Consider the following 230,686-nt stretch of genomic DNA (forward strand, 5'->3'; position numbering starts at 1 on the left):
CAATTCCGCAGCTGCCGTCATGTAGAAGTTCAGGTTGTTTTCGCTGATCGCCGTGCGCAGACGGTCAACCGTCACCTGCTGCTGACCTTCTAATGCTTCGTCAAGCGTCGGCTCTTTCATGCGGTCCATTTTGCGTTTTGTCGTTTGTTCAATTGCGCGAAGCATGCTTTTCTCACGCGGTGTGATAAACGTCATCGCCATACCCGTTTTTCCTGCACGGCCCGTTCTTCCGATACGGTGAACGTAGCTTTCAGGATCTTGAGGCACGTCAAAGTTGTACACGTGTGTTACGCCTGAGATATCAAGTCCGCGGGCTGCAACGTCAGTCGCTACAAGCACTTCGATTGCACCTTCTTTAAATTTACGAAGCGCAACCATACGTTTCGCCTGCGTTAAGTCGCCGTGAATTCCTTCAGCTGCATATCCGCGCAGGTTCAGGGCTTCAGCCAGCTCATCGACACGGCGTTTTGTACGTCCGAATACGATCGCAAGTTCCGGAGACTGAATGTCAAGAAGACGAGTCAGCGTGTCGAACTTTTTACGCTCTTGCACTTCCAAGTAGAACTGCTGAATGTTGGAAACAGTCATTTCTTTCGCTTTTACTTTTACATGCTCCGGCTCAGTCATGAAACGCTCTGCGATCCGTTTGATCGGCGCAGGCATTGTTGCTGAGAATAGAAGCGTTTGGTGCTCGCTCGGCACGTTTGAGAGAATTGATTCGATATCATCAATGAATCCCATGTTCAGCATTTCGTCGGCCTCATCCATGACAACCGTATTCACGTTGTTAAGACGGATCGTGCGGCGGTTGATATGGTCAAGAAGACGTCCCGGCGTACCTACGATGATATGCGGGTTTTTCTTCAATGCGCGGATTTGACGCCCGATATCCTGGCCGCCGTAAATAGGCAGCACTTTCGCACGCTTATCTTGTCCGATTTTATATAACTCTTCAGATACTTGAATGGCTAATTCACGGGTTGGCGCGATTACGATTGCTTGAATATTAGGAGACTCGGGGTTCATTTTTTCAACAAGGGGTATACCGAACGCAGCTGTTTTACCTGTACCTGTTTGCGCTTGTCCGATGACATCTTTATTTAAAAGTCCGAGCGGAATCGTTTGTGCCTGAATTGGTGTTGCTTCTTCAAATCCCATACGATTGATTGACTTCATGAGATCAGAACTTAATTGGAAATCTTGAAACGTTATAGTCAAATTATTCAAACTCCTTCTGATTGCTGTTTCAGTAATGTCGTGATTTACCACTAAAAACTGCCCTCTCATACAAAGGACAGGATCATACGTATACAAAGCCCGAATTACTTTACGTTTAATCTTACCATTACACTATGTGTTTTTCAATAAGGCGAGATGGTCAAGCTGCCGGAAGCGGCCTGACCGGATTCTTCCCGCAAATGACGCCGGCCCCCGCGCCGGGCGGGATTTTCCAGCCGGCGGTATTTCTTTTTCATACGGACAGAATTATTTCACCCGGATTTAGTTTCTTCATTTTTATAAATTTTTATGACGCTGATCAGTATTTCTTCAGTTCTTCTCTAATAAATCTTTAACGATTTCTTCAAGCTTCATACCTCTTGATGCTTTAAACAGAAGGAGATCGCCGGAAGCGGCCTTTTCCTGTATGGCGTGAAGCAGTTCTTTTTTGTCGAAATAATGGCTGACGCGGCCTTCTTCAAAATGCCGGCGTGCCCCGTCAGCGATGAACGCGCCAAGAGTGCCGTAAGTAAATACATGGTCGATCTCCTCCGGATTAATCGCGGCTCCGCATTCTTCGTGGAATGCTTTTTCATGATCACCGAGTTCAAGCATATCACCGAGCACGAGCATTTTCTTCCGGTAGCCTTTCATCGTTTCGATTAATTCGACCGCCGCTTTCATTGACGTCGGACTCGCATTATACGCGTCGTTAACGATTGAAATGCCGTTTTCCGTTTTGACCAATTCCAATCTCATTCCCGTCACTTTCAGGCGGCTCAGTCCAAGAGCGGCATTTTCCGGCGTAATGCCGAAATAGATGCCCGCGGCGTATGCGGCCATGGCATTCATGACATTATGTCTGCCGAGAACGGGAACAAAGAAAGAACGATCAATACCGTCGATACTGAAATAAGTGCCTTCTTCCGCCTGTTTCATTTCTTTCAGGCGGAAATCATTGTCCGCGCCTGCGCCGTATGTCGTTGTCCGGCAAGTGTACGCCCTTTCGCGAAGCAGCGGCTCATCCCCGAAATAAAACAGAACGCCGTCTTCCCGAAGTCCGTTTATAATTTCTAGTTTCGCCTCCGCAATTCCTTCTCTTGAGCCTAAATCCTGCATATGGGATTCGCCGATATTGGTAATGACGGCAGCTTCCGGTTCGGCGAGACGGCTCAGAAAATCAATTTCGCCTCTCGCGCTCATCCCCATTTCTAAAACGGCGATTTCTGTATCTTCAGGCATGGCAAGCACGGTCAGCGGCAGGCCAATATGGTTGTTGAAATTGCCTGCGGTTTTGTGAACGCGGTATTGAGTGCCGAGGACGGCGTGAAGCATATCTTTTGTTGTCGTTTTTCCGTTGCTTCCGGTCACCCCGATGACCCGTGTGCCGAGCTCTTTTAAGTAAGCTTTTGCCAATATTTGCAGCGCCTCCAGCGTGTCATCGACAAGGATCACGGCACGCTCTTCGGGCGGATTCGGCTCAGAGCGGTCCCACAATACCGCGGAGACGCCTTTTTCGAATGCTTGCGGCACAAAGGTATGTCCGTTAAAATGCTCTCCTTTTAAAGGAATGAACAGCTGATTTTTTTCCAAAGTCCGCGTATCGGTTGCGGCGCCCTCAATCATCGTTTGTTCAAATACAGGATTTGTCAGTGTGCCTTTGACCATGTCGGCGATTCGTTTTACAGTTCGCTTTATCAAAGGTGGCACCTCGCTTTCTGAAAATGTTGTCTGTTACGGGAAAAGACACTGCCCCCTTCAGGCAGTGTCCGTCTTCATTAAAATGTATGTTTAATCAGCTGTTTTTCGGCATGGCGTTCTTTTGCCAGCTCAACCAGCTGCTCGATCAGATCGCTGTAATCTACACCGGCTTCTTTCCACAGCAGCGGGAACATGCTGAATGGCGTAAAGCCCGGCATTGTGTTCACTTCGTTAATGAGTACTTGACCGTCATTGGTCAGGAAGAAATCGGCGCGGACAAGGCCTGAGCCGTCAATCGCCTTGAAGGCTTTAATCGCCATCTCGCTGATTTCCGCGTACTGTTCATCCGTCACTTGCGCGGGAATCATTAAATCCGTATCGCCATCTTCGTATTTCGCTTTATAGTCGTAAAAGTCGGTTTTCGGAGCGATTTCACCGACGGCGGAACATTTCGGTTCGTCATTTCCGAGCACGCCGATTTCGATTTCTCTGCCGGCGATTCCTTCTTCCACAACAATTTTCCGGTCATACTCAAAAGCCAGTTCGAAAGCTTTTTCAAGCTCTTCACGGTTTCGGCATTTACTGATTCCGACACTTGATCCGAGGTTCGCCGGTTTGACAAAGCACGGATACCCCAGCTCCTCTTCAACTTGCTGTAAGCAGCTGTCCGGCGTCTGTTTCCAATCCTTTTTTAAGAAAGCCGCATACTTCGCCTGCGGAAGCCCTGCTTGAGCAAACAAATGCTTCATGATGACTTTATCCATGCCGGCTGATGATGCAAGCACTCCGTTGCCGACATAAGGAACATTCAACAGCTCCAGCAGCCCTTGAATCGTGCCGTCTTCACCGTTCGGTCCGTGGAGAAGCGGAAATACGACGTCAATCGGCGCCTTCTCGTCAGCCGACGCTTCAGGAAACATTTCCCGGTTCAATGCTGAAAGAGCAAAACTTTCACCGTTTTGTTCCAGCTGAAGCATTTTCACGTTGGAAACCGGTTCAGTCAGAAGCGGGCCTCTTTGCCACTCTCCTTTTTCAGTGATGTAAATCGGATGTATATCAAACTTATCAGTATTAAGCGCTTTTGTTACAGCCAGTGCTGTCTGCAGCGATACATTGTGTTCGGCTGACTTTCCGCCGTACACCAATCCTAGACTTGTTTTCAATGGATATTCCCCCCACAGCAATTCATCTTTACTATCTTATCATTTTCATCAGAAAATGATCTAATTATTTTTGGGCATTCTGAATATGAAAGCATTTGTATGTAATTCCTTTTTATTTTATATTAAAATGGCATGGAAAAGGAGATGTGTCATATGAAAAAAATCAGTACAACAGAACAATTTAATGAACTTATTCAATCCGACAAGGAAATCATCGTGAAATTTTTCGCTGACTGGTGCCCTGACTGCACGCGCATGAATATGTTCATCGGCGATATTTTGGAAGAATATAATCAAAATGATTGGTATGAGCTGAACAGAGACGAACTCCCTGAGCTTGCCGACAAATATCAGGTGATGGGCATCCCGAGCCTTCTGGTCTTTAAAGACGGTGAAAAGAAAGCGCATCTGCACAGCGCAAACGCGAAAACTCCGGAAGAAGTCACAGAGTTTTTATCACAGCATATTTAATTCGTTTCGTGATCTTTGTTTATGACTTCTGGCTCTACATGAACATGGACATGAGTCACATCATGTTCATGTTTTATTGCATATTCGACTTCATCGGCTACTTCATGGCCTTCCTTCACAGACAGTCCCGGATCTACCGTAATGACCATTTCCACATGAACCGTGCTTCCCAAGTACCTTGCCTTCACATCCTTCAGCCTGCTGACTTCTTTTACTTCTTTCACCGTATGTTTGTACGGTTCCAAATCTTTCAAGTCAAATCCGTCCGTCAATGAGTGGGAAGCATCTTTGAAGATGTCCCATGCCGTCTTACAGATGATGATCCCGATCAGAAAAGCAATGACCGGATCAAACCATGGCAGATGAAAGCGGGCAGTTATGACACCTATAAACGCCCCAATACTGACATATGCGTCAGATCGGCTGTCTTTCGCCGCCGCATGAAGCGCCGAACTTTTGATCCGATTTGCAAGACGGCTGTTATATACATACATGCCGTACATCACGATCGCGCTTCCGAGCGCCGTCCATGCCGCAATGTAGCTCGGCTCGGCCTCCGTTCCGCTGACAACCGCCTTCGCTCCCCCGATCAGCACTTCAATCCCGACCGCCATCATAATAAAAGACGCAATTAGTGAAGAAATTGTTTCAGCCCGATAATGTCCGTAGGCATGATCGCTGTCCGCGGGGCGCTGGGAAATCCGGAGCCCGATCAGCACAGCAAGAGATGCGACAATATCCGTGGCATTATTTAACCCGTCCGCTCTGAGCGCTTCGGAATGATAAATAAGACCGATCGCCAATTTGACTGCGGCAAGGATGAGGTACGCGGCGATATTAAGAATCGCGCCTTTTTCGCCCCGTTTTAAGTTTGCCGTTTGATCATTCATGTAAGGACTCCTCCATTCTCATTCATAGTATGGATGGAAAAGCAGAAAAATAGCAGTTTTGAATGGCGGAAATGCAATCAATTCGACAGCATTATTCCCCGGGAAACTTTTTGTCGAAAAATTGGCGGTATTTTCTCTTTACATATGAATAGGCTCATTGTATACTTTCATTAACTGATAATGATTCTCAATATCATTTGATTAGGAGGGTAATCATGAGATCTTCTCCTCAACTCAGATCATCAGTCGAAGGACGTAAAAAACATCTGATCCATTTGCTGATCAGTAACGGAATATACAAAAAGTCGGAACGGCACTTATATGAATTATCGCTTGGAGAGTTAGAAAGCGAATATCAAATATGTAAGGAAGGTGCGGGCTCATGGCGAAACGGAAAATAAAAACATACGAACAGCTGATAAAAGAAAACAAGGCGGCCATTATGAATAATCAAAAGCTGATGAATGTAATTTATGACAGAATCGACCGCAAGCATCAAAAATTGCTCCGGCACAACAGCCATACATAAAAAGAGCCTATTTCAGGCTCTTTTTTTTATTACTCAAAGGCTTCCGCCGCTAATTTGCTGATAACCGCATCGTCCATCGGCGGGTTGTGAAGGCCGGCGCGGGCGTCCCGGTAATACCGCTGAAGCGGGTTGTTTCGCTCCAGGCTTTTCGCGCCGGTGATTCTCATGGCTTTATCAACAACGGAAAGGACGGCATTTGTCACAATATGTTTTGCCGCGCCAAGCTCGCTTTTGATGAAAGGGCGGCGTTTCGGGTCATCATACATTTGCGCCGCCGTGAAAAGAAACTGTCTCGCTTTTAACAATTCAAGCTCCATTTCTCCGACCCGCTGCAAAACGGCCGGCACGTCTTTAATCGGTCCGTTCAGGCTGTTCGGTGAATATTCGGATGCAAACCGGACGGCATAGTCCCTTGCCGCTTGAGCGATGCCCAGATAAGCAGCGGGAATGTGAAGCAGCCAGCCATTCACTTTCGCCGCTCTCGGTCCGCTGATAAGCTCCACAAGCCGCTCGTCACTGACCGTGACATGATCTAAAAGGAGATCATGGCTTCCGGTCGCCTTCATGGCAATCATATCCCATGTTTCTTCGACTGAAACGCCCTCCTGGTCTTTATGAATGAGAAAAACACCGGTCGTTTGTTTTTCTTCAATCCATGCCGTCACAAGCATATAATCCAAAGTCAGCGAAAGGGTTGTAAAAGTTTTTCGGCCGCTCAGCACCCATTGTCCGTTCTTTTTGACAGCAGAGGTGCCGGGTCTTCCCCCTCTCGTCGGACTGCCGGTCTGCCGTTCAGTCGCTGCCCTGTTCAGGACGGCTCCCTTTTTCACCTCTTCAGTGATAAATGAAAAGACATCTTCATTCCAGCTGTTTTCTTCTCCGAGCTCTCCCATGACAGATAAATGCCAGCCGATTCCGAGAGCAACGGCCGCGTCTCCCCGCGCCAGCCGTTCCTGAAACAGCACCATATCATAAACAGAAATGCCTGCACCGCCGAAGGCCTCAGGTACCGTTAGCGCTGTATATCCCGCATCCCGCAGTCTTTCAATTTTCTCCGCGGGAAAACGGCCCTCTTCGTCATCGAGCGCGGCTGTTTTTTGAAATTCGTCTGCAAGCAGGCCGATTTTTTCCATCCATTCTCTCTGCCGTTCGTTCTGTATCCATAAAGACACTGGAATCCCCCCATTATAATTCCGATAAAGTTAATATTATAGAGATTCAAGTCCCGTTTCGCAACTGTAAGGCTGTACGAAAAAACACGCTATTCCATAGAATAGCGTGCTCAGACTGCTTCCGGGCCGCGGTCCTGCTTGAGCCCGAGATAAATCAGCATATATGTGAGGTAACCCATCGTCATCACAAGTCCGCCAAAGAAAAAGCTTGAGAAAATCGGCTCTTCAAACGCGGTAACCGTCGCAAGCACGATCCAGCTTGCATACAGGTAGATGATGAAATAACGGAATCCCGTCTTCATTTTATATAAGAGAAACAGACCCACTGTAGAAAACAATCCCAGCGCAAGCCTGAAATAAACAAGATGTTCGAATTGGAACATGAATGACACAAAGGAAAAACCAAGCAATAACACAATCGGTAATGCGGTAATAAAATTTCTCAAGTGAGCACCTCCGTCATTACCTTTATTATAAATCAAAATAGCATAAATTATTGATTTATCGTGATCTTTTTCACAAAAATGTCATTCCTTTACTTTATACCCGAACATCGCGTTTGCAAAAGCTCCACCAAGCGACGGCTAAGAAGAAGACGATATGGATAATGATAATGCCTGTCGAAAATAACGGCGTCATTCCCGCAAACAGCGGTTTCGCCCCGCTCATGTATTGCGTCAGGTCCGTATTCGCGAACAGCAGGAAGCTTCCCCATTTGTTTTGAAAGAGCGACATAATCGTCACGAGTGATTTTGCGCCGTACAGGACGATAAATGACAGAATGACGGCCGTGGCGCTGTTACGGAATAAGGAAGAACACAGCAATCCGAAGCATGCCATCGCGAATGCCTCGACCCAGTTCGTGCCGATTACTTTCAGTGTGTTCACAAGAAGCGTCCCTGATTCAGATGTCACCGACACTCCGAAGAAAGCCATGCCAAACAGCAGAGACAGAATATAGTACGCCGCATACAGGTACAAGCTGACCAAAAATACGGTAATGAGTTTAGATATAAAAATCCGCTCCCGCTTTACCGGACGGATTAACAAAAATTTAATCGTTTTCTTATCAAATTCAGCTGAAATGATCGTCGCCGCAATGACGATCGTTAATGCTTCAAGCAGAATATTGAGCCCGGGTGCGTACGCCATATAGCCGATGAAGTTCTCGTCCGTTCCGGAGCTGATGACAAGCCGTTTAATGACGAGCGCCATCATAAACTGAAGAACGGCCATTAAAATCAGCGCCACTAATGAGACTTTACGATTAAAAAGTTTCATATGCTCATTCGCTGTCAATTTAAACATTCGTCTCCCCCTCCTCTTGAAGCGCCGCCGTCACTTTCATGAATTCATCCTCAAGCGATTCCGCATACGGCATGATGGAATACACGAGAAAGTCTTGTCCGACGAGCGCCCGGTTTAATGCCGGGATGTCCTTCTTCGCTACGGTGACGGTAATGTCCCCGCCTTTTTTCTCCGGAGCAAACTGCTGTTGGGACAGCCATTCGAATGCTTCGTCAGCAGGCTGTATGTCGAGGACGGCTTTTTCTTCTTTTTCCGCAGCGCCTCGCAGAACGACCTCTGTTTTAATTTCACCTTTTTGAATGATGATGACACGGTCGCAAAGGTCCTCTACTTCACGCAATAAATGCGTCGCAAAAAGGATGCTCGTCCCTTCAAGCTCCGCGAGCTCTTTTAAGTGATCGCGAAAATCTTTCATTCCGCCGGGATCAAGCCCGTTTGTCGGTTCATCTAAAATGAGCAGATTCGGACGGTGAAGAATGGCCTGTGCAATCCCGAGACGCTGACGCATGCCGAGGGAATACGTTTTAACTTTGTCGTGAACGGCATTTGCGAGCCCGACCCGCTCGATGACTTCCTGAAGCCTGTCCTCTTTGATGTTTTTGTGCATGTTGGCAAAGTGCTTCAGGTTTTCCCATCCCGTCAGATACGGATAAAATTCAGGGTTTTCCACGATCGCGCCGACGGATTCCAACGCTTTTTCGAACTCAGTATCGTGCTGAAAGCCGTTAATTGTAATCGTGCCGCTGTTTTCCTTTAAAAGACCGACGATGATTCGGATCAGTGTGGTTTTTCCCGACCCGTTCGGACCGAGCAAACCGATGATCTCGCCCTGCCTGACATCCATGCTGATGTTTTTCAAAATGTGCTTTTTGCCTATTGTTTTGTCAAGGCCTTCAATATGTAAAATCGGCTCAGTCATACAGCCTTCCTCCTTTTTCAAAAAAAATAAACAGTGCCCGTACATAAGGCACTGTCTGCATTATAACATTTGTCATTTATTCGTGAAGCGCCGGGGCTGTTACGTCTTTTCCGGCCCCGGTCCGGATTTTTCTTTCTCTTCATTATTGACGACATCCAGAATATCCAGCAGGAACACAAAAATCGGAATCCCGATAATCAGGCCCCAAATGCCGAAGAAATGTTCCGAGAAAATCAAAACCGTAAAGGTAAAAAAGATCGGAAGTTCCGTTTTCGCTGACATCAGTTTCGGATTGAGGAAGTACGTCTCAATCGCATGAATGACGAAAATGACCAATACGATGTAGATGACGTACGCAGCGCCGCCTGTCGTATACGCGATGATACTGAGCGGGATGAGCGAAATCACCACACCCGCCACGGGAATGAGCCCGAGGAAAAAGACCATGATGGACAGGCCGAACAGCTGCGGAAAATGCAGAATGGCCAATGCGATGAAGGTGAGAATACAGTTCACCAGCGCGATAATAAATTGTGCTTCAATCACTTTGCCGAATGTTCTCGCAAACTTGCTGCCGAAAAAAGCAAGTTCATAGTAAAAGACAGACAGCTTGCTGTGCTGAAATTTTTTCATGAATTCCGTGAGCCGCTTTTTCTCGAACAGGAAAAACATGCTGAGAATCAGTGACATCACGACCTGCAAACCGAAAGTGCTGATATCGGCCAAGTATGTATACAGTACATTAAATCCTTCTTTTACATAAGAACCGATATTAATGTCACCGAACACGCTCGATATTTCATCATAAAACGGGATGACATCGGGATGATACGCGATATGCTTGATCTGCTTAATCAGCTGTTCAATCTGCTTGGCAACAATCGGGTAAAAGACAAAGCCCCCCACAGTCGCTCCGACAGCCAGCGCAATATATAAAATGGTGATGACCACCCTCTGACTGATACGGAAAAAATGGTTCAACACGTGCCGGATGACAGTCTCCAGCCGATCCATCAGAAAAGTAAAAATAAACGTAAGCAAAATCAAATTAATCATACTTCGGAATACAACTAACACCCCAGTCAAAACAAGAAAAACGGAAAAACGTCTGACACCCGGATGCTGAAAAAATTTAAAAATAGCCGCCATTTATACACTCCTGCTAGGACAAAAAGCCCTTAGATTTCATCTTTCACTCTCTAATTGTAAATTATATAACAAAATGACGCTAAGGTCTTTGTCCACCTCCTAATAAAATTAAACAAATTTATCTTTTTTACTCATAGCAGACGAAAAAAAAGAACGGCATGCCGGATGCATGCCGTTCTCCCATTTTATACCGCCGTTTTCATTTCTTTTACGGCCTGTGTGCTTTTTGCTTCGTCAAACTCATTTTCGCTCTTGGCTACGATGATCGTGGCGATTCCGTTTCCGATCAGATTGACGATCGCCCTTCCTTCACTCATAAAGCGGTCAACACCGAGGAGCAGCGCAAGCCCCTCCAGCGGGATCACCTGGAGCGCCGACAAAGTGGAGGCGAGCACGATAAATCCGCTTCCGGTTACGCCCGCCGCGCCTTTTGATGTCAGCATTAACACGAGAATGATCGTAACCTGCTGACCGATGGTAAGGTCAACGCCGAACACCTGCGCCAGAAAAACCGTCGCCATGGAAAGATAAATCGAGGTGCCGTCCAGATTAAAGGAATATCCCGTCGGAATGACAAGACCGACAACCGATTTGGAGCAGCCGTAGCGCTCCATTTTATCCATCATCCGCGGCAGGACGGACTCAGAAGAGCTTGTGCCGAGAACGATGAGCAGTTCATCTTTAATAAACCGGAGATAGTTCCACAAACTGAAACCGAAAAGCTTGCAAATGATATTCAAAGCGACAAATACAAACAGGAACATTGTAACGTATACAGACAGCATCAGACTCGCCAGCGGCTTGATGGAATCAAGTCCGAAGTGCCCGATCGTATAGGCCATGGCCCCAAATGCGCCGATCGGCGCCGCACGCATGATGTAGCCGATGATCTTGAAAAAGACGTGCGACAGTTTATCGAAGAAATCAATAATGCTTTTGCCTCTTTCACCGAGCGCTGCCAAGCCGACTCCGAATAAAACAGAAAAGAATAAGACCTGAAGAATGTCACCTTTCGCAAAAGCGTCAACCATGTTTGACGGAACGATGTGAGTGATAAATTCAATCCAATCAATTCCCTGTCCCCCGTTTTGCGTGTACTGAGAGACATCTCCTTTTTCAAGCTTGCTGTAATCAAGCCCCTCACCGGGTTTCATGATATTGACGACCAGAAGTCCGATAATAAGGGCGATGGTGGTCACGACTTCAAAATAAATAAATGCTTTTCCCCCGACTTTGCCGACTTTTTTCATATCTCCCATCTTGGCGATGCCAAGCACGATCGTCAGGAATATGATCGGTGCGATTATCATTTTTACCGCATTGATAAATGTATCGCCGAGTGGTTTCATCTGTTTCCCGGCCTCAGGCCATACAAGTCCGACGATGACGCCGATGATGACCGCTGTGATGACTTGCACCGTGAGATTTTTGAATATTTTCATCCCTGCTCCCCCCTTGCCTCTTGCTGTGTCTATGCTGAAATGATAGCGTTTTCAAACAAAGAGGGGAAGCTTATGATCATAACGGACATTTTGGTCTTTTTGGTCTCGGCTAACGGACGAATTTATAGCGGTTAACCGGCCGGCCCACTCCCCCGTACTGAATGTCGAGCTTAATCTGACCGTCTTTCTCAAGAAAATCAAGATAGCGCCGTGCCGTCACTCTGGCGATTCCGAGCGCTTTGGCGGCTTCTTCAGCTGAAAGCGGCTCCGTCTGCCGTTTCATATAGGTTATAATTTCATTCATCGTAAAATGATTTAACCCCTTCGGCAGATCCCGGGACGGATTTTGCGGAATTTTAAGCAGCGCGTCAAGCTGGTCTTGCGACATGGTGTCATGCTGTTCCATTTTCCGTTTATATTGTTTAAAGTTTTCGAGCGCCTGTCTCATCCGCTCCAGCTTAAACGGCTTCAAAATATAGTCGGCCGCGCCGTTTTGCAGCATAAGCTGGATCGTTTCTTTGTCTTTTGCAGCCGAGACGATGATGACGTCCACTTCGAGCTTTTGTTTTCTGATTTCCTGAAGCGTTTTAATTCCGTCTTTTTTCGGCATGTACACGTCTAATACCACGAGTTCGGGCCGAAGATCTTTTATAAGCCTGATTCCCTCGTCTCCGTCAGCAGCCGTGGCGATGACGCTGAAACCTGAAACGCCGGTGATAAATTCTTTATTCACCTCCTGCACCATCGGATCATCTTCAATAAGCAGCACCTTGATGTCCATCTATCGATTCCTCCCCCTTCATTGGAAATAAAATAGAAAATGCCGTTCCCTGTCCCTGCCGTGTGTCGACTTCTATGATGCCCATCCCTTTGTCGACGATCTGTTTGACGAGGTACAAGCCGTATCCCGTGCCGCCCGTTTTATTGACGGTAAACCCTTTTTCATAAATGTGGGGGATATGCTGATCGGAAATCCCGCTTCCATTGTCTTCTATTAATATCGCAAGCACCTCTTCATTTTGCTCGATACTGATGTCAATGTGTTTGTCCTCCTTGTCGGCTGTTTCGAATGCGCCGAACGCGTTTTCGATTAAATTGCCGAGCAGGACGACGATGTCATGCTGGTCCACATGCACCGGAAATTGTGAAAAGCTGCTGTTTTCATCAATTTTCACAGAAATGCCGAGCTCTTTGCCTCTTTTGATTTTGCTTAACAGAAGCCCCGCCGCGGCGTCATTCTGAATAGCCTGATGAAGGAATTCCGTGACGCTTTCTTGTTCTGATGATGCCTTGAAAGCAAGCTGGAGCGCTTTTTCTGATTTTCCGAGCTGAATCAGTCCCGCGATGGTGTGAAGCTTGTTCATGTGTTCATGGTTTTGGACTCTGAGCGCATCGACAAAATTTTTCACGCCTGTCAGTTCTTCAGCCATTTTCGCCGCTTCTGTCCTGTCCTGGAATATGGCGACGGCGCCGATGACCTTCTTTTTCATGACGATCGGAATTCTGCTGCTCATGATCACCTTTCCGCTGACTTGAATTTCTTCGTTATATACAGCCCGGTTCCGCTCGACGATTTCCGGGAGCCGCGAATCTTTTAACACGTCCCAGATCAGCCTGCCATCTGTCTCTTGTCTGACATTGAATATCTGCTTCGCTTTTTCATTAAAAATGGTGATGTGATGCTGGTTATCAATGGCGATGACACCTTCATTCATTGAGTGAAACGTAGCGGTCCGTTCTTCATACATTCTTACGATCTCATGAGGCTCCAGCCAAAACATCTGTTTTTTGATGTGGCGTGCCAGCAAAAAAGAACCGGCCAGTCCGAAACCGAGCGCCAGCAGAACGATAAAGAGAATGTCATGTTTCAGCTGAAGAAGGATTTCACCAAAACCGGGCAGCGTTTGACCGGCAAGGACGACACCGATCTGATTCAGATCCCGGTCTTTTATCGGATAAAAAGCGCGGACGGCAGTGCCGATTTCTCCCTTTGCTTCGGAAAAATAAATGTGCTCGGCAAACGCCGCGGCTTCGTCTTCACCCCTTGAACGCTTTCCGATCATCGTGCTGACGGGATGTGAATAACGGATATGGTCCATATCCATGACGACGATGTAGTCCGCTTCATTGATGATCCTTATTTCTTCGACCGCATGGCGCACGTCTTCCCTCTGCTTTTTCTGCTCCAGGGCGCGTTTGACATCGGTCATCTCAGATACCGTACGCGCCGTATTCATCAGCCGTTTTTTCAGCTCGCGCTCCTCTGTATGCTGAATATTTCCGATCAGCACGATGCCGACGATCAAAAAGGTAAAAAGCACGACGATATAAGAAAGTATGGTGATTTTCCAGCGGATGGTGAGCTTTTTTTTCGTCATTGGCCTCTTCCTTTCCGTCTCTTTACGAAAACGGCCCGCCCGATTATGCTTGTTATAGAAAATGGCGGAGGGGGTTTTCGATGAAAAGCTTGCTGACGTGTCTCAGCCTGATGGTACTCGGTATCGGAACCGCTTTATTCATCGGCTTTCATGATCGTTTCCCAACGGATGAACCGTATTATGATGACGAACAGGAAGGCCTGAAAGATCAAATGGTGTTCAAATTCAGCCATGTCGTTGCTGAAAACACGCCTAAAGGGCGGGCGGCGAATAAATTCGCCGATCTGGTCTATCAAAAGTCAGGCGGGACCATTAAAGTAGAGGTGTTTCCAAACGGAAGCCTCTATTCAGATAATGAAGAAATAAACGCCCTCCAAAACGGGGACGTGCAATTCATCGCTCCCTCCACCTCAAAGCTCGGATCACTGTCGCCCGAATGGGGTGTTTTGGATCTGCCGTACGCGTTTTCAAACTATAAAGCCGTACAGGAAGGCCTAAACGGCAAAATCGGGACTCGCCTGTTCGCTTCTTTAGAAAAGCATCATTTGAAAGGCCTGGCGTACTGGACGAACGGATTTAAGCAGCTCACGTCAAATAAAGGGCCGATCTTCACTCCGGATGACTTGAAAGGACAGGCGCTCAGGATCATGCCGAGCAGCGTGATTGAAGACCAATTCCGCCTGCTCGGCGCGCACCCGCGCCAGGATTCCTTTAATTCCACGTTTCAGCTCTTGGAAAGCCATCTCGTAGACGGAGAGGAAAATACGATTTCAAATATCTATTCTAAAAAATTTTATAATGTTCAAGATTATTTGACAATCAGCAATCACGGATACCTCGGTTATGCCGTGATGACCGACGAACATTTCTGGAATTCACAGACGGAAAAAACGCGCACCATCTTAACGGAGGCGATGAAAGAAACAACGGAATGGAACGAAGCCTCCGCTGAGAAAATGAATAAAGACCAGCTTGAAGAAATCAAGAAGAATTCATCCATCAATATTCACGTGCTGACGAAAGCGGAAAAGAAAAAATGGATGAAGCGCCTCGATCCGGTTTACGGACAATATGAGCAGGTGATCGGCCGCGGGCTTGTGCAAGATTTGTTATCTTTGCGGCGCGATCCTTAGCAGGACCAATACGCCCATCTCCGTTTCATCCCTTTTCCTGATGGGGAAGTAAATAGGGACAAATAAAAAAGGAGATGGAGACATGTTTACACATACGAAAAAACTGCAGCATCCGGCTAAACCGGATCGTCCTGACCCGCTGTTCGCAAAAAAGATGCAGGAAATCTTGGGCGGACAATACGGGGAAATATCCGTCGCCATGCAGTATTTGTTCCAAGGCTGGAATACACGGGGCAATGAAAAATATAAGGATCTCCTGATGGATACCGCGACGGAAGAAATCGGCCATGTCGAAATGATCGCGACAATGATTGCGAGACTGTTAGAAGATGCCCCGCTGGCGGAGCAGGAAAAAGCGGCCGATGATCCGGTCATCGGGTCCATTTTAGGCGGCATGAATCCGCATCATGCGATCGTCTCAGGACTGGGCGCCATGCCGGAGAGCAGCACGGGCGTTCCGTGGAGCGCAGGCTATATCGTCGCAAGCGGAAACCTGCTGGCAGACTTCCGCGCCAATTTGAACGCCGAATCACAAGGAAGGCTTCAAGTCGCACGCCTGTATGAAATGACCGATGATAAAGGCGTGAAAGATATGCTCAGCTTTTTATTGGCCCGCGACACCATGCATCAAAACCAATGGCTTGCGGCAATTAAAGAATTAGAAGCACAGGAAGGCCCGATCGTTCCTTCCACTTTCCCGAAGGCGCTGGAAAAGCAGTCATTCTCGCATAAACTTATCCATTTCTCAGATGGAGCAGAAAGCGCTGAACAAAATTGGCTGAAAGACAAAGCGCCGGACGGCGAACCTTTTGAATACGAAAAGGAACCGAAAGCGCACGGCGAAATAGCGAAGCTGGATCCCGTCCCGCCTTATGTCCACAACACGCTTCCCGGACGAAAATAAAAAAGCCCTCTAAAGGGGCTTTCTAAAGGGGCTTTTTTATGTGCGCACAACTATCCAATCCGGTTCGTATCGGATGTCCGGGTGATGTAACAGCTCGTGAATGAAAGGTTCATCCTCTTCGTACAGCATCACTTCTATTGATAGAATCGCAGCCTTCTGCTCGTTTTCTTCGTATATGCGGTCATGTTCGTTCTCCATAAAATGATCATAGGCCTGTCTGTTCTCCCAAACGCTGATGATCTCTGCGATGAACAGGCCGTCTGCGTTTTTCCGCCAGCCGCCGGCCTGTTTGACGAAGCCATTTACACGTGATAATGCTCCCCACCGTGACTGTGCTTGCGAAAATGCTTCAGCGTTTGCAGCGTCTGTTTCACATACAATCTTTTTGATCAGCACGGCAGTTCCTCTGTGATGACTGTTTTCGCATGCGTATGCTCGACACAAAGATTCACGGTTCTGACGTATGAGCGTGTACGGTGAATCGTGCCTTTCGGGATGAGCAGGCTGTCATTTGCTTTGAGCACTGCAGTTTCTTTGTCCTTAAAATCGATCAGCAGCTCACCTTCAAGAACAATGAACCATTCATCTGAGTCAGGGTGATGGTGCCAGTCGTATTCTCCCGTAAACACTGCGAGGCGCACACAGCGGTCATTGATCTCCGCGATTGAAAAATTGTCGTGTTTTTCTTTGACTTTATTGGCGATGGAGAGTAAATGTTGCATTTCAGACACGAGTGAAAACTCCTTTTTTCATTTATTGTACCGCAACGCCGGCCCAGATCAAGATTTTCCCAAAACAAAAAGCGATCCAGCTGATGCGCCGGATCGCTTTGATCTGCAGGTTGTCTGCCTTTTATGCTTTTATTAACTGCTTCGTCTGTTTCCGCCTTTTTGGCCGATTTCTTTATAAAACTCTTTGTCGTGATTTTTGCTTGTGGCTTCTCCGCCTTTTTGACCAATTTCCTGATAGAATTCTTTGTCATGGTTATTGCTTGTAGCTTCTCCGCCTTTTTTACCTGCTTCTTCTCTGCTCATTTTGTTATTATCTTGTGCCATTTTTGAATTCCTCCTTTAATTGGTGTTGGTTGTTGGTTTCCCGATTTCAGAACTGCTAAACAAAGAGAACACATTGAATGTGTTTTCGGGTGGTTTTATCATTCTGCATCCTTCAGCCGGCTTAGAATCCGGCGCTTTTTATAAAGCATGATGCCTGTTTCCGCGATGCTTTCTAAAGCTGAACGGTTGGCGGATGCGCCGAAGATGATGCCTGCGGCCGGAACCATTTGCAGCAGTTTTTTCGCGGCGAACGTATCGCGATAGCTGTAAACGACTTCCCGCCAGCCCTGAATCTGCGAAGCAACGCGCTGATAGGTGCGGTCGTTTTGATCATATTGCCGTAAATCCTGCAGGATCGCTTTTTTTCCGATGACGTCACTCGATACCAGCTGAAGCAATTTGACGATAAACACGCGTTCTTTTTTGTCTTTCGGGTCAAAGCCGTAAGCAATCGCGATATCCTGCAGTGTCTTTAAAGACAGACCGAGCATCGCCGGGATGTCTGCCGCAAGCGTAAACACGCCGCCGACTCCCGTTGCGGCTCCCTGTACCGTCGCGGCCTTTACACTTGTGCGCGCCATGGCTTCTGCGATTTCGTCCATGACGGCAAGCGGCGCATTGCGGATGTCGTGAAGCGTTTGACATGTACCGTGCGGCAGCCGTGTCTGAAACTTTTTCATGATGCGCTTTTCTGATGTGAGATACTGTCCGCCTGACTGAATAAACGTTCCCGTTTCATCGAGTATGCGTCCGATTTTCCGCTGAATAAATTGCGGTGTCAGCTTGTCCAAAAGCTGAAACGGCAGTCGTGTGAATGTTTGCCAGAACATCACCTTCTGCTGCGCCTTTTCCCATTTTTGAATGTCTCTCAATTGTCTTTCCAGGTCTGTCCGCTCTTCTGTCACCCGTCCTGCACGTCCTTTCTGAATTCTTTCTTCATAGTATACCTTTATGGTGTTTTCTTACCCGACCGGGTTTTTTATCCGGAAAACATTCCGTTGTTTAATTTTCTTTAAATTCTATATATTGTACAATTTTGAATAATACGAATGAAGGAGAATGTTGAATGCATTGGATTTATTTGAGTTTAGCGATCATTTTTGAAGTATTGGGCACGGTCAGCATGAAATGATCAAATGGTTTTACAAAACTTGTCCCCAGTATTTTATTATTATTGTTTTATATCGGCAGCCTATGTTTTCTTACTTTGACTTTGAAATATATAAGTGTCTCCATCGCGTATGCGGTCTGGTCGGGAATGGGGATCGTACTGATTTCCTTGATCGGAATTTTTTGCTTCCATGAAAAAGCTGTCTCTGTTCTTCTGATCATCATCGGTGTCGTTTCCTTAAACTTTATTTCTGAAAGTGAAACGTCTTCAAACGGCATCAGCGTTCATACGGATAGAAACAGATGATGAAAGGCTTAAAGGTTCTCTTCCTCATAACAGATATTGGATTTATCATTTATTGGATTGTTACTTTTTTTGAGTGGATTCCAAAAAACATGGTGTTTAAAGATTATGATAACGCCATGATCATGGCTTGGAACTGGTCATTCTTTCCCTTAGATATTTTCATTTCGATAACCGGGCTGTACAGCTTGTTTCTTTATAGACGGAAACATGCGTTATGGCGCCCTTTCGCATTAATATCACTTGTGCTGACCTTTTGTTCAGGCCTGCAGGCGATTGCCTTTTGGGTATTTATCGGTGATTTTGATCTTATGTGGTTGGCATTCAATCTATACTTGCTTCTTTATCCTTTATATTTTATTCGGAAATTGCTGTTCTCTCGTAAAAAGGGCTTTCATTCTTTTTGATGAGGCGGTTTTCTTTTTCTTCAGGCGGGAAACACTTTTTATAAAGGAGTGATAGACATGCCTTGGTCAATGAAGGATTATCCGCAATCATTGAAGAATCTCGAGGAACCCGTGAAGAAAAAAGCGATCGAAATCGCGAATGCGATGGTGGATGAGGGTTATGAAGAAGGACGGGCCATTCCCATTGCGACAAGTCAGGCGAAAGAGTGGAAAAAAAACGCTTCTAAAGAAGAAATCGATCAGCTGTTGAAACACGACGATGAAACGAAGCGAGGAAATTGATCCGGAATATATGGAAAAACCCCGCTCGAAAAAGAACGGGGTTTTTCTGATTATAAACCGTAATAATAAGAAAGAGTGGTGACTGACACGTAGCCTGTCGCTCCTGCATACGTGACTTTCAGCCATTTATTTGAGTTGGTGTAGTGGCCCTGAACATATTCTCCAGTCACCCAAGTACCTGTAATTTTTTTACCGCTTGAGAATGTTGTAATTGTTGAACAGCTGACCTTAGAGCATGAGCGCATATTAGCACCGTAAATACGACTGTTCCCCCGCTGGCTAAAATGGAAACGTCCGGTTCAGCTTTAGGTGTAAAAGTTGCAGCTGATGCAGAGCCGCCAAAAGCGAATAAAGAAACAGCAAACATCATGGCTAAAGAAAAGACCGACAAACGACGCACCAAGAAAATTCCCCCTCTTTTATCATATGTCTGGAAAGCTTTCCTGAGGTTATTATACGTTTTCGCCCGGAAGACTGAAATAAGTCTAATGCTCCAACTTCTTTTCTGCCTGAATGATAAAGCGCTTTCTTTGTTTTCGATAAATAACAGCGGTTTATTGGACTGGAATCACTGATATATCGTTGATTCAAACATTTATTCAGAGCGTCCGGGGTTTTTCCGGAGGTCATTTGAATGGTACAGGAAGGTTTTATCTCCAATGGAAAGAAACATTATTATTCTATTTACCCGGCAAAATGGAGGAAATGTGCCGTCTTTTTTTCAAATCTGTGCTGGCGGACGGAAAGTTCTGACGATTTATGGGACAGTGTACTCTTTCCCCTTTTTAAAATGGAGAACCCGTGCGGAAACATCGTTGAGAACGGCATCGTTTCTTTCCGAATACGATGTCTTTTTCATTTTCGGACCTTTCTCAGGCGGGATACATATCATAGATAAAACAGGGCATAAATGTACTGGTTTATTGAACATAAAGAGCTTGACATCTCATAATAGCGGATTTATGATGTAGATAAAATAATTTGCATCTAGGAAACTTTTTTGTTATTTAGCTAAAAATCTATCGGAATTTAGGTGAGACATAATGAGCAAAGACATCTCAGCACAATCATTGCAAGCAAAAGCCATTCAGGATGCACTTGACGGCAAAAGCAAGGGATTCAAGCGGCTTCTGCCTTTTTTAGGTCCCGCATTTATCGCGGCGATTGCCTACATTGATCCGGGAAACTTCGCTACGAATATCTCAGCTGGTTCGAAATTCGGGTATATGCTGTTGTGGGTCATCCTCTTTTCAAACTTGATGGCTTTTTTAATTCAAGTCCTTTCCGCGAAGCTCGGCATCGCCACGGGTAAAAACCTGCCGGAAATCGCCAGAGACCGGTATCCGAAATGGGTATCCGCCGGGTTGTGGATACAGGGTGAATTGGTGATTATGGCGACTGATCTGGCTGAGTTTATCGGAGCGGCCCTCGGGCTCAATCTGCTGTTCGGCATACCGATGATGGAAGCGGCCATTATCGCGGCGATCGGCTCATTCGCGATTTTAGAGCTGCAGCGCCGCGGTTACCGGGCGCTGGAAGCGGGCATTGCCGGACTTCTGTTTGTGGTGGTAATTGCCTTCGCCCTGCAAACCTTCTTCGCCAAGCCTGACGCCGCTTCCGTTCTCGAAGGGCTGTTTATCCCGAAAATTGACGGAATGGACAGTGTGCTTCTTGCAACCGGGATACTCGGCGCAACCGTGATGCCGCACGCCATTTACTTACATTCCGCACTGACACAGCGCCGTGTCGTCGGAAAAACGGATAACGAGCGGAAAAAGATTTTTAAATTCGAGACGATTGACATTCTCATCGCGATGGTGATCGCAGGGGCGATTAACGCAAGCATGCTGATTGTAGCGGCTGCGCTTTTCTTCAAGAACGGGCTGTATGTAGAAGATTTAGACGTGGCTTATCAGCAATTCGGCCACTATATCGGGCCGGCATCAGCCGCTCTCTTCGGAATCGGGCTGCTGGCCGCGGGGCTTTCGAGCTCTTCTGTCGGCACATTGTCAGGCGACATTATCATGCAGGGCTTCATCCGTTACCGTATCCCGCTTTATTTGCGGCGTTTCATTACCATTATTCCGCCGATGGTCATCATTATCTCAGGGGTCAACGCCACAGAAGCGCTTGTATGGAGCCAGGTCGTTCTTTCATTCGGCATCTCCTTTGCGCTCGTGCCGCTGATTATGTTTACGAGCAACAGACGCCTGATGGGCGCCCTGACGAACCGTAAATGGGTGACGGCTCTCGCCTGGCTGATTGCGGTTTTAGTGATCGCGCTTAATCTGTTTGTGATTTACGATTCTTTCCGTTAGAAAAACCGGCCGCTATGGGCCGGTGTTTTTCTTTTGGCCCGGGCTCTCGTTCGTATCTTTTTCCGGGGGTTTTTGGTATGATAGAAGAAAAAATCGGAGTTTTGCTTATGTCAGTATTTATCCTTTTTTATCTGTGGATCGTGCCGATTGTCATCGGCATCTTCTGTTCTCTTATTGCTTATCGGACAACGGGCAAGAAACGCCTGATTCCCGGCTTTGTGATGGTCGCATTGAGTATCGTTTCCTTAATCACGGGGCTTTGGATCGGCGGAGTGAACTATCATGTGTTCATCGGGGGCATGTTTTTATTCGGTACGTTATTGGCCGGTTCCGCCTTCCCGTTTTTCTTCGCTCTTTCACGCAAAAAAAAATAACCAGGCATGCTGCCTGTTTATTTTTTTAAATTAACCCTAAATGATAAAACCGCTCCGATCATGTCGTTCCGCATCAATCAGCCTGTACATGTGTTATATAGGCTCCAGCCCATGTTCTATTTCACGAAACTGCAGCTAAAATGAATTCTGCTAAAGAAGATTTTGGATGATGAGAAAAATACTGTATAAAAATCCTATTTACCCAAAAAATACCTATTGATAGAATGGTATCTGAGAGGGAAAAATGTTCAAAGCGGATCATATAGGTCCCGCCTAAATACATAGTCTTTCATTTCTCTCTACACTACATTTCTAAAGGAGGATTTCCCATTAAACACACAGCTAAAGGCATTCTGTTTGCCGCATCTTTAGCCCTTGTAACTACTTCTTTTGTCCCCGCATCCTTAGCTAAAGAAAATCATAATAATACTGCCAATGCCACTGGAACGACCAAATCATTTTTTTATCAGACTGATACGCAATTTTCCTACGGACTAAAAGCACAAAGCGATGCATCTGTGTCAAAACCAGTTAAAGATGCAATCAGAGAGGTGCTGAAAAATAAAACAAAATTATTTAATCTTGTTGAAAAATTAGCAGGAAAGAAAATAAGAAATGAACTTGAATCTGTTTTCAATGAACACATAGAACCGGTTTTAAAGAAAATGCTGAACGAGTATGTCGCCTTAAGCTGGACTGACGTGGAAAAGAATCTTTATCTTTCACTTAAAAAGTCCGGACTTTCTGACAGCCAGGCTAAAAACCTCGCTCATTTGACAACTTTAGCAATGAAAACATTTTAAACTGATTCATAAATGATCATGCAAAGTGCTGTTAGATTCACTCTAATAGCACTTTTTCATTGGAGATTTCACATGACTGTCTTTTTTACTGTTTTGCTCACTCTCTTATGCTGCCTTGTTATTTCATCTCTTGTTTTTATGATTCTATTAAAAAAGGAGATTGTGGATACACCACCCAATCACTTAGCGCATGCAGCATTCATAGGGCTTGTTGGATTCTCCCTGTGCTTCGCTGTAACTGTTCCCAGCCTAGTTATTTATTTTGCAGCTATAACTGTAAATCATTTTTCCGGAGAATATATCCTATATGGTTCACTTTCAGACTTATACATATTTTCTGTCGTCGTCAGTATTTTAGCTTTCATTTATATGCTAATCCTAATGGTAATTGTAAAAGGAATGACTCATGTTTTTAAACTACCTGCTTGGTTAGCCTATATCCTTGAATTCATTTTTGCATGGGCAGCTGTTTACTTCTCAATTAAATACATTTCCAATCATATCATTGAGAACATAGCTATATTTCAAGGTGGAGAAATTCTTCTTTCATTGTTCATAACTTTCTTATTTTCGGGCTTGGATATCCTTTTTACTCATTTGGATAAGATCGCAAAAGAGAAATTAGGCTAATAAAGGGGGAAATGGGTATGAAGAGCATTAAATATATATCTTATTTTTCTATTTCTTTCGTTTTGCAGGTGGTATGGCTGCTGCTAATAAAAGAAACCTCTAATATATCTCTAATAGATATGATGACAATGTCCTTTTTATTCACTCTCTTTATGTTCATCTTGGATCACATTTTTAAAGAAAAGCGGGCAAAATAGGGACTGTTTTTTTATTTTAACATTCCTTCAAGCTTCGCTTTCATTTTCGGTCTGTAAATTCCGCCAGCAGCCAGACCATACATTGACTTAAAAAACAAAAAACCCTCTTCGTCATGAAAAGAGCAACATTCATCATACGGCCGATACTTTTATCGAATGTAAATGCAAATCCGCCGCATTTACGGAGGGACAAAACATTAATTATCTTTTGTAACAAACACTTGGCTTAATATGCTGTCGTGGCTAAACTAACAACTCCACCTCTAACTGCATTTTTCCCGACGATTTTTAAGATTGGAATAGCTGCTTCTTTCCACATTTTTTTCAAGTAATTTTTGCAGACCTCCGGAAATAAAGTCAATAATTTTTTGTTTTAAGCAACCCATATAAGATGCTGTTGAGAAGCCACCGTCAGTGTTCGGAACTCAGGAATGAATTTCCCAGAGACTAATTGCTTATTCATGATGTACTTCCTATCTTTAAGAAGGGATGCTTCATCAAAATGAACTGAAGCAGGGGGGGCAGGGATTTTTTGTTAAAAACTTTTGAACATGAAATTCAAAAAAATAAACAGCACGATTATCGTCACAACAATAAAGGCCTCTCTTGTGAAGTTTTTATCATCTTCTTTTTGCTGTTTCTTTCTCTTAATCTCTTCTCTGTATTTTCTTTGAACTTCTTTCTTTTTTTCATCCATTATCTAAACTCCTCTGAGTCCTTTTTCTCTTTATCACTTGCACCCCTCCTTTCAGTTATTGCAATTTTATCGTGCGACAAATAAGTACACCAGTGAAAAAAGCCTTGACTATAAAGCCTTCTCGCACAGCTGAGACTCTAAAAGTTGAATTTAATTTAACGGATTAAAAAACAGCCCGATACTTCTGGATTGAATGACAATTGTTTGACTGCTTGCATTCTGTTCCCTCCTTAAAGTAATAGAGCGGGCATCAAATACATAGCCTCATGCTGAATGCCGGAAGCGGCGGCTCGTCGCCGATAGACGGCCGGCTCATTTGAGTTAAGCGCTTCATGAGAATGATTCCGCCTTTTTGATTTTTCTTAAAAAACAAACCGGCTCAAAACCAATTTAAAACATTGCATTATTTGGAATATTTGTGTAAGTTTTGTATAACAAAAATTAAAAAAGAGTGAGGGGGGGGGAAACATATGATCATCAGGAGCGCGGAACCTTATGATGTAAACCAATTGACCAGCTTAATGTACCTGTATATCGTGGATTTTTATCAAAGGCCTAAACCACCCATTGAAGATATACATCGTTTGATTGAAATGCTATTTGAAAAGGGCAGAGGTATTCAATTCGTCGCTGAACAAGATGGGGAACTTATTGGCTTTGCAACATTATATTTTAGTTTTAGTACGACGAAAGCAGATAAAATAACAATAATGAATGATTTATTCGTGGCAGAAAAAGCAAGAGGCACAGGAGCAGCCCAAGAACTGTTTAAAAGTTGTGAGGCATTTACAAAAGAAAACGGGTATGCGCATATGTCATGGATAACAGCAACTGATAATTACCGTGCACAAAAGTTCTATGACAAGATGGGCGGCTCCCTTGGAAATTGGCTGACCTATTCCATTTAACCCGGGATAATCTTTTTGAAGAAAAATGATCATACGGCTCATCTGAATAAATAGGAGAGCCTATATGCAAACAAGCTGCACGGCAAATAAAAATAAACAGGCATGCTGCCTGTTTATCAGCTTGTAGAGAAAACGATGTTTTTTCTACAAGCTTTTTTGTTTTATACAGTTTCTTTAGATATTCATCAGGTTTCAGATGCAGAAAAAGAGCTCCCACATGCCTAGCCTTGTTTGGCTAGGTATGTGGCAATCTTCTTCATATTCTGGCATGCGGCTGTGAGGAGGACTTGCTCGCTCACATTCCGCTTTCCCCTCAACCTGCAATAGCGAAGCCCATGCAGCTGTTTTGAATCTGCAAAGCTTCGCTCTATTTTTTCTTTTCTTTTTTTGTAGAGGTTTTTTCCTGAAACAGACAAGCGATTTTGTCTGACCCTTTCTTTATGGTCCTCCCATACATGCCGGGTGATGACCTTTTGGCGGTTCTTTGATTTTGTGCATTGTGCAAGCAATGGGCATGCGGAACAGATTTCAGGATTTGATTTATATGACCGGTAGCCTTTTCGGTCAGTTGTTGAGTATGTAAGTGTTTGGTGATTTGGACAAATGTATCTATCTTGTTCACTGTCATAATGAAATTTCCATTTTGGAAACAAGCCTCTGGCAGGGTGATATCGTCTATAGGCAATAACGCCAAAAATATGGCGGTCAGCTAATCCTTTACAGATCGGGGTCGTTAAATAACCAGAATCAAGAGCGACGGCTTCTACATCAAAATCAAATCGTGCGATTTGGTGATCCAATCGGTCAAGATAAGGTACAGAATCATGGACATTTCCGGGCGTGACATAGGCGTCGGTGATAATGTTATGTTTCATATCCGTTGTTCGGTGATCTAAATAAAAGAAACCCTCCGGTTTATTTTCACGATACATATATCCACTTTCCGGATCAGTTGTACTGTGGCGGATCTCTTTTTCAGCTTTCACCTCCTCTTTGACTTTTAACGGCTTTTTTCCGTGTTCCTCCCGATCCTCTTGTATGGCTTCATTTAAATCCTTGATATAGTTTTGGGTATCCTGCGCAATTGTTTTTCTTGTGTATTTATGCTTGTTGGCATTGGCTTTCAGATGAGTTGAATCAGTGAATAGGACACGTCCGCCCACCATGTCATGATTGATGGCCTGAAGAACGATCTCATCAAAGATGTCTTGGAAGATGGTTGTATCTTTAAAGCGTGTGCGTCTGTTCCAGCTGATGGTGGAGTGATGCGGAACTGGATCATTTATGTTCAATCCGAGAAACCATCTGTATGCCATATTGTAGTAAATTTCTTTTTCGAGCTGTCTTTCTGAACGGATACCGTAGAGGTAGCCGATAAACATCATTTTGAATAAAATCAGCGGATCGAGTGAAGGGCGGCCTTTGTTTTCGCTGTAGTAAGGCTTAACCTTTTCAATGATAAAAGAGAAGTCTATGTGTTTATCAATTTTTCGAAGCAGATGATCTTCTTCGACGAGTTGGTCAAGCAAAACAAATTCGGCTGTGTTTTGAGAAGAGTTTCTTGTGTGGAACATGAGAAAGACACCGTCCTTTTTAGTCTTTCTTTTATTTTAATACAGGAGAATGGATATTTTAAGGAAAAATAAAGGCTGTCGAGATTTTCTCGACAGCCTGATAAACAGGCATGCTGCCTGTTTATTTTTTTATAAGCGCCGCTTTTTAAAACAGCCGTTTCAAGCTTTTCTTGAGCGACGGCATTTCGATTTTTTGGTTTTCAAAGAAGTTTTTCAGCATGTATTTGCTGAAGCCTTTCGCTTGGCCGTAAGTGATTTTTCCCGGAAGCGGCGGCTCGTCGCCGATGACGGCGTCAATGACGACCGGTTCATTTGAGTTGAGCGCTTCATGAAAAGCGGGAGCCAATTCTTCGTGTTTCGTCACTTTGATCCCTTTTGCCCCGCAGCTTTTTGCAAAAGCGGCATAATCCACATTTTGCAGCTGGGTGACGTAGTCAATGTTGCCTTTGACTCGCTGTTCATATTCAATCATGCCTAAATTTTCGTTGTTTAAAATGACAACTGTAATCGGCAGTTTATATTTAACAGCCGTCGGCAGATCCTGCATGACCATTGAAAATCCGCCGTCTCCGCAAATGGCGATGGACTGCCGCTCAGGTTCGGCAAGGCTCGCGGCAATCGCTCCCGGAAGCCCGCATCCCATCGTGGCGAGCCAGCTTGAGACGATAAAGTCCTGCTTTTTCATTTTAAAATGGCGGGCCATCCATACCGTAACCGTTCCGACATCCACTGACAGGACGGCATCCTCTGCGGCCGCATCCTGGAGCCGGGCGATGACCTGCTGGGGCTTGAGCGGATGAGTCGCTTCGGTTTCATCTTTTTCGATTTCCTTCCACCAATGCTTCATGTGCTCGGTGCAGGCGTCTAAAAATCTTCTGTCTTCTTTATATTCAATGTAATCCGTCAGCTCTTTCAGTCCCAGAGCCGCATCACTGACGATTCCCGCATTGACGGGATAGCGCTTGCCGATTTTGGCCGGATCCGAATCAAGCTGGATGGCAGGCGTATCCTCCGGGAGATAATCCCTGTATGGGAACGATGTGCCGAGCATGATCAGCAGATCGCATTCCTCCATCGCTTCGTAGGCGGGCTTTGTGCCGATTTGCCCGAGATTTCCGAGAAAATAGGGATGGCTGTCAGGTATGACGCCTTTTGCCGGCAGAGTAATGACAATCGGAGCGGCCGCTTTATCGGCGAATGCGAGCAGTTCCTCTTTTGCTGACTTTAACCCTTGGCCGGCGAGAATGACCGGTTTTTTTGCGTTGTTAATATATTGCGCGCATGTCACGAGATGTTCTTTTTTCGGCTCGATATCGGCTTTTAAATATATCGGCGACGTGTAGACCGGCTCCCGTTTGATTTTTTGCGCGAATAAATCATCAGATACGGTTAAGACGGCAACGCCTTTTTTGCTGTAAGCCGTACGGATCGCCTGGTTCAGAAGATCGGGCAGCGCTTCTGCTGTATGTACCTGCTGGTTGAATACCGCCACGTCCTCAAACATTTGCTCTAATTTGATTTCCTGAAAGCTGTCACGGCCGATTTCATCTGAGGCAACCTGTCCCGCAATCGCCAAAACCGGAACACCGTCCGCTTTGGCGTCGTACAAACCGTTCAGCAGATGAACGGCTCCCGGCCCTGCGATTGAAAGGCAGACACCGATCTGCCCGGTCAGTTTTGCCTCAGCCGCGGCGGCCAGGGCTGCGACTTCCTCGTGCCTGGTTTGGATGAATGTCAGGTTGTTTCGTTCATGTCTCAGTTCTTCGATAAATTCATTAATGCTGTCTCCGGGAATGCCGTATATATGTCCGACTCCCCATTGTTCAAGCAGCTCTGTCATTACGTGTCCTGCTGTTTTACTTGGCATACTGCATCCTCCTTTTACCTGTATTCATCCCCTTTTTAAAACGGGTTGAAACACGGGGCTATCTGCCTGACTTTTTTCTCAGCAGATCAAGGATGGATAACAGATGCCGGTCTTTCAGCGTTACCTTCATATTTGCCGCACCATTGATTCCGTCTTTCACTTGGCGTTTCCTGTTCGGCACCATGAACAGCGGCAGCCGGTTTGGGGAAAACCAGCGTAATGCGGCGGTTTCCGGCCCGTTCATCAGCGGGGTTCCACCAGTAACGGCTCCGATGAACACGTGCTGTGTATCTTCAAATGCAGGTCTTTCATATTCACCGGATTTTTGCAGGATGGTCACGTTATAACCGGTTTCTTCGAAGGCCTCTCTGATGGCTGCGGCTTCAGGTGTTTCACCTTCTGCGATCCCGCCGCCGGGCAAATCCCATAAGGGAACGTCTTTTCGTTTTACGAGCAATATGTCCCGCCCGTCATTTTGAATGATGACAAAAGCGCCTTGAGCCATGTCGTCCTCCTTTACAAAAAAGACCGCGGCACTATGGCCTGCGGTCTTTACCGTTACTTTTTAAAATGATACGGCAGTGTGGCGACGATTATGTCCTTCTTCCAAAACAGCCGGACGCGGAGCAAGAAGGCTGATTGGTTGTGAAGGATGGTCTGCCAGCGTTTTTTTGTGATGAATTGCGGAAACAGCACCATCACGGAGAACTGTTCTTTTTTCGCTTTTTGTTCGACCGTTTCTAAAAACTTATCAAACGGGTGAACCAGACTGCGGTATGAGGAATGCAGGGTGACGAGGCGGACGCCGTTATGAAGCTCTTCCCAGCACTTTTCCACCTTCTTTTCGTTTTCCCTGTCAAAGGAAACATGAACCGCAATGACCTGATCCGATAATGATTTCGCATACTGAATCGATTTTTGGACGACCGTAGTGACACCTGCGACAGGCACGATGACGACGGTTCCCTTGATTTCCTCAGGCTGCTGATCAACGACCCGCAGCTGTTCGCCGACCGCGGTGTAGTGATTTTTAATAACGAAAAACAAAAAGACGACAGCCGGCATGAATAACAGCACGGGCCAGACAAGGTTGAATTTTGTCGCGAATAAAATGCACAGCACCATAAATGAAATGGCGGCGCCGCATGAGTTGATCAGCATTTTTACAGCCCAGCCCTTCGGCTTCTGCCTGATCCACTTGATGCACATTCCCGTCTGGGACAGCGTAAATGGAATGAACACGCCGACGGCATAAAGCGGAATGAGATGTTCCGTGCGGCCGCCGAATAAAAGAATAAGCATGATGGACGCGATACCGAGAAAAATAATTCCGTTTGAAAAACCTAATCGGTCGCCGCGAACCGTAAACATTCTCGGCATATACTGATCGCGCGCTAAATTGAACGCCAGCTGCGGAAATGCGGAAAAGCCCGTATTCGCCGCAAGCACGAGAATCAGTGATGTAACGCCTTGAATGAAATAATACACCGTATGGCGTCCGAAGGTTTCCGCGGCGATTTGCGAAATAACGGTCTCGTTAGGCTTCGGACCCGTGCCGTAGCCGTACGCCAGCACCGTAATCCCCGTAAATAAGATCGCCAGCAGAATCCCCATCATGGCCAGAGTGCGGGCCGCATTTTTCGCCGGAGGATTTTTAAAGGCCGGGATCGCGTTTGAAATGGCTTCAACACCGGTCAGCGCCGAACACCCTGAAGAAAAGGCCTTCAGCAGCAAAAACAGCGTGATGCCCGCTACGGGCGTGCCGATCGGTGTATGCTCGGCCGGATGAACCTGGCCCGTCATGAGCTTAAACAGCCCGACGACGATCAAAAGGACAAGCGCCGCCACAAACAGATAGACGGGATACGCCAAAATGGACGCCGACTCTGACAGCCCTCTCAAATTTAAAATCATAATCAGAATCACAAGCAAAACAGCAATGAGCAAATGATGCGGGTGCAAAGCCGGAAATGCCGATGTAATGGCGTCAGTTCCGGCAGAAATGCTTACCGCCACCGTCAGAATATAATCAACAAGCAATGAGCCGCCCGCAATCAGTCCGGGCTTCTCACCAAGATTTTCTTTAGAAACCATATAAGCGCCTCCGCCTTGCGGATAAGCGTAAATAATCTGTCTGTAGGACAGAATCAAAGCTAGCAGCAAAATAAGAACGCCAGCTGCGATCGGAATGGAATACCAAAACGCGGCCGCGCTTACCGCAGCCAAAATGATCAGAATCTGTTCCGTTCCGTAAGCAACTGATGAAAGCGCGTCTGAAGAAAGCATGGCAAGCGCCTTGAGTTTCGTCAGTTTCTGCTCTCCGGCAGCCTGTGATTTCAGCGGTTTCCCAATCAAAAATCTTTTGATTGAATGATACATTTGTTGTCTTCCCCTTTTTTTCATTTTCCGTTTGATTTACAAGCCCTTACTGCTATGATGTCTCCGAATGCTGATTGCATGCCTTATTTCAGGACAGCAAAAAGACACAGAGGCAAACGGATGCCCCTGCGCCATAATCGTGCACAGGTTTCATTCATCTCCTCTCATGAACGCTTACGAGGTTAGCTGTCGGATTCGGGCTTATGAGAGTTGGCCCTACCTGAAAAAGGATTCACCCCAAGCGGCATGACGCGCCGCAAATTGGTTCCCCCGCTCTGGATACAGATTAAGCGATATAGATTATAAAAGAGATCATACTCCCGTCCCGTCCGGTTGTAAAGGGGCTTTTATGCTGTTTCAAAAATAAAAAAATCACCGCCAAAAATGGAAATAAAAATACAAAAAAAGAGGCCGTTAACGGCCTCTTTTTCTTTCATTACTCTTCACTTTTTTCATTATCCGCTTTTCTTTTTTTCCTTCTTGCCGTCAGCCAGATCAGGCCGGCCGCAATGATCATAAGCGCTGCGAAAACAGCGATATACGTAACGTTCAGTGCTGCGGAACGGCTTTTCGGATCAGCCGATGGACTGCTGTCGTCGGATTTGATTTGCTGATGGTTTGAAAACAGCTGCCGGCCGGCTGTTTCGTTGACGACGGTTGCGGCATCGCTTGTGCTGTCTAAAAAGCTGATCAGCTCTTTTGTGACGGCCGCGCCGCTTCCTGATAACGGAGCAAAAACAGCAATACTGCTGTCTGAGTCCCAAGGTGATTTCTGTGTAAACGCGACTTGTTTCGTTGTCTCATTCAGCATCTGAAACGACGAAACATCGTAAGCGCCGCTGCGGTCTGACGGCACGAGAAGCTTAGATGCGTTTGACTTTAAAAGCGGAATTTGCGGCAGACTTCCGATAAACACAACATTCCGGCCTTTGGCGTCCGCTTCCTCCATGTCTGATGCCGTCTTCACGGTAAATGACTGCCGGGCGCCGTTTCCGAATGAATCGGCCACTAAAGAAAGCTCTTTAAGTGTCTGCATGGTCACGTCATCCGGGATGACGATCACAGTTTTCTTATTCACGCTCCCCGCAAACGGAAGCGGCCATTGCCCGAAATCCGCTTTTTGCGCCGCAACGCTTACCGGATACGTCAGCGTGCTGCTTTTATCAATATAGACCCATTTGTTTTCGTCACGGTCGATACACGGATTGTTATGTTTCAAGCCTGAGGTGACAAATTGCAGATCAATGTATCTGCTGCTGCGCAAAAGCTTCGGATCGATCGGGATGGAGACGTGGTAAAAGCCGTCTTTATCCTTATTGCCGAGATCATCAAGACGCACCGCATTCGGCTGTCCGTTGACCATGACGTTCAGTTCCGCTCTCTCGGCGTCATCACCAGAATCCGCCTTCGTCCGGACCGATTCCGACGTCTTTAATGTAAGCGAAAACTTGACCTTCCCGTCTTTATCAACAGCGGCCGCCGCAGGGTAAAAGAAGTGCTCTGACGCCGTTTTGTTTGATCCGACCGTTACATTTCCCGCGCCGAAATCGTCTAAAGTCAGTTTATTGCCTGTCTTTTCAGCAGCGGGCTGAAGACGGCCGATCATCAGTGAGTCGCCGCTCAGCTGGCCTGAATAAGCGCTGTCTGTCATGACGCAGATTTTTTCTGCCAGTGTTTTGTCTGATTGTGCCGTGACAAACAGGACGGGCTGCCGTTTATCTCCGGCGGTCAGCACCCGTTCAGCGAGAAGGAGTTTGTTGTGTTCTGCTTTGATATTCCCGCGATCGAAAAGCTCTTTTATTTTGCCGTTCCAATGCTGCCCGGCGCCGATGACAATTGACGGATTGCTGATTTTGCCGGCGGCGGATTCTTTTACGTACGACACTTTCAGCCTGCTGTCAGCCGTTTTCAGAAATCCTTCTGTTTTGACTGCGGCTTCAGCTTCCGCAGAGGTCGGTTTGTCAGGAAGGATAATATCGGTTTCTTCACCCGTATTGCCTGATTGGGCAAACGGATACGGGAAATGGCTCAGATCCGCTCCCTTTGACTTGCTTGCTTCTGAAAGCACAAGGCGGCTGTCGGGATAAATCTTTATCCAGTTCCCTGACGTATCCTGCCTGACGCAGACGCCCTCTTTTAATACGCCGTAAAATTGCAATGATACGTTGTGATAGCCTTGGGCGGCTTGGCTTTTGCTGAGATTGAGCTTTACTGTTCTCCGCTTGGAGCTGCCGTCAAGCTTTATGGATTTGACGGGTTCATTATCAATGACAATCGTTAAAGAAGACGGAGCTATTAATAAGTTTGACGCCTCGTAATCAATCAGAAGCGACTGATTGGCATTCGAAGCTCCCGCAGGAATCTGATAAGTCAATTCCGAGCTGTCTTTCGCCCCGTAAAGAGTAATCAGATCGCCCGTCAGCGCCTGCTGCTCTTTTGCGTCGGCGCTTGTTCTGAGGGCGGAACCGTCCGTTTTCAGTTCCTGGGCCGCGGCCGTCTGCCCGTTATATATCAGCAGCAATAGGCCGGTTATCAATATGATCGCTTTTTTCAAAAAGGTCACCCGCTTTTATTTTGATTGTATCGCTCCGTTTTGTACCACTTGACTTCCTGCTTGAACAAGCGGTGCTTGATCTCTGTGAATAATGACCAGATGACGAGCACGATCCAAGCCTGGGAGTATGTGAAGTACATGAGAAATACGATAAAGAAGTTTTGTTTGTTCATTTCTGTTTTTTCAATGCTTAAGGTAATCATGACCTCGGTCATAAACAGGAAAAAGGCCAGTATCCATAAAATCATCGCCAAAAATCCGACTGCCAGATGCAGGTCGTAAAAAAGATTGATAATAAAAATCGTGTTTGACATGATCACACCGAAGAAAAACAAAAAATACGTAAAAAAGAAATAAAACAGATCGAAGATGATCCGCTTGCGTTTCAGCTTAAAAAATTGGGATAAAAACTTGAGAACGACGTATTGATTGCCGCGCGCCCATCTTGTCCGCTGGCGCCACCAGACCTTCCAAGTCTCAGGCTCCTGCTCCCATGTCACAGCCGCCGGGAAAAAGCGGATATGGTACCCGAGATTATAGACGCGGATCGTCAGCTCTGTATCCTCCGCCAGCGCCTTATCATCCCAGCCGCCGAGCCGTTCGATAATGCTCCGCCTGATGGCGAAATTCGTTCCCGGGATGGTGGCGATTTTGAACCATTTCCATCTGCCGCCTTGCGCCATCCATTGAAAGCAGATGGTTTCTATATTAATAAACTTCGTCAGGAGCGTTTTGGCCGCGTTGATGACACGGAATTTCCCGACAACAGCTCCTGCTTTCTCATCATTCATCAGACCGAGAACCAGGTAGTACACCGCCATTTTTTCCGGCGTATTGTCCGCATCATATACGCAGATCACGTCTCCGTTCGATTCGGCAAACCCTGAGTTCAGCGCTGAGGATTTTCCTTTTCCGGCGTTCGGGGGCTTTGTGACAACCATTTTAATGAAATCATACTGACGGGAAAATTCATTGACGATGTCCCCCGTCCGATCGGAGGAATTATCGTTAACGACGATGATCTCAAGCCTGTCTTTCGGATAATACAGATTCACCATCGCCTTCAGCGTCTGTCTGATGACGACTTCCTCATTATGCGCGGGAATCAGGACGCTGACCTTCGGGAGCTCCCCCGCCTTTGCGCGCCATTTCGGAATGTTTTGTTCGAAGGTCATATAATGCCTGAATCCGCCCTGCATCAGAAACATGTGATAGAGAAGCATCACCCATATTAAACTTAATGAGATAAAAAACAGAATGTTACTCAAGGGTTCTTCTCTCCTTAAAGATTCGTTTTTTTAATGTGGCGCGCAAATAAAGGACGTAGCATGCGAACATGATGATAAACAATAACACCACGCCGGAGAGAATCCAAAGCGCTTTTTCCAGAGGCGTCTGTTGGTGGTGATTGAAAAAGGATGTTATCGGATGAATCTTGTTTTCCACATGAATGGTTCCGTCTCCGTCCGTTTTGATTCTGACGCTGTCCGACGTTACCGTCTGCTTCGTTTTCTTCAGATCGAGCCACTCTCCGCCGGGGATTCTTTCCATCTGATTGACGAGCTCGGGGAGGTATTTCATGCCGAGATACGGATGGTAGAAACCTCCCGCCACTCCGCCGCCGAAGTCAATCATCTGCGAGATATGATCCTCCATATCCCCGAGCGGATTTTCTTTTGAGTTATCGGCATAACCGATGGTTTCAGGGTACAGCGTCATCCCGTCCAGCATAGCCGGCTTTGAGACGAACGGAGGGGCGCCTGAGGTTTTCCACGTCGTGCCGCTGAGCTGCACTTGCCCGAAAATGCTGGAGAAATAAGAAGATGCGATTTTGTACCCTTCTTCAGACATCGTATAGTGCGGCGCTTCGAATGACAGCGGATAAAGGCCGAGCTCTGTCAGGTCATCAATCGCCTGCTCCAGCTTCGTTCTCGTGTAGATTTTTTCTTTTTCACGGAAAGGCTTCACATACGCCCGGTACGCTTTTTCATTCGGAAAATCCTGTTCCTTTTCAAGTTTGACCGGAGCATCGTCCGCATTTTCTGACGTAATCGGCTGATCCGTTTTGGCATCCCAAAATTCAAAGCCTTCTCCCGTTTCGCTGTACCGGTATGCGTGCGTATAGCCGTGGATAATGATGCTGCCGCCCATTTGCTGAAGTTTTTTCAGGACGCTGACCATTTTCGGCTTGTCCGCCAGATATACTTTTTCTCCGTTTTCCGGATTGAGATAGACGGGAATGACCGCCAGAATAAACGGTATGTGTCGTTTATGCAGGTAAGCGCCCGCTTCGTAAAGCAATGTTTCATCGGACATCGGGCTGATGTCTTCAAGCCGCAAATAAAGGAGGGTGCCGCCCTCTGATTCTCCAAACGCCTTGCGCAGTTCTTTCGCCGTCAGAAACGAATCATTTAACAGACTGGTCACACCGAAATAATAGTCAGAGCGCGCCGTTTTCCACATAAAAGGGCGGGTGCTGCCGTCACCGGACCGGTATGTATAAAGGGGCTCCCCTTTTACTCCCGCTGCACCGAGCACGGACATTCCTTTTTCAAGCGGCATGTCTGTTTTTTCTTTCTTACTGTAAATGCGGTATACCGTTTCTTTTTCTGTGAGGGACAACCCCGCAAATCGGTTGAACTGGCCGGCGTTATAGCCGATGCTGATAAGCTGCTGCGGCATGCTGCCGATCAGCGACACAAATGGTTTGCTGAGCTTTTTCTTCGTGACGCCGTAATAGATGACGCGCCGATTCTTTTTGAGGTCGGCGGCTGTGATATCTCCGTCGCTTTTCACGGTCACGGCGGATGAGAAATGGCCCGCGATCAAATCAAGCATTTTGACTTCAGCGGTTTCTTCGCCGTCCGCGCTTGTATAAATAATGAGAATGCCGTCCTTTTTGTCTATTGCTCCCGCCGTACAGGGAATATAGACCGCCGAAATCATGAAGAGCGCCGAGAGTAAGAGACGTATCCATTTAGAGTTCATTCATCATCATCTCGTTTTCCAGTTCATTTAAAAATTGCTCGGCCGTCTGTAAATCCTTTCGGTACGCCAAGTAACATACACGGAAGGTGATGGAGACGTATTTACCGTTTTGCAGCCGGTATGTATTCAATTCCTTTTTCAGCTTCGCCAGAACGGCCGGCATGTTTTCTTCAGGCGTATGGGTCAGCACGATGCCGAACCGTTCGGCGGACGGCCTGAATTTTTTATCTGTTTCCCGCACGCTTGACCGGATTTGACGGCTGATAAATGCCAGCAGGCGGTCGGTCTCTTTTTCTCCGTAGAGGGATTTGAACTCCTTGAAATAATGCATGTGCAGCAGCAAAAAAACAAAGGAATTGCCGTAGCGTTCCGCCCGCTTGATTTCCTCAGACAGTTCCAGCTTCATCCGGAGATGGTTGTCAAAGCCCGTCACCCTGTCGACGGCGACAAAGCTCGTGATCTCTTCCCGCAGCTGCTTCACTGAGCGCTCAAGCTCCTTGGCCAAATCGTGTATTCTTCCTGATATGTAGGAAAAAACGAGCAGCGCAATCCCCCAAACGGCCAGCATCTGCAGACCTTCGGCACCGGCAGACGCCATAAAGCTCCCGGTCTGAAACCACAGGAGCAGGCTGCCGAGAACAAATAAGACGAGTAAGGTGATGACGAGCGCGTAGATCGCCCCGAACCATAAGCCGGCTCCCGCGACAAGCAATGTGATGCAGGTTATCAGAAGCCCTGCGGATTGCTGTGACACATAGTAAATAAAAAAAGACAGCAGCGCTAACATAACTGCTGTGTAGCTGCACAGTTTTTGTGATTCATTGAATGATATGTTCATTAAACAATTTCCTTTCAGCCAAAAGCGGCAGCAGGTTATCGAAAGAATGTGTATCGCTCCCGCTCATATAGCCGCCGTAATCAGGGTTCAGTGTGTCCAGTGTTTCAAATGAAGTCATTCTTTCATAAAGCGGCTTGATGACAGCCGGATCAGCTTTTTGTTCTGCTAAAAAAAGAACGGCCAGGGCGTAAACGGACGGTGATTCGTATTGAACCGCCGGCTCCTTCGTGTCTGCGCTGTATCGTCCGTACAGCTGTCCGCGCGACTTCCATTCTTCTATGATCCACTTTGACAGCGCGGCTTTGTCATCGCCCCGCTTCAGATTCACGGCGGCATACAGCTGATCGATGACATTGACCTCGCTGTCATATTTGTATTCCTTAGTTTCGGTATTGAACGATTTCGGCAGAAAACCATTTTTCAGGGGCGCAAGATTAAGAACATCAAGGTTCCGTTTTTCCGTTTTCTCATCGATAATCCCCTGTTCTCTGAGCATCTGTAAGGCGCCGGGGCTGACATAGGACAACGTCACGGTCTTTGATGCGGCATTTGAAGCGGCATCGTAATAATCCGTAAAATACCCTTCATTCATATTGTATTTTTCCAGCGCCTTCCCGATCTGCACCGCTGTTTTCCCGTATTCACTGTTTCCCCACAGGGTTCCGGCCTCATTCAGACAGTTCATGATTCTGAAATCGTCAATCAAGGCATTGGTGCCGCTCGCTTTATTCCCGGCAATTTTCCACGACACGAGCCCGTTGTCCGTCAAAAATGAATCGGTAAGAAGCTGATATTGGGCTTGAAATTGCCGTTCATCTTTCCTGCCGAGCAAAAATTCCATCCATAGTCCGAGAGACTCAGATAAATATTCCGGCTCACCGGATATGTTCGTCCGGATCATCCCCCGCCCGTTCATCAATTTATGATAAATAAAATGCTCTGCGGGCTGAAGCGGTCCGGACGGTTCAGCAGCCGTCTGTTTTTCGGTGCCGGCCTCCGCGCATCCCGCCGTCAGCACGATTGAAATCAAAAGGATCATCAGACTAAAACCGAATCGCTTCACATACCATCCTCCTATTTTGTAATTCCTTTTTTATACCTATATCTTATTTTTCACAAAGCAATTTTTACTATATAAGAAACGATAAAAGAATACTAGCATATTTTCACATTGGGAAATTTTAAAATAGGGGTGCCGCCGATTCACCTTTTCCCTCTTTGTTTGGATTTCATTCCCAATACAGTGAAAACACGACAAAAGGCAGCATTTCTTTACAAATGCTGCCTTTCTCTGATTTATTTATCCAGGCCGAGTTTTTTCAGCTGTTCTGCCAGCGCGTTGTTCATCGGCTCCTCTTTATTTTGGGTTTTCATATAAGAGTTGATGTCCCGCTTGGATGCGCGTCCGGATTTATCTTTCGCCTTGCGCTTTTCAAAGACGGACAGTTTCTCCCGGTGGCCGCATACACATGCGAAGGTTTGGCCTTCACCCTGGCCGCGAAGCTCCATTTTCTTATGGCAGTTCGGACAGCGGGCGTTGGTTTTTCTCGCCACCGTTTTTCGGCTGCCGCATTCCCGATCCTGACACACGAGCATCGTGCCGCGTTTGCCGTTGACTTTAAGCATCATCTTGCCGCAATCAGGGCAGGCGGTGCCTGAAATGTTGTCATGTCTGAAGGTTTGGCTGCTGTTTTTGATTTCCTTCACCGTTTTGTCCGCATATGTTTTCATGTCTTTAATAAACACGGCGGATTTCAGTTTGCCCGCTGCGATAGCGGAGAGCTTTTGCTCCCACTCGGCGGTTAACGCCGGCGATTTTAAATCTTCCGGGACGAGCTGTAAGAGCTGCTTCCCTTTTGACGTGATGAAAATATCTTTTTCTTTTTTCTCGATTAAGAAACTGTTGAACAGTTTTTCAATAATATCAGCGCGGGTGGCGACTGTTCCGAGTCCTCCGGTTTCACCCAATGTTTTCACAAGGTTCTTCTCTTCTCCCTGCATAAAGGCGCTTGGGTTCTCCATCGCGGACAACAGCGTGCCTTCATTAAAACGCGCAGGCGGTTTCGTCTGTCCGCTCGTTTCTTTCAGCGACGAGACGGACAGGCGCTGACCTTGCTGAAGGGCCGGGAGCGTCTGATCTTTGTCTTCCTCATGATCGTCGTCATCCTCGTACATATCGTACACGGCTTTCCAGCCCGGCGATTGAACGGTTTTCCCTTTTGCGGTAAATGTTTCGCCGCCGATATCGGCTGTGACCTTTGTTTCTTCGTATTCGAACGCCGGCATTAACACAGCGAGAAAACGTTTGGCGATCAGATCGTAAAGCTTGCGTTCTTTGTCGCTGAGGCTTGAAAGGATCAGCGGCTCCTCTGTCGGAATGATGGCATGGTGATCCGATACTTTCGCATCATTGACGAATCCTTTATGCGCTTTGACGCCGCGCTTCAGTATTTGATTGACGTATTGTGCGTACGGCTTGACTTCCATGCCGTTTAAACGGTCTTTTAAAGTCGGCACGATGTCGGCGGAAAGGAATCTGGAATCCGTCCGCGGGTACGTGACAAGCTTGTGCTGTTCATACAGTTTTTGAAGCACGGACAGCGTCTCTTTTGCGGAAAAACCGAAGCGCTTATGAGCATCCCGCTGCAATTCCGTCAAGTCGTAAAGACCGGGAGCGAAGCTTTTCTTCGCCGTTTTTTTCAATTCTGAAATGACTGCCGGCTTTCCTTGGAGATCTTTTGCCAAACGGCCGATCACCGTCTGGTCGAACGTTCTTGTCTGCTTTGTTTTTTTATCCTGCCATGTCAGCGTCAACTGATCAGCAGCCGCGCGGAGACCATAATATGGGACGGGTGTGAACGCCTGAATGTCCGCTTCACGCTTGGCGATCATCGCCAGTGTCGGAGTCTGGACGCGTCCGCATGACAGCTGCGCGTTAAATTTTGTCGTCAGGGCGCGGGTCGCGTTGATGCCGACGATCCAATCCGCTTCCGCTCTGGCGACGGCGGAATGATACAGATTTTCGTACTCTTTGCCGCTGCGAAGCTTTTGGAATCCTTCTTTAATCGCCTTGTCTGTTACAGAGGAAATCCACAGCCGCTGAATCGGTTTGCGGACGTTTGCCTTTTCGATAATCCAGCGGGCCACAAGCTCCCCTTCCCGCCCTGCGTCTGTTGCGATTACGATCTGGCTGACGTCTTTCCGGACAAGCTGGGCTTTGACCGCATTGAACTGCTTTCCTGTTTTTTTGATGACGACGAGCTTCAAAGGCTCCGGAATAATCGGCAGATCCTCAAGCCGCCATGATTGATATTCTTTGCCGTACCCTTCAGGATCAGCGAGCGTTACCAAATGCCCGAGCGCCCATGTGACGATGTAGCGGTCGCCTTCAAGATATCCGTTTCCTTTTTTATGACACTTCAGAACGCGGGCCAAGTCCCGGCCGACTGAAGGTTTTTCAGCTAATACAACTGTTTTTGACATACTTTTTCACTTCTCTTTCTTTCACACTCATCCTGTTATTATAACAGACTTCCTCACGCTCTCTCTAATCGAGGACGTTTTTTGTGTCAATTTCTGAGAAAATGACGTGGGTCACGGTTTGGGCATACGGAGAGGTGCGGTCGATGAAGTGTTCGATCGTTTCCAGGCTGTCCGCGTTCATCTTCAGCATATAACACGCCGCGCCGGCAATCCGAAAACAAAATTCAATGTTGGGAATGGATTGAATGTAGGTTTTAAATTGATCGTATTTTCCATTTTTCACTGTCGCCTCGACAATGCAGGAAACGGGAAGCCCGATCTTTTTTTGATCAATGTCCAACGTATAGCCCTTAATGACGCCGAAGGATTCAAGCTGCCTGACACGCTCTGTGACCGACGGGGCTGACAATTTGATTTTTCTGCCCAGCTCCCGCATGGACAGGCGGCTGTCCCGCTGCAGCTCTTTTATGATGCTCAGATCAACATTATCTAGTTTCATGACTGTAGTCCTTCCTTACCTTTTTGGCTATATTATCAAGAGAAATCCGAAAAATGACAAGAACAACAATCTGAAATGAGGAAGGTTTTTTCAGGAACAGACGCGAAATGGTCATATTAGGACTGCCCATTGCTCATAGTATAGAGGAAAAAAGATGTCTGACAGGAGGGAATTGTATGTTACACACGCCGATCGGCAGGCTTCGCACGATGGGTTTTATTGAAGGCATGTCGCTTTTGGTGCTGCTGTTTATCGCGATGCCGCTGAAGTATTGGGCTCATCATCCGCTCGCCGTCACCATTGCCGGCTCCATTCACGGCGGTTTGTTTATCATTTATTTGGCAGTGCTGGCGTATGCGGCGTTTACCGTCAAATGGCACGTGAAATGGTCAGCCGCCGGTTTTATCGCGGCCTTTATCCCATTCGGCAATTTTATTTATGATCGCGGCCTGAGAAATTATAAATGAAAAGCTCCTCTTTTTTGCAGAGGAGCTTTTTTTATGTGTTACATCCATTTCGTCACCCAGGCGATATAATAAGCGCCGGGGAGGAATACGAGCTGGGCGAGAAGCGTGCCCGCGACCCTTGAGGTCACCATCGTCAATGATGTCCATTTTAAGGAGACATAGCTGCGCTTGCCCTTCGCCACATCGTCTGCCAGTACGGATACTTTCGGATCAACAAATACGGCCAACAGCATGGTCGCAACCCCGTTGATTAAACCTGATGCCATCACCGCCGTCGTGCTGTGCTCAGGCGCCAGAAGGCCGGCGTACAGTGCGGACAGGACGCCGATCGTGTAAATCGACGTGATGACCATATTAATGACAAACAAGCGTTTCGGGATCATTCGGAATTGAAGCCCTTTTAAATAGGAGACGGACGGCAGTCTGATATAAGAACGCGCATGCTTCAGACCGTTCAGTGAAAATCCTTTTTTAAACACCTGCATGACGGAGCCTCCTCCGTCCGCCAAGTGTATAATCGCCCTGGTGAATAACGCGACGAATGTCGGCAAAAGACAGATGCCGAGTATCGTTCCGACCGTGGAGCCGAATATTAAAAACCGAAACTGAGCGCCCACAACAGATAGGGCGTTTGATCCGGCGGCATCAATCAGATGTCCGGTAAACGGCTGCTGGACCATGTTTGACATGCGCGACACGATGACCATGACATTAAATAATGACAGCGCGGACGCGATAAATCCGACTCTCGCGCCGGAAAGCCGTGTTGCATAAGCAAGCGTTTCAACCGAATGTATCAGCAGCAGAAAACAGAAGATAAACAGTACTTGTGAAGTAATAACGTGCAATGTATGATTCCCCCAAATCTTTTCATACTGATTAGACTCTGCAGAAAGCGGCGAAGTTTCGGCCGATCAAATAAAAAAACCGCCCGGATGTCCGGTGCGGTTTTGTCTTATTCTTTTCTTACGCAAATAAATAATATATGGTTTCCCGCCTTAGCCCGCGGGTGATTCGTAAATTACAGTTCCGACAGAATCATTCTTCGAAAGTAAACACCATGGAAGTTCTTGAACACAAGACAACGAAAGCCCTACCTCTCAATCGTCACTGCGGCTCCGAAGCCGCGCCGGTGTGAATTGTAAAACAAAAAGTCTTTTTTCCATCTCTTCGTTAGGGGCGAATATCAGAAGGAAAAGAATAAGCTCAGCTTTTTTTCAAGCTGTCTGTTGAAGCCTGAAGCTTCTATATCAAAACAGAAAAAAGAAGTTTACTTTCTTTTTTATTTGCATGTTGTCACTTAGCAGTTAATTATAACAGATTGCCCCCGAATGATCAAATGATTTATTAAAGTTCCAGCTCGGCCGGCGTTTTTTCACCCGCGTTCATGAGCTTGATCTGCTTCGGTTCAATTTCAAGAATCACTAGGTTCGGATCGTCTTTTCCGTCGAACCAGCGTTCCAGTTTCGAATCCCACAGCTTTTCTTTTAAATCTGCTGAGTTGTTCAATTTGGCGGTTCCGGCCACTTCCACATAAGCGTCACCGAATCCGTCACCGTCATACCCTAACAAGATATGAACATTCGGATTGTTTTCAACTTCTTCCGCTTTATGAGTGTCTTTGCTCGTCGGCGTGTAAATTGTTAAGCCGTCATGGAAAAATGTCATGTAGCGTGAATGCGGCTTGCCTTGCTCTACCGTCGCAAGCGAACCGACTTTATGATGATCCAGTACTTCAAGCACTTTTTCTTTGATTTCATTTTGATTCATGCAGAATCACTCCTTTTTAACGTCTCCGCTGTTACTTTTCCACATTGGGGAGACATTTAAACCAAGAAATGTGCTCTTCTGCCGTTCTTCGCTCCATTCCCGCTTCAGCATGCTGTATTTCACCGCGTCATGATAGGCGCCCTGCACGAAAATGCCTTCTCTCGTCAGTCCTTCTTTCTGAAATCCGAGCCGTTCCGCCACCGCCCTGCTTTTCGTGTTTTTTTCAGCGGCGCTGATCATGATACGGTTCAGCCCGAGGTCCTGAAATGCATGTGTGATAACCGCCCGGCAGCTTGCGGTGATGATGCCGAATCCTTCATGCTCTTGATCCAGCCAGTAGCCGATTTCCGCTTGATGATTGACTGTGTCAAAATTATGGATGCTGATCATGCCGCAAAACCGGCCCTTTACAAAAATTCCGGCGTCGAAACCATTCTCTTCCGCATATTTATAGCGCCATTCCGGAATGATCACATCGCGGTACGTATCGATATCAGCCAGTTCTTCCGCCCAGCTGAGCCATTCGCTGAGATGGTTTTGATTTCGCTTCATAACAGAATACAATTCGTCCGTATCTTCTTTGGCAAGCAATCTGATCGTCAGATGTTCCCGGATTTGACAGGAAAACACGATCACACCTTCTTTCCTTTATTAGCCATTATACAGGTAAATTCATTTTTTTCCATACAAAAAAAGATGAGGCGTGCAGCCTCATCTTTAAATACGCGGGTCGGTAAAAACGTCGTGATCATCCGTGCTTGGCGATGACATTTCCGTAACGACCGCCCCTTCTTCTCCCGCTTGGAACCAATGTTTCGTATCCGGCGGAATGGTGTATTGTTCGCCCGGTTCCAGCACAATTTCATTCCAGACAGTGTAGTATTCCTTATCTTCTTCCGGCGGGAGGACGCTTGGGTTCTCTGCCTTTTCGCCTTCTACGTAGAGATACACCTTCCCCCAGCGGCAGCGGAATGTCTCTTGTTTTCCCTTTTCGCCGCCGACCGGCGGATGACGGTGTTCCGGACACGTCTGGCGCGGGAAGAGCACCAATTCTTTTGAACAGTAGCGGTCGGTATTCACGTAAATAAACAGCTGAAGCCCGGTTTCCTCAAGCTTGCCTAAGCCGTAATCCATGATTTGAATATCTTCGACTTCATCATCTGTCAGAACGATTCCCGCTTTTTGATAGTATGCATTTACGTCTTGCTTCGATATCGTCATGCTTCAGCCTCCTTATGTGGTCACAAATCTGCCGCCGTTGACATGCAGCGTCTGTCCGGTCATATAAGATGATTCATCTGAGGCCAATAGCACATAGCAGCCGACATGCTCAACAGGCTGGCCTGCCCGGCCCATCGGCGTATCCTGACCGAAGGAAGCAACGGTTTCTTCCGAGAAGGTCGCCGGAATAAGCGGTGTCCAGATCGGTCCCGGCGCCACGGCGTTGACACGGATACCGTCGTTGACGAGCGCTTGCGCCATGGATCTCGTAAAACCGTTAATCGCGCCTTTCGTAGCCGTGTAGTCGATCAGCTGCGGATTGCCTGTGTAAGGATTAATGGATGTCGTATTGATGATCGCGCTGCCCGGCTTCATGTAATCAATTGCTTTTTTAGTCAAATAAAATTGTGAGTAAAAGTTTGTCTTAAAGGTTCTGTGAAGCTGCTCGCTTGTAATGTCCTTAATGCTTTCTTTCGGATGCTGTTCCCCGGCATTATTCACGAGAATATCAAGACGTCCGAATTCTTCAACCGTTTTTTCAACGGCTTCATTGCAAAAGTCTTCCTCACCGACATCGCCGGAGATTAACAGACATTTTACGCCTTCTTCTTCCACTCGTTTTTTTGTATCCTCCGCATCTCCGCTTTCATCAAAATAGACGATCGCGACATTTGCGCCTTCTTTTGCGTAAGCGACTGCTACGGCGCGTCCGATACCGCTGTCGCCCCCTGTGATAAGTGCGGTTTTCCCTTTTAGTTTGTCAGCGCCTTTATATTCTTTGTATTCGTAAACAGGCGCCGGATTCATTTCGTTCTCAATGCCCGGCTGGCGGTTTTGAGATTTTGCAGGGAATTCCTTCGGATAGTTTTCCATGTCAAGTTCCTCCTTATTGTTCGTTGTCATACTTCTTGTCTACCTCTGCTGTCTTTTGGATAAACATGAATGAGACAGTTCAAAACGTTTTCGGAGAAAAATGTTTCACATGAAACGCAAGAAAAAAACCCGGCTGGCAGCCGGGTTTTTGATTTCAATTATGAACGTACCGCTTGTTTGCGGAGAACGTCTTTTCTCACTTTTCCAAGGTTGTTTTTCGGAAGTTCGCTGACGAACTCAATTTCCGGAATTTTAAAGGCAGCAAGACGTTCTTGAAGGAATCGGGTCACTTCATCTTCTGTCAGGTCTTCTCTGCCGTTTGTCACGATGAACGCTTTCGGTTTTTCACCATAAAGCGGATCAGGGATACCGACAACCGCCGTTTCGAGAATTCCCGGCACTTGCTGAATGACCTCTTCAATCTGGTCAGGATAAATATTGTCGCCTCCGTAGATGATGACATCTTTATAACGTCCGGTGATAAAGATAAATCCGTCTTCATCCACATATCCGGAATCGCCCGTATGGAACCAGCCGTCTTTCAGCACTTTTCGTGTCGCTTCTTCGTTACCTTCGTACCCTTTGAATAAAAACGGATTTGTCACAACGACTTCTCCGATTGAGCCTTGCGGAAGGACTTCGCCTGTTTCCGGATCTACAATGCGGACGTCCACTTCTTCCATCGGTTTACCCGCAGAAGCAGCTTTATCCATTCCCATTTGCGGATTCCAAGAGCTGATGCCCCACGCTTCAGTGCTTCCGTATCCGTGCATGAGCGGAATGCCGATGTCGCGATACTGCTGGATCAGGCTGCTTGGCACCTTTGTTCCTCCAGTCATCAAATAAACGATAGAAGACATGTCAGTCTGGTGCGTTTCCCATGCTTTCAGCAGATATGTGAAATAGACTGGCAGCGCCATGATGGTTTGAATTTTCTCTTTTTCGATGAGCTTCAAGTTTTCTACAGGGTCCTGATTGTCTGTCATAATGAATGTCGTTCCGCTCATCGTGCCGACCATCTGGCAGATAATCGCGCTCGTATGGTAATTCGGATGGCATGCTAAGAAGCGGACATTCTGCATTCTCCCCGTGTATGCCAATGTCGCTTTTACGTAGTTGTATATGCCGCCGTGAGTGATCATGCAGCGTTTCGGATTGCCTGTAGTACCCGAGGTAAACATCAGCAATGCCGTATCGTTTTCGGACACTGTTTCGACGTCCGGTGTATCGCCGGAGCCTGTCAATAAAGCGTCAAACTCAGGCGTTGTCTCCGCAGCTGTTCCGGTCACGACCTTCAGTTTAAGGGAAGATGCAAGCGCAGGAAGCACTTCTTCCATAATCTCTTTAAATTCAGTGCCGTAAAAAACAGCTTTCGGTTCACAGGCAGCTAAAATGCCTGTCATTTCATAAGGTGTTAATTGCCAGCTGACCGGCACAACCACCGCTCCGATTTCAAGTGCCGCAAACATGACGATAGATGACGCGTGGCCGTTTTTACAAAGCATCGCCACTCTGTCGTCTTTTTTTATTCCTTTATCAAGAAGCGATTGCGCAAGCTGGTTGATTCGTTTTCGATATTCCGCGTAAGTCAGGGTATGCGCACCGCTTTTTACAGCTTCGATCTCTTCGCTATTTGAAATGTCGTGCAGAATCAGATGCTGTAATGTCTCCATATTTTCATCTCCCATAATCATAAATCACAAAAAACTCTGTCAGATTTTCTTCCTCACGCAACCCATTTTAAACCAAAAAATATAACTTGTAAAACAATTTTGTTTTAGAACTATTCCATTCGTGAATGATACAATAGTCCCTTGTTTTAGTTTCTTCCCTTCCCATTACCCTCATACATGCAGAAAAAAACACACCCCATATGAGGGGTGCACCATCTGTTCAGCGCTGTCCTTTTTCCTGAATGAAATGATAAAACAGCCTGTTTAAACGTTTGTATAAATCGGCCTGATCCTCAGTCTGGAAGGCTTTTATACTGGCTTCGGATTCAATGATGGCCGAGCTGACCGCACTTAATATTTCCGATCCTTCAGCGGGCATATCAGCCGGCGCCATCATCACTAAAGCGCGGCCGACGGTCAGGGAATTTCCGTCCATGCCTTTGACACTGCATGGAACTGTCAAATCATAAATTTTGAAAAAAGGCGTGACAATTTCTTCATTTTTGAGATGGTACAACGCCATTGCCGTTCCCGGAATGCCGAGCCCGCCCTGTTCTTCACGCTCTGCAAGGCGCTGTGCGGTTTTTTGGGCATTATGAACCAATCCTTCTTCCTCCAGCATGGCAAACATACGGTTCAAAAACAGCTCATACGCCGTGTTTGAATCAATGGATTTGATCGAAAAGTTCCCCAGCACGCTTTGGATAACCGCCGCATAATGCGCCAGACGCCCGGCCGCTTCCAGCATATCAGGCGTCTCCGGCTGGTTCTCCTCTCTTCTGCCGTTTCTTTTCTTGTCAAGAATCAGCGGAATCTTTCTTTTGATGTACTGCTTGACCTGATCGGCGTCTTCTTCATTTAAAAGCGGACTGACCATGACATAATCAATGTTTTCATACGGGATCGGCACGGTGGATACGATCATGTCGTACGCGGCGGTATCACGGTCCTTCAGTTCAATAAGGGAAGACATATCAAAGGAACGGATTTCCGGGAGCTCTTTTTTCAGTCTGGATGCGAGCATTTTGGACGACCCAATGCCGCTTGAACAGACGATCAGCGCCTTGATTTTCGCTTCTTCCCGTTTGATTTCCAGGGCGGAGCCGAAGTGCAGAACGATGAAAGCGATCTCATCATCAGGAAAATGAAGCCCCGGAAAGAATTTTTCCATTCCTTCTTCTACGGCCATATACAGCAGGAAGTAGTCGCGTTTAATTTGCTGAGTCATCGGGTTGTACATGTCGATACTCTCTTTTACCCGGTTGATCGCAGGTTCGAGATGGGCGATTAAACCGTCGTATAAAGAGCCGTTTTCCGTCAGATCCATTTTAATTTTTTCTGAAATGAAGCCGATCAGCTGCTTTGTTTGCAAAGCCGTTTCAACTTCAATGTTCTCGGGCTTGAATTCGGTTTTGTATTGGCGGTTGGCGCTCCGTAAATGGATGGTGATGTAGCCGATCTCAGCCTCCGGTATCGAAACGCCGAAGGCTTTTTCAAGCTCTTTTGCCATTTCGAGCGCGGAGCCGTATTCCTTCGTCTGCTGCAGCGCTTTTCGTTCAGAAGCCTCCATCGTGATGGTTTCTCCGAGTCTGATCCGCTCCATCGCAAAGGTTAAATGAACCGCCAGCGCCATATAGGAGCTGTCAGATAAGGCGATCGAAATTTTTTCCTTGAGCTGGATCAAGAGCCGGTCCATTTTCAAAAGTTCCGCTTTATTTACGACGCCGAACATTTTATCATCAGCGTCGGGTTTTCCTTTAATATTCAATTCAACCGCTTCCAAAAAGCTTTGAATATCAAGGCGGTTGACCATGAGGTTGCCGACGATTTTCCGTTTCGCATTTTCCGGTCCCGTCAGCTGAATGCCGAAGCCTCTTTTTCGGATCAGCGTCAAGCCGAAGGGCGCAATCCAAGTCTCCAGTTCATCAAGATCATAACTGATCGTCGCGTTTGTCACTTGGAGTTCGTTCGCCAGACTGTAGAGCTTGATCGGATCTTGAGACTCTAATAGTGAACATAGGATTAAAAGTTTCCGCTCCTCAGCGCTGTACTCATGCTGTTCAAAGGACAGGTCTGACAGGAGCTTCTGTTTATCCTCCGGGTTTCCCACCGCTTTCAGTCCTTTGCCGGGCTGTTTATCAAGTGCCAGACCGAATGATTCCATCAGCGGTTTGATTGTTTTTAACTCGCGGTGAACGGTTCTCGTGCTGACTTGTAAAGCTTCCGCCAGTTCATGCACTGTTTCGTACCGGTTCTGCAGTAAAAGATGTTTCATTAATTTTTGTTCTCTCGCTGTCATATACATGAAACGCGCCTCCAGATTTTCTAGTTGTGAGGGATGCGGCACATGGGGGGTGCTTCCGGGGAAAGTGTTGTAACTAAAAATATAAAACGCTTTCAATGATTATTCAACCATTTTCTAATGGCAATTTGGCACTGGTCCGTGTGACAGTATTGAATAAGAAAAATGTGTCAGATAATATGCCATGATGCTTGGTTCCTTTCATCTGAACGGCTATACTTCAAAGTGACCTTACTTGTTTTTAGACATTGCACACCACATAAACAAATGCCCGGGAAGATACCTTCCCGGGCGTTTGTTTTGTTTATGGAATATCATAACCTTGGACACTTGTATAAACCCGAAACCATTGATCATGGCTGAGTGTGTAAGCTGATGCACGCACCGCGGCGGAAATGCGGCTCTGTTTTCCGCTGCCGACAATCGGCATGATGTCGGCCGGATGGGTGAACAGCCATGCGTACATGACTTCGCCCATGGACGCGGCGCCGATTTCTTCCTGTACGGAACGAAGCGCGGCGCGGATCCGGACGTCCTTATCTGATTGGCCTGTAAAAACGCTTCCGCCCGCAAGCGGTGACCACGCCATCGGCGGGATGCGTTTTTCCTGACAGAAATCCAGCGTGCTGTCGTGAATATTTTCCAGCTCGTAAGCAGAAATTTCAATTTGGTTCGTGATGAGCGGATCATCCAAATAGGATTCGAGCATTCTGTACTGGTGCGCTTTAAAGTTTGACACTCCAAAATATCTGACCTTGCCCGAGCTTTTCAGCGCATGAAACGCTTCAGCCACAGCTTCCGGGTCCATAAGCGGGTCCGGTCTGTGAATGAGCAGCACATCGAGATAATCCGTATTCAGATTCAAGAGCGACTGCTCAGCCGACGCTAAGATGTGAGATTTCGACGTATTATAATGGTGCATCTTGTTGCCGGGCCGTTCCGGTGACTCAATGACGATCCCGCATTTTGTGACGATTTCGATTTGCTCCCTTATTGAAGGTGAAAGGGACAAAGCACCGCCGAACAGCTTTTCACATGTATAACTGCCGTATATATCGGCATGGTCGAAGGTGGTAATGCCTTGGCTGATACACCATTCAATCAGATCCAGCAGCTCTGTGTCCGAATAATTCCATTCGTTCAGACGCCAAAGCCCGTGTATCACTCTTGAAAATTCCAGGTCTTCAGCCAATTGAATACGCTGCATGTGAAATCCCCCTTTTTCTTAGTGAGCCCTTGTATCGCTGTTTTCAGGAATTGCCCATGCTGTTTCATTCTGCTTCGGCGGCTGATTTTCCTTTCAGCCCGCAAAAATCGTCATTTAATGATTCTGAAACTGCTTTTTCGCTTTTTCAACGACGTAATGGCTTCCGCCGCGTTTTTTGACGTCTTGAATCATCATCGCGATCAAGAGGTCTTTCTTTTTATAATCGTAGCCGACAAACCAGCCGTTTTCTTTGCCGTCTTTATCTTCTTTTGACGTTTTCAGCTCGGCTGTGCCGGTTTTTCCGGCTACGGTAATGCCGCTTACGGCCGGCTGATATGCAGAGCCGCGCGGATCTTCCACGACGCCTCTCAGCCCTTTTGTGATTTCTTCGGCATTGGCTTTGGACACTACTTGCTTATGCCAGATTTGCGGTGTTTTTTCTCCGTCTTTGATTAATGTCGGTTTGACGAGATTTCCGTCTGTTACAAATGCGGTATAATCAGCCGCTAAGTGCAGCGGAGACATCAGCATCTGTCCTTGGCCGTAGCCCGTATCTCCGAGAAGAATCTCGGAATCAAGCTTGCCATTTGCGATTGACGACTTTTCAATCGGGAATTGGTACGGAATGTCTTCGTCAAAGCCAAATGTTTTTAATCCTTTTGTAAACGCGTCCGCTCCGGCGTCTATGGCATTTTGCGCAAAGTAGATGTTGTCCGATGTAATCAGCGCGTTTTCGAGATCCACTTCATTCAGGCGCTCTGATACGCGTGTGACATGGTAACCGCCCCAGCTTGAATCTTTCTGCCACTCTTTTCCGGTGATTTTTTTCTTTTCTGACGCTTTCAATGTGCCGTTTGTCAGGCCGACTGCCGCGGCAATCGGTTTAATCGTTGATCCCGGTGCATACAGCTTGTTGAATTTCGCTGAAAACGGATTGTCTTTATTTTCATTCAGCTTTTTCCATTCTTTGCCGCTCCAGCCGAAAATAAAGCCGTTCGGATCATAAGACGGTGCGCTGACAAGCGCGAGGGTCTCTCCCGTTTGCGGTTCAAGAGCGACTGCCGCTCCGCTGTCATCTTTCATGGAATCATACAGCTTCGTCTGCGTTTTCATATCAATCGTTACATGAATATCCTGCCCGTTTTCGGCTTTCTTTTCAGCAATGACCTCTCCCGTTTGCGGGACGTAAATTTTCCAGCCGGTCGTGCCGCGAAGCTTGTCTTCGTATACATTTTCAAGGCCGGCGGTTCCGATTTTGGAGGTGTCGCTGTATTGGCCTTCTTTCGCTTTTTTCAGCTGCTCCGCAGTGATTGTTTTAATATATCCGGTCAGATGGGCCGCTTTTTCCCCGTACGGATAGTAGCGGGAGCTGACTTTCGTTTTCGTCACGCCGTCTAATGCGAGCAGGCTTTTGACCTTGCTTTCATCATCCGGTCTGATTTTTTGAATCGGAACATAGGAGTCGTCTTTTACCCAGCCCTGATTCAGTTTGCTTTTGATATCGTCTTCAGAAAGGTCCAGTTTTTCAGACAGTTTTTTGATCACGCTGTCTTTATCCTTGCCGAGTTTTCCAGGGATAATGCCGATTTCCGGCACCTCCGTATTCACGGCGAGGCCTTTGCCGTCTTTGTCGTAGATTTGCCCGCGCTTCGGTTCTTCATTTGCGATCTGCACGGTTTTGTCATCGGAAAGCTGTTTGAAAATAAAAGAAGGATTCCAGTCGATGTTCCATGATTCTCCATCGTCTGTTTTTTCTTTTTTCAGGACGGCCGTGTTGTCAAAGGCGACCTTTCCTGCTTTTGTATCCATGCTGACTTTATAATCGATGTGCTGAAGGTCATCTTTTTTCTTATCGTCTTCGTCCTGTTTTTCGGCAGTGACTTTCAGATTTTTGACCCCTGCTTGTTCATAAATGGTTTCATATCGTTTTACAAAATCCTTTTTGGATAGTTTTTTCTTTTCATCCTGGGTGAGGCTTTGGTACATTTTATCGTAATGACCGCCATTCCAGTCTTTTACGAAATCTTTCATTCTGTCTTCAGCTGACTCCGATTTCGAGCAGCCGATTAAACCTATGATTCCTGCGAGTAAAAGTAATAGGTATAATCCTTTTTTCACTGTCTATTCCCCTGCCTTCCAATTGTTATTTTCTCCTAAACCAAATGAGGCTTGCAAGGATTTTTTACTTATAGTGTTTTAAATTTTTATGTTTTTCAGCTATTTTTGTCCATATTTTTATACAATGTATCTATTAATAAAAGGGGGAGTTCCGAATGATCAGAGAAGCAGCCATGCTGCATGTAAAAGAAGGTCTTGAAGGAGAATTCGAAGCGGCATTTCGCCGGGCGGAGCCGATTATAGCGGGTATGAAAGGTTATCTGTCCCATTCCTTGTCCAAATGTATGGAGGAAACGCATAAATATTTGCTGCTGGTGGAATGGGAAACATTAGAGGATCATACAATAGGCTTTCGCGGATCGCCGAAATATCAGGAATGGAAAGCCTTACTGCACCGTTTTTATTCACCTTTTCCCGTTGTGGAGCATTTTCAGGATCTATCAAACTCAGATTACGTGAAGCGTAAAACCGATTAAAGAGATCGACCATACAAAAACGGCGGTATATATATTGAATTTCCCGGAGCCGTCGTTTTCTTTCCGTTTTTCTTCCAGCCCCTGAATGAACATGACCGCACCGAGAAACACGAGCATAATCGGCTGTATGACAGATGTATGTTCTGCATACGTAAATGCGGCAGCAGCAAGTATAATAATCAGCATCGCGAGTGACAGTTTTAAAACGCGCAGCAAAAAAATCCATCCTTTCTGTTATCATTTTTTGAACACAATTCTATTTCTGTCTTTATCCCCCATTATTCTAGCGTACTTTTTGCGCGGATAGAACGAAAGTCGGACAATTTTAAGTTTGTTTTAAGGAGAACGAAAAGCGCGCTCCCGATGAAAAGGAGCGCGCGGTTTATGAGCGGGCGAGGCTTCCGTATCCGAGCCCCCTGAGAACGCATGCCATGACTTCATATCCTCTGCCGTTGGGGTGTACGCGGTCATGAGAGAGATATTCGTTCAGCTTTCCTTTGAAAGCGCTGTGGACATCGGCAATTTTGACGTGCGGCGCCGATGCGAGTGTGCTGAGGTGCGCATTATAAGAAGATATCCATTTCTCTGCAATGGAAATACCCGGGAAAGGGTTGTATAAATTGAAGACGCGGATCTCATAAGGAGACGGGTGCAGCCCTTTTAAGGCTGTGATCTTGGCTATCATCTTTTCAAAGTTCTCGTGACAGTGACTGGACACACTGGTGAACACCGAAGCGTCAGATGTTTGCTGATATTCCCGAACCGAATCGATCAAATCGTTGCCGCAGCCTGTAATGGTAATCATATCAGCAGCCTGAATCCGCCTCTGAATGTACGGCCAGGACATAAGCCCGAGAATTTCTCCCGTCTCAAGGCCTGATTTGGCAAAGATGGATACGTCGGTTCTTGTCTGTAAATCTTCTGCCATCATACGTCCGAACCGCTGAACAAAACCGGCGGAAAACGGGCCGGATCCCCTTCCCGTCGTCAAAGAATCCCCAAGCGCCGTATAAACAAGTCCCATTTTCTTTCCTCCACTCGTTACTATCGATATTGTAATGTACGCGAGTGAAGAAAAATTGGCTCGGTCAATAACCCAATTTCTCAGAAATATGCTGAGCGGCGTTTTTGACTTTTTCGGTTAAGTACGGCAGTCTGTCCTCTGAAAACCTGGCTTCAAAGCCGGCGATGCTGATTCCCGCAGCCACCTTACCTTCGTGATTGAAAATCGGCGCCCCGATCGCCGCCGTGTAATCCTCTAATTCCGAATAGCTGATCGTATATCCTGATTGTAATGACGTTTCAATGGATTGAAGCAGTTCAGCCGGATTCGTCATCGTGCCTGAAGCGATTGCGGCAAGCTTTGTTTTCTGAATGTATGTGTCAATCTCCTCTCGCGGCAGAAACGATAAAATGCTTCTGGCGCACGCTCCCGCATACAGCGGCGACCGGCGGCCGATTGCAGTATACAGCCGTACGGTTTGCGTTCCCTCAATTTTTTCGACGTAAATGGCTTCATCGCCGTCCCTCATAATCAGCTGAACGGCCTCATCCACTTCACCGCACAGCTTTTCCATCACCGGCTTGGCTATTTTCCTGATGTCCAGACGGTCAGAGACGAGCTGGCCGAATTGTAAAAAGATCAGACCAAGCTGATAACGGCCGTCCGCTGTCCGGGTGAGAAATCCCATTTCCTCCAGTGAACTTGCCATCCGGTGAACTGAGGTCTTCGGCATTTCCGATAGAGAAACCAGCTCATTTAAGCTCAGGCTCGGTTCGGTCAGGAATAAATGAAGCAGCTCCATTGATTTGATGACGGTTTTGTTTTTGTTTTCCATGACCTTTCATCCCCTTTGTCAGATCAGCCATTCCATTTTGAGTCTTGCTTTCAGCTCCTTCAGCTGCTGTTCCTTCTCCAACAGCAGCATTTCCGCCTCCTCCAGCGAAACAGCAGCGAACGTGATATGTTCCCCCGGCATCGTTTGGGCGGCAAGAGGAAGATCGGCGGATATGATATGCGCCATTCGCGGGTAGCCCCCCGTCGTCTGTCTGTCAGCCAGCAGTATAATCGGATTGCCGTCCGGCGGCACCTGCACCGTCCCAAATGTCACAGCCTCAGATACCATTTCAAGCGGCTCCCGCAATTCAAGCGGGGCGCCCTTCAGGCGGTAGCCCATTCGGTCGGATTGCGGCGTAACCGTATACGATTCTTGGTAAAAACGCCATTTTGCTTCTTCTGTAAACGCATGAAATTGAGCGCCTTCAAGCACGCGAATGACCGGATTTCTTTTCAGCGGCAAAAATCCTCTGCTGCTGACTGACCAATCCGGCGCTGAGAAACCATGCTGCCCGGGCGATTCGCTCAGACGGGCGGCGATCAGTTCCGAGCACTGCGTCATACCGCCGAGCGGCAGTTCATCATCTTTTTGCAGCGCTCTTCCGCAAAAGCCGCCGATCCCCGCTCTGACATACGTGCTTTTGCTTTCCATGACGGCGGGCACGTCAAATCCCCCCGCGACGGCGAGATAAGCGCGGCTCCCCATTTTGCACGGCCCAAATGAGACGACGCTTGTTTCCTTTATCAAAATCGGTTTCCACAGAGGAGCCGGCTCTCCATTAATATGAAAGGCGAAATCGGCCCCCGTGACGGCAATGACCGCCGGTTCTGAAAACTCAAAGGAAGGCCCGGGCCCCATGAGCGTAATTTCCAGACCCGCCTCTGTTTCTTTATTTCCGGCAAGAAGATTGGCGATGCGCAGAGAAATTGTATCCATTGCGCCGCTGCCCAGTACGCCGTATTTCTGATACCCTGTTCGGCCCGTATCCTGAATCGTCGTCAGAAGACCGGGCTTCACCACTTTCATGCTCATTCGGCTCCCTCCTTGATGCGGCTGTATTCTTCCGCTGAGATCCGGACGAATTTCACAGTATCGCCCGCTCTCAACAGGCTTGGCGGTTGTTCTTCAGGCCTGAAAAGCCGAAGCGGAGTGCTGCCGATCAGCTGCCAGCCGCCGGGGGTGGATATCGGATACACACCGGTCTGCATCCCTGCGATTCCTACTGAACCAGCCGGGATCGACGGCCTTGGCGACGCCTTTCTCGGCGCTCTGATCCGCTCAGACATTCCTCCTAAAAACGGAAATCCCGGCGCAAACCCGAGCATATAAACGAGATACTCGCCTTCGGTATGAATGCGGATGACGTCTTCCGGCGTCAGATCGTTCATCTCAGCAACGTCTTCTAAATCAGGACCGAAATCACCGCCGTAGCAAACGGGGATTTCCATCACCCGGCGCTCTTCCTGCCGGGCGGCCTTTATATGGCTGAGGCGTTCTGTCACTTCTTTCTTGACCAAAGCAAAAGGAGAGACGCCTTTTTTTATTTGTGAGACGGCATACACATCATAAAAGATCGTCAAGCTTGTGAATGCCGGAATACATTCAACGAAGCCCGGAAACGGCCGTTCTTCAATACAGGCGGCCGCCGCATGCACCCGGCTGTTGACTTCTTCGCTGATGTGCCCGCCAAAGCGGATGATAACGGCGGAATCACCGTGCGGCTGTATATCAAGCGCTGTATTGCCGCTATACTGCTTCATTGTCATCACCTCGTTGTTTTCTTTCTCACTTACAGAACAGCAAGCGATTCGTTCCGTATATCAGTGATCAGCATGTGCCCCGGTGAATGGGTTATCACGATATCGGGCTTTGTTTCCATGATCACCGCCTGCGGTGTAACGCCGCACGCCCAGAATACGGGAACTTCGCCTTCTTGCACCGTTACGGCATCTCCGAAGTCCGGCTGATTCAGATCGCTGATGCCGATGCTTTTCGGATTCCCGATGCGGACGGGGGCGCCGTGCACAGCAGGAAAACGCGACGTGACTTGTGCCGCGCGGACTGCCAGTCTTTCCGGAATCGGCCTCATGCTGACGACCATCTTTCCTGAAAACGGGCCCGCCGGAACACAGTCAATATTTGTTTTATACATGGGAACGTTCACGCCTTCATCAATATGCCTGATTGGAATGTGCTGATTGATAAGGGCTTGCTCGAATGAAAAACTGCAGCCTATCAAAAAGCCGACAAAATCATCCTTCCAATATGGCGTGAGATCCGTTACCTCTTCAGTAAGCACGCCATGCCGATAGATTCTGTATTTCGGAAAGTCCGTCCGGATATCAGCTCCCGGCGCAGCTATTGCCGGAACGGGTGAACCCGCATCCGTCACGTCAAGCACCGGACAAGGCTTTTGATTGCGCTGGCAGAATAAGAGAAAATCAAAGGCAAGATCCTTTTGCAAAACGACGAGATTGGCTTGTGCGTAAGAAGCGGCCAACCCCGCCGTCGGTCCGGTCATCCGCCCTTTTCTGATAAGCTGCCTGACTTCTTCGGGGCTCATGTCACTCATATGTTTTTTCATGCCATCAGCCCCATAGCTGCGGCATTTGCGAAAATAATGTATAGATGCCCATAACCGCCATGACAACGACTACGATTGCCCCCGCGATCGTCAGCCAGATCGGATGCTTGTAGTCGCCGACGACTTTTTTCTTATAAGCACCCAACAAAATCATCGCTAATGCAAGCGGCAGAATTAAGCCGTTAAGCGAACCGACCGCGACCAGAATTTTGGCAGGCTGGCCGATCGTGACAAAAATGAGAGTGGATACGATGATAAAAGCGATAATGACGCCGTTCGAATGCTTTTCGATTTTTGCCGAGAACGATTTGAAGAAAGACACTGACGTATATGCGGCGCCGATGACAGACGTAATAGCCGCAGACCACATGATGACACCGAAAATTTTATAGCCGACATTTCCCGCCGCAAGCTTGAACACAGAAGCCGCGGGATTATCAGGATCAATGCGCAGGCCCTTTGAGACGACGCCGAGCACGGCGAGAAAGAGGGCAATCCGCATAACAGATGTAATCAATACGCCTGTGACGGAGCTTTTCGTGACCTGAGGAATGACTTCCTTCCCTTGAATGCCTGAATCAAGCAAACGGTGGCCGCCGGCAAATGTAATGTATCCGCCGACCGTGCCGCCGACAAGCGTCACGATCGCCAGCACACTGATATGATCAGGCATAAAAGTTTTCACAACGGCGTGTCCGACCGGCGGAGCCGTCGTTACGGCAACATACACCGTCAATACGATCATGACAATTCCGGCGATCTGCATAAAACGGTCCATGACTTTTCCGGCTTCCTTTATGACGAAAATCAGAACCGCAATTGCAGCGCTGATTAAAGCGCCGATCTCCGGTTTGATTCCGAATAATACTTGAAGGCCGAGACCCGCGCCGCCGATGTTTCCGATATTAAATGCAAGTCCGCCGAGCACCACCAGAAAAGCAATGGCATAACCGGCGCCCGGAAGCACCATATTTGCAATCTCTTGGCCGCGCTTTCCGGAAACTGCGATAATCCGCCATACATTGGTTTGCGCGAAAATGTCCAAAATAATAGAGATTAAAATGATAAAGCCGAAGCTTGCGGCCAATGTATTGGTAAACGTGGCCGTTTGCGTCAGAAAGCCGGGCCCGATTGATGATGTCGCCATCAGAAATGTCGCGCCTAAAAGCAGCGACCATTTGCCGGAAGCCTTTCCGGCTGTTTTTTTCTTTTGCTCCATGCTGTCTTCCTCCCTCTGCTGCTCAGTCTTTTGAAAGCGCACTGATTTGAATGTCAGCCGCTTTTAATTCGTTTTTGATTGTTTTGGCGAATGTCAGCGCGTGGGCGCCGTCTCCGTGAATGCAGACGGTGTCCGCTTTCAGGCTTACAGCTTGTCCCTTACGTGATGTCACCGTGTTGTCTTTCACCATTTGAATCACTTGCCCGACCGCTTTTTTGTCATCCTGAATCAGCGCATCCGGCTGTGAACGCGGCGTCAGCGTGCCGTCTTCCTGATAAGTGCGGTCTGCAAACACTTCGCTTGCCGTCTGCAGTCCGATTCGATCTCCCGCTTTAATCAGCTCGCTTCCGGATAGCCCGAAAAGAATGAGTCCGGGATCAAAATGAAAGACCGCCTGAGCGATGGCCTCTGACAGGCCGCGGTTGACGGCGGCCATATTATATAAAGCGCCATGCGGCTTTACATGCTGCATCGCGACACCTTCTGCTTTTAAAAAACCTGACAGTGCGCCGATTTGGTACAGTGTCAGATCATAGGCTTCCGCGGGCGTAATCGCGATCTGCCGCCGCCCGAATCCCTGAAGATCGAACAGCCCGGGATGAGCGCCGATTTTCACGCCCTTTTCCGCCGCAAGCGCAACCGTTTTGCGCATCACGCTGGGATCACCCGCATGAAAGCCGCAGGCGATGTTTGCAGATGTCACATAATCCAAAATCTCTTCATCCATCCCGATCTTATATGCACCGAAGCTTTCTCCTAAATCACAATTGATGTCAATCTGAAACATAAGCTCCCTCCTGTATTGTAAACGTTTTATTTTAATATCATTCCGCTATTCGGAATGACTATTCCGAATTGTTGGATTTCACTCAATTATATCAATTCTGACACGTTTGAACATCCCTTTGTCAGAAAACCTACCATGGACCTAGTCACAAATGTGACAAACAAAAAAGAGAGCCTCATCCAGAGACTCTCTTTTTTCTATTATAATGCCCAGTGGCGGATCGCTTTGGCGACTCCGTTTTCTGTGTTGACATCAGTCACCCAGTCAGCGGTTTCTTTTACGATATCCTGCGCATTTCCCATGGCGACGCCGACACCCGCTTTTTCAATCATCGCAATGTCATTCAGACTGTCACCCATAGCCATCACATTTTCCATCGTAAAGCCGAGTTTTTCCGATACCTTCGCCAGCGCCGCTGCTTTATTGATGCCGAGGGCATTGACTTCGATATTGATCGGGCTTGAGTTTGTGACTTCGAGCTCCTTGTTTTCTTTCAGCTCTTTCAGCACCTCATTCCGCACATCGTCATCCTCGATTTCAAATCCGAACTTGAGCCACTGATGATCCGTAATGGTTTCCGGGAATTCCCCTCTCCACACTTTATCGACGGTAGAGGCCCAGAAATTCGTATTGTGCTTATTTCTCAGATCCCATAATTTTTGAATATGATCGGTATGAAGAAGCTTGCGCTCAACCAGCTCAAAGTTGGAATCCCAGATTTCGCTGCCGTTTGCCGTAATTAAAAAGGATGACAGCTCGAGAGACTCAGCCAGTTCGCGGCATGTCATCAGCGTGCGTCCGGTGCTGATGACGACGTGAATTCCTTTCGCCTCCGCTTCCTTGATCGCCCGCCGGTTTTCCTCCGGGATGAGCTGCTCGTCATTGAGCAGGGTTCCGTCCATATCAATCGCGATCAGTTTAATATCTGCGTCTTCTCTTTGTATCGGCATATATGTACCTCACTTTTTATATTGTAGTCGTCTCTATTTTAATACATATGACCCACAGGAACAAAAAACCGCTCCTGACGTTTCGCGGGGAGCACGTTGAGGAAAAGAAATATTGAGGTGATGGAGGATGAAAGAAAGAAAACAGAAAAACAAACCGAATGAAAATCCTGAACATCATGATTTAACCGATCCGATTCCGCTGGAAGAGCTGAAGGAAAACGCCAATGATGAAAAACACAAACACGACCAAAGAGACAATTCACAGAGTGAAAGAGATTATGATACAAAATAACAGGCTTGTCCGAAAGCCGCCGCTGGAGGCGGCTTTTTTTACGATGGTGCGATAAATATGCTGATCTCAGCTTCCGCTACCGGATTCCCGGCAACGGACGCTTTCGCTCGGCCGAACACAAACCCGCGCCTCGTTCGCGTGACTTCAAACAGCAGATCCAGACGGTCTCCCGGCAAAGCGGCACCTAATCTTTCCGCTTTCTTCACCGCGGATAAAAGACCGAGGCTGTCACCGCCGGTAATTCCCGCACAAGCCGCTGTTTGGGCCATCGCTTCAATGACGAGTGAAAACGGCATCTCTCTTTGTGATTCGGTTATAAACCAGTCATTTTCACTGATGTTTTTGTAAGCAGCCGCCCATTTTCCGGCTTCGCTGTTTGTCGTGCCGTCAATCAAAAGAAACGGAAAACGGTGGGGTAAGAGCTTTTGAGTCATCATACAGCCTCCCTTCCCCCACATTATAACAGAAGAAAAAAAAGCCGCGTCCTCCGACGCGGATCCATTCTTATTGATTGAGTTTTTTGAGCACGATGCCGTGCAGCGGCTCATGCGGCTGAATACCGCAAATGTCTTGCAGAACACCGCTCGTTCCTTTTTCCGCGATAAGCTTCTGCAGCTCAACCGCTTCCGGATCATCCTGATAGTCAAAGCGCAGGGCGGCGGCGATGCCTTCCGCCAGCGCGTTCGGTTCTTTTATTTTTTTGGCCGGTCCTACTAATCTATCATTCGCTCCGAGTTTTCTGAGCGGTGATCTGGCGACTCTTGTCACATCATCCGTGATGTATTCATTTTCAAAACGGCCGATGATTTTCTTCATGTACTGCTCGTGTTCAGCTTGCTTAAAGCCGTACGCTTTCACCAAGTACTCGCCCGTTTCTGAAAGTGCATCGTACACGACACGCCGGATTTCAGGATGGCCGATGGCCTCTTTGACGGTTTTTAATCCGCGCTGATAGCCGACGTACGCCGTCACGGCATGCCCGGTATTGACGGTAAACAGCTTTCTCTCGATGAAAGGCGTAAGATCATCCGTAAATATCGCACCTTTAAGTGCCGGCTGACCGCCGGCAAAGCCGGTTCTGTCTATGACCCATTCAAAAAACGGCTCTACGGATACTTTCAGCGGGTCTTCATGGTGCTGAATCGGCACGATCCGGTCCACCGCAGAATCAGGGAAGCCGACCGTCCGGTTCACGAGTTCCCGCTCCGCTTCCGTCAAATGTCCGAAAACTTCTTTTTTCAGAAAACGGCTGCCGCCGATCATATTTTCACAGGCAATGATATTGAGAGGCTCAGAGGACGTTCTGCGCTTCAGCCCTTCCGCGATCGACGGGGCGATGAGCCTGAGAACGTTCGGGCCCACCGCCGTCGTAATGATCGCCGCGTCATTGATCAGCCTGTACAGCTCTTGTTCTTGCGCCGCGCTGTTGATGGCTGAAACGGGGCCGATGATTTCTGTCTGCCGGCCGCCGTCGGCAAGCTCCACGGTATATTCCTTCTTATCATTGAGAAGGCCGACCATCGTTTCATTCACGTCTGCAAAAACAACCTCATAGCCGGAATGATGGAGCAAAGCGCCGATAAAGCCCCGCCCGATGTTTCCCGCTCCGAAATGAAGGGCAATCATGTCAGTTCACCTCGCTGAAAATCGCTGCCAGTTCTTCTTCCGTCTTTGCACTGATCAGCCGCTCGATGTTTTCTTCCTCTGAGCAGATGATGGCGATGTTTGACAGAATGTCTAAGTGTTCATTGTTTTTTCCGGCGATACCGAAAACGACCTTTGCCGTATTGCCTTCACCGTATTCCACCCCGTCCGGAATCTGGATGACGGAAATGCCTGAATGAAGCACCTCATCCTTCGCATCTTCCGTGCCGTGCGGGATCGCGATGAAATTCCCCATGAAAGTCGATGATGTTTCTTCACGTTCGAACATTTTTTCCACGTAGCCGTTCTTCACGTAGCCGTTATCAATCAATGTCTGTCCCGCGAGGCGGATGGCATCCTCTTTTGAGTTCACCGTCTGGTTCAGTTTGATGTTCGCTTTAGCCAATACTTCCATGATGAAGATCCCTCTTTCTGTTTGATTAGTTTTTAAGCTTTTCAATCAGTTCATCGTATTTCGGGCTGTTCAAGAAATTATCAACCGAAATGTGCACCGCCTGCGGCAGCTTCGTTTTCGCGCGGTCAGTCAGGTCCTTATGCGTAATGACGATATCCGCGTCATTCGGAAGATTATTGATCGACGTATTTGTCACATCAATATCCAGGTCTGCTTTTTTCACTTTGTTTCTTAAAATGGAGGCGCCCATTGCGCTCGATCCCATACCTGCATCACACGCGAAGATAATGCGGCTGACTTGGTCAGCGGAAATATCGGCGGCGCTGTTTTCCGGCTCTTCCTCTTTGTCCGCCAATGCGGCCGCCGCTTCGCTTTTCCTGCCTTTCATTTCCTGCATTTTTTCCGCAGCGGCTGTCAGATCTTCTTCGCCCGCTTTAGACGATTTCAGAATAAGCGCCGAGACGATAAACGATACGGCTGCGGCAACGATGACGCCCGCCAGCACGCCGAGATAGCTTCCCTTCGGTGTCAGTGCCAAAATGGCGATGATGCTGCCCGGAGATGATGCCGCGACAAGACCCGCGTTAAAAATTGAGAATGTAAGCAGCCCGCTCGCTCCCCCGGCGATCGCCGCGAGGATCAGCATCGGTTTCATTAAAATGTAAGGGAAATAGATTTCATGAATCCCCCCGAAGAAATGAATGATCGCCGCTCCCGGAGCCGTCGATCTTGAAGAACCTTTCCCAAAGAACATGTATGCGAGTAAAATACCGAGTCCAGGCCCGGGGTTCGCTTCCACTAAGAACAGAATGGATTTGCCCGCTTTGGCGGCCTGCTCGATTCCGATCGGACTTAAAATGCCGTGGTTGATCGCGTTATTCAGGAACAGGACTTTCGCCGGTTCCACGAAAACGCTTGCAATCGGCAGCAAATTCGCGTGGACAATGACTTCCACACCCTCCGCCAGCAATTTGTTAAGAGACAGGACGACCGGGCCGATCGCATAAAACGCGATAATCGTCAGCACCGCGCCGATAATTCCCGCCGTGAAGTTGTTGATCAGCATTTCAAAACCCTGTCTGACTTTATCTTTAAATACACGGTCTAATTGTTTAATGAGATAACCGCCCAAAGGGCCCATAATCATTGCCCCTAAGAACATCGGAATGTCCGCTCCGACAATGACTCCGATGGCGGCGGTCGCTCCGACGACTCCCCCGCGGTGATCGTAAATCATTTTTCCGCCCGTATATGCGATTAAAAGCGGCAGAAGATACGTAATCATCGGGCTTACCAATGTATTCAGCTGCGGATTCGGAAACCATCCCGCAGGAATAAACAGCGCGGTGATAATTCCCCATGCGATAAATGCACCGATATTCGGCATGATCATACCGCTTAAATAACTGCCGAACCGCTGTATCTTTACTTTCATGCCAGCTTGCTGTTCTTGCTGCATATCATTTCCCTCCCTGTTTGCCTGCCTTAAGATGAAAATAAATAAGACACGGGGTTTTCTTTCGCCCCTGTGCCTTCATCATAAAACGCTTACAATCCTCATTCAATGAAAAGTAAAGAGGAGTTTGGCACAGAGACTGTGACAAATCCTTAACTAAAAAAAGACACCTCATCAAAGGTGTCTTACCGCTTCCTGTATATAATGTGTCCTTTTGTAACGACGAGTTTGGCAATGATCCGCTCACTGACAATAAACACCGGATACGCACATACGAGCGCAAAAATGGCGGCCGGCACATACCGCGCGGCCGGAAACATCGGCATGACGGCGGTTCTGGCCATCTGCACAAGATAAATCAAAAGCACGGTTATCGCAATGGCGACAGCCATAATCGGAGCTGATACTTTATATTCACGCAATTTCACATGGCAATGTCCGCACTGAAACTGGCACGGGATCATGGATGATCTGACCATGTCGCCTGTAACCGGCTTGCCGCAGTTCGGGCAGGTCGTTTCTTTCATGTTTATTCCTCCATTCAACTCTTCTATTATAACAGAGTCTGTCTCCGCGTTTTACATTTGTGATTGTTCAACATATTTTCACACATTTTATCATCAGGCTCTTGTGCATATTTGTGAAAACATCTACTCTTAAAGGGAGGTTCATCACTCATTCGCATAAAAAGGAGGATGCAGAATTGCTTCCGATTAACAGACAGCAAACCTTGCTTGAATGGCTGAAAGAGGAGGGCGCGCTGAAAATCTCTGACATAAGCGAGAGATTCGGCGTCTCCGAGATGACCGTGTACAGAGACGTCAATCAGCTGGCGGATGCAAACCGGATTATCCGGACACCCGGCGGCATTACGCTCCCGCCCGCTTCAGAAAAAAGCGCCAATCAATGCGGCTATTGCCTGCGGCCGATTCAGCATTCATATTCTGTCCAGCTCATTACTGTTTCACAAGCCGTTGAGCAGATGTGCTGCATTCATTGCGCGATTTTGCGGTATGAGGATAAAAAGGAAGAAGTGTCTCATGTCATTTGTAAGGATTTTCTTCTCCAGACAACGCTGACGGCCGCTTCTGCTTACTTTTTAGTCCATGCCGATATTGACCTTCACTGCTGCCGGCCTCAGGCGATTCCCTTCTCAACGCGTGATTACGCAGAACGGTTTCAAAAAGGATTCGGCGGGGTCATTTGCACCTTTGACGAGGCGGCGGACATCATCTTACACGACAGGCAGAAGGGATGCACCTGCAGCAAGACATAACAACAACCAACCGGAAGGCGGTGTCACAAGCCATGAGACAGAACAAACGCTGGCTCATCTTTTTGCTGTTCCTTGTTTTGATTCCGAAAACAAGTTTCGCCCACGCCTACATCACAAACTCAAACCCGGGTGAGAACAGCGAATTAAAACAAGCGCCGAAGCAGATTGAAATTGAGTTTAATGAACAGATTGAAGAAGGCTTCCACTCCATTAAGGTCTATAATTCATCCGGCGAACGGGTCGATGCCGGCAAAACGGTGATTCAAAAAAGTGATGCCCGCATCATGACCGCGGCATTGAAAAAAAATCTGCCGCATGATATTTACAGAGCGGAATGGAACGCGGTGTCGGCCGACGGTCACCCGGTATCCGGCGTCATCCCTTTCAGTATCGGGAAAGCCGGCGGTGAACTTCAGGAGCAAACATCATCGCAAGCGGCGCTTCATCCCGAAGCGGCCATCGACCGCGGTATTTTGTATACCGCTCTCTCCCTGTTTATCGGCACGGCGTTTTTTCATCTGTTTTGGTACAGAAAAAATGATTCATCAAAAGCAAAACGAACTGTAAAGCTGCTCGTGATTTCCTTATGTTTAACGGGGCTTGCGCTTGTCTGCCAGCTCCCGATCCAGACGAAAGAAAACGCGGGCGGCGCTTGGAGCGCCGCGTTTCAGCCGGACTATGTAAAAGAAACGCTTCTGAAAACGGCAGGCGGGTGCGTCTGGATGATCCAGATCAGCTTATTTATCCTGCTTGCCCTGTCCATGATCCCGCTGCTGAAGAAGAAAGCTTTCCGGTCATTTGCGTACTGGACGGCGCCGCTGCTGTTCTTTTTCGCTTCGCTTTTGGCAAAAGCATTCGCCGGACATGCGGCGGTTATTGACGAAAAAGCGGTCGGCATCGCGATGGATTTTCTCCATTTATCAGCCGCGTCTGTATGGACCGGCGGTATAGCCGTGCTTGTGCTCCTTCTTTCATCAGAGTGGAGAAACACAGATAAAACCGCCGCCTGGGAAACGGTCAGACGCTTTTCTCCTTGGGCGTTCGCCTCTGTCGGCGTGCTTTTATTTTCAGGTGTGCTGAACGGATTTTTCATTATCCGTTCGTTTGATTCACTCTTTCACACCGCTTACGGCAAGACGCTCCTTTTGAAAATCGGGCTGTTTGTCATCATGCTTGCGCTCGGCGCCATTCACGTATGGATGACGAAGTTCCGCAGAAAAAGGAGCATCAGCGCAACGATAAAGGCCGAATGGGCAATCGGCATTGCGGTGTTATTTACAACCGCTGTCTTCACAAGCCTGCCCAGCCCGCCGCCGCCCGCGCCATTGCCTTTTAACGGCTCAGAAATGATCGGAAACGGGGAAACCCTGTCCTTGCATATTACGCCGAACCAGCCGGGTAAAAATGAATTTCAAGTCATTGTCACTGATCATAACGGCGGCTTGGTGAAAGACATTCAGCAATTTACGGTGACTGTTTATCAGACGGGCTTCAGCGGCAAACAGCATGAAAGCACCTTTGATTTGAAAAAGACGAAGGAAGGCACATTCGAAGCCGCCAACCTGTCCATCACCGAAAAGGGAAACTGGAAGATCAAAGTCCACGGACTGACAAGCGATTTCAATGAAATCAACCAAGTATTCTCAACGACAAACTAAGGAGTGTATCTCATGTTGAAAAAAAAGGCTTTCGTATTCATATTTGCCGTGACCCTGTCACTCACCGGTTTTACGGCTGCAGCAAGCGCCCACGTCTCCGTCAAACCCGCGGAATCCGCGGCGGGTTCTTGGGAAACGTACACAATGAAAGTGCCTGTGGAAAAAAATGAGCCGACAACGAAAGTCGTGCTGAAAATGCCCGCGGGCGTTGAATTCCAGCAGTATCAGCCGATTCCGGGCTGGAAAACGTCCGTAGCAAAGCATGATGACAAGGCGGTCTCCGTCACTTGGGAAGCAAAGGACGGCGGCATTCAGCCCGGCCAATTCCAGCAGTTCACATTCGTTGCGAAAAACCCTGAAAAGACCGCGGATGCCGCTTGGGACGCCTACCAATATTACAAAGACGGCAGCATTGTAGAATGGACGGGTGATGAGAACGCCGACACGCCTCACTCGATTACGAAAATCACAAAAGCGGCGAACGTGACGGATGCTCACGGAGCTGAACAGTCAAATGAAGAAAGCAAATCCGGCGTATCTGCGCTTGATATTGCGGCCATCGTCCTGTCAGCTGCGGCGATTATCCTTTCGATCGCGGCGCTTGTAAAGAAAAAACGCGCGTAAGCAAAAAGCGATCCGGCTCTAAAGAGCCTGAGATCGCTTTTTTTCTTATCCGCGGCCTGCCTGGAATGACGGATATTTGGTCATTCCGCCGTCAGCAAACAGTGTAATGCCGGTCACGTAGCTTGATTCCTTTGAAGCGAGCCAGACGGCGACGGCCGCGATTTCTTCCGGCTCACCGATATATCCCATCGGAATCATGCTTTCGACATCTTTTTTCTGGACGGGATCCGCGAATTTTTCCGCATTGATCGGCGTATTGATCGCGCCCGGTCCGATATTGTTAACACGGATGCGCTTCGGCGCGTACTCAAGCGCCAGCGTTTCCGTCATCAATTTAATGCCGCCTTTACTTGCCGCGTAGTGGACAAACAGCGGCCACGGAATCATTTCGTGTACGCTCGACATGTTAATGACGTTTCCTTGAATATCATTTTCCACGTAATATTTAATGGCTTCGCGGCTCCCCAGAAAAGCGCCGGTCAGATTGGTATTGATGACTTTGTTCCAGTCTTTTAACGGCATTTCATGCGACTGAACCGGATTTTCCATGCCGGCGTTATTGATCATGATATCCAATGTGCCGAATTCTTTCACCGCGGTCTGGACGATGTTTTTCACATCTTCTTCTTTTGTGACGTCACCTTGAATGATGACTGCTTCACCGCCCGCTTTTTGAACCCCTTCTTTTACGGTTTGGGCCTCTTTTTCATTACTGTAGTAGTTTATGACGACTTTCGCCTGCTCCTGTCCGAAGCGGAGCGCCATCGCTTTTCCTAATCCTGATGATGCTCCCGTAATGGCTACGACTTTTCCTTTTAAATCCGTGTACATGTTCAAACCTCCTGCATGTTGTTATGAATTTGATTTTGCAATGCCTAAGAATATTGCGGCTACGATGATCAGGATAATCCCGATGGCAATGGCGACCAGCTGGCGCTTCGTTTTGCTCTCACGAAGGATGAAGATTCCGCCGAGCGTGCTGATGACGATCCCCATTTGAGACAGGGAAAAACTTGTCGCAACACCAACGCGCGGCTGTGAGATGAACAGAAACATATTCCCGAGCGCCCAGATGATTCCCGGCAGAATGTTCTTGAGGGCGTACTTATTAAACGGTTTATGCTTGTACGTCAGGAGCAGCCCGCCGATAACCATCCCGATCGCCTGCGGCAGAAGCGCTGACCAGCCGGATACGCCGAACAGCCGGGCCACGACGACATAGACCAAATAACCGAGCGTAGAGATCAGCAGGATGACAATGCCTTTTTTTAAATTTCCCGGTTCTCCGTCCGCCCGCCCTTTTTTATCTTCTAAAGATGTGAGCACTATACCGACGATGATTAAAATAAGGGCGAGAATACCCAGCGTAATCGCGATGGGGGTTGACCATTCTTTGAATACGATCACCCCGAACAAAGAAGTCGAGACGAGCTGCATTCCCGTTGATATCGGCATCGTTTTTGAAACGCCCATCAGCTGGATGCTTTTTAGCTGATTGCTTTGGCCGAGCGACCAAAACAGCCCCGATATGATGCCGACAATAAAAATGCGCCCTGACAGCACCGGATGGACAAACAGATACAGCACAAACGAAACGATGAGCGCCCCGATTGTGGTACCCAGCGTCTGGCTGTAAGGCCCGCCGCCTAATTTGACGTTAAATAACACGATGCTCCCCCAAAACAAAGCCGGGAGAAGAGCCAGTAATATATCCATGATGGCGACCTTCTTTCAATCGTATTTGCTGTTATTTTGTCTGGAATTGAACCGATTATTCTCAAATCACAACAAAAAAGCCTGCCGGCGATTTTACCGGCAGGCTGCCCATTAAAAAAAGCCCCGCTCAGAAGCAGGGGCTCTTTTTTTGGCTATTAAAGTCCGATTGACATGTATTTGGTTTCCAGATACGGCTCAATGCCTTCCGTACCGCCTTCACGGCCGATGCCGCTTTCTTTCATTCCGCCGAACGGCGCTTGAACCGCGGACGGACCGCCGTCATTCCAGCCGATGATGCCGTATTCAAGCTGTTCTGAAATATAGATGCCGCGGCGGTAGTTTTCTGTAAAGAAATAAGCCGCAAGCCCGAACGGCGTATCGTTCGCAAGCTTGATCGCTTCATCGATATCTGAGAACGTAATGATCGGCGCAACCGGGCCGAATGTTTCTTCATGCATGATGTTCATGGATGTATCTACGTTTGACAGCACGGTCGGCGTCACGAAATAGCATCCTTTTTCATCGTTTTGGTCATATGTTCCGCCTGTCAGCACTTCTGCGCCTTTTTCCACGGCGTCATTAATTTGAGCGACGATTTTATCGAACCCTTTTTTGTTGATGACAGGACCGACGTTTACGCCTTTTTCAAGACCGTTTCCGACTTTGAGTTTCGCAGCTTCTTCACTCAGCTTTTTCGCAAACTCGTCTTTCACGGATTCGTGTACGATCAGCCGGTTCGCACAGACGCAGGTTTGGCCGGCATTTCTGAATTTAGAGGCCATTGTTTGGGCTACCGCCAGATCAAGATCAGCGTCTTCATCTACGATCAGCGGCGCATGTCCGCCAAGCTCCATTGACATATGTTTTACGGTGTCGGCGCTGTTTTTCATCAGGATTTTGCCGACAGGCGTTGAGCCGGTAAAGGTAATTTTGCGGATTTTCGGGCTGCTGGTAAAAACGTTTCCGATTTCGGCTCCGTCACCGATCACCACTTGCAGCACGTCCTTCGGAATTCCCGCTTTATACGCGAGACGCGCAAGGGCGTAAGCGGAAAGCGGCGTATCCTCCGCGGGTTTGATGATGAACGTACAGCCTGCGGCCAAAGCGGGCGCGGCTTTTCTTGTAATCATCGCATTCGGGAAATTCCACGGCGTGATCGCGGCTACCGGGCCGACCGCCTGGCGGGTGACGACGATCCGTTTGCCCGTTGTCGGCGCAGGGACGGTTCTGCCGTAAATCCGTTTTGCTTCCTCGGCAAACCATTCAATATAGCCGGCGCCGTATAAAACTTCTCCGACCGCTTCTTCGTACGGTTTACCATTTTCCTTCGTAATTAATTCCGCAAGTTCTTCTTTATTTTCAACAATCAGCTCATACCATTTTCTCAAAAGTGAGGCACGTTCTCCCGCTGATGTTTTGGACCATGATTGAAACGCTTGATGTGAACGTTCAATCGCTTTTTCAACTTCTTCGGCCGTCTGCTGGGCGATGCTTTCGATCGCCTCTCCCGTTGCCGGGTTGTACACTGTTAATTGTTCTGGCATATTGAACATTCCTTTCTCTCCTATAGTAAAGCCATTGAATGCTTGTTGATATATCTCACACTTTCATGATAGCAGACCCATCCGCCGGCATACCAATAATTGAACTCACAGAGCTGCTTCGATAATGGAAAGGCCTTTTTTGAGCTGTTCATCCGTCACGACAAGCGGCGTCAGAAATCGGATAATGTTGCCGTTAATCCCCGCCGTCAGCAGCAGCAGTCCGTTCTCATTCGCCGTTTTAGCGATCGCCGCGGCTTTTGCTTTGTCCGGTTCCCGCGTGTCCGGATCTTTGACAATTTCGATGGCCGCCATCGCGCCGAGTCTGCGCACTTCTCCGATACACGCATGCTCTTTTTTCCATTCAAGCGCTTGATGCTCAATGATGCGGCCGATCTCTTCAGAACGCTGATTAAGTCCTTCTTCTTCAATAATATCCAGGACGGCAAGCGCAGCCGCACAGCCGAGAGGGCTTCCCGCATATGTGCCTCCAAGTTCCCCCGGCGCAGCGGCATCAAGCATTTCCGCCCGGCCGATGACGCCGCTCAGCGGCAATCCGGCCGCAAGTGATTTGGACACGGTGATCAAATCAGGGACGGCCCCGAAATGCTCGATTGCAAAATACGTTCCCGTTCTCGCAAATCCGGTCTGAATCTCATCTGCCACGAAAACGATGCCGTGCTTTTTACAAAAAGCGGCGACATGCTGCACGAAACGTTTTGAAGGAATGATGAAACCGCCTTCTCCCTGAACCGGTTCCATAACGACACAAGCGACCGTTTCCGGCGCAACTGCAGCGATAAAGAAATCATCAAAAGCACTGATGATAAAGTCGTCATACTGCTCGTCAGTCATGCCGGCCGGCTTTTGATAATAGTAAGGAAACGGCGCCTGATACACTTCCGGGGCAAACGGGCCGAATCCGTATTTATAAGGTTTCACCTTGCTCGTCATGCTCATCGTCATGTTCGTGCGGCCGTGGAACCCTCTTGTAAATGACACGACAGCCTGGCGGTTCGTATATTTTCTGGCGATTTTCACGGCGTTTTCCACCGCTTCCGCTCCGGAGTTGAGAAGAATCGCTTTTTTCGCATGATCTCCCGGCGCAAGGGCGCAAAGTTTTTCGGCAAGTTCAATATAAGACGGATACATCATGACGTTAAATCCCGGGTGAATCAGATCCTCCGCCTGTTTCTTCACCGCCTCCACCACTTTCGGATGGGAATGGCCGACATTCAGCGTTCCGATCGCTCCGGCAAAATCAATGAATCGTCTGCCGTCCAAATCGTATAAAAGCGCCCCTTCCCCTTTTACCGCCATGCCGCGGTTTCCGTTGCCGACCCCTTTGGAAACGAATTGATCCCGTTTTTGCTGCCACTGGGCAGTTGTCACTTCCGTTGATGCTGTTTGACTCATAGATTTCATCCCCTTGCGTTATTTTTCTTATCATTCTGACTTCTTTTTGGTATGATGAAAAGTACCAAAATCAATTTATCTATGGTACCAGAAAGGGGGTCATGGTCTTTATGCTGACAATTTCCATTGATCATTCGGAAACGGCGGATTATATATACCAGCAGATCTATCAGCACATAAAAGCGGCCGTTTTGAAGCGAAGCCTGATGCCTCACACAAAGGTGCCGTCTAAACGGGAGCTTGCCGAGACGCTGAAGGTCAGCGTGAATTCAGTGAATTCGGCTTATCAGCAGCTGCTTTCGGAAGGTTATTTATATGCAGTCGAAAGAAAAGGTTTTTTCGTTGAGGAAATTGATACGGTTTATCATGAAAAAACGCCTTCGCTCTTATTGCCTGAAGATTTAAAAAAGCGGGAGACGGATAAAAGCGGCTGGATTTCATTTTCGCATATGAGCGTGGATACGGCGCATTTCCCCCTGAAAAGCTGGTTCCGCTGTGAGCATAAAGCAGCCGCCCGTTCGTTTCATACACTCGGAGAACTCGTCCATCCGCAAGGCTTATACGAAGTCCGTGAAACAATTTCGAGGCTTATTTCCCTGACAAGGGGCGTTACATGCCGACCGGAACAAATCGTGCTCGGGGCGGGCACGCAAATGCTGATGCAGCTGCTGACGGAACTGCTGCCAAAAGACGCGCTGTACGCGATGGAGAACCCGGGATATATGAGGATGTACCGGCTGCTGCAAAACCTCGGGAAAAAGACGGCCACGATCAGCCTCGATGAAAAAGGCATGTCCATAGCCGAAATCGAAAAGCGCCGGCCCAGTGTATTGATCACCACGCCGTCCCATCAATTTCCCTCAGGGGTAATCATGCCGGCTTCCCGGCGGATTCAGCTTTTAAACTGGGCCGCCGAACAGAGCGGCCGCTTCATCATTGAAGATGATTATGACAGTGAATTTAAATATGACGCCGATACGATCCCTGCGCTTCAAAGCCTTGACCGGTTTCAAAATGTCATCTACATGGGGACCTTTTCAAAATCCCTTTTCCCCGGCCTGCGCATCAGCTACATGGTTCTGCCGCCCGGGCTTTTGCGGACGTTTAAAGAGAGAACGTATGACCTTAATACGTGCAGCACGCTTGCCCAGCTGGCGCTTAAAGAATTTATCGATTCAGGTGAATATCAGAAACATATAAAAAAGATGAAGCAGCATTATAAGAACATGCGGGAACGCCTTATTTCGGCTTTGGACGAAACCTTCGGGGAAAGAATCCATGTAAAGGGCGCCAATGCCGGGCTTCATTTTGTCACGGAGTTTGACTGCGCCCGTTCAGAAAAAGAAATGTTGGCGCGGGCGGATGCAGAACAGCTCGATCTGTTTGCGATGAGCCGGTTCCGTCTGAAAATGGGAGGCGATTCATATAAGCCGCAGCTCATTCTCGGCTTCGCCCGCCTGAAGGAGAGCGATATTCAGGAAGGCGTCACAAGGCTTTACCGGACGGTTTTCGGCGCATAAAAAAACCCCGGAATTCGGGGACTATTTACCAGCGGTCCGGCTCTGTCTGCAAAATCGCCTCCAGCAGGCCGGGAAACGCCGCTTGTAAATCATCTTTGCGCAGGGAATAATAACGGTGCTTCCCGTCTATGCGCACTTGGGCGATCCCCGCTTCCCGGAGCACTTTAAAGTGATGGGACAGCGTTGATTTGGCGACCCGGACATCCGCACATGTGCCGCACGTTTTTTCAGTTGTTTCCGCCAATTGTTTGACCAGCTCTAAGCGGAGCGGATCACTCAGAGCATGAAGAACCTTTGTCAGCTGTAAGCGGTCGGTTTCAGGATGATTTGGAATGTTCATGAGTCAAATGTAACACATAAAAGCGGCGGGTGACAATTTAGGCGGTGTGGGTTTTTTCTTTACCATTCACTGCGAAACATGTTACAGTTAGTTCGATAATATTCGAACTATAACAAATAAACCCAATCAGGAGGAATAACAATGATCGTCTTACAGGCTTACATGAAAGTAAAAGCGGATAAACGCGAGGAATTTTTAGGAGAAGCGCAATCACTTGTTCAGCATTCACGTGCGGAAGAAGGAAATGTGCAATACGATCTTTTCGAAAAAATCGGTGAAGAAAATACGTTCGTCATGCTTGAACAATGGAAAGATGAAGAAGCGATGAAATTCCACAACGCCACTGACCATTTCCAAGGATTCGTGGCAAAAGCAAAAGAAGTGCTGAGTGCGCCGCTTGACGTCGTCCGCACAGAGCTGTCAGAGTAACGAAAGGATGAATAACATGAACGAAGTCCTTCAATCATTAACAGACCACCGTTCTATCCGCAGCTACACAGATGAGCCCGTATCAGATGAACAGCTGGACCTTATCATTCAAGCCGCTCAGGCAGCGCCGACTTCCATTAACGGCCAGCAATTTACCGTTATTGCGGTGAAAGATAAGGAACGGAAGAAAAAAATATCCGAATTGGCGGGCGGCCAGCCGTGGATTGACCAAGCGCCGGTTTTCCTTTTATTCTGCGCTGATTTTAACCGCGCCAAAATTGCGCTTGAAGAATACAATGATACGCCGCTTGAGATCACGAACGGTTTAGAGTCCGTTCTTGTCGGCGCCGTAGACGTCGGGATTGCGCTCGGTACGGCAACAGCCGCGGCTGAATCAATGGGACTCGGCACTGTGCCGATCGGAGCCGTGCGCGGCAAGCCGGATGAGCTCATTGAAATGCTGAAACTCCCGAAATACGTTTTCCCGGTTTCCGGTCTCGTCATCGGCCATCCGGCAGACCGCTCCGCGAAAAAACCGCGTCTGCCGCAAGCAGCCGTTCTGCATCATGAAACGTATCAAGAGGAAGATTTAAGAACACATATCGAAGCCTATGACAAGCAGATGTCCGAATACATGAAAAACCGCACAGGCGGACAGGAAACAAGAAACTGGTCACAAGGCATCACCTCCTACTATAAGCAGCTTTATTATCCGCACATTCGTGAAATGCTTGAAAAACAAGGGTTTAAAACGGATAAATAAGCGCATCAGCCTGCCGGAAACGCTCCGGCAGGTTTTTTCTTTTTCTCAAACAAAAGCGTTGACACTGCGCAAAAATTTTTGTTAATATTTTCATCATATACTCATTGGTTTTCTGTGAACCAATGGGTTTTCTATTGTGACGAAAGAAGGAATCTGGGCTTATGAATGATAAGAAAACGGATATTCTGCTGGCGGCAAGAAAGCTTTTTTCGGGGAGAAGCTTTTCGTCGGTATCGATGCAGGCGATTGCTGAGGAGTGCAAAGTCTCCAAAGCATCTTTATATAAGCTGTTTGAATCGAAGGAAGACCTGCTTCTGGAGCTGCTCGATTTTAACCAGAAACAGATGGTAGCGGCCGCTACACTATTGAATGAAGAAACAAGCCTGTCTCCTGAGGAACGGTTTGCCAAAAAACTGATGGCTGAGCTTGAAGGCTTCAGGCGCAATCAGCAGTTTTTTAATATGCTGATGTACGGAAGCCCTTCCTCTATTAATGACCGGGTAAAGCGGCATATTCACAGGGCCCGTTCCACTTTTATCTGCTGGCATCGCGATTCACTGATTCAGACGTACGGCGAAGACATCATTCCTTATGTATGGGAGCTGGTGATTGTCCTGCAGGGGCTCCTGAGAGAATGCATCACGCTGATTAAGCTGGAAAAAGAACCGCTCGACCTGGAGCCTCTTACGGAGTTTATCATCCGCCATCTCAATCTCATCGTCGAAAACAGGAAAACCGAAACCGCTTTGCCGCAGGAGATGATTGACCTTTATATCGCCTCCGCTTCCTCATTTGAGCCGAAAGATAAAACCGTATTGCTGGCTGAAAGCCTGAAGGAGCTGAAAGAAGCCGTCTCAGCCCTTCCTGAGGAGAAATATGATGCTGCGGGTCTCACTTCCGCGGCGGCCATGCTGGAGAAAGAATCAGCGGACAAACAGCCGCGGGATTTTCTCATAAAAGCGCTCATCGGTTATTTGGAACAGGCCGGACCGCTGCACCAGCCGCTTGCAGCCGTTAAAACATTGCTCAAACTATAAAGAAAGAAGGAATCAGCTTGAATAAGAGTATTGAAACTGCACCATACAACCGCTCTGTCATTGTCGGGATTCTTTTGGCGGGAGCGTTCGTCGCCATTTTGAACCAGACGCTGCTTATTACGGCGCTGCCGCACATTATGAATGACTTCAATATAGACGCCAACAAAGCGCAATGGCTGACAACATCGTTTATGCTGACGAACGGGATTTTAATCCCGATTACCGCGTTTTTAATAGAGAAATTTACGAGCCGCACCCTCTTGATTTCCGCCATGAGTATTTTCACGGCCGGAACCATTGTCGGTGCATTCGCTCCGAACTTTCCGGTATTGTTAACGGCCCGGATTATCCAAGCGGCCGGCGCCGGAATTATGCTGCCGCTCATGCAGACGGTATTTCTCACGATTTTCCCGATTGAAAAGCGCGGCCGCGCAATGGGTATGGTCGGCTTGGTGATCTCGTTCGCGCCGGCAATCGGCCCGACGCTTTCCGGATGGGCGGTCGAAGCATTCTCTTGGCGCTCTTTGTTTTATATTATCTTCCCGATCGCAGTCATCGATTTGCTTTTAGCGATTATTCTGATGAAAAACGTCACGACATTACGAGAAACACAGATTGATATTTTATCCGTGATCTTATCGACCCTCGGATTCGGCGGTCTGCTTTACGGCTTCTCAAGCGCCGGTTCATCAGGGTGGACCAGTACTGAAGTGCTGACCTCGCTGCTTGTCGGAGCGGTCGCGCTGATTTTCTTTATCGCAAGACAGATGAAGCTCAAAAAACCGATGCTGGAATTCCGCGTGTTTTCCTTCGGGATCTTCAGCCTGACCACCCTGCTCGGCACACTTGTTTTCGCGCTGCTGATCGGAACGGAAACCATTCTCCCGCTCTACACGCAGAAGGTCCGGGGCGTATCCGCGTTTGATACCGGATTAATGCTTTTGCCGGGCGCGGTTGTGATGGGGATGATGTCTCCGTTTATCGGCCGGATTTTTGACAAAATCGGCGGAAAGGGCCTTGCGATGACCGGATTCTTTATCATCCTGCTCACGTCCCTGCCGTTTATGAATCTGACGGACTCGACTTCTCTCATTTGGATTGTCGTCGTTTATACCGCGCGGCTTTTGGGAACAGCCATGATTATGATGCCGGTGACGACAGCGGGAATCAACGCCCTGCCGCGCCACTTAATTCCGCACGGCACAGCCATGAACAATACCGTCCGCCAAATCGGCGGTTCTATCGGTACGGCGCTGCTAGTTTCCGTGATGAGCAGCCAGGCGGCGCACGCAAATGCGACAACTCCGGCAAACGCCGCCCTGCACGGCATGAATGCGGCATTTGTCGTGGCCGCCTGCATCGCGCTGGCCGGCTTCCTGCTATCTTTCACTTTGAAGAAAAAACCGCGTCAGCCTGAGCAGCAGCAGGCCGTCACGCGTTAAACCAAAAAGAACCCGATCACGTATGTGACCGGGTTCTTTTTTTACTTCTCGATTCCGTCTTTTACTTCTTTCACCATTTGCGCCATGGATTCCAGGCCGCCTCCTGATAAATACCATGTAGCTGAGTCAAGGTAGACAACATGGTTGTTTTTCACGGCTTTCACCGATTTCACATAATCATTTTCAACCACTTGTTTTGTTGAAGATTTTGTGCCGATCGCTGTTCCGCGGTCAACGACAAACATGTAATCAGGGTTTGTTTTGGCGATATATTCATAGGAAATGCTTTGTCCGTGCAATGAGGCTTCGATGTTTTTGTCAGCCGGTTTAACGCCGAACACATCATGAATGAAGCCGTATCTTGATTTAGAGCCGAACGCGCTGATTTTGCCGTCGTTCGCCATCACCACTAAACCGTTTTTATCCGTGCTGCTTGTCTTTTTCTTCAGATCGGCAATGGACTTGTCAATTTTCGCAAGCTTATCTTTCACTTCATTTTCTTTGTTAAAGATTTTGCCGATCACTTCGGTGTTGTGTTTGAATCTGTCAACGTAGTTTGTATAGTCATCATCAAGATAAATCGTCGGCGCGATTTTTGAGAACTCTTTATAAGAATCAGATTGTCTGTGGGCGATAATGATTAAATCCGGATCAATATCCGCGACTTTTTCAAAATCCGGTTCTTTTAAACCGCCTGTGTTGGCGTATTTATCACTATTATATGAAGATAAGTATTTTGGAAGGTTTTGTTTCGGAACTCCCGCCACATGGTCCTGTAAACCGAGTTCATCCATCGTGTCCAGCATTCCGAAGTTGAATACGACGACTTTTTTCGGGTTCTTCGGCACTTTGACTCCTTCTTTGTTCATGTCGTCCTTAATCGTGATCATTTCTTTTGATTTGCCGGATGTTTTGTCCCCGTTTCCGCATGCAGAAACAACAAAAATCGTAACTAGCGCAATGAATAGCAATGCGAATTTTTTCATGACTCTCACCTCATCTGGTTTTTAAGAAAAATACACACCGATCCGCTGACTGTCAATCTCTTGAATCGGAATGGTCATATCATAAATGTCTTCAAGCACGGAAGTGTCAATAATCTCCTCCGCCGGCCCTTCTTTGACAATCCGGCCGTTTTTCAGAGCAACGATATGGTCTGAGTAGACGGAAGCGAAGTTGATATCGTGAATCACTACGACGACCGTTTTTCCGAAGTCTTCCACAAGCCGCTTCAACAGCTTCATCATTTCAACGGAATGCTTCATATCTAAATTGTTCAGCGGCTCATCGAGAAAAATATAATCCGTATCCTGAGCGATAATCATCGCGATAAATGCCCTCTGGCACTGTCCTCCGCTGAGCTGATCGAGATATTTATCCTTTAAGTCGTCAAGCTTCATATAATTGAGGGCCTGGTTGATGTGCACCCAATCCTCATCCGTCAGCTTCCCCTGGGAATACGGAAATCGGCCGAAGCTGACCAGGTCTTTAATCGTCAGCCTGATATTGATTTGGTTATTCTGCTTCAGGATGCTGATTTTTTTCGCCAGATCATTGCTTTTGCAGGAACCGATCTCTTGCCCGTCAACCGTGATTTCTCCGGAATCCGTCTTAATCAGCCGGCTCATGATAGACAGCAGCGTGCTTTTTCCCGCGCCGTTCGGACCGATAAACGAGGTAAGCCTGCCCTTTTGAATGGAAAGAGACGTTTTCTCAAGGACAACTTTCCCGCCGTATTGTTTGCTTACATTTTTGACCTCTACCATGATTTATTCTCCTTTAACAGCAGATAGATAAAATAAATCCCGCCGGCAAAATTAATGATGACGCTCAGCGTCGTGGAAAACGTAAACACTTTTTCCACGACGAACTGGCCTCCGACAAGCGCGATGATGCTGATCAGAACAGACCCCGCGATTAAATACGTGTGCCTGAAGGTTTTTAAAAACTCTCTCGCCAGATTGACGACAAGCAGTCCTAAAAACATAATCGGCCCGACAAGAGCCGTAGAGACAGACACAAGAACAGCGACGACAATGAGCATCTGTTTCACAAGCTTATCGTAATCAATCCCAAGGTTGACGGCGTGTTCCCTGCCGAGCGACAGCACGTCAAAAAACCGCGTGAACCGCCAGACATAAATGCCTGTCAGAAGAAAGACGGCACCGGCAAATCCTAAAAGATCGGTGTTAATATTGTTAAAGCTGGCAAACATTTTGTCCTGAACAACCTGAAACTCATTCGGATCAATCAGCATCTGCATAAAGGATGACAGACTGTTGAACAGCGTACCGAACACGACGCCGACAAGCAGAAGGAAAAACACGTTCCGCCCCTCGCCTTTAAACATGAGCTGATACAAAACGAGTGACAAAAGCACCATCAGCCCGACGGAGATGACGAAATTAAGGTTTTTGTTCATCATGACGATATTCATTGAACCGAACAGAAATACGATGACGGTCTGAATGAGCATATACAGGGAATCGAGGCCTAGAATGCCCGGTGTCAGTATGCGGTTATTTGTAATCGTCTGGAAGATGATCGTTGAAAATGCGATCGCTCCCCCGGTGAGCATCATGGCAAGCACTTTGAAGCACCGTCTCGGCAGGGAGTATTCCCAGTTGCCCAGTCCGTAGAACAAAAAGAATCCGATACATATCATGGCGAGCGCCGCCAGCAGCGTAATTTTTTTATTATGACTCATATGCTTTTCTCCTTAACAGCATATACAGGAAGATGCCGCTGCCGATCACACCGACCATCAGGCCGATGGAAATTTCGTAAGGGAAGATGATCACCCTTCCCAAAATGTCGCAAAACAGCACAAAAACAGCGCCCAAGAGAGCTGTGTGGGGCAGACTGCTCCTCAGGTTGTCCCCTTTGTAGATCGACACGATATTGGGAATGATCAAACCGAGAAACGGCAGCATCCCGACGGTCAGAATCACAAGTGAAGCGATAAGCGACACGATAATCAGACCGATATTGACGACGCGTTTGTATTTCAGGCCGAGATTGACGGAAAAGCTCTCTCCCATTCCCGCCACCGTAAATTTATCCGCATAGACATAAGCGATGATCAAAAGCGGGATACTCAGATATAAAAGCTCGTACCGGCCTTTGACGACCAATGAGAAATCCCCCTGCAGCCAGGACGACAGATTTTGGATCAGATCGTATTTATACGCGATAAACGTGGCGACTGAACTGACGATATTCCCAAGCATTAAACCGACGAGAGGAATAAAAATCGCATCATTAAACTTGATTCTCTCGAGGATTTTCATGAACAGGAAATTTCCCGCCAACGCGAAAATAAAAGCGATAGACATTTTTACAAGCGGACTCGCTGACGTAAAAAGCATTAATGAAATCAAAATCCCGAGCCTTGCCCAGTCCATCGTTCCCGCAGTCGTCGGCGATACAAATTTATTCCGGCTGATCTGCTGCATGATTAATCCGCAGATGCTCAGGCTCATGCCGGCAATAATAATGCTCACCAAACGCGGCAGCCGGCTGTCAAATAATGTACTTGCCTGTTCTTTATTTAAATGAAAAATATCCAGCGGCGACAAGTCTTCTACACCGATAAAAATAGAAGTACACGCCAATACCGCCAGTAGCAAAAGTAAGTAACGTAGCTTCATGCTGCCTCCCCGCACCCATCACAAACGGTATGACTCATTGCCAAACAACTCCCATATATCCCCACTCGTAATGATTATCATTATCAACGACAATTATAATCTTATCATCTTTCCAAGCGCAGTCAATACGGTTTTGCTTTTTAAAAGCGGTCATCCGCGGGCCGTACACTAAATTCTTTTACAATCAGTCTATCAAGAATTTGCAGGATTTACTATAACCTTCATTTGGCTGCTTATCATTTTTTGCACAGGATGACACACTTTAAGGAAGCAAATCTGACAAACAGCGATGAAATTCCTCTCTGTGAATACAAATGTGCTTTCCACGTAGAAAAAACCCTTGATTTACCTCTTTGAAAGAGAGATAATAAAAATTAAATTTGTGAGAAAATTTAAATATTAGGGGATGTAAATCATGAAAGTTGTAAAATTCGGAGGCAGCTCCCTTGCGTCAGGAGCCCAGCTTGAGAAAGTGTTTCAAATCGTGACGGCCGATCCCGCGCGGAAAGCCGTCGTCGTATCGGCGCCGGGAAAACGCTTCTCGGACGATACAAAGGTGACGGATCTGTTAATCCGGTGTGCGGAGCATTATTTGCAAAAAGGAGCGGCTCCCGAGCTTGCCGAAGCGGTCATTGAGCGGTACGCCGCCATCGCACGCGAGCTGGATCTCGATCCCTCTATTATAGAAAGAATCCGCCGTGACTTATTCGCTCTCTTAAACAGCAGCAAAGCCAATCCCGATCAGTATATGGATGCGGTGAAAGCGAGCGGCGAAGACAATAACGCGAAGCTGATCGCGGCCTACTTCCGCAGGCAGGGCGTGAAAGCCGAATACGTAAGCCCGAAAGAAGCGGGGCTGTTTGTAACGAATGAACCCGGCAGCGCGCAGGTGCTCCCTGAGTCTTATGATCATTTGTACCGTCTGAGAAACCGTGAAGGCTTGATCATTTTTCCTGGTTTTTTCGGCTATACGAAGGAGCATGAGGTTGTGACGTTTTCCCGAAGCGGTTCAGATATTACCGGCTCCATTCTCGCCAACGGCTTAAAGGCCGATCTGTACGAAAACTTTACCGATGTGGACGCCGTCTATTCCGTCAACCCGTCGATCGTGCAGCACCCGAAAGAAATTAACGAACTGACGTATCGGGAAATGCGTGAGCTCTCCTATGCCGGGTTTTCCGTTTTTCATGATGAAGCGCTGATTCCCGCTTTTCGGGCCGGCATCCCCGTTCAGATTAAAAACACGAATAACCCTGATGCGAAAGGAACGCGCGTCGTCAGCAGCCGTGACAATACGAACGGGCCTGTCATCGGCATCGCAAGCGACACGGGCTTTTGCAGCATCTACATAAGCAAATATTTAATGAACCGGGAAATCGGCTTCGGCCGCAAAGCCCTTCACATTTTGGAGGAAGAAGGATTGACGTATGAGCACGTTCCATCTGGGATTGACGATATCACAATCATCCTTCGGCACAATCAGATGGACTTAGAGCTGGAAGAGAAGCTCGTCACCCGTCTGAAGCAGGAACTTCAAGCAGATGAAGTCACCGTCAGGCACAATCTGGCGCTGATTATGGTAGTGGGCGAAGCGATGCGCCATAATGTCGGCACAACCGCCAGGGCATCCAAAGCGCTGTCGGGAGCCGGCGTCAACATCGAGATGATCAATCAGGGATCATCGGAAGTCAGCATGATGTTCGGGGTGAAAGAAGAACAGGAAAAACACGCGGTGCGGGCGCTGTATGACGAATTTTTCGCCGGGGTCCTACTCTCATAGGGCACAGCCTCTTTTTTCTCTTGTCCACTACTATCCCTTACAAAACAGCTTCTGAAACATATTGTATGGTATAGACAATATGGAGGTGAAGCATAATGGGATACTCTGGAGAAGGAATTAGCTCTTTCGCTTTGATCGTTGTTTTATTTATCCTGTTAGTCATTGTAGGTACTGCCTTTGTTGGCGGTTTCTAAGCATCACTCCGTCTATATGAGGACGCTGCGGGTTTTGACCTGCGGCGTTTTCTTTTTTTCTTTGAGCCGCTTCCATGCACGCAAAAAAAACTGCCGAGAACATTCTCAGGCAGTCTTTTCCTTTGTTCAGGTTATTTTCTTCTCACGTCATTCCTCTTTCAGTTACATGGAAGTCAGCCTGATCTGTCTGGCCTGCACCTGCAACTGTAAAAATCGCGGCGGCTGCTAAACAAATAACAAACCATTTAGATTTCAATTTCATACAAACCCTCACTCCTTTGTATTTGTTTTCTTGCCTCTTCGACTTTCAGAAAATAGTCAGAAGAAATTTTAAAGCAATTTTGTTCATAGTAATATTTAGCTGCTTCTAGTGCTAAATCCTCTATATCGGCGTACAAATTTTTATTCTCCAGGTAACGGAAACATGCGCTGATTTTTTCCTCATCCGGTTTCGCCTGATACAGAGCCTGCAGCCATTCGAATTTTACCGTGTAAACGGGATCGTCTGTTTCTTTAGCATATTCATATCCCCGCCTGTGATATTCCGACGCTTTATCTTTTTTTCCGAGTTTAAAGTAAATGAGTGTGATTAGAAAATATGCTTGAGGAAGAGAATTGACGATTCTTTGTGATTCAAATGTATCAACCGCCCGTTCAAAGTAAGGAATCGCTTCGTCGGTGCGGTCCTGATTGTAGTAGCACAGTCCGAGGTTATACAGCGCCCTCCCGACAAGCTGCGCTTTTTGTTCTTTTTCAGCCATTTGCAGAGCGTGCTGAAAATGTTTGGCCGCCTGTTCAAAACGTCTTTCATCCATTAAATTGACGCCGAACACAAAATGGCATTGAATGATCCGGACGTTGTATGTGTCCTGCTCTACGTAAATTTCATAAGCATTCTTTATATGTATCAAAGAAAAATACGTTTGTTTCATATGATAATAAGCTTCGGCCACCTTAAAATAAAACTCTGCCCGCTCCACGTGGTCCGATACGAAGGCCAATTTTTTCTCAGCCTGTTTATAATACGTAATCGCTGATATAAATTCTCTTTTATCAAATTCAAACATGCCTTTGAAAAAGTTGACGTAATAATCGAGAAGCCCTTTGAGCCCGGCCTGGCTGTTATCAATGTTATCAAGAATTTCCGACAGGGTCGGCTGGTCTTCTATCTTCAGTTTTTCCAGCGGCTCCAAGTAGTCCAGCATCAGCTGATGGCGAAATTCCATGAGGGAATAATAAAGCACCAAGTTCGAATCAGGCTCCATATGGTCAAGCTCTTGTTTGATCTCGGCCTTCAAGATCTCCGCATCCGGCACGCTGAATGTTCTTATGTATCGATACCACTCGTTAATCTTCTGCCCGACTGCTGAAGAAGGAATTAACCCGCTCTTCATTCCTTCACCCTCCCCATCCAAGACCTGTTTACCAGTTATTTTATCACGTTTCCGTGTCTTTCCATCCCGAAAAACACGCAAACTTTGTTTCGGCAGAGCGCAATTTTTCGCAGTGAAGATGAAACAGCCGGCAGCCGAACAGGACTGCCGGTTTTAAAATGATTCATGTTTCGTATTCAGCGGAAGGCGGATTGTAAAGGTTGTGCCTTTTCCCTTTTCGCTGTCAATGTCTATCGTGCCTTTGTGCATTTCGACGAGCTGCCTGACGATGGACAGGCCGAGTCCGTATTCGCCGTATGCCGTATTCGTTCGGGACACATCTGCCTTATAAAAACGCTCCCATATGTGCTCGATTTCTTCTTTAGAAATACCGATTCCGGTGTCTTCGATTTCAATAACCGTTTCCTTATAGCCTTCATACCCGCGCAGCGTAATGTCTCCGTTTTGCGTAAATTGAATGCTGTTTTTCGTAATGTTGACGAGAATCTGGATCAGCCTGTCATAATCGGCGAACACTTTGACGCCGTCCTCCGCTTCAATCCGGAGCCGATTTTGTTTTTCCTCGGCCTGCTGATTGAGATGCTCTTTAATAATTTCAAACACCTCGATGAGCGGCAGGCTCAGCTTGTCCAGCTTGATTTGCTGGGATCTGATTTTTTCATAATCCAGGTTTTCTTTCACGAGCCTGAGCATCCGCTTCGTTTCTTCACTGATCAGCGAGAAGCATTTCTCTTTATCTTTTTCCGGGATGGTGTTGCTGTTAAGGCCCTCCACCAGCCCGTTAATGGTCGTCAAAGGCGTTCTCAGCTCATGGGAAACATCGGCGATAAATTGGCGCCTCCGCTTTTCAAGGCGGTCAATCTGCTCTCTCGATTGCTTCAGATTTTTAGCCATCGTATTGAAATCGGACGCCAGCATGCCGATTTCATCGCCGCCGCTGTTCTTGAGCGAAATATCGTAATCACCGCAAGCCACTTTTCCCGTCGCATCCCGCAATGTCTGAATCCGCTTGACGTGAAACTTAGATAAAAGCCAGCTTAACAGAATCGTGATGATAAGGGTGCTGATAATCGCGTAAATCATATAGCGGTTGACCTGGCTGATCATCTGCTCGACCCCTCTGACAGGAGACACGAGCAGCACCGCGCCTTTAAATTGATTGTTGATAAAAAGCGGTTTTGCGACGAGCGATACTTCTAAGCCTTCCGTATTAAAACGATTCATCTCCGCTCTGATCTGAACGGTTTTCCCTTGCTTCAGCATGCGCCACTCTTTACTTTTCAGCTTCTCGCGCGGCGGCATATCATCAGGAAAAAAGTAAGGCCGCTGATGTTCATCAAAAATAATAAACCTTGTCTCGCGCGTTTTTAACATGTCCTGATACGGATACAAGCGGCGCAGATCAAGTTCGCGCCCGTTCAGCTCACTTGTGATCTGTTGGGCATAGGATGACAGCTCATCCACTTTGTTTTGATACGCAAAATCTTTCACAAAATGTGAAAACAGGGAAATGATGATGAAAAAGGCCAAAATCAAAATGCTGACATGGCTCAGCAGCAGCTGATATAAGTATTTAATCCTCATCAAATTTGTACCCTACCCCCCACACCGTGTATAAAAACGTTTTTTCGTCACTGGACAGTTTTTTGCGCAGCCGTTTAATATGAACATCAACCGTACGTTCATCGCCGTAAAATTGATAGCCCCACACCTGCTCAAGCAGCTGCTCTCTTGAAAAAACCTGACGCGGGTTCTGTGCGAGATAAAAGAGCAGATCAAATTCCTTCGGTGTCAGATTCTCGACAGCCTTTCCGTGCAGAAACACTTCCCGCGTCTTCTTATTGATTGAGAAACACGCCGTTTCGATCAAGTCATCGCTTTTTACGGCCTGCCCCGTCGCCCGGTATCTTCTGATCACCGCTTTAATCCGCGCTACAAGCGTCAGCGGGCTGAACGGCTTGGTGACATAGTCGTCGGCCCCCATTTCAAACCCGATCACCTGATCAGACTCCGTGTCCTTTGCGGTCAGCATAATAATCGGCACACTGCTCGTCTCTCTTATTTTCCGGCAGATCGTCACTCCATCCATGGACGGAAGCATAATGTCCAGAATGACCAAATCCCACTCCTCTTCTGTGAACCGCTGATAGCCTTCCACTCCGTCATGGACAAATTCGGCTTCAAATCCTTCTTTAAAAAAGAACATTTCCGTCATGGTGCATACGCTTATATTGTCTTCTATCATTAATATCTTCATTGGTTCCTCCGCTTATCTTAACGCTTTTACTTATAATAGCACCATTTTACCCGGATATTTTCGCGTTTCACAATTGTTAGTTTTTATTTCATCACCCGGAAATAGTTTGTTCATATTTTTTTCATACATTTCTCCTACTATATACATATCGGATGACCGGTGCTAAAGAAGTCCGTTTTTACAAGATCTGACACCCACACGGAGGAACCGACATGAACTTTATAAAAAGAGCCTTTTGGAGCATGAAGGCAAAAAAGGGAAAAACATTTTTGCAGCTGGTTGTGTTTTCAGTGATTTGCATTTTTGTCCTGTCCGGTCTTACGATCCAAACTGCGGCAAAGAAATCAAGCGAACTGGCAAGGCAGCAGCTCGGCGGAAGCGTCACACTCCAGGCTGACCGCCAAAAGCAAATGGCGCAGCAGCAAAAAGACGGTGAAAAGAGGTCGTTTGAGTCAACGCCTATTTCCGTCTCGGATGCCAAGAAGCTTACATCCTTACAGCACGTTAAAAATTACAACTTTCTCACGACAGCGTCAGCAAATGCAGAAAGCTTTGAGGCGATTGAAAGCTCAGACGAGTCAGCCAATAATAATTCCGGCGGCAGCCGTTTTCAAGGCGGCGGCGGAAGACAGATGATTTCAGCGGACATTTCGATCGAGGGCGTGCTCTCTGCGGCATTGCTTGACGACTTCACGAGCGGTGGCTCAAAAATCACTGACGGACGCAATATCACAAAAACAGATGCGGACGCAAAAGTCGCCGTGATCAATGAAACGCTGGCAGATCAAAACAAGCTGAAGGTCGGCGGCTCCATCACGGTTTCTTCAGCGACAGATGATTCGGTGAAAACGAAGCTTAAAATTGTGGGAATCTATAAAACAACATCATCAGGAGACGATCAGGCACAGCATTTTTCGTTCTTAAATCCTGACAATAAAATCTATACACCTTACACCGCCGCGGCGGCGTTAAAAGGATCTGATAACCAAAACAACATCAGTTCAGCCGTTTATTACATGGATGATGCCAAATATATTGACTCATTCGTTACGGCTGCGAAAAAAACATCCATAGATTATAACACCTACACGCTGACGGCGAACGATCAGGTGTATCAGCAAATGGTCGGCCCGATTGAAAATGTCGCATCGTTTTCTAAAAGCGTGGTGTATCTGGTATCCATCGCGGGCGCGGTCATTCTCGGATTAATCGTGATGATGTCGATCAGGGAACGCAAATATGAAATGGGTGTCTTAATGGCGATCGGTGAAAAGCGCTGGAAGCTCATCGGACAATTTTTAACGGAAATTCTGGCTGTCGCTGTCATTGCCATCGGCATCGCATCCGCAGCAGGCAGCCTTGTGGCGAATCAGCTCGGAAACCAGCTTCTTTCCCAGCAGATCAGCTCAGCCGATGATTCACAGCAGCAATCAGCAGGCGGCTGGGGCGGCGGAGAAATGTCGCACAGAGGCGGCATGTTCGGCCAGCATTCATCCAGCGCGGACGTCATCAGTACGATGCAGGTAAACGTCTCGCTGAATGATCTTCTGATTCTTGGCGGAATCGGCATCGCGATTGCCGTCATCGCCACACTACTGCCGTCTGTATCAGTCATGCGGCTTCATCCTAAAACCATTCTGACCAAGCAGGAATAAGAGGAGGCAGCATAATGAGCCTATTAACCTTTCAGCAGGCCGGCTATTGGTACAAAGACAAAACACAGCCGCTGTTTCAGAATATAACGATCAGCTTTGAAAAAGAGAAGTTTTATACAATTGCCGGCGCCTCCGGAACGGGAAAAACCACGTTTCTGTCTCTGGCGGGCGGCCTTGATACACCTAAAGAGGGAAGCATCCTTTATAACGGAGAAGACATCTCCAAAATCGGATTAACCAAATTCAGAAATCAATATGTTTCTATCGTCTTTCAATCTTATAATCTGATCCCGTATATGACGGCGCTCCAGAACGTCACAACGGCGATGGAGATTACCGGTTCTAAGGAGAAAAACAAAGATGCGTTCGCGCTCAGCATGCTGGAAAGGGTCGGCATCACGGAACAGCAGGCCCGACAGCGGGTGCTGACATTAAGCGGAGGGCAGCAGCAGCGGGTTTCGATTGCGCGGGCTTTCTGCTGTGACACGGATTTGATTTGCGCGGACGAGCCGACGGGAAATCTCGACGAGGATACGTCAAAGGAAATCGTCCGGCTCTTTCAGGACCTGGCGCATAAAGGCGGCAAATGCGTCATCATGGTCACGCACGACGAACAAATCGCCAAAGTTTCGGATATCAACATCCGCTTATCAAGAGGATGTTTTACGGTAAAAGCAAATGGCACGGCCGTTTCCTGATACCGCGCCCCTGCCAGCGCAGACAGGGGCGCACCCTATATCCCCCTATTCAATAGAAGTGAACGTAAAAAAAGCGAGGGCTGCATCCCCTCGCTTTTTTTATTTATATCAGCTGTAAATAGCGTTCAATATTTGATTGACCGGCTGCTTTAATCAATTCTTCCGCCTTTTCCTCTTCCCCCGGCAAAGCGAGCCGGAGTTTGTCTTCAATGTCTTTTTCAGAAAGACCGTTTCCCGGCGCTCCCTTCGGACAGTCGATACGTGTTTCATAGACATGATTGCCGGAAGCCGTGACCCGTACAATTGTAAAACGGCCCTTCGGAACGGCGTTGTCAGCCGGCTGAATTTGATCATCATAGCTTCGGTGAATCCTCGCAAACCCCTTTTGAAGGGATTCCGGAATCGGCTCGGAGGTAAAGTGTTTTGCTGAAAAATCTTTACCGTGCAGAGCCAGGGCAATCACATATTCCACACTGAAGCGGCCCGCTTCGCCTGTTTTCGGACGCCGTTCTGTCAATGCGGCATCCCCGCCCGGCGGATAAATAACGTCGGTCCGTTCCATTTGGCCGAAAGTGAGACCGTGCTCAGCCTTCAGCTTGAGAATGGCGTCCGCCGCGTGATGGGCTGCCGAACAAAACGGATAAACCTTAAACCAAAGCCCCGGGCTCACAATCCGCCAAGGTTTTCCCCACCCGTTTAAAAGCAGGGTTTCTGCCCGTTCAAGATCGCCGTACAGTCCGAAGAAGCCTTTCTCCCCGTCAAGCGCATGATCCGACCCGCCAAAACCGGCCTTCGCAAGCTTTACGGCGAACAACCCGGCTTGAGCGGCCAGTCCGGCATGAAGCGGCTTCATTTCTGTCCCGAACTGCACCCGCATGCCTCCGGAACGGGCGGCCGCAAAGCCGATCGCTTTTTGCAATTCGTTTTGATTGAGGTTCTCCGCGAAACCGACGGCGCAGGCCGCCGCAATCGCGCCTAACGTTCCCGTATTGTGCCAGCCTTTCTCGTAATGGTGTCTTCCCGCTGACTCACCGAGCCGCGCCATCACTTCGATGCCTGTCACGTAAGCACCGAGAAAACGACTTTCGTCTATATGGCCGGATGATGCCGCTGCGATCAGAGCCGGAAGGATGACCGCGCTCGGATGTCCTCTTACATCAGAATGAACATCGTCAAAATCAAGCGCATGGGCAATGAATCCGTTAATCAGCGCGGATTGGGACGGCGTTGTTTTTTGATTTCTGCCGATAAGCGGAGCTGTCGGCGCCCCGCCTTCTTCTTCGGCCAGTTTAATCAGCTTCTCAATGCCTTTATCCCGCCTCCCCGCAAAGGCTGCCGCTGTAAAATCAAGCAGGCCTTTGCGCGCTTCTTTCATCGCTTCGGCGGATGTTTCCGGTACAGACGACATGACGGCCTGAGCAAGCCCGGCCGTCAGATGTTCCGTATTCATTCCGTCTGCTCCAATACATTGACGGCCAACCGGGCGAAAAACTCAGCCGCTTTCGGGAGCGCTTTTTCGTCGAGTGTGAAGGCGGGATGGTGCCATTCTTCCGTTCCGTTTGTTCCCATCCAGACGAAGAAGCCAGGGATTTTTTCTTGATATAACGCGAAGTCTTCCCCGCCGGGAGACTGTTCTGCCCGAACCGTTTGAAGCCCGAGATCTTCAGCCGTCTGTTCCGCCGCATGGATGAAACGGGCGTCGTTCATCACTGACGGAAGGTAAGGATACCAGCGGAATTCGGCTTCTGCCCCGAATCCGGCCGCGATTCCTTCGGCAACCCGCTTCATATGTTTCGGAACAGCGTCACGCGCTTCTTTTTGAAACGTCCGGACGGTGCCTTCCATTTCAACATGGTCCGGGATGACATTCCAAGAGCTGCCGCCTTGAACTCTTGTGATGCTGACGACGGCATTGTGAAGCGAGCTGATATTTCTGCTGACAACTGATTGCAGGCCGCCGATGATCTGCCCTGCCGCCTGAATCGGATCAATGCTGTTATCAGGGATTCCGGCGTGGCCGCCTTTTCCTTTAACAGTGATTTCAAAGCGGTCCACACTCGCCATCAGCGGGCCTTCTTTCAGGCCGACCGTGCCGACGGGGAGGTCGGGTTTGTTATGCATGCCGAATATTGCCGATACACCGTCAAGCGCGCCGGCTTCAATGACCTGTCTCGCTCCGGCGGCGATTTCTTCCGCGGGCTGAAAAATAAACCGCACCGTTCCTTTCAGCTCGTGCTTTCTCTCATTTAATAAGAAAGCCGTGCCGAGAATAGATGCCGTATGGAAGTCGTGGCCGCAGGCATGCATGACGCCGCTGTTTCGCGAAGCAAACGGAAGGTTTGTTTTCTCTTCGATCGGCAATGCGTCAATGTCCGCTCTGACGGCGATGACCGGGCCGCTTTTGTCTCCTTTGATTTCGGCGATCACTCCGGTTTGAAGTTTCGGAACATCAAGAACCGTGATCCCCTCTTCCTCCAGCCAGCGGCGGATTTTATTCGTCGTTTCGTATTCCTCGCCTGACAGCTCAGGGTGTTCATGAAGGTCGCGGCGGATATTGATTAAACGTTTGTTTAATGATTCATACGTTTCTCTTGCCATTTCTTCTTCGTCCCTTCCTATACAAGCTCAGCAGGCTCTCCCACTTGCTTTATAAATTTTTTCGTCCGTTCGTTCTGCGGATTGTCAAACAGCTCTTCCGGTGTTCCCTGCTCGATGATGCGTCCGTCCGCCATAAAAATGACCTGGTCGGCCACTTCACGCGCAAAAGCCATCTCATGCGTGACGATGACCATGGTTGTCTGTTTTTCGGCAATTGATTTGATGACTTGAAGCACCCCGGTTACAAGCTCAGGGTCAAGGGCCGAAGTCGGTTCATCCAGTAAAATCGCGTGAGGGTCAACGGCCAAAGCACGCGCAATGCCGATCCGCTGCTGCTGCCCGCCTGACATCGTAATCGGGTAGCTGTCCGCTTTTTGCTCTAAACCGACTTGCCGCAGCAGATCCATCCCGATCTGTTCCGCTTCTTTTTTCGGTTTCTTTTGCGCGGTGATCAGCGCTTCTGTCACGTTTTGCAGTGCGGTTTTGTTTTTGAAAAGATTGTAATTCTGAAACACCATCGCCGTCTGCTGGCGAAGCTTGTGTACGTCTTTGCGCGAATAGGACACTGCATTCAGCTTGGCATCACCGATTTCAATGATGCCGTCATCCGGGCGCTCCAGCAGATTCAGGCAGCGGAGGAGCGTTGATTTTCCCGAGCCGGACGGACCGATGATGGCCGTGACTTCGCCGCTTTTGATCTCAAGATCGATCCCGTCAAGTACGGTAAGGTCTTTAAATGCTTTTCGAATATGTCTGACTTGTATCATCCTGAGCCTCCTCCTATGTGCGATAAGGCTTGCTGATCGCCCGTTCGAGCAGATCCTGCAGCACGCTGTAAATAATCGTAAGAATCCAGTACATGATCGCAACGGCTAAATACGTCTCAAAATATTTGAGGTTGCCTGATGCGTACATTTTTCCTTGGGCGAACATTTCCATCACTCCTAATGTAAAGGCGAGCGATGTTTCTTTTAACAGGCCGATAAACGTATTTCCCGTTGCGGGAAGCGCGTTTCTGACTGCCTGCGGGAAAATGATCCGTCTGTACGCCTGTGATTTTGTCATTCCGACGGACAGGCAGGCTTCAAGCTGCCCTTCATCGACTGAGTTGAGCGCGGCGCGGAAAATTTCAGCCAAGTAGGCGGCATTCTTCAGGCTTAACCCGATAATCGCCGCCGTTAACGCCGTCATCTTGCTCATTCCGGGGAAAAGCTGAGGCAGGCCGTAATAAATTAAGAAAAGCTGGACGAGCGTCGGCACGCCCCGGAAAAATGAAATATACACCTTTGACAGCTGGTGAAGCACAGGAACACGATTTTTTGTGATAAGCGCTAATATAAGGCCGCCGATCACGGCAAATACCATGGCCGCGACGGCCATTAGTAATGTGATCGGCAGGGCTTCGATTAACGCGGGAAAAGCTGAAAACATAAATCCCCAATCAATGCTGTTCATTCTCGATTTTCACCGCCGTTTCTTAATGCTTTGCTTCCGTTGTGATATCTTCTTTAAAGTACTTTTCAGACAGCTTTTTCAGCGTGCCGTCTTTCCGCAGTTCTTCAATGGCTTTGTCTACTTTTTTGCGGATTTTATCGTGAGCCGCATCCTTCGCAAACGGGAAGGCGACTTTTTCATAGACAATCGGATCTCCTGCTAATTTCAGAGGCAGGCCGGTCTTTTTGATTTGGGCGATCAGGACGCTGCGGCTGTTTACGTAAGCGTCAACGCGCCCGTAAGCCACGTCTTTCAGCGTGCCTTCTTGTGTTTCATACGTTTTAATGTTGATTTTTTTATCCGGGTCCTTGCTCTCAAGGTTTTTCGCGTGGTTTGAGCCAAGAACGGCCGCCACTGTTTTTCCTTTTAGATCATTGACTGATTTGATGTCTTTGTTATCGTCTTTGACGACGATTTGAGTGCCCGCATACGAATACGGTTCTGTGAAGTTATACGTTTTCTTGCGTTCGTCCGTGACAGCGACCTGGTTTGAGATGGTGTCGAGTTTGCCGGTCTGGAGCTCTCCCATCAGGCCGCTGAATTCAAGCAGCTTCCAGTCCAGTTTCATGTTGATTTTTTTCGCAACGGCTTCCATGACATCCACGTCAAAGCCGGTCAGCTTGCCGTTTTCTTTATATGCGAACGGATAGCTTTGCCCCGTGGCGCCGACATGCAGCACGTTAGCGCCGCCTTCGCTTTCTTTACCGTTTCCGCATGCTGATAAGACCGCCAGAAGAGCGGCAGAGAGCAGCAAAGCCCATGTTTTCTTCTTCATTGAAATCCCGCCTTTTCCTATTCATATGTTAATCGTGCAATTGTTTTTTTAAATAGATGGTGATGTGCCCTTTTCCTAAATCCTTTTCGCCTGCGCGGACGTAGCCTTTCCGCTCGTACATGCCGATCAGCCACGGATGCTTGTCCGCTGTGCCCAATGATACGAAGGGCGCTTTTAGTGTATCGCGGAGCACTGTATTCTCCAGCCACTCCAGCATGTCTGAGCCAGTCCCTTTTTTTCCGGTTTCAGGGTCGACGGCGAACCACCAAATATGAGGGACACCGTACGGACCGGGATTCGGCCCCCACGGCATCCGCAGAGAAATCGTCGCCACTATGCGTCCGTCTTCCTCCAAAACGTAACAGGCGTTTTTTTGTATATTATTCAAAACGAGCTCTTTGTCCGCCGTTGCCGCGGCAAAGTTGATGCCGAGCTTACGGATCGGTTCATATGCCCTCAGTGTCAGTGAAAGCAGTTCATCAGCGTCCGCTTCCGTTGCGAGCCGGTATCGTTTTGACATGATGAGCCCTCCTTTAATCGGCATATCGGTTTGCCGGTTTTTCCAGTCCGAAATGTTCTCTCAGCGTCGTTCCTTCATACTCTTTTCTGAACACGCCCCGCTCTTGTAAAATCGGAATCACTTTGTCTACAAAAAGAGTGAGACCTTCAGGCAAAAGCGGAGGCATGATGTTGAAGCCGTCACAAGCTTGGTTTTCAACCCATTCCTCCATCTTATCGGCAAGCTGTTCAGGCGTTCCGACAAAGATATGATGGCCTCTTGAACCCGCCACATATTTGTACAATTCGCGGATGGTCATGTTATCGCGTTTGGCCATCTCCTGAACGAGCTTGAACCGGCTTTTAACGGCATTTGACGCTTCCGCATCCAATTCAGGCAGCGGGCCGTCAAGCGGGTAAGCGGAAAGATCGACGCCGCCCAGATAGTTTTGCAGAATGTTCAGGCCGACAGACGGGATGATGAGGTCTTGAAGCTCTTCATATTTGGCCCGCGCTTCTTCTTCGGTATCGGCGATAACGGGAAAAATCCCCGGCATGATCGCGATTTTTTCAGGATCACGGCCGTAAGAAGCCGCTTGTTCTTTAATAGATTGATAGAATTCCTGCGCGGATTCCAGATGATTTTGCGCGGTAAAAATGACCTCTGCCGTTTTGGCTGCCAGCGCCTTTCCGTCTCCTGATGAGCCAGCCTGAATAATGACCGGGCGGCCTTGCGGTGTGCGGGCGACATTCAACGGCCCTCTCACGGAAAAATAGGTTCCTTTATGATTCAATTCATGCATTTTGTCTTTTTCGAAAAATGCCCCTGACTCTTTGTCGCGGATAAAGGCGTCTTCCTCCCACGAATCCCATAATCCTTTGACGACTTCCACGAATTCTTCCGCGCGCTGATATCTGAGATGGTGCTCAAGATGCGTTTCACCGCTGAAATTAAGCGCGGTCGATTCAATTGATGATGTGACGACATTCCAGCCCGCGCGGCCGTTGGAAAGATGATCCAGCGATGCAAATTGTCTCGCGATATGGAACGGTTCGCTGTATGTGGTAGACGCGGTCGCCGTCAGACCGATGCGGGATGTGACCTGAGCGAGCGCCGACAGCAGGGTAAACGGCTCAAAGCGCGTCAGCACATTCGGATGCGATTTGCTGTCTATTGATAAACTGTCCGCCAAAAACAGCATGTCTAATTTCCCCCGCTCTGCTGTTTTCGCCAGTTCTTTGAAATAATCCAAATTCATGCTCGCGTCCGCCGGCGCCTCAGGATGTCTCCAAGAGGCGACATGATGGCCGGTGCCTGCGAGAAACACACCGAGTTTGATTTCTTTTTTCTTTGTCATGACGGATCTCCTTCTATAATGAAATACGGTGCGGAATATATTAACACCATTAAACCTATATTTCCTATTAAATTTATAAGAATAAATCAAAATGTACAATTGTCGGGCAAGTTTGTCAATGCATTAAGAAAAAAATCATGATTTTAAAAATAACCCGGCGCACCGGCCGGGTTATTTCTTCGAAACTGAATAGACGCTCCCTTTGACTTTTTTCTTGATGTTGGCAATGATAAGCAGCAAGACGGGGAACAGCACTTGAAACGGAAGATGAATATAGATCGGGACAATGTTTAAGCCTTCATTCATATGTTCCGAAAAATTGCTTGCGATGCTGATGGAGAGAATCAGCACCCCCAATCCGACCGGGAAGGCCAGCTGGGACGGATTTTTTTCTTTAAACAGCGTGGACACGCCCACGACAACCGCATATGTAAAAAGGCTGACTTTGAAAAAACCGCCGATGACGAGCACGAGCATGAAAAAGACATCCAGCCGGTCTAAAAACTCTTCCACTTTAATCGTCTGTATGGTGCTCAGCAGCGGGAATTGAGAGCGGAGCATTAAGTTGACATCAAGCACACAAATATTAATTGCCACTGACATCGCCAAAAACAGACCGCTGATGATAATCGCCAGAAATCCTGTTTTCTTCACCTTTTTCCGATCTTTTAAGCAGGGGAATATCATGACAAACACGATTAATTCACCGAACGGGATGAACATGGTCTGTTTAAATACGGAATAAATGACCGGCCCCATCCCGTCCGCTAAAACAGGCTGGAGAAATCTCAGGTTTATCGTGCCGGAGCTGATAATGAGGATCAGCCCGATGGCCGTCAGGAAATACATAATGCTAAACAGCAGCTCGCCGGCTCTCGCTATGACTTCAATTCCCTTTCTGACCGCAAATATCGCGGCAAGCATCAGCATGCCATTCACAATTAGAAGGGGCGTGTCCTGATATGCGAAGGTGACAAGCATTTCGCCAAAATCCCTCAATATGCGGGCGGCGATATAAGCAAAATAGAGAATATAAAGAAGAGAGACCGCCCAGCTCAGATGCCTGCCGATCAGTTCGGTCATGTAATCTCTCGGAGAGGACTCAGGAAAATATTGATACAGCGCCTGATATACGTAGAAAAGTCCGAGACCGGTAACGCACCCGAGAAGCACGGACAGCCATGCATCCCGCCCGGCCATCGTGCCCGGCGGGATCAATAACGAACTGCCCAATTCAAACAAAATGATCATAACAAACAGCTGGCGTGTGCCGATTTTCGCATTTTCCATACGCTTCGCTCCTTTCTCCTCAAATCAATCGTGCTCAAGCTTGTCTGAGAGAGGGTTATTCCGCAAGCCCGTTCTTCTGATAATGACTTCCGTTTTTACGTCCACGGGGATGTTGGGGAAAATTTCTTCATCCCACTTCCCTTCGAGCTTTTTCCATTTGTCCGGATGTTTTCGATAGATCAGGTCTCCGAACCCGACGAAATCATTCTTATGGGCTTTAATACCTTCAATTGATTTGGTGATATCTCTATCAAGCTGCGTGCTGAGCGCCTTTTGCATGACCATGATCACTTTCGGATCAGACAGATGGAAAGGGTATCTGACAGCGTCCACAAGCCCTTCGACCTCAGCATGAACGTGAATATGCGGTTTTCCGTTCGGAAAAGTGGCCGTCACCTTTGTATTCTGGCGGGTGACCTGCAGACTGATGGCATGCTTCACGTTCTTCCAATCCGCATTGATAAACGTATGCTTGATTTTGTTCAGCAGCCATACAGCGCCGACACTGTCATCATCCTCGATCCAGTAGTCCAGTCTCCCGTCCTTTTTGAACACCGCCAGTCCGTCCGCTGACAGCACCGCTTTCGGTTCAGTCGTCTGCGTATTTTCCATCGTAGGGCCGGCTTTATCGTCTCCGTGCATTTCATAACCCGGAATAAACGGCGACCCGGTCGGAGAAGCGAGATCAATCAGAACGTCCTGAAGGCTTGTTTTCACGACTCTGCCGTATTGTTCCTGTGTGAAGCTGAGCGTCTTGTTCACTTTATTGGAAGGGATTTTATCAATCGGCGTCAGCACTTTAATAATGTCTTCAGCCTTGCAATTATGCGCAATAACCGCGGTTGCGGTCGTCCTGAATTCGGTATCACGGTCAAGGTTGTCCAGAATAAAATTGAGTCCTTCCTGTTTCGCGAGCCTTTCACTGAACACCACAAGATTCGTATGCGCAAAATAGAGCCTTCTGGACACCTTCATCGAGGCTTTTCTCAAAGCTTCCGTCATATTGTCTCCGGACACGGAATAGACGGAAACCGGCGGCCGGTCTCCCGCTCCGCCGCCCTGCAGGCCGCCGGCTACGTTTCCCGGGTTGATAATCTGAAAGTGAAGGACGTATTTTCCCGATTCGGTACGGTCAATACCGATGGCGGAGATTACGGCCAAATCGGTCAGCTCCCTTTTATCCCAGCATCCTGATACAAACATAAGAGAAACCATCGTACAAAGGAGGAGTATCCATTTACGTCTTTTCATTGCCGCCGCCCTCTTCTACATCTTTATTAACCATTCCTCTGGATGTCTCCGGTTTCGGTCTTTGATGTTCTCCTTGGCGCCTGTTGTTTTTCTGCACGAGCAGCCCCGGCCTTTTTTCATCCGCCCATAACGGAGCGCGGAAAATGGAATCCTTCAGCCCGCCCGGGGTCAAAGGTGCGAGCGGGGCCATATACGGAAAACCGAACGAACGCAGTCCGCACAGATGGACAAACATCATGATAATGCCCAGAATCAGCCCGTAAAATCCCATGACGGCCGCGGTCAGAATAAAGACAAACCGGATCAGGCGCGCAGATATCGCCATGTCAAAAGCCGGAGTCGCAAAACTGGCAATCGCCGTCAGCGCGACGACGATCACCATGGCCGGGGAGACGATGCCGGCCTGTACGGCGGCCTGGCCGATGACAAGCGCTCCGACTATGGAAACGGCGGAGCCGACCACTCTCGGAAGACGGACACCCGCTTCCCTGAGAATCTCGAAGGCCACTTCCATCGTCAGCGCTTCAATTACGGCCGGAAACGGCACGGTCTCCCGCTGGGCCGCGATGACGATCAGCAGCTGCGTCGGAATCATTTCTTGATGAAAGGTCGTCGCCGCCACGTAAATCCCCGGCGCCACCAGCGAAATGAAGAAAATCAAAACCCGAAGCAGCCGGATGCTCGTAGCGATATCAAATCGGGAATAATAATCCTCAACCGATTGAAAAAATTGAATGAATAAGGCCGGCGCGATAAGAACAAACGGCGTTCCGTCCACAATAATTGCAAATCTTCCCTCCAGCAGATTGCCCGCCACAACGTCCGGCCGTTCCGTATGATACACAGTGGGAAATACGGAAAACGGCGCGTCTTCAATAAGCTGTTCAATGTAGCCGGATTCCAGAATGCTGTCGATATCAATGTGCTTGAGCCGTCTGCGGACTTCCTTAATCAGCTTTTTTTCGCAGATTCCGTTAATATACATCAGCGCGACATCCGTATTCGTTTCGTGCCCGATCTCCATTTTTTCCACCCATACATCAGGATTTTTTACATACCTGCGGATCATGGAAATATTGGTTTGCAGAGATTCAGTGAATCCCTGCCGCGGTCCGCGGAAGGACACCTGAGTGCTCGGTTCTTCAATGGACCGCTGCTCTCCCCCTTCCGTGCTGGCGATCAGCGCCTTGTCAGCTCCGTCGACAAAAATGAGCGTGCTGCCCGCCACCAGCCCGGCATAAAGGCTTTTCCATTTCTCTTCCTCTTTTACTCCGCCGATCGCAAGCGTTTTTTCATATATCAGGCAGACCGCCTGTTCCGGCTGAACGGACGGGATATCAATTAAATCCTCCAGCAGGGATTGGCTGACAAGCTGCTCGTCTACCAAACCGGCGATATACACGATCGCAGCCGGAAGCTCTTCTTTTCCGATTTTCAACCGGCGGATGACGACATCGGCACTGTTGCCGAATCTCTCAGACAGCTTCTTCATATTATCCTTTAAGCTTGCGGAGATCGGCTCTTCCCGCTCTTTGTCTGATTTGGTTTCCGCTTCTTTTCTATCTTCATTGTCACCGTTCTTTTGATCGTCTTTTTTTCGTTTCTTCTGCTTAAAAAATGGCGGCATATCGCAAAAAACCTTTCCTTGTTTTTTTCATATTCTTCCTGTACAGCAAAAGATTATGCACGGCGGATAGTCTGTATAAGTTTTGCGTAATCGAAAAGGATAAAAAGGGAGAGTGATGCGCATGAAAATATTGGGGGTTTCAATTTTTTTGCTGGCTGCCTGTCTGATGATTTCGATAGGAACGGATATGCTGCAAGGTTTCAGTCTGTATGGAGCGGTTCGAAACAACCTGTCCGCTTTTAAATTGATGACCTTCTCGGAATGGCTGATGCTGTTTTTCTTCGCCCTCTTTTTAATGAAAGAAATGCTGGCTTTATATAAATCAGGTAAAAAAGATGCCTGACAGACGGCTGTATGGTATCAAAAAAGAACACATCCCTCCCTTTGTCGGAGTTCATGTGTTCTTTTTTATTTTTCCGGCGGGGATTGTTTTCAGATGACGATATTTCCGATTTCCGTATCTGTCGTGTGTTTCACAATGACGCCCTTGATAATGCGATTGCCGATGATTTTGGTGCTTGCCGAGGAACTGGTTTGGATGGCGGATGCAGAAGCGGCGGAAAGGTTGTTGATGGTATTGCCCGAAATGAGGGAATTGGAGGCACCGTTCAAATAGATGCCGATCGGGCTGCCCGCCGTTCGGTTGATCGTGATCGTATTGTCTATGACTTCATGCGTGCCTGAGTTCAGATACACGGTAACGATAAGCGGTGATGATTCAAAGCGGTTGCCGATGACAGAGGTCCCTGAGGATGTTGAACTGAAAATGGGGTAGTTTTTGTAGCTTTTGAAGAGATTTCCCTTAATGACAGCCCTGGCGTCATTTGTAACAGATACGGCATAGGACTCCGCGGCGCCCTGAAACGCATTCGGGATGAGCGTATTTCCTTCAATGACGGCATTTCCGCCTGTGACCCATATGCCCCGGCTGAATGATGTCAGCACATTCTGTTTTATAGTGATATTGCCGGCTGACATGCTGATTCCGTCTGTTACCTGATTCAGAGTGTTATTCATAAAGACGGCGTTGTCCGAGAGCGTCGCCCGCATCCCCGTGCTTCGTCTCGTTTCGGAACGTCCGTTTTCAATGACATTGCCGTCAACGGTCACATCTTCCGCCTGATAGACGGAAATACCCGCATTTTCAAACTGATTGATTTTGTTGTGAGTGACGAGGACGCTTTTTCCTCTTACATCTATTCCCGTGGAAAAACCGGTAATCAGATTGTTGGAAATGACGGCATTGCTGATGTCCTGCCCTTGGGATACACCTTGTCCGGTGATTCCGGTCCTTGAGCCGCCGTTTGACCAAAAGAGAACATTCCCGGAAATGACGGTATGTGCGCCGTATCCGTAGCTGATTGTGTTGTCGGAATGATTTCCTTCAATTAACACATGATATCCGTTAAAGTTGGTGACTGAGCTTGCGGCATTACCGGAAAAGAAGTTGTTGCGGATCGTAATATGAAGAGCCTCTTCATAATCAACATCGCCTTCTCCGTACGATTCAATGTCGATTCCGAATTTCGGAGCTGTTCCGTTCCCTTGCCCGGCGTCTTCGATCACGCATTCCTCCACCGTAATGGTATTGCAGCCGGTGATTGAAATGTTGTTCCGTCTTGACTCCCTGATCTCACAGCGGCGGATGGTCACATGTTCTGATGTTTCGTAATCACTGTTTGTTTTTAAACCGAGCGGGCTGACAATAATGCCGTCTCCCGTAAAATCCGATATTTTCACATTTTCGATCAGCACATTGCTGCTGCCTTCAATACAGATGCCAAACCCCCATTCATGAGTCGACCGCAAAGGAACATTGGTATACGTGTGTTCATCCCGTTCCCCGATGATGCGGCCGCCGGTGATGGTGACATTTTCCCGCCTGCCTATATAGAAAGCCGAATAACCCCAGGAGCTGTTCGGCGCCACTTTAATCGTGCATTCCGGATCCATGATGATGGAGAGATGGCTCGGCACATTAATTCCCGCGTTCCTAAACGGCTGGCTTTTGTCACCGCCGAGCGTGCCGTTGATTTTATATGTTCCGGGCGGAAAAAACACCGTATGACTGCCCTCGCTGACAGCCTTGGCCAAGCATTGATTGATGGCGGCCGTCACATCGGCAGTCCCGTCTGCTGCCACACCGCAATCCGTTATATCTAAAATACGATTCGGCAAGTCATAATCTCCTCCTTCCTCTCTTATTTCATCTTATTCCGTCATAATCCGCTCCGCCTGTACATACTTTAAATTTTATTAAAAAAGTTTATGTAGATAGTTTAGTCAGATTATATGACAAAATAAGCCATTGGAATTAGGAAAATCCATCTATATTCAACGTTTTAATATCTTTTCATTCTGGAATTTTTTGAATTCAGTATAAATTATATTGACACAAGTATTATATAAGAATATGATTTTTGTAATACACTTTTTTAAGAAAGGGTTGGCTCAGGTGGCATCTATTGAAAAGGAATCTATAACAGAAACTGTGCCGCAACGAGGCTTTTTCGGTCATCCCCGCGGCCTGTTCACACTGTTTTTTACTGAATTTTGGGAGCGTTTCTCCTACTATGGTATGAGAGCTATACTGCTTTACTATTTATACACGGAAGTCGCTCATGGCGGTCTCGGATTTGATAAAACCACCGCAGTTGCCATCATGTCCATATACGGGTCTCTCGTATACATGTCGAGCGTCATCGGCGGGTGGCTGGCCGACCGGGTATTCGGCACGGCAAACACCGTTTTTTACGGCGGAATTTTAATTATGTTCGGGCATATCGCTCTTGCCTTCCCTGGCAGCACGGCGGCGTTTTTTACCAGCATGACTCTGATCATTATCGGAACCGGCCTGCTTAAACCAAACGTATCCAGCGTTGTCGGAGCTTTATATACGAAGGAAGACGAGCGCCGCGACTCAGGTTTCAGTATCTTTTACATGGGGATCAACCTCGGCGGATTGCTTGCGCCGCTAATTGTCGGAACACTCGGACAGAAGTACAACTACCACTTAGGCTTCGGATGCGCCGCGGCCGGTATGTTCCTCGGACTGATTGTTTTCGCTCTTACGAGAAAGAAATACCTCGGCAAAGCAGGCTCCAATGTACCGAATCCGATTTCTAAATCATCAGTGATCGGAACGGGAATCGGAATAATCATCGCAGCAGCCGTTATCATTGTTCTGGTTCAAACCGGCTGGCTGACGATCCAGCGTGTGATTGACATCGTCAGTATCCTCGGCATTGCCATTCCGATTATTTACTTTATTGTGATGTTCATGAGCAAAAAAGCGACAAAAACGGAAAAATCACGGCTTGCGGCTTATATTCCGCTGTTTATTGCGGCGGTTATGTTCTGGGCGATTCAGGAACAGGGCGCAACGATTCTTGCTTTATATGCCGATCAGCGCACGAGACTTTCTTTTGCGGGCATACATCTTGAGTCATCATGGTTCCAGTCTCTGAACCCATTATTCATCGTCATTTTCGCACCGGTGTTCGCTTGGATCTGGCTGAAGCTCGGCAAACGCCAGCCTTCAACACCGATTAAATTCGCGATCGGCATTATTCTTGCCGGATTGTCATTTTTAGTCATGGTGCTTCCGGTTATGGGCGGAAGCGGCGAGCTTGTGAGCCCGCTTTGGCTTGTGCTCAGCTTCCTTTTGGTTGTGCTTGGTGAGCTTTGCCTTTCACCGGTCGGTTTATCCGTCACAACGAAGCTCGCGCCTGCCGCCTTCTCAGCGCAGACCATGAGCATGTGGTTCTTAACAAACGCCTGCGGTCAAGCCTTGAACGCAAAAGTAGTCGGTTTGTTTGATAAGGTTTCTGAAGCGGCCTACTTCGGCTCAATCGGTCTTATTTCGATCATTCTCGGTATTATTTTAGTACTTCTTTCTCCTGTTATTAAACGGGCGATGAAAGGCGTACAATAAGAGAAAAGCCTGCGGAACCGTCCGCAGGCTTTTTTTGTGCGTCTATCGTTTTAATTCCTCAAGCGTTTCGCTCCACCTCTTCAGGACACCATCCGGCTCGTGAAGCCGGATGACCGGTCCGGATGTCAGATCCGCGTATTTCGCCCGATCTTCCTTGACGGTGATCACGCGGCAGCTGAACCGCTCCCTTTCGTATCTCGCCTCTTTCAGCGGCGGAAGCGCCTCACATTCCAATGTCACGTAATATGCGGCTCCTCCGTGCCAGGCGATGAAAAGAGCTTGTCCCGAATGCAGCAGGCTGTTTACGGTCGTCGTGTTTTTCCATAAGGCGAGCCGGAGATTTGTGCTGCTTACAGCCAGTATTTCACCGGCGCTGATCATGGCCGCGTGCGGACGGCCTTCTTTTGTCACGGATTGCAGCACAAATGCGTCGTGCTGTTTTTTTTCAAGCTCGGTTCCGTCTAAAAGCGTGTAAAGTGCCTCCGGCAAGTGCTCCGTCAGCATTACGCTTTTCTTTCCGGGACAGCGGGAACATGTATGGCCGTCTCCGTTTCTTTCGGATCAATTTTAAATGCCGGGTTGAATGCCGCCGGATTCGTGATGCTTTCCGGTTCACAGGATCTCCATGTGAAAAAGCAAGTTTGGCATTGGTATATTTCCCAAGCGCCTTTGACCGGCGATTGGCTGACGGTTTCTCCTTTTTTCGATTCACAGCGCGGGCATGTTTTCATAGCAAACTCATCCTCTCTTATTGATTCATTAAGTCCATCAGTTTTTGTTCCCACTCTTTCGTTGTCAGCGGAGAATCAAGCGGCTGCGAATAATGGCCTCTTGTTTCCGGCGCGACAGGCGTCGTGGCGTCAAGAATCATTTTGTGTGTCATCCCAGCCGGATCAGATCCCGGGTCAAGCGGAAGGACGGACAGGTCAGGAATGATGACTGCGTCGTGTTTCGGATGCATTTTCGTTGAGAGCGCCCACATGACTTGCGGGAGGTTAAACGGATCGACATCCTCATCCACGACAATGACCATTTTGCAGTATCCGAGTCCGTGCGGCGTCGTCAGGGCGCGCATGCCGACCGCCTTGGCAAAGCCGCCGTAGCGCGTTTTCGTTGAAATGATGGCGATCAGGCCGTGCGTATACATCGCGTTGACGGCGACGATTTCGTTCGGATAGGCTTCCTTCAGCTGCTGGTAAAGCGGCACGCACGTATTAATGCCGATCATATAATCGCACTCCGTCCACGGCATTCCTAAGTATAAATGTTCAAAGATCGGATTGTTTCTATGATATACCCGTTTGATTTTGATCACCGGCATGCTGCGGCCGCCGGAATAATGACCCGTGAACTCACCGAAAGGTCCTTCGTATTCCCGTTCTCCCGCGAGGATCTCACCTTCCAGAACGACTTCAGCGCCCCAAGGGATGTCTAAATCAGACAGCTTAGATTTGACGATTCTGTAGGGCTCCCCTTGAATCGCGCCGGCCATTTCATACTCGGATTGGTCGTATAGCAGCGGAGTTGATGCAGCTGTCGTAATCACCGGCTCACAGCCGAGCGCAATCGTAACGGGAAGATTGACGCCGCGTTCTTCAGCCTGGCGAAGATGAATCGCAATATCATGCTGAGGCACGGGCTGAATGCCGAGGCGGTCTTTTCCCTTCACCTGCATTCTGTAAATGCCGACATTCTGCTTGCCGAAATTGTCCGGATCTTCAAGATCGCGGGAAATGACGCACGCTTTATCCAAGTAATAGCCGCCGTCCCCCTGGTTGATTCTGAATAACGGAAGGATGTCAAAAAGGTTGATGTCCTCAGTAATTTCATTTTCATGAAACGGCGCGGTTTCTTCACGTTTGACCGCTACCGGGAATGAATCGTACCGTTTGGCGAACTCAAAGAATTGTTCTTTTACAGGCGTATCTTTCGGCATGCCCAGCATCATCGCGTGATTCGGCCAAGATCCGATGACATTCAGGGCGACCTGTGCATGGTGATGTCCGTAAATATTGTTAAACAAAAGCGCGGGGGTTTTATCCCCGAGGTTGCTGGCTGCACGCGCGGCGGCGCCCAGATCCGGCTCCGGTTTTACCTCTTCGTTGACTGTTAAGAGCTGCCCTTCTTTTTCAAGAGCGGCGAGAAATTCCCTAAAATCCTGATAGGCCATTATCAGATTCCTCCTTTTTGTTTTTCAATTCCGTACCACCGTTTCGCTTCCGGCAGACGGATCCCGAACTGGTCGAGCGTCCGGAACACGATGTGGTCGATCAATTCATCCATGTCAGCCGGCTTGTTGTAAAAGGCCGGCATCGGCGGAAGAATGACGGAACCCATTTTTGTAAGCGTTAGCATATTTTCTAAATGAATTTGGCTGAGCGGCGTTTCTCTTGTCAGCAGCACAAGTTTTTTCCGCTCTTTCAGGATGACGTCTGCCGCTCTTGTCAGCAGATTATCAGCCATTCCGGTGCGGATGCTTGCAAGTGATTTCATGCTGCACGGAGCGATGATCATCCCGTCCGTTTCAAACGAGCCGCTTGAAATCGCTGCCGCCTGGTCTTTGTGAGAATACGTATAGGACGCCAGTTTCTCGACATCTTTTAACGTATAATCGGTTTCATGTGTAATGGTGACATTTGCCCAAGGTGACACGACAAGATGGGTTTCGATCTCCGCGGCTTTTAAATATTCTAAAAGCCTGATCCCGAATATGGCCCCCGTAGCCCCGGTCATTCCGATGACGAGCTTCATATTGACCCTCCTTTACGCTTGAAATATGGTGTCAAAACCATCATACTCCTGATATATCCATATGAAAAATATTCGTTAAATCTATGTATCATACCTTAAAGGTATAACAGAAGGGAGCGCGTTCTCATGGATATCAGGCAATTGCGTTATTTCGTCACCATCGCCCAAGAGCAGAAAATCACAACGGCCGCCAAAAAGCTTCATATGGCGCAGCCGCCGTTAAGCAGACAGCTGAAACAGCTGGAAGATGAATTGGGCGTCATCCTGTTTGACCGCAATAAAAAGAAACAAATGACCCTTACATATGAAGGAAATGTCTTTTTGAAAAGAGCGAAAGAGATTCTTCATAAGTTTGAGGATGCCATTATCGAGGTACAAGAGCTGAAGGAGGAAGTGGCCGGCACGCTTGCCGTAGGGTCTACCATTTACTGCGCCGCGCTCATGCTTGAAAAAGTGTTACAGATGAAAGAACGGTATCCGCATCTTACCTTTAACATTTGGGAAGATGAACCCGTCTCACTGCTGGAGCTATTGGAATCCAGACAGATTGACGCTGCTGTCACCACCACTTTGATTAAAAACGACGGCATTGAATCGAAGGAACTTGAAGACATTCCGTGCGTCTTGGTGCTGTCCGAGCATACGAAACGTCTGTGCGGTGAAACGATTAAGCTGAATGATATCGCCTCTTTGCCTCTGATCCTTTTGCGCACCGTCAATGGAAAGGGTGTGTATGATCAAGTCCTCCATGTTTGTGAACAGTACGATCTCGACCTACGTGTTGTCTGTGAATGCCATGATTCCGCGACGCTCTTGAGCCTCGTATCATCAGGATTCGGCGCCACCATTCTGCCTTTGACGATGATTCCCGTCCATATGCGTTCGCATGTCAAAACGGTTATCATCGAGGACAACCCGTTTGTCATGACGCCGGCCGTCATCTGGAGAAAAGACAGCTATCTCCCGAAGCCGGTCAGACAGTTTTTGGAATTATATTGATCGTGAAACACGGAGATTTCACACTCATGAAAACCAATTACTTGACTCATACTAAAAAAAAGTTATCCTTTACAATTGGGAGCTATTTTTTCTCAATAAAACTACTCAGAAAAGTGGGGATAAAGAAGATGAAAAAAGCATTGTTCGCTTTATTCATGATGGTCAGCATCGCGGTGCTTGCAGCCTGCGGAAACTCACAGGGCAGCGGATCTAAGTCAAATGACAGCGATCTTTGGGCTTCTGTCAAGAAAAAAGGCGTACTGACCGTCGGTACAGAAGGAACGTACGAACCGTTTACCTTCCATGATAAAAAGACTGATAAACTGACCGGATATGATGTGGAAGTGATTCAAGAAGTCGCGAAACGTCTCGGTCTGAAAGCTGACTTCAAAGAAACGCAATGGGACAGCATGTTTGCAGGTTTAAACTCGAAACGGTTTGACGTTGTCGCTAACCAAGTCGGCAAAACAGGCCGTGAGAACCAATATGATTTTTCTGATAAATACACAACGTCAAATGCCGTCGTCGTGACGAAAAAAGACAGCACAATTGCGAAAGAAGCTGATGTCAAAGGAAAAACAGCGGCTCAGTCATTAACAAGCAATTACAATAAATTAGCGAAAGATGCCGGCGCGAAAGTTGAAGGCGTTGAAGGCATGGCGCAATCCCTTCAGCTCATTCAGCAGGGCCGCGCTGATCTGACTTACAACGATAAGCTTGCCGTACTGAACTACTTAAAAACGTCCGGCAATAAAAACGTGAAAATCGCGTTTGAAACAGGCCAGCCGCAGCAGACATATTTCGCATTCCGTAAAGGAAGCGGCGAACTTGTGACTCACGTCAACAAAGCGTTAAAAGACATGAAAGAGGACGGGACTCTTTCTAAAATCGCTAAAAAATGGTTCGGCGAAGATGTTTCTAAGTAACATGCCCGAGCCGGTGATTGCGGCAGCCATTCCTTGGGACCTGGTGCAGCAGTCATTCTGGCCGATTCTTTCCGGGGGAATCTATTACTCGATTCCCCTTACTATTCTTTCCTTTATTTTCGGAATGATCATCGCGCTGATTACGGCGCTCGCCAGAATGTCAAATATGAAACCATTGAGATGGGTGTTCAGCGTATACGTATCAGCAGTGCGCGGCACTCCTCTTCTCGTTCAATTGTTCATCATTTTTTATCTGTTCCCGACCTTTAATATTACGCTGGACCCTTTTCCAAGCGCAGTCATCGCGTTTTCATTAAATGTGGGCGCCTATGCTTCTGAAATCATCCGGGCATCTATTTCATCCGTGCCGAAAGGGCAATGGGAAGCCGGTTATACGATCGGCATGACCTATCGCAAGACATTGTTCCGCGTGATCCTGCCGCAGGCGTTTCGCGTGTCCATTCCGCCATTATCAAATACATTTATCAGCCTGATTAAGGATACATCTCTCGCGTCACAGATTCTCGTCGCGGAGCTGTTCAGAAAAGCGCAGGAGATCGGCGCGCAAAACCTTGATCAAATCTTGGTCATCTATATTGAAGCCGCCTTTATTTATTGGATCATCTGCTTCTTGCTGTCAATCGTACAGCATGTGATCGAACGGCGTCTCGACCGTTATGTGGCCAAATAAGGAGGTTTCGATATGCTTTCCGTCAAAGGATTGAATAAATCATTCGGCCAGAATGAAATTTTAAAAACGATAGATATGGAGATAGAAAAAGGGAAAGTCATCGCCATTCTGGGACCGTCCGGTTCAGGAAAAACGACGCTTCTGCGCTGTCTGAACGCGCTTGAGATCCCCAACCGCGGCGAACTGGCATTCTCCGATTTTTCTATAGATTTCTCTAAAAAAGTGAAGCAGGCTGATATCCTCCGCCTCCGCCGCAAATCAGGCATGGTCTTTCAGGCGTATCATCTGTTTCCTCACCGCACGGCGCTTGAAAACGTCATGGAAGGACCCATTCAAGTGCAAAAGCGTGACAAGGAGCAAGTCAAAAAAGAAGCGATGGAGCTTCTTGAAAAAGTCGGGCTGAAAGACAAAATGAACTTATACCCGTTCCAGCTTTCCGGCGGTCAGCAGCAGCGTGTCGGCATCGCCCGCGCGCTTGCGATTCAGCCCGAGCTGATGCTGTTTGACGAACCGACGTCAGCGCTTGATCCGGAGCTGGTCGGCGAGGTGCTTAAAGTCATTAAGGATTTGGCGAACGAAGGGTGGACGATGGTTGTCGTCACGCACGAAATCAAATTCGCGCAGGAAGTGGCCGATGAAGTCATCTTCATTGACGGCGGCGTCATTGTGGAACAAGGACCGCCGGCCCAAATTTTTTCCGCGCCGAAAGAAGAACGTACGCAGCGGTTCTTAAATCGTATACTGAATCCTTTGTAGGAGCCGGAGAAGAAGCGAAACACTGATTTCGCTTCTTCTTTTTTTCGGCGTTTATGCTACAATGACAATTAATGAAATTTTATGAAAGAAGGGACCTCTTTGAAGCGGGAATTCGTGATGCGCTGGACGTTTTATTTTGCCGGTCTGTTGATTTTGTCTTTCGGGGTATCTTTAACCATTAAAGGAAAAGCTCTCGGCATCAGCCCTTGGGATGCCTTTCATTATGGGCTTTTTCAGCATTTCGGGCTTTCCGTCGGCCAATGGTCCATCTTGGTCGGGGCGGTGATCGTCGTTTTAACCTGCCTGTTCACGAGGACGCTCCCGAAAATCGGCGCCATCTTGAATATGGTGCTGATGGGAATGTTTATTGATTTCTTTTCGTTTCTGCTTCCTGAGGCGCACGCTTTTTCCTTAGCAGCCGTGTTTTTTTCTTTCGGATTGCTGCTGATCGGCTGCGGCGTCGGGGTTTACGTATCAGCCGGGCTCGGTGCGGGCCCCCGTGACTCTCTGATGATGCTGATATCTGAAAAAACGGGCTGGAACGTGCAATGGGTGCGGAACGGCATTGAGCTGACGGTTCTGGCCGCAGCCTGGACGATGGGCGGACCGATCGGAGCCGGAACGATTATTACGGCGGTTTTAACTGGGCTGATTCTGCGCTTTTCTTTGCCGCAGTCCTCTAAACTGTTAACATATGCGATCTCCGGGCGGGCAACGTCCGTACATTAAAAACAAAGCCGAAATGGTTTTGTTTTTTTATTTTCGGACAGCTTGCGTCTGATATGATAGGATGGTTTTGACAATATTTGCAGACGGAGGATCTGGACATGAAGATTTACGGAGTATATATGGACCGGCCGCTTTCTCCGGAAGAAGAAGATCGGATGATGGCGGCCGTGTCCGCCAATAAGCGGGAAAAATGCCGGCGCTTTTACCATAAGGAGGATGCTCACCGCACCTTGATCGGCGATATGCTGATCCGCACCGCCGCGGGGAAGGCTTACGGACTTGATCCGGCCGCGATTTCATTCAGCGTCCAGGAATACGGAAAACCGTATATCCCCGCGCTTCCGGACATGCACTTTAACATTTCCCACTCCGGGCGCTGGGTCGTGTGTGCCGTTGATTCAAAACCGATCGGCATTGATATTGAAAAAATGAAGCCCGGCACGATTGATATCGCCAAACGGTTTTTTTCACCGACGGAATACAGTGATCTGCAAGCGAAACACCCCGATCAGCAGACCGATTATTTTTACCACCTGTGGTCGATGAAAGAAAGCTTTATCAAGCAGGCTGGAAAAGGGCTTTCCCTGCCGCTTGATTCATTCAGCGTCCGCCTTAAAGACGACGGCCATGTGTCCATTGAGCTCCCGGACGGGCATGAACCTTGTTTCATCCGCACATATGAGGCGGACGAGGAGTATAAGCTGGCCGTTTGTGCGGCGCATCCCGATTTTTGTGACGGGATTGAGATGAAAACGTATGAAGAGCTGCTGTAAGCATAGAAAAAGGAGGGTGTCCCCTCCTTTTTTGTCAGCCTGATATTTCCGCCTGTTTCTGCAGCTGCTTTGCTTCTTGATAAATTTCTTCGAACAGATCCGCGATGTGTTCTTCTTCAACACATGAAAATGCGATTCGCAAATCGGTTTCATTAATGGATATCGTTCCGATTCCTCTCTTTTCAAGCAACGACACTCTCAATTCGCCGGCGTTTATGTCTTTCAGCCGGACACACATGAAATAACCCGAGTTAAACGGATAAGGCGTCCATACGTCTTCATAATGCTTGTTTTCTGCAAGAACGGCTTTCACTTTGTCAGCCCGTTTTTTCATGATGTTATATTTCAGCGATTTTTCTTTCTCGTATTCCGGTGACTGCATCGCCCGAAGCATGAATGTTTGGGACGGGTGCGGGGCGCTTGAAATCGTTCCCCTGATAATCCCTTTTGTTTTTTCCTCGAGCACGCGCAGCGCTTTTTCGCTTTTTGTGCTGTACGTAATAAAACCGACGCGGAAGCCCCATGCGTAATTTTCCTTCGTCGCGCCGTCTATTTTCACGCAAAGCACCCGGTCGTGCACTTGGGCGAGTTTGCTGAAGATGGATTCCTGAATGGCCGTTTCATCGTAAAACAGATTGTAATACGCATCATCTACGAGCACGACAATCTCTTTGCCGGCCTCCGCCGCCTCCAGAATCACGCTGACGATTTCTGACGCCTCCTCTTCCCCCGGCGTATAGCCTGTCGGATTATTCGGGAAATTCAGCACGACAATCGCCTTTTCTTCCTGCTTTTTCAGCAGCTCGGACAGCCCCGCCGCATTAAAACGCCCATCCTGCTGAAAAAGCGGGTACGTCTCAATGGATGCCTTGCGCCGGACACCGAAAATGAAGTTGTAATTTCCCCAATATTTATCAGGGAGAAGGAGCGTATCCCCTTCATTGACGAACAAGTCGGCGGCAATACTCAGCCCGTGTGTCAAAGCGTTTGTCACGATCGGCGTGCTGATGTCTTTGCCGGCTAATGAAGGATTTTCGAGACGCATTTTTTTCAGCCATTCCTGTCTGAGCGGCTCTTTTCCCTGCGGCGGAGCATAATCGTAGATATCATCGGGGTTATAGGCGGACAATGTCTCTTGAATATGGGAAAAGTGCATGGACTCCCCTTGTGAGGTGGCGATTCCGATCGTGGCATTATACTTTCCGGCCTTGGCTTTCGCTTCCGCAGATTGCGTCAGCACCCCTTTCGGATAAAACAAATCTTTGCCCAAATCAGAAAGCATATGAAGCACGTGCGGGTTTTCTTCAGATAATGTTCTGTTCAGCTCTTTTGCTGCATCATTCATGTACGACAATCCCTTCAAAATTATATTCCATCAAATCATAACATAAAATTTTTGATAAATGAGAAAACGATCGGGCAGATTTTGTTACAAAAAACAGACAGCGAATGCTGTCTGTCATAACCTATAACAATTGGCCTGCAGTGCTCCTGTTAATAATCTCATAGATTCGTTCCGCCACTTTTGCAGTTTCACTTAATATGAACATGTGGCCGTCGGAAAACTCGTGAAATACGGGATTTGCGGCCCATTTTTTCCATCCGTCCGCATCTTTGATACATTTTTTATCTTTTCGCCCGTTAAAAATATGGACGGGTGATTGAATGGTGTGAAGATCAGACGGCCGGAAGCTTTCAAGCGCGCGGTAGTCGGATCTGAAAGAAGGCAGGAAAAATGACATGACCTCCTTATTTTCCACTAACTCCTGCGGCATTCCGCCAAGCTCGATAATATGGGCGAGAAATTTTTCATCATCAAGATGAGAAACCTTTTTCCTTTCCGCATGCGGCGGCTGAATGGCTGAGATGATCACGGCCTCAGGGTAAATGCCTTCCCGCTCCAGCTTTTGCGCCAGCCTGAAAGCGACCATGCCTCCCATACTGTGCCCGAACAGCACAAACGGACGGTCAGGACGGAGATTCAGCTCCTGCTTGTACAAGCTGACGAGCTGTTCAAAATCCTCAACGGCGGACATTTGATTTGTCCCGTGTCCAGGCGGTTCCGCGGCAAGCATCTCACATTCACCTTGGAGATAGGTGTGGAGCGGGCGGAATGATGCGGAATAGCCTCCTGCGAACGGAAAACAGATGAGCTGCGTTTTTTCTGTGGTATCGAACGATTTAAAGAGCTGGACCATTGGCGGCTTCCTCCTTTTCTATCGTGAAGTTGTCAGCTTCAGATGTTCATTTCTTAGGAATTCGAGCAAAAATGCCGCATTCCTTTCGAGATATTCACCCTGAAGCATTTCTGCGTGAGTCCCGCAGCCTTTTTTCACACGGTATTCACCTTTCGTAGCTTCCTCCCACGAAGCGAGCCACGGCGGCATCGCAAAGTCCGGTTCTGATGTTAATAGATCTATATCCGCATTGACGGTGCCGGTGCTGACAGCATGCACGAAATAAGAATAAAACGCGTTTGTTTTTTGGGCGAGCCCTTCTTTGACGGCTTCGTTATTCAGTGCTTCATTGTCCCTGTTTACCTTCATCAGCGCCTCGACATCACTTTCTACGGTGCGGCCTTCCAAGTCGCTGACGCCTTGTTTTTTATAGGAATCAACCATGATCAGCCGCTCCACTTTACGTCCCCCGGCTTCAAGCCGTTTGGCGGTTTCAAAGGCAAGCGTGCATCCTGCCGAGTATCCGAACAGCTTGACCGGGCCTTCCGGCTGCAGCTGATTGATCAGCTCTGTGTAGCGTTCGATACGGCTGTCTTCCTCGATAAAATCGAACGCGCAGATTCTATAGCCGGACAGATGTTTTGCCAGCGGCTGGTACATCAGCCCGTAACCGAGAACAGGCGGGAACGCAAACAGTGTGTCAGACTGATTTTTATTCATGAGGGTGAGGTCTTTCATCCCTTTTTCTTCACCGTGAAGCAGATAATCGGCAATGCCTGCGATTGTCGGCGCTTCGAACAACAGCTTCACCGGGATGTCCGTACCGAGCTCTTTTTTAATACGGGACGCAGCCGTCATCGCTTTTAAGGAGTGCCCGCCGAGTGCAAAGAAATCATCATGAATGCCTATCTGCTGTCTGCCGAGAATTTCGGACCAGATGTGTGCAATCGTTTCTTCCGTCGCATTTCGGGGCCCAATCCATTCTTTCGCCAGCTGAGCGGGATCCGGTTTTGGCAGCAACCGTTTATTGACCTTCCCGTTTGTCGTTAAAGGAAGCTCCTCTAAGAAAGTAAAGGTTTGCGGCACCATGTAAGCAGGAAGCTGTTTTTTCAGGTGCCCTTTTACGTCTTCGGCTGATAACTGCGCTCGGTTCACGAGGTAGGCGTTGATTGATGCATCTCCAGACTCATGGCGGTCAACAACAACAACCGCATCTTTCACACCCGGGTATTCCTGCAGCTGCTTTTCAATTTCTTCAAGCTCGATCCGGTGTCCGCGAATTTTGACCTGATCGTCAATACGGCCGGCGTATTCAATCGTCCCATCCGGCAGCCAGCGTGCCAAATCCCCTGTGCGGTAAAGCTTTTCTCCCGGCTTGAACGGGTTTGGGATAAACATTTGCTCCGTCAGATCATGACGGTTCAGATACCCTTTTGATACACCCATTCCGCTGATGCACAGTTCACCGACAGCTCCGAATGGCTGAAGCTGGTTTTGCTCGTTAAGAATATAAACACTGGCATTGCTGATCGGCTTTCCGATCGGCAATGAAGAGATGGAATCCGGCATATCATGCACGACGTGAGCTGTCGCAAACACTGTTCCCTCAGTCGGCCCGTAGCAATTAATCAGCTTGCCCGGCCCCATGATCTCAAACGCTTTTCTGACGTGAGGCACAGACGCGCGCTCACCTCCGAATAACACGCAGCGAAGCCCTTTCAGCCAATCCTCTCCCGCATCGGTGAGAAGATTGAAAAGTGCAGTCGTCGCAAACATGACATTGACATTCTCCTGCCGGATCAGGTCAGTCAGCCGTTCTGTATCAAGCAGTGTCTGTTCATCTGCGATAATGAGCCGTGCCGCATTCAGTATTGACGCGTAGAAATCAAAGGTAAATGCGTCAAAGGCGTAATTCGAAACGGATAAGAACGTATCTTTTTCAGAAAATGCCATGTAGTCTACATGCTTGACCAATCCTTGAATATTGGCATGAGTGGTGATATTGCCCTTCGGCTTTCCGGTTGTGCCGGACGTATACATAATATATGCCGGATCATCGGGTTCAATTGCGGTTGCAGGGTCGCTTGCCTGCTCTTCGAACCGTGCTCGATCATCGATGAAAAGTGTTGTTCCTGTATACGGCAGCTGATCCGCTTTTTCTTTCATCTCCTGATGTGTCAGCAGACAGGCTGCATCACTGTCAGTCAGCATATACGAGATTCGGTCCTCCGGCAGCTTCGGATCAACAGGGAGATAAGCCGCTCCTGCTTTTAGTACGCCGAGAATGCCGATCACCAGTTCAAGCGAGCGCTTCGTGTACAACGCGACAACGGAGCCTTTACCCGCACCTTGCTTTTGCAAACGGCGTGCAAGGCGGTTCGCTTCCTCATCTAATTCGCGATAGGAAAGAGTCTGGCCGGAATACGTAAGCGCCGGCGCATCAGGATGAACATTCACCGCCTCTTTGAACCAATCCGTCAGAGGCTTCGCCTGATGGTTTTGAGCAGGCGGGTTTAAGCCTGTAAGCAGAAACTCTCTTTCCTTTTCATCAACAAGACTGATCGTATGAACAGGCTGATCCGGCTTCTGGATGAGCTGCTGAATCGCTGTGAGAAGCTGTGATTTTAAGCGCTGGATAAATGCCTCATCAAACACATTCTCATTATAGGCAAGCTTAATCAGCATCTCATCACCCGGGGAAGCCATCAGGTTGAGATCGTAATTCGACTTCTCAAAAACATGGACATCCTCCATTTCAAAGCCGTTTTCATTGTTTTCTTCATTTTTTGCATCCTGAAGCGGATAATTTTCAAACACAATGATGTGGTCAATCAGCTTTGGCTGATCGGCCTGGCTTTGGATGTCATAGAGCGGCACGTATTGATGCGGCTCAGACTGCAGCGATTGTTCCTGCAGCTGCTTGAGCAATCCGTTAAATGTGGTATCCTCAGACAGTTTCACCCGCCTCGGGACTACATTGATAAACAGCCCGACCATATGTTCAACGCCTTTGATTTCTGCGGGACGTCCGGAAACGACTGTGCCGAAGATCAAATCGCCGGACTGCTGGTAGCGGCTGATTAATACGCTCCACACTGCCTGCAGCGCCGTACTCAAAGTGGTATGCTGTGATTTTGCAAGCTCGTTAAACGCCTTTGTGTCCGCCTCCGGCAGTGAGAAGAGCAGCTCTTTCGGCTCATAGCCGTCCTTTTGTTTCTTTCTTTGCTCCGCAAATGTCGTTTGTCCTTCAAATTCCTCTAAGTACTCGCGCCAGTAATGCAGTGATGCTTGTTTATCCTGCTTTTCAAGCCATTTGATATAGTCCTTATATGGTTTGACCGGCGGCAGGCTGTATGGCTTTTGTTCGCGCAGGGCATTGTATACCTTAAACAGATCCTGTACGACGATGCCAAAGCACCAGCCGTCCAAAATCATGTGATGATAGCTCCACACCCATTCAAAGCTTTCTTCAGCTTTTTTAAAAATAGCCGCACGCATCGGGATATCCCGCGTCAAATCAAACCCCTTGATTTTATCCTGTTCTTTGTATTCATTGATTTTGGCTGCTTGCTCGCTGCCCGGTAAGTGTGCCAGATCGATTTCTTCTATCTGAAACTGCCGTTTTTTCAATACGACTTGGACCGGCCTTTTTACTTTTTCGTGAATGAACACGGTACGAAATACATCGTACCGGTCCATGATCACATTCATGCTTTCTTCAAGGCATTTGATATTCAAGCTGCCTTTTACTTTCATTGTCATTTGTTCGATATAAAAGCTTTGGCCGGGATTCAGGAGAGTATGAAACAGCATTCCCTCCTGCATCGGCGACAAATAATACATGTCCTGAACTTGATCTTTTTTGAACTGGCTCATCTGCTCCGCTCCCCCCTTCTGTTAACTGTTTTTATCACGTTAAATTCTCCTCAAGCATGTCAAAGATGTCTCCCATTTCATCCATCTCAAGATCCTGCGCGCTGAAGTCGCTCGGCGTAAATTCTTTCTCTTCTTTGGCCGTGCAATGGCGGATGATCATTAAGAGGTTTTCTTTAAATCGCTGCATCTGTGCTTCGACTGTGCTTCTTTCATATTCTTCCTGATTGTATGAGCAGGAAATGACGAAGCGGCCGCCTGTAACCATCCCGCTGAAGCTCAGTGCGTATAACGCCTCTGACTCTTCGCTGACTTGACGCCCCATATCATATGGAGACGGTTCAAACCATTCAGTTTTCACTTCATTGTCAAACTGCCCTAGGTAGTTAAAACTGATTTCAGGCGTGGCGCCTTTTTCTGTTTCATCGGATGACAGATACCGGAGAATCCCGTATCCTACGCCTTTATCAGGAACGCGCCGCACCGTCTCTTTTACCGTTTTAATGACGGAAGAGACGCCGTCTTCTTTGCTGATCTGCAGAATCAACGGATATTGAGCCGTAAACCAGCCGACCGTCCGTGAAATATTGACATTCGGTATGATTTCTTCCCGGCCGTGTCCTTCTAAGTTGATGCCGACTTTACCGTTTTCCGTCCATTCACCGATCGTTAAGCCGAGCGCGCTGAGCAAAATGTCGTTGATTTCCGTTCCGTACGGATGATGAACATCTGTAAGCAGCTGCGCCGTTTCTTCCTCAGTTAGTTCACATTTCACGGCCGCCGTATGTTTGACGAGCCGTTTTGTCGGTTCATGGTCTTTCGGCAGCGGCTGGAGTTCTTCTTCATCTGCCTGCGCCCAATAATCCGCCTGCTTCTTCAGCTCTTCTGATTGCGCAAACGCGCTCAGCGCCTCTGCCCAATCCTTAAAGGAGTGGGTTTTCTGCGGGAGGACGATGCTGTTTTGCTGCTTCGCCTGCTTATAACCTGAAGCGAAATCCTCAAGCAAAATTCTCCATGAAACCCCGTCCACGACGAGATGGTGAACCGCAATTAACAGGTGGTCGCCTTGTTCTGTCCGATATTGCTCCGCTTTTAACAGCGGGCCGTTCTTCAGATCAAGACTGCCCTGAAGCTGATCGGCAAGCCGCTGAATCTGGCTTTTCAGCATGTCTTCGTCTGTTCCGTACAGATCAACGATGTCAAAGCTTGCCTTGCATTCTGTGACAGGGAGGTATGTCTGAATGATGCCTTCCCTTTCTTCACGGTAAACCATCCGCAGCGCATCATGGTGTTCGATCAATGCTTGCAGGGTTTTTTCCACCAGGTCCGGATCAAAGCCGTCTTTCGCGTGAAGCATGACGGATTGGTTCCAGTGGTGTTTGTCGGTAAAGTTTTTCTCAAAGAACCAGCGCTGGATCGGCGTTAAGTCCGCTTCGCCTTCGACAGGTCCCTGATCGGCCTGCTTGCCTTCCGTCCGCTCCACATAAGAGACGAGCTCTTCGATGGTCGGATGCTGGAAGAGATCTTTCATCTCCAATTTATACCCGTGCTGGTTCAGGCGGCTCGCCATTTGGATGCCTTTGATCGAGTCGCCGCCGAGCGTGAAGAAATTATCGCTTACGCCGATCTGATCAAGACCGAGCACTTCCTGCCAAATGTCAGAAAGCAGCGTCTCCATCTCCGTTTCCGGCGCTTTGTAAGCGGCGCTTCCCGCTTCAATGTCCGGTTCCGGCAGGGCTTTTTTGTCAATCTTTCCGTTTGCGGTGACCGGAAGCTCGTCCATTTCCACCCAGAACGCAGGGACCATGTAGTCCGGAAGCGTGTCTTTCAGCGCGGCTTTGAGCGCTTCGATATCGTCCTGCTGAGGTGCGACATAGGCGCAAAGCGCGGTATTGCCCGCTTTGTCTTCCACCGCCGTCACCGCCGCGTCATGAACGTCCGCAAGCTGCGCGAGACGGACTTCGATTTCTGAAAGCTCGATCCGGTAGCCGCGCACTTTGACCTGCTGGTCGATGCGGCCGATGTATTCGATGCCGCACTGTGCGTTCCATTTGACGAGGTCGCCGGTCCGGTACATGCGCTCGCCTGGCACGAACGGATCTGCGGTAAACCGCTTCGCCGTTTCTTCTTCACGGTTCAGGTATCCGCGCGCAAGTCCGCGGCCGGCCACGCACAATTCACCGGCAATGCCTTCCGGCTGCACCTGATCGCCGTCACCGAGAATATACGCTCTCGTATTGGCAATCGCCCGTCCGATCGAAAGCGATCCTTCCTCCGGATTGATGACGCCGCTTGTCGCGACGACGGTGTTCTCCGTCGGGCCGTAGTTGTTGACGATCGTGTACGGCTGCTTCACCGCCCGCTTCAGCTTGTCGCCTCCGACGAGAAGCATGCGGAGAGAGGTATTTTCCAGCTCCATAAATTGTTCGGCCAGCTGCGTCGGCAGGAAGGTGATGGTCACACCGTGCTCTTCGAAATAGTGATTTAAGCGGGTGATATCCAGCCGGATCGCTTCATCAATGACATGAAGCTCCGCGCCGATGGTCCATGCCGGGAACATCTCCCAGATGGAAGCGTCAAAACCGAAGCCCGCGTATTTGGCGCTTTTATCCTCCGCCGTCATGGCGAATGCGTCGTGATGCCAGAAACACAGGTTCACCAGCGCATGGTGTTCGACCATGACACCCTTCGGCTGTCCGGTCGTTCCTGACGTGTAAATCATATAAGCGAGATGATCCGCCGTGGTTTCCGTCTGCGGGTTCGCTTCATCATTTTCATCAAGCGGCAGGCTCAGAATGGAGCGGCTGCCGTCAAGCAGGATCGTATCTCCTGTGTAGCTTTCCGGCACGTCGAGCGCTTCCTGCGTGAGAAGCAGCTTGGCCCCGCTGTCCTGCAGAATGTAGCTGATCCGCTCTTTCGGGTAATCGGGATCAATCGGCACAAATGCCGCGCCCGCTTTCAGGACGCCGAGTACGCCCGCGGCCATTTCCAAGGACGGTTTCGTCAAAATGCCGACACGTTTGTCAGCCGTGACGCCGCAGTCCATGAGAATGCGCGCGATCCGGTTCGCCCTTGCGTTCAGCTCGCCGTACGTCCATTTCGCGCCGTTATATGCCGCGGCCGGACGGTTCGCGTGGCGGGCGGCCGTTTCTTCAAAGAGACGGTGAACCGTTTTGTCCAGCGGCACGGAGAGTGTTTTTCCTTTCCATGCGTCAAGGAGGGCTTGTTTTTCAGCATCGCTGATCAGGGAAATCTCAGGCAGCTTTCTGTCCGGGTTTTCTGCCGCTTGCTTCAGAATACGCAGGAACCCGGCGCTCCACTTTTCAATTGTTTCTTTTTTAAACAGATCAGTCGCATATTCAAACTGAAGACCGAGGCCTTCTTGATCCGTAAAGCCGCCGAGTGTCAGATCGAATTTCGCCGTGCCTTGGTTCGACTCATACGGAGTGATGCGCAGGTTCTCCAGTTCCAGTGTTTCTTTATCCGGATCTTCTGTCGTCACCATGACTTGGAACAATGGATTTCGGCTCATATCTCTCGGCAGGTCAAGCTTTCCGATCAGATCTTCAAACGGATAATCCTGATGCGCCAGCGCGTCGAGATTGGTTTGTTTCACCCGTTCGAGCAGCCCGGCGAAGGTCTGCTCTTTGCGCGTTTCATTGCGAAGCGCAAGCGTATTGACAAACATCCCCGGCATTTCCTGAACTTCGGCGCTCGTTCTTCCGGCAGTCACCGAGCCGATAATGATATCGCGCTGCCCCGTGATTTTGCCTAAAAAGACATGGAAGGCGGCATGAAGCACCATATGAAGAGTCGCTCCCGATTGTTCCATTAATTCACGCACCGCTTTTTCCGTTTCACGCCCCGCTCTGAAGCGGACGGACTGTCCTTTAAAGCTTTGAACCGGAGGACGCGGAAAATCGGTCGGCAGGTTCAGTTCAGGAAGCTCACCAGAGAACGCGGAGAGCCAATATTGCTCATGCTCTTTCATCCGTTCGGCCTGCTCGGGTTCATTCTGCCAGATGGCGAAGTCTTTATAATGCAGGCTCGGCGCCGGCAGACTTCCGCCTTTGTAAAGATGAGCGAGCTCTTTGACCAGCATGCTTCTGGACACGCCGTCGGCAATAATATGATGCATATCCAGCAGCAGCAGGTGTTTCTGTTCATTCAGTCTGACAAGAGCGGCCCGAATGAGCGGAGCCGCACTCAAATCAAACGGCTTAATGAATGCCCGAATGATAAGATCGGCTTTCTCTTCATCCGCTGCTTCAAAGATGTGAAGCTCGATGTCAGCCTGTTCTGTGATCCGCTGCATCGGCAGGCCATTTTGATCGATAAAGGACGTCCGCAAAGATTCGTGACGATTGATCATCTGATTGAGCGCTTCCTGAAGCCTTGAAATATCGACTTCTCCCTCCATCAGAAGAACAGACGGCATATTGTAGCTGATTGTGTCCCGGTCAAGCTGGTTCAGGACGTACATCCGTTTTTGGGCGGAGGATAACGGGTACGCGTCTGCACTGTCTGCCGGTGAGATCATGCGATATTTCTCAGATACAGCTGAATTCTCGATATATGCGGCAAGCTGACGGACCGTCGGCTGTTCGAACAGCGCTTTTAACGGAACCGTTTTGTCCAGCTCAGCCTGGATATTGGCAAGGAGCATCATGCCTTTTAAAGAGTGCCCGCCGTAATCGAAGAAATTATCGTCGATGCCGAGCGTATCCGCACCGAGAGTCTTTTGCCAAATGCGGCAAAGCTTCTCTTCCAGCTCCGTTTCCGGCAAGGCTGAAGCCGTTTGCGCCGTCTGGCTTGCGCCCGGTTTCGGAAGGGCGTTTTTATCTGTTTTTCCGTTGGCTGTGAGCGGAATGCGGTCCACCTGCACGAAATAGGCCGGAAGCATATGAGACGGCAGTGTTTCGGAAAGCCGTTTGCGAAGCTCAGAGCCTTTCAGCCCGCTGTCGGCTTTATAGTACGCGCACAGTTCCGGCAGTCCGCCTTCGCTGACTGCGAGAACGACCGCCTCCTGAATGCCGTTTACGCTTAACAGCACAGTTTCAACCTCTTTTAATTCGATACGGTAGCCCCGGATTTTCACCTGATCATCCGCGCGGCCGATAAATTCAATCGTCCCGTCAGAAAGCCTTCGGACGACATCTCCCGTTTTGTACATGAGGCTGTCCGGTGAAAAAGGATTTGAGAGAAATTTCTCCGCCGTCAGCTGCGGACGGTGAAGATATCCTCTGGCAAGCCCCTTCCCGGTAATATAAAGCTCGCCGCTTGCGCCCGGAGGAACGAGCTGCATTGATCCGTCCAGCACAAGGGCGCCGGTATTTGCGATCGGGCGGCCGATCACGGGACGCTGCTCATATTGATCAAGGCGCTCCATATTGATCCGTCCGGCAATGGCGCCGATCGTCGTTTCCGTCGGCCCGTAGTGATTGATGAAGTCAGTATGGGCGTATACGTCATGAAACTTGCGGACATCGGACGTGATGATTTTTTCACCGCCGAGCACCACTAAACGAAGCGGGCTGAAACGGCGTTCTGCCGTAAAACGGGCAGTATTGACGATCATATGGAACAATGACGGCGTCAGTTTCATATACGTAATGCCGTTTTTCTGTATATATTCACCAAGCTGTTCAGGCGAAGTGTACGTCTCTTTCGGCACAATGTGCAGCTCGCCGCCCGCCTGAAGAATCGGGAATATGGCCGTATATCCGAGATCAAATGCGTAAGAAGACAGCAGCACGGATTTATCAGCTTCGGTCAAACCGGCTTCACGGCTGAACCACGTGACATAATTGACTAGATTGCGGTGCTCCAGCTGGACGCCTTTCGGTTTGCCCGTTGTTCCCGAGGTATAAATGATATATGCAAGCTGGTCGGCGTCAGGATTCGTTTCGAGCCGATCGGCGCATTCGTTCCGCCATTCTCCGCCTTCCATTACGACCGTTTTTCCTTTATAAACGGCGGCCGCGGTCATGTTTCTCTCATTGACGACCAGAAGCTTCGTTCCGCTGTCTTCTAGAGAATAGCGGATTCTCTCTTCAGGAGTCTTCGGATCAATCGGGAGAAATGCCGCTCCGGCTTTCATGACGCCGAGAATCGCGGTAATCAAGTCGGCCGAACGATCCATCATAATAGCCACGATGTCCTCACTGCCCGCTCCGCACGCCTGAAGGTGGCGCGCAAACCGGTTCGACTGTTCATCAAGTTCCCGGTATGTCAGACTTGTTCCGCCCGCAACCGCCGTGAGATCAGGCGTTTTTTGCGCTTGCCGTTCAAACAGCGAAACAAAAGTGCCCTCAGGGAGATCCGCTTCCGTACGTTTTTCATCAGAGAGGAGCGCTTCCCGCTCAGGTTCAGATAACAGGCTTGCGTCGGCCAGCTGAATATCCGGATTTTCAGCGCAGGCTTTAATCAGATTGACAAAATGAGCGCTCCAGCGGCGGATGGTTTCGTCCGCAAATAAGGCTTTCGCGTAATCAAAGCTCAGTCCGACCTCTTCTCCGCGCTCAGCCGCTTCTAAGGAAAGATCAAATTTAGCGACATGATGATGCATGGAGTAAGAAGAAATCTCCAAATCTCCGAGCCGCAGAGACGGGATCTCCATGTTCTGCATATTAAATAACACGCTGAACAGCGGACTCCGGCTTGTGTCCCTCGTTAACGGCAGTTTTTCAATTAATTCTTCAAGCGGATAGCTTTGATGCTCGAAAGCTTGAAGACTCGCCGTTTTCACCTCGTCCAGGAATTGCTTGAACGTTTTTTTGCCGGCAGGATGCGACCGAAGCGCGACAGTGTTGACAAACATGCCCGGCACCTCTTGGAGATCAGGATGCTGTCTTCCGGCCGCCGGAGATCCGACTATGATGTCTTCCTGCCCCGAATATTTGGACAGCAGCACTTGAAAAGCGGCTAACAAGAACATGTACATCGTCGTATCTGTATCAGCCAGCAATGTCTTAATCTGCGCCGTCACCTGTTTATCAAGCCCGAAGATGACGCGTTCCCCTTCAAAACTGCGATCGGCAGGACGCGGGAAATCAAGCGGCAGATCCAACACCGGCAGATCGCCTTTGAACGTTTCGAGCCAGTAGGCCTCGTGCTGATCGAGATTTGCTTTTTCACGCTGCCAGACTGCAAAATCCTTATAATGAATCTTTGGCAGCGCAAGCTCCGTACCTTGATAAAGCTTCGCCAGATCACCGATGAAAATGCCCATAGAGCTTCCGTCCGTAATAATGTGATGCATGTCAATCAGCAGAAGATATCGGTCAGCTTCAAGCCGGATCAGCTTCGAACGGACAAGCGGCGCGCGGTTGAGCGCAAACGGTCTGATAAAGGCTTTTGTCAGCTCTTCCGCATCTTCTTCCCGGCCCTCGGCGGTTTCCAGCTGAAAGCTCACATTTTCATGAATGGTCTGCACGACTTCTCCATCCGCCATGTCAAACGATGTACGCAGTGTCTCATGACGGTTGATTAATGCCTGCATGGCCTCTTCAAGACGGTTTTTGTCTACTGATCCTTCCAGCAGAAGTACAGCAGGGACGTTGTAGCTCGTGCTGGCCTGTCCGAGCTGATTAAGGATATACATCCTGCGCTGTGCTGAGGAAACAGGATAATGCTTCTGATGAGGCGCTTGCCGGATCGGTTCAAACTGCTGCTCCTCCTCGCTCTCATGCTCCAAATAATGAGCAAGCTCCTGAATGGTCGGCTTTTCAAATAACACTTTGATCGGCACTTCTTTTTGAAAGTGCTCCTGAATTTTAGCGGTCATCATCATGGCTTTTAAAGAGTGTCCGCCAATCGTGAAGAAATTGTCAGTCACACCCGCTTTTACGCCGAGAATGCCTTCCCAAATGTCTGCGAGTTTCTGCTCCGCTTCCGTTTTCGGCGCTTCGTATTCTTTTTGAACGGCTTCAGTCTGCGGTTCAGGCAGCGCCTTTTTATCAATTTTTCCGTTCGCCGTCAGCGGAAACTGACTCATCTGTATGAAGTGCGCGGGAATCATGTATTCAGGAAGTGATTCCGAAAGTGTTTTGCGCAGGTCTTCCGGTGAAAGGTCCCGGTCTGCGGTAAAGTAAGCGCAGATTTCATTTTCATCCGCTTTATTTTTCCAGATCACAGCCGCAGATTCCGTCACATTCTGCACCTGGCTGATTTTCGCCTCGATTTCGCCGAGCTCGATTCTGAAACCGCGGATCTTTACTTGATTGTCAATTCTGCCGAGAAACTCGATCGTGCCGTCCGGAAGCCACTTCGCCAAGTCTCCCGTCCGGTATATCATTTCATCCGGTCTGAACGGATCGCGGACAAATTGCTTCTCCGTTAGTTCAGGCAGATTCACATAGCCTCTTGCCACTCCGCTTCCGCCGACGCACAGCTCGCCGGGAGCGCCGATCGGCTGAAGGTTGCGGTTTTCGTCCATAATGTACGCAGTGGAATTTCCGATCGGCTTCCCGATCGGGACCGAGCCGTCGTAGTCCTGATCAATGAGAAAACTCGTCGAAAACGTCGTATTCTCCGTCGGCCCGTAGCCGTTCCAAAGAGACAGCTCCGGTGACGCCTTTCTCACCTTGCTGACGATATGCGGTACAAGCGCATCACCGCCGATGATAAGGTGCCGGAGCGTGTTAAACATGCCGGCATCCTTCTGGGCAAGCTGGTTAAAAAGCGGAGACGTCAGCCACATGGTCGTGATCCGCTGCTCTTTCAAAAATTGGGCGAATTGTCCGGCGTCAAGCAGCGTCTCTTTTTTAACAGGATAAAGCGCAGCTCCGTTCAGCAATGCACCGAAGACTTCGAAGGTTCCGGCATCAAAGCTGACGGCTCCCGTTTGCGCCATGCGGTCTTCTTCATGAACCGGCACATAATTCGAGTGTTTGACGAGCCTGATGATATTTCTGTGTTCAATCATGACGCCTTTCGGTTTGCCGGTCGATCCGGATGTATACATAATATACGCCAAGTCGTTTCCGCCGGCAGGGAGACTCAAGTTTGTTCCGCTTACCGTTTCATCCGCGCCTTCATCCAGCATGACGACCGGGACTTGCAATGTGCCCGCTTGCTCCAGATAGTCCTGAACTGTCAGCACGATCTGAATCGAACTGTCTTCCGCCATAAAGCGGAGACGGTCCTCCGGAAAAGCAGGATCAATCGGCACATATGCGCCGCCTGCTTTTAGGACAGCAAGCATGCCGATAACGGTTTCCGCAGACCGGTCGTTCATAATAGCGGCGGTCCGGCCTTTTTCCAGCCCGTTCTTCACAAGATGTCTCGCCAGGCGGTTGGCCGCTTCGTTCACTTCACGGTACGTCCATTCGCGCCCCTCTTCTTTTATCGCGATGCTTGCGGGCGTCCGGTTTGCCTGTGCTTCAAACAAACGGTGAACGGCCTCTTCTTCCGGAAGCGCCGTTTTCGTATCGTTGAATATGTCAACAATCTGCCGCTCTTCTTCGCCTGAAACAAGGCCTAGATCCCGCACGGGCGCGTCAGGCGTTCCGACCGCCGCTTTCATCATGCGGGTCAGATGGTGCGCCGTTCGTTCGATGGCATCATGAGCAAAAGCCGCTCCGTTGTATTTGATTTTGACAGTCCACGTTTTTCCCGGATACACGATGAGATTGAAATCAAAGCTCGTCTGCTCAAAAGCATGTTCAACTTTAATGGAAAAGCCGAGTCTTTCCTCCATGCCCCCGTTTTCCAGCTCTTTGTCCAGCGGATAGTTTTCAAAGGCGACCAAATGATTCAAAAGGCTGCCGTCCAGAGCGGAGCGCTTTTGAATGTCATAGAGCGGCACATAATCATAGCGCTCGGCTTCCACGGCGTTTTTCTGAACTGCCGTCATCACGTCAGAAAAGGTTGCTTCTTTGTCAATCTTGATTCTGACGGGGATCGTATTGATGAACAGGCCGGCCATTGTTTCTATGCCGTTGATTTCTGAAGGACGGCCTGATACGACAGTGCCGAACACCACATCGTCTGTATAGTTGTATTTGCTGAGCACTGCGCCCCACACCGCTTGAAACAGGTTAGGCCCCGTGACTTGATGCCGGTTGGCGGTCTGCTGAATCTGCGAAACCAGCTCTTCATCCCAGACAAAAGAATATTCTTCATTTTGATAGTCTTTCTTTTCCGCTGCCAGACGGCCCGGGAGCAGGCTCGGCTGTTCGAAATCCGCCAAGCGGCTGCTCCAATATTGTTCCGCCTCGTCATAATCCCGGCCTCCGAGCCATTTGATATAGTCAGAGTAAGGTTTGCCCTGGCTTCCTCCGGCGGGCCGGCCGGCACGAAGCGCTTCATAGTTTTGAAACAGACTTTTCATCAAAACGCCCATACTCCAGCCGTCCATGACGATATGATGATTGCTCCAGACGAGATACAGCTCCTTCTCACTGAGTCTGAATACCGCCGCTTTAAAAAGAATATCCTTCGCCAGATGAAAGCCCTGCTGCTGCACGTCGCGTTTATAGCGTTTAATATATTCGGTTTGACGAGCTTCATCTAATTGACTGATATCTTCATAGTGCACTTTCGTCTTCCGTTCGGCCAATACGACTTGGCGCGGTTTTTGAAGCTGCTGGTGCACGAAAACCGTTCGCAGGATGTCATATGTCCGGATCAGCTCATTGACGCTTTTTTCAAAAAGCTCGAGCTGAAAACTTCCGTGAATTCTAAGCTCTAATTGTGTGAAGTAGGAGGAAGAATGCGGATCAAGCAGCGCATGATACAGCATCCCCTCCTGCATCGGTGTGAGTGCATACACCTTTTGAATCGATTTTTTGCTCATATGTCACCTCTGTCTTTTCTGTTAGAGAATTTCCATTAATTTATCAAGTTCATCAAGCGTCAGATCATCATCACCAAGATCACTAGGCGTAAGTTCAGGACCGTCTTGAGCCAGGCAATGATCTATGATGTTCAGGAGGTGCCCTTTAAAGCTGTCACTGAACGATTGAATGGTTTTTTCATGAAATTCGAGAGAATGATAGGCAAACGTCATCGTCATCTGCCCATTTTCTATAAATCCGACAATATCAAGCGCATTCGGCTTCTCTGTGTCCGGGCTCAGCGATTGTCCCGACGGCATATCGGATCTTGTAAATAAGCCGGAATCCGACATCTCATTAAACTGGCCTAAGTAGTTAAAGCTGATATCCGGATCAATCTCAAACGAAAGATTCTCTTTATGATCAGGCGCCGTTACATAACGCAGAATGCCGTAGCCGACTCCTTTGTTCGGGATATGCCTGATGTCTTCTTTCATTTGTTTCAGCTGATATGAAAGGTCGTCGGCGTGTTTCATCTCAAGGATCATCGGATACATGCTCGTAAACCAGCCGACCGTCCGGGTGATATTCAAGCCGTCAAGAATGTCTTCGCGTCCGTGGCCTTCCAAATGAACGCCGATCGTGTCTTCACCCGTCCACTCCTTGAGCGCCAGTCCGAGCGCCGTCAGCAGAATATCATTCATTTCCGTGTGGTAGGCTTCATGGACGTTTGTGGTCAGCTGTTCCGTTTGTTCAGCCGTCAGAGAGAAGCTGACCGTTCTTGTATGTCTCATGCGCTGATCCCCAGACTGCCTGTCTTTCGGGAGCTGAGTGCACACCTCTTTTTCCTCAAGCTCTTTCCAGTAATCAACTTCTTTCAGAAACGCCTTCGTATTTGCGTATTCTTTGATTCTCTCGGCAAATTCGGCGAATGAATGTGTTTTCGGCGGCAGCGCCGGGTCATTGCCTTGCTTGAGCTGTGTATAAACGGACGTGAAGTCCTCCAGTAAAATCCGCCAAGATACACCGTCTACGACTAAGTGATGGATCGCAAGGAGAAGGTGGTCTCCGTCTTCCGCCCGGAAAAGCCCGGCCTTCAGCAGAGGTCCTGTTTCCAGTGAAATACTGCTTTGAAGACGGTCTGCTTCCCGTTCGATACGGTCTTCATGATCTTCGCTGAGTCCGTTCAGCTCAAAGACGTTCAGTTCAACAGACGCCTCCTCAAGCCCTCTGTAATACGGCTTTTGCTCACGGTAAACCATCCGGAGCGCATCATGGTGTTCGATCAATGCTTGCAGAGTTCTTTCCGCCAGGTCCGGATCAAAGCCGTCTTTCGCGTGAAGCATGACGGATTGGTTCCAGTGGTGTTTGTCGGTAAAGTTTTTCTCAAAGAACCAGCGCTGGATCGGCGTTAAGTCCGCTTCGCCTTCGACAGGTTCCTGATCGGCCTGCTTGCCTTCCGTCCGCTCCACATAAGAGACGAGCTCTTCGATGGTCGGATGCTGGAAGAGATCTTTCATCTCCAATTTATACCCGTGCTGGTTCAGGCGGCTCGCCATTTGGATGCCTTTGATCGAGTCGCCGCCGAGCGTGAAGAAATTATCGCTTACGCCGATCTGATCAAGACCGAGCACTTCCTGCCAAATGTCAGAAAGCAGCGTCTCCATCTCCGTTTCCGGCGCTTTGTAAGCGGCGCTTCCCGCTTCAATGTCCGGCGCCGGCAGGGCTTTTTTGTCAATCTTGCCGTTTGCGGTGACCGGAAGCTCGTCCATCTCCACCCAGAATGCCGGGACCATGTAGTCCGGAAGCGTGTCTTTCAGCGCGGCTTTGAGCGCTTCGATATCATCCTGCTGAGGTGCGACATAGGCGCAAAGCGCGGTATTGCCCGCTTTGTCTTCCACCGCCGTCACCGCCGCGTCATGAACGTCCGCAAGCTGGGCGAGGCGGACTTCAATTTCTGAAAGCTCGATCCGGTAGCCGCGCACTTTGACCTGCTGGTCGATGCGGCCGATGTATTCGATGCCGCACTGCGCGTTCCATTTGACGAGGTCGCCGGTCCGGTACATGCGCTCGCCTGGCACAAACGGATCTGCGGTAAACCGCTTCGCCGTTTCTTCCTCACGGTTCAGGTATCCGCGCGCAAGTCCGCGGCCTGCCACGCACAATTCACCGGCAATGCCTTCCGGCTGCACCTGATCGCCGTCGCCGAGAATATACGCTCTCGTATTGGCAATCGCCCGTCCGATCGAAAGCGATCCTTCCTCCGGATTGATGACGCCGCTTGTCGCGACGACGGTGTTCTCCGTCGGGCCGTAGTTGTTGACGATCGTGTACGGCTGTTTCACCGCCCGCTTCAGCTTGTCTCCTCCGACGAGAAGCATGCGGAGAGAGGTATTTTCCAGCTCCATAAATTGTTCGGCCAGCTGTGTCGGCAGGAAGGTGATGGTCACGCCGTGCTCTTGGAAATAGTGATTTAAGCGGGTGATATCCAGCCGGATCGCTTCGTCAATGACGTGAAGCTCCGCGCCGATGGTCCATGCCGGGAACATCTCCCAGATGGAGGCGTCAAAACCGAAGCCCGCGTATTTGGCGCTTTTATCCTCCGCCGTCATGGCGAATGCGTCGTGATGCCAGAAACACAGGTTCACCAGCGCATGGTGTTCGACCATGACACCCTTCGGCTGTCCGGTCGTTCCTGACGTGTAAATCATATAAGCGAGATGATCCGCCGTTGTTTCCGTCTGCGGATTCGCTTCATCGTTTTCATCAAGCGGCAGGCTCAGAATAGAGCGGCTGCCGTCAAGCAGGATCGTATCTCCTGTGTAGCTTTCCGGCACGTCGAGCGCTTCCTGCGTGAGAAGCAGCTTGGCCCCGCTGTCCTGCAGAATGTAGCTGATCCGCTCTTTCGGGTAATCGGGATCAATCGGCACAAATGCCGCGCCCGCTTTTAGGACGCCGAGTACGCCCGCGGCCATTTCCAAGGACGGTTTCGTCAAAATGCCGACACGTTCGTCAGCCGTAACGCCGCAGTCCATGAGAACGCGCGCGATGCGGTTCGCCCTTGCGTTCAGCTCGCCGTACGTCCATTTCGCGCCGTTGTATGCCACGGCCGGATGGTTTGCGTGGCGGGCGGCCGTTTCTTCAAAGAGACGGTGAACTGTTTTGTCCCGCGGCACAGAGAGTGTTTTTCCTTTCCATGCGTCAAGGAGGGCTTGTTTTTCTGTTTCATTCACCAATGAAAGCTCAGAAAGCTTCGCTGCCGGATTTTCCGCGGCGGCTTCTAACAGATGAAGCCAATAATGCTTCCACGTCTCTGCCGTTTCCGGTTTAAACAGCGCAGTGTTATATTCAAGCACAAACGTTAAGCCTCCGTCTGTGTCATCAGCCGTCATCGTCAGGTCAAACTTGGCTGTTTTTCTGTCAAACGGATGGTGCTTCAGCTCAATTCCTTCCATGACCAGATCTTCGGCATTTGCGTTTTGCATTGAGAATACCGCATCGAACAGCGGATTTCGGCTCGTATCACGCTGCACCTCAATCTTTTGCAGAAGGTCCTCAAGCGGATAATCCTGCGCATCAAATGCACGTAAAGCGGTTTGTTTTACTTCTTCAAGATAATCTGTGAACGTTTTGTCCGCTTCCGGATACGTCCGAAGCGCGAGTGTATTCACAAACACACCGATGACGTTAGCGAGATCCGCATGTGACCGTCCCGCAACCGGGGAGCCGACAATGATGTCATGCTGTCCGCTCAATTTTGAGAGAAAAGCGCTGTATGACGCCAGCAGCACCATGTACATGGTAGAATCCGTTTGTTTCGCAAGACTGCGAAGAGCCGACGTCTGTTCTTCAGTCAGTGAAAAGACCAGCTTGTCTCCTTCAAAGGTTTGCACAGCCGGACGGCTGTAATCAGCCGGCAGCGTCAATACCGGAAGCTCGCCGTTAAGCTCCCGAAGCCAATGCTCCTCCTGCTTGCGGTACTGCTCTGATTGAATAAATTTCTGCTGCCATACCGCGTAGTCTTTATAATGAATCCGCGGCGGCTCAAGCGTTTCGCCGCCATACAGGCGGGACAGTTCATCTATCAGCACGCCGACTGAAGCGCCGTCTGAAATGATATGGTGCATGTCAAACAGCAGCAGGTGATCATGTTCAGCCAGCTTAACCAGCCCCGTTCTGACGAGAGGAAGCTGATCCAGGCGGAACGGCCGGATAAAGCTCTGAATAATTTGTCCGGCGTCTTCCTCAGAGGCTTCGTAATATTCCATGTCAATATCAGCTTCGGCCCATATACGCTGAACCGTTTCTCCATCCTTTATGTCAAACGTCGTTCTGAAGGCTTCATGGCGTTCTGTCAGCTGTTTCATGACAGATTTCAGCTTTTCTGCATCAAGCTTTCCTTTTAAGCGGAGCACAGACGGCATGTTATAGCTTGTTTCAGCGCCTTCCAGCTGCTGAAGCACGAACATCCGCTTCTGCGGTGAAGAAACCGGATACGTTTCCTGCACAGCCGCCGGTATGATGCTTTCAGCCGTCTTCCGCTCAGCGCCTTCAATCAGCTGCGTCAGTCCCGCAACCGTCGGAGAAGTGAACAGATCCTTTAATGTAAGCTGCACGCCGAATGTCTTCTGGATGAGAGCAAGCAGTTTCATTCCCGCTAACGAATGGCCTCCGATCTCAAAGAACTGATCGTGCACGCCGACCCGCTCCATTTGCAGCACCTCAGCCCAAATATCCGCCAGTTTTTGTTCTGTTTCATTGCGCGGCGCCGTATATGACACAGCTTTCGCTGCGGTCACATCAGGCATCGGCAGCGCCCGTCTGTCGATCTTCCCGTTTCCTGTAAGAGGCAGTTCATCCATTTGAATAAAGACGGCCGGAATCATATAAGCCGGAAGATCCTTCGCCGTATGCTCCCTCAGCTCCCGCGAAGAGATTTCTCGCAGGCCGACAAAATACGCGCAAAGAAGTTTGTCACCCGCTCCCTGGTCCACAGCGAGCACGATGCATTCCTGAATCTGGTCATGGCTTTGGATCTGGTGCTCAATTTCGCCAAGCTCAATCCGCTGGCCGCGGATTTTCACCTGATGGTCGATACGTCCGATAAACTCAATATCGCCATTCGGCAGCCACCTGGCCAAATCGCCCGTTTTATACATCCGTTCCCCTTCCTTAAACGGATGCTCCACAAATTTTTCTTCCGTCAGTTCAGGACGGTTGTAATAGCCTTCCACGAGACCTTCCCCGCTGACGCACAGTTCGCCCGGGATACCTGCCGGCTGCATTCGTCCGGCCGTGTCCATGATGAAGATTTCCGTATTGCTGACCGGTTTTCCGATCGGTACGGAGAGCGTATCCTCTTCAATCACATCCACCGGATGGTATGTCGCAAACACCGTGCTCTCAGACGGACCGTACATATGAAGCAGCTTTCCTTTTCCGACTGCCGCAAGCGCCTTTTTGACATGCTCAACAGACGCCCTTTCGCCCCCGAACATGATTTTCCGAAGCGTCGTCAGACAGGACGGCTCCATATCAACAAGCAGGTGGAACAGGGCCGTCGTAATCATCAGAATGCTTACATTCTCCCGTTTGATCACGCGGGACAGGCGGGTCATGTCCAGCACCGTATCTTTCGGGACGATCACAAGCTTTGCACCGTTTAACAGCGAACCGAACATATCAAACATAAAGGCGTCAAAGACGTAGTTTGACAGTCCGAGCACAGTATCTTCTTCAGAAACGGTCAAATAGTTCGTGTTTTTTACCGTCCGCAAAATGTTGGCATGTGTGACGATGTTTCCTTTCGGCGTACCCGTCGTTCCTGATGTATAAGTGAGATTGGCAATCGTCTTGGAATCAAACGGCAATGCTGGATTGTGAGAGTCCTTTTCATAGCTTACCTCATCATCAGCAAGCACAATGACGCCTTGAAAACCGGCCTTTTCCGCAATCGGCTTGAGGCTTCGCTGAGTCAGGAGCACACTCGCCCCGCTGTCGCGGAAGAAATGCTGAATCCGCTGAACCGGATGTTCAGGATCAATCGGCACATAGGCTGACCCCGCTTTTAATACAGCCATAATGGAAACAATCATGTCCATTGACCGTTCACATAAAACAGCCGCGGTTTTTCCGCCGCCACCGACCGAAAGAATATGCCGCGCAAGACTGTTGGCGCGTTCATTCAGCTGCTGATACGACAGGGTTTCCCCTTCGAACTGAAGAGCCGTCCGGTCAGGGTTCTTTCGGGCCTGTTCTTCAAAGATCTGCACGATCGTTTGCTCTTTCGGGTACACTGTGCGTTCCGGATTGAACCGCTGTAATTGATTCAAAGCCTCCAGTTCAGAAAGCAGATCATATTCGCTGATTTTCGCATCCGGCTGAGCTGCCGCGCTCTCCAGCAGGCGGACATAGTGCGCAAGCAGGCGATCCGCCGTCGAGCGCTTAAACAGCTTCGTGCAATAATCCAAATCGAGCGCAATGCCTTCCGCTGTTTCCCGGGCCTGCATTGTCAGATCGAATTTGGCGATATTGAAGTTGGTTTCATGAAGAGACAGCGTAAGATTGCCGATCTCCGGAATTCCGTCCGAAGCATTTTGCAGACTGAACATCGTATCAAATATCGGATGCCTGCTCATATCCCGGGGCACATTCAGCTCCTCGGTCAGCCACTCAAACGGATAGTCCTGGTGAGAAAACGCGTCCAGCACCTGCTTGCGAACATGACCTAACAAGCCTGTAAATGTCTGATCCTGCTTCACGGAGCTTCGCAGCGCAAGCGTGTTGACAAACATCCCGATCAGTCCCTCGGTATCGGAATGATTTCTTCCCGCAGACGGTGTTCCCACGATGATGTCTTCCTGTCCTGAATACTTAGAAAGCAGCGTATAATATGCCGATAACAGCACCATATAAAGGGTGGCTCCGTTTTTCCCGGCGAGCTTCTGCAACCGGTCCCGCAGCTCTTTCGGCAGCTTGACTGATACGCGGTCACCCTCAAAGCTTTGCACCTGCGGCCGCGGGTAATCAGGGAGCAGCTGAAGCACCGGCAGTTCGCCGCTAAAGACTTCTTTCCAATACGCCCGCTCTATCTTGTAGCCTTCCTCCGCCCGTTCCGCTTGCCAGACGGCGTAATCTTTATATTGAATATGCAAATCAGGCAGCTGTTTTCCGCTATAGATGTCTGCCAGTTCCTTCAGCATGATGGAAATTGACACTCCGTCTGAAATCAGGTGATGCATATCAAACAGCAGCATATGGCGATTGTGACCGAGCGTTTGCAGGCCGATTCTGAACAAAGGCGCCTCCGCCAGCTCAAAACGGCGCACAAAATCCTTCATTACCTGTTCATTCGTTCTCCCGCTCGCTTCGATCATTTCAATATGAAACGGAACATGCTCGTGAATCACCTGTCTCGGCGTGCCGTCCTCTGATTGAAACGATGTTCTGAGCGCTTCATGCCTGCTGATTAAAACAGAAAATGCACGCTCTAGTTTTTCACGGTCTAAAGCGCCTTCGATAACGGCTGCTGCCGGCATGTTATACCCGACCCCCGCATCTTCAAATTGACTCGCGATATAGATGCGCTGCTGGGCGAGCGAAAGCGGATAGCTCGCCTGCTTCTCAGCCGGCTTAATCGCACTGTAATCCATCCCTTCGTTTCGGCTTACCGCATAATCGGCAAGCGCCGCGATTGTCGGATGCTCAAACAAGTATTGCAGCGGGATTTCCACGCCCATTTGCTTATGAATTTTCGTCAAAAGCGTCATTGCCTTTAAGGAATGACCGCCAGACTCGAAGAAATGGTCATAAATACCCGCCTTGTCCATTCCGAGGACTTCCTGCCAGATGACGGCGAGCGTTTTCTCTGTCTCATTTCTCGGCGCCGCATACTCTGACGAACTGACAGCCTGCACATCAAGCGCAAACAGCTTTTTGCGGTCTGCCTTCCCGCTCGGCGTAAGCGGAATTTTATCCGTTTTTGTAAAGTAAGCGGGCACCATGTAATCAGGAAGGTGTTTGGACACATACTCCCGGTACTCGGCAGGGTGAAACTCGGTTCCTTTTTCTTGAACGATATATGCGCAAACATCTAAGCTGCCCTGCTGATCCGGCCGTGCCAGCACGACGGCCTCCGCCGCGCCCGGAGCTTTCCTGAGCACCGTTTCAATTTCTCCCAGCTCAATACGGTAGCCGCGGACTTTCACTTGATCGTCTTCCCGGCCGATATATTCGATTGTTCCGTCCGGCAGCCAGCGCGCCATATCGCCCGTGCGGTACATGCGGCCGCTCTCGTTAAACGGGTCCTGCAAAAACTTCTCTGCGGTCAAATCCGGAAGATTTAAATAACCGCGGCCTACCCCGTCTCCCGCGATATACAGCTCACCGGCCGTGCCGTCGGGCTGAAGCCGTTTGTGCTTATCCAATATATACAGCCGGGCGTTGCCGAGCGGTTTTCCGATCGGAACGTACGCCGCCTGCTGATTCATTCCGTTATCTTGTGACACCTCATGCACGGACGCATCTACGCACGTTTCCGTAGGCCCGTAGACATTTGTCAGCCGCGGCGCTCTGCCCGATTGATGAAACAGCGCCATCAGCTGTTCAGCAACAGCGGCGGACAGGCCTTCTCCCCCAATGAGCATGTGGCGCAGTTCAATTCCGCTGACATCTCCCGCCGCAACCATCATCTGCAGATGCGCAGGCGTTCCGTCAGTGGCTTCAATCCGGTTTTGACGATAATAGTCCAGCAGTGCCGAGCCGTTTGTAACAGTTGTTTTCGGCACGATATAAAGCGTCTGACCTAAAAGAAGCGAGGCGAAAATCTGTTTAACGGACGCATCAAAATGAAACGGGGCCAAAAGCGCCATTCTTAATGTCTGTTCACCGCACTGATAAATCTCCTGCTGCAGTGATTGAACCAGGTGATGAACTTGCCGGTGTTCAATCATCACGCCTTTCGGCCGCCCTGTTGTACCGGACGTATAGATAATGTAAGCCAGCCGGTCTGATTGTGTGCCGACACCGTCAGCGGCTGTCTCATATTGAACGGCCTCATCAAAATCAATCTGTTCGGCATTCGTTTCAGGCGCCTGTATTCCCGCCTCTGTCAGAACAGCCTTCGCTCCGCTGTCCTCCAAGATGTACTGAATCCGATCCGCCGGAAAGTCAGGATCAATCGGCACATAGGCGCCGCCCGCTTTCAAAATTCCCAATATTGCCGCAATAACACGGTCAGATCGGCCAAGCAGCACAGCGACAGGAGAATCGGCTGATATCCCGGCTTTAAGAAGGCGTCCGGCGATACGGCCTGACTGTTCATGCAATGTGCGATAGGACAATGTCCGGCCTTCATATACAACCGCGGGTTTGTCAGACAGTGCCTTCGCTTTCTCTTCAAACAGCGCCGGAATCGTCATCTCCTTGCGATAAGCGACCGGATTGCCGAGAGCACGCTTCAGGAGCAGCTCTTTCTCGGATTCTGAAAGAAGAGCGAGCTCATCAATTACACGGTCAGGAGATGATATCGCATCTTCAATCAGCGTGATCAAACGTTCAGAAACAGAGGCAATTTCGTCCGCCTTGAATATGTCACTGCGATAGTCAAAATCAATCGTCAATTTCCCGGTGTCCCATCGTTCCTTCACGTGAATCGATATATCATTTGTTCCGCTTCCGCTGAAGATCGGGTCTGTCAGGAAGGACAGATTCTCTTTTTTCTGCCACTGCATCACTTGATACTCCAGAGCCACCGTAAACAATCTGCTCAGCGAACTTTTTGAAGCACGCAAATCATTGACAAGCAAGTTATATGGATACTTTTGGTGGCGGAGAATTTTCATCAGATCCTTCATCCGGCCTTTGACGAATTCCAAGAACGGCTGGCTTCCGTCAACACTTGTCCGCACAGGCACCGTGGATACGAACATCCCGAGCATCTGCTTTTCTTTCGCATTCGTCCGGTTTCCCATAAACGTACCCGTGACGACATCATCCCGGCCTGTCACTTTGTAGAGATAAGCGATCAGAGCTGACTGGAACAGAGAAAGAACGCTGACCTTATGCTCCCCGCAAAATGATTGAATCCGGCCGTACAGGTCATGAGGAATTTCTTGAGAAAACCGTTTCGCATCAAGACCCGCATCTGCCTGGCTCCGTTTTAAAGACACAAGCTCCGGTACGGTCTCAAACTGTCCGTTCCAAAAATCCCGATCCTTTTTAAACCGCTTCGACTGCACATATTCCTGCTCTGTCAGCACATGCTCGATAAAGGAAGGAATCTCCGTCTGTTCCCCACTTGCTCCGCCTGAAAGCTCCAAATAAATATCAGTAATCGTATTGCCCAGAATCGTCATGGAAATCCCGTCTGAAATAATGTGATGCACATTAGCGTAAAACCAGACCTCATTTTCACTGATCGTGTGCACCGAAAAACGGAATAAATCCTGATCATATAACGCCAGAGGTTTGCTTGCCTCGTCACGCCCCCATTTTGACAGCTCGTCTGCAGAGCAGCCGGCTTGCCTGATGTCTGTATGCTCGATCGTCAGCGGACGGTATTCGCTCACATATTGAACGGGCTCCCCCTCATCATCAAGCCGAAGACGGATTCTCATCGACTCATGACGACGGACGAATTCCTGTATCGCTTTCTCAACGATATGAGCTTGTACGCCGTCCTCAGAAATGAGCTTTCCGAAACCCGCAAGATTTGAAATACTTGTGTTCGGATAGAATTTTTCTGTATACCAGATACGTTTTTGTGCATTTGTTAAAGGATAAAAAGTTATTTCCATATGTGTGCGCCTCCTCTTTTTAAGATAAATTTGTCAATTCTCCCTTAGAAACAGCCTCCCTCAATGTCCCTAACTCATTATCAAGCCAAAAGAACCACTTACCTCCAAAACGATCCCGATTTAATCACCGCCGAAATCTGCAATCCATTCACCCGCACAGTCCGAAATTCGGCTCAAATTTATGAGAAATCAAGATAAGAATCCAATGTTTGTAAGCAACAGGGTTTACCTATTTCTTCATGAATTACTATATATCTACTTACGTTCACTTTATATGAAATTATTGTTTTTATCACCGAAAAATGGGTGAAAAGTTTCATGCGGCACACCGAAAAAAAATCCGACAATTCCAGAGGGTATTTTGCGGCATCCCGCAATTTATTTATAAAAATATTATTTATGTAAAATTAAAAATCTTTAAACTATTGTATAAATCTTTCAAATATCCAGTTATGGCAGAATGAAAATAGTTTTCATATATTAGCTGATGGGGAGAAAACAGCGCAAGAACCGAAACAGGAGATTTAATCGTTCGCAATATGATTTCATTAAACCGCAAAAAAAAGCGCTCTATTTTACATAGAGCGCTTCAAAAAGATTCCTTTATTGCAGTTTTATCAATGTTGATTAATTCCATATATTCTTTTCCCCACTTATACATAGCGTCCAAAATCGGCATAAGGGTCTCTCCTTGCTCCGTTAATGAGTACTCCACTTTCGGGGGAACAACAGGGTAAACTTCCCTGTGAACGATCAGATCCTGCTCCAGCTCCCTGAGCTGATTCACAAGAATTTTGTGCGTAATATCAGGAATTAAAGCTTTCAGTTCATTAAATCGTTTTGTCCCTTCTTTTCCCAGGTGCCACATAATCAGCATTTTCCACTTCCCGCCTATCACGGCAAGTGTCAATTCCTTTTCGCAATTAAACGTTTTCTTATCCATTCGGCTCACGGGCTATTCTCCTTCCTCTTACTTTTCGTACGTTGATCATCTATAAACACTTGCTTACTTTTTCACAGAGCTTTCATCCATTTATACTACCACGCAGTTTTGCTGAGACAAAACACATTGCCTGCAGGGGACAGTATCCTCAAAGTAACTATTAGACTTTAAAGTGCGTACTTTTCAACATGCAGGGCACTCTATAGAATGTAGATACATTAAAAAGAGGAGTGAATATACAGTGGAATTACAGCTGGCATTAGACTTAGTGAATATCCCTGAAGCAATTGAACTTGTGAAAGAGGTCGAACAATATATAGATGTTGTAGAAATCGGCACTCCCGTCGTCATTAATGAAGGACTGAAAGCCGTGCAGGAAATGAAAACAGCCTTTCCTCACCTGAAAGTGCTTGCCGATCTTAAAATCATGGATGCAGGCGGTTATGAGATTATGAAAGCGGCAGAAGCAGGCGCTGACATCATCACCGTTTTAGGGGCGACAGATGATTCGACGATCAAAGGAGCGGTTGCCGAAGCAAAAAAACAGCAGAAAAAAATCCTCGTCGACATGATCAACGTAAAAGACCTTGAAACACGGGCAAAAGAAATTGACCAACTCGGTGTTGATTATATTTGTGTCCACACAGGTTATGATCTTCAAGCAGAAGGAAAAAATTCATTCGAGGAACTGACGGCGATTAAAAAAGCGGTCAAGAGCGCTAAAACCGCAATTGCCGGAGGCATTAAACTTGATACGCTTCCTGAAGCCATCAAACAAAACCCAGATTTAATCATTGTCGGCGGAGGCATTACGGGAGCTGACAATAAAGCGGATACTGCTTCTAAAATGAAACAGCTGATCACACAAGGATCATGAAAACGACGGAATACTTACGTGAAATCCTAAATGAATTATCCCGTACTGCAGCGTTAATAGCCGACAAGGAAGCTGACAAGCTTGCGGATCAGATTTTAGCTGCAGATCAGATCTTCACGTCCGGAGCGGGCCGTTCCGGTTTTATGGCTAAAGCGTTCGCCATGAGGATGATGCATATCGGGCTGAACGCTTACATCGTCGGTGAGACGCTTGCCCCTCCCCTCAAAGAAGGCGGTCTCGTCATCATCGGATCAGGCTCAGGCGAAACAAAAAGCCTGCTTCATACTGCTGAAAAAGCCAAAAGCCTTAATGGCATCATCACTGCATTAACGATTAATCCTGACTCGAGTCTCGGCAGACTTGCGGATCTTACGATAACGATTCCCGGCTCTCCTAAGGAGGAGACCGGCGGAGACAGAAAGACGATTCAGCCGATGGGTTCTTTATTTGAACAGACTCTCCTGCTGTTTTACGATGCGGTTATTCTAAAAATCATGGAGAAAAAAGAACTGAATTCGGCAGACATGTTTGCAAATCATGCAAATTTGGAATGATATACTGGCGGCCTTCTAATCAGATGGCCGTCTTTTTATCGCCCTGCGGCGCTCGATTACATCCGGTCAGGTTTTCACCCGGAAACTTGCTGCCGAAGATACCCTGCCGGTGAGCTTATCGCTATAATAGCCAATTATTCAGACGGCCGCAATCATTCATTTCTGGATAGAGAAACTGCAAAAAAGACTTTCTGACCGATTTTTTATTGGATAAAACTGATTTGTGCAGGCGGTTTTACAGATATTCAGTTGAATTGAGGCTAAAAAATATATTTTAACAGCTTTACAGCGGGCCGATTCTGCTTTATTCTTGGACCAGCTTTACAGCAATTTAAAACTGGAGGTGATTGATACTCTTGAAAACATTAAAAGCACTGCTGCTTGTTCTTATCATCATTGCCGGAGCAGTTGCGGCCCTGATCAAGGGTGATATTTTCTCAGATAACGAGCAGACCGTTCAGAAAAGCGATTACGATAAAGTAATCCTATTTCCGTCCGATCGATATCCGGAAACAGCAAAGCATATTAAGGACGCGATAAAAGAAGGACATCCCAGCATATGCACCATTGACAGAGACGGAGTACATAAGCGGCGTGAGCAATCTCTTAAACATGTGCCTGTAAAAACGGGGTACGACAGAGATGAATGGCCGATGGCGGTTTGTAAACAGGGCGGAAACAATGCCTCCGTAGAATATATTTCTCCGGCAGACAACCGCGGGGCCGGCTCTTGGGTCGGACACCAGCTTACCAATGATCCAGATGGAACGAGAGTATTATTTAAAATCAAGTAACAAAACAGGAGGAGCAGCGCATTGATTAAATCATGGAAACCGCAAGAACTTATCATTTCTTATCATCAATTTACAATCTTCCAAAAAGATTCCGAACCGCCTGTTATCGATTGGACGGATGAAGCCATTGAAAAAGGATTTGCGGAGGCTGACGGAGCTGTTTCATTTGAAGCAAGGAGAAATACGAAGGCATTTATTGTCCTGAGGCTTAATACAAATGAACCGGTACCATCCTATGAGAAAAAAGCGGCTGTTTCTTTTGAAGCTGTAAAAGATGGAATTGAGATTGAAAGCGTGATGTCAAAACGGCTTTTCTTCGATCTTCCGAAAGGCCGATACAGCCTTACTTGTTATTCAGTGCCTGCCGAATTATCCGACCTGCATGCAGATACGTATATTATCGATGCGGCCGCAATGTAAAAGAAAACCCTGAGAGAAATATATTTCTCTCAGGGAACTCTTATAAACTCTTACCGTTTGTTTCGATCACGTTCCGATACCAGTAAAAACTTCAAATGCAGTTTTGTCTTCAGGGTCAGGGTGACTTGTAAGCAGATAAGCCGATGAATAATCGAAGCTCGGAAAAATCCTCGGCCAGCTGACAGAAAAGCGTTAAGCTTTCAAACCCATCTCTGCCATCAAGGCGACATCTTCTTTATACCGTTCATAATGGCCGGCTGCTGTATCGCCGGTTGAGCCTTTAAGCGTTTTACCTGTTATTTTTGCGAAATGTTCCCAGACTGAGGAACCCTTACCGTCTGTATTCCAGGCTCCCTTCAACCTGATAGGCGGCTGATGCCGATCCCCATAGAAATATATCCGGTAAAAAACCCGTTTTTTCATGTCTCATGTGTTTCATCTCCTGATGCGTCTGATTTGATATCATAGGTTATGAAACGCGTTTCAGAGCAATCCCGATAAAACAAAAAAGCATCCGGCTTGCCGGATGCTTAAGAATGATGATGCCGCTTCTCCAATTTATGAGGAGGAGGCTTCGGGATAAAGCCATTTTGTTTCATCATATTAAAGTGCCTGTCCATATGCTGTTTAATATGCTCTGCTTTTTCTTTCGGCAGGACACCGTACTCAACATATTTGGAAATGACATGTTTACGTTTTTCGAGTATTTCCTTTTCAAGAGATTCAATTTCTTTTTTCTGCTGTACCGTAAGTGACATTGTTGAAGGCATTTTTGTTTCAGCGGCATGTGCCGGCACTATAAAAATCATTGCCGTAATGAAAAACGCAGCCAATGATAACGCAGTTTTTTTCATGACTTTTTCCTCCTTTAGCGTTTGTTATATGTTGTGCCTCCATCCAGTTTTTATGCAAAAAAAAAGAGCGAAATTATTCGCTCTTTTCAATCGATTCGTCCGGCAATGCGTATGTGACATACGTTCCTGCCACAAAATCATGGATCGACCGTTTGTCTTCTCTCATTCCGACCATAAATGCGCTCACGATCACACCGATTCCTAACGTCACACCATATATTAAGGCGCCCACAAGCACTCTTAAAATCATAGTGAGAAAGCCTGCCTGAGTGCCGTCTTTTTTGACGATGCGGATACCGCAGATCTTTTTGCCGATAACATAACCGTTCCAGTATACAGGAAGCAAGATAGAATAAAGAGTCAAAATGATGCTGATCATTGCGCTCTCCTCCGGATCTTTTCCCGTTGCCAGCATATAAATAATCGCTAAAGGCACTGAAATAATTAAATAGTCGAGTACTGCGGCTCCCAATCTGATCCAAAATCCCGCCGGTCTGTAAATATTCATTGTGTTTCCCCTCGCTCTATGGCTTCAAAATCACTTTTATGTTGCCATCTTCTTTTTTGTCAAATATATCATATGCAGCAGGGGATTCCGCAAGACTCATTTTGTGCGTAATAATATCCGTCGGATCAATTTCATTTTGTTCGACCATTTGATACAGCATCGGCATCAGATGGATAACGGGTGCCTGGCCCATTTTTAGGGAAACGTTGCGCGTGAAAAAATCACCGATCGGAAAACCGTCCGCTTCGGAAATATATGCGCCTGTGAGCTGAACAGTACCGAACTTCTTAACGGCTTCTGACGCTGTAAGAATCGGACTGATGGTTCCGAACTGATTCGGTTTTTGCTTTTCTTTTTCTTTTGAAAGCGGCGTGCCGTCCATTCCGACACAATCAATCACAACATCCGCGCCCCCTGACGTTTGTTCATGCAGCAGTTTCCCGATCTCCTCATGCTCTGAAAAATTGAAGGTCTCTGCTCCGTTTATGCGTCTCGCATGTTCAAGGCGGTGCGGGACCTGATCGACTGCGATGACCCGCTTTGCGCCTTTTTTCCAAGCGAATTTTTGCGCCATTAAACCGATCGGACCTGAGCCCAGAATAACGACTGTGTCTCCTTTTTTCACTCCGCTGTGCTGGACGCTCCAAAAGGCGGTCGGCATGACATCTGACAGAAGCAGCACCTGTTCATCTTCTAGCTCGCTGTCTGCCGGAACCAGAAAAGAAGAGAAATCAGCATAGGGCACTCGTAAATATTCAGCCTGCCCGCCGGGATAATTACCGTTAAACTCCGAGAAACCGAATAAGCCGCCGGCATCTGTATGAGGATTGGGATTTGATTCATCACACTGGCTTTCCATCTGGTGCTTACAATAATGACATTCTCCGCAGCCGATGTTAAAAGGAATCACGACCCGGTCGCCTTTTTTCAGCTTTTTAACTTGACTGCCCGTTTCTTCAACGATTCCCATTGGCTCGTGCCCAACGATGTAACCCGGATCGGCGGGTATTCCGTTTTTATATAAATGAAGGTCTGAACCGCAAATTCCGGTTGCGGTGATTCGAACGATGACATCCCTCTCATCTTGAATGACGGGTGCAGGGACTTCTTTCACTTCCATATGTTCTTTTCCTTGGTATGTCAGTGCTTTCACATTGTTCAGCTCCTTTTTCATCACTCCTTCCCTTCTCACATGCTTCTAAACTTGGCCGGTATGTTATTCAGCCCGCTGAATGTCCCATTGAAAAGGATCTTCAAATTGAGACCAGTCAGAATCGAACTCAGACGACGTGAGCAGACACTGATCTAATTCCTTTGTAATGGCTGCTTCATCTAAATCAATCCCGATAAATACCAGATTCGTATGACGGTCTCCGAATTGAACGTCCCAATCCTCCAGAATCTCCGGTTCCTGCTGTTTGATCTGCTCCTGCTCACGTTTCGGCAACGCCGCCACCCAATAAGAGACAGGCTCAACTGAGACCGCCGGACCCGCCTGAGACATCAGCAGCGCGAAGCTGTTGTGGGTTGCACACCAGGCAATTCCCTTTGCGCGCACAATGCTGTCAGGCATTGATTGATGCAGCCAGCTGTCAAAACGAACGGTATGAAACGGCAGACGCCGTGAATACACAAACGAAGTGATTCCATACTCTTCTGTTTCCGGAGTGTGCGCTTCATGGCCTGCCGTCAGCTCCTTTATCCATCCTGCTGATGAACTCGCTTCTTCAAACTCAAATAAACCGGTATTGAAAATGCATTCGGCAGGCACTTCTCCGCGGACGGATCGTATCAGCTTGGCACGGGGCTGTAATGCGCGAAGAACTGTTTCAAGCTGTTCAAGCTCTTTTTCGCCCACCATGTCGCACTTATTTAAAATAAGCACATCACAAAACTCAATTTGATCAATTAATAGGTCGGCAATCTCCCGTTCATCCTCTTCTTCCGCAGCTTCTTTACGGTCAAGGAGGCTGTCACCGGACTGGAAATCATGCCAGAAGCGGTTTGCATCCACCACGGTAACCATTGTGTCCAGCCTGCAGAATGTTGTCAGATCAATACCCATTTCTTCATCTATATAAGAAAATGTCTGGGCAACGGGAATCGGTTCACTGATCCCTGTTGATTCAATCACGATATAATCAAACCTGCCGTCTTTGGCGAGTTTCTCAACTTCGACTAATAGATCCTCACGCAGCGTGCAGCAGATACAGCCGTTGGATAATTCTACGAGTTTTTCGTCTGTCCGTGATAAGCCCCCTCCCTGTTTCACCAGGCCCGCGTCTATGTTTACTTCGCTCATGTCATTAACGATGACGGCAATTTTTAAACCGTTGCGGTTTTGTAAAATATGATTCAAAACTGTCGTCTTTCCAGCACCAAGATAGCCGCTCAATACTGTAACCGGAATTTTCCCCATAAAAATAGCCTCCCAACAAAATAGAATGATTACGATTTATTATCTGTGACTGTCTCTTTTCAACTAATATGTATAGTGTAGTAAATCGTAATTATTACTATTTATTCTGATGCAATCTCTGTTTAAAATCAAGTAAAAGTCAGACATCATACACTGTTTGTTCCCATCCAGTGGTCTGACACGCAAAACATCAACGATTTAATTGGTGAAGCCTTGGACCCGGACTGTAAAAATGCCCGGTTTTAAGATGTGCGCTGCACGTATCAGCCCAAAATAATTTTCATAAAATTTTTAGATTTTTTAGTATTTTTTGTTACATCTCATAACATGTATCTTAAATATCTGTTTTCGCTGTGCTACGCTAAAGAAAACATAGGTAAGGAGCGGATCATCTGATGGGAAAAAAACAGCTAGTCCTTGTTGGAAATGGAATGGCCGGGGTAAAAGCGATTGAAGAAATACTGCGTGTTTCAAAAGACGAATTCGAGATTACAATATTCGGGGCCGAACCTCATCCCAACTATAACCGAATCCTTCTGTCAAAAGTGCTTCAAGGCGATACAGATATTAAAGATATTACGTTAAACGATTGGGACTGGTACAAAGAAAACAACATTCAGCTGCATACCGGTGAAACAGTCATCAAAGTGGACCAAGACAGCAAAACCGTCATTACAGATGCAGACAGAATCCAGCCCTATGATGAACTCATCCTGGCGACAGGCTCTGTCCCTTTTATCCTTCCGATTCCGGGCGCAGATAAAAAAGGCGTCACGGCATTCCGGGACATAAAAGATACCGACACGATGCTCGCTGCGTCAAAACAATATAAAAAAGCAGCCGTCATCGGCGGAGGACTGCTTGGTTTGGAAGCCGCTCGCGGGCTGCTGAATCTCGGAATGGACGTGTCTGTCATCCACCTCGCTCCATACTTGATGGAACGCCAGCTTGATCCAACTGCAGGGCGCCTGCTGCAAAACGAATTAGAAAAACAAGGCATGACCTTTTTACTTGAAAAGCAAACCGAAGAAATTGTCGGTACTGACCGTGTCGAAGGCGTACGCTTTAAAGACGGCACAAGCATCGAAGCTGATTTAGTCGTCATGACGGTCGGCATCCGCCCGAATACGCAGCTTGGCGCGGAAAGCGGCATTCCGGTTAACCGCGGAATCATTGTTAACGATTATATGCAGACTGAAATCCCGCACATTTACGCTGTCGGTGAATGTGCCGAGCACCGCGGAATCGCATACGGTCTTGTGGCGCCGCTCTATGAACAGGCAAAAGTGCTGGCCAAACATATTTGCGGCATTGAAACAAAACCGTATGAAGGCTCCGTTCTCTCCACTCAATTAAAGGTATCAGGCGTCGAGGTATTCTCTGCCGGTGACTTTAACGAAACAGAGGAGAAAAAAGCGATTAAAGTTTTCGATGAGCAGGACGGCATCTATAAAAAAATCGTCCTGAGAGGCAATCAAATTGTCGGCGCTGTTTTATTCGGAGACAGCAGCGAGGGTGGCCGCCTGTTTTCCATGATTCAAAAAGAAGCCGATATTTCTGAAACCTCCAAAATATCAATCTTACAGCCTCTTGATCAGGAAGCAGGCGCAAGCATGACCGCGGCGATGAGCGACGATGAAATCATCTGCGGCTGCAACGGTGTATCAAAAGGCGCGATTATTCAAGCCATTCAGGAAAAAGGCTGCACATCAACGGACGAAATCAAAGCATGTACTGGGGCATCCCGTTCCTGCGGAGGCTGTAAACCGCTCGTGGAAGACATTCTTCAATATACACTGGGCTCAGAATTTGACGCATCCGCGCAAAAAGAAGCGATTTGCGGATGCACCTCGCTTTCGAGAGATGAAGTCGTAGAAGAAATCAAAGCCAAAGGGCTATCACATACGAGAGAAATCATGAACGTGCTCGGCTGGAAAACGCCGGAGGGCTGCTCCAAATGCCGGCCTGCCCTCAACTACTACTTAGGCATGATCAATCCGTCTACATACGAGGATGACAGAACATCCCGTTTTGTGAACGAACGGATGCATGCCAATATTCAAAAAGACGGAACATACTCAGTCGTGCCCCGGATGTACGGCGGCGTGACCAACTCTCAGGATCTCCGCAAGATCGCCGATGTCGTCGACAAATATGAGATCCCGCTCGTTAAAATGACAGGCGGCCAGCGAATTGATCTCATCGGCGTCAAAAAAGAAGACCTGCCGAAAGTATGGGCCGAGCTTGATATGCCTTCAGGCTACGCGTACGGAAAAACACTCCGCACGGTAAAAACGTGCGTAGGCGAACAATTCTGCCGCTTCGGCACACAAGACTCCATGGCACTGGGCATTGCGCTTGAGAAAAAATTCGAAGGGCTCAATACGCCTCATAAGGTTAAAATGGCCGTGTCTGCCTGCCCGCGGAACTGTGCGGAGTCCGGCATTAAAGACCTTGGTGTTGTCGGCATCGACGGAGGCTGGGAGCTTTATGTCGGGGGGAACGGCGGAACTCATTTGCGCGCCGGTGATTTGCTGATGAAAGTGAAAACGAATGAAGAAGTCTTAGAATACGCGGGCGCTTACCTTCAGTACTACAGAGAAACGGCTAACTACTTGGAGCGCACATCCGCATGGCTTGAGCGCATCGGTTTATCCCATGTCCAATCTGTGTTGAACGATCCTGAAAAACGGCAGGAGCTCAACGACAGGATGAATGAAACACTCTCTGTTCACAAAGATCCGTGGCAATATTTCCTTAAAGATAAAAAAGCTTCTAAAGATTTATTTGAAAATGTCGTCACGACTTCATAAAACAGTAAGGAGGAACGGACATGGTTAATAAAGATATGACAAAGGTTTGCATAGGCATGTTAAACGAATTACCTGAGGAGTTAGGAAAAACCGTATATATAGAAGATAAAGAGCTTGCCGTATTTAAGCTTTCTGACGGAAGCGTCCGCGCCGTCGAAAACCGCTGCCCTCATAAAGGGGGCGTCCTGGCTGAAGGCATCGTCAGCGGAGAATACGTCTTCTGCCCGATGCATGACTGGAAAATTTCCTTAGAAGACGGAAAAGTCCAAGAGCCGGATCATGGCTGTATTAAAACATACGAAACACTGATCGAGGGAGAGAATGTATACCTCCTGTATTGATTAAAGGGTCGGATCACTTTTTCAAGTGGTCCTTCACTTTTTAAATTGATGAAGGGATGACGCCACCATGAGAAACGGAATTGTATATTTTGTCGGTGCCGGACCTGGAGACCCGGGGCTGATTACCGTAAAAGGGAAACAGGTTCTGGAGAAAGCGGATATCATTTTGTATGACCGGCTTGCAAACCCAACATTTCTTGAATATGCCTCTCCAGACTGCCGGTTCATTTATTGCGGAAAACTGCCCGACCGCCATTTTATGAAACAGTCGGAGATAAATGCCCTGCTGATTGAAAAAGCAGCGGAAGGCTTCACCGTAGTCCGCTTGAAAGGCGGAGACCCAAGCGTGTTCGGCAGAGTCGGCGAAGAAGCGGAGGCGCTTCATCGGCACGGCATCCGCTACGAGATGGTGCCCGGCATCACCTCGGGAATCGCGGCGCCGCTGTATGCGGGCGTCCCCGTCACCCATCGTGATTGCGCTTCGTCCTTCGCCATGATCACCGCTCATGATACATCATTACAAGGCAGGCCGAATCTCGACTGGGAAGGGCTGGCCCGAAGCGTTCAAACGCTTGTGTTTTATATGGGCGTTAAAAATCTGTCATTTATATGCCGGCAGCTTATGGAGCACGGGAAATCCCCCTCCGTCCCCGTACTCGTCATTCAATGGGGAACATGGGGCCGGCAGCGCAGCGTAAAAGGAACGCTTCAGGATATTTATGAAAAAGTACAAAGCCAAAACATCACCAACCCCGCCATTATCGTCATCGGAGATATCGTAAACCTTCGAACATACAGCTGGTTTGAAAGCAAACCGTTCATCGGGCGGCATATCATGGTGGTCACTCAGGGCGATGATGAACATACATTGACAGGCAGGCTGCGCGAGTATGGCGCTGATGTTATCGAATGGCCGAAGCGGATGATTAAAAAAATGCCCGCAAACGAAAACATCCTGAAGCGGATCAGCACTTTTGAACAGATCTTTTTCACATCACGCCGTGCGGTCTGTGAATTCTTTGACACACTGGCTTTCAAGCAGATTGACATCCGCCGGGTGACAGCAAGCCTGAATGCAGCGACTGAAGCGGCAAAGACGGAACTGACAAAACGGGGCTTCCGCCTATCCGGCCATCAAGGTGAGTCTCCGCATTCGCTCATTGTCGGAAGCCGTCAAGCGGCAGAAAACATGCCAGACTCAGTATCATGCCCGTTTTATATCACTCATGAACATATCCCAGATGAGCGGTTCACTTCGATGATCGAACGCACAATCAGTGAGTCTCCTCTGCAAATGATTATCTGTCCGGGCAAAGAATCCGCTCAGCATTTGCTCAGCGCCGGAAAACAGATCGGCATATCACCGAATCCGACAGCAAACCGCCCTCCCGTCATCTGCATCGGTGAAGACATACCCGCCGGTTACGGATTTACCGCCGTGAAAAATCAGGAACAGTTATTTGCGTTTATACAAAATGAAATGAAAGACATGCTCGTTCACAGCTGACCCCCGGCTCAACATCGGGGGCCATTCCCTTTTTTATTGTGTCACCAATTTCTTATGATGAGTCGAATACATCGCCATCTGATCCGCCTGCGGGTCCAAATATGCTTTGGCGCTGTTCACGGCGGTCGGTCCCTCCGTGAAGCCGCCGGCAATCAATCTGAGCTTGCTTTCATAATGGGCGGCGTCACCTGCAACAAACACGCCTGGAAGATTGGTCCGCATATGTCTGTCGGCTTTAATCCTGCCTTCTTCTATCTCAAGCCCCCAATCCTTCATCGGGCCGAGATCAATTTTAAACCCGTGATTGATAATGAGCTCATCAAGCTTGATGTCTTCAGAATGGCCAGACTCGGTATGACAAACGGTGACGCTCTCGATCCGTTCCCCGGTGCCGTTGAGATGCTTCAGACGATACGGCGCAAACACCCGCACGGAAGACTGCTTCATTTTCGCCACGCTGCTTTCTAAACCGCCGAACTCCTCACGGCGGTGCAAGACGGTAACAGACGCCGCAATCGGTTCCAGCTCATTCGCCCAGTCAACCGCGGCATCTCCCCCTCCGGAGATCACGATATGCTTACCTTCAAACGCATCCAGCTTCTCCACTTTATAATGAAGGTTTTTCCCTGAATAACGGCTCGCATCCTCGCTGTTGAGCTCATTGACCTCAAGCGTTCCCATGCCGACAGCCAAAATCACGGTGCGTGTATAGTGCTTTTCCCCTTCAGAACTTTCCAGCACAATGGTCCCGTCATTCAGCCGCTCAAATCCGGTCACCCGCTGATTCAACACGATATCCGGCTCAAATGTCGCCGCCTGCTCCATCAGCTGCTTAATCAGCTGTTCCCCTGCGATCCCCGGAATTCCGCCGATATCACGGATGATTTTTTCCGGGAAAAACATAGACACTTTCCCCCCGAGCCGCGGCAAAAATTCAATCACTTTCGTTTTTAGCTCGCGCATCCCGCAATAAAAAGCCGTAAACAGGCCGATCGGGCCCCCGCCTATAATCGTGACGTCATACACCTCATGATTTTCCGCCATTATTCTGCCTCCCGTTTATATCTATACTTCAAACATATCTAATTGAGAATCAATATCACTAAGAGTATAACATACATTGAGGAGCAGTGTTCATTCATTTCTCATCTTGGGAAAGGGGTGAGGTTCTGAGATTGATAAGCGGGAGGGTATTAAAGCTGAAACCAGTACGGCGACTGGTTTCTTTTTTATTTCTTTTTCATCAGCATGATATCAAGATACAGCTGGCACCTTGTCCTGAAGTCGTTTAAATTAATTGATGTCATGTCAAGAATCTGTTTGATACGGTAGTTCAATGTGTTTTGATGAATAAAAAGCTGTTCTGCGGCTGGTTTTGTTTTGCAGTTATTGAGGAGATAGATTTCTAACGTTTTCAGCAATTCGGTGCTGCTTTCTCTATCCTTGGCTTTTAATAAAGCTAAATCATGGTTTACATATTCCAGTGAGGCGTTTTTTTCTTCGATGCTTTCAAGATAGCGGTAGATCCCGAGCTTGCTGTATTCGTACGGGATATTTTCCTGATTTCCGGTAATTTCTGCGGCCTTTATGACTTCAAGGGCTTCTATATAACTTTTCCCGAGCTTCAGGATGCTGCTGTATTCATTGCCGATTCCGATATAGATGGGAGTGGGGATCTTCTGAAAGTGAAAATGAGTCAGCAGTTTGTGGATGAATTCAGATGCTGCCGAAGTGCCGGAGCTTTTTTGCGAGAAGCTTGCGACGACGATGACAATATTGGAATCAATGGTTAAGACATGACTGACTTTATCCCGCAAATTCAAGTACGATTTGATATTTTCCTTCAAATCTTCGACTGCCTCCCCATCCCCATTTGCGGCATGCAGGACAACCACCGAGAAAACCGACGGCAGCACGGCGTTCATCTTTTCCGCCTCCCGCTTGAACTCCTTTTCAGAGGAGAATTGCTGAAAGATTGCCCGTTTCACCAGGTCTTCCGCTCTCTCTTCCTTTTCCTGTTTCAGCCGGTTCGTTTTATAGATGATTTTTCCGACATGGAATGAGGTTTCATATAAAAAGTCGAGCTCCTCGTCCGTCAAATCGCGGTCGAGCTCCTGAATCCAGATGTAGCCCATCACTTCCCCTTTATGTTTTGCGCTTACGACCACTCTCTGATTCAGCCCGATACTGTCTATTTTTTCAACACGGAACGGTTCAGGAACGGTTTTCAGTTTTTCGATCACCCCGTCCTTCAGAAATCTCTCAAAAATCTGCACGGGGCATTTTTTTGAAAATATCGTCTGCTGATTGGCGGAGTCGAAGTGATTAATGTAATAAGAATTATAGGCAAGCAAAAAGAAATCCGCACTTTCCAGAATGACGGGCTTCTGCAATTCGTAACTGATGAAATCAATTAATTTATCAATGTCCGTAAATGAAAAAACTCTCTCTAAAAGCTCTTCCATACCTATTTCTCCTATGCTCTTTTTATCTTTATCATACTCTGAGGGGTGACTTTTTGTATAGAAAAAAATTCATATATTCCCAAAACAGCATAATCCGGAATTCTGTATCGTGAAAAGAGGAAAAAGGGCGGTCCCTTCTTCCTCTCGTTCCTTGCTTTTATTGAGAAAGTGTATCACGGTACTCATGAAACTGATCTGTGACATCTTTTGACGGAGCCTGTGTCAATAAGCTGACGACAAATACAGCGGCAAGGCTTACAGCAAAGCCCGGAATGATTTCGTACAAAAAGTCTGAAAGACCGGCATTCGCCCAAATGATTACGGTAATCGCTCCCGCAATCATGCCGGCGAGTGCCCCCCATTTCGTCATCCGTTTCCAAAATAAACTGAGCAGTACGACCGGCCCGAATGACGCGCCAAATCCCGCCCATGCATAGCTGACAAGACCTAGTATCGTGTTGTTTTTCTCCCAGGCGAGCACCAAGGCGATGATTGACACCGCAAGCACTGCCATTCTCCCCAGAAATACGAGTTCCTTATCAGAAGCCGAACGCCTGAACATGGACTTATACAAATCCTCTACTAAAGAACTGGACGTAACGAGCAGCTGAGACGAAATCGTACTCATAATGGCCGCTAAAATCGCAGAAATGAGAAATCCCGTAATAATCGGGTGGAACAGAATGTTGCCAAGCTGAATAAAAATGGTTTCCGGATCAGCCAGCTTCATTCCGTGCTGGTGGTAATACGCGATTCCCGCAAGCCCCGTAAACAGCGCGCCTAGTGCAGACAAAATCATCCATCCCATTCCGATCCGTCTGGCGCGTTTGATTTCTTTCACAGATGTGATCGCCATAAAGCGCACAATAATATGCGGCTGCCCGAAATAGCCGAGCCCCCACGCAAATAAAGAAATAATGCCAAGGACGGTCGTTCCTTTGAACATATTAAACAGTTCCGGGTTGACGGAACGGATATCGGCAACGGTTTCTCCCGGGCCGCCCGTATGAAAAATCGTCACAATCGGCACGAGAATAAGCGCTGCAAACATGATGATCCCTTGGACAAAGTCCGTCCAGCTTACCGCCAAAAAGCCCCCGAACAAGGTGTAGGCGACAACGACGCCTGTCACAACCCACAGGCCGGTGTGATAGTCCAACCCTAAAATGCTGTTGAATAGGACGCCTCCGGACACCATGCCCGATGATACGTAAAATGTGAAAAAGACGAGAATGACAAGACCTGAAAACAGTCTGAGAAGCTTCGTATGATCACCGAAACGATTTTCAAGGAAACCCGGAATGGTGATGGAATTCCCCGCTTGTTCAGTATACGTTCTCAGTCTCGGCGCCACGAAAAGCCAGTTCGCCCATGCTCCGAGCACAAGGCCGATGACAATCCAAGCGCCGCTTAACCCCGTTGAGAACATGGCGCCCGGAAGCCCCATCAAGAGCCATCCGCTCATATCCGCCGCTCCCGCGCTGAGCGCTGTGACGGCAGGACCTAAAGAACGCCCCCCGAGCATGTAATCCGTCAGATTTGACGTCCGTCTGTAGGCGAAATAACCGATAAACAGCATGCCCGCCATATAAATACAAATGGATATAATCAACTGAATGTTTGCTATGGCATTTCCTCCTCCGCTTTATATGTTTATGGTGAAATGGACACCCCCCGCGAGGAGGATGCCCATTCAGTCCCTCTTAAAACATTTCACTGATTGTTTTCGCCTGCATGTGGAGGGCCAAATAATCCGGGCCGCCCGCTTTTGAATCAGTGCCGGACATTTTAAAGCCTCCGAACGGATGATATCCGACAATCGCTCCCGTACAGTTGCGGTTGAAGTACAGGTTGCCGACATGGAATTCCTGTTTCGCCCGTTCAATATGTTTGCGGTTATTTGTAATGACCGCTCCTGTCAAACCGTATTCGGTATTGTTTGCCACTTCCAGCGCTTCATCAAAGTTTGATACTTTAGAAAACCCGACGACCGGCCCGAAAATTTCTTCCTGCATGAGTCTGGCTTTCGGATCAAGGTCAGCGAAAATCGTCGGCTTGATAAAGTAGCCTTTTGAATCATCTCCGGTGCCGCCGCTTACTAAACGGCCTTCTTCTTTTCCGATTTCAATGTAGCTCATGATTTTATCGTAAGAGCCTTGGTCGATGACAGGCCCCATATACACGTCAGCGCTGTCAGGGCTTGCCGTCACTTTTGATTCAGTAATTTCGATGACGCGCTCCAAGACAGCATCGTATACTTTTTCATGCACAACCGCGCGGGAACCGGCAGAACATTTTTGTCCCGCGAAGCCGAATGCTGATGTGAAAATGGATTGCGCCGCCAATTCAATGTCCGCGTCCTCATCGACAACAACCGTATCTTTACCGCCCATTTCTGCAATGACACGCTTTAAGTGCTGCTGTCCCGGCTGCACTTTCGCCGCGCGTTCAAAAATTCTCGTACCGACTTCACGTGATCCCGTAAATGTAATGATGCTTGTTTTCGGGTGATCGACGAGATAGTCTCCCACTTCCGCTCCGCTTCCCGGCACAAAGTTGACAACGCCCTTCGGAAGGCCTGATTCTTCAAGCACTTCTACGAATTTCGCCGCGATGACCGGTGTCGCGCTTGCCGGTTTAAGAACGACCGTGTTGCCCGTTACGATCGGTGCCACCGTCGTTCCCGCCATAATCGCAAAGAGGAAGTTCCATGGCGGAATGACGACCGTTACGCCTGTCGGTGTGTAGACATATTGGTTCTTCTCGCCTTCGCGGCTGTTGACCGGCTTGCCTTTTGCCAGTTCGATCATTTGGCGCGCATAGTACTCCATGAAGTCGATCGCTTCAGCTGTATCCGCATCCGCCTCGTTCCAAGGCTTTCCTGCTTCTTTTACAAGCAAAGCGGAGAATTCATGTTTTCTTCTGCGGACTTTGGCAGCCGCGCGGAACAGGACAGCCGCTCTTTCTTCAGGAGATGTATATCTCCACTCTTCGAACGCTTTCGCAGCCGCTTCAATCGCTTGCTCAGCGTGCTCTTGAGAAGCTTTTGACACTCTGCCGACAACTTCTTCTTTATCAGCCGGGTTGATTGAAACGATTTTCGCTTCTGTTTCCACTCTCTCACCGTTAATGACAAGAGGATAATCTTTTCCCAGATACTCGCTTACCTTCGCAAGCGCTTTCTTGAATTCTTCAACGTTCGATTGATCTTGGAAATTCGTGAATGGTTCGTGTTTATAAGGTGTAGTCATTGTCATCTCTCCCTTTTTTACTTCTTAGTCATCCCTTTAAAGGCGAATGCGATATTTGAGGGGCGTTCAGCGAGCCGTCTCATGAAATAGCCGTACCAATCATCGCCGTAAGGCAGGTAGACTCTCATGTTGTATCCTTCTTCCACTAGGCTGAGCTGGGTTTGCGAGCGCATACCGTACAGCATCTGAAACTCAAAGCGGTCGTGTGGAATGCCGTGCTCTTTGACAAGCTGCTTTGTGAACTCGATCATCTTGTCGTCATGCGTGGCAATTGCCGTATAATGTCCCTTTAAAAGCTGTTTGCGGATGAGTCTTTTATAATTTTCATCTACATCGCTTTTTTCAGGATAGGCCACCTTTTCCGATTCTTTATAGGCTCCTTTGACAAGGCGCAGAAACGGATTCAGCGGGTCAAGATCATCAAGGTCCTTCTCCGTTCTGTACAGATAAGCCTGCACCACGGTGCTTACGTATTCATACCGGCTTCGGAAGTCTTTAAAGATATCCAGCGTTTTCTGGCATCTCGTCTCATCCTCCATGTCAATCGTCACCATGACTTTATGTTTTTCCGCCGTCTGGAGGATTTTCGTCATATTTTCATAGACGAGATCGAGATCTATATCAAGACCTAAAGACGTCATTTTTAATGACACTTGGGAATTCAGCTGTTCATCAGCGATTAAAGCGATGGTCTGCATGCACTCCTCGGTGCGTTCTTTCGCGACATCACCGCTGTTGACAAATTCACCCAAATGATCGACAGTAACTGACAGCCCTTGGCTGTTCAAATGTCGGATTGTCGGGATAGAACTGCGGATATCCATTCCTCCGATGATTTTGCCGGCTGCCACACGGCTTCCCCAGCCTCGCGCCATCTTATTGAGAAAGCTGCTCTTGGATAAAAATAAGAAAAAATCTCTTGTAATCACTTCCAACCTTAACACCCCGCAATCTAAGAAGTATTTGTATGAGTCTATTGTAAATGGACAAAACATCCTCTCACAATATTCTAAAAATACAAAGATTCTGATAAATTTTTGTGGTTTTTCCACAATCAGCTTCTTAGAGAGCAGGCGGATCATGCCGAAAAAAGGCGGACGGAAATGATAGAAATCGTCAATTCCCGCCTTTTTCTTCCCAAGCCTCTTCGACGGTCTGAATCAATAGCTGATTCAGTTCGTCCGTTATATCCGGTTTCGGTGTTTTGACCGTTTTGGCATACTGCCCGATGCGTTCTATTTCCTCTTCTATAAAGGCATGAATGATCGTATTTCCGGGTTCCGGAGCCAGTTCCTGTCCGCTTTTTTTCCTTGTAAGCAGTGTGCTGATTTCAGAAATGAGCGCTTCATCCGTCAATAGGGCATCTGCCAGTACAGGAAATGACATCGGCGGTACGGTGCCGAACGTTTCAATCCACTTGCAGGCAAGGAGAGGCCGCAGGACATAAAAATACTTTTTAATCTTCACTTCACTGCCCCGCAATTCCGTTTTTTCATTCCGCTTTGCCATATTGAGATAATGATAGAGGCATGCTTCGGGCGAAAAGGCGCGGTTTTTCAGTTTTCGGAGCTTTTCAGCCGCTGTGAAAGCTTCATAATAGATCATCTCAGAAGAAAGCCATTCCAAAAGAGGCGGATTTGATTTTTTACAGAGCCGCAGGGCTTTTCTCAGTTCCCAGCCGCTGACGTCAAGCATGTCATGGATCGGCTCTTCTATGACATCCCTATGCGGCTCAATGGAAAAGTACCATTCTTTTTTCGGCACATAGAGAAACCGTACATCGTAGTCGCTTTCGCTTGACGGAAATCCCCATGCGCGGCTTCCCGATTCTACGGCGTAAAGCACCTTAACGTCGTGCTTTGCCTCAATTCGTTTTAATTCTTCAATGATCCTTTGTTTCATTTGTATCCGTCCTTTTCCGTCATCATTCATGAAAAAAGCCCAAACACTTGGGCTTTTCACTGCTGTCAGCCTTTCAGATGCGCTTTCAGAAAGGCCAGCTTTTCCGTATGGAAAGAAGGTATATATTCATGGCCGAAATACCGGTAAACTTTCAATTCTTTTTCCGTTTCCAGATGATTGTAAGCGGCAAATACCGTCGACGGCGGAGTCACCCGGTCAATCAGCCCGATGGACATGAGAACCGGCACCTTTACGCGGTCCGCCAGATTCATGATATCAAAATAGGCCAGTGTATTCATCGCGGCCTTCTCCGTTTCAGGGCTGCCGTTTTTTCTGAAAAAGGAGTTAATCTCAAGATACGGCTCATCAAGTGCGACATCAATCGCCCGCTCAAAATTGCTTAAGTACGGATAATCAGCCGCAACCGCTCTCGGAATGTCGGAAAGCGCCGCCGCGGCGATGGAAAGCCCGCCTCCCTGGCTCCCCCCGATGACGGCGATTCTCGTTTCATCCACTTCATCAAAGCTGCTGATGACTTCAAGAGCCCTTACTGCGTCTAAGTACACACCGCGGTAATAATATGTATCTTTGTCTAAAATCCCTTTCGTCATCCAGCCGGGAACGTGTCCGTGCGGTGAGACGCTTGTATCTGTGCTGCTGTGCTGGCCGCGGACAAGCATCCCGAACGCGGCATATCCGTGAAGCGCCCAATTTACGATGTCATGTATATCCCCGTCATAGCTTGCGTTGTAGCCGTGGTATTTCACGATGGCCGGATGCGGGCCTTTTCGGTCGGGAACGGCGTACCATCCCTCAATTTCCGCCTTGCCGAAGCTTCGGTATTTCAGCCGGAATACTTTCACGCCGTCAGCCGGGTAGCTTTCAGGCGTCAAATCAGGCTTTGCCTCTTCCTTTGCAAGCTCATGTAATGATGATGCCCAAAAATCCTCAAAGTCATGAGGAGCGGTTTTATTTGGTTTATAGGTTTGCAGTTGCTCAAGCGGCAAGTCGTATAATTGCATATCCGATTATTCTCCTTTGTTTTATAAGATTTAATTTTCTGACTCTATCTTAACATGATTTTACCCTTATTTTCTAAACATTTTTATAAATGATCGGCGGACGCTTTCACTTTTTATCAAACGTTTGTTTAACAGAAAACAAAAAAGAGCTGTGCGCTCACAGCGGCACAGCTCTTTTTACATCGGCTGATACAGGTCCCAGCCGATTTTTAACGTTTCAACGATATAATCGGCAATTTCTTCAGGTTCCAGATTATCCGTTGCCACTTTTGAATTATGTTTATCATAGATGCTTTGGCGCTCGTTAAAGAGCTGCTGCATTTCATCCATTGAACGGTTATGCAGAACGGGACGGCTTTCAATCAGCAGGTCAGCCCGCTGCTTCCAATTCTCCCATGATAAATCAAGATGGAGCACGAGACAGTTTTCCAGACAGCATTGTCTGATTTCCTCTTGTTTAAACGAACCGCCCCCAAGAGACACGATCTTGAATTTCGTATTGCGGCAAATATCTAATATATAGTCCTTTTCAGTCTGACGGAAAAAGGCTTCACCCTTTTTCTCAAACATTTCCGGAATGGACATGTTGAAATCTTTCTCAATCTGCAAATCAATATCAATGAAGTCTCTGTATAATTTTTTAGCGACCAGCTGGCCGATTGTTGTCTTACCGACACCCATGAATCCGATCAGTACAATATTTCTTTCTCTTACGGGAATGGCACGTTTTGCGTTCATCTTCGGCGAAATCCTCCTAAGGAATGAAAAAGTTATGTTTATTATATGATAACTCCATATTGAAATATAGAGATAATGCGATGAGTTTTTCGATCTACCGGAGCGTAATACGTTCCACCTTTCCGACAATGAAAATATAAGAAAACGCCCCGATAAAGGCGACAGCGCCGACAAACAGAATCGCTCCGTTGTATGAACCGGTCGCAGAGACGATAAACCCGATGATAAGCGGCGTGATAATACCGGCCATATTGGCGAAAAAGTTAAACACGCCCCCTGCCAATCCGATTGTCTCGCTTGGCGCCACTTCACTCAGCATCGTCCAGGAAATATTGGACATGCCCTGCGCAAAAGAAGCAATGGATAAGATCGCCAAAACCGCCGGGGAAGAATCCGTAACATTCGCGAGCACGATGGAGCCCGTCAACAGAAGACCGAGGATAACGGGCGTCTTTCGGGCAACGTTCACTGATACGCCCCGCTTCATCATGCCGTCAGACCAAAATCCGCCGAACAATACGCCGAAAAAGGCGGCGATATACGGGATTGATGCGGCGAAGCCGACTTTTAAGAAAGCCATGTGCTTTGCCTCCGCCAGATAAGTCGGAAACCATGTCAAAAAGAAGAACAGCGTGGACGCTACGGCGAATTGGCCAATATACAAGCCGACAAGCTTGCGGTATTTAAGAAGCTGGACGAAATCCCGCCACGTGATCCTGCCGGCTGATTCAGACACCTCTGTCAGCCCGCCGCCTTCTTTAATATATTCAAGCTCTTCCCGGTTCACTTTCCGATACCGGTTCGGCTCCCCTGATACATCTTAAACCAGAAAACGGAGAAAACAAGCCCGAGCAGCCCTGAAGAAATAAAGACGGCTCGCCAGTCGAATGCCGTTAATACCCAGAATAAAACCGGTGTGGCGAACGCCAGTCCGACATATTCCCCCGCTGTGTAAACACCCGTCGCAAAGGCGCGTTCCCTCCTCGGAAACCATGTCGTGACAATCCGGTTGTTTGCGGGAAAGGCAGGCGATTCAGCCAGCCCGATAATCAGGCGGCAGCCGAATAAAAATCCGAAACTGGCCGCAAAAGCTTGCACTCCGGTGAAAACCGACCAGACAAATAAAGAAACTCCGTACGTCCGTTTTGACCCGAATTTGTCCAAAATAAGCCCGCCGGGAATCTGCATACCCGTATAGGTCCAGCTGAATGCGGAAAATACGACGCCCAAAAGCGCGGGGCTTATGTTCAGCGAAGTCTGAATGGACGGGGCGGCGATGGATACACTTGCACGGTCTATATAATTAATCGCAGTGATAAAAAACAAAAGAATCAGTATCACATAACGAGCGCGAGTCGGTTTATTGCGGACGGGCCTGAAGTCCGTCAGCTCTGTTTCATTTTTCAATGGCTTCTCCCCCTTACTCGAATGACATTAATTGTACAACACTTCGAGCAATTATTTAATACTTTGACGCAAAAAAGCGCTAAACAATTTGTGTTCAATACTGCACCGCTTCCATAAAAAAAGTGTTTACCCTTTTCATCTGTTTATCCGCAGCTTATCCGGGGAAAAAACACATATAGGATAGACAGTTAACGGGAGGATTACCGATGAAACTGAGCTTTTGCACGACAGGGTTTAAAAAAAAGCATATTCTCGATGTCATTTCTTTCGGAAAAGAGCACTCCTTTGACGGAATCGAACTGTGGTACGGCCACGCCAAACAATATATAAAAGAAATCGGCCCGCTCGACAGGCTTGAACAGCAGCTTCAGGAGGAAGGCTTCGAAGTGCCCGCTGTCAGCTTGTACACTGACTTCGCCACTCAGGATGAAAGGCAGGCGTTAAAGGATGTTCAAAGGGCATTAAGCGCGGCGAGGCAGCTGCACAGCCCTTTGATCAGAGTCTTTGCCGGCAATCTGCCTTCGCACCGGACGTCACCGGAAAAGTGGGAGCGTGCGGTGGATCAATTTCAGGAGGCGGCACTGCTCGCAGATGACTATGACGTCAATATCGGGCTTGAGATTCATTACGATACGTACGCGGATACACCGGAAGCGGCGCTGGCATTTTTAGAGGATGTCGGACATCCGCGGGTCCGCATCATTTTTGACGGCTCCAACCTTCACGTCAATCACGTGGACCAAATGTCTGCTTTAGAAAAACTGTATCATACCGTCAGCCATATCCACCTGAAAAACTATCACTGGAATTTTGACAACTGGTATCTCAGCAAGCCGGTGTCTGTTCTGCAAGGCGATTTACGGCAGGAACCCTTTCTGAAAGAACTGTTGAACAGGCAATACGGCGGATTCGTGTCACTCGAATACTTCGGTCGTCATGCTGAAGCGCATATGAAAGAATCATTGAATGAGATCAGGCACTGCTTTAAGAAATAAAAAAATTTTAGAAACGTAGAAGGAATTTTATGGATGATCATCTAATTATTAACACTGTAGTACATTTCATTTGAAAAGGAAGTGTTCGAAATGAAATTCAAAAAAGTGTTAACCGGTTCTGCGCTGTCTCTTGCCTTACTGATGTCTGCCGCTCCTGCCTTTGCCGCATCACCAACAGCATCCGCATCCGTGGAAAATAGCCCAATCTCAACGAAAGCAGATGCCGGTATTAATGCCATCAAACTCGTTCAAAGCCCTAACGGCAACTTCGCTGCTTCTTTCGTTTTAGATGGAACAAAGTGGATTTTCAAAAGCAAATACTATGACAGCAGCAAAGGGTATTGGGTAGGGATTTATGAAAGTGTAGATAAATAAAAACGATAAACAAAAACCTCCCTTTCAAAAGGGAGGTTTTTTATTTCTATTTCCACCAATCATCAAACATTGATGCCGGCACCTGACGCTTATGTTCCGTACTGAGATAGCGTTTTTCCAACGCCTCAATCACTTCGGAAGAAACGTCCTTGCCTTCTAAATAATCATCAATGTCATTGTATGTGATGCCGAGCTCTGTCTCGTCCGTCTGCTGCGGTTTTTCATCGAGCAGATCGGCCGTCGGTAATTTCAAATACAGGCGTTCCGGCGCGCCGAGCTCTTCTAATAAACGTCTGCCCTGTCGTTTCGTTAATCCGGTCAGCGGCAGCAGGTCAGCTCCGCCGTCACCGTATTTCGTGAAGAAACCGGTCACCGCTTCAGCCGCATGGTCGGTACCGATGACAAGCAGCCCCTCTTGTCCGCCGATGGCATATTGCGCGATCATTCTCATTCTGGCTTTTACATTTCCTTTGTTAAAATCAGTCAGCTGATCGCCCGTTTCTTTTTTGTACTGATCGGCGAACGCGCTGACAGCGGACTTAATATCAAACGTCCATGATTGATCAGGCTTAATGAATTTGAGTGCCAATTGGGCGTCATCCTCATCCTGCTGTGCACCGTGCGGAAGACGGACGGCGATAAACTCCGCGTCTCCGCCTTCCTCTCTGATGCGTTCAGCCGCCAATTGGGCGAGGCGTCCCGCAAGCGTGGAATCCTGCCCCCCGCTGATGCCGAGCACAAAGCCTTTGGCACCTGTTTTTTTCAAATATTGTTTCAAAAAGTTCACTCTGTCCTCAATTTCTTGTTTCGGATCAATTGAGGGTTTTACGTGGAGATCATTCATAATTTGTTTCTGGATGCTCATCCCAATCACTCCTCCTGCATTGTTTCTTTATGATTCATTTCCCGTTCATGCTGAAAATGAATCATGCCACTATGTACGACTCTCTGTTAAATATATCACAGGTGCAGTTTTTAAGTGAATCAAATACACCGGGATCAGCTGATTTCCACCCGCAGCGCCGTAATGCTGTCGCCGTTGCATTTTCCTTTTTCGATCGGGCAGGATGAAAACGCGACGACGAGATCCATTTCCGCACGGAGCCGTACGTAATCACCCGCAGCAGACAGAGGCGTTTCGACTGACAAGTTCCCCTTCTCATCAAGCACCGTATTCATAAAGATGGCAAACGGGTAATGCATATGCGGCCGCGGCACCCCGAATGGTTCAAGCGCCCCGCTCATATTGTCATAGCACGTATCCTGGAGCTCATCTTTATGCTTTCCGTATAAAAGCCTGTTCATATCCGGACGACAGGCGGGAAGCAGCAGGTCATGCTTGCCGACAGTATCTTCAATCAGCGTCAGCATCGGCTTATATAAATTTGAATAAATATGATCGCCCGTTTTCACATGAATGGACTGATTGGCATCAATCGTCGCGCCCTGATCAAGATGCTCATAAAAGTCCTTGGCATGATACGCCGTAAAATCAGCCACCTGCTGCCCTTCCACATCGACTACTTTTATAATCTGCCCTTTGTGAACCTTCAGGCCGATCCCTTTTTTCGGCGGTACGATAAATTGCTGTGTCATCAGACTGCTCCTTTTTTTCTTCTATTATGAACCCCGGCCGTTTGTTTCATGTAAAGCAATTTATTGGATGTATATTCCCGTTCTGCCGGCCGCAATCTAAGCTTTGATAAAGGGGTTGAATTACATGGGTAAATCACAGGACCAGCCTAAAGGAAATCTCGCTTGGTGGCAGCTCTCTTTAATCGGCGTCGGCTGCACGATCGGGACGGGCTTTTTTCTCGGGTCCAGTATCGCTATTGTCAAAAGCGGATATTCCGCGCTGATCTCATTTCTCATTGCCGGGCTCGGCACCTATTTTGTCTTTGAGCAGCTCGCGAAGCTTTCGGCTAAGCAGCCCGAAAAGGGGTCTTTTTGCGCTTATGCGAGAAAGGCTTTCGGCTCTTGGGCCGGTTTCAGCAACGGCTGGGTGTACTGGTCGTCTGAAATGCTGATTACGGGAAGCCAGCTGACAGCCATCTCACTGTTTACGAAGCATTGGTTTCCGAATATACCGCTGTGGATTCTCGCCTCCATCTATGCAGTGCTCGGTCTTTTAATTATTTTTACGGGGCTGTCCGTTTTTCAAAAAACGGAGAATGTGCTCGCTGTTGTCAAGACGGCGGCCATTTTTATGTTTATCGTCATCGCCATTTTGGCGCTGTGCGGTATATTTTCTCACAAACCGGATGTCCAGGTGCCGAATGAATCAAAGGATTTGTTCCCGCACGGAGCAATGGGTTTGTGGACGGGACTGATTTATGCGTTTTACGCTTTCGGGGGAATTGAGGTCTTGGGGCTGATGACCGTACATTTGAAAAAGCCGGAGGAAGCCTCAAAATCAGGCAGACTGATGCTTATCGTTCTTGCGGTGATTTACGTCATTTCTCTCGGCCTGGCGCTATTGTTAGTGCCGCTGGGCAAATTCACCGAACAGGACAGCCCGTTTATTACATCTCTGAAAGGCTTTCATTTAGATGTCATTCTTGATATTTTTAACGGGATTTTTATTATTGCGGGATTTTCTACGCTCGTCGCCTCGCTGTTTGCCGTGACGACATTGCTTTGTACGATGGCTGATGACGGAGATGCGCCGAAATGCTTCAGATTGAAGGAAAATAAAAAAATCTGCTGGCCTGCGCTCGGATTGACATCCGCCGGACTCATCGTCTCTATCATCCTGTCATTGGTGCTGCCGAAAAGTATATATGAACACATGACCACCGCGGCAGGCCTGATGCTTCTGTATACGTGGCTGTTCATTTTGTTCTCAGGCAAGAAACTGATCGAACCGACAAAATCGGGAACGGCACAGATTTTTATCGCCCTCGTGCTGATTGCGGCAGCCGTCTCCGGGACGCTGTTTGAGAAATCGAGCCGGCCCGGTTTTCTGGTCAGCCTTTGTTTTCTTGCCGTCATTGCGATCGTGACATGGATCGTACAAAAAAAGCAGGGACACAGCCCTGCCGGATCATAGCTTAAACAATCTTTTCAAATAGGAAAAAGGACATTTTGACACTTGCGTCTCATCATCACGGAGGAAATATTGCTTCCATTCTAAATTGTCTTTTCCTCCGTACCACCCCAATCGGGGATGAAGAGGGGCTTCATCATACGCCTCTAAGCGTTTTCTGATCAGCCGGCTCATGTTTCGTCCGAACGCGGTTGAATCATTTAATCCTTCAAAAACCCATCTCGGCTGAAACGCCAGCATAAAAAACGGGAAGCTTCTGCTTTGTCTCGCTTTATGCGCAGGCGTTGCGCACAGAATAAAATACGGCTCGCCGTCAAAGCAGAACTCCCATTTATAATGTTCAGGATCTTCCGGCATATCTTCCGGCCAGTCTTTCGGATCGCAGCCGCTCAGCCGGTTTAAAAAAGACCAGAACAGCTCTTCATACGCCTCAATGGAATAATGTTCAGCTAAATCCTCAGGCGTATCAAAAATCACAAGCAGCGACGCGTATCTTCCGGTTTCCCTTGAGATTTTTCCGTATTCGGACAGCAGCAGCCCCACTTCCTCCGGGGTTCCCTGCTCACGGGGATCACCCGCAAAGGATATCCGAAGCTGATCTGTCAGAAACCCCTGACGTCCGGGTATGCACGGAAATGCGTCCGCTTCATCTCCTACTTTTTCTGATAGAAGCTCAAAAGCAATTCTCTGCCATTTTGTCAGATCCAATAAATTTTTCTCAAGGCAACTTTTTGTGTACAGCCCGCTTGCCATTGGCCCACCTCCAGTATCGTCATGATACGTTATGATGGAGATAGGCGATGGGTGACAGTCCTTCTATTTATGAGATGAGCATTTGAATCCCCTGCCATCCGAAATAAAAACCAAAACCGATCAAAGACACACCTGCCGCTCCCGTCAGCCAGCGAAGCGCTTTTTCGTGGAGAAGATTTCTGAAAGAGCTTGCGGCAATCGCCATGCAGAAATCCCAGATCAAAATGCCGAGAAGAATGCCGGAGCTGTAAATCAAAAGCTGGTTCTCATCGAAGGATTCAGCGGTTTTGGCGAGAATGCTGCCGTATATGCCGAGCCAGAATAAAATGCTCAGCGGATTGGAAAGAGAAATAAAAAATCCCGCGCCGAATGTTTTGTAAAAAGCCGGTTTTCCTTTTCCGCTTCTGACGTTCATGGCTTCCCTTATATTTTTTAACGTTTCGACGCCCGTGTAGGTCAGCACAAAAAAACCGAAAAGCCACAAAAACGTCTTCACGAAAGGCGCCGTCAAAAATTGAAACAGCCCGAAATAGATCAGAATCATATACAGCCCTTCTGCCGCCATGGCGCCAAGACCGAAAATCCATGCATGCCAAAAGCCGTTCTTAATGCCTTTGTCAATTTGCGCCGCATTGACCGGGCCGATAGGTGCTGACAATGACAGCCCGAGAACGATGTAGCTTACAAAGATGTTCATTGGCTTCCCCCTCATTCATGCAACTTGTACAAATTATTCATGAATGGGCCGGGCTATGATATATTATTTTAATTTCTCAAGCTCATCTTCCATTATGTCCGTCACTTTTTTGAGAAAGTCGAATATCAGGTGCAGTTCTTCTTCTTTATATTGCCGGCAAAGGCTGATCGTGGACTGGGATAAGGAGCTGAACAATTGTTTCACGTTCGCTTTTCCGGCTGTCAGCGGCACAATGATCACCCGCCGTTTATCTTCGGGATCTTTTTTCCTCATGACATATCCCGCTTTTTCGAGCCGGTCAATGAGCGCCGTTACCGAACCTGTGCTGAGGCCGGTTTTTTTCCCAAGCTCGCCCGCGGTCATTGGGCCTGCTTCATTTAAAATATCAGCTGATTTCAAATCGGTCGGAAACAGACCGAGAGATTGAGCGGCCGCCTGATGAAACAGGATCGTCCTTGTGGCCATCTTCCGGAATAACTGTATCGCAGTTTCCTCCGTCTCGCTTCTGGTATTTCTTGTTGACAAGTGACAGGCCTCCCTATAAAATCAATTTATCTTGACGATCAAGATAATTTCCGGCAAATCTAATATGATCATAGCAAATTTGATGATCAAAAGTAAGTATAGGAGGAAAAAGCATGGAACAAACAGCCGCGAAGGACGCCTCGACGAAGTTTGTCGTCATCGGCCTTTTGCTGGGCATTTTAATGTCGGCTATGGACAATACAATCGTTGCTACCGCGATGGGAAATATCGTGGCGGACCTCGGAAGTTTCGATAAGTTCGCATGGGTGACAGCATCATACATGGTAGCCGTAATGGCCGGTATGCCGATTTACGGCAAACTGTCCGATATGTACGGGCGGAAACGTTTCTTTTTATTCGGTCTCATTCTTTTCTTAATCGGATCGGCATTATGCGGAATCGCCCAAACAATGGACCAGCTTATTATTTACCGCGTCATTCAGGGAATCGGCGGAGGCGCGCTGATGCCGATCGCTTTCACCATCATTTTTGATTTATTTCCACCTGAAAAACGCGGAAAAATGTCGGGGATGTTCGGCGCCGTTTTCGGCCTGTCCAGCGTTCTCGGACCGCTTTTAGGCGCACTCATTACCGACTCCATCAGCTGGCACTGGGTATTTTACATCAACGTGCCGATCGGCATCCTATCGTTATTTTTCATTCTTCGTTACTATAAAGAATCACTTGAGCACAAGAAACAGAAAATCGACTGGGCCGGCGCGATTACGCTGGTGGTTTCCATTGTCGGTCTGATGTTCGCTCTTGAGCTCGGCGGAAAAACGTATGATTGGGACTCCGTTCAGATCATCGGTCTGTTCGCTGTGTTCGCCGTGTTCTTTATCGCCTTTTTCATTGTAGAAAGAAAAGCGGAAGAACCGATTATTTCTTTTTGGATGTTTAAAAACCGTTTATTTGCCACGGCACAGATTCTGGCGTTCCTTTACGGAGCCACATTTGTGATTTTAGCGGTATTTATCCCAATTTTCGTTCAGGCTGTGTACGGCAGCACCGCGACGAGCGCGGGCTTTATTTTGACGCCGATGATGATCGGTTCTGTTATCGGAAGTATGATCGGCGGGATTTTCCAGACGAAAGTGCGGTTCCGTAATTTGATGCTGATCTCCGTGGTCGCTTTCTTTATCGGAATGCTGCTGCTTTCCAATATGACTCCGGATACGGCGCGCACGATGCTGACGGTATTCATGCTGATCTCTGGATTCGGCGTCGGCTTCAACTTCTCACTGCTGCCGGCAGCGTCCATGAACGATCTCGAGCCGCGCTACCGCGGAAGCGCCAACTCAACAAACTCGTTTTTGAGATCATTCGGCATGACACTCGGTGTGACGATTTTCGGAACCATCCAGACGAATGTGTTTACCAACAAGCTGACCGATTCATTCAGCGGCATGAAAGGAGCGGGCGGCGCGATGCAGAACATCGGAAATCCTCAGGACATTTTCCAGGCCGGCACGCGCGCTCATATTCCGCCGCACATTCTGGATCAAATTATTGACGCAATGTCGCAGAGCATCACGTATGTATTCACGCTTGCTCTGGCGCCGATCGTCATCGCGGCCATCACCATTTTGTTTATGGGAAAAGCGAGAGTGAAAACCTCTCAGGAAATGGTGAAAAAAGCGAATTAAAAAAAGCAGTACATGGTATTTGCCATGTACTGCTTTTTTGTTTACTCCGCGAAATGCGGAGCGAGAATGTCTTTCAGCACGTTTGCGCTATGGCTGAATTGAGCCTGTTCTGTTTCATTCAGCTCAAGTTCCGTCACACCGGCGATGCCGTTCCGATTGACGACGGCCGGAATGCCGATAAAGACGTCGTTTACACCGTATTGCCCGTCCAGATATGTGCTGACGGTTAAAATACTGTTTTCATTACGCAAAATCGCTTTTGTGATGCGGGCGAGGCTCATCGCCACTCCGTAATATGTCGCGCCTTTTTTCTCAATAATATGATAGGCGGCGTTTTTCACATCGTTAACGATCTGATCCAGCTCGTCCTGTTTGTAAGCTGCATTTTTCTCCAGCAATTGCTGCACCGGCACTCCGCCGATATTGGCGTGACTCCATACAGGAAGCTCGGTATCGCCGTGCTCGCCGATAATGTGGGCGTGTACGTTTTGCGGAGCGGCTCCGAAATATTCACTCAGCATATAACGGAATCTCGCAGAATCCAGTGTCGTGCCGCTGCCGATGACGCGTTCTTTCGGCAGACCGCTGAATTTCCATGTCGCATAAGTGAGAATGTCAACCGGATTTGTGGCAACGAGGAAGATGCCGTCAAATCCGCTTGCCATGACTTCACCGACAATGCCTTTGAAAATGGCGAGATTTTTTTCGACCAGCTCAAGTCTCGTTTCGCCCGGCTTTTGGTTGGCTCCGGCACAGATGCACACGATATCGGCATCCTTGCAATCTTCATACGTTCCATAAGACGTTTTCACCGGATGAGGCGCAAATGCCTTTCCGTGATTTAAATCCATGACATCTCCCATGGCTTTTTCTTTATTTAGATCAATGATCACAAGCTCATCTGTGATCCCTTGGTTAATTAACGCAAATGCATAACTGCTTCCAACAAAACCTGCTCCGATTAATGCTACTTTGTTCACTCGTTCGTTCATCATGTATGCTTATCCTCCAGTGTTTCGTGGTGTCTGTTTTTATTGTGAAGTATTTCACATTTATATTGTGCACTATTTCACAAACTTTTGCAAGAGAAAAGTTTTGTCTTGAAAACCCCCCAGATTTTTGACAGAATCCTAAAACGGTTGGGTTTTAGGATTCTGTCATCTTTTCAGCTTGATTAAAAATCATTGAGGCGGCGCTTAGTCAGGCATTCTGAGAAATCCTGATTTCTCTATTCTTTAATGCCGAAGATAGCCATTCAAACCAGAATTGTTATACAAACCATTCTTCACATAATCAAAGCCGGGCTGGTTCTGTCCGGGCACTTGGGAGCTGCCATTGTTAAAAATCACTTTGGCGTTGGCCGTATCCGCATTCTCAGGCAGCGTCAGCGTGTAAATTCCATCAGCATTCTTAGTCATGGCTTTCCCCGGCCACGATCCGGTTAATTCTATGGCCCTGCCTCCATCATGCTTATAGATATAAGCATTTACCTGGCCCCAATGGTCCGGATTCTGATAGCCAATGGTGTTGGCTTGAGACGGGTCTTTTTTGACAAACGTATATTCTTGGGTTCTCGCTGCACCCTCGCTGTTCGTTCCGGTTAACTTGATATCGTATGCCGTGCCGATTGGATCTCCTTTTCCGATCGTTAATCGGTCCCCGTCCTTAAACGCCGTCTGCTGCCCATTATTGATCTGATAAACGGCTTTTGTTGTTTTCGCATTTGCACGCAGGGTGACCGTCAGCTGATCGTTGAAAGAATGGACTGCCCCCGTTTGATAATTCTCGAGGAAGACATGAGGCGCATTTCCGATATCGTCAGGATAAAGAACAGCCGCGGATCTGGCATTGATCGTGCCTGTCAGTTTACCGTTCGTTACTTGAAATGAACCGGTGCCGGCTCTATTATCATACCTGCCGTCAGGTAATTTCGTTGAAGCATTGACGGCAACGGAAGACGATCCTGCATTTGCCAGCACAACGCCTTTTGAGCCGCGCTGATTCATAAAGATTTGATTGTTTCCATTCGGATTCGAGAGTTCCTCAGGCTGCCCGGCCATGACATTGTGAAATAGATTGACCGCAGTGATCGCCTGATCTTTAAATAAGGCGCTCCCGCGATCGCCTATTTGACTTTTTCCGGGAAATCTTACACCATTTCCTCCGCCCTCAGGTCTGGAAAAGAAAAGAGGTGTACTTCCTGAGCGGGAACCGATCACTGCCCAGCCTAAACGGATATCGTCATCGCTCATCCATGTTGACTCTTCCTCATCATTGGCATACGTATCATGGGATTCCACCCATGTGACCAATTTGTCCGCAGACACATCAGATGCATAATGGGAAATATTCGACACACTCAGATTGCGGTTCTTCAAGGCGGACCTGATGGAATGCCCATAATTTGAAGCGGTCACATTCATATAATTCGCATAAGCAGTATCTCTGGACGCGCTGTCTTGCAGGATTTCTCCGTATTGGAATTCCGCCGCTGTATTTGTGATATTCGGCCAAAATTGGCTGCCGTAATTCCCGTCATCCGGAAGCTCTATATGCTTGGCGGCATCATAGCGGAATCCGTCTGCTCCGTCATTCAATGCTCTTTCCAAGAAGCGTTTCAGATAGGTTTGCACCTCAGTATTTTGAGTATTCCAATCATACAGCCCCAGCAGTGAATTTTGGGTGACATCCCATCTGTCCGACCAATTTTTAATTTGTGTGTTTCCATGGGTCCAGTTTGGAATACGCTTAATCTCGTCAGAAATCGCGCCATAATCACTGGTCGTATGATTGATGACCGCATCGACAATGACTTTTACGCCATATTTTTCTGCGGCTGCGCACATGTCCTTAAATTCTTGTTCAGTTCCTAAGTAACGGTTGCCGATTTGGTACGATGTCGGCTGATACAGCCAGTACCAATTACTCATGCTTTTATCTCCTTGGTTCCCTTCCTTAACTTGGTTAATCGGAGACGTCTGAATGGCCGCATAGCCCGCATCACGAATATCTTTCATATTTTGTGTTAACGTATTGAACGACCAATTCCAGGCATGAAGGATGGTTCCGTTTTTGACTGAAGATGCGGTCACCTCATTTGATTTGTCTGCAGTTTCAGCGTTTGCAGTTGCAGGCCCTGACAAAACCAAATGAAACAGCAATAAAAATCCGGCGAATAACGGCAGTAAAGAGGTTTTGAATCGTTTTTCAAACATTTTTGACACTCCTTATTTGATTTTTTGAAGACTGACTGCGGAGTCAAAAATTCCTCTTACCCTTTCTTCAGCTTCCTCCTTTCGACTGTTGTGAAGACTGGAGAATTTTGTTAACGCTTTCATTTCAACTTATCACACTCCCACTATCAAAGCAACGTGGCAGAGTGAAATCAAATCTATATTCCTATCAGATCAACAAAAAAAGAAACCACCTATCAAGATGATTTCTTTTTCACTTCTTTTATCGCTCTTCTGTAAGACAGCTTCACAATGACATACCGAAGCAAAAACAGAACGCCTCCGCAGACGATAAAAAGAAAGATCATTTTCAGCCAAGCAAAGAATGTATGGGGCAGCCCCCTGTCGTACATCGTAAGCGCAGCTGCCGCAAAAGCGACCGCAATTGAATCGATCCGCTGCTGCTTCACTCGTTTTCGCAGTTCTTCCTTGGTATCTATTCTCGGCATGAGCATTCCCGACGCTCCTGCTCTGATACAATAATAAACAATTATAATGAAGAAAACCGCCAAGCTTCCGGCCCATTCCCTAAACGGACAGTTCAGGACAAGTCCGCGTACGATGATATCAAGCAAAGACAGTGTGCCCACAAGCATTCCGACTTCTGACCAAATCATTCGTTCTTTCTCTTTCACACTCTCACTCTTTCCATTCACGTTTGAAAGTCGGTTCCGATGCTGATTCATGACTTCCTCCCGTACTTTTAAGAATGGCTTACAACTCCCATTATATCTTGCCGATTCATAATGATAAACCGAAATATCATTGACAAAAACGTTTAATAAGGACCCCATTTGATCAAAACGCCTATGCAGATAAACACCAGTCCGATCACAAACCAGATCAGCGCCAGCGGAACCATAAAGCGAAGCCACTTTACGTACGGAATACCGCTTGCGGCCAGTACGGCCATCAGTACGCCCGATGTCGGATTGACACAGTTTACAACGCCTTCTCCGAGCATGACCGCTTCAACTGCCACCTGTCTCGTGATGCCCATCAGATCGGCAAGCGGAGCCAAAATCGGTATAAATACGACCGCCTCCCCCGATCCTGATGAAATCAGAAAATGAAGCAGAGCACTGGAAATATACATTCCGATTGCGCCTGCCATCGGGCTGAAACCGTGGAGCAGTGACGCAAGTCCATTAACTACCGTATCAAGCAGCTTTCCGTGTTCCAGGATAACGGAAATGCTTCTCGCCATTCCGACAATCAGCGCGCCGTAAACGAGACCCTGGCAGCCTGTGATAAACGTTTTTGCGATATCATTTGCCGCCATCCCCGCAATCAGTCCGGACACGATCGAGATAAAAATGAACACGGCGGCCATTTCTGAATCAGACCAGCCAAGGGTTAGCGCACCGTACAAAAAGCCGGCAAGCGACAAAGCCGCAACAGCCAGAATCAGCTTATGGCGGACAGTAAACGGGACATGCTTGTCCTCCTGATCAGAAACCTGCCGGATTGAGCCTGCCGCCGGAAACCAATCGTTCCCCAGCAGACTGGCGTCCTTTGCTTTTCTGAGTCTTCTCGTATACCGATAAATATATAAAATAGATGATAGCAGAAAACAAATGTAGACGGCAATCCGCAGGCCAATGCCGGAAAACATCGGCAGCTCCGCGATGCTTTGTGATAACCCGAGCGGTGAAGGTGATAGAATCGTCGCGTTAAACCCCGCATAACAGCCGATATAAATGACGGCTGCTCCGGCCACGGCATCCCATTTCAGCGAACGGGCGACGATCAGGCCGATCGGAATAAAACCGATTACGGAATTGACGACGATGCCGGTTGTGCCGAGAATCGAAAATAGAGATCCGACAATCGCAATAAACAGCAGCTGTTTTGTGCGGAACGTACTGATCACGTTATTAATCAATCCACTGATGGCGCCCGTTTTCTCTAAAATCGCAATGGTGCCGCCCGTAAACAGGATCAGAAAGATAATCGGTGCGGAACTTGTCATCCCTTCCTGAATCGCGGTAAAAAAGGCGATCGGGCTGACAGGGGACTGATCCAGAGAATGATAACTTCCAGGGACGGCAGATGTCACACTGCCCTTTGTCACCCTGTCGAATTCTCCAGCGGGAACGATGTACGACGCTATCGCGCAAAGTAAAGCGACAATGAACAGCAGCACATAAGCATCGGGCATGACAAACATTTTTTTCTTTTTCAATACAGGTTCGGTCTTCGGCACAGCCATAACATCACCATCCCGCTTTAAATTTATAAACTATTCAGAAAATACAGATATGTGCTATATTATATACAGACCGATTGCCTGTTTTCAATATCAAAAATAAAAAACAGACAGCTTTTGAAGGAGGACTTACGGCATGAACAGACTCACAGAGCATGACAAACAAGTCATTATGGATATTTTTAACCACCTGCACGCCCATCCCGAAGCAAGCTGGAAAGAATATCAAACGACTGAATATCTGGCTGAAAAACTGAAAGCGTCCGGCTGTCGGACCCGCACGTTTGATGATTGTACCGGAGTTGTCGGCGAAATCGGAGAAGGCTCCCCTGTTGTGGCTGTCCGGGCGGATATTGACGCGCTGTGGCAGGAAGTGGACGGTGTTTTTCAGGCGAACCATTCATGCGGACATGATTCACATATGACGATGGCGCTCGGCACGATGATGCTTTTAAAGAGTCAGCCGAAGCTTCCGAAGGGAACCATCCGCTTTATTTTTCAGCCGGCAGAAGAAAAAGGCGGCGGGGCGCTGAAAATGATTGAAAAAGGCGTGCTTGATGATGTTGACTACTTATACGGCGTGCACGTACGCCCCGTACAGGAAACGGCAAACGGCCGATGCGCCCCCTCCATTCTGCATGGCTCAAGCCAGCATATTGAAGGCCTGATTATCGGAGAAGAAGCCCACGGCGCGAGGCCGCATCTCGGGCTTAACAGTATTGAAATCGCCGCCCTTCTCGTGCAGAAACTCAGCTTCATTCATCTCGATCCCGGCATTCCGCATTCGGTGAAGATGACAAAGCTTCAGGCAGGCGGAGAGAGTTCCAATATCATTCCGGGAAAAGCCTCCTTCAGCCTTGATCTCCGTGCGCAAACCAATGCCGCCATGGAGAAATTAACCGCCGAAACCGAAAGAGCCTGCGAGGCGGCAGCTGCCGCATTCGGCGCAAAGATCGAACTGCAAAAAGAACACAGCCTCCCGGCAGCCGAGCGAAACAAAGAAGCGGAAGCCATCATGGCGTCTGCAATAAGCGGCATTCTCGGAGAAGAACATGTGGATGAGCCTCTCGTGACAACCGGAGGAGAGGATTTTCATTTCTACGGACTGAAGGTGCCGAACTTGAAAACGACGATGCTCGGCCTTGGATGCGGACTTCAGCCGGGGCTCCACCATCCTCATATGACATTTGACCGAAGCGCCATCTTTACAGGTGTTGAGATATTAACAGCCGCCGTCCTCGCATCGTTTGAAGCATAAAAAAAGCAGCCCGTCACAGGGCTGCTTTTCTTCGTTATTTCTTCAAATCTTCAATTGAATTGACGTTTTTCATATACTGAGGAACGACCAGACCCATCTTGACGCCTGTCAGACTCGTTCCCACATCTTCATATTTGCCTTTATATTTAGACGCATATGCTTTATGGGTGTTCGGAAGCCAAGCAGACAGTGACGCATCCGCGCTGCCTGTCGCAATCGCAGTCCACATCGGGCCTGCCTCCACTTGCGTCAGCTTCACGTCATAGCCGAGGTCTTGAAATACTTTTCCGATCACGTTCGTACTTGCGATTTCACTGTCCCACGCTACATAAGCCAGGTTGATTTTATCACCTTTTACTTTATGAGCGCCTTTTGTCCATTGAGCTACTTGATCTTTATGTTTTTTCACATATTCAGCAGCGGCTTTGGCCGGCTTTTCGCCTTCTTCAACGGCAATCATGACTTCTCCCATATCGTCCTGCGTCCAGTTGAACTGGCTGAGAACCTTGGCCGCGTTAGGCTGTTCCTTACTGAAGCCGGTTCTTGTAATCGTATGAATCTGCTCGGCAGTTCCGTACGTTTTTTTCGGATCATCAAGGAACTTCAGCTTATATCTGGAGAACATCCAGTGCGGCGTCCAGCCCGTTACGATGATCGGCTTTTTCCGGTCATATGATTTTTTCAATGTCGCCGTCATAGCGGCACTTGATGCTGTGACGACATTCCAGTCTTTCAATCCGTAATCCTTCACGGCCTCATCCGTCAGGGCCATGATTCCCGAGCCCGGATCAATACCGATAATGGTTTTGTTCACCTGATCCGCAGCCGTTGCCTGACCATCAGTCTGCGAACCGCAGGCAGCCAAAGAAAGAGCCAGCGCAGCGGTAACGCCGACACCGATGATTTTCTTAAGCATCAGGCATTCCCCCTGCTCTTTTTCTTCACTTTAATGTTTTGCGTGATACGGTCGAGTGTAATCGCTACGATGACGATCGCGATACCCGCTTCCACTCCGACACCGGTTTTCAATTGTGTCACGGCGCTGTATACTTCAGAACCGAGACCCGGCGCTCCGACCATGGCCGCGATAACGACCATTGACAAAGCAAGCATGATGCTTTGGTTAATACCGGCAAGAATGGTTTTTGTGGCAAGCGGAAGCTGAACCTTGAACAGACGCTGAGACGTCGTTGAACCGAACGCTTCAGTCGCTTCAATCAGATCAGCCGGAACTTGTTTAATACCGAGAACCGTCATGCGGATCGTCGGAGGCATCGCGAAAATAACAGATGCCACAACGCCTGGCACAACCCCGATATTAAAGAAGAAAATGGCAGGCAGCAGGTATACGAAAGCCGGCATGGTCTGCATTAAATCCAGAATCGGTGTGACAATGCGGCGGACCGTTTCTTTCTGAGACGCCCATATGCCGATCGGAACCCCGATAATAATGGAAATCAAAACAGATGTGACGACAAGCGCCAGCGTTTGCAGCATCGGCGACCAATAACCCAAATAATCAATAACAAGGAATCCGATTAACGTAAAGAGTGCAATTCCTCTCGTACTGATCCACCAAGCGAGAGCTGCAAAAATAACAGTCAATAAAATAGACGGGATGAAACCCAATCCGCTCACAATCGCGTTTACGAAAGCGGCCAAACCGTTTGAGATTCCGTCAAAGAAACCTCCGAACGTCATGGTAAGCCAGTCAACAAACCTGTCAACGATATCTGCTAACGGAATTCTAGGCAATCTGTCCATTTACTTCACCCCCTGAACAGAAGAATCCTGAGCTTGTTCAGCAGAATCTTCAACATTTATATAATCGTTATTGCCTGAAAGCGCGCCGATTAATGCGCCTTTTACGACAATGCCTTTCATGCGGTTCTTATCGTCCGTGACGGCAATCGGAATATTCGCATCAGACACGACATCGAAAATTTCCGTCAAGTAGGTGCTTTCGTGCACAGTCGTAAATTCAGTATTTAAAATATCCTGAAGCGATAAGTCGGATTCCACCGCTTTTTTCGCATCCGCCGCGTGAATGACGCCGAGAAGCTGTTTCTGTTTATCAACGGCGTAAATAGAAGAAATACCCAAGTTCTTCATCAGCTGCAGCGCTACACGAGGCCCTTTGTCAATCCGCACAGTTTCAGCGCGCTTCATGATATGGCCCGCTGTCAGAACTTTTGATAAATCAACATCTTCAACGAATTTTTCAACATATTCATTAGACGGGCTCATCAGAATTTCTTCAGGTGTCCCGATCTGAACGATGTTACCGTCTTTCATCAGCACGATTCTGTCGCCGATGCGCAATGCTTCATCAAGGTCATGCGTGATGAAGATGATCGTTTTGCCGACAGAGTCATGAAGGTCTAAAAGCTCATCCTGCATATCTTTACGGATCAGCGGATCAAGCGCACTGAAAGCTTCATCCATCAGAAGAATGTCAGGATCATTCGTTAATGCGCGGGCAAGGCCGACACGCTGCTGCATTCCTCCGCTAAGCTGATCGGGGAATTGATGTTCAAAGCCTTCAAGACCGACAAGCTTAAGCGAATCAAGCGCTTTTTGCTCACGCTCTTTTTTGTCAACGCCTTGGAGCTCCAAACCGTATTCTGTATTTTCAAGAATCGTTCTGTGCGGAAACAGCGCAAATTTTTGAAAGACCATGCTGATTTTTTTCCGGCGCACTTCCCGGAGCTGGTCTTTTGACATATTTGTTATCATGTCACCATCAATATAGATATTCCCGGCAGTCGGTTCAATAAGCCGGTTTAACAGCCGCACTAAAGTTGATTTACCGCTCCCCGATAGACCCATGATGACAAATATCTCCCCATCATAAACATCAAAGTTTGCTTGATTGACACCAACGGTTGATCCGGTAGCTTTCAGGATCTCTTTTTTGTTTTTTCCGCTGGACAGCATCTGAATGGCTTTTTTTGTCTGTTTTCCGAAAACTTTGGATACATTTTCGACTTTTATCTTAATTGGTTTCTCATCCGAATTCATATTTTCCCTCCATAATAAGCAATCCTTAATACCGTAACACGTTTGTAATAAGTCAAACAAACATCATAATCCCTGTTATTTTGTATCATTACTTTAAAAACATCCATGTGTCTGATTTTCCTCTGGTATGCTTCTAAATACTCTCTAATCCTCCTTAATGAGGATAAATTACAAAGGAAACCGGGCTTTTATCAGGCTTGAGAACGTTTCCATCGAATGTGCTGCAAAACTGATTTCCTATCCTTTTTTTACAATTACAAGAATTTCTTTGCGACATTGTCCTAGTTAAAGGAGTTTCCTCCTCCTAAAAATAAGGAATATTAAGGAAAAATATAGGTCTCCAAAAAAAGCACCCAAAAAGGGTGCTCATTCTGCAAGCTCTGTCTGTTTCGTTTCTTTACCGAGAATAAGAATGGTGATGACGGCAATCAGAATGGCCGCACAAAAGACGGCAAAAATAGCTGTAAACGAAACGTTCCGGGCTGCAAGCGATCCGACGAGAAGCGGGCCGAAAATACCGCCGATTCTGCCGACGGCCGCCGTTGTCCCGGAGCCGGTCGCACGGATCGCCGCAGGATACTGCTCCGGTGTATAGGCGTAAAGCACGCCCCACGCGCCGAGATTGAAGAAGGACAGCAGCATGCCGGCCGCCAATAACATACCCAATGAATCTGCGGCACCGAAGAAATAAGCGCTGCCCGCCGTTCCGAGCAAATAGATGACTAAGATGGTCTTCCGCCCCGCTTTTTCGATCAGCCACGCCGCTGAAAAATATCCGGGAAGCTGGGCAAGTGTCATCAGCAGCACGTATTCAAAGCTCTCAATCATGCTGAAGCCTTTCATCAGCATCACGCTCGGCAGCCACAAAAACATGCCGTAATAGGAAAAGACGACGCAGAACCAAACGACAGACAGCAGAACCGTCGGCCGGATATACGGTTTCACCCAGACACTTCCCGCCTGGCCGCGTATACTTTTTTTCTGCGATAAAGCCTGATGCGCCGGTGACTCCGGAAGGCTTCTCCGCAAATACAGCGCATAAAACGCTGCAAGCGCCGTTAAGAGCAGCGCGGCCTGCCACCCGAATGCCGGTATGACAAAGTAAGAAATAACCGCCGCAAGAAGCCAGCCCGCCGCCCAAAAGCTCTCAAGCAGCACGATGATCCTCCCCCGCTTTTCAGGGGCGGACGCTTCTGACACGAGCGTGGAGGCGACAGGAAGCTCCCCGCCAAGCCCCATTCCGATCAGAAAACGCAATATGAGAAAAACCGTCAATCCCGTTGCGAAAGCGGATATGCCGCTTCCGACAGAAAAGAGCAACAGCGTGATCATAAACACTTTTTTCCGGCCGATCCTGTCAGCCAGCATTCCGAATACAAAGGCGCCCGCTGCCATACCGATGGAATTGACGCTTCCGATCCATTTCATTTGATCAGGCGTTAAATTCCAATCAGCGTGAAGCGCGGCGATAATAAACGATAAAATTCCGACATCCATTGCATCAAACAGCCAGCCCATTCCGGCGATGGCCAGAAGTTTGCGCGGAGTAACGGCAGGTTGTTTGTTCATAAGCAGCACCTCAAATCGAAAATGATTACCGTATAAGTTTACATCTGTCTTTACACATTGTCATTATCTTTTTCACAAAAAAAATCCCGCTTGCCGTAAGCAAGCGGGGTGCAGATTAATTCTTTAAGACTGCGTTTTTAATATTATCCTGAAGCTGTTGAATCCGTTTCGCTCCGTCTTCTCTGATACGTCTGTTCTCTTCCTCGATCTGTTTTGTTTCCTGCATACCGCTGACAATCGTATTCCAAGACGTTTCGATCGTCTCAATGTCAATGCTCGGACGGCCTGCCATACGGGCGATCTCCACGCTTTGGTTTGAAATATTTTCAGCGTTGCGCTTCAGCATTTCATTCGTGCGGCGGTCCAATTCGCTCATTGAATCAGCCACAAGCTTTTGGCGTTTGACGGTGACAGCCTGAATGATGCCGTTTTTGAAAATCGGAATCGTAATGACGAATGCGGAATTGATTTTTCCGATGAGCTTCGTGTTCCCGCGCTGAAGGAGGCGGATCTGCGGTGCCGTTTGCAGCGCCACCATCCGCGCCATATCTAAATCATACACACGTTCCTCAAGCGCTTGAAGCCCGTCGCGCAGCGTATCGAGCTGCATTTGCGCAAGCTGGTTCCCGCCGGCCGCTTTTTCTTCATAAGAAGGGATGAGCGCCTGCATTTCCTCAAGCTTCATCTGCCCGGCAACGACATATTTTTCAAGCTCCATGTAGTAGTTAATGTTGTTTTCGTACATCTCTTCAAGTGTATGGTTCGTCTTTGCCATTTCATCTTTGTATTTCGAAATTTCAACATGGATTTTTTCAATTTCTCCGCCCAGGGTGCGGTACTTCTGAAAAATCTTTTCAATCATGCTGTTGCCGCGCTTGAACATTTTAGCGAGAAATCCTTTTGGTTCATCGAAATCATTCTTGTCAAAACGGTCCATGATTTTTCCGAGCTGCGTCAGCATTGTGCCTGAATCTGTGACACTTGTTGTTTTCATCATATTTAAGATGCGGTCGGAAAACTTCGAGATCTCAACTGCCGGTTCTTTTCCGTACTCCAGCAGCTCCATTTGGTTTTTCACGTCAATCTGCTGCGCAATGCGCTGCACCTCAGGGTCTTGGCGCAGCTGCACTCTGATGTCATCTGCTTTTTGTTCAGAAATCTCTTCATTTTTATCAAGAACAAGCGGATTTTGATTTTCTGTCATGTTTATTTACTCTCCCTGCTTTTGCGTAATGGTTCTAAACAGCTTTCTTACGAGTGACGGCTCTTTATATTCCTGCCGAAACACCATGTCCTCCAGCCAATGGACATCGAATTGGCTTTCTTCTATATAATGCTCGATGTCTTGATGCCCCGGCGGATTATACAAGATGATATCAACGCCGAATTTATTTAAAAACAAAAGAGCGGCTGCGTCCGAACGTGTGAGTTCGCCATTTTGTTCGGTATGATATAAAACGAGTTTCGGTACGGTTTGGGCGTAATCAAACGTCTGAATCAATTGCAGCAGCGAGGCGGGCAAGTTCGTCGCCTGGCGGAACAAATAAATTGCGGCATCCCTTGCCTGCTCCCCGGGCAAAGCCTTCAGCCCTGGGTTTCTGCACATGTCAGAAATCACATTGGCGATCGCGCTCTGCACGCCTGACGGGAGGTGCTTGTACTGCCAGATGTTGCTTCTTTGCAGCCTGTCCGCGTCAATCGCTCCTTCTTCGTTTAAAACCTGACTGTAGTGATACTGGTAGTTGGCTTTCAGCTCTTCCGTAAACGGAAAACTGCGGATCATGTGTGTCTCCTGATAGTCCGCGGCGGTATGGAGTCTGTTCCAATATTCCTTCGTATCTTTGGAAACCCCCATCACTTTCGCAAAAAGGTTCGGAACGGCCACCCGCTCCCTGTCCGCTTTAAATTGCGGCCGGATAAACGCCCGCTCCTTCGCAATGAGAAATAACTCATCATACGTCGTTTTTAAGGTCACGGACTGCGGGGTGTGCTCCCTGAACTGCCAAGGCTTATACATCATGGATTCCTCATGGTTCAGCACATGCTCAATTTCTTTCTTTGACCGGTAGGCCGTCGTGGACGTTCTGTCCGGCTTTTCTTTCGGAAAAGGCTTAAGGCCGCCTGTTGCGGGGAGCTTTATCACAAGACTGAGCTCCTCATCCGGATCAATCATGCTGAACGGATCTTCCGCTGACGGATGAAACAATAAGACATCACAGCCGATCAGCATGAGATAATAGAGAAAATAAAGCTGGCTTTTGGTCGCGTCTCCATACCACACCACCTTCGGCATCTCACGCTCTATATCGGCTTGTTCGAGCCATGGATTCAGGTGGTTCAGCGAGAACTTTGACACATCTAAGAGCACCCGTCTGAAGTCGGGATGATTCAGCCCGTTTTCATGCCGGCCTGCAAAGGTTTCCAAAAGCGTCATAAACGCGGTTCTCAGCCGGCGGTGCATAAGCGGATCGGCATGTTTGGCAAGCAGCCTGCCCCCGTCGAGAAACGCGACAAATCTGGAAACAGAAAGGCCTTTTTCCTTTTGATTGACCGAATGAATGTGCTGCAGCGCCTGAAACGTTTCCGGCGCGATGGTCTTATCCAGTGTCTCGCTCAACACATGAATGTTTTCATGAGAAGACAGCTCGAAAAGCTTATTATAGTACTCCGTCTCATCATAAGGAGTGCCCAGAATCCGGACGGCTAGACGGGTAAACGCCAGCCCGTTTTCCCGCTCGTAACCGGGGCGTTCCGGAAGCGGCTGCATCAGAAACGTTTCCCAGTCATCGTTTTCCGGCTCGGCTTTTCGGATCACCAATTCTTCCTGCCTCATGATCTTCCTCCTTTCTCTTCATGATAATCGGTACAAAAAAGGAAGGAAATAAACTCTCCCTCCTTTTTTGGTTTTATTCTTCTTTAGATGCAGCCGTCTGCTCCTGAACCTGCTTTTGTTTGTTGAAATAGTGGATGATAAACGTCACCACAAACGCAGCGATGATGATTCCGAAGAACACCACGTGCGGCATTTCATAATCAAAAGCGCTCGCCGCCATTTTCACGGCGATAATCCCGATCAGCACGAAAGCCGTGTTTTCAAGCTCAGGGATTTTATCAATTAAAACAAGGAATACTTTTGCGACTGTACGCATCATGAGAATACCGAGCATACCGCCGATCAAGAGCACCCACACTTTTTCCGATACCGCAAACGCGGCCAGAATGCTGTCAACAGAGAAGGCCAAATCCATTAACTCAACTGAAACGACAGTTGCCCAGAAAATTCCGAACGTACGGACCATCCATGAATTTTTCTTCATGCCTTCCGTATCGTCATCACCTTCTCCGATCCAGAAATGCTTAATGACGAGCCAAGCCAGGTACAGCGCGCCAAGCACTTTGATCCACCAGAACTTAATAAGCAGCATTCCGATTCCGATAAAGATAAAACGGAAAATATATGCCCCGAACAATCCGTACGTTAATGCTTTCTTCCGCTGTTTTTCAGGAAGATGCCTTACCATAACCGCAAGCACTAACGCATTGTCGGCCGACAGCAGCCCCTCCAGCAGAACCAGAGAACCGATCAGCCCCCATGATACAGGGTCAGTCAGCACCTCACCCCACATTTTCCAATCAAAAAAGGAAGCGTAGGTCGACATAATATGATGTAGAAAATCCAAGTTTTTTCCTCCTATTTAGTAAAACGGTAATTTCCTGCTTACACCTGCAAGCCGTAATTCCGGCAAAGTGATGCCAGACCGCCGGAAAATCCGCTGCCGATGGCGTTAAATTTCCACTCAGCCCCATGGCGGTAAAGCTCACAAACGACAACCGCCGTTTCAATCGAGAAGTCTTCCCCTAAATCGAAACGAAGCAGTTCATTCTGGGTGTTTTCATCGACGACGCGCACGAACGCGTTGGAAACTTGTCCGAAATTTTGGCCGCGCGCTTCCGCATCATGAATCGTGACGGTAATACCGATCTTTTCAATATTTGCGGGTATTTTTGAGAAGTCGACGATAATTTGTTCATCGTCTCCCTCACCCTCGCCCGTCCGGTTGTCTCCCGTATGGATGACGCCGCCGCTCGGGTGTTCCAGGTTATTGTAGAAAACAAAATCAAGATCATTTACACAGTTGTCATGGGCATCGACCAGAAAAGCCGACGCGTCAAGGTCAAAGTCATGCCCTCCGGAGTACTTGTTCGTATCCCAGCCTAAGCCGATCACCGCTTTTGTAAGGCCGGGGTTCGTTTTTGTCAGATCAACACGCTGTCCTTTCGCTAATTGAATAGCCATGTGCCGTCTCTCCCTTCTGTGTTTGATATGGTTCAGCCGATTTGCAGACCGTAATCTGTCGCAATACGGGCCAGTCCGCCTTGGTAGCCTGAGCCGATCGCGGAAAATTTCCATTCGCCGTTATGTCTGTAAAGCTCCCCTGCGATAATGGCTGTTTCAATTGAGAAATCTTCAGCCAGATCGTAGCGGATCAGCTCTTCATTTGTTTCTTCATTGACAATGCGCACGAACGCGTTGGAAACTTGTCCGAAGTTTTGGCCGCGCGCTTCCGCTTCATGAATCGTGATGACGAATGAAATTTTGTCAATAGCGGCAGGCACTGCGCTCAGGTTGACTCTTACGCTTTCATCATCGCCCTCTCCCTGGCCTGTCAGGTTGTCGCCTGAATGTGCGACAGAGCCATTTCCGCCTTCAAGCTGATTATAGAAAATGAAATCATCGGGCGATGCGCATTTTCCTGCTTCATTTAATAGAAAGACGCTGGAATCTAAATCAAAATCATGTCCGCCGTCGTATTTGTTTGTATCCCAGCCAAGGCCGACAACGACTTTAGACAGCCCCGGATTTGTTTTAGTCAAATCTACTTTTTGTCCTTTTGCCAATGAAATTGCCATGTGTGCACTCTCCTTTTTTTCGTTTAGGCGTATCGGTTAACGATATCGCCGATTTTCGTATCGTTTGTGCCTTCACCTATCGCAGCGAATTTCCACTCGCCGTCCTCGCGGTAGATTTCAGCCGCGATCAGGCTCGTTCTGCCTGAATAGTTATCTCTTAAATTGTAAGTCACCAGTTCTTCGCGGTTAGCCTGATCAACGACGCGGATGAACGCGTTTTGAATCATGCCGAAGTCCTGTTTTCGTCTGACGCAGTCGTAAATATTGACGACAAACACAAGTTTATTAATCTGAGCGGGGACTTTCGCCAAATCGATGAGAATTTGTTCATCATCGCCGTCGCCTTCTCCCGTCAGGTTGTCACCCGTGTGTACGACACCGCCGCATCGGCTTTTCAGATTGCCGAAATAGATGACGTTTTTACTGTCTGTCATTTTATCATTTTCAAGCATCAGTACGGAAGCGTCACAGTCGATATTGGCACCGCCTCCGCCGAACAGTTTTCCGAAAAAGCCTCCGGATGATACAGGGTCCCAGCCGAGTCCGACCAGCAGTTTTGACAGGCCGGCTTTTCCTTTTGTTAAATCAATCCGCTGGCCTTTTTGTAAAGAGATCGCCATATGATTCACTCCTATTCTGTAAGGGTGCCGCTAAGCACGCCGCAAGTGCGCATTTTCACAAAATGTCGGGACATGAATCCCGGTATTTATTAAGATATACGTCTTTTATTATATCAAAGTTTCATAAAACATAAGAATTTTTGACGAAAAACGGCGAAAAATCACTTCCTATATTCTCCTTCGTTCCGGAGAGAATAGAAAAAACAAAGAAATTGACGGGGACTGAACATTTTTCCTATCCTTGTATCAAAACATGTCAGGAAAGGGGCAGACGAGTGATTGATTTAAGCATACTTGATCAGGCGCCAGTATCCAAAGGAAACGGTCCGCACGAGACGCTCCGCCATTCCGCGGAGCTCGCCCGCCTCAGCGAAGGTTGGGGCTATAAGCGGTACTGGTTTGCCGAGCATCACGGCACAAGAGGGCTCGCAAGCGTTTCGCCGGAAATTATGATCGCTCATACCGCCGCAGCCACAACGACTATCCGGGTCGGCTCAGGCGGCGTTCTGCTGCCGCAGTACAGCCCCTATAAAGTCGCGGAAACATTCCGCCAGCTTGAGGCGCTCCATCCGAACCGGATTGATCTGGGGGTCGGACGCTCACCGGGCGGCACGACGAAAATCCGGCTTGCCCTCACAGACGGGGTAAAGAAAAGCATGACCGAGTTCAACAGGCAGCTTCAGGATTTGTCATCCTTTTTGACAGATTCGGTTCCCTCGGACCATGATTATGCCGGAATAAAAACAGCGCCTTTGATTGAAACAGCCCCGCAGCTTTGGGTGCTCGGCCTCGGGGAAAACAGCGCCAGGCGAGCCGCTCTTCAGGGTGCGGGCTATGTCTTCGGCCATTTCATTAATCCGGAACGCGGGGAAAAAGCTTTTCAGATCTATCGGGACCATTTCCGGGCCTCCGCCCATTTCTCCGCTCCCGCCTCGCTCTGTGCCATTTTCGTCATATGCGCGGCTACGGATGAGAAAGCGGAAGAACTCGCGTTAAGCCAGGATTTATGGCTGCTTCGTGTCGGCAAGGTGCCGACAGCCGCGTGCCGAGTGTGGAAGAAGCGAAGGCTTACCCGTATTCGCCGGAGGACCGTAAGCAGATTGAAGAAAACAGGAAGCGGATGGTGATCGGCTCTCCCGCCGCAGTCAAACGCCGTCTGCTTGAACTTTCCGAACGTTATCAGACAAAAGAGATGATGGTGCTGTGCAACGTCTTTGATTTCGAAGCAAAAAAAGAGTCATATGAACGTCTCGCTGATTTATTTCTGTAAAAAAAGCCGTCAAACGGAGCAGCAGATGAGCCTGCTGCACCGCTTAACGGCGGTTTTTTCGTTCTTTTCCTTTTTTAAACGCATTCCAAATCCCCTGCAGCGTAAAGCCGAGCAGAAGCAGAATGATTAACAGTAAAGTGATTGACGGCCCCGGAGGCGTTCCGAGCTGGTATGAAGACGTCAGCCCCGTGAACACACTGAACAGAGAAATGGCAATGGCTGCCGTAAACACCCATTTAAATCCTTTGGCGATACGGATCGCAAAAGCCGCGGGCAATACGAGGAGCGCGGAAACAAGCAGCACGCCGATAATCGGAATAATGACCGAAATCGCAAGCCCCGTCACGATGCTGAAAGACATTGACAGAAGATTGGTGTTAATGCCGGATGTCTTCGCCGTTGCTTCATCAAAGGTAAGCAGATAGAGCGGTCTGTTTAAAATAATGAAATAAAGCAGGATCAGCAGGGTAATTCCGCCGATAATATAGACTTGCTGCTGGCTGACCGTCACAAGCGATCCAAATAAATATTGATCGATGCTCATCGACGCGCCGCCTTTTGACAGGCTGATCAGAAACATCGCAAACGACAGCCCGGCCGCCATTAAGATTGCGATGGACACCTCAGAATATGTACGGTATGCCCGCCGCATATATTCGATGCCGATGGCCCCGATCGTGACGACCACGATGCTCGCCGCCGTAATATTGGTACTGAGAAAAAAACCGATGGCGACGCCCGACAATGAAATATGAGACAGCGTATCCGCCATCAGCGCCTGTCTTCTCAGCACGAGGTATACGCCCAATATCGGCGCCATAATTCCGATCATGCTTCCCGCTAGAAAAGCTCGTCGCATGAATTCCAAGTCAAACATTTCCATCCGCCTTTTTCCCCCTCTCAAGCCGTATGACTTTATCCAAATACTGCTGTACTTCGTTTTGTTCGTGTGTCACCATGACGACGGTGCGGTTGTGATTTTTCACCTGATGGTGCATAAATTCATAGAAGCCCTGTCTGCTTTCATAATCAACCGCTGTTGTCGGCTCATCAAGCATCAGCAGATCCGGATTGCTCGCAAGCATTCTCGCAATGCAGATTTTCTGTTTCTGTCCGCCGGATAAGTCGCCGATTTTCCGGTTGCGGAAATCCCACATTTCTACCATCTTCAGCGCGTTTTCTACTTCGTGGTGATCCGTTTCGTTCAATCGTTTAAACCATTTCCCCTTCGTATAACGGCCGGATTGCACAAGCTCAAGGACCGTGCTCGGGAACCCTGCGTTAAATGAAGAAATCTGCTGCGGAACATAGCCGATTGTCAGGCGTTTTCCGGCTGCGTTTTTTTTACTGATCTCGGCCGTTCCTTCCCAAGGTCTGAGCATGCCGAGCATGACTTTCATGAGCGTCGATTTTGACGCGCCGTTCGGCCCTGTAATGCCGACGAATTCGCCGCTTTTGATTTCTAGCGACACGCCGTCAAGCACCGGTGTATGCGAATAACCAAAAACGATATCTTTTAATGTAACGAGATTCATGCTGACCTTCCTTTCCCGCATAGAAATAGTGTGCACCCTGCGGCGCACACTATGTTATTTAACCAATAGCGAATCTTTCAGTGCATCGAGGTTTTTCTCCATAATGTCGATATATCCGATGCCTTTATCCCGTTCTTTTTGGCTTAAACCTTCCAGTGTATTGAGCACTTCCGTTTTCGCGCCGATTTCACCGGCAAGTGTATCTGCAACTTTAGGCGACGCGACTTCTTCAAAGTAGATGATCTTCACATCATGCTGTTTGGCAAACGTTTTGAGATCTGCCAGTTTGGCCGGGCTCGGCTCTTCTTCAGGAGAAAGGCCTGCAATCGCAACCTGTTTCAAGCCGTACTCTTTAGCGAGATAGCTGAACGCCGCATGCTGTGTGATCAATTCTTTTTTCGCCGCTTTATTTAATGTTGTACGGTATAGTTTATCAAGATCCTTCAGTTTTGCAATATATTCTTTACTATTTTTCTCATAGTATGCCTTATTCTTCGGGTCCTGTTTTACGATCTGCTCTGTAATGGTTTTGACCTCTTTTTGCGCAAGAACCGGGCTCAGCCAGACGTGAGGGTCCATGCTGTGGTCATGACCGCCGTGTTCATGCTCCTCTTCATCCGAGCCTTTGAGCAGGTCAATCCCTTTTGACGCCTTTACAAACTTCGCATGATCAGAGCTCATGCTTTTTTCCGCTGACGGAACCCATGTCTCCATATATTCGCTGTTGTATACGAAAAGATCGGCGTTTTGAATGCCAGCGATATCCTTCGGCGTCGGCTCCCAATCATGGGGCTCGATCGAAGACGGGATGAGAATGTCTACATCGCCTTTGTCTTTTACAATTTGTTTTGTGAATTCGTACATAGGATAAAAGGTCGTCACGACGTGCAGTTTGCCGTTTTTCGAAGAACCTGACGAACCTTTTGAAGATGAATTGCCGCAGCCCGCCGCAATTAAAAAGCATGCCGCAATGACGATGATTCCGCTCCATTTTTTAAACAAGCCGTTTCCCCCTGTTCTGCAAATCAGAATGATGACGATTTCCGAATCGTACTTTCTCGCTCATTTGTTACCTTTACCATAATAAAACGAAGTAATTACGTTTTGCAAGATATTTTTTCTAAATTGATATCCGATTTACCTATAAAGCCCCCGTCAGGTAAGGACAGGGGCGGTCTAACTCTTAGCAGGCCAGCAGATAGACTCTTGTTTCATAAGGGCGGAATGTGATGCGGGATTCCGCGCCGCCATTTTCATAGTTGCTGAGAAGAAGCTCGGCGCTTTCAGGTTTGGAGCCATCAGGCCAATAAAAGACGGCTTCTTCTTTCGATACGTTGCTGATGGAGATGAGCTTTTGTCCGTTTGCTTGTCTTTCATATACAAACAGCTGCGGGTCATCAGGAAGCAGCAGCGTGTAGCTGCCTTTTATGACATCAGCATACTGTTTTCGCAGGCGGATCAGTTTTTTGTAAAAGTTCAATACAGAATCGGGATCATCCTGAGCCTCGGCCGCATTGACGGTTTTGTAATTGGGATTGACCTTCAGCCACGGTTCTCCCTTTGTAAACCCGGCATTCTTGCTGCCGTCCCACTGCATCGGTGTACGGGCATGGTCACGGCTTTTCGCCATAATAGACGCCATGACTTCTTCTCTGTCACAGCCCTTTTCAAATACCCTTTTGTGATACATATTGACGGTCTGAATATCCTGATAGTCCTCAATCCTGTCAAACGGGGCGTTTGTCATGCCGAGTTCTTCTCCCTGATAAATGTATGGCGTGCCTTTCATGAAATAAAGCAGGGCGGCAAGCATTTTGGCTGATGCCTTTCGGTATTTGCCTGCGTCTCCGAAGCGGGATACGATCCGGGGCTGGTCATGATTGCACCAATACAGCGTATTCCAGCCCTGATGTTCAAGTGTTTTCTGCCAGTCTGTGAGCACTTTCTTCAAATCGGTCAGCTCAAGCGGTTTTACATCCCAATGCTCTTGGCCCGGCTTCTGGTCAAGCTCCATATGCTGAAAATGAAAAATCATATTCAGCTCATGCTCATCGGTTCCCGTATAAACGAGCCCCTCCTCAGGCGTCATTGATCCGGCCTCGCCGACCGACATCACGTCATATTTGGAAAATACCTCTTTCGTCATTTCTTTTAAGTAATCATGTATCCGTGCTCCGTTTGGCCGGAAAGGCTTCGGATCGGCCCGGCGAGCGATATAATCTTCATACGGCGGCAGGTATTCTTTTTTGGACAGAAGATGGAGCTGGTCTATACGCAAGCCGTCTACGCCTTTATCGAGCCAGAATCTCATCATCTCGTACACAGATTGCCGCATTTCGGGATTTTCCCAATTCAGATCGGCTTGTTTGACGGCATTCATATGCAGATAATATTCGCCCGTATGTTCTTCGTACTGCCAGACGGATTGGCCGTAAGCCGACACCCAATCGGTCGGCGGGCCGTCCGCGGTGCCCGGCCGCCAAATATAATAATCGCGGTATTTGCTGTCGGGATTCATTTCCGCCTCTTTGAACCAAGGATGCTCTGTGGATGTATGATTTAAGACGAAGTCCATCACAAGCTTTAATCCGCGGCTGCGGCATTCCGTAAGCAGATCGCCAAAATCCTCCATCGTTCCGTAAGATTCCATAATCGCTTGGTGATCTGTCACGTCGTAGCCGTTGTCAACGTTTGGCGACGGGTAAATCGGGCAGATCCATATCACATCGGCGCCAAGCTCTTTTATATAATCGAGACGCGCGATAATTCCCCGCAAGTCGCCTATGCCGTCACCGTTCGTGTCTTGAAAGCTCCGCGGGTAGATTTGGTAGACAACGGCGTCTTTCCACCAGTCATTCGGCATAAAGTCTAATCTCCTTTATTTCCTTATTTTTATTAAATGTAAACAAGGTCTTCCCGATATTTCCAAACATGATATGGCCACTTGAGTCACAGACCAAAAATAAAAAAATCCAATTATTACAAAAAATGTTTACAACATTCTAAAAATTGGTTATTGTTAGTTTATTCAAAATAATCAGTATTTAAATCAAATGAGAGGAAGGATACTCATGAAAGAGGAAGAGATCGAGAAAACCGAAATTGAAGGATTGTTTTTCCAAAAGAACATCTAGTAAACAAAATTGATAATCCTTTAGAAAAAGAAGGGCTAAAGGCATTCATCAATTGTATTACTCCTCAGCTTATGGATGAAGCCTCGATTGCATTGCTTGGAAAAATCGCTCAAACACCTTATGGCGCTGCCTCAATTGAAGCAAAAAGCGCTAAAGATTTACTTAAAGAAATAGGGGACAATTACGAAGTTACGATTGAGTAGAGTAATCGAGAAGAACTTAGCTGTCCTAAGTTCTTCTCTTTATTGTATTTAACATTATGGGAAAGGATTAAATCATGATTAAAAACAGAGCGTTTCTTTTCGTAGTCAGCAGTAATTTTATACACAAATTAACTGAAAATATATATGACCTTGTTCTCCCCTTGTTAATACTTTATTTCACGAACTCTCCAATATTAATGGGGGTTTGCTACGCTCTAGGTTTTCTGGCAGATTTTCTTGCAGCCTATTTTGGCGGCGCCGTTATTGATTCATATAATAGGAAAAAGGTACTTATCTTCATTTCAATATCGCAGGCATTCCTCATTTCTTTAATTCCAATCTTCCATGAATTGCAGATCCTAACGGCACCTCTTGTCTTATTCATTGCCTTTTTTATTGATCTGCTAATCGCAATGTATGGTTTAACTGACATATCTATCATTCCTGAAATCGTGAAAAAGAGTGATCTGCCCTCAGCTAATTCTTTTTCTCAGATCGCTTTATCAATAGCTACATCAATTGGCCCTTCAATAGCCGGTTTATCATTAACTATATTTGGATTGTTTAATAGCCTATGGTTTACATTTTTAGGTTTTTTAATCCTTATCTTCTCGCTTAAATTAATAAACTACTCAGATAAAGAGATAACAGCCGCTGCAACTCCTAAGGAAATTCTCAGGAAAAGTTTTGAAGGTCTTAAATATACCCTCTCGATTAAAGTTTACAAGTTGCTGACGTTATGGAACCTATTTATAAATTTAGGGTTAACAGGGGCGGTTCTAATGATTATGTTCAAACTAAAAGAAGAGCTTCATATCACGGAAACACAAATCGGTTTCATTTATACGCTAAGTGCTGCAGGCGGAATCATTAGCGGTGTTATTCTTCCCTACGTGCACCGTTTTTTCAAGTCAGCACATGCATTATTTATTTCATCTTTCATGACTGCATTGTCTTTACTGATTCTTGCACACAGCGATCATTGGCTTATAATCGGGATTCTTAATTCCATTTTAATGGGGAGCATAGGTTTAAATTCCAGACTTGTAAGTTTGCTTTTTCAGACTCATGTCCCTGCTGACTATTTAGGACGCGTTTTTAGCGGTTCAAGGCTCATTTCAACATTACTGGCTCCCCTCAGCGTTTTAGCTGCAGGCTATTTTTCTCATAAGCTTGGCACTTTGCATGTGTTCCAAGCAGGCTCATTTATTATTATCTTGACAAATATTGTTTTTCTGTTTACTTCTCTTCGAAACGAGGACTGGCGTCTCCTAAAAGAAGAAAGTGACATTAAAAATAAGAAATTAGTGTAATGTTCACTCCAGCTGAGACGGATAAAGCGTCATGCCTCCGTCGACGAAAAGTGTCGTTCCGGTCACGTAACTTGCTTCCTCCGACACCATCCATGCGGCGGCGGCTGCGACTTCTTCCGGTTTTCCGAAGGCGTTCATCGGAATTTTTTTCAGCTGGGCCTGTTTATGTGTTTCATCTTCCAGGTCCTTATTAGACTCCGTGGCGATCGTGCCGGGAGCGATGGCATTGACCCGGATGCCTTTATCTGCGTAATTGAGCGCCATCGTTTCCGTCATCATTTTGATCCCGCCTTTGGATGCTGAGTACTGCACGTTTTCAGGGCGGGGTATTTGCTGATGGACGCTCGATATGTTTAAGACCGTTCCTTTTTTCCCGCGATCGAGCATATGTTTAAGGGCCGCTTTCGCCCCCAAAAAGGTGCCGGTCACGTTGACGTCGATGACCTTTTGCCAATCCTCCAGACTCATTTCGTGGGGCATCGCTTCGGCACCGTTAAAGCCGGAATTGTTGACCATCACGTCCACTCCGCCGAAATGCTCCTGTGCGGCATCAAACAGCGCCTGAATCTCTTTCTCTGAGGATACATCGGCTTTTACGGTGACGGCTCTGCCTCCCGCTTTCTCAATGATGTCCGCCGTTTCATCTGCTCCGGCAGCATCACCGAGGTAGTTTACAACCACATTCATCCGCTCCTTGCCGAAGCGTTCGGCAATGGCTTTACCGATTCCTTTCGAAGAACCTGTTACAATCGCTGTTTTTCCCTGTAAATCCTGATACATTGTCTTAATTCCTCCCTGATGTTATTACAGGGCATGTACCCGGTTTTGATCGGCTGAAAACAGAAGGAATCATAAAAAGAACGATGAAACCGAAGTCCCCCCGTTCTTTTTTCATTATGCGTAGTTGTTCATCTGCAGCCTTTTTTGCACGCCGACAAGCCGGCTGAAAAAATAAGATGCCGCTTTGTAGTTCCCCCGTTTATGAAAGAAATGGGCCGCATCCTGAAGCAGCTCCTCCGTGTCAGCCAACAGTTCCTTTGATTCCAGAATATCAAAATACTCTTTGAGTGAATCCTGCCCGCCTTCCCCCTGATAAAGCTCTTTAATCAGACGGAATTTTGTCATATAGATCTCATCTTCCCACTCCGCCGCGCTTTTCATGCCCCGCGCGTAGCTGGCGGCGGCTTCACTGTATTTTTCCATTTTAAAGTATATATGCGTGAGTGAAAAAACAGCCTGAATGACCTGTTGGAAGCTGTTTGCTTCAAAGCCGGCAGCCGCACGTTCAAAGTCATCCGCCGCCTTGCAAAAGTCACCCAGACTGTACATACAGTGCCCGATATTATAATAGGCCGCAGCAATCATATATTGATCATCAAGCCGCTCCGCGTGCTCCAAGGCGCATTCGAGATATTCCAGCGCTTTTTTATGCTGCTGGGCGTCCATCAAATTTCCGGCAATGATGAACTTGCACTGCACCCTTCTCATTCCGTATAATTCATATTTCTTGTAAATATCAAGCGCCTGTCCCGCGTAATTCATCGAAAAGAAAGTCTGCTTGATATGATAGTACACTTCAGAAATTTTATACAAAAACTCGGCTTTCTCTATGTCATCTTCCACATATTCAAGCTTTTCCTCAGCCCGTTTGTAATGAGAAATCGCTGAGATGAAGTTTTTCTGCTTAAATTCATACATTCCTCTGAAATAGTAAAAATAGTATTCCAGTAAACCGGTCAGCTTTTGCTGGTTCATCTCAATCTCAGTGAGCATTTCAGAGAACGGAGGCCGGCCGTCGCAGTCTTTCATGGGTTTTAATTTATCCAGCATGATGCGGTGCCGAAATTCCATCAATGAAAAATACAATAATAAATCCTGGTTCTCTTCCATATCTTCGAGTTCATATTGAATCTCCCGCTTCAGCGCTTCAGCTTTATCGGCTTCAAACGCGCGGATCAGCTTATACCATTCATTCATCTTTACGGCTACTTCTTCAGATGGAATCTTGGATTTCATAGATTTGCCTCCTTCCTCCGGCTACTAATTATGTTATATTTTATCATAGCAAATTTATAACAGTGAGCAAACAAAGATTTTAACCAATTAAAGAAAGAGAGTATTCCGCCATGAGATTACCAGCCAGAATAGCGCTGATTTTCATCCTCTTCTTTTCCGCAGACCTATGTTTTTCCTATGTGCAGAAAGAACTGAGGCCGCAAACAGCATTACAGGAAAGAGACATACCAAGCGATCTTCATCCGCTCGTTAAACAAAATGCGCAATTATTGCAGACGGCCGCACTGAAAAAAGGCATCACCGTCATTATCACAGAGGGTTTCAGATCAATTGAGGAACAAAACGAATTGTACCGTCAAGGACGTTCAAAAAAAGGAAACATCGTCACCTACGCAAAAGGCGGAGAATCATACCACAATTACGGCCTTGCCATCGACTTCGCCCTGCAGAAAAAGGATGGCAGCCTGATTTGGGATATGACGTACGACGGAAACCGAAACGGCACGCCCGATTGGCTTGAGGTCGTATCGATTGCCAAAACGCTCGGTTTTGATTGGGGAGGCGATTGGAGAGGCTTTAAAGATTATCCTCATTTACAAATGATCCCTGGCTAATAAAACCTTTTCTTTTTTCGCTTTTGCGCATCAATATACGGAGGATATACAGGCCTGTACACAAGCTTATACCCTTCACTGCCGGACGGCGTAAAATCGCGCTGCCATTCCAGCTGCAGATGGAAATCAGATAAAAAAGCGGCCTTTGCTTCTTCAAGGGTAACGGCCGGTACCGGATTGATCCGCTCCAGCTGTTCCGGATCAATATCAGGCGCCATGTAAGCTTCCACAAGCCCGGTTACGGGACTGACAATGATCCTCGCAGCGCCGAAACGGAGCGGAATATCCCGATACCATACGGAAAAATGGAAGCGGAACCGGCCTCTGCCGTCCGTTTTCAGCGGATTCATTTTAAAAAACTCGTCCGCTCTCGGATAAAGCTTGTATAAAAACTGAAGTGCGGCTTCCTCACACTCTTCTGCTGAATAAACGGCCGGGCCCGCATGCTCAATAAAAGATTTAAAGGCCGTCATTTTCCCTGTCTTTTTGTCCGTTTTCATCTTCATTGTATTTTTGTTGCTGCTTTCAAAATAGCTTTCTATACTCAAATCTTTCCGTTCCGGAACTGACCCTTTCCGCCATGTCGTTCCGATCTCATCTCCGAGGCCGCGGCGGCGCGTCTGAATCATATCCGCGGTAAACCCCATCAATTCATAGATGCTGGCTTCCCATTTATGTTTAAGCGCGGGAAGCGGTTTTGCCGGTTCGTTTCTGTCTTCGCAAAGCGGCTGATCCGGAACGATTTCATCTTCTCCGGCGGGATAGCTGTAGGCCGGCAGGATCGGTTCATAGACGAGACGCGGCGTTTTCTCAAAATTGACAACGTCATAGACGAGACTGAATGACAGCCCGCTCATATAATGCGAGATCACTTTTTCCTGATCGACGAATGTTTCCGGGACGGGCGCTTCACCCTTATCCCCATAATAGATAAACTGCACGACGAAGCCGCTCTCGGTTACATCAACGAAAAAACCCGAATCGGGAAGCGGCCTGCCGAACACTTTTTTTGTATAGTTAAAACGGATGCACCCATTGCGTTCTTCCCTCGCCTGAAAAGTGAAGTTCATAAAAGTAAGCGGGCGGTGTCTGGCCGCAAACCGAAGAGCCGTCAGCTTTAATTCGGCATCTGACAGCTGAATGTCTGAATCCGGACGGTCATTGCGCGAATATGCAAGCAAAGATCCGTCGCCGCCCAGCTCAATCGTTACCGTTTTGTCCGGATGGTTGCGATCTTTCCATATATAATAGGCTCTCGTTTTTTGTTTTTCATCAAAATCTTCTATTTCAAGCTCATAGTGCGGCGGTATGTTCCCGATCTCCAGCGCTTTTTTTCTCAGATGTTCTTTCAGCAATGGGGTCATCCTTTCAGAAGAGTGTATAAAAAAGAACTGTTTTTTATTATATAAAAACGTCCTCATCCTTTTAAAGGGAAGAAAGTGCCTTTTATGTGTCTATTTTTAGCAAAGAGGGAAAACAGCCGTATTCAAAGCGGCTGTTTTTCATACAAATGTCACGCTTCCCACGAAAGCCCCGGGACGAACACCTATGACCTTCAGCCTATTAAACTCATAATCACTTCTCCCGTATGCGCCTCAATAAACCGCGGGAAAACCGGCTTGTATACGAGCCTGTACACATTTCCGCCGCTGTCGTCATCGTAACAACGATTCCAAGCGAGCTCGGCTTTGATATTCCGGCGGATCGCGTCCTTCGCCTCTTCCATTGTCAATGAAGGAACCGGATCGATATGATCAAGCTCTTTCGGATCAATTTCCGGCGGCATATATACAGTGACAAGACCCGTCTTTTTGCTGACGCAGATTCTCCCCTCTCCGAATCGCAAATCAACGCCGCCCGAACAAGCCTTATATGTAAGTCCCACGTTTTCTCCTTCATCATCCGGTTCATCATATTGAACCCGGAAATACTGATCCGCTTCCGGAAACATGGCGAATAAAAAACGGATGGCCATGTGATAGCATTCTTCCTCGGAAAACTCCGGTCCGCCTTCACTTTGTATAAATGACATTACCCCGGTGAGCCGGCCCGATTCTTTATCATGCATTGTTTTCAATACGTGTTCACTCCGCTCTTTTAACAGACTTTCTAAACTTTTATCTTCCCGTACGAATTTTGTTTTTTCAGGACGCCAGGCAATGCCGATGCGGCCGTCTCCAAGATCAGTTTCCCTCTCTTTATAAAAACCGTCATGCAGCCCGATCATGTCATTGATGCTCATCTTTTCCGCTTCAGGTGCAGGGCGTGAAATCGGGACATACGGACGCGTGTCGTCTTCCAGCTCTTCACACTCTTCTAATTCTTCATTCTCTTCCTTCAGGTCAGCCGATATCGGCCGCGTCGGAGACACGATTTCATAGACGAGATGGGGCTTGTCATCCCCCTGCACATAGACGGACTGATGCAGTACGGTGAACAATAGCTCTGCTTCTATTTGTTTGACAAAGTGATCCAATGCATCCCGCTTGTCCGCAATTGTCCCGGGTCTTAACAGCTCATCCGCCCTCCCATGATAAGAAAAGCCGGTTACTTCCCCTGTCACAGCCAGGTCGACGTAAAACCCGGTCAGCGGAAGCGGCAGACCGTCAGCCATCTGAACATAGGAATATCTCACATCACCATCATTTACGGAGCTTTTTTTCTCCCATTCGAACTCAGCCAATGCCCCCGGACGATGGGTTTCTGCAAACGCCCGCATCCGTTCTTCTATGTCCGATTCCGAAAGAGGCGGCAGATCAGTCCGAAAAGCCGGACGGGATAAGGATTTCAGTTTTCCGTCCCGGTCCAATTCGACCATGATGCCGGCTTCCGGATCATTCTTGTCTTCCCACCAAAACAGAACCTCATCTTCCTGGTATTCTTCCACCTTACTCTCGTAGCCTGCAGGTACGTTTCCGATTCTGAGAGCCAGCTGTTTCAATTCTTCTTTTTTCATCATAACACTTCCTTTTCTTCCAAAAAGATTAATGATTACCAAGACTCTTTTAAACAAATCTAGTATAATTAACCTGCCTTTCTTCGTGACTATTGAATCAACCATTACAACAACAGGGGGTAAACCAGATGTCCATCAAAAAAATGAGCGCCGTGTTTTTCATTTTGCTTCTCACGGCATTTACCGCCGCATGCAGCAGCGAAACGAGCAGCGGCCAGGAAAGCGGCACGGCGAAAGTGAATATAAAAGATACGGCGTGGGCCGCTTCAGACGATACCGAACATCCGGCCGCGCTTAAAGTAACGGTCACCGTCAAAAATACAGGCAAAGACCCGCTTACCGTCAAAAGCAGCGACTTCTCGCTTTACCAGAATGACGCGAAAACAGCGGCGGCCGATAAGGAAGACCAGATGCAGAGCGGCACGCTTCATGCGGGCAAGACAGTGACGGGCAATCTGTACTTCACGGCTGACGAAGGCAAATCATATGAATTGGTATATCAGCCGCAGGCAAAAGACGCGAAGCCTTTATCTTATAAACTGAAAGTCAAAGGCACAGCCTCAAAAGCAAAACCTGAACCGGCGGACGCATTATCCGCATACATTGATGTGATGCTGTACGGCAAGCACAATAAAGATTTCACCCGCCTGACCGGTGTAAATGAAAAAATGACGGCCGCCGCATATCAGGAATCGGCGAAAGCCAGCTTTATCGCTTCAGCAGGCATTTCACAGGAACAGGCGGATTCAAAAGCCATTTCCGCTATTATTGACGCCATGTCATCAGCCCTGCGGGATAACACAGAGCTCAAGGTGCATACCAAATCCATGTCAGGCAAAAAAGCCGTCCTTGAAGCCAATGTGACGCCGCTTGATATGTCTCCGCTTGCGGGCAGGCTGCAAGACCGCGTACAAGACTATGCCGGAAAGCACCCCGATGCTGATGAAAACGACATTGTCAGCCACCTGCTTTCTGTCTATCCAGAAGAGTTTATGCGCCTGAAACCGGCTTCTTCTTCAGTGACAAAAGAAATTGAAATGAAGAAAAATGCCCGCGGCCAGTGGTATCTGGATACAGATGCCGATCTGGAAGGATTGACGGAAGCGTTTTTGAAAACGTCCTGACAACAAGAAAGGAAATAGCGCAGGCTATTTCCTTTTTTTATTTTCACTTAAAGATGTCACTGATATATTGAACCTCGTCCTCGGTTAACTGCACATCAAGCGCGTCCAGATTGTGTTTCAGCTGGTCAGGGCGTTTGGCTCCGGGAATGATTGCATCCACCGCAGGCTGCGACAGAAGCCACGCGAGTGCGATATGCGCTGTCTGCACGCCTTTTTCTTCAGCAACGGCCCGCATCTTATCCACTCTCTCCAGGTTTTGGTGAAAAGCTTCTCCCTGAAACGGCGGCCTGTTCTTTCGGCTGTCCTCAAAGACTGTGTCTTTTGTAAACTTTCCCGTCAGCAAGCCGGAAGCAAGCGGGAAATAAGGAATAAAGGAAATGCCGTTCTTTTCACAGTAAGGCAGCAGATCGCGCTCCGCCTCACGCTGAATCAGTGAATATTCCGACTGAAAAACCTCTAAATAGCCGTCCGCGTTAAACTCCTGCAGTTGCCCGAAGCTGAGATTGGACGCGCCGATTGCTCTGATTTTCCCTTCGTCCTTCAGTTCTTTTAACGTGCCCGCCACCTCGGACAGCGGTGTTTTTCCGTCAGGGAAGTGAACGTAGTACAGATCAATCACATCTGTTTTCAGCCGCTTTAGGCTTTTTTCCGCCTCACTTCGAAGAAATTCACGGCTGTTGTCCAGTTCGATCTGCCCGTTGACTTCTTTGTGCGCGCCCTTTGAGGCAATGACGAGGCTGTCCCGCACGCCGCGCTCTGCGACAACTTCACCGATTAACTCTTCTGACCGCCCCAAACCGTATATAAACGCCGTATCAATAAAATTGACGCCGCCATCCAATGCTGTGCGGATGAGTTCTTTTCCCGTTTCATCATTGAGATTTGGAAACAGATTATGTCCTCCGACCGCATTTGCGCCAAAACCGATACGCTTTACCCGTAAATCCGTCCTGCCGAGCGTACGTGTTTCCTCCATTGCCCAGGTCTCCTTCCTTTTATACCTCTGTTTAGTATTAGATAGACGGTAAGAATTATCCTGCCTGAGAACCTATCTACAGAAAAAACCTTGAAAAGCGTTTGCCCTTCAAGGTTTTTTTGCCGTGTATTAAGATGTCAGAGCTGCGGCGAAGCGTTCGGCTTCATCCGTGAGAGCACCCTCGATTTCCTTATAGCGGCTGGAAATCGTTGAGGCGCTGACGCCGTACTTCTTCGCCAGCTTCGCTTGAGAAACGGACGCGCCGTTCAGAGAAATGCTGTTTACATAATATTCGACCGCCGCCGCGAAGGCTTCCGGCTTTCTGATCGTCGGTGCTTTTTTGACACAGAACGTTTTCCACAGATCAATAACGGCCGGAACCAGCTCAGCAGGGTATTCATCCCCGCTCAGGCCTTTTTCAATGGCGTCTGCCGTTTCTTTCTCCATGTCGTTTGCCCACTCTGTCTGTTTTTCTTCAGCAGCCTGCTCAGGCTCTTCTGCAGTTCCTAAAAGAGCGGCCAGCACAGTGTCGAAGTTTTCCTCCATAAAGCGCTCAGGCGATTTTCCTTCCGCAAGGGCCGGGGCCGCCGCCTTCTTCACTTTGCTGATCAAAGCTTCGGTCCGCGTCACAGGGAAGATCGTAAATTGCATGAAGAACTCCGCTTTTTCCGCTTCGTGGATCGGATAGCCGAGAATCAGGCTTCCCTCCGGCGGAAGATCCTGCTGGCTGACGTCCATTTCCACTTTGAATTGTTTTTTCGTCATCACATCTTCAAAGTGAATCATTCCTTCTTTCACATCTTCAAGCACCATAACCGCTGGTGTCATGCTTTTCCATGATTCAACGATTTCCCGTGTTTTCGGACGGTTGATGCCGCCGGCTTTTTTCTGAAGGTATTCTTCAAAAATCGTCTTGCCGCCTGCCAGCGGTCGGAAGAAAATCCCCCAGATACCGAGGTTGAAGACTCCGATGTCTTTTGTCTGTCTGTCCAGCTCCGCAATGAACTCGTGCTGGTTAATAAATGATGATATGCCGTCTCTATGTGCTGTAAAGGCGTACTCCATTAGGCTTTCCTGAATCTGTTTCGCTTCTTTTGCCGCGATGTCTGCCGGAATGGCTGCTGCTTTACTTCCGCAGCATTTTTTATATTTCTTCCCGCTGCCGCATGGGCAAGGGGCATTTCTTTTCACTTTTCCCACAATAAACCCTCCGAATTCTGATATAACTTTATTATTTTAACAAAAATAACTTCAGAGAGCTTGGTTTACGGCTAAAAAAGAATTTGGAAGAAAAAAAGGCCCCGGGAGTTTCTCTTTCTCCGGGGCTTTGAAACAGTTAATTTGTATTTTGTCCGCCGCCGTTCAGACCTTCTTTAATCAGCCCGTTTACTTGGCTGTTCATTAAAAGTCCGATGTGCCCGACACCGTGAATCTGCACGTTTTTCCCGCCGATCAGCCGTGACAGCGGGTTCAGGACGATTAAGTCCGCTGAGCTGTAAATCGATGTATACAAAATCTTTTGGTTCGGATCAGTTCCCGGAAGCGCTCTGTTGGTCACAAGGCCGTTCGCTCCGCCGAGTGTGACGACGTTTGCGATTTTGTCCCCGCCGTCAAGATTTTTAATGTAATAGAGTGTGTTGGCGCCGCCCATGCTGTGCGCGACAATATCGACTTTTTTCGCGCCTGTTTCGCTGAGCACTTTTTTCACGTAATTTGACAGTCTCGGTGCATTGTGTCTGTTGTTTCCGGTTTTGTCCAGAAAATCAATGGCGTACATCTCATTTCTTGACCAGCCTTGGGATGCCAAGTACGTTTTGATTCCCGCGAAGTTAAAGGACGCCCCGCCGATTCCGTGGACCATGACAACCGGGTTATGCTCTGAGGAGGCTTTCGATACGGTCGGCTGGAAGGCAAATACGGAAATGACGGACAGCATGCAGACTGTAAGAATCGCTAGGATTTTGCTTTTGATTTGTTTCATGAACTTTCCCCCTGTTATGTAATTTTTTGCAATTTTCATTCTATTAGAGAAGAAAAGGAAAAAATAGAGTATTTTTTCCTGTTTTCAACAATTGAAAAAGAGGCGGAAAAATGAGAAAGACGCCCCTTTCCCAAAAGCACACTTATGCTTTAATACGGCAAACAAAAAAAGGAGAGAACACATGGTGCTCTTCTCCTAGTACTCATTGAAATAGGTTTGAATCCGCTTAGGGTCATGCGTTTTTGTCAGCGCGAGCATCAGCAGAATCCGCGCTTTTTGAGGGTTGAGAGAGTTTGAAGCTGTCAGATGGTCTTTCTCATACTCTCGATTAGGTGTTACCGCCCCGTTTCCCGTCCTTGTGGAGCGGACGACCGCCAGCCCGCTTTTGACCGACTTTACGGCGCCTTTTTGCGCCGCATCAGACATTGAGCCGTTTCCCGGGCCTGCAAAAATAATGCCTTGCGCCCCTGATTTTGCGGCGGCTTCAAAGAGATAGCTTCCGTCATTTTGATAGCCGTATATAATATCGACCTGCGGCAGTTTATCAAGTTTATCTATCTTGAAATCTGTATCCTTCGTATGCTTTCGGGTCATGATGTTATTAAAATAGATGTCATCAGCAATCGTACCGATATAACCCATTTCTTCCGATTTGAATGTGTCGGTCGCGGTTGTATTGGTTTTTGTCACATATCGCGCCGAAGCGATTCTGTCATTTAATACGACAAGCGTCCCCTTGCCTTTCGCATCAGGCGCAGCCGCGGTTTTTACCGCGTTATATAAGTTGGACGGCCCGTCAGCTCCGATCGCCGTGGACGGCCTCATTGACCCGGCGACAACGACGGGTTTGTCACTTTTGACCGTCAGATTGAGAAAATAGGCGGTTTCCTCAAGTGTGTCTGTTCCATGTGTAATAACAATGCCGTCTGTATCATCAGACTTGAGCAGCTTATTTACCCGTTTTGAAAGTTTCAGCAGGGTCTCGTTATTCATATTCTGGCTGCCGATATTCACAATCTGTTCTCCGCTGACATGCGCGATCTCCTTCATCTCCGGAACGGCCTGAATCAGGGCATCAACTCCGATTGCCCCTGCGGTGTACTCCGTGGCGGACGTCTTTGAAGGAGCAGCCCCTGCAATTGTGCCGCCGGTGGCAAGAATTTTAATATTCGGCAGTCTGTCTTTTTTGGCTGAGGCTGCGGCTGCCATCTGGTGCGGTGTTTCTTTCACTTGAGGAGATTGGGAGCAGCCGGCCGCTATGAAGAATAGAGCCGTGATAAATGTAATGAATGGCATGAATTGTTTTTTCATTCTTTTCTCTCCTTTTCTTTATTTATGAAGATTTCCCTCTCATCGGTCAACGCGCTTGTCAGGCAATCTTCCGAAGAAAATAACTGTAAAAATCCTTGACACCGTCATAGGAAATCAAGATAATAGACCAGTCACTATATTTTAAATTTGTCATCAATCAGTAAGGTGGGAACATTATGAGTTATGGAGATTCTCGTGAAAAAATCCTCGCCGCGGCAACCAGGCTGTTTCAGCTTCAGGGGTATTACGGCACGGGACTGAATCAGATTATTAAAGAAAGCGGCGCGCCGAAAGGTTCTCTTTACTATCATTTTCCGGACGGCAAAGAGCAGCTCGCCATTGAGGCTGTCAAAGAAATGAGCCATTATATCCGTATGAAAATAAAAGAAAGCCTTGATGCCTATCCCGACCCTGCGGAAAGCATTCAAGTGTTTTTACAGGACTTATCAAGCCAATTCACATGTCCGGAGAATTTCGAAGGGTTTCCTGTCGGTTTACTGGCTGCCGAGACGGCTTTAACGAGCGAAAAGCTCCAGCAGGCCTGTCAATGCGCTTATCAGGAATGGGAGAATCTGTTCGCCGGCAAATTGAGATCAGCCGGTTTTTCCGATGAGAAAGCGGCGGAAATCAGCACTGTTTTAAATGCCATGATAGAAGGCGGCATCATTTTGTCTTTAGCTAAAAAAGACAAAATGCCGATCATCCATATTTCCAAACAAATCCCCAACCTGCTGAAGACATAAAATACAAGAGACATGTTACGTATAGAAAGAGAGGAGAATGATTTTGGAAAACGCTCAGCCTTCCAAACAATATAAAGTGATGCCTATCATGATTTCTTTGCTGATGGCAGGATTTATCGGCATGTTCAGTGAAACGGCGCTGAATATTGCCCTGACCGACCTGATGAAGGAGCTGCATATCACTCCCGCGACCGTCCAGTGGCTGACGACGGGCTATCTGCTCGTTCTCGGTATTCTTGTCCCGGTTTCAGGTCTGCTTTTGCAATGGTTTACGACGAGACAGCTGTTTATCGTTTCACTCGCTTTTTCCATTATCGGCACGCTGATTGCAGCGCTTGCGCCGAGCTTTCCGTTTCTTTTGGCGGCAAGAATCGTGCAGGCTTTAGGAACCGGACTGCTGCTGCCGCTGATGTTTAATACGATCCTCGTCATCTTCCCGCCGCATAAGCGCGGAGCGGCGATGGGGACGATCGGGCTTGTCATCATGTTCGCTCCTGCGATCGGTCCGACATTTTCAGGGCTTGTGTTAGAGCATTTGAACTGGCATTGGATTTTCTGGATTTCCCTGCCGTTTCTCGTCTTGGCTCTTTTATTCGGCATCGCCTACATGCAGAACGTATCCGACATTACAAAGCCGAAAATTGACGTGCTTTCCATTATTCTGTCCACGATCGGATTCGGCGGCATCGTCTTCGGTTTCAGCAATGCGGGCGAAGGATCAGGCGGCTGGTCAAGCCCGACGGTTATCGGTTCGCTTACTGTCGGTGCGATCGCGCTCATTTTATTCTCCATCAGGCAGCTGAAAATGAAACAGCCGATGATGAATCTGCGCGCTTTCCGCTATCCGATGTTTATTCTCGGTGTCGTGATTGTATTTATCTGTATGATGGTTATCTTATCAACAATGCTTCTCTTGCCTATGTATTTACAAAGCGGATTGCTGCTGACGGCATTTACGTCCGGGCTCATCCTGCTTCCGGGCGGTATTTTAAATGGCTTTATGTCTCCGGTGACGGGACGTCTGTTTGATAAATACGGACCGAAGTGGCTTGTCATTCCCGGGTTTGTCATCACGGCAACCGTGCTTTCGTTTTTCTCAAACATTAACGGCGCTTCAACGGCGCTTCTGATTGTCGTGCTTCATACATGCCTGATGATCGGAATTTCCATGATCATGATGCCGGCGCAAACGAACGGCTTAAATCAGCTGCCGCCGGAATTTTATCCGGACGGAACAGCCATTATGAATACGCTCCAGCAGATGGCCGGCGCAATCGGCACTGCGGTGGCGGTCAGCATCATGGCTGCCGGACAGAAGAATTATATGAGCACCGCGAAAAACCCGAATGATCCTTCCGCATACTCTCACGCGCTGATTGCGGGCGTCCAGCACGCCTTTATCTTCGCAATGATTGTCGCCGTTATCGGTCTGATCAGCGCTTTCTTTATGAAACGGGTCAAAGTGAATCACTCATAAGAAAACAGCAGACTCTCCGCGGGTCTGCTGTTTTTTATATCTTGAGCGCTTCAGCCAGTTCATCAATCGCACAGATAAGGTCATCTGCCGTGTTATAGAAATGAGGCGCCAGCCGGATGATTTGTCCGCTGGGTGCGCATACGATGTTTTTCCGCTTCAAAAGCGCAGCAGTCTCCGCCGCTTTTTCATCCCGTATGGAAATCATGCCGGGTCTGTCATCGGCAGACGGCGGGCCTGTGAGAGTCAGTCCTTTTTCAGAAGCGTATTCATACGCAAATGCGCTGAGTTTTTTTACTTCCCGATGAATGCGGTCTGTGCCGACATCGTTTAAAAGGGATAAAGCCGCCTGTGCCGCATATATGCTGATAAATGCCGGGGTTCCGGTCTCAAAGCGCTTGGCTCCGTCCGCATAAGAAAAACGGGTCAAATCCAGCATCGACTCCCGCTGCTGTCCGAACCACCCGGTGACTTTCGGCTTCAGCCGTTCGGCAAGTTCCTTTCTGACATAGAGAAACGCCGTTCCCGGTATGCCGAGCATATATTTTCTCGCGCCCGCGGCGAGCATATCGACTCCCCATTCTTTTACATCAATCGGGATGTGCCCCGCCGATTGATAAGCATCGACAAAAAGAAGCGATCCCTTCTTTGCGGATATCTCGGCAATGCGCTTCATATTCTGGACAAAACCGGATGTATAGGACACATGCGGAACACAAGTGATACGCGTCTGCTCCGTGATATACGTTTCATAACGCTCTAATGGGATCATTCCTTCTTCAGACGGGATGACTGAAAGCTCCATCTCAGTCTGCGCCTTCAGAATGTGGGCGATTGCCGGAAAATCCAATTCCGTATACACCGCCTGCTTCTTTCGGCAATCCGGTAAAGCTGAGACGACGGCAGAGGCGGCAGCCGTTACTGAAGGTAAAATGGCGATTTCTTCAGGCTGAGCGCCGATTAATTTCGCAAATTCACACCTTGCCTGCTCCGTGCGGTCCATGGCTTCATCCCAGTTTCCGCCATGCTGAAGCAGGCTTTCCTGGTAGTCATTGATCGCTTTTGAAACCGGCCGGGCAAGAGCGCTTTGGGAGCAGCTGGCGAGCATCGTATGTGTGCGGAGCGCCGGAAATAAAGATCGGTATGGCGCCAGAGACGAATTCAAGGCATGTTTCCCCCTTCGGCGGGGAAACGGTCAATCCTTCATGGGAAGCGGTCAAACAGCTGGACGGTGCCGCTGAAGGCCCCGCTGCTATCGTATCTGAACAAGTGCCGACCGTTTTTTATAAGTCCGTTGCCGTGCTGCGGGAGGCAATCAAGAAACATCAGCCCGACATTATCATCTGTGCCGGACAGGCAGGCAGCAGAATGCAGGTCACGCCGGAACGGGTCGCGATCAACCTGAATGAGGCGCGCATACCGGATAACGAAGGGAATCAGCCTGTCGGGGAAAACATTTCTCAAGGCGGTCCCGCGGCCTGCTGGACTGGCCTTCCGATCAAACGGATCGTTGAAGAAATAAAAAAGGAAGGCATTCCCGCGGCTGTATCCTACACGGCGGGGACGTTTGTATGCAATCATCTCTTTTACGGGCTGATGGATGAAATCAGCCGCCATCAGCCGCACATCCGGGGCGGGTTTATTCACATCCCGTACATTCCGGAACAAACCTTGCAGAAGTCCGCGCCGAGCCTCAGCCTGGATCACATCACAAAAGCACTCAAAATCGCCGCGGTGACCGCCGCGGCGCATGAGGACGATATTGAAACCGGCGGAGGCGAGCTTCACTAAGCAGCTGACGCCGTCTCGGCCCATTTCTTCTTTCGGTAAACGATGCGGGACAGCGTCACACTGATTTCATAGAGGACGAGCAGCGGAATCATGACGAGAAAGTCAGACATAAAATCCGGCGGCGTAATCAGCACCGAGACGACGATCAGCAAAAAATACGAAAGCTTCCGCGCCTTTGCCAGCCGGGATGGGTTCACGATCCCGAGCCGCGTCAGAAACATGACGGCCAGAGGCATTTCAAACAAAAACCCGAACGGCAATGTCATGTTAAGCATAAAGGTAAAATACTTGTCCGCCGTAAATACCATGTCAAAATGGCCGGCGGATAATTGTGTTAAAAATCCGAGCACAATCGGGAACAGCACAAAATACCCGAAGGAAATTCCGATAATAAACAAAACTGAGAGCCCCGGAATGTAAAGCAAAGCGGCGCGGCGTTCAAACGGGGTCAAAGCCGGCGACGTAAAACGCCAGAGCTGAAAGGCCGCAACCGGAATTGCTGCCGTAATGGCGCATATTCCCGCAATCATCATATACACCCATAAAATCTCGCTCGGCCCTAAAACGGCCAGCCTTCCATGCAAATCCTTGATCAGCCAGTCATAAATATCCTGCACAAACCAGCATGCGCCGATAAAAAACACGAGAAAGGCGATAACGGTTTTAATGAGACGCTGCCGGACTTCCTCTAAATGCCCGATCAAGTGGGTTTCTTTTTTATCCAATCGTACATCCTCCTTATATCAAAGAAGGGGCAGAAGCGGATCTCTCCCCCGTGTCAGGATTCAGCCTGCCGTTTTGTCTTTCTCAGCCGTCTGCTTGTCCGGCTCTTCATTTGAGACCAGTGTTTTTGCGGCGCTTTTAAATTCAAGCAGCGTGCGGCCGGCGGCACGGCCGATTTCCGGAAGCTTTGAAGGCCCGAAAATGATCAAAGCGATGACAAAAATCAAGACTAACCCGGGAATGCCGATATTTGAAAACATAAGTATGCCCCCTTATTGTGAAATTTTGGCCCGTTTCTGTCTCATTTGCTTTTCATGCGCACTGTTATGGGCGAAGAAACGATCCTCTTCCACCTCATTTGACTGCTTTAAGCCGCCTGCAACCGCTGCCTGTGAGACCTTCCGAATTCCCGTCTGGTCTTTTTGATAAATGAATGAAGCCCGCGTGGAAACCTCAGCCCCCGGCTCCGTCACATAAGGCACCACTCTGTAATCCACCCTCCATTGGGCAGGCGTCACCGTACAGCGGACATAACCGCGGTAATCGTTAAAAAACTTAATGTGCGGGTTTTGTTTTAAGATTTGATCCGTATCAGCCCGTTTATCCGCCCCGTTTCCTCCCGATGTGATGGAAGTCCCGACGAATTCGGCTCCGAAGATCTTTGAATTCGTTTGATTAAAATCGGTATGCAGGTTTGACGCCCAGCTTGCATGAACATCACCCGTCAGCACGATGACATTGTTCAGGTTTTTGCTTTTTATAAAATTGATGACCCGCTCCCGCTGCGCCGGGTAGCCGTCCCATGAATCCATGCTGAATATCGGATTGTCGGTTGTTCCGAAATTCCATTGCGCGAAAAAGATTTGCTGGGCCAGCACATTCCACTTCGCTTTTGAAGCGGCTAAGTTGTCGAAGAGCCATTGCTCCTGCTCTGTCCCCATCAATGTGCGCTTCGGATCTCTCCACTCATCAGAAGGCGGTTTATTCCCGTCGCCGTTGGCCTGATCATCTCTGTACTGTCTTGTATCAAGCACATTGAACGATGCTAAATTGCCATAAGAAAATTGCCTGTACAGCCGCATATCAGGGCCGTTCGGAAGCGACATGCGTCTGAGCGGCATGTGTTCATAATAAGCCTGATAAGCCGCAGCCCTTCTGAGCACAAACGCTTCAACCGATTGGCCTTTTTCAGGAATGACATTGGCATAATTGTTCTCCACCTCATGATCGTCCCAAGTCACGACCCACGGAAATGCGGCGTGGGCGGCTTTCAGATTGGCATCAGAGCGGTATTGGGCGTGACGGTTGCGATAATCTGACAGTGTGTACACTTCGGCGCTGCTGTGCGTCCTGACATTCCCCGTCTTTGCCACATATTCGTTCGGCCCGTATTCATAAATGTAATCTCCGAGATGGAATACGAGATCAAGCTTTTCCTTCGCCATATGTTTATACGCCGTATAATAGCCGTGTTCATACTGCTGGCAAGAGGCAAACGCAAACGTCATGGCGGATACGTCAGCACCGGCAGCGGGCAGCGTTTTCGTCCGGCCGACAGGGCTGAGCTCATGCCCGCTTTTAAACCGATAATAGTACACTTTATTGGGTTTAAGCCCGTCCGCTTCAACATGGACGGAATGTCCGAGATTCGGTTTGGCCATTTCCGTTCCGCGGTTAACGACATGGCGGAAATGTTCATCAGTGGCGATTTCCCATTTAACCGGAACAGCCTGATTCGGCATTCCTCCCCCATTCAGCGGGTCCGGGGCAAGGCGTGTCCAGAGAATGACGCTGTCAGACAGCGGATCACCGGAGGCCACGCCGAGGGTGAACGGATAGTTTGAAAACTTCGGAGCGGCATTCACTTCAAACGCGCCGATGGATTGCGCGATCGCCAGCCCGAGGGAAAGGCCTGCGATTTTCCCGGCGCCCTGTATAAATGCGCGGCGGTCAAACGTATTGTTTTGAAAGCTTTTGTTCTCCAATTCCTTGATCCATTCATCTAAACGGCCGTCATGTGTCATGTCAGTTCCCCTTTCGTCTCATTGATCGCCCCCATTATAGAAAAGAAATGTTAAACCGTTATGAAGAAGTGTGAAGGATTTGTAAGGGCGGAAAGTGAACGGCGGGAGACATTTTTCACATTATTTCGACAAATCTTTCCCGTCCGGGAGAAAACCCCCTCCGTTTCTGTTTGGCTTTTCATCCGTCAAGCGCACTTTGTTCCTATTTTTCTTCATAAGAAATTAAAAAACACCGTTCATTCTGAGAACGGTGCTCCGGGATTAAAATGTATTGTACACGTTTTCGCACGTTTCCCCTGTCGGCTGATAGAAGCAGTGGGATTTGAATCTGCCGACAAACGGCTGATTGTACCATGTCGGCGGGCAGTTTCCCGGCGGCTTAAAATACCACAGGCTGAATTTAGCCGGCCAAAACCGTTCTCCGTTAATATTCCGGCGGGCAAGCCTCCGCTCAGATTCGCGCGGCCTTTGGTAAAAATATCCATGAGTCACCGCTTCAAACGCGTGCGGCTGAAACACCATCTGCCTGATGGTGCGCAGGCCTTTAAAATCAGAACAATTCGCCCGCACCCGATTGATTCCCACATTGCCGACCAAAAGCATTCCCTGCTTCCCTTCGCCTTCCGCTTCCGCCCTGAGCAGCCTTGCCATTAGATCGACATCGGCGCTCGACGCTTTTACGACTGCCATCATGACACCTCCCGTTTTTCTCCCTTCATCATATTCAGCCTCGGCCCAGTGATGACAGCCAAAAGCCAGAAAACAAATGTTCACAAAAAAAGGTTTATATTTCACGTGATGAGGAAACATACTAACATGATTTCCATAAGGAGGAATTCGCATGGAACACATTAAAGCGCTTGCCATTAAAGGCATCATGACCATCATTATTCTGTATCTGGTACTCGGCTTAGGTTTTCGCTTTACATTCGGCGACGTGCTGCTGATGACCATTGTGTTGGGAGCCGTTTCCTACTTTACGGGCGACCTGTACGTGCTTCCGAGATGGAATAATATCACGGCGGCATCCGCTGATTTCGGAATCGCGTTTCTTGTTGTCTGGCTGATGGGAATGCCGCTGTCCATGGGCATTTCAGGAGGAAGACTGGCGTTTGCCGCTCTTATTTCCGCCATCATCATCGCGGTCGGAGAATATTTTTTCCATATTTATCTGATGAGAAAAGACTTGGGCGGGTCCCGTTTTTTAGAGCCCCGGTCCGAATAACGCAAAAAAGGCCGGATAAAAGCCCCCTTAAAGGGGGCTTTTTATTGGTAAAGGTATAAACGCTTTATACATCTTGATATAACTGATAAACCCTTTTCAGCCTTTCTTCAAGCTGTTCAAAATGAACAAAGCGGGCTTCTCTCAGAAACTCAGTCCCATCAATGAACAAAAGAAGCACGGGGACAGTGAAGACTGAAAATCTGCCGGCCACCTCTTCTGCCTCGTCAGCATTGATATGCCCCAATTTGATATTCGGAAACTGATCCAATACTTTTCTGAGCTGCGGCAGAACAGCGTGACATACTGTACAGGCGGGTCTTGAAATGTAAATAAAACTGAATTGATGCTGTTTAATAAAATTCTCGATAGAATCTAATGAATGTAATTCTGCCATCTCTTTCATCAAATTCCTCCTTCAATTGACTCGTCTTTCATGACTTTCAATATGCATATCATTCACTATACACATTTATATTGAACATATCCGCTTTTTTGCTATTCAGAGCACCTGAACGTTGTGCTTGAAACATAAAAGAACAGTTACCGCTTTTCAGTAACTGTTCTTAGATCCTTATATTAAAAATGCAAAGCGTAAGCTCCTGAACCGATGAGTGCAACTCCGATGGAGACTGCAATCAGCACCAAGTTATATTCAAAACCGCCGGCACCGTTCGCAAACCCTTTCGCTCCATGAACTTTTACGATAGCACCTAACATAATAATCGTTATAATAGCAGCTCCGAGCGGGAGGAATACACCTAAAATAAATAAAATTCCGCTTGCGAGTTCCCCGAGACCTGATAAAGCGGCCGCGGCATTGCCTGGTTTAACTCCAATTGACTCGAACCATTGTCCGGTTCCTTTAATTCCGTATCCGCCAAACCAGCCGAATAATTTTTGTGATCCGTAAAACAGAAACACCACACCAATCATGATTCGAATAAGTAATAGTCCTGCATCTTCCATTTTTATCTCTCCTTATGTTTCATATTATAGGATGTGCTGCAAGGCAGCTTGTTTACCAACAGCCGCTTCCAGCAAACATCTGTTAAATGTATGTCTTTTTATTTTTTTTCATGCTTCACGTTCATCTATAAATCAATCTAATTCTCTCACTTCAAACGGCAGCAGCCCTTGTTCAATTTGTGCCCGGTGCGGTTCATACTGCTCAGGGAGCATCAGTTTTCCGCCCATTGTTTCTTGGGACTCATCATGGGCAAAGCCCGGCGGATCAGTGGCGATCTCAAATAAGATTTCCCCATGTTCTCTGAAGTAAACCGCATTAAAATAGTTTCTATCCTGAACAGGAGTTACACCATATCCGTGCGCAGCAATGAATCTTTGCCAATCTAATTGATCTTCGTCATCCTGAGCCCGCCAAGCGATGTGATGGACCGTGCCGACACCCATTTGTCCGCGGCCGATAGGCGTTAACTTAAGGTCAATCACATTTCCGATATCACCGGCAGAACGATAACGAACGAAGTCTCCTTCTTTACCGACTCGCTCAAGCCCCATGATGTTTTCTAGCAATTCACCTGTTTTTTCAGGCTGTGCTGATAACAGGGTCGCACCGCCAAAGCCTTTAATGGCAACATCCGGGGTTACATCTCCGAAAGTCCACGTATTGGCTTCCCCTGCTTCTCTTTCCACGATTTCTAAATGCAGACCGTGCGGATCATCAAACTCTATATATTGTTCTCCAAAACGCTCGATTTTGGTGTATGGAATGTTGAACTTTTCAAGTCTCTTTTCCCAAAACGCCATGGCACCCTTCGGCACGACGTAAGATGTCACGCCGACCTGTCCGTCTCCAATGATGCCTTGGCGGGCTCCCGCCCACGGAAAGAAGGTGATGATTGTTCCCGGCTTCCCGCCTTCATCCCCAAAATAAAGGTGATACGTACCCGGATCATCAAAATTGACCGTTTGCTTGACCAATCGCAGCCCCAGCACTCCAGCGTAGAAATCAGCATTCTCTTGAGGGTGACCGACAATTGCTGTAATATGATGGATTCCCATCGTTTTTTTAGCCATTTTTATCCGCTCCTTTACAAATAGTTAAATATACTCCACAAACTCATTCACAGGCTTTCGGTAGCCGCGCGGCCTTCTGCTTTCTGTTTTTTCTTTCCCGATTGTAATCATCATGACGACCTCAAATTGATCATCTATATTCAAAATCTGTTTCACGGCTTCAGCATCAAACCCTATCATCGGACAGGTGTCCCAGCCTTTTTCCTTAGCACTCAGCATAAACATCATCGCAGAAAGTGAAGCATTTCTTATCGCCTCATCTCTCTTAAATGGTTCTCCCCTGTTTTCATAAAACGAAACGGTGTCTTGAACCATATGATCATACTCTTGTTTATTTAATACCCCCAGCATCTTCAATCCTTCATAGATGTCAGCCGCTTGCTGATATGCCTGCTTATCCCCTAAAACCAAAAGAACCGCTGATGAGCTAAACACTTTATATTGTCCGTTTGCGGCCTGCTTCAGCTTTTCTTTTACATCCGGGTCAAGAACCGTCACATATTTTGTGTGCTGCAAATTAAAAGCTGATGGAGTCAACGCAACCAATTCAAACATTTCATTGAGTTCATCTCTTGTGATTGGATGATCCGGAAGAAAGTTGCTTGCAGATCTTCTTTCATTCACTAGCTGTACAAATTCAGCCATTTCTCTCGCACTCCCTTTTATCTCGAATTCGAGATATTATCGTATAAAAAATCAAATAGCATATAATCAAAAAATGAAACGTTCTCTTCACTGATCTTTTCGTGATTCAAAAGATCGTCTGGTTCTTATCCTGCACTCTAATTAAATTATCTCGAATTAAAATATCTTGAATTCAAGATAATAATAAAGGATAAATACTTAAATGTCAACAGTTCATTTTTAAATTCAGCGCCATTTTGTCTGTGTACTGTTTAGCCCTGCTCCAACTTTTTTTCTGTCACCTTATTTATTAGTAAACAGGAAAAAACCTTGCTATAGACCCACTCGAAACTGAATTGGTATGATAAGCAAAGTGATTACACAAGAAAGGATACGGAGAGCGAATCAAAAGCGCTCCTCTTTTTTTGCGCAGTTTTATAGGAGGACAAAATGACAAGTGAAAGAGAACAAATAAGCAAAAAAGTTGCTTTGATTGCATTGATAGCCAATCTGATCTTAATGGCAGGAAAGATCTTTTTTGGACTGATAGGCGATAGTGAAGCCGTTTTTGCCGACGGTATACACTCTGCAGCAGATGTCGTGGCCTCGATTGCTGTCCTGGCCGTCATCGGCATTTCTAATAAGCCGCCCGATCAAGACCATCCTTTCGGGCATGGCAAAGCTGAGGTCATCAGCGAAGCGATTGTAGGAATAATATTAGTGCTCGTTTCCGTGTATATTCTAATAGAAGCGATTTCGTCCTTTGTTGAAGGTCCAAGCATCCCGCAATACAGCGCATTGTTTGCGGCTCTGATATCCTATGCGGCTAAGCAGATCTTATATCGTTATTCGATCAAACAAGGAGAAAAATGGAACAGTAAAGCGATTATAGCGATTGCATACGATCATAAAGGCGATATCGTTGCCTCTCTTGCCGCTTTTATCGGCGTCCTATTGGCGATTATCGGGAACGCCCGCGGGTGGTCCTATCTGTTGTACGCCGATGCAATTGCCAGTGTCATCGTGGCGTACCTCATTTTTAAGATTTCAATGGAATTAATCAGGCCGTCTGTTGACGTTCTCATGGAAAAAAGTGTTGATCCCGAACTGATAGAGGAATATAAAGCGGTTATTTTGCATTGTCCTCAAGTCAAACGGCTCGATAAAATCCGAGCGAGAGAACACGGCCACTATAAATTGCTTGATGTCCGGTTATCTTTGGATCATGATTTGACGATTAAGCAGGGACACGATATTGCCCGCGAAATCCGAAATGACATCAAAAGACACTTTTCAGATGTTGAAGAAGTGCTCATCCATGTGAATCCTTATTTTGAAGAATGAAAAAGCAGCTTGTAGAGAAATGATGTTTCTCTACAAGCTTTTTTGTTTTGTGCTGTTTCTTTATATATTCCCGTTTCATTTATGTCCGCCCCTTCATATTTTAACCGTAAGCCATTTTCCTTTGCGATGTTCAGAACGGATTCTATTTCCCTTTGTTTTCATCTTGTTTCCCCATTTCCCTTATTTACTGACACAGAGCTTCGCCTGAGGCGGAGGAGAAAGAGATATGTGAAGACGCCAAAAAGAGGGCGGCATAATCGCCGCCCCCTCACTATTACTGTCAGGTTCCTTTATTCAGGCAGACAATCCCGGTTTCCTCCGCACTCAAGGCAGAGACTTTGACACTATTTCATTAGTGCGAAAACCGGAATTTGATCAGCCATCAGGATCCCTCCGTACCTTCTTAGTTAACATTATTTTACACAAAGACCTTATATAAGTAAACCTCATTTATCGGCTTACCTGCTCCCTCCGCTGACAAACTTCGATCCTTCGCGTAAATCTTTCGCCTCCAAATAGAAGACGTGAATAAATTTTTTCATATTCACTTTAACCGGAGAAAGCGGCACGGTTTCTTTCGCCTGCATTTCTTTCATTCTCTTGCTGACGGCAGGGAAATCAAAGAATTTCGAGGCGTAATATTCAAATTTGGGGTTTGAAAAATCAGTTGTGCCCAATGAGGCGAAATGGTTTAACGAATGAATAATCGCTCTTCTGATCCGCTGTTCGGAGGCTTTTGTCTCCCTGCTGACGTCTGCTTCCGACGCCGCGGGTCCCAGTTTCCGCAGCGCGACGTTTGTAAACACACGCTTCAGTGACGGGACGCTTTTTTGCGCCTGCTCATCCTCAAATAAAAAATGCAGCACGGCCATCAGGTCGTGCGCGCCGCTTTCTCCCACAATCCCTAGTTCTGATAACAGAAATTTCCCGGTCTCTTTCACGGATTTTTCGCAGGATTTAAAAGAGCGGCTTTGCTGCGGTTCATTGCGCTGAACAAGCCGTCTTAGCGAATTTTGGATGTCGCCGATCGAGGTTTCCAGTTCGATCCGCTCTTTCACTTTTCGGAGCACGGTGATGATTTCAATTTTGTTGATCGGTTTATGGATAAAATATTCAATACCGAGAGAATAGGCTTCTCCCACCATTTCCTTCGCTTCCACCTGGGATATCATCACCGTTTTTCCGGTGTACGAATCCTGAAGATGCCGTATCGTCTCAATCCCGTCCCGCCCCGGCATCAGCAGGTCAATTAATAAAATATCGACTTGTTTAAAATGGAGATAATGCCCTTCAATCTGGCTTCCGTCCTCCGCCTCGCCGACGACTTCGCCTAAGTCCTCGTCTTCAATGATCTGTCTCAAAATGGAACGGATCGCCCGGTCATCATCAGCTATAAAAAAGCGCATTATGAACTCACCCTTTCTGCAATTAAATGCCTCACCGGCAGCTGAATCGTAAATATGACGCCTTTTGGCTTGTTGTGAAAGGAAATGCCGCCTTCAAGTTCGGTTACGATTTCCTTCACGTATGAAAGCCCGATGCCCGTTGAAGGGGTGCCGAATTCATCGTATTTGGACGTAAATCCGGGATCATAGATTACCTCTCCGATTTTTTCCGAAATGCCGGGACCGTCATCTTCCGCCTGAAATTCAGCCATCTCCCCCTCCGCCCTGCGCAGCGTGAGGCGGATCTCACCTCTGTCCCCCATGGCCTCTACGGCATTGGCGGTCAGGTTATTCAAGATCGACAGGACGGTAAAGACGTGATAATCGGGATGATCTCCTTCAATCACGCTCCGGAACTGAATATCCTTGCCTAAAGATTCGGCGTATTTTTCATTGATTCGGATGACGATTCCGATCAGAGCGGCGGCATCCATGTAATCCCGGAATCTCTCATTTGAAATCAGCTTCGACAGGCCGGCGAATATCCGCTGATTGTCTTTTTTCACTTCATGGATTTCTCCCGCAAGGCGCAGCATTCGGCTGCCGAGCTCCCGATCGTTCCCGCTCATTTCCCGATACAGCTGATAGGATTCTTTCGTCACATGCTCCGTCGTTTTCAGCGTTTTTTTCAAATGAATCGTTTCTTCGTATAAGTTAGACACAATCATCAGCATGTGCTCATGCTGCTTTCTCGTTTGCTTTTCCCTGACCTGGGATTCGTGCAGCTTCATCACGTTGAAAAAGCTCAGCACAATAAATGTGTGGGAAACGGCGATGACCGCAATATCCGCCAGTTTGCCCGGCATCATAATCAGCCGGCCTCCTGAAAACTGAACCGCCATTTCAACGGTGTCGGAAGCGATTTCAATGAGAAAGCCGAGGAATCCGATCATGAGCGGCCGATCCCGAAAGAACCTGACCCTCAGTACATAAAACAAGCAGGCATATGTAAAGTAAAAAAAGAAACTGGGATATTGGCTGAAAAAAGCCTCCGTAAAGCCGGCATGCTCTCCTCCCCAGCACGCCAGGCCGATCCGGAATGCCACAACGGCTGCACCTGTCAACAGCCCTGACAATACTGCCGGCACATGCCGCAGCAGCAGCAAAAAAAAGAAAAAAGCCGGGGCGCCGAAACTGATCCGGTACACCTCATTCAGGGGGTAAAATTTCAGTTCCCCCGCCAGCGGCACGGTGATCAGCATAAGTGCGAAAAGATAGCCGTCTTTTTTTAGTAAATAGTCGAGCCTGATCACAATCACTTCCTTCTTCTATCTATTTTGAATAAGACCGAGTGAGTCCGCAAATTTCTTTAGACCCGTATGGCGGGACGCTCCTGCAGATTTATAAATCTATCGGCTTATTTTAAGAATGATTTTGTCGTATTTTATATGATTCTGTAGATGTCATTATACATTAACATGGAACACGCTATATTTGAAAACGTTTTCCAAGACCGGGTTCCGCTTGCGGACAGGCTTGTAATAGAGGAGGAATGTTATGAAAGATATGGTCAGAGAGCGCCTTGAAAAAGAGGAACTGGCTTCACTTTTACAAGATTGGGTCGAACATTACCGACCATTTTCCGCCAATGGAAAAAGCGCAAATTATATCCCCGCCCTCGGAGAAATCAACGACTCTCAGCTGGGCATTTGCATATTAGAGCCGGATGGCTCAATGATTCATGCCGGTGAATGGAATGTGCCGTTCACATTGCAGAGCATCTCAAAAGTCATCAGCTTTATTGCCGCCTGCATGTCCAGGGGCATTCCTTATGTACTCGATCGTGTGGACGTGGAGCCGACAGGTGATGCGTTTAATTCTATCATCCGGCTTGAAATCCATAAACCCGGGAAGCCCTTCAATCCGATGATCAATGCCGGCGCCATTACCGTCGCCTCGCTTCTTCCCGGTGAAACGGCGCATGATAAATTGGAATATCTCTTTTCCGTTTTTGAAAAATTGATAGGAAAACGGCCTCACATACACGAGGAGGTCTTCCGCTCTGAATGGCAGACCGCACACCGGAACAGAGCGCTCGCCTACTATTTAAAAGAAACGAACTTTCTCGAGGCGGATGTGGAAGAAACGCTTGAAGTGTATTTAAAGCAATGCGCCATGGAGGGGACAACCGAGGACATCGCTTTAATCGGATTGATTCTTGCGCATGACGGCTACCATCCCATCCGCAGGGAACAGGTCATTCCGAAAGATGTCGCAAAACTCGCCAAAGCCCTGATGCTGACGTGCGGGATGTACAATGCGTCAGGAAAATATGCGGCTTTCGTCGGCGTCCCGGCCAAAAGCGGGGTATCCGGCGGCATTATGGCATTGGTTCCCCCAAGCGCCAGAAGAGAACAGCCTTTTCATAACGGCTGCGGCATCGGCATTTACGGTCCGGCCATTGATGAATACGGCAACAGCCTGACCGGCGGCATGCTGCTGAAACATATCGCACAGGAGTGGGAGCTCAGTATTTTTTAATCAAACGAACCAAGAGGTGATTGGATGCAGGAATTCCTTGAAAATGTAATCGGCTCGGCAAATGATTTTTTATGGTCAAAACTGTTAATCGTACTGCTTCTTTCTCTGGGACTGTTTTTTACGTTCAGATCAAAGGGTCTGCAAGTCCGTATGCTGAGGGAAATGATCCGGGTTTTGAAAGAAGGCGCAGCCGCCCGGTCAAAAAACAGCATTTCCCCGTTTCAGGCATTTTGCATCAGCATGGCGGCGCGTGTCGGAACCGGGAATATTACCGGAATCGCCATTGCGATCGCACTCGGCGGCCCGGGCGCTATTTTCTGGATGTGGATTATCGCAGTCATCGGTTCGGCTTCAAGCTTTGTTGAAAGCACGCTGGCCCAAATTTATAAAGTAAAAGATCAAAACGGGTTCCGCGGCGGCCCGGCCTATTACATGGAAAAAGGCTTGAAGAAACGCTGGATGGGCGCGCTGTTCGCCGTTTTAATCACGCTGTCATTCGGAGTCGTCTTTAATTCCGTTCAGTCCAATACGATCAGCGTCGCCTTTCAAAACGCATTCGGCACCAGCCGGCTTACATTGGGCATTATTTTAATCTTGGTTTTCGGCTGCGTGATTTTCGGAGGCGTCAAACGAATTGCGAAAATGGCGGAATACATCGTAGTCGTCTTAGCCGTTTTATATATCAGCGTCGCTTTCTTTGTCATTTTGACGAACATCACCCAATTGCCCGGCGTTCTGTCGCTTATCGTAAAAAATGCGTTCGGTATTGATCAGGCAGCGGGCGGCGCTTTAGGTGCGGCTTTGATGCAAGGTGTGAGACGCGGCATTTTCTCAAATGAAGCGGGAATGGGAAGCGCTCCGAACGCGGCGGCGACAGCTACGACGAGCCATCCGGTGAAACAGGGGCTCATTCAGGCCTTCGGCGTCCTGACGGATACGCTCGTCATTTGTACAAGCACGGCACTAATCATTTTATTTTCAGACGCTTATCACCAGCCGGGACTGAGCGGCATCGCGCTTTCTCAGGCTGCCTTGAGCGACCATGTCGGCGCGTGGGCATCAGGTTTCCTTGCCGTCTTAATGCTTTTGTTCGGCTTCAGCGCTCTGATGGGCAACTATTATTACGGAGAAACCAATATCGGATTTTTAAGCCAGAACAAAAAATGGCTGTTCATTTACCGCATCTGTGTACTCGGAATGGTTCTGTTCGGATGCATTTCCAAAGTCCAGCTTGTGTGGGATATGGCTGACTTGTTCATGGGCTTAATGGTGGTCGTGAATTTAATTGCGATCTTCCTTCTGTCGAAAAAAGCGTTTGCCGCTTTGAGCGATTATGCCCGGCAAAAGAAAGCCGGAAAGGACCCCGTCTTTTACAGAGATGTGCTCCCTGATGATGACGGGATCGACTGCTGGGAGTATTCAGACATCGCGAAAAGTGCGAAAGGCAAACATATTTCCTAAACAAAAGGTGTTCGGGCAGCGTCCTGAACATCTTTTTTTCTGCCGGTTCATTGACAAAGAGGAAAGCGTCCATTACCCTTTTCATATATTTTCAAGAAAGTCAGAGAGGAGCGCCTATGAACCCCATTACACACATATTAGATGAATACCCGGTTATGATCATAGACGGAGCAATGGCAACCGAGCTTGAACGGATGGGCTGTGATTTACATGACGATCTGTGGTCGGCCAAAATTCTTTTGGAGAAACCCGAACTGATCAAACAGGTGCATGCCGAATATTTTGCCGCCGGCGCTGATTGCGCGATCACTGCCAGCTATCAATCCACGATTGAAGGATTTGCGGCACGCGGCATCTCAGAAACCGATGCGATCCGCCTGATACAGACATCAGTTGAGCTCGCCGTCCAAGCTCGCGATGAATTTTGGGCGCATGAAGAAAACCGTTCAGACCGTCCCAAACCTTTGATCGCCGCTTCTATCGGACCTTACGGCGCGAGCCTTGCCGACGGCTCTGAATATCGCGGGCATTACGGACTGACGGAGGATGAACTGATCAGCTTTCACCGCCCCCGGATGAAAGCCCTTATAGAATCCGGCGCCGATCTTTTGGCGTGCGAGACCATTCCGTGCCTGTCAGAGGCAAAAGCGATCGTAAGGCTGCTGGAGGAATTCCCCGGCACTTATGCGTGGATGAGCTTCAGCGCCAAAGACGGACGGCATATCAGCGAAGGCACACCTATTTCCGAATGCGCGGTCCTGCTCGGCTCCTGCAATCAAATCGCGGCGATCGGCATCAACTGCACACCGATCGAACATATTCCGCCGCTGATAGAAGAAATCAAACGGGCAGCGTCCAAGCCGATTATCGTCTATCCGAACTCAGGCGAACAATATGACCCGGAAACAAAAACCTGGCAAGGCGAAGCGTGCGCAAAACATTTCGGAAAGAGCGCGCAAAGCTGGTACGAAAACGGCGCAAGCCTGATCGGAGGCTGCTGCCGGACGAAGCCCGCGGATATTCAGGCCATTGCCGCTTGGGCCAAAACCTTAAAAACAACTTGACTAATCGGAATAGTTTGTATATTCTATTCAAAAAGCCGGTTCGCCGGAATCTCGTGCCGTTCGCCGGCATGAGATTTTTTATTAGAGCGGCTCTCGCAGAAAGTTGGAAAACAATGAACAACAAGAACGAGAAGAATTTTCAGAGAAGTATGAAAAGCAGGCACCTCTTTATGCTCTCACTCGGAGGTGTAATCGGAACGGGGCTGTTTTTAAGCTCGGGGTATACCATTCATCAGGCGGGTCCGGCGGGTACCATTTTTGCATACCTTTTGGGCGCGGGCATCGTCTATCTTGTCATGCTTTGCCTCGGTGAACTGTCAGTGGCCATGCCGGTCACGGGTTCCTTCCACACCTATGCGAAAACCTATATCGGGCCGGCGACGGGTTTTACGGTCGCATGGCTGTACTGGCTGACGTGGGCGGTGGCGCTGGGCTCTGAATTCACGGCGGCCGGGCTCTTCATGCAGCGCTGGTTCCCGCATACTTCGGTTTGGATGTGGAGTGCCGTATTCGCTCTTTTCATCTTTTTATTAAACGCCTTCTCCGTGAAATTTTTTGCTGAATCGGAGTTTTGGTTCTCAAGCATTAAAGTCTTAGCCATCCTGCTGTTTATTTTATTGGGAGGAGCGGCGATGTTCGGCATCGTCCCGATGAAAAGCGGTGAAGCCGCACCTATGCTGTCGAACTTTACGGATGGCGGCAGTCTTTTTCCAAATGGTTTTTTTCCGATACTGATGACGATGCTGTCAGTAAACTTCGCCTTTTCAGGGACGGAATTGATCGGAATTGCCGCCGGGGAAAGCGCTGATCCGGAAAAAACCGTTCCGCGCGCCATTAAGACTACAGTCTGGCGGCTGGCGCTTTTCTTTATCGGAACGATTTTTGTGCTGTCGGGCATGATCTCCATCCAAGAAGCGGGTGTGATTGAAAGCCCGTTCGTTACGGTATTCGACAGAATCGGCGTGCCGTATGCGGCCGATCTGATGAATTTCGTCATTTTGACGGCGCTTCTGTCTGCGGCGAATTCGGGGCTGTACGCATCATCACGAATGCTGTGGTCCCTGTCTAAAGAAGGTGAGCTTCACCCCGCCTTTGCCAGGCTGACGTCTAAAGGCATTCCTTTTAACGCCCTGATTTTCAGTATGATCGGCGGCATTCTGTCACTGCTGTCAAGCGTGTTTGCAGCGGATACAGTGTATCTTGTTCTCGTCTCTGTCTCAGGATTTGCGGTAGTGGCGGTGTGGATGAGCATTGCCGCATCGCAATTTTTGTTCAGAAGACGGTTTCTTAAAGAAGGCCATCAGCTTTCAGACTTAACATACAGGACACCGGGATATCCGGCCGTGCCGCTAGCGGCCTTTATCCTGTGCCTTGCCTCCTGTATCGGCATTGCTTTTGATCCGAATCAGGCCATCGCCCTTTATTGCGGAACTGCCTTTATGGCCGTCTGTTACAGCGTTTATTACTTAAAAAACCGGAACAGCCGCACCCGTGTTCAAGCCGCAAAATCTCAATAAACAAAAAAAGAACCCTGCCGCGCAAGGGTTCTTTTTTTGTTTATACTTCAACCACCCATCTGAACGAATCCGGCACCTTCCCGACCTGGATGCCGGTAATCGTTTCATAGAGCCTTTCTGACACTTCACCGATCAAACCGTTATTCAGCTCAATTGTTTCTCCGTGAATGTGCAGCTCGCCGACCGGTGAGATGACAGCTGCGGTTCCCGTACCGAATACTTCTGACACCTCGCCTCTCATCGCGGCATGATAGATGTCATCAATGGCAACCCGTTCTTCCCTGACACGGATGCCCCAGCTTTTTAAGAGCTCTATCACAGATGCGCGGGTGATGCCCCCGAGAATGCTTCCGTTTAGCGCCGGCGTTACAGCCTCTCCGTTTATAATGAAAAAGATATTCATACTGCCTACCTCTTCGGCATATTTCTTTTCCACTCCGTCGAGCCAAAGCACCTGATCATAACCCAGTTCTTCGGCTTTCCGCTGAGCCTGTAAGCTGGCCGCATAGTTTCCGGACGTTTTGACATCGCCCACTCCGCCGGTGACGGCGCGCACATACTCATCCTCGACATAAATACGGATCGGTTTCAGCTGATCGCCGTAATACGAACCGACTGGCGTCAGGACAACCATGAATTTATAACGCTTGGAAGGGCGGACGCCTAAAGAAGGCTCGGTCGCAATTACAAACGGACGGATATATAAAGAAGTTCCTTTTTCTTTCGGAATCCATTCCTGCTCCAGCTCCACCAATTGTACCAATGCTTCCAGCGCAAGCTTCTCATCGAGAGGCGGCATGCTCATCCGCCGCAACGATTTATTCAGCCGCTTTATATTTTGGTCAGGACGGAACATCAATGCCCGTCCGTCTTCTGATCTGTAAGCCTTCAGCCCTTCAAATACGGCCTGCCCGTAATGGAAAACGGATGCGGACGGATCAAGATGAACCGGTTCATATGGTGTGATTCTCGGATCATGCCAGCCTCTTTCTTCTTCGTAATCCAAGACAAACATGTAATCAGTGAAGTACTTGCCAAATCCCAATGAAGCGGAATCCGGTTTTTCTTTTCTAGCTGTGACCTTACGTCTTTCAATCAGTTGATTCAACAAAAGCACACCTTTCTTGTAATTGTTTAAATTTTCAGTCTTTTATAAGCTGCCTGTTTTCTCTGCCTGAATCGTGTATGCACAGATATATGAGGATGCAGTTGACCGTATCATATTAAATATACCACTTATAAGAGGATAATTATCACAATTTTTGATATTTTCAAGCGAAAATCTAACTTTATTTTATTCTCCTTCATTTTTTTCAATGAGGACTTTCTGTCATATTAAATGATTGCGCTTACATAATGTAAAGAAATCCTCTCTTTCGCAAAGTCAATTTTGTGACAAATTTATGGCGGAGAGGAAGGTGGTTGCCGCCTGCTTCACGAATTACGTAAGAAATGCGCAAGTAAAAGGGGGATTCGCTTGAAAAAATTTATCGCATTTCAGATTTTGATCGCCTTAGCCATCGGAGCACTGATCGGCCATTTCTTCCCGGATTTCGGGATGGCGCTGCGGCCCGTGGGAGACGGATTTATCCGCCTGATTAAAATGATTGTCGTGCCGATCGTGTTCTCGACCATTGTCATCGGAGCCGCCGGCAGCGGCAGTATGAAAAAGATGGGCAGTCTCGGCATCAAAACGATTATTTGGTTTGAAGTCATTACGACACTTGTTCTGGGGCTCGGCCTCCTATTGGCAAACGTGCTGAAGCCGGGAGTCGGCCTTAACCTCTCTCACCTTGCTAAAAAAGACATTCACGAGCTTTCCGGCTATACGGAAAAAGTAGTCGACCTGAAACAAATGCTTCTTGATATTATCCCCGTTAATATCATTGACGTTATGGCGAAAAACGATCTTCTCGCCGTCATCTTTTTCGCGATCCTATTCGGTGTTGCCGCAGCCGGCATCGGCAAAGCCTCCGCACCTGTCATGAATTTCTTTGAATCAACGGCAAATATTATGTTCAAGCTGACGCAAATGGTGATGGTCACCGCTCCGATCGGCGTTCTTGCCCTTATGGCCGCCTCAGTCGGACAATTCGGAATCGCGCTTTTGCTCCCGATGCTGAAGCTGATCGGCACTGTGTTTCTCGGGCTGTTTTTGATACTCTTCGTTCTGTTTCCGATTGTCGGGCTTATCTTTAAAATCAAGTACTTTGAAGTGCTGAAAATGATTTGGGATCTGTTTTTGATCGCTTTTTCCACGACCAGCACAGAAACCATTCTGCCTCAGCTGATGGATCGGATGGAGAAATACGGCTGCCCAAAGCGGGTCGTCTCCTTTGTGGTTCCGTCAGGCTTATCGCTGAATTGTGACGGCTCCAGCCTCTATTTATCGGTGTCATGTATTTTTCTGGCGCAGGCTTTTCATGTGGAGATGCCGCTTTCTCAGCAGCTTCTGATGATGCTTGTGCTCGTCATGACAAGCAAAGGCATTGCCGCCGTCCCGTCAGGCTCACTCGTCGTGCTTCTGGCGACAGCGAATGCCGTCGGTCTCCCCGCGGAAGGCGTCGCCATCATTGCCGGTGTCGACCGCGTCATGGACATGGCGAGAACCGGCGTCAACGTGCCCGGCCATGCGGTCGCCTGCATCGTCGTATCCAAATGGGAAAAAGCCTTCACATATAAAGGGCCCGTCACGGCGGACCAGACCGCCCGGACAGAAAGTATGTAAACACAAAAAAGACCACCTTATTGGTGGTCTTTTCTATTAATCAATCGCCGCATGATCTTCTTTTTCAATCAAAGCAAGGCGTTCATTGATTTCTTCCTGAGTCATTTCGTGCTCTTTCACATACATGTTGCGTTCGTTTGTACGGCATTCGTGACTGCAGCTGCGCATGTATTTGTATTCATTCTCAGGTGTGCAGATCATTTTTTTATTACATGCCGGATTTGCGCAGTTCACATAACGCTCGCAAGGCTCGCCCGTGAAATAATCTTTTCCGATAATGACATGCTCTACGCGGTTGACCGGTACACTGATTCTTTCGTCAAATACGTAGCACTGTCCGTCCCACAGTTTGCCTTGGACTTCAGGATCTTTACCATAAGTGACGATACCGCCGTCAAGCTGGGACACGTCTTCAAAGCCCTGCTTCAGCAGCCAGCCGGAAAATTTCTCACAGCGTACGCCGCCTGTGCAGTACGTGAGGATTTTTTTGCCTTCGAGCATGTCTTTGTGCTCTTCAATCCAGTCCGGCAGCTCACGGAACGCCTCAATATCAGGTCTGACCGCTCCGCGGAAATGACCGAGGTCATACTCATAGTCGTTTCTGGCGTCAATCACGATCGTGTCAGGATTCTGCATTTGCTCATAAAAGTCTTTCGGTTTCAAGTGTTTGCCCGTCGTGGTATTCGGATCAACATCATCTTCGAGACGAAGCGTCACCAGCTCTTTTTTATGGCGGACAAACATTTTGCGGAACGCATGTCCGTCAGTCTCATCAATTTTGATCGGCATGTCGGCAAAACGCGGATCAGCTTTCAGCGCATTCATGTATTGATCCGTCTGTTCAACCGTTCCGGACACCGTACCGTTAATGCCTTCCTCAGAAATCAAAATACGGCCTAACAGACCGAGCTCCTTACAAAACTTCAAATGCTGAGCCGTGAATTCCTCAGGCTCATCAATCTTTACATATTTATAATAAAGTAAAACTCTATATTGTTTTTCCATGATTTATACACCCTGTTCAATTATATTAATGATCACGCACACTATACTATATCATACAGGAAAACGGGCGAAAGATGAACATTTCCGTCCGGACTCTTTCTTCCAGTCACGCTTCTCCTTTTATTATCTGCTGAAAATAAAACCGATACGTATTGCGCAAAAAGGTTTCAAGCGAAAGGCCGGCGGCAGTCTGATACTTGCCGATGATAAACGGAAAACGGTCACGGCCTTTTTCCCGCAGGACATCGGCGCTGTCTTCACCCAGTTCCGAGATGAGCGATTCGATGACCGGCCAGCAGGCACCCCGCACGGCTTCCAGAGCTTGCTGACTGCCTGTAAGCCGGTATTGCTCTATCAGCTTTGCCAAATCCTTTTCTTCCATATTGTTCACTTCCTTACACCATATAAAAAAGAGGAGCAGCTTTTATAAAGCGGACGCCTCCTCCTGTGACTCCGCATAACCGATGATCTGGCCGACCTGTAATTCCCGGCCT

At 48.1% G+C, this 230,686-nt stretch carries 197 protein-coding genes, 12 pseudogenes and 1 riboswitch (2 of these 210 running past the window's edge); of the genes and pseudogenes, 63 read left to right on the forward strand and 146 right to left on the reverse strand.

The genetic code is table 11. The features are described from left to right. The 3 genes from cshA to ACXN9U_RS12210 form a co-directional block, all read right to left on the reverse strand. Positions 1–1,218, reverse strand: partial view of a degradosome RNA helicase CshA gene (gene cshA, locus ACXN9U_RS12200; protein WP_060963547.1) — the 5' portion only. The gene continues 270 nt to the left of window position 1, outside the view; 1,218 of the gene's 1,488 nt are visible here — the first part of the coding sequence; it begins with the start codon at positions 1,216–1,218; the stop codon falls past the left edge of the window. Positions 1,219–1,548: 330 nt separating this feature from the next. After that, complete coding sequence (locus ACXN9U_RS12205; RefSeq protein WP_489201700.1) at positions 1,549–2,919, reverse strand: UDP-N-acetylmuramoyl-tripeptide--D-alanyl-D-alanine ligase; 1,371 nt, start codon at positions 2,917–2,919, stop codon at positions 1,549–1,551. A 77-nt stretch (positions 2,920–2,996) separates the two neighbouring features. Beyond that, positions 2,997–4,082 carry a D-alanine--D-alanine ligase gene (locus tag ACXN9U_RS12210; RefSeq protein WP_013351087.1) on the reverse strand — a complete coding sequence of 362 codons (1,086 nt, stop codon included), beginning with the start codon at positions 4,080–4,082 and terminating at the stop codon, positions 2,997–2,999. 153 nt (positions 4,083–4,235) lie between these two features. On the opposite strand from ACXN9U_RS12210, the gene ACXN9U_RS12215 reads away from it, so the two are divergent. Further along, positions 4,236–4,553: a thioredoxin family protein gene (locus ACXN9U_RS12215; protein ID WP_016937180.1), complete on the forward strand. Its 318-nt coding sequence runs from the start codon at positions 4,236–4,238 to the stop codon at positions 4,551–4,553. On the opposite strand, the gene ACXN9U_RS12220 is transcribed toward ACXN9U_RS12215, so the two are convergent. Further along, positions 4,550–5,443 (reverse strand): cation diffusion facilitator family transporter, encoded by an 894-nt coding sequence (locus ACXN9U_RS12220; protein ID WP_489201701.1) that lies wholly within the window; start codon positions 5,441–5,443, stop codon positions 4,550–4,552. The two genes, ACXN9U_RS12215 and ACXN9U_RS12220, sit on opposite strands and share 4 nt — an antisense overlap. Positions 5,444–5,658: 215 nt before the next feature. Here ACXN9U_RS12220 and ACXN9U_RS12225 point away from each other — a divergent pair. Both ACXN9U_RS12225 and fbpB read left to right on the forward strand, forming a co-directional pair. After that, positions 5,659–5,833 (forward strand): annotated as a pseudogene (locus ACXN9U_RS12225) (Fur-regulated basic protein FbpA); the annotation flags it as partial. Further along, the gene (fbpB, locus tag ACXN9U_RS12230; RefSeq protein ID WP_003156206.1) at positions 5,826–5,972 is read left to right on the forward strand and encodes a Fur-regulated basic protein FbpB; all 147 of its coding nucleotides are present in this window, start codon (positions 5,826–5,828) and stop codon (positions 5,970–5,972) included. The pseudogene ACXN9U_RS12225 and the gene fbpB, both read left to right, overlap by 8 nt. A 29-nt stretch (positions 5,973–6,001) precedes the next feature. Here the strand turns inward: fbpB and ACXN9U_RS12235 are convergent, their stop codons facing one another. The 8 genes from ACXN9U_RS12235 to dctS form a co-directional block, all read right to left on the reverse strand. Beyond that, positions 6,002–7,144, reverse strand: coding sequence for an acyl-CoA dehydrogenase family protein (locus ACXN9U_RS12235; RefSeq protein WP_489201702.1), 1,143 nt, complete (start codon positions 7,142–7,144; stop codon positions 6,002–6,004). A gap of 110 nt (positions 7,145–7,254) precedes the next feature. Then, entirely contained in the window at positions 7,255–7,590 is a 336-nt protein-coding gene (locus tag ACXN9U_RS12240) for a hypothetical protein (protein WP_489201703.1), read from the reverse strand. A 94-nt stretch (positions 7,591–7,684) separates the two neighbouring features. Then, a complete protein-coding gene (locus tag ACXN9U_RS12245) occupies positions 7,685–8,425 on the reverse strand; it encodes a DUF2705 family protein (RefSeq protein ID WP_101605620.1) in 741 nt (246 codons plus the stop codon). Positions 8,426–8,444: 19 nt separating this feature from the next. After that, the gene (locus ACXN9U_RS12250; RefSeq protein WP_060963554.1) at positions 8,445–9,371 is read right to left on the reverse strand and encodes an ABC transporter ATP-binding protein; all 927 of its coding nucleotides are present in this window, start codon (positions 9,369–9,371) and stop codon (positions 8,445–8,447) included. A 99-nt stretch (positions 9,372–9,470) separates the two neighbouring features. After that, positions 9,471–10,520 (reverse strand): AI-2E family transporter, encoded by a 1,050-nt coding sequence (locus ACXN9U_RS12255; protein ID WP_016937187.1) that lies wholly within the window; start codon positions 10,518–10,520, stop codon positions 9,471–9,473. Positions 10,521–10,705: 185 nt separating this feature from the next. After that, positions 10,706–11,962 carry a C4-dicarboxylate transporter DctP gene (gene dctP, locus ACXN9U_RS12260; protein WP_012116859.1) on the reverse strand — a complete coding sequence of 419 codons (1,257 nt, stop codon included), beginning with the start codon at positions 11,960–11,962 and terminating at the stop codon, positions 10,706–10,708. Between the two features lie 109 nt (positions 11,963–12,071). Beyond that, positions 12,072–12,743 (reverse strand): response regulator, encoded by a 672-nt coding sequence (locus tag ACXN9U_RS12265; RefSeq protein WP_016937189.1) that lies wholly within the window; start codon positions 12,741–12,743, stop codon positions 12,072–12,074. Next, complete coding sequence (gene dctS / locus ACXN9U_RS12270) at positions 12,718–14,340, reverse strand: two-component system sensor histidine kinase DctS (RefSeq protein ID WP_489201704.1); 1,623 nt, start codon at positions 14,338–14,340, stop codon at positions 12,718–12,720. Before dctS ends, ACXN9U_RS12265 begins: the two co-directional genes overlap by 26 nt. 80 nt (positions 14,341–14,420) lie before the next feature. Here dctS and ACXN9U_RS12275 point away from each other — a divergent pair, with 80 nt between their 5' ends. Both ACXN9U_RS12275 and ACXN9U_RS12280 read left to right on the forward strand, forming a co-directional pair. Next, positions 14,421–15,473 (forward strand): TRAP transporter substrate-binding protein, encoded by a 1,053-nt coding sequence (locus ACXN9U_RS12275; protein WP_060963557.1) that lies wholly within the window; start codon positions 14,421–14,423, stop codon positions 15,471–15,473. 82 nt (positions 15,474–15,555) lie between these two features. Beyond that, positions 15,556–16,377, forward strand: a complete 822-nt coding sequence (locus tag ACXN9U_RS12280; RefSeq protein ID WP_438421239.1) for a manganese catalase — start codon at positions 15,556–15,558, stop codon at positions 16,375–16,377. Positions 16,378–16,413: 36 nt separating this feature from the next. Here the strand turns inward: ACXN9U_RS12280 and ACXN9U_RS12285 are convergent, their stop codons facing one another. The 4 genes and pseudogenes from ACXN9U_RS12285 to ACXN9U_RS12300 form a co-directional block, all read right to left on the reverse strand. Beyond that, entirely contained in the window at positions 16,414–16,773 is a 360-nt protein-coding gene (locus ACXN9U_RS12285) for a YdbC family protein (RefSeq protein WP_060963559.1), read from the reverse strand. Continuing rightward, on the reverse strand, positions 16,767–17,108 hold the full coding sequence (locus tag ACXN9U_RS12290) for a cupin domain-containing protein (protein WP_489201705.1): 342 nt from the start codon (positions 17,106–17,108) through the stop codon (positions 16,767–16,769). Before ACXN9U_RS12290 ends, ACXN9U_RS12285 begins: the two co-directional genes overlap by 7 nt. 138 nt (positions 17,109–17,246) lie before the next feature. After that, positions 17,247–17,432: pseudogene (gene gsiB / locus ACXN9U_RS12295) on the reverse strand (glucose starvation-inducible protein GsiB); the annotation flags it as partial. Between the two features lie 98 nt (positions 17,433–17,530). Beyond that, positions 17,531–18,337, reverse strand: coding sequence for an EcsC family protein (locus ACXN9U_RS12300; RefSeq protein WP_489201706.1), 807 nt, complete (start codon positions 18,335–18,337; stop codon positions 17,531–17,533). Between the two features lie 161 nt (positions 18,338–18,498). Here ACXN9U_RS12300 and ACXN9U_RS12305 point away from each other — a divergent pair. The 3 genes and pseudogenes from ACXN9U_RS12305 to ACXN9U_RS12315 form a co-directional block, all read left to right on the forward strand. Further along, positions 18,499–18,849, forward strand: a pseudogene (locus ACXN9U_RS12305) (DMT family transporter). Beyond that, positions 18,846–19,253 (forward strand): DUF5360 family protein, encoded by a 408-nt coding sequence (locus ACXN9U_RS12310; protein WP_489201707.1) that lies wholly within the window; start codon positions 18,846–18,848, stop codon positions 19,251–19,253. Before ACXN9U_RS12305 ends, ACXN9U_RS12310 begins: the two are co-directional and overlap by 4 nt. Before the next feature lie 57 nt (positions 19,254–19,310). Continuing rightward, positions 19,311–19,526, forward strand: a pseudogene (locus tag ACXN9U_RS12315) (DUF2188 domain-containing protein); the annotation flags it as partial. A 59-nt stretch (positions 19,527–19,585) separates the two neighbouring features. Here the strand turns inward: ACXN9U_RS12315 and ACXN9U_RS12320 are convergent. Further along, positions 19,586–19,938, reverse strand: a pseudogene (locus ACXN9U_RS12320) (SH3 domain-containing protein). Positions 19,939–20,575: 637 nt separating this feature from the next. On the opposite strand from ACXN9U_RS12320, the gene ACXN9U_RS12325 reads away from it, so the two are divergent. From ACXN9U_RS12325 to ACXN9U_RS12340, 4 genes are all read left to right on the forward strand, one after another. After that, positions 20,576–21,853: an Nramp family divalent metal transporter gene (locus ACXN9U_RS12325; RefSeq protein ID WP_156187160.1), complete on the forward strand. Its 1,278-nt coding sequence runs from the start codon at positions 20,576–20,578 to the stop codon at positions 21,851–21,853. A gap of 107 nt (positions 21,854–21,960) precedes the next feature. Further along, positions 21,961–22,227 carry a hypothetical protein gene (locus ACXN9U_RS12330; RefSeq protein WP_029575267.1) on the forward strand — a complete coding sequence of 89 codons (267 nt, stop codon included), beginning with the start codon at positions 21,961–21,963 and terminating at the stop codon, positions 22,225–22,227. A gap of 551 nt (positions 22,228–22,778) precedes the next feature. Beyond that, positions 22,779–23,030, forward strand: a complete 252-nt coding sequence (locus tag ACXN9U_RS12335; RefSeq protein WP_235588406.1) for a hypothetical protein — start codon at positions 22,779–22,781, stop codon at positions 23,028–23,030. Between the two features lie 72 nt (positions 23,031–23,102). Next, the gene (locus ACXN9U_RS12340; RefSeq protein WP_489201708.1) at positions 23,103–23,660 is read left to right on the forward strand and encodes a hypothetical protein; all 558 of its coding nucleotides are present in this window, start codon (positions 23,103–23,105) and stop codon (positions 23,658–23,660) included. Between the two features lie 732 nt (positions 23,661–24,392). Here ACXN9U_RS12340 and ACXN9U_RS12345 read toward each other — a convergent pair. Further along, entirely contained in the window at positions 24,393–24,554 is a 162-nt protein-coding gene (locus ACXN9U_RS12345) for a hypothetical protein (RefSeq protein ID WP_007410191.1), read from the reverse strand. Positions 24,555–25,024: 470 nt separating this feature from the next. On the opposite strand from ACXN9U_RS12345, the gene ACXN9U_RS12350 reads away from it, so the two are divergent. Next, positions 25,025–25,462: a GNAT family N-acetyltransferase gene (locus tag ACXN9U_RS12350; RefSeq protein ID WP_489201709.1), complete on the forward strand. Its 438-nt coding sequence runs from the start codon at positions 25,025–25,027 to the stop codon at positions 25,460–25,462. 221 nt (positions 25,463–25,683) lie between these two features. On the opposite strand, the gene ACXN9U_RS12355 is transcribed toward ACXN9U_RS12350, so the two are convergent. The 11 genes from ACXN9U_RS12355 to lrpC all read right to left on the reverse strand — a co-directional run bounded on the left by ACXN9U_RS12355 (position 25,684) and on the right by lrpC (position 41,644). Then, on the reverse strand, positions 25,684–27,036 hold the full coding sequence (locus ACXN9U_RS12355) for an IS1182 family transposase (RefSeq protein WP_060963187.1): 1,353 nt from the start codon (positions 27,034–27,036) through the stop codon (positions 25,684–25,686). A 145-nt stretch (positions 27,037–27,181) separates the two neighbouring features. Further along, a complete protein-coding gene (locus ACXN9U_RS12360) occupies positions 27,182–28,903 on the reverse strand; it encodes a pyruvate oxidase (RefSeq protein ID WP_489201710.1) in 1,722 nt (573 codons plus the stop codon). A gap of 58 nt (positions 28,904–28,961) precedes the next feature. Next, the gene (locus ACXN9U_RS12365; protein WP_060963570.1) at positions 28,962–29,408 is read right to left on the reverse strand and encodes an NUDIX hydrolase; all 447 of its coding nucleotides are present in this window, start codon (positions 29,406–29,408) and stop codon (positions 28,962–28,964) included. A 53-nt stretch (positions 29,409–29,461) separates the two neighbouring features. Then, positions 29,462–31,282 (reverse strand): APC family permease, encoded by a 1,821-nt coding sequence (locus ACXN9U_RS12370; RefSeq protein WP_060963571.1) that lies wholly within the window; start codon positions 31,280–31,282, stop codon positions 29,462–29,464. 156 nt (positions 31,283–31,438) lie between these two features. Further along, a riboswitch (cyclic di-AMP (ydaO/yuaA leader) is annotated at positions 31,439–31,585 on the reverse strand. A 133-nt stretch (positions 31,586–31,718) separates the two neighbouring features. After that, entirely contained in the window at positions 31,719–33,836 is a 2,118-nt protein-coding gene (locus tag ACXN9U_RS12375; protein ID WP_060963572.1) for a cellulose biosynthesis cyclic di-GMP-binding regulatory protein BcsB, read from the reverse strand. 5 nt (positions 33,837–33,841) lie between these two features. After that, a complete protein-coding gene (locus ACXN9U_RS12380) occupies positions 33,842–35,104 on the reverse strand; it encodes a glycosyltransferase family 2 protein (protein WP_016937212.1) in 1,263 nt (420 codons plus the stop codon). Then, positions 35,097–36,824, reverse strand: a complete 1,728-nt coding sequence (locus ACXN9U_RS12385; protein ID WP_060963573.1) for a DUF2334 domain-containing protein — start codon at positions 36,822–36,824, stop codon at positions 35,097–35,099. The genes ACXN9U_RS12380 and ACXN9U_RS12385 overlap by 8 nt, the downstream gene beginning before the upstream one ends. Further along, positions 36,814–37,662, reverse strand: coding sequence for a diguanylate cyclase domain-containing protein (locus ACXN9U_RS12390; RefSeq protein WP_489201711.1), 849 nt, complete (start codon positions 37,660–37,662; stop codon positions 36,814–36,816). Before ACXN9U_RS12390 ends, ACXN9U_RS12385 begins: the two co-directional genes overlap by 11 nt. Then, the gene (locus ACXN9U_RS12395; protein ID WP_060963575.1) at positions 37,643–38,725 is read right to left on the reverse strand and encodes a hypothetical protein; all 1,083 of its coding nucleotides are present in this window, start codon (positions 38,723–38,725) and stop codon (positions 37,643–37,645) included. The genes ACXN9U_RS12390 and ACXN9U_RS12395 overlap by 20 nt, the downstream gene beginning before the upstream one ends. A 233-nt stretch (positions 38,726–38,958) precedes the next feature. Further along, a complete protein-coding gene (locus ACXN9U_RS12400; RefSeq protein WP_060963576.1) occupies positions 38,959–41,145 on the reverse strand; it encodes a DNA topoisomerase III in 2,187 nt (728 codons plus the stop codon). A 64-nt stretch (positions 41,146–41,209) separates the two neighbouring features. Beyond that, positions 41,210–41,644: a transcriptional regulator LrpC gene (gene lrpC / locus ACXN9U_RS12405; RefSeq protein WP_489201712.1), complete on the reverse strand. Its 435-nt coding sequence runs from the start codon at positions 41,642–41,644 to the stop codon at positions 41,210–41,212. A 176-nt stretch (positions 41,645–41,820) separates the two neighbouring features. Here lrpC and ACXN9U_RS12410 point away from each other — a divergent pair, with 176 nt between their 5' ends. Then, positions 41,821–42,111, forward strand: coding sequence for a DUF3817 domain-containing protein (locus tag ACXN9U_RS12410; RefSeq protein WP_013351048.1), 291 nt, complete (start codon positions 41,821–41,823; stop codon positions 42,109–42,111). 38 nt (positions 42,112–42,149) lie between these two features. Here ACXN9U_RS12410 and amj read toward each other — a convergent pair whose 3' ends face one another. From amj to ACXN9U_RS12455, 9 genes are all read right to left on the reverse strand, one after another. Further along, entirely contained in the window at positions 42,150–42,959 is an 810-nt protein-coding gene (gene amj / locus ACXN9U_RS12415) for a lipid II flippase Amj (protein ID WP_060963577.1), read from the reverse strand. Positions 42,960–43,458: 499 nt separating this feature from the next. Beyond that, positions 43,459–43,881, reverse strand: a complete 423-nt coding sequence (locus tag ACXN9U_RS12420) for a pyridoxamine 5'-phosphate oxidase family protein (RefSeq protein ID WP_060963578.1) — start codon at positions 43,879–43,881, stop codon at positions 43,459–43,461. Positions 43,882–43,887: 6 nt separating this feature from the next. Beyond that, complete coding sequence (locus ACXN9U_RS12425) at positions 43,888–44,511, reverse strand: GNAT family N-acetyltransferase (RefSeq protein WP_060963579.1); 624 nt, start codon at positions 44,509–44,511, stop codon at positions 43,888–43,890. 87 nt (positions 44,512–44,598) lie between these two features. Next, positions 44,599–45,102: a D-lyxose/D-mannose family sugar isomerase gene (locus ACXN9U_RS12430; RefSeq protein ID WP_060963580.1), complete on the reverse strand. Its 504-nt coding sequence runs from the start codon at positions 45,100–45,102 to the stop codon at positions 44,599–44,601. 12 nt (positions 45,103–45,114) lie between these two features. Continuing rightward, complete coding sequence (locus ACXN9U_RS12435) at positions 45,115–45,975, reverse strand: SDR family oxidoreductase (RefSeq protein ID WP_095242062.1); 861 nt, start codon at positions 45,973–45,975, stop codon at positions 45,115–45,117. Positions 45,976–46,133: 158 nt separating this feature from the next. Then, positions 46,134–47,648, reverse strand: coding sequence for a class I adenylate-forming enzyme family protein (locus ACXN9U_RS12440; RefSeq protein ID WP_489201713.1), 1,515 nt, complete (start codon positions 47,646–47,648; stop codon positions 46,134–46,136). Between the two features lie 220 nt (positions 47,649–47,868). Beyond that, positions 47,869–49,953, reverse strand: a complete 2,085-nt coding sequence (locus ACXN9U_RS12445; RefSeq protein WP_060963582.1) for a BglG family transcription antiterminator — start codon at positions 49,951–49,953, stop codon at positions 47,869–47,871. A gap of 301 nt (positions 49,954–50,254) precedes the next feature. Next, positions 50,255–51,157: an aldo/keto reductase gene (locus ACXN9U_RS12450; protein WP_489201714.1), complete on the reverse strand. Its 903-nt coding sequence runs from the start codon at positions 51,155–51,157 to the stop codon at positions 50,255–50,257. A gap of 114 nt (positions 51,158–51,271) precedes the next feature. Then, the gene (locus ACXN9U_RS12455; protein ID WP_045926230.1) at positions 51,272–53,275 is read right to left on the reverse strand and encodes a penicillin-binding transpeptidase domain-containing protein; all 2,004 of its coding nucleotides are present in this window, start codon (positions 53,273–53,275) and stop codon (positions 51,272–51,274) included. 155 nt (positions 53,276–53,430) lie between these two features. Between ACXN9U_RS12455 and ACXN9U_RS12460 the strand changes: the two genes are divergently transcribed. After that, the gene (locus ACXN9U_RS12460) at positions 53,431–53,751 is read left to right on the forward strand and encodes an antibiotic biosynthesis monooxygenase family protein (RefSeq protein WP_060963584.1); all 321 of its coding nucleotides are present in this window, start codon (positions 53,431–53,433) and stop codon (positions 53,749–53,751) included. Here ACXN9U_RS12460 and ACXN9U_RS12465 read toward each other — a convergent pair. The 9 genes from ACXN9U_RS12465 to ACXN9U_RS12505 all read right to left on the reverse strand — a co-directional run bounded on the left by ACXN9U_RS12465 (position 53,722) and on the right by ACXN9U_RS12505 (position 61,129). After that, on the reverse strand, positions 53,722–53,937 hold the full coding sequence (locus tag ACXN9U_RS12465; protein WP_406795068.1) for a YczI family protein: 216 nt from the start codon (positions 53,935–53,937) through the stop codon (positions 53,722–53,724). The two genes, ACXN9U_RS12460 and ACXN9U_RS12465, sit on opposite strands and share 30 nt — an antisense overlap. A 196-nt stretch (positions 53,938–54,133) precedes the next feature. Next, a complete protein-coding gene (locus tag ACXN9U_RS12470) occupies positions 54,134–54,775 on the reverse strand; it encodes a GDSL-type esterase/lipase family protein (protein WP_060963585.1) in 642 nt (213 codons plus the stop codon). 64 nt (positions 54,776–54,839) lie between these two features. Next, positions 54,840–55,589: an IclR family transcriptional regulator gene (locus tag ACXN9U_RS12475; RefSeq protein WP_060963586.1), complete on the reverse strand. Its 750-nt coding sequence runs from the start codon at positions 55,587–55,589 to the stop codon at positions 54,840–54,842. 18 nt (positions 55,590–55,607) lie between these two features. After that, complete coding sequence (locus tag ACXN9U_RS12480; protein WP_489202496.1) at positions 55,608–56,615, reverse strand: 5-oxoprolinase subunit C family protein; 1,008 nt, start codon at positions 56,613–56,615, stop codon at positions 55,608–55,610. 2 nt (positions 56,616–56,617) lie between these two features. Further along, the gene (gene pxpB, locus ACXN9U_RS12485; protein WP_489201715.1) at positions 56,618–57,349 is read right to left on the reverse strand and encodes a 5-oxoprolinase subunit PxpB; all 732 of its coding nucleotides are present in this window, start codon (positions 57,347–57,349) and stop codon (positions 56,618–56,620) included. Between the two features lie 29 nt (positions 57,350–57,378). Then, positions 57,379–58,173: a putative hydro-lyase gene (locus tag ACXN9U_RS12490; protein ID WP_489201716.1), complete on the reverse strand. Its 795-nt coding sequence runs from the start codon at positions 58,171–58,173 to the stop codon at positions 57,379–57,381. Between the two features lie 4 nt (positions 58,174–58,177). Further along, complete coding sequence (locus tag ACXN9U_RS12495) at positions 58,178–59,392, reverse strand: NRAMP family divalent metal transporter (protein WP_060963590.1); 1,215 nt, start codon at positions 59,390–59,392, stop codon at positions 58,178–58,180. Between the two features lie 22 nt (positions 59,393–59,414). Continuing rightward, positions 59,415–60,179 (reverse strand): 5-oxoprolinase subunit PxpA, encoded by a 765-nt coding sequence (locus ACXN9U_RS12500; protein WP_489201717.1) that lies wholly within the window; start codon positions 60,177–60,179, stop codon positions 59,415–59,417. A 200-nt stretch (positions 60,180–60,379) separates the two neighbouring features. Beyond that, positions 60,380–61,129, reverse strand: coding sequence for a Cof-type HAD-IIB family hydrolase (locus ACXN9U_RS12505; protein ID WP_489201718.1), 750 nt, complete (start codon positions 61,127–61,129; stop codon positions 60,380–60,382). Positions 61,130–61,256: 127 nt separating this feature from the next. On the opposite strand from ACXN9U_RS12505, the gene ACXN9U_RS12510 reads away from it, so the two are divergent. Continuing rightward, entirely contained in the window at positions 61,257–61,421 is a 165-nt protein-coding gene (locus ACXN9U_RS12510) for a hypothetical protein (protein ID WP_003156294.1), read from the forward strand. 38 nt (positions 61,422–61,459) lie between these two features. Here ACXN9U_RS12510 and ACXN9U_RS12515 read toward each other — a convergent pair whose 3' ends face one another. The 5 genes from ACXN9U_RS12515 to ACXN9U_RS12535 form a co-directional block, all read right to left on the reverse strand. Continuing rightward, a complete protein-coding gene (locus ACXN9U_RS12515; protein ID WP_016937238.1) occupies positions 61,460–61,855 on the reverse strand; it encodes a 3-hydroxyacyl-ACP dehydratase FabZ family protein in 396 nt (131 codons plus the stop codon). A gap of 70 nt (positions 61,856–61,925) precedes the next feature. Beyond that, positions 61,926–63,047, reverse strand: coding sequence for a mannitol-1-phosphate 5-dehydrogenase (locus tag ACXN9U_RS12520; protein WP_489201719.1), 1,122 nt, complete (start codon positions 63,045–63,047; stop codon positions 61,926–61,928). Position 63,048: 1 nt separating this feature from the next. Then, positions 63,049–63,480: a PTS mannitol transporter subunit IIA gene (locus ACXN9U_RS12525; RefSeq protein WP_012116817.1), complete on the reverse strand. Its 432-nt coding sequence runs from the start codon at positions 63,478–63,480 to the stop codon at positions 63,049–63,051. Positions 63,481–63,505: 25 nt separating this feature from the next. Further along, positions 63,506–64,939 carry a PTS mannitol transporter subunit IIBC gene (locus ACXN9U_RS12530; RefSeq protein WP_489201720.1) on the reverse strand — a complete coding sequence of 478 codons (1,434 nt, stop codon included), beginning with the start codon at positions 64,937–64,939 and terminating at the stop codon, positions 63,506–63,508. A gap of 182 nt (positions 64,940–65,121) precedes the next feature. After that, complete coding sequence (locus tag ACXN9U_RS12535) at positions 65,122–65,463, reverse strand: hypothetical protein (RefSeq protein ID WP_489201721.1); 342 nt, start codon at positions 65,461–65,463, stop codon at positions 65,122–65,124. A gap of 176 nt (positions 65,464–65,639) precedes the next feature. On the opposite strand from ACXN9U_RS12535, the gene ACXN9U_RS12540 reads away from it, so the two are divergent. The 3 genes from ACXN9U_RS12540 to ACXN9U_RS12550 are packed head-to-tail and all read left to right on the forward strand — an operon-like array spanning position 65,640 to position 68,494. Further along, positions 65,640–66,212: a DeoR family transcriptional regulator gene (locus tag ACXN9U_RS12540; RefSeq protein ID WP_047476249.1), complete on the forward strand. Its 573-nt coding sequence runs from the start codon at positions 65,640–65,642 to the stop codon at positions 66,210–66,212. A 32-nt stretch (positions 66,213–66,244) separates the two neighbouring features. Further along, positions 66,245–67,870, forward strand: a complete 1,626-nt coding sequence (locus ACXN9U_RS12545; protein ID WP_489201722.1) for a copper resistance CopC/CopD family protein — start codon at positions 66,245–66,247, stop codon at positions 67,868–67,870. A 12-nt stretch (positions 67,871–67,882) separates the two neighbouring features. Further along, positions 67,883–68,494 (forward strand): YcnI family copper-binding membrane protein, encoded by a 612-nt coding sequence (locus ACXN9U_RS12550; RefSeq protein ID WP_045926241.1) that lies wholly within the window; start codon positions 67,883–67,885, stop codon positions 68,492–68,494. A 45-nt stretch (positions 68,495–68,539) separates the two neighbouring features. On the opposite strand, the gene gdh is transcribed toward ACXN9U_RS12550, so the two are convergent. The 4 genes from gdh to gabT all read right to left on the reverse strand — a co-directional run bounded on the left by gdh (position 68,540) and on the right by gabT (position 73,167). Continuing rightward, positions 68,540–69,325: a glucose 1-dehydrogenase gene (gdh, locus tag ACXN9U_RS12555; protein WP_060963598.1), complete on the reverse strand. Its 786-nt coding sequence runs from the start codon at positions 69,323–69,325 to the stop codon at positions 68,540–68,542. A gap of 21 nt (positions 69,326–69,346) precedes the next feature. Next, positions 69,347–70,210 carry a RhaT/GlcU family sugar-proton symporter gene (locus ACXN9U_RS12560; protein ID WP_016937246.1) on the reverse strand — a complete coding sequence of 288 codons (864 nt, stop codon included), beginning with the start codon at positions 70,208–70,210 and terminating at the stop codon, positions 69,347–69,349. Between the two features lie 155 nt (positions 70,211–70,365). Then, a complete protein-coding gene (gene gabD, locus ACXN9U_RS12565) occupies positions 70,366–71,754 on the reverse strand; it encodes a succinate-semialdehyde dehydrogenase (protein WP_489202497.1) in 1,389 nt (462 codons plus the stop codon). A gap of 105 nt (positions 71,755–71,859) precedes the next feature. Further along, positions 71,860–73,167: a 4-aminobutyrate--2-oxoglutarate transaminase gene (gene gabT / locus ACXN9U_RS12570; RefSeq protein WP_060963599.1), complete on the reverse strand. Its 1,308-nt coding sequence runs from the start codon at positions 73,165–73,167 to the stop codon at positions 71,860–71,862. 110 nt (positions 73,168–73,277) lie between these two features. Here gabT and gabR point away from each other — a divergent pair, with 110 nt between their 5' ends. After that, a complete protein-coding gene (gabR, locus tag ACXN9U_RS12575; RefSeq protein ID WP_060963600.1) occupies positions 73,278–74,687 on the forward strand; it encodes a MocR-like transcriptional regulator GabR in 1,410 nt (469 codons plus the stop codon). A gap of 25 nt (positions 74,688–74,712) precedes the next feature. Here gabR and ACXN9U_RS12580 read toward each other — a convergent pair whose 3' ends face one another. Then, the gene (locus ACXN9U_RS12580; RefSeq protein ID WP_003156322.1) at positions 74,713–75,027 is read right to left on the reverse strand and encodes an ArsR/SmtB family transcription factor; all 315 of its coding nucleotides are present in this window, start codon (positions 75,025–75,027) and stop codon (positions 74,713–74,715) included. 141 nt (positions 75,028–75,168) lie between these two features. Here ACXN9U_RS12580 and ACXN9U_RS12585 point away from each other — a divergent pair, with 141 nt between their 5' ends. The 4 genes from ACXN9U_RS12585 (at position 75,169) to ACXN9U_RS12600 (ending at position 78,698) form a co-directional block, all read left to right on the forward strand. Then, positions 75,169–75,456 carry a putative quinol monooxygenase gene (locus ACXN9U_RS12585; protein WP_099744412.1) on the forward strand — a complete coding sequence of 96 codons (288 nt, stop codon included), beginning with the start codon at positions 75,169–75,171 and terminating at the stop codon, positions 75,454–75,456. A 16-nt stretch (positions 75,457–75,472) separates the two neighbouring features. After that, positions 75,473–76,219 carry an oxygen-insensitive NADPH nitroreductase gene (gene nfsA, locus ACXN9U_RS12590; protein WP_489201723.1) on the forward strand — a complete coding sequence of 249 codons (747 nt, stop codon included), beginning with the start codon at positions 75,473–75,475 and terminating at the stop codon, positions 76,217–76,219. 161 nt (positions 76,220–76,380) lie between these two features. After that, entirely contained in the window at positions 76,381–77,256 is an 876-nt protein-coding gene (locus ACXN9U_RS12595; protein ID WP_489201724.1) for a TetR/AcrR family transcriptional regulator, read from the forward strand. A 17-nt stretch (positions 77,257–77,273) separates the two neighbouring features. Further along, a complete protein-coding gene (locus tag ACXN9U_RS12600; protein WP_489201725.1) occupies positions 77,274–78,698 on the forward strand; it encodes an MDR family MFS transporter in 1,425 nt (474 codons plus the stop codon). A 41-nt stretch (positions 78,699–78,739) separates the two neighbouring features. Here the strand turns inward: ACXN9U_RS12600 and ACXN9U_RS12605 are convergent, their stop codons facing one another. Genes ACXN9U_RS12605 through ACXN9U_RS12620 form a run of 4 tightly spaced genes read right to left on the reverse strand, consistent with a single transcriptional unit; the run spans position 78,740 to position 82,348 of the window. Next, positions 78,740–79,684: a siderophore ABC transporter substrate-binding protein gene (locus tag ACXN9U_RS12605; RefSeq protein WP_489201726.1), complete on the reverse strand. Its 945-nt coding sequence runs from the start codon at positions 79,682–79,684 to the stop codon at positions 78,740–78,742. A gap of 21 nt (positions 79,685–79,705) precedes the next feature. Beyond that, on the reverse strand, positions 79,706–80,464 hold the full coding sequence (locus ACXN9U_RS12610; protein WP_489201727.1) for an iron ABC transporter ATP-binding protein: 759 nt from the start codon (positions 80,462–80,464) through the stop codon (positions 79,706–79,708). Next, a complete protein-coding gene (locus tag ACXN9U_RS12615; protein WP_489201728.1) occupies positions 80,458–81,405 on the reverse strand; it encodes an iron chelate uptake ABC transporter family permease subunit in 948 nt (315 codons plus the stop codon). Before ACXN9U_RS12615 ends, ACXN9U_RS12610 begins: the two co-directional genes overlap by 7 nt. Further along, a complete protein-coding gene (locus tag ACXN9U_RS12620; protein WP_060963606.1) occupies positions 81,395–82,348 on the reverse strand; it encodes an ABC transporter permease in 954 nt (317 codons plus the stop codon). The genes ACXN9U_RS12615 and ACXN9U_RS12620 overlap by 11 nt, the downstream gene beginning before the upstream one ends. 415 nt (positions 82,349–82,763) lie before the next feature. On the opposite strand from ACXN9U_RS12620, the gene ACXN9U_RS12625 reads away from it, so the two are divergent. Then, the gene (locus tag ACXN9U_RS12625) at positions 82,764–84,128 is read left to right on the forward strand and encodes an aspartate kinase (RefSeq protein ID WP_489201729.1); all 1,365 of its coding nucleotides are present in this window, start codon (positions 82,764–82,766) and stop codon (positions 84,126–84,128) included. A 95-nt stretch (positions 84,129–84,223) separates the two neighbouring features. Continuing rightward, positions 84,224–84,322, forward strand: coding sequence for a YjcZ family sporulation protein (locus tag ACXN9U_RS12630; protein WP_016937260.1), 99 nt, complete (start codon positions 84,224–84,226; stop codon positions 84,320–84,322). Positions 84,323–84,464: 142 nt separating this feature from the next. Here ACXN9U_RS12630 and phrC read toward each other — a convergent pair whose 3' ends face one another. The 4 genes from phrC to ACXN9U_RS12650 form a co-directional block, all read right to left on the reverse strand. Next, positions 84,465–84,584 carry a phosphatase RapC inhibitor PhrC gene (gene phrC, locus ACXN9U_RS12635; protein ID WP_016937261.1) on the reverse strand — a complete coding sequence of 40 codons (120 nt, stop codon included), beginning with the start codon at positions 84,582–84,584 and terminating at the stop codon, positions 84,465–84,467. Next, complete coding sequence (locus tag ACXN9U_RS12640; protein WP_045926250.1) at positions 84,568–85,716, reverse strand: response regulator aspartate phosphatase; 1,149 nt, start codon at positions 85,714–85,716, stop codon at positions 84,568–84,570. Before ACXN9U_RS12640 ends, phrC begins: the two co-directional genes overlap by 17 nt. A gap of 153 nt (positions 85,717–85,869) precedes the next feature. Continuing rightward, entirely contained in the window at positions 85,870–87,303 is a 1,434-nt protein-coding gene (gene yclK / locus ACXN9U_RS12645; protein ID WP_162492439.1) for a two-component system sensor histidine kinase YclK, read from the reverse strand. Next, positions 87,290–87,973: a response regulator transcription factor gene (locus tag ACXN9U_RS12650; protein ID WP_060963609.1), complete on the reverse strand. Its 684-nt coding sequence runs from the start codon at positions 87,971–87,973 to the stop codon at positions 87,290–87,292. Before ACXN9U_RS12650 ends, yclK begins: the two co-directional genes overlap by 14 nt. 212 nt (positions 87,974–88,185) lie before the next feature. Here ACXN9U_RS12650 and ACXN9U_RS12655 point away from each other — a divergent pair, with 212 nt between their 5' ends. Beyond that, the gene (locus ACXN9U_RS12655; protein ID WP_489201730.1) at positions 88,186–89,628 is read left to right on the forward strand and encodes an ABC transporter permease; all 1,443 of its coding nucleotides are present in this window, start codon (positions 88,186–88,188) and stop codon (positions 89,626–89,628) included. A gap of 14 nt (positions 89,629–89,642) precedes the next feature. Beyond that, positions 89,643–90,326, forward strand: a complete 684-nt coding sequence (locus tag ACXN9U_RS12660) for an ABC transporter ATP-binding protein (protein WP_060963611.1) — start codon at positions 89,643–89,645, stop codon at positions 90,324–90,326. 103 nt (positions 90,327–90,429) lie between these two features. On the opposite strand, the gene ACXN9U_RS12665 is transcribed toward ACXN9U_RS12660, so the two are convergent. The 10 genes from ACXN9U_RS12665 to gerKA all read right to left on the reverse strand — a co-directional run bounded on the left by ACXN9U_RS12665 (position 90,430) and on the right by gerKA (position 101,217). Then, positions 90,430–91,776, reverse strand: a complete 1,347-nt coding sequence (locus ACXN9U_RS12665; protein ID WP_060963612.1) for an MmgE/PrpD family protein — start codon at positions 91,774–91,776, stop codon at positions 90,430–90,432. Continuing rightward, positions 91,773–92,924: a M20 peptidase aminoacylase family protein gene (locus ACXN9U_RS12670; protein ID WP_489201731.1), complete on the reverse strand. Its 1,152-nt coding sequence runs from the start codon at positions 92,922–92,924 to the stop codon at positions 91,773–91,775. Before ACXN9U_RS12670 ends, ACXN9U_RS12665 begins: the two co-directional genes overlap by 4 nt. A gap of 17 nt (positions 92,925–92,941) precedes the next feature. Continuing rightward, positions 92,942–93,691, reverse strand: a complete 750-nt coding sequence (locus ACXN9U_RS12675; protein WP_060963614.1) for an amino acid ABC transporter ATP-binding protein — start codon at positions 93,689–93,691, stop codon at positions 92,942–92,944. A gap of 13 nt (positions 93,692–93,704) precedes the next feature. After that, positions 93,705–94,379 (reverse strand): amino acid ABC transporter permease, encoded by a 675-nt coding sequence (locus ACXN9U_RS12680; RefSeq protein WP_489201732.1) that lies wholly within the window; start codon positions 94,377–94,379, stop codon positions 93,705–93,707. A gap of 22 nt (positions 94,380–94,401) precedes the next feature. Next, entirely contained in the window at positions 94,402–95,193 is a 792-nt protein-coding gene (locus ACXN9U_RS12685) for an amino acid ABC transporter substrate-binding protein (protein ID WP_060963615.1), read from the reverse strand. Positions 95,194–95,221: 28 nt separating this feature from the next. Next, the gene (locus ACXN9U_RS12690; RefSeq protein WP_016937272.1) at positions 95,222–95,713 is read right to left on the reverse strand and encodes a GNAT family N-acetyltransferase; all 492 of its coding nucleotides are present in this window, start codon (positions 95,711–95,713) and stop codon (positions 95,222–95,224) included. Between the two features lie 13 nt (positions 95,714–95,726). Beyond that, positions 95,727–97,049: an LLM class flavin-dependent oxidoreductase gene (locus tag ACXN9U_RS12695; RefSeq protein WP_489201733.1), complete on the reverse strand. Its 1,323-nt coding sequence runs from the start codon at positions 97,047–97,049 to the stop codon at positions 95,727–95,729. Between the two features lie 171 nt (positions 97,050–97,220). Beyond that, entirely contained in the window at positions 97,221–98,339 is a 1,119-nt protein-coding gene (gene gerKB, locus ACXN9U_RS12700; RefSeq protein WP_489201734.1) for an endospore germination permease GerKB, read from the reverse strand. A gap of 24 nt (positions 98,340–98,363) precedes the next feature. Further along, positions 98,364–99,590 (reverse strand): Ger(x)C family spore germination protein, encoded by a 1,227-nt coding sequence (locus ACXN9U_RS12705; protein WP_489201735.1) that lies wholly within the window; start codon positions 99,588–99,590, stop codon positions 98,364–98,366. Further along, positions 99,577–101,217 (reverse strand): spore germination protein GerKA, encoded by a 1,641-nt coding sequence (gene gerKA, locus ACXN9U_RS12710; RefSeq protein WP_489201737.1) that lies wholly within the window; start codon positions 101,215–101,217, stop codon positions 99,577–99,579. Before gerKA ends, ACXN9U_RS12705 begins: the two co-directional genes overlap by 14 nt. Positions 101,218–101,338: 121 nt before the next feature. Here gerKA and ACXN9U_RS12715 point away from each other — a divergent pair, with 121 nt between their 5' ends. Continuing rightward, entirely contained in the window at positions 101,339–101,560 is a 222-nt protein-coding gene (locus ACXN9U_RS12715; RefSeq protein WP_060963620.1) for a YczF family membrane protein, read from the forward strand. A gap of 89 nt (positions 101,561–101,649) precedes the next feature. Here the strand turns inward: ACXN9U_RS12715 and ACXN9U_RS12720 are convergent, their stop codons facing one another. Beyond that, complete coding sequence (locus ACXN9U_RS12720; RefSeq protein WP_489201738.1) at positions 101,650–103,395, reverse strand: right-handed parallel beta-helix repeat-containing protein; 1,746 nt, start codon at positions 103,393–103,395, stop codon at positions 101,650–101,652. Positions 103,396–103,672: 277 nt separating this feature from the next. On the opposite strand from ACXN9U_RS12720, the gene ACXN9U_RS12725 reads away from it, so the two are divergent. Continuing rightward, positions 103,673–105,151: a peptide MFS transporter gene (locus tag ACXN9U_RS12725; protein ID WP_489201739.1), complete on the forward strand. Its 1,479-nt coding sequence runs from the start codon at positions 103,673–103,675 to the stop codon at positions 105,149–105,151. A 42-nt stretch (positions 105,152–105,193) separates the two neighbouring features. Here the strand turns inward: ACXN9U_RS12725 and ACXN9U_RS12730 are convergent, their stop codons facing one another. The 4 genes and pseudogenes from ACXN9U_RS12730 to ACXN9U_RS12745 all read right to left on the reverse strand — a co-directional run bounded on the left by ACXN9U_RS12730 (position 105,194) and on the right by ACXN9U_RS12745 (position 107,943). Continuing rightward, positions 105,194–105,655, reverse strand: coding sequence for a pyridoxamine 5'-phosphate oxidase family protein (locus tag ACXN9U_RS12730; RefSeq protein ID WP_489201740.1), 462 nt, complete (start codon positions 105,653–105,655; stop codon positions 105,194–105,196). Continuing rightward, positions 105,655–105,882, reverse strand: coding sequence for a non-oxidative hydroxyarylic acid decarboxylases subunit D (locus tag ACXN9U_RS12735; protein WP_060963624.1), 228 nt, complete (start codon positions 105,880–105,882; stop codon positions 105,655–105,657). Before ACXN9U_RS12735 ends, ACXN9U_RS12730 begins: the two co-directional genes overlap by 1 nt. Before the next feature lie 17 nt (positions 105,883–105,899). After that, positions 105,900–107,321, reverse strand: coding sequence for a phenolic acid decarboxylase BsdC (gene bsdC, locus ACXN9U_RS12740; protein WP_016937282.1), 1,422 nt, complete (start codon positions 107,319–107,321; stop codon positions 105,900–105,902). Between the two features lie 2 nt (positions 107,322–107,323). Next, a pseudogene (locus ACXN9U_RS12745) lies at positions 107,324–107,943 on the reverse strand (non-oxidative hydroxyarylic acid decarboxylases subunit B). A gap of 85 nt (positions 107,944–108,028) precedes the next feature. Here ACXN9U_RS12745 and bsdA point away from each other — a divergent pair. The 6 genes from bsdA (at position 108,029) to ACXN9U_RS12775 (ending at position 112,776) form a co-directional block, all read left to right on the forward strand. Beyond that, positions 108,029–108,901: a transcriptional regulator BsdA gene (bsdA, locus tag ACXN9U_RS12750; protein WP_489201741.1), complete on the forward strand. Its 873-nt coding sequence runs from the start codon at positions 108,029–108,031 to the stop codon at positions 108,899–108,901. Positions 108,902–109,029: 128 nt separating this feature from the next. Beyond that, a complete protein-coding gene (tcyA, locus tag ACXN9U_RS12755) occupies positions 109,030–109,827 on the forward strand; it encodes a cystine ABC transporter substrate-binding lipoprotein TcyA (RefSeq protein WP_060963626.1) in 798 nt (265 codons plus the stop codon). Continuing rightward, positions 109,814–110,518 carry an amino acid ABC transporter permease gene (locus ACXN9U_RS12760; protein WP_016937285.1) on the forward strand — a complete coding sequence of 235 codons (705 nt, stop codon included), beginning with the start codon at positions 109,814–109,816 and terminating at the stop codon, positions 110,516–110,518. The genes tcyA and ACXN9U_RS12760 overlap by 14 nt, the downstream gene beginning before the upstream one ends. Before the next feature lie 12 nt (positions 110,519–110,530). Continuing rightward, entirely contained in the window at positions 110,531–111,274 is a 744-nt protein-coding gene (locus tag ACXN9U_RS12765; protein ID WP_489201742.1) for an amino acid ABC transporter ATP-binding protein, read from the forward strand. A gap of 99 nt (positions 111,275–111,373) precedes the next feature. Continuing rightward, on the forward strand, positions 111,374–112,003 hold the full coding sequence (locus ACXN9U_RS12770) for a YczE/YyaS/YitT family protein (RefSeq protein WP_016937287.1): 630 nt from the start codon (positions 111,374–111,376) through the stop codon (positions 112,001–112,003). A gap of 98 nt (positions 112,004–112,101) precedes the next feature. Then, on the forward strand, positions 112,102–112,776 hold the full coding sequence (locus ACXN9U_RS12775; protein WP_060963628.1) for a 4'-phosphopantetheinyl transferase family protein: 675 nt from the start codon (positions 112,102–112,104) through the stop codon (positions 112,774–112,776). 34 nt (positions 112,777–112,810) lie between these two features. Here ACXN9U_RS12775 and ACXN9U_RS12780 read toward each other — a convergent pair whose 3' ends face one another. The 6 genes from ACXN9U_RS12780 to hxlR form a co-directional block, all read right to left on the reverse strand. Continuing rightward, on the reverse strand, positions 112,811–114,121 hold the full coding sequence (locus ACXN9U_RS12780) for an aminotransferase class I/II-fold pyridoxal phosphate-dependent enzyme (RefSeq protein WP_060963629.1): 1,311 nt from the start codon (positions 114,119–114,121) through the stop codon (positions 112,811–112,813). A 121-nt stretch (positions 114,122–114,242) separates the two neighbouring features. Beyond that, positions 114,243–114,974, reverse strand: coding sequence for a surfactin biosynthesis thioesterase SrfAD (gene srfAD / locus ACXN9U_RS12785; RefSeq protein ID WP_016937291.1), 732 nt, complete (start codon positions 114,972–114,974; stop codon positions 114,243–114,245). Positions 114,975–114,992: 18 nt separating this feature from the next. Beyond that, on the reverse strand, positions 114,993–118,829 hold the full coding sequence (srfAC, locus tag ACXN9U_RS12790) for a surfactin non-ribosomal peptide synthetase SrfAC (RefSeq protein WP_489201743.1): 3,837 nt from the start codon (positions 118,827–118,829) through the stop codon (positions 114,993–114,995). 34 nt (positions 118,830–118,863) lie between these two features. Then, positions 118,864–129,624, reverse strand: a complete 10,761-nt coding sequence (gene srfAB / locus ACXN9U_RS12795; RefSeq protein ID WP_489201744.1) for a surfactin non-ribosomal peptide synthetase SrfAB — start codon at positions 129,622–129,624, stop codon at positions 118,864–118,866. A gap of 21 nt (positions 129,625–129,645) precedes the next feature. Next, the gene (gene srfAA, locus ACXN9U_RS12800) at positions 129,646–140,400 is read right to left on the reverse strand and encodes a surfactin non-ribosomal peptide synthetase SrfAA (RefSeq protein ID WP_489201745.1); all 10,755 of its coding nucleotides are present in this window, start codon (positions 140,398–140,400) and stop codon (positions 129,646–129,648) included. A gap of 589 nt (positions 140,401–140,989) precedes the next feature. Further along, a complete protein-coding gene (gene hxlR, locus ACXN9U_RS12805) occupies positions 140,990–141,352 on the reverse strand; it encodes a transcriptional activator HxlR (protein ID WP_016936795.1) in 363 nt (120 codons plus the stop codon). Positions 141,353–141,584: 232 nt separating this feature from the next. Between hxlR and hxlA the strand changes: the two genes are divergently transcribed. The 4 genes from hxlA to comJ all read left to right on the forward strand — a co-directional run bounded on the left by hxlA (position 141,585) and on the right by comJ (position 143,988). Next, positions 141,585–142,220 carry a 3-hexulose-6-phosphate synthase gene (gene hxlA / locus ACXN9U_RS12810; protein WP_016936796.1) on the forward strand — a complete coding sequence of 212 codons (636 nt, stop codon included), beginning with the start codon at positions 141,585–141,587 and terminating at the stop codon, positions 142,218–142,220. Then, positions 142,217–142,774 carry a 6-phospho-3-hexuloisomerase gene (hxlB, locus tag ACXN9U_RS12815; RefSeq protein WP_489201746.1) on the forward strand — a complete coding sequence of 186 codons (558 nt, stop codon included), beginning with the start codon at positions 142,217–142,219 and terminating at the stop codon, positions 142,772–142,774. Before hxlA ends, hxlB begins: the two co-directional genes overlap by 4 nt. Before the next feature lie 356 nt (positions 142,775–143,130). Continuing rightward, positions 143,131–143,568, forward strand: a complete 438-nt coding sequence (locus ACXN9U_RS12820) for a NucA/NucB deoxyribonuclease domain-containing protein (RefSeq protein WP_060963635.1) — start codon at positions 143,131–143,133, stop codon at positions 143,566–143,568. A gap of 21 nt (positions 143,569–143,589) precedes the next feature. Then, entirely contained in the window at positions 143,590–143,988 is a 399-nt protein-coding gene (gene comJ / locus ACXN9U_RS12825; protein ID WP_047476185.1) for a competence protein ComJ, read from the forward strand. A gap of 195 nt (positions 143,989–144,183) precedes the next feature. Here the strand turns inward: comJ and ACXN9U_RS12830 are convergent. The 5 genes and pseudogenes from ACXN9U_RS12830 to ACXN9U_RS12850 all read right to left on the reverse strand — a co-directional run. Continuing rightward, positions 144,184–144,418, reverse strand: a pseudogene (locus ACXN9U_RS12830) (family 1 glycosylhydrolase); the annotation flags it as partial. A gap of 100 nt (positions 144,419–144,518) precedes the next feature. Beyond that, positions 144,519–144,797, reverse strand: a complete 279-nt coding sequence (locus ACXN9U_RS12835; protein ID WP_489202498.1) for a YckD family protein — start codon at positions 144,795–144,797, stop codon at positions 144,519–144,521. A 118-nt stretch (positions 144,798–144,915) separates the two neighbouring features. Beyond that, positions 144,916–145,350 carry an RDD family protein gene (locus tag ACXN9U_RS12840; RefSeq protein WP_489201747.1) on the reverse strand — a complete coding sequence of 145 codons (435 nt, stop codon included), beginning with the start codon at positions 145,348–145,350 and terminating at the stop codon, positions 144,916–144,918. A gap of 16 nt (positions 145,351–145,366) precedes the next feature. Next, a complete protein-coding gene (locus ACXN9U_RS12845) occupies positions 145,367–146,503 on the reverse strand; it encodes a zinc-dependent alcohol dehydrogenase (protein ID WP_489202499.1) in 1,137 nt (378 codons plus the stop codon). 63 nt (positions 146,504–146,566) lie between these two features. Beyond that, on the reverse strand, positions 146,567–147,769 hold the full coding sequence (locus ACXN9U_RS12850; RefSeq protein WP_489201748.1) for a GTP-binding protein: 1,203 nt from the start codon (positions 147,767–147,769) through the stop codon (positions 146,567–146,569). Positions 147,770–147,916: 147 nt separating this feature from the next. On the opposite strand from ACXN9U_RS12850, the pseudogene ACXN9U_RS12855 reads away from it, so the two are divergent. The 4 genes and pseudogenes from ACXN9U_RS12855 to cobA form a co-directional block, all read left to right on the forward strand. Next, a pseudogene (locus ACXN9U_RS12855) lies at positions 147,917–148,046 on the forward strand (hypothetical protein); the annotation flags it as partial. A 118-nt stretch (positions 148,047–148,164) separates the two neighbouring features. Further along, positions 148,165–150,582 (forward strand): NADPH-nitrite reductase, encoded by a 2,418-nt coding sequence (nasD, locus tag ACXN9U_RS12860; protein WP_489201749.1) that lies wholly within the window; start codon positions 148,165–148,167, stop codon positions 150,580–150,582. A 20-nt stretch (positions 150,583–150,602) separates the two neighbouring features. Then, the gene (nirD, locus tag ACXN9U_RS12865) at positions 150,603–150,923 is read left to right on the forward strand and encodes a nitrite reductase small subunit NirD (protein WP_060963641.1); all 321 of its coding nucleotides are present in this window, start codon (positions 150,603–150,605) and stop codon (positions 150,921–150,923) included. A gap of 67 nt (positions 150,924–150,990) precedes the next feature. Next, on the forward strand, positions 150,991–152,430 hold the full coding sequence (cobA, locus tag ACXN9U_RS12870) for a uroporphyrinogen-III C-methyltransferase (protein ID WP_060963642.1): 1,440 nt from the start codon (positions 150,991–150,993) through the stop codon (positions 152,428–152,430). A gap of 33 nt (positions 152,431–152,463) precedes the next feature. Here the strand turns inward: cobA and ACXN9U_RS12875 are convergent, their stop codons facing one another. The 9 genes and pseudogenes from ACXN9U_RS12875 to ACXN9U_RS12915 all read right to left on the reverse strand — a co-directional run bounded on the left by ACXN9U_RS12875 (position 152,464) and on the right by ACXN9U_RS12915 (position 163,215). Further along, a complete protein-coding gene (locus ACXN9U_RS12875; RefSeq protein WP_060963643.1) occupies positions 152,464–153,474 on the reverse strand; it encodes an NAD(P)/FAD-dependent oxidoreductase in 1,011 nt (336 codons plus the stop codon). A 185-nt stretch (positions 153,475–153,659) separates the two neighbouring features. Beyond that, positions 153,660–154,895, reverse strand: coding sequence for a proline utilization transcriptional regulator PutR (gene putR / locus ACXN9U_RS12880; protein WP_060963644.1), 1,236 nt, complete (start codon positions 154,893–154,895; stop codon positions 153,660–153,662). Between the two features lie 157 nt (positions 154,896–155,052). Further along, complete coding sequence (putP, locus tag ACXN9U_RS12885) at positions 155,053–156,507, reverse strand: sodium/proline symporter PutP (protein WP_082761627.1); 1,455 nt, start codon at positions 156,505–156,507, stop codon at positions 155,053–155,055. Between the two features lie 91 nt (positions 156,508–156,598). Then, positions 156,599–158,146: an L-glutamate gamma-semialdehyde dehydrogenase gene (gene pruA, locus ACXN9U_RS12890; RefSeq protein ID WP_016936812.1), complete on the reverse strand. Its 1,548-nt coding sequence runs from the start codon at positions 158,144–158,146 to the stop codon at positions 156,599–156,601. A 17-nt stretch (positions 158,147–158,163) separates the two neighbouring features. Beyond that, entirely contained in the window at positions 158,164–159,075 is a 912-nt protein-coding gene (locus tag ACXN9U_RS12895) for a proline dehydrogenase family protein (RefSeq protein WP_101605621.1), read from the reverse strand. 187 nt (positions 159,076–159,262) lie between these two features. Next, positions 159,263–160,048 (reverse strand): nucleotidyltransferase domain-containing protein, encoded by a 786-nt coding sequence (locus ACXN9U_RS12900; protein ID WP_489201750.1) that lies wholly within the window; start codon positions 160,046–160,048, stop codon positions 159,263–159,265. Positions 160,049–160,113: 65 nt separating this feature from the next. After that, the gene (cah, locus tag ACXN9U_RS12905; RefSeq protein ID WP_489201751.1) at positions 160,114–161,070 is read right to left on the reverse strand and encodes a cephalosporin C deacetylase; all 957 of its coding nucleotides are present in this window, start codon (positions 161,068–161,070) and stop codon (positions 160,114–160,116) included. 177 nt (positions 161,071–161,247) lie between these two features. Continuing rightward, positions 161,248–161,808, reverse strand: a complete 561-nt coding sequence (locus ACXN9U_RS12910; RefSeq protein ID WP_003156609.1) for a shikimate kinase — start codon at positions 161,806–161,808, stop codon at positions 161,248–161,250. Between the two features lie 94 nt (positions 161,809–161,902). After that, positions 161,903–163,215 (reverse strand): annotated as a pseudogene (locus ACXN9U_RS12915) (MFS transporter). 206 nt (positions 163,216–163,421) lie between these two features. Between ACXN9U_RS12915 and ACXN9U_RS12920 the strand changes: the two are divergent. Further along, positions 163,422–164,210, forward strand: a complete 789-nt coding sequence (locus ACXN9U_RS12920) for a sugar phosphate isomerase/epimerase family protein (RefSeq protein ID WP_060963647.1) — start codon at positions 163,422–163,424, stop codon at positions 164,208–164,210. 90 nt (positions 164,211–164,300) lie between these two features. Beyond that, positions 164,301–164,585, forward strand: a complete 285-nt coding sequence (locus ACXN9U_RS12925) for an antimicrobial peptide LCI (RefSeq protein ID WP_003156618.1) — start codon at positions 164,301–164,303, stop codon at positions 164,583–164,585. 46 nt (positions 164,586–164,631) lie between these two features. On the opposite strand, the gene nadE is transcribed toward ACXN9U_RS12925, so the two are convergent. Together nadE and ACXN9U_RS12935 are read right to left on the reverse strand one after the other, a co-directional pair. Next, positions 164,632–165,450: an NAD(+) synthase gene (gene nadE / locus ACXN9U_RS12930; RefSeq protein ID WP_060963648.1), complete on the reverse strand. Its 819-nt coding sequence runs from the start codon at positions 165,448–165,450 to the stop codon at positions 164,632–164,634. A 134-nt stretch (positions 165,451–165,584) separates the two neighbouring features. Continuing rightward, positions 165,585–166,181: a DUF1989 domain-containing protein gene (locus ACXN9U_RS12935; RefSeq protein ID WP_060963649.1), complete on the reverse strand. Its 597-nt coding sequence runs from the start codon at positions 166,179–166,181 to the stop codon at positions 165,585–165,587. Between the two features lie 124 nt (positions 166,182–166,305). Between ACXN9U_RS12935 and ACXN9U_RS12940 the strand changes: the two genes are divergently transcribed. Next, positions 166,306–167,634 carry an amino acid permease gene (locus ACXN9U_RS12940; RefSeq protein ID WP_489201752.1) on the forward strand — a complete coding sequence of 443 codons (1,329 nt, stop codon included), beginning with the start codon at positions 166,306–166,308 and terminating at the stop codon, positions 167,632–167,634. Here ACXN9U_RS12940 and ACXN9U_RS12945 read toward each other — a convergent pair. The 3 genes from ACXN9U_RS12945 to ACXN9U_RS12955 all read right to left on the reverse strand — a co-directional run bounded on the left by ACXN9U_RS12945 (position 167,629) and on the right by ACXN9U_RS12955 (position 169,606). Next, positions 167,629–168,384, reverse strand: coding sequence for a YqcI/YcgG family protein (locus tag ACXN9U_RS12945; RefSeq protein WP_489201753.1), 756 nt, complete (start codon positions 168,382–168,384; stop codon positions 167,629–167,631). The two genes, ACXN9U_RS12940 and ACXN9U_RS12945, sit on opposite strands and share 6 nt — an antisense overlap. Positions 168,385–168,451: 67 nt before the next feature. Continuing rightward, positions 168,452–169,081: a LysE family translocator gene (locus tag ACXN9U_RS12950; RefSeq protein WP_060963652.1), complete on the reverse strand. Its 630-nt coding sequence runs from the start codon at positions 169,079–169,081 to the stop codon at positions 168,452–168,454. A 63-nt stretch (positions 169,082–169,144) separates the two neighbouring features. Next, positions 169,145–169,606: a MarR family transcriptional regulator gene (locus ACXN9U_RS12955; protein ID WP_016936822.1), complete on the reverse strand. Its 462-nt coding sequence runs from the start codon at positions 169,604–169,606 to the stop codon at positions 169,145–169,147. Between the two features lie 113 nt (positions 169,607–169,719). Here ACXN9U_RS12955 and ACXN9U_RS12960 point away from each other — a divergent pair, with 113 nt between their 5' ends. Next, complete coding sequence (locus tag ACXN9U_RS12960) at positions 169,720–171,252, forward strand: MDR family MFS transporter (protein ID WP_060963653.1); 1,533 nt, start codon at positions 169,720–169,722, stop codon at positions 171,250–171,252. 41 nt (positions 171,253–171,293) lie between these two features. Here the strand turns inward: ACXN9U_RS12960 and ACXN9U_RS12965 are convergent, their stop codons facing one another. From ACXN9U_RS12965 to ACXN9U_RS12980, 4 genes and pseudogenes are all read right to left on the reverse strand, one after another. Next, complete coding sequence (locus ACXN9U_RS12965; protein ID WP_060963654.1) at positions 171,294–172,247, reverse strand: L-lactate dehydrogenase; 954 nt, start codon at positions 172,245–172,247, stop codon at positions 171,294–171,296. Positions 172,248–172,487: 240 nt separating this feature from the next. Further along, positions 172,488–174,467: an alpha-amylase gene (gene amyE / locus ACXN9U_RS12970; protein WP_489201754.1), complete on the reverse strand. Its 1,980-nt coding sequence runs from the start codon at positions 174,465–174,467 to the stop codon at positions 172,488–172,490. A gap of 218 nt (positions 174,468–174,685) precedes the next feature. Then, positions 174,686–175,171, reverse strand: a pseudogene (locus tag ACXN9U_RS12975) (DUF6773 family protein); the annotation flags it as partial. Positions 175,172–175,263: 92 nt separating this feature from the next. After that, positions 175,264–176,697: a YfcC family protein gene (locus ACXN9U_RS12980; protein WP_060963657.1), complete on the reverse strand. Its 1,434-nt coding sequence runs from the start codon at positions 176,695–176,697 to the stop codon at positions 175,264–175,266. 133 nt (positions 176,698–176,830) lie between these two features. Here ACXN9U_RS12980 and ACXN9U_RS12985 point away from each other — a divergent pair, with 133 nt between their 5' ends. Next, positions 176,831–177,952, forward strand: a complete 1,122-nt coding sequence (locus ACXN9U_RS12985) for a M20 peptidase aminoacylase family protein (RefSeq protein WP_489201755.1) — start codon at positions 176,831–176,833, stop codon at positions 177,950–177,952. 34 nt (positions 177,953–177,986) lie between these two features. On the opposite strand, the gene ACXN9U_RS12990 is transcribed toward ACXN9U_RS12985, so the two are convergent. From ACXN9U_RS12990 to ACXN9U_RS13035, 10 genes are all read right to left on the reverse strand, one after another. Next, on the reverse strand, positions 177,987–178,868 hold the full coding sequence (locus tag ACXN9U_RS12990) for a glycine betaine ABC transporter substrate-binding protein (protein WP_099744967.1): 882 nt from the start codon (positions 178,866–178,868) through the stop codon (positions 177,987–177,989). Beyond that, complete coding sequence (gene opuAB / locus ACXN9U_RS12995; protein WP_003156639.1) at positions 178,868–179,716, reverse strand: glycine/proline betaine ABC transporter permease subunit OpuAB; 849 nt, start codon at positions 179,714–179,716, stop codon at positions 178,868–178,870. Before opuAB ends, ACXN9U_RS12990 begins: the two co-directional genes overlap by 1 nt. Further along, a complete protein-coding gene (gene opuAA / locus ACXN9U_RS13000; protein ID WP_060963659.1) occupies positions 179,717–180,973 on the reverse strand; it encodes a glycine/proline betaine ABC transporter ATP-binding protein OpuAA in 1,257 nt (418 codons plus the stop codon). A 366-nt stretch (positions 180,974–181,339) separates the two neighbouring features. Beyond that, the gene (locus ACXN9U_RS13005) at positions 181,340–182,542 is read right to left on the reverse strand and encodes an MFS transporter (RefSeq protein WP_489201756.1); all 1,203 of its coding nucleotides are present in this window, start codon (positions 182,540–182,542) and stop codon (positions 181,340–181,342) included. Positions 182,543–182,657: 115 nt separating this feature from the next. After that, the gene (locus tag ACXN9U_RS13010; RefSeq protein ID WP_064777966.1) at positions 182,658–183,746 is read right to left on the reverse strand and encodes a toxic anion resistance protein; all 1,089 of its coding nucleotides are present in this window, start codon (positions 183,744–183,746) and stop codon (positions 182,658–182,660) included. Between the two features lie 6 nt (positions 183,747–183,752). Continuing rightward, a complete protein-coding gene (locus ACXN9U_RS13015; RefSeq protein WP_489201757.1) occupies positions 183,753–185,375 on the reverse strand; it encodes a YceG family protein in 1,623 nt (540 codons plus the stop codon). 73 nt (positions 185,376–185,448) lie between these two features. Then, a complete protein-coding gene (locus ACXN9U_RS13020) occupies positions 185,449–186,222 on the reverse strand; it encodes a TerC family protein (protein ID WP_003156644.1) in 774 nt (257 codons plus the stop codon). A gap of 38 nt (positions 186,223–186,260) precedes the next feature. Next, on the reverse strand, positions 186,261–186,839 hold the full coding sequence (locus ACXN9U_RS13025; RefSeq protein WP_038456899.1) for a TerD family protein: 579 nt from the start codon (positions 186,837–186,839) through the stop codon (positions 186,261–186,263). A 32-nt stretch (positions 186,840–186,871) separates the two neighbouring features. Next, positions 186,872–187,453 (reverse strand): TerD family protein, encoded by a 582-nt coding sequence (locus ACXN9U_RS13030; protein WP_007409047.1) that lies wholly within the window; start codon positions 187,451–187,453, stop codon positions 186,872–186,874. A 23-nt stretch (positions 187,454–187,476) separates the two neighbouring features. Beyond that, a complete protein-coding gene (locus tag ACXN9U_RS13035; protein ID WP_011996286.1) occupies positions 187,477–188,073 on the reverse strand; it encodes a TerD family protein in 597 nt (198 codons plus the stop codon). A gap of 275 nt (positions 188,074–188,348) precedes the next feature. Here ACXN9U_RS13035 and ACXN9U_RS13040 point away from each other — a divergent pair. Then, a pseudogene (locus tag ACXN9U_RS13040) lies at positions 188,349–189,343 on the forward strand (LLM class flavin-dependent oxidoreductase). Positions 189,344–189,386: 43 nt separating this feature from the next. Here the strand turns inward: ACXN9U_RS13040 and ACXN9U_RS13045 are convergent. The 4 genes and pseudogenes from ACXN9U_RS13045 to ACXN9U_RS13060 all read right to left on the reverse strand — a co-directional run bounded on the left by ACXN9U_RS13045 (position 189,387) and on the right by ACXN9U_RS13060 (position 193,741). Further along, positions 189,387–190,226: a metal ABC transporter permease gene (locus tag ACXN9U_RS13045; RefSeq protein ID WP_016936837.1), complete on the reverse strand. Its 840-nt coding sequence runs from the start codon at positions 190,224–190,226 to the stop codon at positions 189,387–189,389. Next, a pseudogene (locus ACXN9U_RS13050) lies at positions 190,184–190,878 on the reverse strand (metal ABC transporter ATP-binding protein). The gene ACXN9U_RS13045 and the pseudogene ACXN9U_RS13050 overlap by 43 nt, the downstream one beginning before the upstream one ends. 54 nt (positions 190,879–190,932) lie before the next feature. Next, the gene (locus ACXN9U_RS13055; protein ID WP_060963663.1) at positions 190,933–191,880 is read right to left on the reverse strand and encodes a metal ABC transporter substrate-binding protein; all 948 of its coding nucleotides are present in this window, start codon (positions 191,878–191,880) and stop codon (positions 190,933–190,935) included. Positions 191,881–192,061: 181 nt separating this feature from the next. Beyond that, entirely contained in the window at positions 192,062–193,741 is a 1,680-nt protein-coding gene (locus ACXN9U_RS13060) for a glycoside hydrolase family 13 protein (protein WP_060963664.1), read from the reverse strand. A gap of 548 nt (positions 193,742–194,289) precedes the next feature. Here ACXN9U_RS13060 and ACXN9U_RS13065 point away from each other — a divergent pair. Then, complete coding sequence (locus ACXN9U_RS13065; RefSeq protein WP_060963665.1) at positions 194,290–195,528, forward strand: MFS transporter; 1,239 nt, start codon at positions 194,290–194,292, stop codon at positions 195,526–195,528. A 3-nt stretch (positions 195,529–195,531) separates the two neighbouring features. On the opposite strand, the gene ACXN9U_RS13070 is transcribed toward ACXN9U_RS13065, so the two are convergent. Together ACXN9U_RS13070 and ACXN9U_RS13075 are read right to left on the reverse strand one after the other, a co-directional pair. Further along, positions 195,532–196,308, reverse strand: coding sequence for a glucose 1-dehydrogenase (locus ACXN9U_RS13070; protein ID WP_060963666.1), 777 nt, complete (start codon positions 196,306–196,308; stop codon positions 195,532–195,534). A gap of 114 nt (positions 196,309–196,422) precedes the next feature. Next, positions 196,423–197,544, reverse strand: a complete 1,122-nt coding sequence (locus ACXN9U_RS13075) for a response regulator aspartate phosphatase (RefSeq protein ID WP_060963667.1) — start codon at positions 197,542–197,544, stop codon at positions 196,423–196,425. A gap of 110 nt (positions 197,545–197,654) precedes the next feature. On the opposite strand from ACXN9U_RS13075, the gene cwlK reads away from it, so the two are divergent. Further along, entirely contained in the window at positions 197,655–198,158 is a 504-nt protein-coding gene (cwlK, locus tag ACXN9U_RS13080) for a peptidoglycan L-alanyl-D-glutamate endopeptidase CwlK (protein WP_438421147.1), read from the forward strand. Here the strand turns inward: cwlK and ACXN9U_RS13085 are convergent. Both ACXN9U_RS13085 and ACXN9U_RS13090 read right to left on the reverse strand, forming a co-directional pair. Beyond that, on the reverse strand, positions 198,155–199,513 hold the full coding sequence (locus ACXN9U_RS13085) for a YcdB/YcdC domain-containing protein (protein ID WP_489201758.1): 1,359 nt from the start codon (positions 199,511–199,513) through the stop codon (positions 198,155–198,157). The two genes, cwlK and ACXN9U_RS13085, sit on opposite strands and share 4 nt — an antisense overlap. 200 nt (positions 199,514–199,713) lie before the next feature. Beyond that, the gene (locus tag ACXN9U_RS13090; RefSeq protein WP_489201759.1) at positions 199,714–201,114 is read right to left on the reverse strand and encodes a YcdB/YcdC domain-containing protein; all 1,401 of its coding nucleotides are present in this window, start codon (positions 201,112–201,114) and stop codon (positions 199,714–199,716) included. A gap of 128 nt (positions 201,115–201,242) precedes the next feature. Here ACXN9U_RS13090 and ACXN9U_RS13095 point away from each other — a divergent pair, with 128 nt between their 5' ends. After that, complete coding sequence (locus ACXN9U_RS13095) at positions 201,243–202,238, forward strand: DUF5105 domain-containing protein (protein WP_489201760.1); 996 nt, start codon at positions 201,243–201,245, stop codon at positions 202,236–202,238. 43 nt (positions 202,239–202,281) lie between these two features. Here the strand turns inward: ACXN9U_RS13095 and ACXN9U_RS13100 are convergent, their stop codons facing one another. The 4 genes from ACXN9U_RS13100 to ACXN9U_RS13115 all read right to left on the reverse strand — a co-directional run bounded on the left by ACXN9U_RS13100 (position 202,282) and on the right by ACXN9U_RS13115 (position 206,506). Then, positions 202,282–203,214 (reverse strand): aldo/keto reductase, encoded by a 933-nt coding sequence (locus tag ACXN9U_RS13100; protein ID WP_016936849.1) that lies wholly within the window; start codon positions 203,212–203,214, stop codon positions 202,282–202,284. A gap of 129 nt (positions 203,215–203,343) precedes the next feature. Then, positions 203,344–204,414: a helix-turn-helix domain-containing protein gene (locus tag ACXN9U_RS13105; protein WP_060963672.1), complete on the reverse strand. Its 1,071-nt coding sequence runs from the start codon at positions 204,412–204,414 to the stop codon at positions 203,344–203,346. A gap of 136 nt (positions 204,415–204,550) precedes the next feature. Then, a complete protein-coding gene (gene estA / locus ACXN9U_RS13110; RefSeq protein WP_007409033.1) occupies positions 204,551–205,195 on the reverse strand; it encodes a lipase EstA in 645 nt (214 codons plus the stop codon). Between the two features lie 195 nt (positions 205,196–205,390). Further along, complete coding sequence (locus tag ACXN9U_RS13115) at positions 205,391–206,506, reverse strand: type II asparaginase (RefSeq protein ID WP_489201761.1); 1,116 nt, start codon at positions 206,504–206,506, stop codon at positions 205,391–205,393. A gap of 176 nt (positions 206,507–206,682) precedes the next feature. Here ACXN9U_RS13115 and ACXN9U_RS13120 point away from each other — a divergent pair, with 176 nt between their 5' ends. Both ACXN9U_RS13120 and lmr(B) read left to right on the forward strand, forming a co-directional pair. Beyond that, positions 206,683–207,249 carry a TetR/AcrR family transcriptional regulator gene (locus tag ACXN9U_RS13120; protein WP_489201762.1) on the forward strand — a complete coding sequence of 189 codons (567 nt, stop codon included), beginning with the start codon at positions 206,683–206,685 and terminating at the stop codon, positions 207,247–207,249. 37 nt (positions 207,250–207,286) lie between these two features. Further along, positions 207,287–208,726 carry a lincomycin efflux MFS transporter Lmr(B) gene (gene lmr(B) / locus ACXN9U_RS13125; protein ID WP_489201763.1) on the forward strand — a complete coding sequence of 480 codons (1,440 nt, stop codon included), beginning with the start codon at positions 207,287–207,289 and terminating at the stop codon, positions 208,724–208,726. Positions 208,727–208,760: 34 nt separating this feature from the next. Here lmr(B) and ACXN9U_RS13130 read toward each other — a convergent pair whose 3' ends face one another. Continuing rightward, a complete protein-coding gene (locus tag ACXN9U_RS13130) occupies positions 208,761–209,888 on the reverse strand; it encodes an aminotransferase class V-fold PLP-dependent enzyme (protein WP_489201764.1) in 1,128 nt (375 codons plus the stop codon). Here ACXN9U_RS13130 and pcp point away from each other — a divergent pair. Next, positions 209,867–210,514: a pyroglutamyl-peptidase I gene (gene pcp, locus ACXN9U_RS13135; RefSeq protein ID WP_489201765.1), complete on the forward strand. Its 648-nt coding sequence runs from the start codon at positions 209,867–209,869 to the stop codon at positions 210,512–210,514. The two genes, ACXN9U_RS13130 and pcp, sit on opposite strands and share 22 nt — an antisense overlap. On the opposite strand, the gene tatC is transcribed toward pcp, so the two are convergent. The 4 genes from tatC to ACXN9U_RS13155 all read right to left on the reverse strand — a co-directional run bounded on the left by tatC (position 210,511) and on the right by ACXN9U_RS13155 (position 213,951). Then, positions 210,511–211,239: a twin-arginine translocase subunit TatC gene (tatC, locus tag ACXN9U_RS13140; RefSeq protein WP_489201766.1), complete on the reverse strand. Its 729-nt coding sequence runs from the start codon at positions 211,237–211,239 to the stop codon at positions 210,511–210,513. The two genes, pcp and tatC, sit on opposite strands and share 4 nt — an antisense overlap. 60 nt (positions 211,240–211,299) lie before the next feature. Next, positions 211,300–211,497 carry a twin-arginine translocase TatA/TatE family subunit gene (locus ACXN9U_RS13145; RefSeq protein ID WP_489201767.1) on the reverse strand — a complete coding sequence of 66 codons (198 nt, stop codon included), beginning with the start codon at positions 211,495–211,497 and terminating at the stop codon, positions 211,300–211,302. A 12-nt stretch (positions 211,498–211,509) separates the two neighbouring features. Beyond that, the gene (locus tag ACXN9U_RS13150) at positions 211,510–213,261 is read right to left on the reverse strand and encodes an alkaline phosphatase D family protein (protein WP_489201768.1); all 1,752 of its coding nucleotides are present in this window, start codon (positions 213,259–213,261) and stop codon (positions 211,510–211,512) included. Between the two features lie 261 nt (positions 213,262–213,522). After that, positions 213,523–213,951, reverse strand: a complete 429-nt coding sequence (locus tag ACXN9U_RS13155) for a cell wall hydrolase (protein WP_060965079.1) — start codon at positions 213,949–213,951, stop codon at positions 213,523–213,525. A 151-nt stretch (positions 213,952–214,102) separates the two neighbouring features. Between ACXN9U_RS13155 and ACXN9U_RS13160 the strand changes: the two genes are divergently transcribed. Further along, entirely contained in the window at positions 214,103–214,486 is a 384-nt protein-coding gene (locus tag ACXN9U_RS13160) for a DUF2512 family protein (RefSeq protein WP_016936861.1), read from the forward strand. Positions 214,487–214,550: 64 nt separating this feature from the next. Here ACXN9U_RS13160 and ACXN9U_RS13165 read toward each other — a convergent pair whose 3' ends face one another. The 4 genes from ACXN9U_RS13165 to ACXN9U_RS13180 form a co-directional block, all read right to left on the reverse strand. Next, a complete protein-coding gene (locus tag ACXN9U_RS13165) occupies positions 214,551–214,889 on the reverse strand; it encodes a thioredoxin family protein (RefSeq protein WP_060963680.1) in 339 nt (112 codons plus the stop codon). A 173-nt stretch (positions 214,890–215,062) separates the two neighbouring features. Continuing rightward, the gene (locus ACXN9U_RS13170) at positions 215,063–215,452 is read right to left on the reverse strand and encodes a DoxX family protein (protein ID WP_007609195.1); all 390 of its coding nucleotides are present in this window, start codon (positions 215,450–215,452) and stop codon (positions 215,063–215,065) included. 132 nt (positions 215,453–215,584) lie between these two features. Then, positions 215,585–216,523 carry a ring-cleaving dioxygenase gene (locus ACXN9U_RS13175; protein WP_060963681.1) on the reverse strand — a complete coding sequence of 313 codons (939 nt, stop codon included), beginning with the start codon at positions 216,521–216,523 and terminating at the stop codon, positions 215,585–215,587. A 24-nt stretch (positions 216,524–216,547) separates the two neighbouring features. After that, positions 216,548–217,168, reverse strand: a complete 621-nt coding sequence (locus ACXN9U_RS13180) for a nitroreductase family protein (RefSeq protein WP_060963682.1) — start codon at positions 217,166–217,168, stop codon at positions 216,548–216,550. Positions 217,169–217,597: 429 nt separating this feature from the next. On the opposite strand from ACXN9U_RS13180, the gene ACXN9U_RS13185 reads away from it, so the two are divergent. Beyond that, positions 217,598–218,491, forward strand: a complete 894-nt coding sequence (locus ACXN9U_RS13185; RefSeq protein WP_060963683.1) for a cation diffusion facilitator family transporter — start codon at positions 217,598–217,600, stop codon at positions 218,489–218,491. 458 nt (positions 218,492–218,949) lie between these two features. On the opposite strand, the gene glnL is transcribed toward ACXN9U_RS13185, so the two are convergent. Together glnL and glnK are read right to left on the reverse strand one after the other, a co-directional pair. Next, positions 218,950–219,897, reverse strand: coding sequence for a glutamine utilization two-component system response regulator GlnL (gene glnL / locus ACXN9U_RS13190; protein WP_060963684.1), 948 nt, complete (start codon positions 219,895–219,897; stop codon positions 218,950–218,952). Then, entirely contained in the window at positions 219,897–221,189 is a 1,293-nt protein-coding gene (glnK, locus tag ACXN9U_RS13195; RefSeq protein ID WP_060963685.1) for a two-component system sensor histidine kinase GlnK, read from the reverse strand. Before glnK ends, glnL begins: the two co-directional genes overlap by 1 nt. A 244-nt stretch (positions 221,190–221,433) precedes the next feature. Between glnK and ACXN9U_RS13200 the strand changes: the two genes are divergently transcribed. The 4 genes from ACXN9U_RS13200 (at position 221,434) to ACXN9U_RS13215 (ending at position 226,459) form a co-directional block, all read left to right on the forward strand. After that, positions 221,434–222,417 carry a glutaminase gene (locus tag ACXN9U_RS13200; protein WP_489201769.1) on the forward strand — a complete coding sequence of 328 codons (984 nt, stop codon included), beginning with the start codon at positions 221,434–221,436 and terminating at the stop codon, positions 222,415–222,417. 24 nt (positions 222,418–222,441) lie between these two features. Continuing rightward, positions 222,442–223,878 (forward strand): alanine/glycine:cation symporter family protein, encoded by a 1,437-nt coding sequence (locus ACXN9U_RS13205; RefSeq protein WP_489201770.1) that lies wholly within the window; start codon positions 222,442–222,444, stop codon positions 223,876–223,878. 116 nt (positions 223,879–223,994) lie between these two features. After that, the gene (gene mmuM, locus ACXN9U_RS13210) at positions 223,995–224,942 is read left to right on the forward strand and encodes a homocysteine S-methyltransferase (RefSeq protein WP_060963688.1); all 948 of its coding nucleotides are present in this window, start codon (positions 223,995–223,997) and stop codon (positions 224,940–224,942) included. Positions 224,943–225,055: 113 nt separating this feature from the next. Next, the gene (locus ACXN9U_RS13215; RefSeq protein WP_489201771.1) at positions 225,056–226,459 is read left to right on the forward strand and encodes an amino acid permease; all 1,404 of its coding nucleotides are present in this window, start codon (positions 225,056–225,058) and stop codon (positions 226,457–226,459) included. A 40-nt stretch (positions 226,460–226,499) separates the two neighbouring features. On the opposite strand, the gene ACXN9U_RS13220 is transcribed toward ACXN9U_RS13215, so the two are convergent. Beyond that, entirely contained in the window at positions 226,500–227,567 is a 1,068-nt protein-coding gene (locus ACXN9U_RS13220; protein ID WP_016936875.1) for a branched-chain amino acid aminotransferase, read from the reverse strand. 369 nt (positions 227,568–227,936) lie between these two features. Here ACXN9U_RS13220 and gltP point away from each other — a divergent pair, with 369 nt between their 5' ends. Further along, positions 227,937–229,187: a glutamate-aspartate/proton symporter GltP gene (gltP, locus tag ACXN9U_RS13225; RefSeq protein ID WP_049627826.1), complete on the forward strand. Its 1,251-nt coding sequence runs from the start codon at positions 227,937–227,939 to the stop codon at positions 229,185–229,187. Positions 229,188–229,223: 36 nt separating this feature from the next. Here gltP and trhO read toward each other — a convergent pair whose 3' ends face one another. The 3 genes from trhO to ACXN9U_RS13240 form a co-directional block, all read right to left on the reverse strand. Continuing rightward, complete coding sequence (gene trhO / locus ACXN9U_RS13230) at positions 229,224–230,192, reverse strand: oxygen-dependent tRNA uridine(34) hydroxylase TrhO (RefSeq protein WP_060963690.1); 969 nt, start codon at positions 230,190–230,192, stop codon at positions 229,224–229,226. A gap of 106 nt (positions 230,193–230,298) precedes the next feature. Next, positions 230,299–230,574 (reverse strand): hypothetical protein, encoded by a 276-nt coding sequence (locus ACXN9U_RS13235; RefSeq protein WP_060963691.1) that lies wholly within the window; start codon positions 230,572–230,574, stop codon positions 230,299–230,301. A 42-nt stretch (positions 230,575–230,616) separates the two neighbouring features. After that, positions 230,617–230,686: the 3' portion of a phosphatidylserine decarboxylase gene (locus ACXN9U_RS13240; protein ID WP_489201772.1), read on the reverse strand. Its footprint extends 746 nt past the window's final position; only the last 70 of its 816 coding nucleotides appear in the window; its start codon lies beyond the right edge, outside the window; the stop codon is at positions 230,617–230,619.

The organism is Bacillus sp. BACIII (genome assembly GCF_057836745.1).

Coding starts and splice junctions, on each gene's coding strand:
- ACXN9U_RS12630 (WP_016937260.1), top strand. CDS start 84,224: ATGGGATACTCTGGAGAAGGAATTAGCTCTTTCGCTTTGATCGTTGTT.
- ACXN9U_RS12280 (WP_438421239.1), top strand. CDS start 15,556: ATGTTTACACATACGAAAAAACTGCAGCATCCGGCTAAACCGGATCGT.
- ACXN9U_RS13170 (WP_007609195.1), bottom strand. CDS start 215,452: ATGGAAGATGCAGGACTATTACTTATTCGAATCATGATTGGTGTGGTG.
- ACXN9U_RS13120 (WP_489201762.1), top strand. CDS start 206,683: ATGAGTTATGGAGATTCTCGTGAAAAAATCCTCGCCGCGGCAACCAGG.
- ACXN9U_RS13035 (WP_011996286.1), bottom strand. CDS start 188,073: ATGGCGATCTCTTTACAAAAAGGCCAGCGGATTGATTTAACAAAAGGA.
- ACXN9U_RS12990 (WP_099744967.1), bottom strand. CDS start 178,868: ATGCTTAAGAAAATCATCGGTGTCGGCGTTACCGCTGCGCTGGCTCTT.
- ACXN9U_RS12775 (WP_060963628.1), top strand. CDS start 112,102: ATGAAGATTTACGGAGTATATATGGACCGGCCGCTTTCTCCGGAAGAA.
- gabT (WP_060963599.1), bottom strand. CDS start 73,167: ATGAGTCAAACAGCATCAACGGAAGTGACAACTGCCCAGTGGCAGCAA.
- ACXN9U_RS12420 (WP_060963578.1), bottom strand. CDS start 43,881: ATGAATCAAAATGAAATCAAAGAAAAAGTGCTTGAAGTACTGGATCAT.
- ACXN9U_RS13235 (WP_060963691.1), bottom strand. CDS start 230,574: ATGGAAGAAAAGGATTTGGCAAAGCTGATAGAGCAATACCGGCTTACA.
- ACXN9U_RS12765 (WP_489201742.1), top strand. CDS start 110,531: ATGCTTTCCGTCAAAGGATTGAATAAATCATTCGGCCAGAATGAAATT.
- ACXN9U_RS12950 (WP_060963652.1), bottom strand. CDS start 169,081: ATGAACATCTTTGTAAGCTACATCGTTCTCGGGCTGTCATTGTCAGCA.
- ACXN9U_RS13100 (WP_016936849.1), bottom strand. CDS start 203,214: ATGGAGGAAACACGTACGCTCGGCAGGACGGATTTACGGGTAAAGCGT.
- ACXN9U_RS12445 (WP_060963582.1), bottom strand. CDS start 49,953: ATGTATATGACAGCGAGAGAACAAAAATTAATGAAACATCTTTTACTG.
- ACXN9U_RS12350 (WP_489201709.1), top strand. CDS start 25,025: ATGATCATCAGGAGCGCGGAACCTTATGATGTAAACCAATTGACCAGC.
- ACXN9U_RS12385 (WP_060963573.1), bottom strand. CDS start 36,824: ATGAACTCTAAATGGATACGTCTCTTACTCTCGGCGCTCTTCATGATT.
- ACXN9U_RS12660 (WP_060963611.1), top strand. CDS start 89,643: ATGAGCCTATTAACCTTTCAGCAGGCCGGCTATTGGTACAAAGACAAA.
- ACXN9U_RS12410 (WP_013351048.1), top strand. CDS start 41,821: ATGTTACACACGCCGATCGGCAGGCTTCGCACGATGGGTTTTATTGAA.
- ACXN9U_RS12875 (WP_060963643.1), bottom strand. CDS start 153,474: ATGGCGGAAAATCATGAGGTGTATGACGTCACGATTATAGGCGGGGGC.
- nadE (WP_060963648.1), bottom strand. CDS start 165,450: ATGAGCATCCAGAAACAAATTATGAATGATCTCCACGTAAAACCCTCA.
- dctS (WP_489201704.1), bottom strand. CDS start 14,340: ATGACGAAAAAAAAGCTCACCATCCGCTGGAAAATCACCATACTTTCT.
- ACXN9U_RS13015 (WP_489201757.1), bottom strand. CDS start 185,375: ATGAGGCAGGAAGAATTGGTGATCCGAAAAGCCGAGCCGGAAAACGAT.
- ACXN9U_RS12985 (WP_489201755.1), top strand. CDS start 176,831: ATGAACAGACTCACAGAGCATGACAAACAAGTCATTATGGATATTTTT.
- ACXN9U_RS12965 (WP_060963654.1), bottom strand. CDS start 172,247: ATGATGAACGAACGAGTGAACAAAGTAGCATTAATCGGAGCAGGTTTT.
- glnL (WP_060963684.1), bottom strand. CDS start 219,897: ATGCGCTTTTTTATAGCTGATGATGACCGGGCGATCCGTTCCATTTTG.
- ACXN9U_RS12945 (WP_489201753.1), bottom strand. CDS start 168,384: ATGGCAAGCGGGCTGTACACAAAAAGTTGCCTTGAGAAAAATTTATTG.
- ACXN9U_RS12695 (WP_489201733.1), bottom strand. CDS start 97,049: ATGACAAAGAAAAAAGAAATCAAACTCGGTGTGTTTCTCGCAGGCACC.
- ACXN9U_RS12605 (WP_489201726.1), bottom strand. CDS start 79,684: ATGAAAAAATTCGCATTGCTATTCATTGCGCTAGTTACGATTTTTGTT.
- ACXN9U_RS12550 (WP_045926241.1), top strand. CDS start 67,883: ATGTTGAAAAAAAAGGCTTTCGTATTCATATTTGCCGTGACCCTGTCA.
- gdh (WP_060963598.1), bottom strand. CDS start 69,325: ATGTACACGGATTTAAAAGGAAAAGTCGTAGCCATTACGGGAGCATCA.
- ACXN9U_RS12475 (WP_060963586.1), bottom strand. CDS start 55,589: ATGGAAAACAAAAACAAAACCGTCATCAAATCAATGGAGCTGCTTCAT.
- ACXN9U_RS12835 (WP_489202498.1), bottom strand. CDS start 144,797: ATGATTTTTATAGTGCCGGCACATGCCGCTGAAACAAAAATGCCTTCA.
- ACXN9U_RS12495 (WP_060963590.1), bottom strand. CDS start 59,392: ATGGAGCAAAAGAAAAAAACAGCCGGAAAGGCTTCCGGCAAATGGTCG.
- ACXN9U_RS13165 (WP_060963680.1), bottom strand. CDS start 214,889: ATGAAAGAGATGGCAGAATTACATTCATTAGATTCTATCGAGAATTTT.
- cah (WP_489201751.1), bottom strand. CDS start 161,070: ATGCAATTATACGACTTGCCGCTTGAGCAACTGCAAACCTATAAACCA.
- ACXN9U_RS12910 (WP_003156609.1), bottom strand. CDS start 161,808: ATGAACGCAAAACGTGCCATTCCCGTAAGAGAAAGAAATATTGTACTG.
- ACXN9U_RS13115 (WP_489201761.1), bottom strand. CDS start 206,506: ATGAAAAAACAATTCATGCCATTCATTACATTTATCACGGCTCTATTC.
- ACXN9U_RS12265 (WP_016937189.1), bottom strand. CDS start 12,743: ATGGACATCAAGGTGCTGCTTATTGAAGATGATCCGATGGTGCAGGAG.
- ACXN9U_RS12675 (WP_060963614.1), bottom strand. CDS start 93,691: ATGATACAAGTCAGACATATTCGAAAAGCATTTAAAGACCTTACCGTA.
- ACXN9U_RS12545 (WP_489201722.1), top strand. CDS start 66,245: ATGAGACAGAACAAACGCTGGCTCATCTTTTTGCTGTTCCTTGTTTTG.
- estA (WP_007409033.1), bottom strand. CDS start 205,195: ATGAAACAAATCAAAAGCAAAATCCTAGCGATTCTTACAGTCTGCATG.
- ACXN9U_RS12900 (WP_489201750.1), bottom strand. CDS start 160,048: ATGAAACAAAGGATCATTGAAGAATTAAAACGAATTGAGGCAAAGCAC.
- ACXN9U_RS12480 (WP_489202496.1), bottom strand. CDS start 56,615: ATGAAAGTGGTGAAGCCCGGTCTTCTGACGACGATTCAGGATACGGGC.
- ACXN9U_RS12490 (WP_489201716.1), bottom strand. CDS start 58,173: ATGAAAAAACATATGAGTGACATGAGCCCCGAAGAAGTCAGGCAGCTT.
- ACXN9U_RS13175 (WP_060963681.1), bottom strand. CDS start 216,523: ATGGCTAAAAAAACGATGGGAATCCATCATATTACAGCAATTGTCGGT.
- ACXN9U_RS12515 (WP_016937238.1), bottom strand. CDS start 61,855: ATGACTCAAAAGCTCTTACCCCACCGTTTTCCGTTTCTTTTGATTGAC.
- ACXN9U_RS13160 (WP_016936861.1), top strand. CDS start 214,103: ATGGAACACATTAAAGCGCTTGCCATTAAAGGCATCATGACCATCATT.
- ACXN9U_RS12665 (WP_060963612.1), bottom strand. CDS start 91,776: ATGAATACGGAACATCTGACGGCCGGGCTTGCTCAGGCCGTCATGTCG.
- gabD (WP_489202497.1), bottom strand. CDS start 71,754: ATGCCAGAACAATTAACAGTGTACAACCCGGCAACGGGAGAGGCGATC.
- ACXN9U_RS13090 (WP_489201759.1), bottom strand. CDS start 201,114: ATGAAAAAAGAAGAATTGAAACAGCTGGCTCTCAGAATCGGAAACGTA.
- ACXN9U_RS12935 (WP_060963649.1), bottom strand. CDS start 166,181: ATGACACAGCAATTTATCGTACCGCCGAAAAAAGGGATCGGCCTGAAG.
- ACXN9U_RS13185 (WP_060963683.1), top strand. CDS start 217,598: ATGACAAGTGAAAGAGAACAAATAAGCAAAAAAGTTGCTTTGATTGCA.
- ACXN9U_RS13030 (WP_007409047.1), bottom strand. CDS start 187,453: ATGGCAATTTCATTGGCAAAAGGACAAAAAGTAGATTTGACTAAAACA.
- cobA (WP_060963642.1), top strand. CDS start 150,991: ATGAGAAACGGAATTGTATATTTTGTCGGTGCCGGACCTGGAGACCCG.
- ACXN9U_RS12525 (WP_012116817.1), bottom strand. CDS start 63,480: ATGGAAGTATTGGCTAAAGCGAACATCAAACTGAACCAGACGGTGAAC.
- ACXN9U_RS12595 (WP_489201724.1), top strand. CDS start 76,381: ATGAATGATAAGAAAACGGATATTCTGCTGGCGGCAAGAAAGCTTTTT.
- pcp (WP_489201765.1), top strand. CDS start 209,867: ATGGCGCCAGAGACGAATTCAAGGCATGTTTCCCCCTTCGGCGGGGAA.
- ACXN9U_RS12435 (WP_095242062.1), bottom strand. CDS start 45,975: ATGGAAAACTATCCGAAGGAATTCCCTGCAAAATCTCAAAACCGCCAG.
- ACXN9U_RS12610 (WP_489201727.1), bottom strand. CDS start 80,464: ATGGTAGAGGTCAAAAATGTAAGCAAACAATACGGCGGGAAAGTTGTC.
- ACXN9U_RS12355 (WP_060963187.1), bottom strand. CDS start 27,036: ATGTTCCACACAAGAAACTCTTCTCAAAACACAGCCGAATTTGTTTTG.
- ACXN9U_RS12960 (WP_060963653.1), top strand. CDS start 169,720: ATGGAACAAACAGCCGCGAAGGACGCCTCGACGAAGTTTGTCGTCATC.
- ACXN9U_RS13065 (WP_060963665.1), top strand. CDS start 194,290: ATGATTAAAAACAGAGCGTTTCTTTTCGTAGTCAGCAGTAATTTTATA.
- pruA (WP_016936812.1), bottom strand. CDS start 158,146: ATGACTACACCTTATAAACACGAACCATTCACGAATTTCCAAGATCAA.
- ACXN9U_RS12460 (WP_060963584.1), top strand. CDS start 53,431: ATGATCAGAGAAGCAGCCATGCTGCATGTAAAAGAAGGTCTTGAAGGA.
- ACXN9U_RS12275 (WP_060963557.1), top strand. CDS start 14,421: ATGAAAAGCTTGCTGACGTGTCTCAGCCTGATGGTACTCGGTATCGGA.
- ACXN9U_RS12760 (WP_016937285.1), top strand. CDS start 109,814: ATGTTTCTAAGTAACATGCCCGAGCCGGTGATTGCGGCAGCCATTCCT.
- ACXN9U_RS12690 (WP_016937272.1), bottom strand. CDS start 95,713: ATGTCAAAACGATACCGGCTCGCAACGGAAGCGGACGCTGATGAACTG.
- ACXN9U_RS12520 (WP_489201719.1), bottom strand. CDS start 63,047: ATGATTGCCCTTCATTTCGGAGCGGGAAACATCGGGCGGGGCTTTATC.
- ACXN9U_RS12450 (WP_489201714.1), bottom strand. CDS start 51,157: ATGCAGCGTATTCAATTGGCTGAAGACCTGGAATTTTCAAGAGTGATA.
- ACXN9U_RS12655 (WP_489201730.1), top strand. CDS start 88,186: ATGAACTTTATAAAAAGAGCCTTTTGGAGCATGAAGGCAAAAAAGGGA.
- ACXN9U_RS12220 (WP_489201701.1), bottom strand. CDS start 5,443: ATGAATGATCAAACGGCAAACTTAAAACGGGGCGAAAAAGGCGCGATT.
- srfAA (WP_489201745.1), bottom strand. CDS start 140,400: ATGGAAATAACTTTTTATCCTTTAACAAATGCACAAAAACGTATCTGG.
- ACXN9U_RS12400 (WP_060963576.1), bottom strand. CDS start 41,145: ATGTCAAAAACAGTTGTATTAGCTGAAAAACCTTCAGTCGGCCGGGAC.
- ACXN9U_RS12940 (WP_489201752.1), top strand. CDS start 166,306: ATGGGTAAATCACAGGACCAGCCTAAAGGAAATCTCGCTTGGTGGCAG.
- ACXN9U_RS12680 (WP_489201732.1), bottom strand. CDS start 94,379: ATGAACAGCATTGATTGGGGATTTATGTTTTCAGCTTTTCCCGCGTTA.
- ACXN9U_RS12625 (WP_489201729.1), top strand. CDS start 82,764: ATGAAAGTTGTAAAATTCGGAGGCAGCTCCCTTGCGTCAGGAGCCCAG.
- ACXN9U_RS12925 (WP_003156618.1), top strand. CDS start 164,301: ATGAAATTCAAAAAAGTGTTAACCGGTTCTGCGCTGTCTCTTGCCTTA.
- ACXN9U_RS12850 (WP_489201748.1), bottom strand. CDS start 147,769: ATGGGGAAAATTCCGGTTACAGTATTGAGCGGCTATCTTGGTGCTGGA.
- ACXN9U_RS12255 (WP_016937187.1), bottom strand. CDS start 10,520: ATGGCGGCTATTTTTAAATTTTTTCAGCATCCGGGTGTCAGACGTTTT.
- dctP (WP_012116859.1), bottom strand. CDS start 11,962: ATGAAAATATTCAAAAATCTCACGGTGCAAGTCATCACAGCGGTCATC.
- gabR (WP_060963600.1), top strand. CDS start 73,278: ATGCTGACAATTTCCATTGATCATTCGGAAACGGCGGATTATATATAC.
- gerKA (WP_489201737.1), bottom strand. CDS start 101,217: ATGCCGCCATTTTTTAAGCAGAAGAAACGAAAAAAAGACGATCAAAAG.
- nirD (WP_060963641.1), top strand. CDS start 150,603: ATGGTTAATAAAGATATGACAAAGGTTTGCATAGGCATGTTAAACGAA.
- ACXN9U_RS12535 (WP_489201721.1), bottom strand. CDS start 65,463: ATGAAAGAAACGACCTGCCCGAACTGCGGCAAGCCGGTTACAGGCGAC.
- ACXN9U_RS12345 (WP_007410191.1), bottom strand. CDS start 24,554: ATGGATGAAAAAAAGAAAGAAGTTCAAAGAAAATACAGAGAAGAGATT.
- ACXN9U_RS13180 (WP_060963682.1), bottom strand. CDS start 217,168: ATGGCTGAATTTGTACAGCTAGTGAATGAAAGAAGATCTGCAAGCAAC.
- srfAC (WP_489201743.1), bottom strand. CDS start 118,829: ATGAGCCAGTTCAAAAAAGATCAAGTTCAGGACATGTATTATTTGTCG.
- ACXN9U_RS13075 (WP_060963667.1), bottom strand. CDS start 197,544: ATGAAATCCAAGATTCCATCTGAAGAAGTAGCCGTAAAGATGAATGAA.
- mmuM (WP_060963688.1), top strand. CDS start 223,995: ATGAACCCCATTACACACATATTAGATGAATACCCGGTTATGATCATA.
- ACXN9U_RS13070 (WP_060963666.1), bottom strand. CDS start 196,308: ATGTATCAGGATTTACAGGGAAAAACAGCGATTGTAACAGGTTCTTCG.
- gerKB (WP_489201734.1), bottom strand. CDS start 98,339: ATGGAAAATGCGAAAATCGGCACACGCCAGCTGTTTGTTATGATCATT.
- amyE (WP_489201754.1), bottom strand. CDS start 174,467: ATGTTTGAAAAACGATTCAAAACCTCTTTACTGCCGTTATTCGCCGGA.
- fbpB (WP_003156206.1), top strand. CDS start 5,826: ATGGCGAAACGGAAAATAAAAACATACGAACAGCTGATAAAAGAAAAC.
- ACXN9U_RS12510 (WP_003156294.1), top strand. CDS start 61,257: ATGAAAGAAAGAAAACAGAAAAACAAACCGAATGAAAATCCTGAACAT.
- ACXN9U_RS12705 (WP_489201735.1), bottom strand. CDS start 99,590: ATGAAAAGACGTAAATGGATACTCCTCCTTTGTACGATGGTTTCTCTT.
- ACXN9U_RS13145 (WP_489201767.1), bottom strand. CDS start 211,497: ATGTTTTCAAATATCGGCATTCCCGGGTTAGTCTTGATTTTTGTCATC.
- bsdC (WP_016937282.1), bottom strand. CDS start 107,321: ATGGCCTATCAGGATTTTAGGGAATTTCTCGCCGCTCTTGAAAAAGAA.
- ACXN9U_RS12465 (WP_406795068.1), bottom strand. CDS start 53,937: ATGCTGATTATTATACTTGCTGCTGCCGCATTTACGTATGCAGAACAT.
- ACXN9U_RS12330 (WP_029575267.1), top strand. CDS start 21,961: ATGTCAGTATTTATCCTTTTTTATCTGTGGATCGTGCCGATTGTCATC.
- ACXN9U_RS13200 (WP_489201769.1), top strand. CDS start 221,434: ATGAAAGATATGGTCAGAGAGCGCCTTGAAAAAGAGGAACTGGCTTCA.
- ACXN9U_RS12670 (WP_489201731.1), bottom strand. CDS start 92,924: ATGGCAAGAGAAACGTATGAATCATTAAACAAACGTTTAATCAATATC.
- ACXN9U_RS12440 (WP_489201713.1), bottom strand. CDS start 47,648: ATGGAGACATTACAGCATCTGATTCTGCACGACATTTCAAATAGCGAA.
- hxlB (WP_489201746.1), top strand. CDS start 142,217: ATGAAAACGACGGAATACTTACGTGAAATCCTAAATGAATTATCCCGT.
- ACXN9U_RS12715 (WP_060963620.1), top strand. CDS start 101,339: ATGAAAATATTGGGGGTTTCAATTTTTTTGCTGGCTGCCTGTCTGATG.
- ACXN9U_RS13025 (WP_038456899.1), bottom strand. CDS start 186,839: ATGGCTATTCAATTAGCGAAAGGACAGCGTGTTGATCTGACAAAAACG.
- ACXN9U_RS12370 (WP_060963571.1), bottom strand. CDS start 31,282: ATGTATCATTCAATCAAAAGATTTTTGATTGGGAAACCGCTGAAATCA.
- phrC (WP_016937261.1), bottom strand. CDS start 84,584: ATGAAATTGAAATCTAAATGGTTTGTTATTTGTTTAGCAGCCGCCGCG.
- trhO (WP_060963690.1), bottom strand. CDS start 230,192: ATGGAAAAACAATATAGAGTTTTACTTTATTATAAATATGTAAAGATT.
- ACXN9U_RS12530 (WP_489201720.1), bottom strand. CDS start 64,939: ATGCAGCAAGAACAGCAAGCTGGCATGAAAGTAAAGATACAGCGGTTC.
- ACXN9U_RS12650 (WP_060963609.1), bottom strand. CDS start 87,973: ATGAAGATATTAATGATAGAAGACAATATAAGCGTATGCACCATGACG.
- ACXN9U_RS12780 (WP_060963629.1), bottom strand. CDS start 114,121: ATGAATGATGCAGCAAAAGAGCTGAACAGAACATTATCTGAAGAAAAC.
- ACXN9U_RS12615 (WP_489201728.1), bottom strand. CDS start 81,405: ATGAGTCATAATAAAAAAATTACGCTGCTGGCGGCGCTCGCCATGATA.
- ACXN9U_RS13005 (WP_489201756.1), bottom strand. CDS start 182,542: ATGAACAAACAACCTGCCGTTACTCCGCGCAAACTTCTGGCCATCGCC.
- ACXN9U_RS13150 (WP_489201768.1), bottom strand. CDS start 213,261: ATGACACATGACGGCCGTTTAGATGAATGGATCAAGGAATTGGAGAAC.
- lrpC (WP_489201712.1), bottom strand. CDS start 41,644: ATGAAACTAGATAATGTTGATCTGAGCATCATAAAAGAGCTGCAGCGG.
- ACXN9U_RS12685 (WP_060963615.1), bottom strand. CDS start 95,193: ATGAAGAAGAAAACATGGGCTTTGCTGCTCTCTGCCGCTCTTCTGGCG.
- ACXN9U_RS12730 (WP_489201740.1), bottom strand. CDS start 105,655: ATGCTGACGGAGCACTTGCCGGAGGCACTTTACACGCTTTTAGACGGA.
- nfsA (WP_489201723.1), top strand. CDS start 75,473: ATGAACGAAGTCCTTCAATCATTAACAGACCACCGTTCTATCCGCAGC.
- ACXN9U_RS13060 (WP_060963664.1), bottom strand. CDS start 193,741: ATGCCGAATGACTGGTGGAAAGACGCCGTTGTCTACCAAATCTACCCG.
- nasD (WP_489201749.1), top strand. CDS start 148,165: ATGGGAAAAAAACAGCTAGTCCTTGTTGGAAATGGAATGGCCGGGGTA.
- ACXN9U_RS12310 (WP_489201707.1), top strand. CDS start 18,846: ATGATGAAAGGCTTAAAGGTTCTCTTCCTCATAACAGATATTGGATTT.
- ACXN9U_RS12360 (WP_489201710.1), bottom strand. CDS start 28,903: ATGCCAAGTAAAACAGCAGGACACGTAATGACAGAGCTGCTTGAACAA.
- ACXN9U_RS13095 (WP_489201760.1), top strand. CDS start 201,243: ATGTCCATCAAAAAAATGAGCGCCGTGTTTTTCATTTTGCTTCTCACG.
- ACXN9U_RS12920 (WP_060963647.1), top strand. CDS start 163,422: ATGAAACTGAGCTTTTGCACGACAGGGTTTAAAAAAAAGCATATTCTC.
- ACXN9U_RS12365 (WP_060963570.1), bottom strand. CDS start 29,408: ATGGCTCAAGGCGCTTTTGTCATCATTCAAAATGACGGGCGGGACATA.
- cwlK (WP_438421147.1), top strand. CDS start 197,655: ATGAGATTACCAGCCAGAATAGCGCTGATTTTCATCCTCTTCTTTTCC.
- ACXN9U_RS13155 (WP_060965079.1), bottom strand. CDS start 213,951: ATGGCAGTCGTAAAAGCGTCGAGCGCCGATGTCGATCTAATGGCAAGG.
- ACXN9U_RS12560 (WP_016937246.1), bottom strand. CDS start 70,210: ATGGATATATTACTGGCTCTTCTCCCGGCTTTGTTTTGGGGGAGCATC.
- ACXN9U_RS12580 (WP_003156322.1), bottom strand. CDS start 75,027: ATGAACATTCCAAATCATCCTGAAACCGACCGCTTACAGCTGACAAAG.
- ACXN9U_RS12585 (WP_099744412.1), top strand. CDS start 75,169: ATGATCGTCTTACAGGCTTACATGAAAGTAAAAGCGGATAAACGCGAG.
- ACXN9U_RS12840 (WP_489201747.1), bottom strand. CDS start 145,350: ATGAATATTTACAGACCGGCGGGATTTTGGATCAGATTGGGAGCCGCA.
- srfAD (WP_016937291.1), bottom strand. CDS start 114,974: ATGGTCCAGCTCTTTAAATCGTTCGATACCACAGAAAAAACGCAGCTC.
- ACXN9U_RS13215 (WP_489201771.1), top strand. CDS start 225,056: ATGAACAACAAGAACGAGAAGAATTTTCAGAGAAGTATGAAAAGCAGG.
- ACXN9U_RS12250 (WP_060963554.1), bottom strand. CDS start 9,371: ATGACTGAGCCGATTTTACATATTGAAGGCCTTGACAAAACAATAGGC.
- ACXN9U_RS12390 (WP_489201711.1), bottom strand. CDS start 37,662: ATGAACATATCATTCAATGAATCACAAAAACTGTGCAGCTACACAGCA.
- ACXN9U_RS13045 (WP_016936837.1), bottom strand. CDS start 190,226: ATGGAAATGTTTGACTTGGAATTCATGCGACGAGCTTTTCTAGCGGGA.
- ACXN9U_RS12340 (WP_489201708.1), top strand. CDS start 23,103: ATGACTGTCTTTTTTACTGTTTTGCTCACTCTCTTATGCTGCCTTGTT.
- ACXN9U_RS12470 (WP_060963585.1), bottom strand. CDS start 54,775: ATGGGACTTGTTTATACGGCGCTTGGGGATTCTTTGACGACGGGAAGG.
- ACXN9U_RS12245 (WP_101605620.1), bottom strand. CDS start 8,425: ATGAAACTTTTTAATCGTAAAGTCTCATTAGTGGCGCTGATTTTAATG.
- pxpB (WP_489201715.1), bottom strand. CDS start 57,349: ATGAAGCAGTATAGCGGCAATACAGCGCTTGATATACAGCCGCACGGT.
- ACXN9U_RS12215 (WP_016937180.1), top strand. CDS start 4,236: ATGAAAAAAATCAGTACAACAGAACAATTTAATGAACTTATTCAATCC.
- ACXN9U_RS13010 (WP_064777966.1), bottom strand. CDS start 183,746: ATGACAGAAAATCAAAATCCGCTTGTTCTTGATAAAAATGAAGAGATT.
- bsdA (WP_489201741.1), top strand. CDS start 108,029: ATGGATATCAGGCAATTGCGTTATTTCGTCACCATCGCCCAAGAGCAG.
- ACXN9U_RS12640 (WP_045926250.1), bottom strand. CDS start 85,716: ATGAAGAGCGGGTTAATTCCTTCTTCAGCAGTCGGGCAGAAGATTAAC.
- opuAA (WP_060963659.1), bottom strand. CDS start 180,973: ATGAATTCGGATGAGAAACCAATTAAGATAAAAGTCGAAAATGTATCC.
- ACXN9U_RS13205 (WP_489201770.1), top strand. CDS start 222,442: ATGCAGGAATTCCTTGAAAATGTAATCGGCTCGGCAAATGATTTTTTA.
- opuAB (WP_003156639.1), bottom strand. CDS start 179,716: ATGGACAGATTGCCTAGAATTCCGTTAGCAGATATCGTTGACAGGTTT.
- ACXN9U_RS12620 (WP_060963606.1), bottom strand. CDS start 82,348: ATGAAGCTACGTTACTTACTTTTGCTACTGGCGGTATTGGCGTGTACT.
- putR (WP_060963644.1), bottom strand. CDS start 154,895: ATGGAAGAGCTTTTAGAGAGAGTTTTTTCATTTACGGACATTGATAAA.
- tcyA (WP_060963626.1), top strand. CDS start 109,030: ATGAAAAAAGCATTGTTCGCTTTATTCATGATGGTCAGCATCGCGGTG.
- ACXN9U_RS12980 (WP_060963657.1), bottom strand. CDS start 176,697: ATGGCTGTGCCGAAGACCGAACCTGTATTGAAAAAGAAAAAAATGTTT.
- ACXN9U_RS12735 (WP_060963624.1), bottom strand. CDS start 105,882: ATGAAAACATGCCCGCGCTGTGAATCGAAAAAAGGAGAAACCGTCAGC.
- ACXN9U_RS12500 (WP_489201717.1), bottom strand. CDS start 60,179: ATGTTTCAGATTGACATCAATTGTGATTTAGGAGAAAGCTTCGGTGCA.
- ACXN9U_RS12430 (WP_060963580.1), bottom strand. CDS start 45,102: ATGACGATATCGAAGCAAGACGTAAATGCATACTATCAAAAAGCGGGA.
- ACXN9U_RS12505 (WP_489201718.1), bottom strand. CDS start 61,129: ATGCCGATACAAAGAGAAGACGCAGATATTAAACTGATCGCGATTGAT.
- srfAB (WP_489201744.1), bottom strand. CDS start 129,624: ATGAGCAAAAAATCGATTCAAAAGGTGTATGCACTCACACCGATGCAG.